General features: G+C 58.8%; 169 protein-coding genes, 2 tRNA genes and 4 pseudogenes. 84 read left to right on the forward strand and 91 right to left on the reverse strand.

Going from position 1 to position 190,057, the window contains the following annotated elements; translation table 11 throughout:
- Positions 1-899: 899 nt before the first annotated feature.
- The 3 genes from ACZRMH_RS09165 (at position 900) to ACZRMH_RS09175 (ending at position 4,454) form a co-directional block, all read left to right on the forward strand.
- The gene (locus ACZRMH_RS09165) at positions 900-2,258 is read left to right on the forward strand and encodes an 8-oxoguanine deaminase (RefSeq protein WP_464013147.1); all 1,359 of its coding nucleotides are present in this window, start codon (positions 900-902) and stop codon (positions 2,256-2,258) included.
- A gap of 96 nt (positions 2,259-2,354) precedes the next feature.
- On the forward strand, positions 2,355-3,869 hold the full coding sequence (locus ACZRMH_RS09170; RefSeq protein WP_464013148.1) for a nucleobase:cation symporter-2 family protein: 1,515 nt from the start codon (positions 2,355-2,357) through the stop codon (positions 3,867-3,869).
- A gap of 210 nt (positions 3,870-4,079) precedes the next feature.
- Complete coding sequence (locus ACZRMH_RS09175) at positions 4,080-4,454, forward strand: hypothetical protein (RefSeq protein ID WP_464013149.1); 375 nt, start codon at positions 4,080-4,082, stop codon at positions 4,452-4,454.
- A gap of 45 nt (positions 4,455-4,499) precedes the next feature.
- On the opposite strand, the gene ACZRMH_RS09180 is transcribed toward ACZRMH_RS09175, so the two are convergent.
- The 9 genes from ACZRMH_RS09180 to ACZRMH_RS09220 all read right to left on the reverse strand — a co-directional run bounded on the left by ACZRMH_RS09180 (position 4,500) and on the right by ACZRMH_RS09220 (position 14,558).
- A complete protein-coding gene (locus tag ACZRMH_RS09180) occupies positions 4,500-5,711 on the reverse strand; it encodes a YeeE/YedE family protein (RefSeq protein ID WP_464013150.1) in 1,212 nt (403 codons plus the stop codon).
- 297 nt (positions 5,712-6,008) lie between these two features.
- Positions 6,009-7,289 carry a C4-dicarboxylate TRAP transporter large permease protein DctM gene (dctM, locus tag ACZRMH_RS09185; protein ID WP_464013151.1) on the reverse strand — a complete coding sequence of 427 codons (1,281 nt, stop codon included), beginning with the start codon at positions 7,287-7,289 and terminating at the stop codon, positions 6,009-6,011.
- The gene (locus tag ACZRMH_RS09190) at positions 7,286-7,924 is read right to left on the reverse strand and encodes a TRAP transporter small permease (RefSeq protein ID WP_464013152.1); all 639 of its coding nucleotides are present in this window, start codon (positions 7,922-7,924) and stop codon (positions 7,286-7,288) included. Before ACZRMH_RS09190 ends, dctM begins: the two co-directional genes overlap by 4 nt.
- Before the next feature lie 96 nt (positions 7,925-8,020).
- Positions 8,021-9,013, reverse strand: a complete 993-nt coding sequence (locus ACZRMH_RS09195) for a TRAP transporter substrate-binding protein (protein ID WP_464013153.1) — start codon at positions 9,011-9,013, stop codon at positions 8,021-8,023.
- A 78-nt stretch (positions 9,014-9,091) separates the two neighbouring features.
- Positions 9,092-9,919: an HpcH/HpaI aldolase/citrate lyase family protein gene (locus ACZRMH_RS09200; RefSeq protein ID WP_464013154.1), complete on the reverse strand. Its 828-nt coding sequence runs from the start codon at positions 9,917-9,919 to the stop codon at positions 9,092-9,094.
- Between the two features lie 16 nt (positions 9,920-9,935).
- A complete protein-coding gene (locus ACZRMH_RS09205; RefSeq protein ID WP_464013155.1) occupies positions 9,936-11,141 on the reverse strand; it encodes a CaiB/BaiF CoA transferase family protein in 1,206 nt (401 codons plus the stop codon).
- Positions 11,138-12,508 (reverse strand): MmgE/PrpD family protein, encoded by a 1,371-nt coding sequence (locus tag ACZRMH_RS09210; RefSeq protein WP_464013156.1) that lies wholly within the window; start codon positions 12,506-12,508, stop codon positions 11,138-11,140. The genes ACZRMH_RS09205 and ACZRMH_RS09210 overlap by 4 nt, the downstream gene beginning before the upstream one ends.
- A gap of 37 nt (positions 12,509-12,545) precedes the next feature.
- Positions 12,546-13,709 carry an acyl-CoA dehydrogenase family protein gene (locus ACZRMH_RS09215; RefSeq protein ID WP_464013157.1) on the reverse strand — a complete coding sequence of 388 codons (1,164 nt, stop codon included), beginning with the start codon at positions 13,707-13,709 and terminating at the stop codon, positions 12,546-12,548.
- Positions 13,710-13,730: 21 nt separating this feature from the next.
- The gene (locus ACZRMH_RS09220; RefSeq protein WP_464013158.1) at positions 13,731-14,558 is read right to left on the reverse strand and encodes an HTD2 family dehydratase; all 828 of its coding nucleotides are present in this window, start codon (positions 14,556-14,558) and stop codon (positions 13,731-13,733) included.
- Positions 14,559-14,681: 123 nt separating this feature from the next.
- Between ACZRMH_RS09220 and ACZRMH_RS09225 the strand changes: the two genes are divergently transcribed.
- Positions 14,682-15,590 carry a LysR substrate-binding domain-containing protein gene (locus tag ACZRMH_RS09225; protein WP_464013159.1) on the forward strand — a complete coding sequence of 303 codons (909 nt, stop codon included), beginning with the start codon at positions 14,682-14,684 and terminating at the stop codon, positions 15,588-15,590.
- A gap of 21 nt (positions 15,591-15,611) precedes the next feature.
- On the opposite strand, the gene ACZRMH_RS09230 is transcribed toward ACZRMH_RS09225, so the two are convergent.
- Positions 15,612-16,682, reverse strand: coding sequence for a GlxA family transcriptional regulator (locus ACZRMH_RS09230; protein ID WP_464013160.1), 1,071 nt, complete (start codon positions 16,680-16,682; stop codon positions 15,612-15,614).
- Between the two features lie 82 nt (positions 16,683-16,764).
- Here ACZRMH_RS09230 and ACZRMH_RS09235 point away from each other — a divergent pair, with 82 nt between their 5' ends.
- A complete protein-coding gene (locus ACZRMH_RS09235) occupies positions 16,765-17,895 on the forward strand; it encodes an aryl-sulfate sulfotransferase (RefSeq protein ID WP_464013161.1) in 1,131 nt (376 codons plus the stop codon).
- Positions 17,896-17,929: 34 nt separating this feature from the next.
- Here the strand turns inward: ACZRMH_RS09235 and ACZRMH_RS09240 are convergent, their stop codons facing one another.
- From ACZRMH_RS09240 to ACZRMH_RS09250, 3 genes are read right to left on the reverse strand one after another with little or no spacing between them, the layout of a single operon-like run.
- Positions 17,930-19,150 carry a CynX/NimT family MFS transporter gene (locus tag ACZRMH_RS09240; RefSeq protein ID WP_464013162.1) on the reverse strand — a complete coding sequence of 407 codons (1,221 nt, stop codon included), beginning with the start codon at positions 19,148-19,150 and terminating at the stop codon, positions 17,930-17,932.
- Positions 19,137-19,598, reverse strand: coding sequence for a nucleoside deaminase (locus ACZRMH_RS09245; protein WP_464013163.1), 462 nt, complete (start codon positions 19,596-19,598; stop codon positions 19,137-19,139). Before ACZRMH_RS09245 ends, ACZRMH_RS09240 begins: the two co-directional genes overlap by 14 nt.
- 19 nt (positions 19,599-19,617) lie before the next feature.
- The gene (locus tag ACZRMH_RS09250) at positions 19,618-20,277 is read right to left on the reverse strand and encodes an ankyrin repeat domain-containing protein (RefSeq protein WP_464013164.1); all 660 of its coding nucleotides are present in this window, start codon (positions 20,275-20,277) and stop codon (positions 19,618-19,620) included.
- A 108-nt stretch (positions 20,278-20,385) separates the two neighbouring features.
- On the opposite strand from ACZRMH_RS09250, the gene ACZRMH_RS09255 reads away from it, so the two are divergent.
- A complete protein-coding gene (locus ACZRMH_RS09255; RefSeq protein ID WP_464013165.1) occupies positions 20,386-21,237 on the forward strand; it encodes a LysR family transcriptional regulator in 852 nt (283 codons plus the stop codon).
- 213 nt (positions 21,238-21,450) lie between these two features.
- Here ACZRMH_RS09255 and ACZRMH_RS09260 read toward each other — a convergent pair whose 3' ends face one another.
- Positions 21,451-21,750 (reverse strand): ArsR/SmtB family transcription factor, encoded by a 300-nt coding sequence (locus tag ACZRMH_RS09260; protein ID WP_464013166.1) that lies wholly within the window; start codon positions 21,748-21,750, stop codon positions 21,451-21,453.
- Positions 21,751-21,834: 84 nt separating this feature from the next.
- Between ACZRMH_RS09260 and ACZRMH_RS09265 the strand changes: the two genes are divergently transcribed.
- From ACZRMH_RS09265 to ACZRMH_RS09275, 3 genes are all read left to right on the forward strand, one after another.
- Positions 21,835-22,926, forward strand: a complete 1,092-nt coding sequence (locus ACZRMH_RS09265) for an NADH:flavin oxidoreductase/NADH oxidase (RefSeq protein WP_464013167.1) — start codon at positions 21,835-21,837, stop codon at positions 22,924-22,926.
- Between the two features lie 261 nt (positions 22,927-23,187).
- On the forward strand, positions 23,188-23,514 hold the full coding sequence (locus ACZRMH_RS09270; protein ID WP_464013168.1) for a hypothetical protein: 327 nt from the start codon (positions 23,188-23,190) through the stop codon (positions 23,512-23,514).
- A gap of 454 nt (positions 23,515-23,968) precedes the next feature.
- Positions 23,969-25,195 carry an MFS transporter gene (locus ACZRMH_RS09275; RefSeq protein WP_464013169.1) on the forward strand — a complete coding sequence of 409 codons (1,227 nt, stop codon included), beginning with the start codon at positions 23,969-23,971 and terminating at the stop codon, positions 25,193-25,195.
- A gap of 38 nt (positions 25,196-25,233) precedes the next feature.
- On the opposite strand, the gene ACZRMH_RS09280 is transcribed toward ACZRMH_RS09275, so the two are convergent.
- On the reverse strand, positions 25,234-26,124 hold the full coding sequence (locus ACZRMH_RS09280; RefSeq protein ID WP_464013170.1) for a LysR family transcriptional regulator: 891 nt from the start codon (positions 26,122-26,124) through the stop codon (positions 25,234-25,236).
- Positions 26,125-26,288: 164 nt separating this feature from the next.
- On the opposite strand from ACZRMH_RS09280, the gene ACZRMH_RS09285 reads away from it, so the two are divergent.
- The 5 genes and pseudogenes from ACZRMH_RS09285 to tssI form a co-directional block, all read left to right on the forward strand.
- A complete protein-coding gene (locus ACZRMH_RS09285) occupies positions 26,289-27,371 on the forward strand; it encodes a 4-oxalomesaconate tautomerase (RefSeq protein ID WP_464013171.1) in 1,083 nt (360 codons plus the stop codon).
- 328 nt (positions 27,372-27,699) lie between these two features.
- Entirely contained in the window at positions 27,700-29,004 is a 1,305-nt protein-coding gene (locus ACZRMH_RS09290; RefSeq protein WP_464013172.1) for a CitMHS family transporter, read from the forward strand.
- Positions 29,005-29,093: 89 nt separating this feature from the next.
- Entirely contained in the window at positions 29,094-30,347 is a 1,254-nt protein-coding gene (locus ACZRMH_RS09295; RefSeq protein ID WP_464013173.1) for an OprD family porin, read from the forward strand.
- 67 nt (positions 30,348-30,414) lie between these two features.
- Positions 30,415-30,546 carry a hypothetical protein gene (locus tag ACZRMH_RS09300; protein ID WP_464013308.1) on the forward strand — a complete coding sequence of 44 codons (132 nt, stop codon included), beginning with the start codon at positions 30,415-30,417 and terminating at the stop codon, positions 30,544-30,546.
- Positions 30,547-30,662: 116 nt separating this feature from the next.
- A pseudogene (gene tssI, locus ACZRMH_RS09305) lies at positions 30,663-31,496 on the forward strand (type VI secretion system tip protein TssI/VgrG); the annotation flags it as partial.
- Here the strand turns inward: tssI and ACZRMH_RS09310 are convergent.
- From ACZRMH_RS09310 to ACZRMH_RS09340, 7 genes are all read right to left on the reverse strand, one after another.
- Entirely contained in the window at positions 31,485-31,943 is a 459-nt protein-coding gene (locus ACZRMH_RS09310; RefSeq protein ID WP_464013174.1) for a hypothetical protein, read from the reverse strand. The pseudogene tssI and the gene ACZRMH_RS09310 sit on opposite strands and share 12 nt — an antisense overlap.
- A 771-nt stretch (positions 31,944-32,714) precedes the next feature.
- Complete coding sequence (locus tag ACZRMH_RS09315) at positions 32,715-35,564, reverse strand: P-loop NTPase family protein (RefSeq protein ID WP_464013175.1); 2,850 nt, start codon at positions 35,562-35,564, stop codon at positions 32,715-32,717.
- Complete coding sequence (locus tag ACZRMH_RS09320) at positions 35,561-36,319, reverse strand: hypothetical protein (protein WP_464013176.1); 759 nt, start codon at positions 36,317-36,319, stop codon at positions 35,561-35,563. Before ACZRMH_RS09320 ends, ACZRMH_RS09315 begins: the two co-directional genes overlap by 4 nt.
- Before the next feature lie 23 nt (positions 36,320-36,342).
- Positions 36,343-37,734: an MBL fold metallo-hydrolase gene (locus ACZRMH_RS09325; protein WP_464013177.1), complete on the reverse strand. Its 1,392-nt coding sequence runs from the start codon at positions 37,732-37,734 to the stop codon at positions 36,343-36,345.
- Positions 37,731-38,858: a hypothetical protein gene (locus ACZRMH_RS09330; protein ID WP_464013178.1), complete on the reverse strand. Its 1,128-nt coding sequence runs from the start codon at positions 38,856-38,858 to the stop codon at positions 37,731-37,733. The genes ACZRMH_RS09325 and ACZRMH_RS09330 overlap by 4 nt, the downstream gene beginning before the upstream one ends.
- 33 nt (positions 38,859-38,891) lie before the next feature.
- Positions 38,892-39,203, reverse strand: coding sequence for an MBL fold metallo-hydrolase (locus ACZRMH_RS09335; RefSeq protein ID WP_464013179.1), 312 nt, complete (start codon positions 39,201-39,203; stop codon positions 38,892-38,894).
- Positions 39,204-39,289: 86 nt separating this feature from the next.
- Complete coding sequence (locus ACZRMH_RS09340; RefSeq protein WP_464013180.1) at positions 39,290-39,451, reverse strand: hypothetical protein; 162 nt, start codon at positions 39,449-39,451, stop codon at positions 39,290-39,292.
- 340 nt (positions 39,452-39,791) lie between these two features.
- On the opposite strand from ACZRMH_RS09340, the pseudogene ACZRMH_RS09345 reads away from it, so the two are divergent.
- Positions 39,792-40,037: pseudogene (locus tag ACZRMH_RS09345) on the forward strand (transposase); the annotation flags it as partial.
- On the opposite strand, the pseudogene ACZRMH_RS09350 reads toward ACZRMH_RS09345, so the two are convergent.
- The 6 genes and pseudogenes from ACZRMH_RS09350 to ACZRMH_RS09375 form a co-directional block, all read right to left on the reverse strand.
- A pseudogene (locus ACZRMH_RS09350) lies at positions 40,033-40,248 on the reverse strand (Arm DNA-binding domain-containing protein); the annotation flags it as partial. The pseudogenes ACZRMH_RS09345 and ACZRMH_RS09350 overlap by 5 nt on opposite strands.
- Positions 40,249-40,477: 229 nt before the next feature.
- Positions 40,478-40,553: transfer RNA gene (locus tag ACZRMH_RS09355), tRNA-Gly, on the reverse strand.
- A 63-nt stretch (positions 40,554-40,616) separates the two neighbouring features.
- Positions 40,617-41,174, reverse strand: coding sequence for a CDP-diacylglycerol--glycerol-3-phosphate 3-phosphatidyltransferase (gene pgsA / locus ACZRMH_RS09360; RefSeq protein WP_464013181.1), 558 nt, complete (start codon positions 41,172-41,174; stop codon positions 40,617-40,619).
- Positions 41,175-41,206: 32 nt separating this feature from the next.
- Positions 41,207-43,030: an excinuclease ABC subunit UvrC gene (uvrC, locus tag ACZRMH_RS09365; RefSeq protein WP_464013182.1), complete on the reverse strand. Its 1,824-nt coding sequence runs from the start codon at positions 43,028-43,030 to the stop codon at positions 41,207-41,209.
- Between the two features lie 2 nt (positions 43,031-43,032).
- A complete protein-coding gene (gene gacA, locus ACZRMH_RS09370) occupies positions 43,033-43,671 on the reverse strand; it encodes a response regulator transcription factor GacA (protein WP_029611459.1) in 639 nt (212 codons plus the stop codon).
- A gap of 116 nt (positions 43,672-43,787) precedes the next feature.
- Positions 43,788-44,168 carry a helix-turn-helix domain-containing protein gene (locus tag ACZRMH_RS09375; RefSeq protein ID WP_464013305.1) on the reverse strand — a complete coding sequence of 127 codons (381 nt, stop codon included), beginning with the start codon at positions 44,166-44,168 and terminating at the stop codon, positions 43,788-43,790.
- Positions 44,169-44,249: 81 nt separating this feature from the next.
- On the opposite strand from ACZRMH_RS09375, the gene ACZRMH_RS09380 reads away from it, so the two are divergent.
- The 7 genes from ACZRMH_RS09380 to ACZRMH_RS09410 all read left to right on the forward strand — a co-directional run bounded on the left by ACZRMH_RS09380 (position 44,250) and on the right by ACZRMH_RS09410 (position 50,887).
- The gene (locus ACZRMH_RS09380; RefSeq protein WP_464013183.1) at positions 44,250-44,492 is read left to right on the forward strand and encodes a DNA-binding protein; all 243 of its coding nucleotides are present in this window, start codon (positions 44,250-44,252) and stop codon (positions 44,490-44,492) included.
- A 638-nt stretch (positions 44,493-45,130) separates the two neighbouring features.
- Entirely contained in the window at positions 45,131-46,219 is a 1,089-nt protein-coding gene (locus tag ACZRMH_RS09385) for a 3-deoxy-7-phosphoheptulonate synthase (protein ID WP_464013184.1), read from the forward strand.
- A 111-nt stretch (positions 46,220-46,330) separates the two neighbouring features.
- A complete protein-coding gene (locus ACZRMH_RS09390) occupies positions 46,331-47,212 on the forward strand; it encodes an alpha/beta fold hydrolase (RefSeq protein WP_464013185.1) in 882 nt (293 codons plus the stop codon).
- Between the two features lie 91 nt (positions 47,213-47,303).
- Positions 47,304-47,585: a peptidylprolyl isomerase gene (locus ACZRMH_RS09395; protein ID WP_464013186.1), complete on the forward strand. Its 282-nt coding sequence runs from the start codon at positions 47,304-47,306 to the stop codon at positions 47,583-47,585.
- A 122-nt stretch (positions 47,586-47,707) separates the two neighbouring features.
- Positions 47,708-48,478, forward strand: coding sequence for a 3-hydroxybutyrate dehydrogenase (locus ACZRMH_RS09400; RefSeq protein ID WP_464013187.1), 771 nt, complete (start codon positions 47,708-47,710; stop codon positions 48,476-48,478).
- Between the two features lie 147 nt (positions 48,479-48,625).
- Positions 48,626-49,732 carry an enoyl-CoA hydratase/isomerase family protein gene (locus ACZRMH_RS09405; RefSeq protein WP_464013188.1) on the forward strand — a complete coding sequence of 369 codons (1,107 nt, stop codon included), beginning with the start codon at positions 48,626-48,628 and terminating at the stop codon, positions 49,730-49,732.
- A gap of 3 nt (positions 49,733-49,735) precedes the next feature.
- Complete coding sequence (locus tag ACZRMH_RS09410) at positions 49,736-50,887, forward strand: acyl-CoA dehydrogenase family protein (RefSeq protein ID WP_464013189.1); 1,152 nt, start codon at positions 49,736-49,738, stop codon at positions 50,885-50,887.
- A 114-nt stretch (positions 50,888-51,001) separates the two neighbouring features.
- On the opposite strand, the gene ACZRMH_RS09415 is transcribed toward ACZRMH_RS09410, so the two are convergent.
- The 7 genes from ACZRMH_RS09415 to selD form a co-directional block, all read right to left on the reverse strand.
- Positions 51,002-51,775, reverse strand: a complete 774-nt coding sequence (locus tag ACZRMH_RS09415) for an enoyl-CoA hydratase (protein WP_464013190.1) — start codon at positions 51,773-51,775, stop codon at positions 51,002-51,004.
- 16 nt (positions 51,776-51,791) lie between these two features.
- Entirely contained in the window at positions 51,792-52,919 is a 1,128-nt protein-coding gene (locus tag ACZRMH_RS09420; RefSeq protein ID WP_464013191.1) for an acyl-CoA dehydrogenase, read from the reverse strand.
- Positions 52,920-52,928: 9 nt separating this feature from the next.
- Positions 52,929-54,122 (reverse strand): acetyl-CoA C-acyltransferase, encoded by a 1,194-nt coding sequence (locus ACZRMH_RS09425; protein WP_464013192.1) that lies wholly within the window; start codon positions 54,120-54,122, stop codon positions 52,929-52,931.
- A gap of 10 nt (positions 54,123-54,132) precedes the next feature.
- The gene (locus tag ACZRMH_RS09430; protein WP_464013193.1) at positions 54,133-54,900 is read right to left on the reverse strand and encodes an SDR family NAD(P)-dependent oxidoreductase; all 768 of its coding nucleotides are present in this window, start codon (positions 54,898-54,900) and stop codon (positions 54,133-54,135) included.
- 15 nt (positions 54,901-54,915) lie between these two features.
- Positions 54,916-56,580, reverse strand: a complete 1,665-nt coding sequence (locus tag ACZRMH_RS09435) for an AMP-binding protein (RefSeq protein ID WP_464013194.1) — start codon at positions 56,578-56,580, stop codon at positions 54,916-54,918.
- Between the two features lie 653 nt (positions 56,581-57,233).
- Complete coding sequence (gene mnmH, locus ACZRMH_RS09440) at positions 57,234-58,340, reverse strand: tRNA 2-selenouridine(34) synthase MnmH (protein WP_464013195.1); 1,107 nt, start codon at positions 58,338-58,340, stop codon at positions 57,234-57,236.
- Entirely contained in the window at positions 58,340-59,374 is a 1,035-nt protein-coding gene (gene selD / locus ACZRMH_RS09445) for a selenide, water dikinase SelD (protein WP_464013196.1), read from the reverse strand. Before selD ends, mnmH begins: the two co-directional genes overlap by 1 nt.
- 677 nt (positions 59,375-60,051) lie before the next feature.
- Here selD and ACZRMH_RS09450 point away from each other — a divergent pair.
- A complete protein-coding gene (locus tag ACZRMH_RS09450; protein WP_261738587.1) occupies positions 60,052-60,381 on the forward strand; it encodes a hypothetical protein in 330 nt (109 codons plus the stop codon).
- A gap of 50 nt (positions 60,382-60,431) precedes the next feature.
- Here ACZRMH_RS09450 and ACZRMH_RS09455 read toward each other — a convergent pair whose 3' ends face one another.
- The 7 genes from ACZRMH_RS09455 to ACZRMH_RS09485 form a co-directional block, all read right to left on the reverse strand.
- Positions 60,432-61,361, reverse strand: a complete 930-nt coding sequence (locus ACZRMH_RS09455) for an electron transfer flavoprotein subunit alpha/FixB family protein (RefSeq protein WP_464013197.1) — start codon at positions 61,359-61,361, stop codon at positions 60,432-60,434.
- Between the two features lie 2 nt (positions 61,362-61,363).
- A complete protein-coding gene (locus ACZRMH_RS09460) occupies positions 61,364-62,113 on the reverse strand; it encodes an electron transfer flavoprotein subunit beta/FixA family protein (RefSeq protein WP_464013198.1) in 750 nt (249 codons plus the stop codon).
- A 73-nt stretch (positions 62,114-62,186) separates the two neighbouring features.
- Positions 62,187-63,614 carry a purine-cytosine permease family protein gene (locus ACZRMH_RS09465; RefSeq protein ID WP_464013199.1) on the reverse strand — a complete coding sequence of 476 codons (1,428 nt, stop codon included), beginning with the start codon at positions 63,612-63,614 and terminating at the stop codon, positions 62,187-62,189.
- 80 nt (positions 63,615-63,694) lie between these two features.
- A complete protein-coding gene (locus ACZRMH_RS09470) occupies positions 63,695-64,837 on the reverse strand; it encodes an acyl-CoA dehydrogenase family protein (RefSeq protein ID WP_464013200.1) in 1,143 nt (380 codons plus the stop codon).
- Entirely contained in the window at positions 64,834-65,994 is a 1,161-nt protein-coding gene (locus ACZRMH_RS09475; protein ID WP_464013201.1) for a CaiB/BaiF CoA transferase family protein, read from the reverse strand. The genes ACZRMH_RS09470 and ACZRMH_RS09475 overlap by 4 nt, the downstream gene beginning before the upstream one ends.
- 292 nt (positions 65,995-66,286) lie before the next feature.
- Positions 66,287-67,039, reverse strand: a complete 753-nt coding sequence (gene hutC / locus ACZRMH_RS09480; protein ID WP_464013202.1) for a histidine utilization repressor — start codon at positions 67,037-67,039, stop codon at positions 66,287-66,289.
- An 80-nt stretch (positions 67,040-67,119) separates the two neighbouring features.
- Positions 67,120-67,824 carry a YoaK family protein gene (locus ACZRMH_RS09485; protein ID WP_464013203.1) on the reverse strand — a complete coding sequence of 235 codons (705 nt, stop codon included), beginning with the start codon at positions 67,822-67,824 and terminating at the stop codon, positions 67,120-67,122.
- Between the two features lie 262 nt (positions 67,825-68,086).
- Here ACZRMH_RS09485 and ACZRMH_RS09490 point away from each other — a divergent pair, with 262 nt between their 5' ends.
- Complete coding sequence (locus ACZRMH_RS09490) at positions 68,087-68,761, forward strand: histidine phosphatase family protein (protein ID WP_464013204.1); 675 nt, start codon at positions 68,087-68,089, stop codon at positions 68,759-68,761.
- A gap of 16 nt (positions 68,762-68,777) precedes the next feature.
- Here the strand turns inward: ACZRMH_RS09490 and ACZRMH_RS09495 are convergent, their stop codons facing one another.
- Complete coding sequence (locus ACZRMH_RS09495) at positions 68,778-69,716, reverse strand: DMT family transporter (protein WP_464013205.1); 939 nt, start codon at positions 69,714-69,716, stop codon at positions 68,778-68,780.
- A 324-nt stretch (positions 69,717-70,040) separates the two neighbouring features.
- On the opposite strand from ACZRMH_RS09495, the gene ACZRMH_RS09500 reads away from it, so the two are divergent.
- Positions 70,041-70,979: a LysR substrate-binding domain-containing protein gene (locus ACZRMH_RS09500; protein ID WP_464013206.1), complete on the forward strand. Its 939-nt coding sequence runs from the start codon at positions 70,041-70,043 to the stop codon at positions 70,977-70,979.
- A complete protein-coding gene (locus tag ACZRMH_RS09505) occupies positions 70,976-71,197 on the forward strand; it encodes a YgdI/YgdR family lipoprotein (RefSeq protein WP_464013207.1) in 222 nt (73 codons plus the stop codon). Before ACZRMH_RS09500 ends, ACZRMH_RS09505 begins: the two co-directional genes overlap by 4 nt.
- 48 nt (positions 71,198-71,245) lie before the next feature.
- Here the strand turns inward: ACZRMH_RS09505 and ACZRMH_RS09510 are convergent, their stop codons facing one another.
- The 3 genes from ACZRMH_RS09510 to ACZRMH_RS09520 are packed head-to-tail and all read right to left on the reverse strand — an operon-like array spanning position 71,246 to position 74,012.
- Positions 71,246-72,538 (reverse strand): NAD(P)/FAD-dependent oxidoreductase, encoded by a 1,293-nt coding sequence (locus ACZRMH_RS09510; protein ID WP_464013208.1) that lies wholly within the window; start codon positions 72,536-72,538, stop codon positions 71,246-71,248.
- Positions 72,535-73,191 carry an amino acid ABC transporter permease gene (locus ACZRMH_RS09515; protein WP_464013209.1) on the reverse strand — a complete coding sequence of 219 codons (657 nt, stop codon included), beginning with the start codon at positions 73,189-73,191 and terminating at the stop codon, positions 72,535-72,537. The genes ACZRMH_RS09510 and ACZRMH_RS09515 overlap by 4 nt, the downstream gene beginning before the upstream one ends.
- Before the next feature lie 59 nt (positions 73,192-73,250).
- Positions 73,251-74,012 carry an ABC transporter substrate-binding protein gene (locus ACZRMH_RS09520; protein WP_464013210.1) on the reverse strand — a complete coding sequence of 254 codons (762 nt, stop codon included), beginning with the start codon at positions 74,010-74,012 and terminating at the stop codon, positions 73,251-73,253.
- Between the two features lie 171 nt (positions 74,013-74,183).
- Here ACZRMH_RS09520 and ACZRMH_RS09525 point away from each other — a divergent pair, with 171 nt between their 5' ends.
- Both ACZRMH_RS09525 and ACZRMH_RS09530 read left to right on the forward strand, forming a co-directional pair.
- A complete protein-coding gene (locus ACZRMH_RS09525; RefSeq protein WP_464013211.1) occupies positions 74,184-74,960 on the forward strand; it encodes an IclR family transcriptional regulator in 777 nt (258 codons plus the stop codon).
- 233 nt (positions 74,961-75,193) lie between these two features.
- On the forward strand, positions 75,194-76,249 hold the full coding sequence (locus ACZRMH_RS09530; RefSeq protein ID WP_464013212.1) for a permease: 1,056 nt from the start codon (positions 75,194-75,196) through the stop codon (positions 76,247-76,249).
- 149 nt (positions 76,250-76,398) lie between these two features.
- On the opposite strand, the gene ACZRMH_RS09535 is transcribed toward ACZRMH_RS09530, so the two are convergent.
- The 8 genes from ACZRMH_RS09535 to ACZRMH_RS09570 all read right to left on the reverse strand — a co-directional run bounded on the left by ACZRMH_RS09535 (position 76,399) and on the right by ACZRMH_RS09570 (position 86,970).
- On the reverse strand, positions 76,399-77,412 hold the full coding sequence (locus ACZRMH_RS09535; RefSeq protein WP_464013213.1) for an AraC family transcriptional regulator: 1,014 nt from the start codon (positions 77,410-77,412) through the stop codon (positions 76,399-76,401).
- A gap of 102 nt (positions 77,413-77,514) precedes the next feature.
- On the reverse strand, positions 77,515-78,552 hold the full coding sequence (locus ACZRMH_RS09540; RefSeq protein ID WP_464013214.1) for a Rieske 2Fe-2S domain-containing protein: 1,038 nt from the start codon (positions 78,550-78,552) through the stop codon (positions 77,515-77,517).
- 217 nt (positions 78,553-78,769) lie between these two features.
- Positions 78,770-79,603 (reverse strand): SDR family NAD(P)-dependent oxidoreductase, encoded by an 834-nt coding sequence (locus tag ACZRMH_RS09545; protein ID WP_464013215.1) that lies wholly within the window; start codon positions 79,601-79,603, stop codon positions 78,770-78,772.
- Between the two features lie 15 nt (positions 79,604-79,618).
- A complete protein-coding gene (locus ACZRMH_RS09550) occupies positions 79,619-80,386 on the reverse strand; it encodes an SDR family oxidoreductase (protein WP_464013216.1) in 768 nt (255 codons plus the stop codon).
- 92 nt (positions 80,387-80,478) lie between these two features.
- Complete coding sequence (locus ACZRMH_RS09555; protein WP_464013217.1) at positions 80,479-81,720, reverse strand: helix-turn-helix transcriptional regulator; 1,242 nt, start codon at positions 81,718-81,720, stop codon at positions 80,479-80,481.
- 155 nt (positions 81,721-81,875) lie between these two features.
- Positions 81,876-84,302, reverse strand: a complete 2,427-nt coding sequence (locus ACZRMH_RS09560; protein ID WP_464013218.1) for an efflux RND transporter permease subunit — start codon at positions 84,300-84,302, stop codon at positions 81,876-81,878.
- Positions 84,299-85,279, reverse strand: a complete 981-nt coding sequence (locus ACZRMH_RS09565) for a WD40/YVTN/BNR-like repeat-containing protein (RefSeq protein WP_464013219.1) — start codon at positions 85,277-85,279, stop codon at positions 84,299-84,301. The genes ACZRMH_RS09560 and ACZRMH_RS09565 overlap by 4 nt, the downstream gene beginning before the upstream one ends.
- A gap of 335 nt (positions 85,280-85,614) precedes the next feature.
- Positions 85,615-86,970, reverse strand: coding sequence for an MATE family efflux transporter (locus tag ACZRMH_RS09570; RefSeq protein WP_464013220.1), 1,356 nt, complete (start codon positions 86,968-86,970; stop codon positions 85,615-85,617).
- Positions 86,971-87,189: 219 nt separating this feature from the next.
- Here ACZRMH_RS09570 and ACZRMH_RS09575 point away from each other — a divergent pair, with 219 nt between their 5' ends.
- The 11 genes from ACZRMH_RS09575 (at position 87,190) to ACZRMH_RS09625 (ending at position 103,221) form a co-directional block, all read left to right on the forward strand.
- The gene (locus ACZRMH_RS09575; protein WP_464013221.1) at positions 87,190-87,873 is read left to right on the forward strand and encodes a response regulator transcription factor; all 684 of its coding nucleotides are present in this window, start codon (positions 87,190-87,192) and stop codon (positions 87,871-87,873) included.
- Entirely contained in the window at positions 87,851-89,239 is a 1,389-nt protein-coding gene (locus ACZRMH_RS09580; RefSeq protein ID WP_464013222.1) for a sensor histidine kinase, read from the forward strand. Before ACZRMH_RS09575 ends, ACZRMH_RS09580 begins: the two co-directional genes overlap by 23 nt.
- A gap of 811 nt (positions 89,240-90,050) precedes the next feature.
- Positions 90,051-91,865: an ABC transporter ATP-binding protein gene (locus tag ACZRMH_RS09585; RefSeq protein ID WP_464013223.1), complete on the forward strand. Its 1,815-nt coding sequence runs from the start codon at positions 90,051-90,053 to the stop codon at positions 91,863-91,865.
- 665 nt (positions 91,866-92,530) lie between these two features.
- Positions 92,531-93,343, forward strand: coding sequence for an energy transducer TonB (locus ACZRMH_RS09590; RefSeq protein ID WP_464013224.1), 813 nt, complete (start codon positions 92,531-92,533; stop codon positions 93,341-93,343).
- Positions 93,344-93,396: 53 nt separating this feature from the next.
- On the forward strand, positions 93,397-94,101 hold the full coding sequence (locus tag ACZRMH_RS09595) for a MotA/TolQ/ExbB proton channel family protein (protein WP_029611376.1): 705 nt from the start codon (positions 93,397-93,399) through the stop codon (positions 94,099-94,101).
- On the forward strand, positions 94,101-94,502 hold the full coding sequence (locus ACZRMH_RS09600) for an ExbD/TolR family protein (protein WP_016780647.1): 402 nt from the start codon (positions 94,101-94,103) through the stop codon (positions 94,500-94,502). The genes ACZRMH_RS09595 and ACZRMH_RS09600 overlap by 1 nt, the downstream gene beginning before the upstream one ends.
- A gap of 272 nt (positions 94,503-94,774) precedes the next feature.
- A complete protein-coding gene (locus ACZRMH_RS09605; RefSeq protein ID WP_464013225.1) occupies positions 94,775-97,501 on the forward strand; it encodes a TonB-dependent receptor in 2,727 nt (908 codons plus the stop codon).
- A 178-nt stretch (positions 97,502-97,679) separates the two neighbouring features.
- The gene (locus ACZRMH_RS09610; protein ID WP_464013306.1) at positions 97,680-99,515 is read left to right on the forward strand and encodes an extracellular solute-binding protein; all 1,836 of its coding nucleotides are present in this window, start codon (positions 97,680-97,682) and stop codon (positions 99,513-99,515) included.
- Position 99,516: 1 nt separating this feature from the next.
- Positions 99,517-100,587: a microcin C ABC transporter permease YejB gene (locus ACZRMH_RS09615; protein WP_464013226.1), complete on the forward strand. Its 1,071-nt coding sequence runs from the start codon at positions 99,517-99,519 to the stop codon at positions 100,585-100,587.
- Entirely contained in the window at positions 100,587-101,609 is a 1,023-nt protein-coding gene (locus tag ACZRMH_RS09620) for an ABC transporter permease (protein ID WP_464013227.1), read from the forward strand. Before ACZRMH_RS09615 ends, ACZRMH_RS09620 begins: the two co-directional genes overlap by 1 nt.
- Before the next feature lies 1 nt (position 101,610).
- The gene (locus ACZRMH_RS09625) at positions 101,611-103,221 is read left to right on the forward strand and encodes an ABC transporter ATP-binding protein (protein ID WP_464013228.1); all 1,611 of its coding nucleotides are present in this window, start codon (positions 101,611-101,613) and stop codon (positions 103,219-103,221) included.
- 31 nt (positions 103,222-103,252) lie between these two features.
- Here the strand turns inward: ACZRMH_RS09625 and ACZRMH_RS09630 are convergent, their stop codons facing one another.
- Positions 103,253-103,996 carry a hypothetical protein gene (locus ACZRMH_RS09630; protein WP_464013229.1) on the reverse strand — a complete coding sequence of 248 codons (744 nt, stop codon included), beginning with the start codon at positions 103,994-103,996 and terminating at the stop codon, positions 103,253-103,255.
- A gap of 206 nt (positions 103,997-104,202) precedes the next feature.
- Between ACZRMH_RS09630 and ACZRMH_RS09635 the strand changes: the two genes are divergently transcribed.
- From ACZRMH_RS09635 to ACZRMH_RS09645, 3 genes are all read left to right on the forward strand, one after another.
- Positions 104,203-105,009 (forward strand): ABC transporter substrate-binding protein, encoded by an 807-nt coding sequence (locus ACZRMH_RS09635; RefSeq protein WP_464013230.1) that lies wholly within the window; start codon positions 104,203-104,205, stop codon positions 105,007-105,009.
- A gap of 74 nt (positions 105,010-105,083) precedes the next feature.
- Complete coding sequence (locus ACZRMH_RS09640; protein ID WP_464013231.1) at positions 105,084-105,812, forward strand: amino acid ABC transporter permease; 729 nt, start codon at positions 105,084-105,086, stop codon at positions 105,810-105,812.
- A gap of 3 nt (positions 105,813-105,815) precedes the next feature.
- Positions 105,816-106,499, forward strand: a complete 684-nt coding sequence (locus ACZRMH_RS09645; protein ID WP_464013232.1) for an amino acid ABC transporter permease — start codon at positions 105,816-105,818, stop codon at positions 106,497-106,499.
- A 104-nt stretch (positions 106,500-106,603) separates the two neighbouring features.
- Here ACZRMH_RS09645 and ACZRMH_RS09650 read toward each other — a convergent pair whose 3' ends face one another.
- The 4 genes from ACZRMH_RS09650 to ACZRMH_RS09665 all read right to left on the reverse strand — a co-directional run bounded on the left by ACZRMH_RS09650 (position 106,604) and on the right by ACZRMH_RS09665 (position 111,128).
- Positions 106,604-106,939, reverse strand: a complete 336-nt coding sequence (locus ACZRMH_RS09650) for a DUF3325 domain-containing protein (RefSeq protein ID WP_464013233.1) — start codon at positions 106,937-106,939, stop codon at positions 106,604-106,606.
- Position 106,940: 1 nt separating this feature from the next.
- On the reverse strand, positions 106,941-108,479 hold the full coding sequence (locus tag ACZRMH_RS09655; RefSeq protein ID WP_464013234.1) for a PepSY-associated TM helix domain-containing protein: 1,539 nt from the start codon (positions 108,477-108,479) through the stop codon (positions 106,941-106,943).
- Positions 108,476-108,766, reverse strand: coding sequence for a hypothetical protein (locus ACZRMH_RS09660; RefSeq protein ID WP_019828408.1), 291 nt, complete (start codon positions 108,764-108,766; stop codon positions 108,476-108,478). The genes ACZRMH_RS09655 and ACZRMH_RS09660 overlap by 4 nt, the downstream gene beginning before the upstream one ends.
- 103 nt (positions 108,767-108,869) lie before the next feature.
- The gene (locus ACZRMH_RS09665; RefSeq protein WP_464013235.1) at positions 108,870-111,128 is read right to left on the reverse strand and encodes a FepA family TonB-dependent siderophore receptor; all 2,259 of its coding nucleotides are present in this window, start codon (positions 111,126-111,128) and stop codon (positions 108,870-108,872) included.
- 305 nt (positions 111,129-111,433) lie between these two features.
- Between ACZRMH_RS09665 and ACZRMH_RS09670 the strand changes: the two genes are divergently transcribed.
- The 4 genes from ACZRMH_RS09670 (at position 111,434) to ACZRMH_RS09685 (ending at position 114,086) form a co-directional block, all read left to right on the forward strand.
- Positions 111,434-111,775 (forward strand): FKBP-type peptidyl-prolyl cis-trans isomerase, encoded by a 342-nt coding sequence (locus ACZRMH_RS09670; protein ID WP_464013236.1) that lies wholly within the window; start codon positions 111,434-111,436, stop codon positions 111,773-111,775.
- Between the two features lie 75 nt (positions 111,776-111,850).
- Entirely contained in the window at positions 111,851-112,927 is a 1,077-nt protein-coding gene (locus ACZRMH_RS09675; protein WP_464013307.1) for a DUF1615 domain-containing protein, read from the forward strand.
- 80 nt (positions 112,928-113,007) lie between these two features.
- Positions 113,008-113,409, forward strand: coding sequence for an MbcA/ParS/Xre antitoxin family protein (locus ACZRMH_RS09680; protein ID WP_464013237.1), 402 nt, complete (start codon positions 113,008-113,010; stop codon positions 113,407-113,409).
- A complete protein-coding gene (locus ACZRMH_RS09685; RefSeq protein ID WP_464013238.1) occupies positions 113,409-114,086 on the forward strand; it encodes an RES family NAD+ phosphorylase in 678 nt (225 codons plus the stop codon). The genes ACZRMH_RS09680 and ACZRMH_RS09685 overlap by 1 nt, the downstream gene beginning before the upstream one ends.
- A 36-nt stretch (positions 114,087-114,122) precedes the next feature.
- Here the strand turns inward: ACZRMH_RS09685 and ACZRMH_RS09690 are convergent, their stop codons facing one another.
- From ACZRMH_RS09690 to ACZRMH_RS09700, 3 genes are all read right to left on the reverse strand, one after another.
- Positions 114,123-114,725, reverse strand: a complete 603-nt coding sequence (locus ACZRMH_RS09690) for a hypothetical protein (RefSeq protein ID WP_464013239.1) — start codon at positions 114,723-114,725, stop codon at positions 114,123-114,125.
- Between the two features lie 110 nt (positions 114,726-114,835).
- Positions 114,836-115,060, reverse strand: coding sequence for a hypothetical protein (locus tag ACZRMH_RS09695; RefSeq protein WP_095000442.1), 225 nt, complete (start codon positions 115,058-115,060; stop codon positions 114,836-114,838).
- Positions 115,053-116,435 carry an aminotransferase-like domain-containing protein gene (locus ACZRMH_RS09700; RefSeq protein WP_464013240.1) on the reverse strand — a complete coding sequence of 461 codons (1,383 nt, stop codon included), beginning with the start codon at positions 116,433-116,435 and terminating at the stop codon, positions 115,053-115,055. Before ACZRMH_RS09700 ends, ACZRMH_RS09695 begins: the two co-directional genes overlap by 8 nt.
- An 87-nt stretch (positions 116,436-116,522) precedes the next feature.
- On the opposite strand from ACZRMH_RS09700, the gene ACZRMH_RS09705 reads away from it, so the two are divergent.
- The 7 genes from ACZRMH_RS09705 (at position 116,523) to ACZRMH_RS09735 (ending at position 121,157) form a co-directional block, all read left to right on the forward strand.
- Entirely contained in the window at positions 116,523-117,503 is a 981-nt protein-coding gene (locus tag ACZRMH_RS09705; RefSeq protein ID WP_464013241.1) for a threonine dehydratase, read from the forward strand.
- 14 nt (positions 117,504-117,517) lie between these two features.
- Positions 117,518-117,973: an N-acetyltransferase family protein gene (locus ACZRMH_RS09710; RefSeq protein ID WP_464013242.1), complete on the forward strand. Its 456-nt coding sequence runs from the start codon at positions 117,518-117,520 to the stop codon at positions 117,971-117,973.
- 26 nt (positions 117,974-117,999) lie between these two features.
- Positions 118,000-118,401 (forward strand): hypothetical protein, encoded by a 402-nt coding sequence (locus ACZRMH_RS09715; RefSeq protein WP_464013243.1) that lies wholly within the window; start codon positions 118,000-118,002, stop codon positions 118,399-118,401.
- A gap of 125 nt (positions 118,402-118,526) precedes the next feature.
- On the forward strand, positions 118,527-118,871 hold the full coding sequence (locus ACZRMH_RS09720; protein ID WP_464013244.1) for a hypothetical protein: 345 nt from the start codon (positions 118,527-118,529) through the stop codon (positions 118,869-118,871).
- A 43-nt stretch (positions 118,872-118,914) separates the two neighbouring features.
- The gene (locus tag ACZRMH_RS09725) at positions 118,915-119,469 is read left to right on the forward strand and encodes a UPF0149 family protein (RefSeq protein ID WP_464013245.1); all 555 of its coding nucleotides are present in this window, start codon (positions 118,915-118,917) and stop codon (positions 119,467-119,469) included.
- A 106-nt stretch (positions 119,470-119,575) separates the two neighbouring features.
- Positions 119,576-120,256, forward strand: a complete 681-nt coding sequence (locus ACZRMH_RS09730; protein WP_464013246.1) for a GNAT family N-acetyltransferase — start codon at positions 119,576-119,578, stop codon at positions 120,254-120,256.
- 49 nt (positions 120,257-120,305) lie between these two features.
- Complete coding sequence (locus tag ACZRMH_RS09735) at positions 120,306-121,157, forward strand: CAP domain-containing protein (protein ID WP_464013247.1); 852 nt, start codon at positions 120,306-120,308, stop codon at positions 121,155-121,157.
- Between the two features lie 79 nt (positions 121,158-121,236).
- Here the strand turns inward: ACZRMH_RS09735 and mqo are convergent, their stop codons facing one another.
- The gene (mqo, locus tag ACZRMH_RS09740; protein ID WP_464013248.1) at positions 121,237-122,883 is read right to left on the reverse strand and encodes a malate dehydrogenase (quinone); all 1,647 of its coding nucleotides are present in this window, start codon (positions 122,881-122,883) and stop codon (positions 121,237-121,239) included.
- Between the two features lie 412 nt (positions 122,884-123,295).
- On the opposite strand from mqo, the gene ACZRMH_RS09745 reads away from it, so the two are divergent.
- The 3 genes from ACZRMH_RS09745 (at position 123,296) to ACZRMH_RS09755 (ending at position 124,469) form a co-directional block, all read left to right on the forward strand.
- Positions 123,296-123,667 (forward strand): hypothetical protein, encoded by a 372-nt coding sequence (locus ACZRMH_RS09745; protein WP_464013249.1) that lies wholly within the window; start codon positions 123,296-123,298, stop codon positions 123,665-123,667.
- Positions 123,668-123,670: 3 nt separating this feature from the next.
- A complete protein-coding gene (locus tag ACZRMH_RS09750; RefSeq protein WP_095018063.1) occupies positions 123,671-123,853 on the forward strand; it encodes a DUF1289 domain-containing protein in 183 nt (60 codons plus the stop codon).
- Positions 123,854-123,998: 145 nt separating this feature from the next.
- Complete coding sequence (locus tag ACZRMH_RS09755) at positions 123,999-124,469, forward strand: FAD/FMN-containing dehydrogenase (RefSeq protein ID WP_464013250.1); 471 nt, start codon at positions 123,999-124,001, stop codon at positions 124,467-124,469.
- 32 nt (positions 124,470-124,501) lie between these two features.
- On the opposite strand, the gene ACZRMH_RS09760 is transcribed toward ACZRMH_RS09755, so the two are convergent.
- A complete protein-coding gene (locus ACZRMH_RS09760; RefSeq protein ID WP_464013251.1) occupies positions 124,502-125,200 on the reverse strand; it encodes an HAD-IA family hydrolase in 699 nt (232 codons plus the stop codon).
- Positions 125,201-125,380: 180 nt separating this feature from the next.
- On the opposite strand from ACZRMH_RS09760, the gene ACZRMH_RS09765 reads away from it, so the two are divergent.
- From ACZRMH_RS09765 to ACZRMH_RS09795, 7 genes are all read left to right on the forward strand, one after another.
- On the forward strand, positions 125,381-125,920 hold the full coding sequence (locus tag ACZRMH_RS09765) for a sigma-70 family RNA polymerase sigma factor (protein ID WP_464013252.1): 540 nt from the start codon (positions 125,381-125,383) through the stop codon (positions 125,918-125,920).
- The gene (locus tag ACZRMH_RS09770) at positions 125,913-126,872 is read left to right on the forward strand and encodes a FecR family protein (protein WP_464013253.1); all 960 of its coding nucleotides are present in this window, start codon (positions 125,913-125,915) and stop codon (positions 126,870-126,872) included. The genes ACZRMH_RS09765 and ACZRMH_RS09770 overlap by 8 nt, the downstream gene beginning before the upstream one ends.
- A 96-nt stretch (positions 126,873-126,968) precedes the next feature.
- Complete coding sequence (locus tag ACZRMH_RS09775) at positions 126,969-129,899, forward strand: TonB-dependent receptor (RefSeq protein WP_464013254.1); 2,931 nt, start codon at positions 126,969-126,971, stop codon at positions 129,897-129,899.
- A gap of 73 nt (positions 129,900-129,972) precedes the next feature.
- Entirely contained in the window at positions 129,973-130,782 is an 810-nt protein-coding gene (locus ACZRMH_RS09780; protein ID WP_464013255.1) for an energy transducer TonB, read from the forward strand.
- 129 nt (positions 130,783-130,911) lie between these two features.
- Positions 130,912-131,727, forward strand: coding sequence for a shikimate dehydrogenase (aroE, locus tag ACZRMH_RS09785; protein WP_464013256.1), 816 nt, complete (start codon positions 130,912-130,914; stop codon positions 131,725-131,727).
- 60 nt (positions 131,728-131,787) lie between these two features.
- A complete protein-coding gene (locus ACZRMH_RS09790) occupies positions 131,788-133,230 on the forward strand; it encodes an MFS transporter (protein WP_464013257.1) in 1,443 nt (480 codons plus the stop codon).
- A gap of 220 nt (positions 133,231-133,450) precedes the next feature.
- Positions 133,451-133,891, forward strand: a complete 441-nt coding sequence (locus ACZRMH_RS09795; RefSeq protein ID WP_464013258.1) for a DUF1640 domain-containing protein — start codon at positions 133,451-133,453, stop codon at positions 133,889-133,891.
- Between the two features lie 70 nt (positions 133,892-133,961).
- Here the strand turns inward: ACZRMH_RS09795 and ACZRMH_RS09800 are convergent, their stop codons facing one another.
- The 8 genes from ACZRMH_RS09800 to ACZRMH_RS09835 form a co-directional block, all read right to left on the reverse strand.
- Entirely contained in the window at positions 133,962-134,270 is a 309-nt protein-coding gene (locus ACZRMH_RS09800) for a putative quinol monooxygenase (protein WP_464013259.1), read from the reverse strand.
- A 252-nt stretch (positions 134,271-134,522) separates the two neighbouring features.
- Entirely contained in the window at positions 134,523-135,707 is a 1,185-nt protein-coding gene (locus ACZRMH_RS09805) for a type III PLP-dependent enzyme (protein ID WP_464013260.1), read from the reverse strand.
- Positions 135,704-137,464 (reverse strand): IucA/IucC family protein, encoded by a 1,761-nt coding sequence (locus tag ACZRMH_RS09810; RefSeq protein ID WP_464013261.1) that lies wholly within the window; start codon positions 137,462-137,464, stop codon positions 135,704-135,706. The genes ACZRMH_RS09805 and ACZRMH_RS09810 overlap by 4 nt, the downstream gene beginning before the upstream one ends.
- Entirely contained in the window at positions 137,461-138,603 is a 1,143-nt protein-coding gene (locus ACZRMH_RS09815) for an MFS transporter (RefSeq protein WP_464013262.1), read from the reverse strand. The genes ACZRMH_RS09810 and ACZRMH_RS09815 overlap by 4 nt, the downstream gene beginning before the upstream one ends.
- Positions 138,588-140,369 carry an IucA/IucC family protein gene (locus tag ACZRMH_RS09820; RefSeq protein ID WP_464013263.1) on the reverse strand — a complete coding sequence of 594 codons (1,782 nt, stop codon included), beginning with the start codon at positions 140,367-140,369 and terminating at the stop codon, positions 138,588-138,590. Before ACZRMH_RS09820 ends, ACZRMH_RS09815 begins: the two co-directional genes overlap by 16 nt.
- Positions 140,366-141,565 (reverse strand): ATP-grasp domain-containing protein, encoded by a 1,200-nt coding sequence (locus tag ACZRMH_RS09825; RefSeq protein WP_464013264.1) that lies wholly within the window; start codon positions 141,563-141,565, stop codon positions 140,366-140,368. The genes ACZRMH_RS09820 and ACZRMH_RS09825 overlap by 4 nt, the downstream gene beginning before the upstream one ends.
- Before the next feature lie 73 nt (positions 141,566-141,638).
- Positions 141,639-143,723 (reverse strand): TonB-dependent receptor family protein, encoded by a 2,085-nt coding sequence (locus ACZRMH_RS09830; protein ID WP_464013265.1) that lies wholly within the window; start codon positions 143,721-143,723, stop codon positions 141,639-141,641.
- A gap of 18 nt (positions 143,724-143,741) precedes the next feature.
- Positions 143,742-144,452 (reverse strand): HpcH/HpaI aldolase family protein, encoded by a 711-nt coding sequence (locus ACZRMH_RS09835; RefSeq protein WP_464013266.1) that lies wholly within the window; start codon positions 144,450-144,452, stop codon positions 143,742-143,744.
- 466 nt (positions 144,453-144,918) lie between these two features.
- Here ACZRMH_RS09835 and ACZRMH_RS09840 point away from each other — a divergent pair, with 466 nt between their 5' ends.
- From ACZRMH_RS09840 to ACZRMH_RS09850, 3 genes are read left to right on the forward strand one after another with little or no spacing between them, the layout of a single operon-like run.
- Positions 144,919-147,117: a tellurite resistance TerB family protein gene (locus ACZRMH_RS09840; protein WP_464013267.1), complete on the forward strand. Its 2,199-nt coding sequence runs from the start codon at positions 144,919-144,921 to the stop codon at positions 147,115-147,117.
- Positions 147,114-148,409 (forward strand): ATP-binding protein, encoded by a 1,296-nt coding sequence (locus ACZRMH_RS09845; RefSeq protein ID WP_464013268.1) that lies wholly within the window; start codon positions 147,114-147,116, stop codon positions 148,407-148,409. Before ACZRMH_RS09840 ends, ACZRMH_RS09845 begins: the two co-directional genes overlap by 4 nt.
- The gene (locus tag ACZRMH_RS09850; protein ID WP_464013269.1) at positions 148,384-150,633 is read left to right on the forward strand and encodes a DEAD/DEAH box helicase; all 2,250 of its coding nucleotides are present in this window, start codon (positions 148,384-148,386) and stop codon (positions 150,631-150,633) included. The genes ACZRMH_RS09845 and ACZRMH_RS09850 overlap by 26 nt, the downstream gene beginning before the upstream one ends.
- A gap of 119 nt (positions 150,634-150,752) precedes the next feature.
- On the opposite strand, the gene ACZRMH_RS09855 is transcribed toward ACZRMH_RS09850, so the two are convergent.
- Positions 150,753-150,828: transfer RNA gene (locus ACZRMH_RS09855), tRNA-Asn, on the reverse strand.
- Positions 150,829-150,893: 65 nt separating this feature from the next.
- The gene (locus tag ACZRMH_RS09860) at positions 150,894-152,090 is read right to left on the reverse strand and encodes an amino acid aminotransferase (protein ID WP_464013270.1); all 1,197 of its coding nucleotides are present in this window, start codon (positions 152,088-152,090) and stop codon (positions 150,894-150,896) included.
- Between the two features lie 323 nt (positions 152,091-152,413).
- Here ACZRMH_RS09860 and uvrB point away from each other — a divergent pair, with 323 nt between their 5' ends.
- Positions 152,414-154,429 carry an excinuclease ABC subunit UvrB gene (gene uvrB / locus ACZRMH_RS09865; RefSeq protein ID WP_464013271.1) on the forward strand — a complete coding sequence of 672 codons (2,016 nt, stop codon included), beginning with the start codon at positions 152,414-152,416 and terminating at the stop codon, positions 154,427-154,429.
- A gap of 142 nt (positions 154,430-154,571) precedes the next feature.
- Here uvrB and ACZRMH_RS09870 read toward each other — a convergent pair whose 3' ends face one another.
- A complete protein-coding gene (locus tag ACZRMH_RS09870) occupies positions 154,572-154,994 on the reverse strand; it encodes a RidA family protein (RefSeq protein ID WP_464013272.1) in 423 nt (140 codons plus the stop codon).
- A 147-nt stretch (positions 154,995-155,141) separates the two neighbouring features.
- On the opposite strand from ACZRMH_RS09870, the gene ACZRMH_RS09875 reads away from it, so the two are divergent.
- The gene (locus ACZRMH_RS09875) at positions 155,142-156,293 is read left to right on the forward strand and encodes an MFS transporter (protein WP_464013273.1); all 1,152 of its coding nucleotides are present in this window, start codon (positions 155,142-155,144) and stop codon (positions 156,291-156,293) included.
- A 124-nt stretch (positions 156,294-156,417) separates the two neighbouring features.
- Here ACZRMH_RS09875 and ACZRMH_RS09880 read toward each other — a convergent pair whose 3' ends face one another.
- The 8 genes from ACZRMH_RS09880 to ACZRMH_RS09915 form a co-directional block, all read right to left on the reverse strand.
- Positions 156,418-158,832 carry a TonB-dependent siderophore receptor gene (locus ACZRMH_RS09880; protein ID WP_464013274.1) on the reverse strand — a complete coding sequence of 805 codons (2,415 nt, stop codon included), beginning with the start codon at positions 158,830-158,832 and terminating at the stop codon, positions 156,418-156,420.
- A gap of 156 nt (positions 158,833-158,988) precedes the next feature.
- On the reverse strand, positions 158,989-159,966 hold the full coding sequence (locus tag ACZRMH_RS09885) for a FecR family protein (RefSeq protein WP_464013275.1): 978 nt from the start codon (positions 159,964-159,966) through the stop codon (positions 158,989-158,991).
- A gap of 23 nt (positions 159,967-159,989) precedes the next feature.
- Complete coding sequence (locus tag ACZRMH_RS09890) at positions 159,990-160,484, reverse strand: sigma-70 family RNA polymerase sigma factor (protein WP_464013276.1); 495 nt, start codon at positions 160,482-160,484, stop codon at positions 159,990-159,992.
- A gap of 84 nt (positions 160,485-160,568) precedes the next feature.
- Complete coding sequence (locus tag ACZRMH_RS09895) at positions 160,569-161,888, reverse strand: MFS transporter (RefSeq protein WP_464013277.1); 1,320 nt, start codon at positions 161,886-161,888, stop codon at positions 160,569-160,571.
- Between the two features lie 212 nt (positions 161,889-162,100).
- Positions 162,101-163,531, reverse strand: coding sequence for an efflux transporter outer membrane subunit (locus ACZRMH_RS09900; RefSeq protein WP_464013278.1), 1,431 nt, complete (start codon positions 163,529-163,531; stop codon positions 162,101-162,103).
- Positions 163,528-164,592 carry an HlyD family secretion protein gene (locus ACZRMH_RS09905; RefSeq protein WP_464013279.1) on the reverse strand — a complete coding sequence of 355 codons (1,065 nt, stop codon included), beginning with the start codon at positions 164,590-164,592 and terminating at the stop codon, positions 163,528-163,530. Before ACZRMH_RS09905 ends, ACZRMH_RS09900 begins: the two co-directional genes overlap by 4 nt.
- Positions 164,589-166,118 (reverse strand): MFS transporter, encoded by a 1,530-nt coding sequence (locus ACZRMH_RS09910; RefSeq protein ID WP_464013280.1) that lies wholly within the window; start codon positions 166,116-166,118, stop codon positions 164,589-164,591. The genes ACZRMH_RS09905 and ACZRMH_RS09910 overlap by 4 nt, the downstream gene beginning before the upstream one ends.
- A 411-nt stretch (positions 166,119-166,529) precedes the next feature.
- Positions 166,530-167,438: a LysR family transcriptional regulator gene (locus ACZRMH_RS09915; RefSeq protein WP_464013281.1), complete on the reverse strand. Its 909-nt coding sequence runs from the start codon at positions 167,436-167,438 to the stop codon at positions 166,530-166,532.
- A gap of 312 nt (positions 167,439-167,750) precedes the next feature.
- Between ACZRMH_RS09915 and ACZRMH_RS09920 the strand changes: the two genes are divergently transcribed.
- From ACZRMH_RS09920 to kch, 11 genes and pseudogenes are all read left to right on the forward strand, one after another.
- Positions 167,751-168,851, forward strand: a complete 1,101-nt coding sequence (locus ACZRMH_RS09920; RefSeq protein WP_464013282.1) for an FUSC family protein — start codon at positions 167,751-167,753, stop codon at positions 168,849-168,851.
- A 422-nt stretch (positions 168,852-169,273) separates the two neighbouring features.
- On the forward strand, positions 169,274-169,576 hold the full coding sequence (locus ACZRMH_RS09925) for an urease subunit gamma (protein ID WP_464013283.1): 303 nt from the start codon (positions 169,274-169,276) through the stop codon (positions 169,574-169,576).
- Between the two features lie 195 nt (positions 169,577-169,771).
- Positions 169,772-170,032 (forward strand): annotated as a pseudogene (locus ACZRMH_RS09930) (urease subunit beta); the annotation flags it as partial.
- 185 nt (positions 170,033-170,217) lie between these two features.
- Positions 170,218-171,936, forward strand: coding sequence for an urease subunit alpha (locus ACZRMH_RS09935; RefSeq protein WP_464013284.1), 1,719 nt, complete (start codon positions 170,218-170,220; stop codon positions 171,934-171,936).
- 83 nt (positions 171,937-172,019) lie between these two features.
- Positions 172,020-172,697: an urease accessory protein UreE gene (locus ACZRMH_RS09940; protein ID WP_464013285.1), complete on the forward strand. Its 678-nt coding sequence runs from the start codon at positions 172,020-172,022 to the stop codon at positions 172,695-172,697.
- Between the two features lie 21 nt (positions 172,698-172,718).
- Positions 172,719-173,405 (forward strand): urease accessory protein UreF, encoded by a 687-nt coding sequence (locus tag ACZRMH_RS09945; RefSeq protein WP_464013286.1) that lies wholly within the window; start codon positions 172,719-172,721, stop codon positions 173,403-173,405.
- A 66-nt stretch (positions 173,406-173,471) separates the two neighbouring features.
- Positions 173,472-174,119, forward strand: a complete 648-nt coding sequence (gene ureG / locus ACZRMH_RS09950; RefSeq protein WP_464013287.1) for an urease accessory protein UreG — start codon at positions 173,472-173,474, stop codon at positions 174,117-174,119.
- Positions 174,116-175,078, forward strand: a complete 963-nt coding sequence (locus tag ACZRMH_RS09955) for an urease accessory protein UreD (RefSeq protein WP_464013288.1) — start codon at positions 174,116-174,118, stop codon at positions 175,076-175,078. Before ureG ends, ACZRMH_RS09955 begins: the two co-directional genes overlap by 4 nt.
- A gap of 207 nt (positions 175,079-175,285) precedes the next feature.
- Positions 175,286-176,266, forward strand: coding sequence for an urea transporter (yut, locus tag ACZRMH_RS09960; protein WP_464013289.1), 981 nt, complete (start codon positions 175,286-175,288; stop codon positions 176,264-176,266).
- 28 nt (positions 176,267-176,294) lie between these two features.
- Positions 176,295-177,356 (forward strand): HoxN/HupN/NixA family nickel/cobalt transporter, encoded by a 1,062-nt coding sequence (locus tag ACZRMH_RS09965; protein WP_464013290.1) that lies wholly within the window; start codon positions 176,295-176,297, stop codon positions 177,354-177,356.
- 75 nt (positions 177,357-177,431) lie between these two features.
- Positions 177,432-178,607 (forward strand): voltage-gated potassium channel protein, encoded by a 1,176-nt coding sequence (gene kch, locus ACZRMH_RS09970; protein ID WP_464013291.1) that lies wholly within the window; start codon positions 177,432-177,434, stop codon positions 178,605-178,607.
- A 48-nt stretch (positions 178,608-178,655) separates the two neighbouring features.
- On the opposite strand, the gene ACZRMH_RS09975 is transcribed toward kch, so the two are convergent.
- The 3 genes from ACZRMH_RS09975 to crcB (ACZRMH_RS09985) form a co-directional block, all read right to left on the reverse strand.
- Positions 178,656-179,423 (reverse strand): hypothetical protein, encoded by a 768-nt coding sequence (locus ACZRMH_RS09975; RefSeq protein ID WP_464013292.1) that lies wholly within the window; start codon positions 179,421-179,423, stop codon positions 178,656-178,658.
- A gap of 161 nt (positions 179,424-179,584) precedes the next feature.
- Complete coding sequence (crcB, locus tag ACZRMH_RS09980) at positions 179,585-179,983, reverse strand: fluoride efflux transporter CrcB (protein ID WP_464013293.1); 399 nt, start codon at positions 179,981-179,983, stop codon at positions 179,585-179,587.
- A gap of 16 nt (positions 179,984-179,999) precedes the next feature.
- Complete coding sequence (crcB, locus tag ACZRMH_RS09985; RefSeq protein WP_464013294.1) at positions 180,000-180,380, reverse strand: fluoride efflux transporter CrcB; 381 nt, start codon at positions 180,378-180,380, stop codon at positions 180,000-180,002.
- A 250-nt stretch (positions 180,381-180,630) separates the two neighbouring features.
- Between crcB (ACZRMH_RS09985) and ACZRMH_RS09990 the strand changes: the two genes are divergently transcribed.
- From ACZRMH_RS09990 to ACZRMH_RS10000, 3 genes are all read left to right on the forward strand, one after another.
- Positions 180,631-180,933 (forward strand): type II toxin-antitoxin system HigB family toxin, encoded by a 303-nt coding sequence (locus ACZRMH_RS09990; RefSeq protein ID WP_464013295.1) that lies wholly within the window; start codon positions 180,631-180,633, stop codon positions 180,931-180,933.
- 3 nt (positions 180,934-180,936) lie between these two features.
- Positions 180,937-181,302, forward strand: coding sequence for a helix-turn-helix domain-containing protein (locus ACZRMH_RS09995; protein WP_464013296.1), 366 nt, complete (start codon positions 180,937-180,939; stop codon positions 181,300-181,302).
- Positions 181,303-181,389: 87 nt separating this feature from the next.
- Positions 181,390-181,668, forward strand: a complete 279-nt coding sequence (locus tag ACZRMH_RS10000) for a hypothetical protein (RefSeq protein ID WP_464013297.1) — start codon at positions 181,390-181,392, stop codon at positions 181,666-181,668.
- On the opposite strand, the gene ACZRMH_RS10005 is transcribed toward ACZRMH_RS10000, so the two are convergent.
- The 3 genes from ACZRMH_RS10005 to ACZRMH_RS10015 form a co-directional block, all read right to left on the reverse strand.
- Positions 181,665-184,028: a DNA polymerase II gene (locus ACZRMH_RS10005; protein ID WP_464013298.1), complete on the reverse strand. Its 2,364-nt coding sequence runs from the start codon at positions 184,026-184,028 to the stop codon at positions 181,665-181,667. The genes ACZRMH_RS10000 and ACZRMH_RS10005 overlap by 4 nt on opposite strands.
- Before the next feature lie 18 nt (positions 184,029-184,046).
- Positions 184,047-184,400: a hypothetical protein gene (locus ACZRMH_RS10010; protein WP_464013299.1), complete on the reverse strand. Its 354-nt coding sequence runs from the start codon at positions 184,398-184,400 to the stop codon at positions 184,047-184,049.
- Positions 184,401-184,540: 140 nt separating this feature from the next.
- Entirely contained in the window at positions 184,541-185,251 is a 711-nt protein-coding gene (locus ACZRMH_RS10015) for a FadR/GntR family transcriptional regulator (RefSeq protein WP_464013300.1), read from the reverse strand.
- A gap of 328 nt (positions 185,252-185,579) precedes the next feature.
- Here ACZRMH_RS10015 and ACZRMH_RS10020 point away from each other — a divergent pair, with 328 nt between their 5' ends.
- Complete coding sequence (locus tag ACZRMH_RS10020) at positions 185,580-186,920, forward strand: MFS transporter (RefSeq protein WP_464013301.1); 1,341 nt, start codon at positions 185,580-185,582, stop codon at positions 186,918-186,920.
- A 13-nt stretch (positions 186,921-186,933) separates the two neighbouring features.
- Positions 186,934-188,283 carry a glucarate dehydratase gene (gene gudD, locus ACZRMH_RS10025; RefSeq protein WP_464013302.1) on the forward strand — a complete coding sequence of 450 codons (1,350 nt, stop codon included), beginning with the start codon at positions 186,934-186,936 and terminating at the stop codon, positions 188,281-188,283.
- Between the two features lie 449 nt (positions 188,284-188,732).
- Here gudD and ACZRMH_RS10030 read toward each other — a convergent pair whose 3' ends face one another.
- On the reverse strand, positions 188,733-189,116 hold the full coding sequence (locus ACZRMH_RS10030; protein WP_464013303.1) for an SRPBCC family protein: 384 nt from the start codon (positions 189,114-189,116) through the stop codon (positions 188,733-188,735).
- Between the two features lie 113 nt (positions 189,117-189,229).
- A complete protein-coding gene (locus ACZRMH_RS10035; RefSeq protein WP_464013304.1) occupies positions 189,230-189,985 on the reverse strand; it encodes an asparaginase domain-containing protein in 756 nt (251 codons plus the stop codon).
- Positions 189,986-190,057 lie beyond the last annotated feature (72 nt).

The raw sequence follows: 190,057 nt of genomic DNA on the forward strand, positions 1-190,057 counted from the left end.
TCTTTGAAGCTGTTGGAGTAAGTCTTAGGCATTGCGATACACCTTCGCCCTCTTGAGTGAGTCAATCAATAGAGGCGACAGATAGCCTGACACGGAGGGACAGCCACAAAAGTAAGCAAAAAGGCCTTGCCCTACCATACGGCCGCCTCGCCTGGGCTCGGCGGTGCCCTCACTCCGGCACTGTTATGGGCATTCGCGTCGTCTGAACAATCGCATTACAAAAGCAAAAGCAAAAGCAATCTTGGACAGATACACGTACTACCTCCAATCAGGCCGGCCGGTCGACCGCCTCGGCGGCTCTTGCTCTACCGCCCTCCGGGAGGCCGTACGATGGGGAAAGGACCTTTTGGTTCCTTTTGGGTCCTTTCAAAAGGGACTCGCTGTAAGAGCGAAACCATAGTTTCAGTTATAAGAAAATGCCGGATATGTACCCGGTGGAGCAGTAACTTTAAGACGCGCCCTGACCATCGCACCGCGCCGCCTGCATCGCGGGCAAGCCCGCTCCCACAACTGCATCGTGCATGATCATGAACAGACCGGATATGTACCCGGCGAGCCAGATGCCACCAGCCCCACCGCAACAATCCCCAACAACTCTGCATTTTTAGTTGTATACAATAATAACCAATTCTGGTTACATCAACCCGCGCCTACGACACCGGTAATCGCCGATGCGTATTGCGACGGTAAACACCATGCAGCTTGCACAGCAGCTTCAACCCATCGCGCCTTACCGGCGTATGTCGTCCAGCATTCACTGCGCCCATGGGTGTGCCAGTGAACCGACAGCCCCTGCCCAGCCGCGCTGCATGCGGCTGCCGGGGCTTGGCTCAAGCCGAAAACCGATGCCCGCAACAGCATCACGTTGACAGCAAACTCCAAACGGAAGAGGAATACCCATGCCCAAGACTTTACTGGTCAAAAACGCCGAACTTTTGGTCACAATGGATGGTGAACGCCGGGAGATCAAACGCGGTGGCCTGTTTATCGAAGACAACCTGATCAAGCAGGTCGGCCCGACCGAAACCCTGCCGCAGCACGCCGATGTGATTCTGGATATGACCGGCAAAGTGGTGATCCCCGGTCTGGTCAACACCCACCACCATATGTACCAGAGCCTCACCCGTGTTGTACCGGCCGCTCAGGATGGTGAATTATTCAATTGGCTCAACAACTTGTATCCAATCTGGGCACGACTGACGCCGGAAATGATCTCGGTATCGACCCAAACCGCGATGGCCGAGCTGATCCTTTCTGGCTGCACCACCTCCAGTGACCACCTGTATATCTACCCCAACGGCTGCAAGCTGGACGACAGCATCCATGCCGCCGCCGAAATCGGCATGCGCTTTCACGCCGCTCGCGGCAGTATGAGTGTGGGCCGCAGCCAGGGCGGCTTGCCGCCCGACTCGGTGGTGGAGAAAGAAAGCTACATCCTCAAGGAGTCCCAACGCCTGATCGAGGACTACCATGACCCCCGCCATGGCTCGATGCTGCGCATGGTCGTGGCGCCCTGCTCGCCCTTTTCGGTCAGCCGTGACCTGATGCGCGAGGCCGCCGTACTGGCCCGCCAATACGGTGTATCGCTGCACACCCACCTTGCCGAAAACGTCAGTGACATCGCCTACAGCCGCGAGAAGTTCGGCATGACCCCTGCCGAGTACGCCGAAGACCTGGGCTGGGTCGGCCACGATGTCTGGCACGCCCATTGTGTGCAACTGGACCAGCACGGCATCGAGCTGTTCGCCCGCACCGGCACCGGGGTAGCCCACTGTCCGTGCTCGAACATGCGCCTGGGCTCCGGCATCGCGCCGATCCGCAAGATGCGTGACCACGGTGTGCCGGTGGGCCTGGGCGTCGACGGTTCGGCTTCCAATGATGGCGCCAGCATGATCGGCGAGGTTCGCCAGGCCATGCTGCTGCAGCGCGTCGGCTTTGGCCCGGATGCGATGTCCGCCCGCGAGGCTCTGGAAATCGCCACCCTGGGTGGTGCCAAGGTGCTTAACCGCAATGATATCGGCGCCCTGGCCCCCGGCATGGTGGCGGATTTCGTCGCCTTCGACCTTGGCCATCTGGCCTATGCCGGCGCCCACCACGACCCGCTGGCAGCGCTGGTGTTCTGCACCCCGACCCATGTCGACACGAGCGTGATCAATGGCCGGGTTGTGGTCAAGGACGGCCATCTGACCACTGTCGACCTGCCGCGGGTGCTGGAACGCCACAACCAGTTGGCCCACCAGTTGGTCAGCGGCGAATAACCCCTTCAGGACGTTGAGTCCCTGACAGGACTCAACGAATGCAACTGAAAACGTGCTGTTAGACGCATCTAAAATAACAAAAGCGAGCTACTCACCATGACTTCTCCCGCTTCCCCTCGTCCAGAAGACGAAAACCTCGGTATTGGCGCCAACCTGGCTTACGGCCTGCAGCATGTACTGACAATGTATGGGGGCATCATTGCTGTGCCCCTGATCATCGGGCAGGCGGCTGGCCTGTCTTCTGCCGACGTTGGCCTGTTGATCGCCGCTTCGCTGTTCGCCGGTGGCCTGGCCACTCTGTTGCAGACCCTGGGTATTCCTTTCTTCGGTTGTCGCTTGCCGCTGGTGCAGGGGGTGTCGTTCGCTGGCGTCTCCACCATGGTCGCCATTATTGGCAGTGACGGCGCAGGCGGGCTGCCGGTGGTGTTCGGCGCGGTAATCGTGGCGTCAGTGATCGGCCTGCTGATCACGCCGCTGTTTTCCAGTATTACCAAGTACTTTCCGCCGCTGGTGACGGGCATCGTCATCACCACCATCGGCCTGACCCTGATGCCGGTCACGGCACGCTGGGCCATGGGCGGCAACAGTCAGTCACCTGACTTCGGCAGCATGGCCAATATTGGCCTGGCGGCAATCACCCTGGTGCTCGTATTGCTGCTTAGCAAGCTGGGCAGTGCCAGCATCTCGCGCTTGTCGATTCTGCTGGCAATCGTTATCGGCACGCTGGTGGCGACCGCCGTTGGCATGACCGACTTCTCCCGGGTGCTTGAAGGCCCGCTGGTCGCATTGCCCGAGGTGCTGCACTTCGGTATGCCCGAGTTCCGGCTCGCGGCCATCCTGTCGATGCTGATCGTGATTATCGTGACCATGGTCGAGACCTCCGCAGATATTCTTGCGGTAGGTGAAATCATCGAAACCAAGGTCGATTCCAAACGCCTTGGCAACGGCCTGCGCGCCGACATGATTTCCAGTGCCCTGGCGCCTCTGTTTGGCTCGTTTACCCAGAGTGCCTTTGCGCAGAACGTTGGCCTGGTCGCCGTTACCGGCATCAAGAGCCGTTATGTGGTGGCCACCGGCGGCCTGATCCTGGTCACACTGGGGCTGCTGCCGGTGATGGGACGACTGGTCGCCGCCGTACCCACTGCCGTGCTCGGTGGTGCCGGCCTGGTGCTGTTCGGCACCGTTGCCGCCAGCGGCATCCGGACCCTGGCCCAGGTGGACTATCGCAACAACATGAACCTGATTATCGTCGCTACCTCAATCGGTTTCGGCATGATCCCGATCGCAGCACCCAACTTCTACCAGCACTTCCCGACCTGGTTCGAGACCATCTTCCACTCCGGCATCAGCTCGGCCGCAATCATGGCCATCCTGCTCAACCTGCTGTTCAACCATTTGCGCGCCGGCAACTCCGACCAGCAGTCGGTATTCGTCGCCGCCAGCGACCGCATCCTGCGCTCGCGGGATATCAGTTGCCTCAACGATGGCGATGTATTTCGCGACGGCAAGCTGTTCGACTGCAATGGCAAGGAAGTACCGATTGTCGAGGCCGACGAGCACCACGAACAGGCCCCGGCCTTGCGTAAAAAGAGTTTCGAGCAAGAACACTAAGCAACCATAAACCTCGTAAAACGGCGCTAAGGCGCCGTTTTACGTGCTGTTTTAATCGGCTGAGGGTGGTTTACAGGCAACAGGGCCATCGAACTTTTCCCTGTTTATCTGTCTATGTGAACACGCGTATCTGCCCGGCAAGTGCGAGCCCCAGGCGTTGCACAGCAGATCGCCACATATTCGATTGATAGACAGAGGTTCTCTTTGCTCATGAAATTCCACGCCCCACGGATGGTGCTTCTGAGCCTGTTCGCGTTCGCGGCAATGGGCTCGGCATCCGCCACACCGATGAAAGCCTCTCCTGCGGTTTTTGCCACTGAACCTGCAGCCCCTGAGGCTGCTGCCAACCCTTGGCCAGCGCTAGCAAACAAACAGTCAGCGCCATTGCTTGCCCGTGACGACCGTAACTGGCATGACAACCGCTGGCAGGATCACCGAGACGATCGGCGCAGAGACTGGCGTCGCGATCAATGGCGCCGGGAGCAAGCCCGCCGCGAAGCCGAGCGCCATCGTGATTGGGAACGCCGTCATGATCGGGCCATGCGCCAGCGCTATGACAACGATCACCGCTACTATCGTCGCTGACAAAAAGGGGCTGCTGAAGAGAAAGCAGCCCCGGCACAGATTTTTTTAGCAGCCGCTCAACGCCACCTGTGGACGCTCGCCCGCAAAGAACATCGGCCGCAGGCGCACGCCCACGCTGTTACCGATAAAGGCTGCCACCAACCATACCCAGCCATGCAGGCTGCCCGAGGCGATACCGCTGAAGTACGCGCCAATATTGCAGCCGTAGGCCAGACGCGAGCCATAACCAAGCAGCAGACCACCGATCACTGCAGCGATCAGTGAACGAGCCGGGATTTTCAGGCTGGGAGCAAAACGCCCGGCCAGACCTGCAGCCAATAGCGCACCGAGAACGATGCCGATGTCCATCACACTGGTGATGTCTTCCCACACCGGTGCGGCCAGAGCCTTGGCATTGCCCGGCATCTGCCAGAAGCCCCAACTGCCGACATCAACACCCAACCCGCTCGCTGCCTTGGCGCCCCACAGGGCGAACGCCGAGGTGATGCCCCACGGCCGCCCTGCCAGGGCCAGCGTGGCGTAATTGAGCAGCGCCAGACCAATCGCCCCCCACACCAATGGCCACGGCCCGCGCAAGAAGCGACGCAGGCCCTGATGTTCGCTGGTCACGCTTGCTTCAAGGGTGCCGTGACGGGACTTTTCCAGGCGCACGGTCACTGCGGCAATGATCGCGAACACAGCCAGGCTCAGCAGCAAGGCTGGAACCACACCGAAGGTTTTGACAATGGAAGTCGCCGGGAACGAAGGCAAGGCAAACCACCAGTCAACATGGTGAGTGGCGATCAATGATCCGCAGATAAAGAAAAACAGGGTCACCAGCATGCGCGCATTACCGCCGCCGACGGTAAACAGGGTGCCCGATGCACAACCGCCACCCAGTTGCATACCGATGCCGAAAATAAACGCACCGAACACCACCGACACCCCGATCGGCGCCACCAGCCCGACTACCGGCTGGCCAAACAGAGTGCCTGCTCCCAGCGCAGGGAAAAACAGCACCGCGGCCACGGCCAGCATGACCATCTGCGCGCGCAAACCTGCGCCGCGGCGATCATTGATAAATACCCGCCAGGCCGAGGTAAAACCAAAGGCGGCGTGATAAAGGGTCAAGCCCAGCGCCGCGCCGACGATCAGCAACAGCACCTGGCGCGAGCCGACACTGTTTTGCAGAAAGATGGCGCCCAGCACCAGCAAGACAAAAGCCACCAGCGGCGCAAGCGGCTTGCGCGCAGGCGTCAGGGAAAGAGAACTGCTCATGGGAAATTCCGATACGAATGATTTGGGTGAGTTGCGAGGCGTACGAGTATACCCCTGAGCGGTGCCTGCCCCAATGAGCAGGCTACCCGGCTGGCCCGCTACAACCTGTCACAGCCCCATGGGAGCTGGCTGGCAGCACCTCGGCTTAACTGACAGACCGCGACGCCTGCATCGCGAGCAAGCCCGCTCCCACAATGTTCCCTGCAAGCATCAAATTTTGCGTGCGACACAAAACCTGTGGGAGCTGGCTTGCCTGCGATGCAAGCAATTCTTTCTACCTGACGGAGCGCATCACCACTACATCCCCAACCAGTTCGGCAGCGCCAGCGACACAAACGGTACATAGGTCACCAGCACCAGGAACGCCAGCATCACCAGCAGCCACGGCGATACCGCACGCACCACGCGGGTCAGCGGCATACCCGTAACCGCCGAGGTGACGAACAGGTTAAGCCCGGTCGGCGGCGTGATCAGGCCGATCTCCATATTCACCACCATGATGATGCCCAGGTGGATCGGGTCGATGCCCAGTTGCATGGCAATCGGGAACAGGATCGGCGCCAGGATCAGGATAATCGCCGAAGGCTCCATAAAAGTCCCGGCCACCAGCAGCACGATATTGACCACCAGCAGGAATTCAATCGGGGTAAAGCCCTGTTCCACTACCCAGGCGGTGATCGACTGCGGGATCTGCTCGGTGGTCAGCACGTGGGCAAAGAGCATGGCGTTGGCGATAATAAACATCAGCACCACGCTCAGTTTGCCCGCCTCGATAATCACCTTCGGGCATTCGCGAACAGTCATGTCCTTGTAGATAAAAATCGCCACGAACGCCGCGTAGACCGCAGCCACAGCCGCCGCTTCGGTAGGGGTGAACATGCCCGAGTAAATGCCGCCAAGGATGATCACGATCAGCATCAGCCCCCAACCGGCACGACGCCCTGCGGTGACGATTTCCTTGAACGAGGCCCGTGGCAGCGAAGGCATGTCTTTGACCCGCGCCATGATGTAGATGGTCACCATCAACACCAGTCCCAGCAACAGGCCCGGCACCACACCGGCCATAAACAGCTTGCCTACTGAGGTTTCGGTGGCGGTGGCGTAAACCACCATCACAATCGACGGCGGAATCAGGATACCCAGGGTACCGGCGTTACAGACGATACCGGCGGCGAAATCCTGCTTGTAGCCGGAGCGCACCATGCCAGCGATAACGATCGAACCCACCGCGGCCACCGTGGCCGGTGACGAACCGCTCAGCGCAGCAAACAGCATGCAGGCCATGATCGCGGCAATCGCCAGGCCACCCTTGATATGACCGACGCAGGCGTTGGCAAAATCGATCAGGCGTCGGGCTACGCCGCCGCTGGTCATAAATGCACCGGACAACAGAAAGAACGGAATCGCCAGCAAGGTGTAGTGTTCGCTGGTTTCAAACAGTTTGATCGCCAGTGAACGCACCGAGTCATTACTGAAAAACAAGATGGTCATGGCCCCGGACAAACCCAGGGAAATCGCCACCGGGATGCCAACAAACATCAGCACGAACAGGGCGACAAAAAGGAAGGTAATGGTCATTTCGGGGTCCCCTGCTCGTCGTTTTCCGCCAGTTTTACGGCGTCATCCACTTCACTGTGCAAGCCCAGACCTTGCTGCTTGCCCTGGAGGATGCGGATAAAAATCTGCAGGAAACGCACGAACATCAGGGTAAAACCGATGGGCACGATCATTACGACTTGCCATTGCTTGATACCGAAACGGTCCAGGTCTTCAGCACTGGTGCCAACGGCATACAAAGTGGCAACCCACTGCTCGCTGGAGTACGCCATCAGCACGCAATAGCCCAGGCAAATGGCTACGGCGAGCAAGGCCACACGGCGCTGGTTGGCGGGGTTGAACTGGCGCACCAGCAAGTCGACGCCAATATGCGCACCGATACGCACGCCCCAGGCCAGGCCGACAAAAATCAGCCAGCCAAACATGGCCTTGGTCAGCGCCACGCTCCAGGTCATCTCCTGGGCAACGTAGAGAATACTGTCGCCGATGCCGAGCATGGTCTCGTTGGCGAACGGCAGCGAATCCCCCAGGGAATAGAAAACACCGTAGAGGTTGTTGAATACCACATACGCGAAAGTGACCAGGGTCATGCCTGCAAGCAGGAACGCCACCAGCATTTCTTCCGCGTGATTCCAGACACGAGCGACTGCGTGCATGGTTATCTCCCTTGAAAGAGCGGTCGCAAAGCGACAAAAGGCACCAATAGCACCGCTGGCGACTCCACAAGGGGTCACCAGCAGTCATCAGGGGGCTTAGCTGCTTTGGTTGGCCTGTTCGGCGGCGGCGATCACCTCAGGGCCGATATCGCTCTCGAACTTCTTCCATACCGGGCGCATGGCTTCACGCCACAACTCGCGCTGCTCCGGGGTCAGGGTGATGATTTCACTGGTGCCGGCGTCAGCAATGCGCTTGCGCGAAGTCTGGTTCAGCGCCTCGGCCTGCTTGTTCACCTCCACGGTGACCTCGGCCATGACCTGATCCAGGGTTTTACGCACCTCTTCAGGCAAGCCGTTCCAGAACTTGGTGTTGGTGATCACCATATAGTCGATGGCGCCATGGTTGGACTCGGTGAAGAACTTCTGCACCTCATACACATTCTGGCTTTCGTAGTTCGACCAGGTGTTCTCGGTGCCATTTACCACTCCGGTCTGCAAGCCCTGATAAACCTCGGCAAAACTCATCTTGCGTGGCGCCGCACGCAAGGCCTTGAACTGCTCATCCAGTACCGCCGAGGCCTGTACCCGGAACTTCAGGCCACGGGCATCCTTGGGCTCATACAAAGCCTTGTTGGCGGATAATTGCTTCATGCCGTTATGCCAGTAACCGAGCCCGGTAATGCCCTTGCCCTCCATGGACTTGAGCAGGGCCTGGCCTTGCGGGCTCTGCTGGAAGCGGTCGAGTGCATTGATATCGGTGAACAGAAAGGGCAGATCGAAGATCTGGATCGGCTTGGAGTAGTGCTCGAACTTGGCCAGCGACGGCGCCAGCAGCTGCACGTCACCGAGCAGCAGCGCTTCCATTTCCTTGCCATCACCGAACAGCGAGGAGTTCGGGTACACCTCGACCTTGACCTGCCCCGGCAGGCGTTCCTCGGCCAGTTTTTTGAACAGCAGTGCCCCCTGCCCCTTGGGCGTGTGTTCGGCGACAACGTGGGCAAACTTGATGCTGATGGGGTCGGCTGCGCTCGCAAAACCTGCGAATAACGGGAGTGCGCAAACCAATGCCTTGAGGGTGTGCTTGATCATGGGTACATACCTCTTGTTGTTATATGTTTGGTAGTGCCTGGTGTTGCCTGTAGTGCGTTTGAACCTGTTCGCCTGACCTCAGGCAGAAGGCAGACCGGCGCGGCGCAATACCCGTCGGGCCAGCCCGATGACCGGGGCGTCGACCATCTGCCCGTCGACCACAAACACCCCGCCCCCGCAAGCAACGGCATTCACAACCCGGCGGGCCCAATCCAGTTCGTCCTGACGGGGCATATAGGCGGCGTGAATCAGGGCCACCTGACTCGGGTGGATGCACAGCAGGCCGCCAAAGCCCATATCCCGGGCATCGGCGGCCATGCGGGTCATGCCCTCGGTGTTCTTTATATCGGCAAAAACGCTGTCCAGCGGCGGCGCCAGCTGCGCCAGGGTGCTGTGCAACAAAATGCCGTAGCGGGCCTGATCGAGCATGCGTTGCGCGGCTGCAGTGTCGCTGGCCAGCCCCAGATCCAGGCCCAGGTCCAGCGCACCGAAACTCAGGCGCTCAACCCCAGGAGCCCGGGCAATGGCCGGCAACTCAAGCAAGCCTTTGGCACTTTCGATAATCGGCCACACCGGTTTGCCACAGGCCGCAGCCAGTTCGACCTGTGCGGCGCTTTCGGCCTTGGGCAGCAATACCGCCACCACGCCGGGCTGACGCCGGCATAACTCGAGATCCGCCGCCTGTTGCCGATGCTGCGGTGCATTGATGCGCACCAGCACCCGGGCCTGGGGATGGGTCTCAAGGAAAGTATCCAGATTGGCCAGCGCCCGGGCCTTGAGGTCTTCTGCTACAGCGTCTTCCAGATCGACGATCACCGCATCGGCGCCACTTTGCAGCGCCTTGGGGATTCGCTCCGGGCGAGTGGCCGGAACAAACAGTGCTGAACGAATTATCCGGTTATCCATAACTATGCTCCATGCCTTATACGGCTCCTTGTTGATGCAGACGCTGGATATCATCCGCGCCGTAGCCCAGTTCACCCAACAGGCTGTCGGTGTGCTCGCCCAGCCCGGGCACCGCATCCATACGCGGCTCGAAAGCGGCGTTGCGCCCCGGTGGCAGCAGCGCCGGTATCTTGCCCGCCGGGCTGTCCACCTCACGCCAGCGATCACGGGCGGCCAGTTGCGGGTGAGCCCACACACCGGCCATATCGTTGACATGGGCATTGGCAATCGCTGCCCCGTCGAGCCGGGTAATCACTTCATCGGCACTCATGCGGGCAAAGGTTTCAACGATGATGGCCCGCAACTCGCTACGGTTCTCGGAACGCCGCGCATTGGCATTAAAGCTCGGGTTGCTCGCCAGGTCTGGCTGTAGCAACACCTTGTCGCAAAATTGCTGCCATTCACGCTCGTTTTGCAAGCCGAGCATCACTGTGCCGCCGTCGCCGGTGGGGAACGGCCCGTAGGGGTAGATGGTGGCATGTGCAGCACCGGCTCGCGGCGGCGGCGCGGCACCGTCGTAGGCGTAATACAGCGGGTAGTTCATCCATTCCACCAGGCTTTCCAGCATAGATACATCGATACGGCTGCCCTCGCCAGTCTTGTCCCGCAGCAGCAAGGCCGAGAGCACGCCGGTGTAGGCGTACATGCCCGCGGCGATATCGGCAATCGAGCACCCGGCCTTGGCCATGTCGTTTTCCCCCGGCCCACCGGTCACGGACAGAAAGCCGCCTTCGCTCTGGATCAGCAGGTCATAGGCCTTTTTCTGCTCATACGGCCCGCCCTCGCCGTAGCCGGAAATATCGCAGACGATCAAGCGTGGAAAGCGTTTATGCAGGGTTTCAAAAGACAGCCCCATGCGCTCTGCCGCACCCGGTGCCAGGTTCTGTACCAGCACATCGGCCGTGGCCAGCAGCTTGTCGAGTACGTCCCCCGCCTCCTGCTGCTTGACGTTGAGGGTCAGGCTTTCCTTGGAGCGATTGGTCCAGACAAAGTGCGAGGCCAGGCCATTGACCCGCTCATCATAGGCGCGGGCAAAATCGCCGGTGCCGGGACGTTCGATCTTGATCACCCGCGCGCCAAGGTCAGCCAGTTGGCGGGTGCAAAACGGCGCCGCAATGGCGTGCTCCAGGCTGACCACGGTAATGCCGTCCAGTGGCCGCGGTTTTTGTGCGGTGGCGCTCATGATGGGCTCCCGGTGCGCGTCAGCACACTCAAGTCATCGAGCTGGCGCAACTGCCAGACACGCTCGATCAGCACCGTTGCCTGTTCATTACTGCGCGCTCCCGAGAAGGCCAGCAGGCGGCGAAACTTGTCTTCCAGTTCGGCGCGGCTGAGGGTATTGCCCGGATCGCCCTTGGGCTCGTCAATACGCCCATGCAAGGTGTGGCCCTGCACCGTGGTCACCGTCACCCGGCCCAGCCAGCGCTGCGGGTAGGCACCATCAACTTCCTCGTCCAGTTGCATGCGCACTTTGTCGCGAAACTCGCCGATACGCGGATCGGCCAGCGCATGCTGATGAAATTCGGGCAGCCCGGCCTTGCCGTAAACAGCGATCAGGCCCAGCACCGTGCCCATGGAGAACTTGGCCTGATGCACGCTCTGTGGTACCTGCACGCGGCCCAATACATCGATGGCGCCCTGATGGACCCGGGTAGTGACACTGGCAATGTCTTCTGCACGCAGCCCCTCGCGCTGCATCAACGCCAGCAGCGCATCCGCTGCCGGGTGGGTATGCCGGCACGAAGCGTGAAACTTGAACGAGGTTTCCGTCAGTGCCCAGCGGCTGCCCAGGCGATCGGACAGGCAGGCCGGATTGGCGTCACTGGACATACCTGCAGCCATGCCCTGTTCGCCTTCGAGAATATTTTGTGCGCCGCTCAACCCTTCGGCCGTCATGTAAGCCGCCAGCAAGCCATCAGCCGCCGCCTTGGCGGTATGCAGCTGCTTGGAGTCCGCCGCATCACGCAGAAATTCCCACAGCCCCGCCGCCTGGGTACCGGCACTGCCCAGCAGGTTAGTCAACTGCTCCTGGTTGAAATCCATCAGCTTGCCGACACCCACGGCAGCAGCAAGGGTGCCGACCGTGGCCGTGGTATGGAAGATGCGGTAGTGCGAGCGACCAAGAAACTCGCCGATGCGAATGCCCGCCTCATAACCGGCAACGGCGGCGAGGATCAGCTCGCGGCCGGTTTTGCCCAGGTCCTGGGCCGCTGCCAGAACGGCCGCAAACACCACCGTCGCCGGGTGCAGCACGGAACTGTTGTGCAGGTCATCCTGCTCCACCAGATGGGAGCTGGCAGCATTGACCAGCGCGGCAAAATACGCCGAGGTGGTCTGGCCATTGACCAGAATGCCGGCAGGCCCCGTGGCCGGGCCCATCTTCGCCGCATAGTGCTCGAACAACGGAATCGGATGCGCGCCCTGACTGGCCAGGGCCGAGCCCAGCCAGTCGAGAAACAGGTCTTCGGTGCGGCTGATCACGGCTTCGGGCAGCTGCTCGTAATGCAGAGCGGCCAAAAATTCGGTTAGCGCTTGCGTGTGCTGACTCATGCAACGTTCTCCATCAATGTCGATATGCGCAACTGCTCTAGAAGGAACGCGGCAACTCAAGCAGATGCTCGGCCACATAGGACAGGATCAGGTTGGTGGAGATGGGCGCTACCTGATACAGACGGGTCTCGCGGAACTTGCGCTCGACGTCGTATTCATTGGCAAAGCCGAACCCGCCATGGGTCTGCAGACAGGCGTTGGCGGCCTCCCAACTGGCCTTGGCCGCCAGGTACTTGGCCATATTGGCTGCGGCCCCGGCCTTGCCGCCGCTGTCGTATTCTTCGCAGGCGCGCCAGCGCATCAGGTCGGCGGCCTCCAGCTCGATATGAGCTTCAGCGATAGGAAATTGCACGCCCTGGTTTTGTCCGATCGGGCGACCAAACACCACCCGATCACGGGCGTATTGCGCAGATTTTTCATTGAACCAGCGACCGTCACCGATGCACTCGGCGGCGATCAACGTGCGCTCGGCATTGAGCCCGTCGAGGATATAGCGAAAGCCCTTGCCCTCTTCGCCGATCAGGCTGCTGGCGGGGATTTCAAGGTTGTCGAAAAACAACTCGTTGGTCTCATGATTGACCATATTGGCAATCGGTTGCACGGTCAGGCCATTGCCGATGGCTTCGCGCAGATCGACCAGAAAGATCGACATGCCGTCGACTTTTTTCTGCACCTCGGCCAGCGGCGTGGTACGGGCCAGCAGGATCATCAGGTCGGAATGCTGCACCCGCGAGATCCACACCTTCTGGCCGTTGATCACATACTTGTCGCCCAGGCGAACGGCGGTGGTCTTGATTTTGGTGGTGTCGGTGCCCGTGGTCGGCTCGGTCACCCCCATCGATTGCAGGCGCAGTTCACCGCTGGCAAGCCGGGGCAGGTAATAGCTTTTTTGCTCTTCGCTGCCGTGACGCAACAAGGTAAACATGTTGTACATCTGGCCATGCACGGTGCCAGAGTTGCCGCCACAGTGGTTGACTTCCTCCAGAATCACCGAGGCCTCGGCCAGCCCCAGGCCAGAGCCGCCGTATTGTTCCGGAATCATCGCCGACAACCAGCCGGCCTCGGTCATGGCGCTGACAAAGGCTTCGGGGAAGCCCTTCTGTTCGTCAATCTTGCGCCAGTACTCGGCCGGGAACTCCGCACACAGGGCGCGCACGCCCTCGCGAATGGCGTTGTAGTCTTCGTTCAGATACGGATTCATTACAGATCCTTGTTGTAATTATTAATCGAAGCTCACTTCGCCCTGCTGGGCGATACCTTCTGAATTACCGACCCACAGTTCGGCCTTGCCCGCACCTGCGACACGCCCCCGTACCACAAAGGGATGGGGCGCAATCAACGGCCGCACGCCGCGATAGGCAAAGCGCCGTACATGGGCCTGGGGGTTGGCACGGCAGAAAGCGCGCAGGCTCAAGGTGGCCATCAGCGGCCCGTGCACGACCAGACCCGGATAGCCTTCGGTGTCCGTCGCGTAGGGCCAGTCGTAGTGGATGCGATGGCCATTGAAGGTCACCGCCGAGTAGCGGAACAGCAAAGTGGGGCTGGGGGTGATCGACTCCTGCCAGATACCCGTGGGTAACGGCTCGCCACCTGCCAGCTTGGGCGGTGTCGGTTCGCGGTAAACGATGTCCTGCTCTTCACGAATGGCCAGTTGGCCGTCCTGCAGATAGTCATGCTGGACCGTGACAAACAGCAGCGAGCCGGTTTTACCGAGCTTTTCCCGCACATCGAGAATGGTGGAAACACGCGTTGCCCTGGCGTCCACCTTGAGTGGCGTGAAGAACTCGACACGCCCGCCCGCCCACATGCGGTTGCGGTTGTCGGCAGGAGGCAAAAAGCCGCCCCGGGCCGGATGACCATCGCCGCCCAGCCCCTCGTCCTCAACAGCGGGCTGGAAAAAACACCACTGCCACAATGCTGGCAGAGGCTCCCCGGCCTGCGGCACCTTCTCGCCGAAAGTGGCGGCGATACGGGTGACCAGATTCAGGCTCAGGTGGTCATGGATTTCTTCAGTACGACCGATCCAGTCGGCCAGTGCGTTATCGCTCATCGGTGATGACCCCGTGGCTTGTTATTTTGGCCATGATTGCCAAAAGCCAGGCGATCTGTGAATCTGCGTTTCGGTAAGGGGGCGTTCGGTTTTGCTTAACGCTGCAACGAGTGGGAATCAAACATGCATTTTGATCTGGTCGACCTGCGACTGTTTATTCATATCGCCGAATCTCCGAGCCTTACCCAGGGCGCACGCAAAGCGTCTATCTCGCCGGCAGCCGCCAGTGCGCGGATCAAGAGCCTGGAAGAAAACATGGCCAGCCGCCTGTTGTACCGCGACAGCCGTGGCGTTGAACTGACCCCTGCCGGTGAACTGTTCTTGCAGCATGCGCGGGTGATCATGCGCCAGGTGGACTATATGAAAAGCGAGTTCACCGAGTACGACACCGAGGCGTCGGGGCATATCAGGATCTTTGCCAACACCACGGCGGCCACCGAATTTTTGCCCGGCATCCTCGCCGGTTTTCTTGCCGAACGCCCCGGCGTGACGGTGGATCTGCAGGAGCGCCTGAGCCGCGATATTGTCCGCGGGGTCATGGATGGCTCAACGGATATGGGCATCATTGCCGGCCCGGTCGAGGCCGACAGCCTGCAGGTGATCCACTTCAGCACCGACCAGTTGGTCCTGGTCACCCCCCTCGATCATCCTCTGGCCCAGTGCACATCGATCAAACTGGCCGAAACCCTGGCCTACCCGCATATCGGCCTGCACGAAGGCACCACCCTGCTGCGCTTTTTGAATGAACAGGTGGCCCTGCACGGCAAAACCCTGAATATGCGCATCAAGGTCTACAGCTTCGAGGCGATGTGCCGAATGGTCGAAGCCGGAGTGGGCATCGCCATCCTGCCGGAGTCTTCGGCCCGTCGCCATCAGCAGACCATGGGGCTGGCGGTGATCGAACTGGACGAACCCTGGCGGGTACGCGAACGCAGCATACTGGTGCGCGACCTGCAGGCACTGCCCAAGGTGACTCGGGCCTTGATCAATATGTTGTTGGCGCATAACAACAGCATTGGGCCAGAGTCGTGAAATATCCCCCCTTCTACAAGGTCAATCTTGCGGCACAGAGCACGTGCTTTGGTTTCGGTAATCGTTCGGGCTGAGGCCAAATTGCTTCTGAAACGCTCGCCGCATGCGCTCTTCCCGGCCAAAACCTGCGGTCTCGGCAATTCGCTTGATCGGCTCACTTGTGGTTTTCAATAATTGGCAGGCGGTTTCTAGACGCAATAGCTCTACCGCCTGGGCGGGCGTATTGCCGGTTGTGGCCACATAAGCGCGGGCAAAGTGGCGCGGGCTCATGCCAAATTGCTCGGCCAGTTTTTCCACTCGCAGGTCATTTTTCAGGTTGGCCGCAATCCAGGCATGCAGCCGTACCAGGCGCACATCCGGATCGGTACGCAGGGAGATGGACTGGGCATTGAGCGAAGCACTGAGCTGAGGTTGCTCTGCCGAGCGCCAGAGAAAAACGGTGAAATAACGCGCCAGCTCCAACGCGATATGAGGGCCATGATCCTGTTCGACCAACCCCAGCGCCAGATCGATACCGGCGGCTGCACCCGCGCACGTCCACAGGTTGGCGTCGTGCAGGTACAGCGCTTCGCTCTGGCATTGGAGCGCCGGGTAGCGGGCTTGCAGTTCTTCGGCAAACTTCCAGTGGGTCACCACCTTGCGACCATCAAGCAGACCGGCTGCGGCCAGAGCGAAGGTACCCGTGCCTATGGAGCAGAGCCTGCGTATATGCGCGGCGCGGCTGCGCAACCAGTTGCAGACCTGAGCGCTGGCCTCAAGTGCCGCAACGCCCGGCCCGCCTGCCACGATCAAGGTGTCGATCGTGGGTGCTTGTTGATCGACTTGCGCAAGCGAAAGAGTAGTGACGCTGATCCCGGAAACCGACGTGATCTGGCCTCCTGTCGGTGATACAAGCAATAGACGATAAGGTGGATGGGTGGCGAAAGTTCCGCCCAGCAGTCGCGGTATGGCAGCGAACACCTCCAGCGGGCCGGCTGCGTTGAGCAGCAACAGGGCATCGAATGCCAATACCACGACCGTGCGCAGCGTGGTGTCCGGCATGGCAGCAAATGAGGGGTGTTTGGCATGGAGCGCCACGGATTGCCTCGACATACTCGATTCCACGCACACAGGGGAGCATGACAATGCTCCCCTGCTGCACACATTGCCAGTGGAACCTTGTGGGAGTCACACCATGTCAAAACTGCACAGCACCACCCTGAAACGCCACAAGACCGGTCTGGTTGGCGTCGATCATTCCCGCAGCGCCGGAGGCTACACGCTGTTCGCCCCGCAAACGGCGGACGGCAATGTATTCCTGATCGACCTGGACGGCGAGATCGTGCACCGCTGGAAGCTGCCACAACGCCCCGGCCGTGATGCCGTGATATTGCGCAACGGCAACCTCGGTTATAACGGCAACCACCCCGATTCGCCTGACCTGTTCCCGGGCTGGTCGGTATGGCATGGCGGCGCCTTTAGCGAGGTCACCCCTGACGGAGAAGTGGTCTGGGAGCACACCGACCTGCTGCACCATCACGATGCCCAGTGGCTGGAAAACGGCCATCTGCTGTACACCACCGTAGAGCCGTTGAGCGCGGAACTGGCCCGTCGCGTAGTGGGCGGTATTCCCGGCAGCGAGGCGTCTGGTGGGGTGATCTATGCGGATGTGGTGAAGGAAGTCGACCGCCAGGGCCATGTGGTGTGGGAGTGGCGCAGCTGGGAGCATTTACGCCCTGAAGACTACCCGCTGCATGACGCCTTCGAACGTTATCACTGGCCCATGACCAACGCCGTCTCGCCCGGTCGCGATGGCAAGATCATCCTCAGCCTGCGCAGCGTCTCGGCGGTGATTGCCATTTCCCGCGACAACGGTGCGGTGCTGTGGCGTCTGGGGCATGATCTGGTTGCGCAACAGCATTGTCCGAGCGAGCTGGAAAACGGCAATGTGCTGGTATTCGACAATGGTATCTTGCGCCCGCATATCAGCATGCCGCACTCGCGGATTCTGGAAATAGAACCACTGAGCCAGCGGGTCGTGTGGCAGTACGCCGATACCCCGGGCTATGCCTTTTTCACCCCGTTTATGGGTGGCGCGCAACGCCTGCATAACGGCAATACGCTGGTGACCGAGGCCAACTTTGGCCGCCTGTTTGAAGTCACCGCGGCAGGTGAAGTGGTCTGGGAATATATCAACCCCTACTTCTCCGCGTACCCGGATTCAGCAGCCAGGGCTTATCTGCCGGGTGAGAACAACGCGATCTTCCGGGCGCACCGTTACCAGCGTCGGGATATTCCCTGGCTGGGTGATCCGCTTCGTGGGTAAGGCCAAACGCTAAAAGCCCGCACATATTGGGCAGCTACTGTTTAAATGCCGGTTCAACCGTTGCCACCTCATCGGTTGCAAACACCCCCCGGCTATTACTCCCCGGACTGAAAATTCGCGTCAGTACCAGCATCGACACAACAGCAACCACCAGCACCCACCAGGCACTGACAAAGCTGCCGGTCAGCTCGCGAAGCCAGCCGGTCATCCACGGTGATACGGCATTGAGCAGGAACCCTGCCCCTTGCACAAAGCCCGCAAGTTGCCCGGCTTCACTGGGTTTGCGGCAATGGTCCAGGACCAGAATCAGGCTCAGGGCAAAACAGGCACCCAAGCCAAAACCAATCAAGGCCACCCACACATGGGGTGAATCCAGCGGCCACAGCACCAGGCCAATATAACCCAGCACCTGCGCACCCAGGCTGATCACCAATAGCGGACGCCGGTCGCTGCTGCGATGGGCCAGGGCCGGCATGACCAGAGCCGCGACAACCTGGAAAATAGTCATAAACGCCAGTAGCGAGCCACTTTGGGTCGCACTCCAGCCCATTTGCAAATAATAAGCGGGCAGCCACGCGACCATGCTCATATAGCCACAGTTGACCAGGCCGAAGTACAGCGCCAATAGCCACGCCCGGCGACTGAACCACGGGCGAATGGACGCTCCTTGCACACGCTGTGCCGCACCGGCAAAGGGCAGCAACCACCACATCAACAGCGCCACAGACGCTGGCACCAGCCAGATCCCCAGCCCGGCCTGCCAATGACTGAAATGCCCGGCAACCATCGGGCTGACCAGTGCCGCCAGACCGCCACCGGCCATCAGCGATGCGCTATACACGCCCAATGCCAGCGCAACCCGATGCTGGAACTGGCGCTTGATCAATGCCGGGACCAGGGCCTGAATCAGCGCAATACCGGCACCACCCAACAGGGCCGTGGCCATCAGGGTTTCGCCGTGTTGTGCAGACAGACGCCACAGACAGGCTCCCAGAATCATCGCCAAACCCAGGGCCACACCACGCCGCTCGCCCAAACGGACTTGCAAGCGCAACCCGAGCAAGGCCACCAGGCCCATGCAAATCACCGGCAGGCTGGTCAACCAGGCACTGCCTTGAAAGCTCATCCCGGTGTCGGCGCGAATCTGCAGCAACAGCGGGCTGATGGAGCTGAGCAGCGGGCGCAGGTTAAGCCCAAGCACAATCAGCAAGGTCCAGTTGGCGAAATCCCGAAACGCAGATTTATCCAGAGACATGCAACGCCTTCCAGTCCCGGTAAATAGCCTCCATCGCAGGTTGTGCCAGATGCTCTACAGGCAGTTGCTGAGCACTCAGGGACAGTGCCAACTGTCGGTAGATCGCGGCGGTAGACAGCCCGAAGGGTTCAGCCTGCTGGTTAGTAGCGGCATATACAGCCCGTGATACACCACACAGGTACATGGCACTCAGGCACATGGGGCAAGGCTGGCCGCTGGCGTAGATCACACACCCGTCCAGACGCGTGCCCAGTTGTTGGCTGGCACCGCGGATTGCCAGCATTTCTGCATGGGCGGTGGGGTCATGGCTGGTATGGATGGTGTTGACCGCTTCCACGATCACCTGACCGTTCTTGACCAGCACCGCAGCAAAGGGCCGGCCACCGTCGGCGACATTACTCGCGGCCAATTCCACAGCACGTTGCAGGTACAGCTCATCGTTGTTCATGAAAATTCCAGGGTGGCAGTCAATGGGCGCCAGCGTCGCGCAGCATTTGTGCAATCGCGTTCTGGCCGCGCTTTTGCGCTTGTTGCAACGGGCTCAAACCATTGTTGTCGGGCAGGTTCAAGTCAGCACCGGCAGCAATCAACTGCCTGACAATCTGCTGATGGGGCGCGCCACCGTCGGAGAGCACGATGGCCTCCATCAAGCAGGTCCAGCCCAAACGATTGACATGGTTCAGATCGACCCCTGCGGCAATCAGCAGACGTACGGTTTCAACATGGCCACGCTCGCATGCCGGGATCAAGGCAGTACCGCCATAACGGTTGGTGCTCTTGAGGTCGGCACCATGGGCCAGGGTCATCTTGAGAATTTCATTTCGCCCGCTGGCACCGGCCAGCAGATAGGGGCTGTCCTGGCTCAGATTTTTCTGGTTGACGTCGGCACCGGCGTCGATCAAAACCCTGGCGATTTCGATCTGGTTGGCACTCGTGGCCAACAGCAGCGCACTGCTGCCTTCAATCGTCCGGGCATTGAGGTCCGCACCTTTAGCCACCAGCTGCTGCACCCTGCCCAGCTCACCGTCCTTTACGGCGGTGAGCAGTGTCTTGCCGCTTGCCATCAAGCCTCCAATCATCAGCAGCCCGGCCATCAACAGGCCGTATTTAAGTATCCGGGAACCCATATCAGGCCCTCTTATCAATTCCATGAAAATTCAGTATGGTCAGCCCACCAGGTATTCTGAAATTAAATATAACCATGCCTTGCAGTGGCAATCCGAATGGTGGTGCAGATGTTCGATCCCATCCTGTTACGCAGCTTTGTCGCGGTCGTCGACTGCGCCAACTTCACTCGCGCGGCACAACGCCTGCACCTCACCCAGTCCACTGTCAGCCAGCAGATACGGCGCCTGGAAGACAGTCTTGGCTGCAAGCTACTCGACCGCGAACAACGTCGAGTAATGGCCACTCCTGAGGGCGAACGTTTGCTGGCCTATGCCAGACGTATCCTGGCCCTGCAGGAAGAGGCCCGCGAGGTACTGTTCGATCTGAAAAGCGAGGGTGTGTTGCGTCTGGGGGTGCCTGAAGATTTTGCCGCCGAACGCCTGATGCCGATTCTCTCGCGGTTCGGTCTGGAGCATCCCGGAGTTCGCCTGGAAGTCACCTGCGGTTTGGGCCCGGAGTTAATGCGCCTGTATCGCCAGGGCGAGTTCGATCTGCTGCTGGTCAAGCAGATGGGGCCGGGGGTGGATTGCCTGGCTTGCTGGCCCGAACCCATGTGCTGGGTGGATAGCCGCTCACTACCGGCCTTTGGCCGCGATCCCCTGGCGTTGGTGGCCTTTCCTGTGGGCGGTTTGTACCGCAATGAAATGCTTCATCACCTGGAAATGGGTGGCTGGCACTGGCGGATCAACTTCTCCAGCGCCAGCCTGGCCAGTGTCTGTGCCGCCGTGGCGGCGGGCCTGGGCATCAGCCTGCTGCCAACTCGGGTGATCCGCCCGGAGCACAAGGTGCTGGATGCCAGCAGCGGCCTGCCTGACATACAAGGTGTCTTCCTGGCGCTATACGGCCAGAACGGGCTCAGCCACGCGGGCAAGTTGCTGCAAGGTCAGTTGATAGCGCTGTGCCAAGTCCCGACCGTTTAGGCCTGCTCCTGCACAATGTGTTCAGGCGCCCACAGCGGGTCGTCCGCTATCAGTGAAGTGGTCCAGGTACCACTTGCCCCTCAGGTAAATCCGAAGCAGTCATAAGCTCTGTCCTGAGAACATTGCCGACATGCGCCAAGACTCTGTCCTTTTGCATTTTTATTGCAGGACATTACTGCTGTGCAAGCTGATGCATGCACAACAGGCGGCGATTCAAGCCTGGGACAGTACGCAATCCAGTAACCCGGGGAAGCGCATATTCAGCTCATCCGAGCGCAGGGAGTTCATATGCGTAGTCCCTACATTGCGCGTATGGACAAGCCCTGCATCGCGCAATACCCGAAAATGATGGGACATGCTCGACTTGGGGCGACCGCCATCCAGCTCACCGCAGGTTGCTTCGGCAACCCCCGCCAGATGCCGGACAATTTCCATGCGCACAGGGTCGCTCAAGGCGTATAACAAACGCTCAAGTACGAATTCAGAAGGGAGGGGATGTTTAAAGGCTCGCATAGGTGGATGATAACGAAAGGTTTCAATTTTCGCTATATTTCGAATACTATCGAACAAGCGAATCAACCTATGAGGAATCCAGCCATGTCAGCACTATTCGAGCCATTTACCCTGAAGGACGTCACGTTAAGGAATCGCATTGCCATACCGCCGATGTGCCAGTACATGGCAGAGGACGGCATGGTCAATGACTGGCACCTCGTCCACCTGGCCGGTTTGGCACGAGGCGGGGCGGGCCTGGTCGTGGTTGAGGCCACTGCTGTTTCCCCCGAAGGGCGCATCACGCCCGGCTGCGCCGGTATCTGGAGCGATGCCCATGCCCAGGCATTTGTGCCCGCAGTAAAAGCGATCAAGGCGGCCGGTTCCGTGCCGGGTATCCAGATTGCTCATGCGGGTCGCAAGGCCAGCGCCAACCGCCCCTGGGAAGGTGATGATCACATCGCTGAAGGCAATCCTGCAGGCTGGCAAACCATTGCTCCCTCGCCGATCGCGTTCGGCGCCAATTTGCCGAAGGTTCCCCGTGAAATGACCCTGCAAGACATTGCCCGGGTACGCCAGGACTTCGTCGATGCGGCACGCCGTGCCCGCGAAGCCGGCTTTGAGTGGATCGAACTGCACTTTGCCCACGGTTATCTGGGCCAGAGCTTTTTCTCGGAACATTCCAACCAGCGTACGGATGAATACGGTGGCAGCTTCGAAAACCGCAGCCGGTTCCTGCTGGAAACCCTGGCCGCCGTTCGTGAGGTATGGCCAGACCATCTGCCCTTGACCGCCCGCTTTGGCGTCATCGAATATGATGGCCGCGACGAGCAGACACTGAGCGAGTCGATCGAGCTCGCACGCCGTTTCAAGGACGCTGGCCTCGACCTGCTGAGTGTAAGTGTCGGCTTCACCATCCCGGACACCAATATCCCCTGGGGCCCCGCCTTCCTCGGCCCGATCGCCGAACGGGTGCGCCGTGAAGCGGACCTGCCGGTAACTTCTGCATGGGGTTTCGGCACGCCACAGTTGGCGCAAAATGCCATTCAAAGCGGACAACTGGACCTGGTGTCCGTAGGCCGCGCCCACTTGGCTGACCCGCACTGGCCCTATTTCGCCGCCAAGGAACTGGGCGTCGAAAAAGCCTCGTGGACATTGCCCGCGCCTTACGCTCACTGGCTTGAGCGCTACCGCTAAACGCAGCAGAAGCTGCCGCGCTGTTAGCGGCAGCCTGCCGATCCGGGCCACTACCTGCAGAATTTTAATGGGCCGCAAAGAACATTATTATTTCAAAATATCGGCCATACAAAAAGTTCCAGCGCATAAATAACTGAACACACTTTTCAACCCGTAAAGTTACAAACTGGCATCCGCCTACCTACTCAAAGTGCTAATGTCAGTTTAAGACGTGCTTATATGCGCGCCTTATAAAACCATTAAATCTTAAAGGTAGAGCAAATGACAAAACACCATTTCCTATTCACCTACTCGATTTCTCCGACAGGTGATACTGAGAATGCAGCCAAAGCTGCCGAGAAGGTAAGAAAAGGCATTGCCAATATAGAGAACCCTGATTGGAACAAACTCTCTACCGTTGAAACCACTTTCTCCGGCCGCGTGACATTGACCGCGGATGCCGTTTGTGAAAAAAGAGAGGAAGCAAGAGAAATCTTCGATCGTGAGATCAGAAACGTTATCGACATATGTAAAGCGCGTTGCGAAATACAGGCTGATATAACGCTCTTAGTTGACGGGCTCGGCCCGCGCATGGATATCATTATATGATTACACCCCCCGCAGGGGTGGCCATAGTTTAAAACAAAATAGTTCTCAGCCTCTCTCTAAAACCAAACGTAAAGTTTGGCTGAATCTCTACTGCCTTAATTTGATCTGACTGTCACCCCCCTCAAATCCAGTGACGGTCAGATCAAGTCGAAAATTTAAAGACCAATCCTCTGACCAAGCTGCACCTGACAACGCAGAACCGAGATGCCAATCGGTTTGGTGAGCAGGTTCTGAAGTTATGCCAACCTCGGCTTATTACCGCCTGTAATTGGGGCTGATTCAACAGAGTTGGCCAAAGCAGGCGCTCTATTCAGGGCGCCCCATCGATTGCACTGATAATTACTATCGAAGTGCCTGCCTGTTTGATCGGCAAAACCGGCTCCTATAATCGCCTCGAAATCCTCCCGCACCCCAGCCTGCTTCAGGCGCCATCCCCCCGTCGGAACCCAATACCATGCCAAGCGCCAGCCTGCCGCCTCGCGGCCTGCCTGAACCAAACCAGCAAAGCGTCAAACAACAGTGGCTGGCCATTCTCTCGGTCGCCGTGGGCGCCTTCGCCCTGGTGACCAGCGAGTTTCTCCCGGTGGGCGTACTCAACGACGTCGCCAGTGACCTGGGCATCAGTGCCGGCCACGCCGGGCTTATGGTTACCCTGCCCGGGATAATGGCCGCCCTCGCCGCGCCCTTACTGTCTATCAGCATTGGCAGCATGGACAGGCGCTATTTATTGATCGGCCTGACGCTGATCATGATCATTGCCAACTCGGTCGTAGCCTACGCCAGCGACTTCAGCCTGCTGCTGTTCGGCCGCGTGCTGCTGGGCATCAGCATCGGCGGTTTCTGGGCCACTGCCATCGCCCTCAGCGGCCGCCTGGCCCCCAAGGGTGTAGGCGTGGCCCAGGCCACCTCGATCATCATGGTCGGCGTAACCCTGGCCACCGTACTGGGCGTGCCCGTAGGCACCTGGCTGAGTGGCCTGATGGGCTGGCGCATGACCTTCCTGGTCACTGCGCTGGTGGGGGTTCCGGTACTCCTGGCACAAATCTTCCTGCTACCGCCACTGCACCCTGAGAAGGCCATTCGTATCAGTGACCTGCCGGCCTTGTTTATCAACCCGCAATCCCGGGTCGGATTGATCGCGGTATTACTGATCGGCCTGGCGCATTTTGCCGCGTACACCTATGTCGCCCCCTTCTTCAAACACAGTTCCGGTTTCGACGGACCGACGATTGGCTCACTGCTGCTGCTTTATGGCGTTGCCGGGGTCATGGGTAATATTTTCGCCGGCTTCGCCGCCAACCGCAGCGTACGTTACACCCTGATGCTGGTCGCACTGATGATCGGCACCAGTACCGCCCTGTTCCCTTGGTACGCTACCGGCATGACCGGTGCCGCGATGCTTATCGCCCTCTGGGGCTTCGCCTTCGGCGCTTTCCCGGCCTGCGCCAGTATCTGGATGTTTGTCGTGGCGCCCAAGGATGTCGAGCGCGGCATGCCACTGTTCGTCGCCTTGTTCCAGGTGATTATTGCCCTGGGCTCGTTCTTCGGCGGGCAGATCGTCGACCAACTGGGCAGCTCGGTGTTGCTGAGCCTGGCCACAGCCCTGGTGGGTTGTGGTTTTGTTACGGTGCTAGTGCTGGGGCGTAATGTCACTAACAGCCTGGCAGCTCAACCCTCCTGAGCAGGGCAGAGTAAATGCGGATAAATGTCTCGACGGGCTTATTGCGGCCACTGCTCAAGCAAAATTGAGACGAACTTCTCTGCCGCCGGGGACAGGGATGCCCCCCGCCGGTAAACCAGCCCCAACGACCGATTCACCACCGGCTCGACCAAAGGGACACTGACCAGAGTCGGGTGATCCCCGGCAGGCATTGCCAGGCTTGGCATTGCCGATATCCCCAGCCCGGCTTCGACCAACCCCAGAGAAGTCGACAAGTGCTGCACCTCGTAGAACCATTGCGGGCGCCAGCTCAACCCCGATAAAGCATGATCCAGCAGCATGCGGTTGCCGCTCAGGCGCCCCACTCCGATAAGCCGATAATCGCTGAGTTCAGACCAGGCGACCGAACTGCGCCCGGCCAGTTCATGATCACGTCGGCAGGCCAGAACAAAAGGCTCGATGACCAGGGGTACAAACTCAATGTCCGGATGCTGGCCACTCATCATGTTGATACCGAAATCGACTTCCCCGCGCAGCACGGCCTCAAGTCCTTCATTGGCACTCAGGTCCAGCAAGCGGATGCGGATTTTAGGGTAGCGCTCGTTATACAGGCGAATGACAGAGGGCAAGAAGTAAAAAGCGGCAGTGGGGATACACGCCAAAGTCACCCTGCCGATCTGGCGCTCGGCAAGTTCGCGGATATTCAGGATCGACTCATCGAAATCATCCAGCAACCGCCGCGCCTTGGGTAGAAAGTCCCTGCCTACGCTCGTCAGGCTGACCTTGCGCGTAGTGCGATCAAGCAATGCTGTGCCCAACCCCTCCTCCAGCTTTTTGATTCGACGGCTCAGCGCTGGCTGGGAAAGATGCAAGGCATCCGCAGCCTCATGAAAACTGCCCAGTTCGGCGATCTTCACAAAAGATCGGATGTCATGCAGCTCATAATCCATTGCTTGCCTCGCCAGATAAACGTCCGGAGCAAAATATACCGCAAATGAAACATGCACCAAACGCAACAAACTCTCCAATCTTTGCATTGGAAACATTTTTGAAAGATTGAGACTCTTGTTCCATAAGCATCAATCACGTCGATTGATTAACAAGAGTCCATATCATGCTAAGAATTCCTTGTGTGCTCATGCGCGGCGGTACCTCCAAAGGTCCGGTATTCCTTACCTGGGATCTGCCTGCAGCGGTTGAGGCCCGTGATGAGCTACTGCTCAACCTGATGGGCTCGGGTCATGAACTTGAAATCGACGGTATTGGTGGTGGCAGCCTGCAAACCAGCAAAGTCGCTATCGTCAGCCCTTCACTGCACCCGGATGCGGATGTTGATTACCTGTTCGTGCAAGTGATGGTTTCGCAACGTCGGGTAGACAGCGCTCCCAACTGCGGCAACATGCTGTGTGCGGTCGGTCCGTTTGCCATCGAACAGGGCCTGGTCAAGGCTGGCCCTGAATTGACCCGTGTACGGATTCGCAATCTGAATACAGGGACATTCGTCAACTCCGAAGTTCAGACCCCGCATGGCATAGTCAGTTACGAGGGCGAGACTGCAATCGACGGTGTGCCTGGTACCGCAGCCCCCGTGCAACTGACATTTATTGATGCCGCAGGCAGTAACACTGGCAAACTTTTCCCTACAGGCAAGACACAGGATGTCATTGATGGCATTGCTGTCACCTGCATAGATATGGCTATGCCCATGGTGCTTGTCGAAGCTGGCCAACTAGGCAAACGTGGCGATGAAAGCCCCGCAGAACTGGACGCTGACAAGGCGTTTTTGCGCCGCCTTGAGTCGTTGCGGCTGAAAGCGGGCCTGGCAATGGGCCTGGGTGATGTCAGCGACAAAGTGATTCCAAAACCCGTACTGGTATCACCGGCCAAGGCTGGCGGTACGCTTCAGGTGCGCTACTTCATGCCCCATAACTGCCATCGCGCCCTGGCCATTACCGGCTCCATCGGCCTGGCCACTGCTTGCGTTGTCGACGGCAGCATCGTTGCGCAGATGCTGGGGGGCGTGAGCACTCCTCGCCTGGAAAATATCCGGATCGAGCATCCAGGCGGAGGGATTGACGTCGTACTGTCCTACACCGGCAACCAGGGGCAGACCATTCGCGCATCGGTTATACGAACCGCACGCCGGCTGTTCTCCGGCTACGTCTACGCCACTGACTCGCAGAGACTCGCCGGTTAAATTCCAGCAGTTGTTGGCATTTTTACATTGGCACAATTCTAAAAATGAGTGATGCCATGAAATTTGTTAAATCCTTTTACACCCAGATTCTCTGCGCTGTTGTGCAGGGAATAATCGTCAGGCTTTTCTGGGTCCGACAAGCTGTCGCGCTCAAGTCACAGGGAAGATGTGCACGTCACCAGACAGGGATAGAAAAGACCGGATAACGCCACTCCCCCGACCAGACTCAAACCCTGCCCACCGGGCATATTGATTGTGTGGCCTGGCGGGTTGGGGTCGTGGGTACCGGCGTCAGCCTCTATAACTATAACAACAAGAGAACTGTCCTATGCTCGCTTTCCTTGGCCTGTCCATGGTGATCGTATTCACCTTCCTCATAATGACTAAACGTTTGTCCCCTATCGTCGCACTCACGGTTGTACCCGTCGTATTCGCTGTCATTGGCGGGTTTGGCGGTACCACCGGCAAAATGATGCTCGACGGCCTGAAAATGGTCGCACCGTCAGCAGCACTGCTGTTGTTCGCGATTCTGTTCTTTGGCTTGATGATCGACGCAGGTCTGTTCGACCCGCTGATTCGCAAGATTTTAAAACGGGTCAATGGTGACCCGATGAAGATTGCGATTGGCACCGCACTTCTGTCTTTGCTGGTAGCACTCGACGGAGACGGCACCACGACTTACATGATCACGTGCGCGGCCATGCTGCCGCTGTATAAACGCCTGGGCATGAACCCGATGATCCTGGCCACCATCGCCATGCTGTCCTTGAGCGTCATGAGTGGCATGACCCCCTGGGGTGGCCCCGCGACGCGGGCGATCGCCGCACTGGGCCTGGATCCCGGCAAATTCTTCGTCCCTTTGCTGCCGACCATGATCGGGGGCGCAATGTGGGTGGTTTTCACCGCCTTTTTGCTGGGTCGTGGCGAGCGCAAGCGAATCGGCAATATTCAACTGCAAAGTGCCGGCAACAATAGCTATATCAAGGAGATTCTTGAGGACACGCCGCACAAGCGCCCGAAGCTGGCCTACGTCAATCTTGCACTGGTGATTGCTGTGATGGCCGCTCTTGTGATGGGGCTGATGCACTCGGCAATCCTGTTCCTGATCGGCTTTGTCCTGGCGCTGATGATCAATTATCCGCAACTGGACATTCAAAAAGAACGCATCCTCGCCCATTCAGGTAACGCCATGACGGTCGTCCTGCTGGTGTTTGCTGCGGGTATCTTCGCCGGGATTTTCTCCGGGACGAAAATGGTCGATGCCCTGGCGCAAACCCTGGTCGACTGGATACCGCCGTCCTGGGGGCATCTGTTCCCGGTGGTCGTGGCAATTACCAGCATGCCGCTGACCTTCGTCCTGTCCAACGACGCCTACTATTTTGGGGTAGTGCCGATCCTGGCCAATGCCGCCGCCGCTTACGGCATTGATCCGATTGAAATTGCCCGAGCCTCCATTCTCGGGCAGCCCGTGCATCTGATGAGCCCGCTGGTGGCCTCTACCCTGTTGCTGGTAGGGATGGTCGGTCGCGATATCGGCGATTTCCAGAAAGCCACGGTTAAATGGGCGGTGCTGACCTCCCTGGTGGTGACGGCGCTGGCTTTGCTGACCGGGGCAATCAGCCTGCTCACCTGACCCACCCGGCCTTTTAACCCCTTTCAACGCGCCTCACCCGCGAGGCGCGTGCTGTCCTGCACTCTAATAACAATAATGAGTTGATTGCCATGAACACTTTGTATTCCCGCCAGGCCTTGTTTTGCGCTTTAGTCTTGTTGCCGCTGGCTGCTGCCAACGCTGAAGGTTTTGTTGATGACAGCACACTTAAACTGCAACTGCGAAATATCTATTTCAACGAAAACTTTCGCGACGAGCACGGTATGGGTGCCAAAGCGGCAAGAACCGCAAAAAGTGAGCGAACCGAGTGGGCTCAAGGATTCCTGTTGGACATGCAGTCCGGATTTACCCCCGGCACAGTCGGTTTTGGCATCGATGCCCTGGGCCTGCTAGGGCTCAAACTCAACTCAGGCCGTGGCCGTAGTGGCACCGGACTGTTGCCGGTGCATGATGACGGTCGGGCCGCAGACGAGTTTGCCAGTGCCGGGGTGACGGCAAAAGCAAGACTGGCAAAGACCACGGTCAAATACGGCACCTTGCTGCCCAAGACCCCGGTGCTGATTTACAACAATTCACGATTACACCCGCAGACCTACCAGGGCAGCCAGTTCAGCAGCAGCGACCTGGAGAACCTGAGCATTACCGGAGGGTACCTGCAGCGTTTTAAATTGCGTGATTCGACCGACAGCATGGCGATCGTGCCTGATGGCTACAGGGGTGAAAAATCAGGGGATTTCAGCTACGCCGGAGCGGATTACAGATGGGGTAAAAACATCCGTCTGAGCTACTTCTACGGCGAACTCGAGAACTTTTATCGACAGAACTTCGCCGGTATCCAGCACGATCTGCCGCTAGGTCACGGGGTACTGACCAGCGACCTGCGTTACTTCAACAGTGTCGACTCGGGCTCGGCCTATGCAGGCAAAATTCACAACAATATGCTCAGCGGCCTGCTGTCCTACGCCCTCTATGGCCATACCTTCGGCGCAGGTTATCAGGCCCTGAACGGAGAAGCCGGGCTGCCCTATATCAGCGGCGCATCTGTCTACTCGTTCAGCAATGCCGGCATTAGCAAATTCATCAAGCAGGACGAGAAGACCTGGATGCTCAACTATAGCTACAACTTCGCCGCCGCAGGGGTGCCGGGCCTGACCTTCTCCACACGCTACCTCAGCGGTAACGATGGCAAGTCAAATAGCTCCATCAAGGAATGGGAGCGTGACGCAGAGATTGCCTATGTTGTGCAGCAGGGTACTTTCAAAGGTTTGGGAGTGAAATTGCGAAACTACGTTTACCGCTCGGACTTTTCCCGGGGCCGTGACAGCAACCGGCTCTACCTGACCTACGACATTGTGCTTTGGTAAGCCTTCAATAACGGACCCGAGCTCCTGGCGACTAAATCCTGCCCGGGCTCTTTAATCACCCAACCCCATGCCTGCAACAACTTCGGAGTCCGGCCAACCGACCGGCCAGCGCGTGAACAAACCGGTAAAAATCACCTGGCCCCACGAAGTCTTCGGTACTTGCGGTTCGGATGACTGGCGTACGCCCGTAGCGGGCTAAGGCTGGGTGGCCGTTACCGCGCATCGGGCCGGTGTGCAGGGGTTTACCCCGGAATTTTTTGTTTTCGTCGCATGTAGCAGACGACGGAAACCGCTGCACGGCGTGAGGAACAAGGCATGTTTTCATCGGCTGATCAGCCCCATTTCACGCAGGCCCTTGAGGGCGCTGATTTTCAGGTGTTGGCCTTCAAGAGCCGTGAGACCTTGAACACGCCGTTCGCTTTTGAACTGGAGTTGGTCAGTGAGCAGGCCTTTCTTGATCTCGAAAAGCTGCTGCACAAAGAGGCTTTTTGGCAGATATCAACGTCGGGCACTGGCATTCACGGGCAGGTCTACAGCATCTCTCGTGGCAAAGCCGGCAGGCGCCTGACGCGTTATCACCTTTCGCTGCGCCCGCATATGTCGTACCTGACGCACCGGGTCAATCAGCGGATTTTCCAGCAGATGACCGTACGCCAGATCATCGCCCAGGTGCTCGAAGAGCACGGCATCCTGGCCAATGATTACCACTTCCAGCTCGGCGCGACCTACCCGGAGTGCGTTTATTGCGTGCAGTACGACGAATCGGAGCATCCGTTTATCCAGCGTTTGTGCGAAGAAGAAGGCATCCACTTTCACTTCCAGCACAGCCCGAACGCGCATTTACTGGTGTTTGGCGATGACCAAACTGGCGCCGGTGGCGTATCAGCAGGACACCGGGCTGGTGGCCTGCTGATACGTCGGTGGTCAGCGCTTTGGCCTGCGTTTGGCGACGCGTAACAGCCGCGTCACCCGCCGCGATTACAACTTCACCAAGCCGCGTATTGAGCTAGAAAGCGATGCCAAGAGCAAGGTGATGCCGGACCTTGAGGATTACGATTATCCGGGCCGTTTGAGCATCACGACCGCGGTAAGCACCTGGCCAATCGCAGTCTCGAACGCCATCGCAGCGACTATCAATTACCGAAAGGCAGCCTGACAGCTAGGATCCGCCCCGTCTTTGTCAAAGATAAATTTCACTGTCATATTGCGAAGGAGGCCACTTGAGCCGACTTTTACTTCACTAGTAGGACTGTGCCATACGCCATCCTGACGCAAGTTGTCGTTAGAGTAGGCACCTACACCAACAAGATTTCCAAAGCCAGCTGGGAAACCCATATACGCCCCTTTCTCTGCAAGCAAATGTAGATTGGCTCGATTACCACCCTGCTGGTTGTTTATTTTAGTAATTTTATATCCAGTAACTTTTGCCTGTTTCGCAACCAAGTCAACAAGGGTGATATCTACCTTGGCACTCCCTGTAAAATTCCCTGCACTGCAAGACACTATTCTCTGTATCACTCTAGTGTCGGCAGATGCCTGCAATGTAATACTTGTTAACAACACAGCCGAAACACTCAAAAAAAATAATTTTTTCATATGATCTCCGATACAAGTGATCAAACTTAATTGATATTGACTCGCCATCTTCGGACAGCGGCAATGCCTTCAAACGCTAAATATTGATGGTGGCCTATGGGTTTTGGAGGTCACCTATGGTCATTGTTACTGTGTAAGCGTGCGAACTACACCGTCTTGCCTCTGAGACTTTCCCGGCCATTAGCCACTAATTAATGAACTCCCATTCAAGCACCGTTGGATCAAAGTCATGGCCATACAACTCCATCATGGACTTCAGAGCTTTAAGGACTTGAAGATTAGAGAGCAAGTAGCCGGTCAGGTCAGTCATGCCCGGATGCTACTTATTTTTGTTAGCGCAGTCAGTCAGACCGAGAAGACAGGTGCTGTGCGAAATCGTCGGCAATACAAGATCACCCATTTCGGCATCCGGTGATGTTGCAGAGCCTTAATGATCCGGTCGTACCCAGCGTGGTCGAAGAACGCGCTGATGGGTGACTTCGCCGTACGCTTAGCAACCAAGTCGGGTTGGCCTGGACCTGGCGGACGCTGATGCCCTGCCCCGTTGCCTGCTCGGTCACCCGTATCAGAAACCGCGAATGATAGATATGCCGCGCTCGTGGGCCTCCAGCTAAAGCATTGCTGACGGCCCTGGCCGTCGGCCAGTCGCCGCTGGCCAGACCCAAGCCAGAGCTGGTCAGGACCCTGCGCGCAATCCCCTCGACCTGTTGCGCCGAGTAGGGACTGCCGTAATGTTTGAGAAACCCCCGGTCGCCTAAGTACAAAATTGGCTCATCCATGAGTATTTCCTTGCACCGGGTAATCAGCGATTACCAATTCGCTGAGCTTGATGTCATATTCCAGTCGGCAACGATGATCCACCAGCACCAGGGTGTTGCCGCTACGCTCGACATAACGGTGCAACGCTTGCAGACGCTCGGCCAGTTGCTCGGCGCGCAAAGCGCTGAACATCTCATCCAACAACAACAGATGGTGGCGGTCCTCCGGCAACGCTTTCAGCCAGGTTTCCAGCCAACTGCTTGCCTCAAGCTCACTACCTAACAGCGCCGAGGTTTTGCTGTCCAAGTAATAACGGGTTGTTGTGATGGTCTGCGCCACGCCTGCTTCTTCGATGACTACGTCGGTGATACTGGCCACGCCCTTGAGGTACTCGCTCTTGCCGGAGCCGGAGTGCCCTGATAGCGAATACAACCGGCCCCGTTCCAAGTTCAAGGCACGATAGGCTCGACGAGCGACAAAAGGCGCGATGCCGACACTCTGCCCGGCGATTGCCACGGCAACGGAGCTTTTGGGCCGGGCAAAAAGTTGCAGGCGCTCCAACGACACCGACTGCGATTTGAAACCCGTGATGGCCAGAAAGACATTGGACAGGTCAGAACGCACAAGCAGCAAGGCCGTGACCGCGAGCACAAAAGCCGAGTCACTGGTCCGGTAGAGGCTACCCATCAGAACCACCAGGACAATCACCAGGTCGCTGAGCAAGGTGCAACTGGCCGCCGAGACGGTGCGGGTGATCACACTGCGCATGCGGGTGGTGTAAAAATGCTTTAGCCCCTTAGCTATTGCACCCCGCTGGGTGAGCTCGAGCCAGTCACCCAGTCGTTCGAATCCCATGCCACCCGCTTGGGAAATGGAAAACGCCACATGGGCCGAACGCAGTAGGGCGTCGAATCCCTTGACGCTCTCCACCCTGGTCCGATACAGCGCGTTGATCGAAAGCCGGTATAACGTCGCCAGCAGGCCGCTGAACAGCAGCGCAACGGCGATGCCGAACAAGCCGAATCCCATCCACAAAGCCATGCCATTGCACAGCAGCAGCGCGATGATCCAGGCAATGTCATGGGCATACCAAGCAATGCGTTCGAATGTCGTGGTGACATCGCGTGAAACCACCTGCAGCGCATCGGCCAAGCCGGTGAGCCGGATGTCTCGCAGGCCATCGGTGAACAAGCGAGAAAAGCGGCTGCGCAACAGATTCTCGATAAATAACCCGGCGCAGACTCCTGCCCCCACCCCGGCCACGGCATACAAAAGAACCTGCAAGGGCGAGAAACTTGCCTCAGGCAGCGTCAGGTTGGCCGCATAGCTCATCATCAGCGCCGGCACCAACAACATCAGCACACCCCAGCAACAATACTTGAACAGAGCGCCGAAACTGAAGCGTTCCAGCGCCGGGTCACTGGCTGGCACCGTCCAAGCCGTCCGCTCACCGACCTCAGCCGGCGGGCACTCGCGCTGCGCTATCACTCTTGCGGCCGATGGGCTGAAACATACCCAGGACAGATGATCCAAGGCGTCTTTCACTGCCTTCGCGGCCGAGGCGTCCAACACCGAGAAGTCATGGTCGATACTGAGGGTCCCGTCCTGGGTGCGGGCCAGAAACACCCCGCGTAGCAACTGCAGGCGCAGGCGCTGCCCGGCAGAGAGGTTGCTCCCGTCCAGCTCGATGGGCAGTTGCAGAACCTGCTGTGGGTCCTGCCCAAGCTCGGGTACCAGGTGGAAAGCTGCCAGCAACGCGTGCAGGTCCTCGCGTTGGCTCTCAAATGGGCCAGGAATCAGTTCGACCATCGGCGCGGGCCAGATCGGCCAGTCGACATCGAACTCAATCACGCCATGCACCTGATCGGCGGCAGCGGATTGCACTACTGAATGCCTGGAGGAACTCTGATACAGGCCATTGAGCGCGTTCAGGGAGCGCCCGACGGCCTTGTAGCTCACATAGGAGCGGGGCAACGTAAGTACCGCCGTCAGCAACGGAATGCTCAGCCAGAAAATCGCCCCATCCCAGACCATGGCTGATTCCGAGGTGCCCAGCAGACCCAGCAAGACAAGGGGAATCAAACGGCCGAAACCGATGATGTAGCTGTCGGCGCCGCGTAACAGCGTATCCAGGTTGCGCAGGGAGCGTTCGCCCGCCAGTGTCTCCTCGATGCTCTGCAAGTCCATCCGGTCAGCGAACTGCTTAAGCCACGGTCCTTTGCGCAACCATGCCGAGCACTGTTCAATACGATGCGCCGTTAAATCCATGATCCGCTGATAGTTGCGGTCCGAGAGCCTGGACAGCAGATAAGAAAGCGGCAGGAACACACCGATCACTGCAACCGCCCAGAACCCTGCCGTGCCAAAGACTAGCAACGCCAGCAGCATTGAAAGCAGCAGGAAAACCGGAATAACCAATAGGCTAAGACCAGCACCGAAGCCATCGAGAATGACGCTGAAATCCCGCGAAACCAACCGCTCCAGCACCGACACTTCTACCTGAGGCTGAATTTTGCGCGCCAGAAGGCACTCAAACTCGTGGCATAACTTCAGGGAGATATGGCGTTCCAGATTGAGCTCGCTCACCACCAGCAAGAACCCGCTGAGGGCCAAAAGCGCTAGGAGCGCAGTGTCCGCAAGCTCGATATCGGCACTGCCTTGGACCGCCACCAGGGTGCTCAGTTTGTAGACGAACAACAGCGTTACGCTGTATTGCAACAACGACACCAGCACATAAGCCCAGACCGCCCAAGGCGCAAGGCTGAAGGCCAAGCCGAAAAAGCCATCGTCGAAGGCTCGCGCTTCGAAGCGAGCGAACTTCCGATACCGCAATGCTGGGGTGAAACAGTACATCCACTTCACAGCAGCGCCTCCTCGCAGTACACCCGACCAAGTTCCAGGCCATGTACACGCTGCAGGCAGTCTCGGATCTTCTGAAGATCGTAATAGTGGGCGTGAATCTCCCGACATGCGCAGTAAAGGGCCACCCATTCCTCCAGATCCCACGAACCCCCCGGGGCCGCCCCCAAGAAGCGGCTCAAGGACAAGATGTCGAACCACACACTACGCTGCAAGGAGTGTGTCTCCAGGTCGATGATGCGCACGCCATCCGCGGTAACAAGCAGATGCTCCGGCTTGCAGTCACCGACGCTGATGCCCTGCAGATCGAACGAGGGAAAGCGGCAACGGGATGACAGGCAGGGATCGAGAAATTTTGGGGTACTGCGGTGCCCCATGACCCGCTGGACATTCGCTAGGGCCGTGGCATGCATCGCTGCGTAGGCCGCAATCACTTCAGGCAGGTCGGCCAGACCGGGCAAATGGCCATGCAGAAACTCCAGCACCAGTACCTGATGCCGCGCATCTTGATGGCGCATACCTGCTATCGGCCCCGAGCGGAACAGCAAATAACCGCTGGTTTCGGCCGCATAGGCCGCCTCGTCGAAGTAACGCTTGATCACTACCGGCTCGCCCGAGGCCATGCACAGCCCGGAGCAGACCAGGGACTTCACCGACTGGCCGAGTACCCGCAAAACCTGATAACGCTCGGCCAATAGCTCGGCGAGCGCCTGCCGCCGCAGCTGTACCTCAGCGGCGCCCAGGAGTTCCAGATGCACGTGCTTAAAGGCTCTTTGCCCGCTCATGGTGCAGTCGCCAGGGACATTTCATAACTGCGCAAGGCGCGTCTATAGTCCACTTGCTCGCTGTAATACTCGAGCCAGAACGCCAGCGGGCTGTCATAGCGATCGCAGACATACCATTGCGATGCCGACAGGTTGAGCAGCTCCCATATCTGCAACTCGCCGAGAAGCAGCTGACAGAAATCGTCATGGTCAACACGGATACCGTAGGGATATCGCTTGATCGCCCCCGCTCCTTCGTCCGGTACCTCAACGAACTCAACCCTGGACACATCCAACAGCCATTGTTGACCTACACCATCGTCCCGGGTCAATTGCAGCACCGCACGGCAAGGGCCAACAGGGCGACCTAGGTAGTTGCCTTGGGTCATCAGCACCTGGCCGTAGCGGGTAATCAGCCAGGTCTTGGCCATTTCATCGAGATAAGCCTTGATCTGCGGTGTGCCGAGCGAGATCTTCCTGCATCGCCCTTTCGCCTCAATGGGCCCCGCCTGCTCCTCGGATGCGCAGATCCAGTCCACCGGTTCGCCAGGCCTTGCCGACCCCACGTCGAAGCTTTCGCCGGGAGTTAGTGAGTGCACTTCCCTCAACAACGACAGTTCGCTGCAGATCTGCGCCAGTTCTAAGTTCGACCAGGGGTAATGCATCTTGCCAAAGGGGTCGCGATAACCATTGCCCGCGAGGATCAGGGTCGGCACCTGGTTCAGTCGGCGCATCGGCTTGTGTACGATTTCGTCCAGCAGACGCAAGCCGGACACCCGAGTGTAACGTTGGTCGGGCACCGGCAACAGATTGTCCAGACCGATCGGCCCTTGCGCCCCACTGCCCTGGAAATTATTGGTCATTACCATGACCTGTGGACAGGCAACGACTCCACTATTGACATCGGCAAAGTAAGCGTCGGCGATGCGGGTATCGGACTGGATGAACACCGCCTCGCAGCCCTTATGCTCGACATGCAGTGACGCTACCCGACTGTCCCAGAAGAGCACTTCGGTGCAGGGCATGTAGAAGCGCAGGTGCAGCGATCCGATGACGAACTCGGCCTGAGTATCGACCCGCTGAACCTCATAACCACAGGCGCGGACAATCGTCTCGGCCGCGCCGGGAAACAGTTCCGGGACGTAGACCACTTTGCGCTTGAGCAAATGCTCGTAATCTGACGACAGGCGGCGCAAAGAGGCCGGGTGAAAGTGTTGCAGGTGCTCGGTGGTCAAGACAATGTCATCCACCGCTGGCATGCGCTGCAGATCGACATTGCGCGCCGGGACTATCGCGAACTGCCGGCCGACATCGGAACCGAAGCCACTGCCCAGCACCGGGTCGATCAACACATGGCTATTACCAGCCTGCAGCGACCAGCTTTCGTGGCCGATCATCGTCAGTTTCATAGACACTTCTCCAGCTTGCGCATGCCGCGCCTGATGATTTTCGCCAATAGCTCAGGGCTGCCATTCTCACCGTAGTAGCTGTAGAAGAATGGGATCAGACCGTCGAAGATGCCGTTCTCGAACCAGGACTGAACCGAAACGCCCACGATGTCCCAGATCTGCAGGTCTCCCTCGGACATGCCGATGAAGTCCACGAGGGGCAGTCTTACGCCAAAGGGATACAGCGCCACCAGCGATTCGAGCTGGTTGTGCGTCTGCGCCTCGAACTGGCCGCTGATCAGGTTCAGCGCATAAGCGTCCTGACGGCCCAAGGCATGCGAGACAAAACTGAAAACGATTCTTTTCGGTCCGAGCTTGTGCCCCTTGTAGTGAGACATCGCCAACACCTTGCGCCCGGTGATAAACAGCATCAGGCTTTTCGCCAGGCGCTGGAGCTCGGCTTCCGCGCGTAGTAGCAGCTCTTCATAAGCCTCGGCGTCTTGCACGTCCGGACGCACTGAAGCAACCACCTCGACAGTCTTGCGCGCCTCAATAAACTGATCCAACTCCTCGATCAGCAAGTTGTGCTGCACCTTGTCCACCTGGACCCAGTCGATAACCGCTTGCGGCCCGGGGTCAGGATCCAGGGTAAAGGCTTCGCCTGGCAGCAGGCCGACAATATTGGTGTCCAGGCTGAGACGATTGGCCAACCGGCTCAATGTCGGCTGATCGGAAAAGGGGAAAGCGGCAAACCCGCCCAAGCGTTTTATAAACCCGCCGCCGCAAAGGGCTATATTTTCGGGTTGCACCGGAAAATCGTCCATGTAGCTGATCAGCACGGTACTTAGCACACCGATACCCAGCGGACCGACCTTACGGCTACTGTCACTCGCGTTCTTGCCCCAGTTTTCCAAGGACTGAAAGGCTCCCGGCGGCGATACCCTAGAGTTGTTTGACACGATCACCAGCTTGGGCGGTGCCAGTCGTCCCTCTACGATATGAGCCTTAAACACTTCGGACACCAAGGCGTCCACGGCAATAAAGATGCCACTGCTCGACTCCTCAGCCTCCTCAATATGCACCTGGGTGACCCGACTCTCCCAGAAGGCGGTCTTCGGATCAGCCGGGTAAAATCGCAGGCTCAAGTCGCCAATCCGCATCGGCTCGGTGTCGTTGACTTACGTAAGGGTGAACCCGAGGTCGCGTATGCATTGCTTGACCGGCTCGACAATGGTCGCCCCCACCACGAATTTGGCAGAACGTGGCAACAGATTCAGCGACTGGATATCGAAATGATCGGAATGTTCGTGACTCAGGAAAATCAGGTCTACATCGGAAAGTGCTGCGGCATCAACAGTACGTGGCGGATAAATCTCGATCCGGTTTTCGTCGACCAGACCGAAGTCTTTGCATAACAGCGGGTCAATCAGGATCCGAGTATCTCCATGTTCCACAAGCCACGTTTGATGGCCGATAAAGATCGCCCTCATGTGAACCTCCCTTGGTGAGAACTGAATACTCACTCCCCAAAAAGTGAATAAGCAAGAAAAGGCTTTCTTGCTTATTCGGGATCAGCTCAACGGTGGTACGCGCAACTCGCCGCCTTGGTATCGCAAGCATGTGTCTTGGACTTCTTAATGGCGTCGCTCAAGATCTGCAGCTCTTCCTTGCTGAAGAGTGCTTTTTCGTTGTCTTGATGATTGGGTGCGGTCGCACCCTGCTGGATCTTTTGGTTCATGACTTGTTCCTCGTCTAAGTGTTTCCAAGTACGCAAAAAGAGTAATGGCAACTTGCAAAAGCCGAGTCACTGATATGCAGCAACAATCCAACGCTAGAACACCAATGAGGCACCCGCAACAGGAAATAAGCGGAAATAGTATCTTTGGGAAGCGTCCTACAAAAAAGCGGAAAAAATACTTTTCCGAGGCAAATACACATCACATACACTAATCAACAAACCTTGTTCAGGTTATTGCTGTTCTTGCACAACCGATATTTCTTCTCATAAGGAAACTCTGACAAAGACTTCCAGATCTGGTGAAATATCAACCTGGCACAAACTTAGCGGTTGAGTCCCTATGAAACAGATGACCTTCGTCGATGCCGAGTATGCTGGCAAACGTAAGCAGACCCGCCGCGAGCGTTTCCTGATCGAGATGGGTCAGGTTGTGGCCTGGAAGGGGTTGATTACCTTGATCGAACCGCATTATCCGAAGGATGAAGGTGGTCGTGCGGCGTATCCGTTGCTGGCGATATTGCGGGGTCATCTGATACAGAACTGGTTTGGCTACAGCGACCCGGCAATGGAAGAGGCACTGTACGAGCCTGGTCGCGCGCCTTACGCGCATCTTTGAGACTGACTGCGAGGTAACCGCCGAGGGAAATCCGCGCCTGCTTACCCAGCCAATAAAACTGGAAATGCCAGTGCTTGGCACCCTTGGGGCCGACAGACAGCGCAAGTCCATCTGCATCTTTGAGTGTGTAATTCTTCCCGGAAGGTTCTGCCTGGCGAACGGCGGTATCGGTCAAAGCCATAAGTACATCTCCCGTCTTGTAAGAGTGAGGAGATAGGTACCGATTCCAGCCCGTTGGGCTCCACCAACAAACCGCAGTGCTTTTCACCCCGAATCCATTTACTTGAAAATGTACTTAAATTTCGTGGCTGCTGCTGGTTTTCAGTGGATGGCACTGGAACGAAAAAAGACGCCGAAGCGTCTATTTTCAATGACTTACAGACTTCCATGAAACTCTGCAGATCATAATTTGGAGCGGGAAACGAGACTCGAACTCGCGACCCCGACCTTGGCAAGGTCGTGCTCTACCAACTGAGCTATTCCCGCTTGGTGATGCGCATTCTATAGATTTCTCATAATGCGTCAAGCCTTTGATTCAAAAAGTTTTATTTATTTTACCGAGGTAGTCTTGAGGTGCGGCCAGGCAGCCCGCAAATACTGCAGCATCGACCACAGGGTCAATCCGGCAGCCACCAGCAGCAGACCGTAGCCCACCAACACCCAGAAGCTGAAATCCGAAGGGTTGGCCAGCAGGATAACCAGCGCCAGCATCTGCGCCGCGGTTTTCCATTTGCCCATATTCGATACCGCAACCTGGGCCCGTGCCCCCAGTTCAGCCATCCACTCGCGCAATGCGGAAATGACGATTTCACGACCGATAATCACCGCCGCCGGCAAGGTCAGCCACACGTTGTGATGCTCTTGCACCAGCAAAACCAGGGCCACAGCCACCATCAACTTGTCGGCAACCGGGTCCAGGAAGGCACCAAAGGGCGTGCTCTGCTCCAGTCGACGAGCCAGATAGCCATCAAGCCAATCCGTCGCCGCTGCAAATGCAAAGACTGAGCTGGCGGCTATATAACTCCAGCTGTAGGGCAAATAGAACAACAGAATGAAGAAAGGAATAAGCAGAACGCGTAGTACGGTGATCAAATTAGGGATATTCATCGGCACAACTAGCTACGAGGTGAGGTGGCATTCTACTCGCTGTGCAGGTTTGCATAAATCAACTCAGCGAGCTTTTTACTGATCCCGGGTGCTTTGGCGATCTCCTCGATGCTTGCACGAGTTAGCTCCTGTAAGCCACCAAAATGTTTCAATAAATCTCGGCGACGGGTCGGTCCGACCCCTGCAATGCCTTCCAGGGTTGAGGTTCGCCGGGTTTTGCCCCGTCGCGCCCGATGCCCGGTAATGGCAAAACGGTGAGCCTCGTCGCGGATTTGCTGGATCAAATGCAAGGCCGGCGAGTCGCCTTTCAGGGTGAATTCATGGGCGGCATCGTTCAGATAGAGGGTTTCAAAACCCGCTTTACGCGTCGCACCCTTGGCTACGCCGAGCAAAATCAGGTCAGGCACCGCCAGTTCGTTGAGTACATCACGGGCCATCGACATCTGCCCCTTGCCACCATCGACCAGCAGAATGTCCGGCAACTTGCCCTCCCCCTCCTTGAGCCGGCTGAAACGGCGCAACAGCGCCTGGTGCATGGCGGCATAGTCATCGCCCGGGGTTACACCTTCGATGTTAAAGCGCCGGTAGTCCGACTTGATCGGGCCTTCAGGGCCAAATACCACGCAAGAGGCTACCGTTGCTTCGCCGCTGGAGTGACTGATGTCGTAGCATTCCAGACGCTGCGGGATCTCGTCGAGCTTCAATACCTGGGCCAGTGCCTCGAAACGCGCCGCCACATGCAGACGGTTGGTCAGGCGCGCCATCAGCGCCTGTTCAGCGTTGGTAACTGCCAGTTGCTGCCAGCGCGCCCGAGTGCCGCGCACTCGATAGCTGATCGCCAGCTCACGGCCGCGCAGCTCATCAATGGCCTCGATAATCGCCTCGAAGCTCTCGTGCTCGACGTTGACGATCAGTTCGCTGGGCAGGTCGCGCTCAGGGCTGCTGATGTAGTACTGGCCGAGAAAGGCCGCCATGACCTCGGCCACGTCTTCCTCAATGCCAACCTGGGGGAAAAAGTTCTTGCTGCCCAATACCCGCCCGCCGCGCACGTTGATCAGATGCACACACGCACCGCCCGGGTTTACAAAGGCGGCAATCACGTCCACATCGCCGGTGCCGCCTTCCATGCTTTGCTGGTCCTGGACCCGGCGCAGCAGGGAAATCTGATCACGTACCTCGGCAGCACGCTCAAAATCCAGAGTACTGGCAGCTTGCTCCATCGCCGCGTTCAGCTCATCGGTCAGCGCACTGCTGCGCCCCTCAAGGAACATAATCGAGTGACGAACATCCTCGGCGTACTCCTGCGGGTCAACCAGACCGACACAGGGCGCCTTGCAGCGTTTGATCTGGTACTGCAGGCAAGGCCGCGTTCTGTTTTTGAAGTAGCTGTCTTCGCACTGACGCACCAGAAAAGTCTTTTGCAAGATGCTCAAACTTTCACGAATGGCGCCGGCACTGGGGTAAGGCCCGAAATATTTGCCTTTTTGCTTCTTGGCGCCGCGATGGATGCTAAGACGCGGGTACTCACCATCCGAAAGAAACACATAGGGGTAGGACTTGTCGTCGCGCAACAGGATGTTGTACGGCGGGCGCCATTCCTTGATCAGCGTTTGCTCAAGCAACAACGCTTCGGTTTCGTTGGCGGTGATGGTGGTTTCAATTTGCGCGATACGGGCAACCAGCGCGGCGGTTTTGGGCGCCAGGCCGGTCTTGCGAAAGTAGCTGGCCAGGCGCTTTTTCAGGTGTTTGGCCTTACCCACGTAAAGCAGCCGTGCTTCGCTATCAAACATGCGATACACGCCGGGCCGACCGCTGCAGGTCGAAAGAAACGCACTTGCGTCAAACACGTCAGTCATGATCAACCAGCATCAACCATGCCGTGACGAACGGCCAGCAAGGCCAGTTCGACATCGCTTTTGACCGAGAGCTTCTCGTAAATACGATAGCGGTAGGTATTGACCGTCTTGGGCGACAGGCAAAGCTTGTCTGAAATGACCTGCACCTTCTGACAGCCAACAATCATCAGTGCGATCTGGATTTCACGCTCGGACAAGGCATCAAACGGGGAGTCACTGGCAGGCTGGAAGGACTTGAGCGCCAATTGCTGGGCCACTTGCGGGCTTATGTAGCGCTGGCCAGCGAATACCTGGCGAATCGCCTGGACCATCTCGGCAAGGCCAGCGCCCTTGGTCATGTAGCCCGCGGCGCCTGCTTGCAGCAAACGCGTCGGGAACGGGTCTTCTTCGCATACGGTCACGGCGACAACCTTGATGTCCGGGTGGCTGCGCATCATCTTGCGGGTCGCCTCCAGACCACCAATGCCAGGCATTTTAACATCCATCAGGACTACATCCGGCTTCAGCTCACGTGCCTTGAGCAGTGACTCTTCACCGGACTCGGCCTGTCCGACCACTTGCAGGCCTTCGATATCGGCCAGCATTCGTGTGATCCCCGTACGCACAAGATCGTGATCATCGACCACTAGAACCCGAATCAAGTCGACACCTCGCAAATTGGTCTTGGTTGATTGGCGACACCTTAGCAAAAACTAATCCACCAACCTATCGACTTGCGTCATCTATCCATGGCAAAACATCAAATTCTTGGAAACACTCACTCCTTGACTGGCTCCAGCTCCTCTGGCTCACGGCGCTCCTTTACCAGTTTGGGGACCGACAACTCCGCCAGCGTTGTGGTCAGCCGGCGGATGGCGTCCTGATCTTCCTTGTGCAGAATCCTGTAACTGATCAGAACCTTTTCTTCTATCTGACTGAGGTTATCGATCAGTGTCGGTGTTGGACTGCCGGTCAAGACATAAAGCACGTCTACACCACGTGCTGCAACGCGCGACAAATAATCCGCCTTGGGCGCGCGATCACCATTTTCATATTTGCCTTGGGCATTAGCCTCGACACCACCGATTTCACCAAAAGATTTCTGCGACAAACCAAGCCGCTCTCTCTCCTGCCGCAAGCGCAAACCAATTCCACTCATTTGGATGTAGGATCCCATTTTAAACACCCGCAAGGATGGTATAATCAGAAAATATTAAACACCTTTGAACGGTTTTGAACTATGACCGGAATTCGTACTGCCGCACAAGCCAAGGCATGGCTGGAACATCAGGGAAAATCCGTTCAAGAGTTCGCTCGGGAACATGGCGTCGACCCTGCTACCACTTATCAAGTGCTCGCCGGGCGCAAAAAGGGGAAGCGTGGTGAAGCCCACAAGGTAGCGGTTCTTCTGGGCATGAAGGACGGCATTATTCCGTCCCCGACCACACATTTGGTTGAAGCAAAAGATGATGAACTGGCTTGAGTATGCGCCTAATTGGGGCCTGCTCACGATTTAGTATGCAGGCTGCGCAACAGGGCTCTCACGAGCGTGGCATGGCGTCAAACCGGAGCAATAGCCAGCACAATTGACCCGCATAGTATTTTTTTATTGAATCCCGGGCTGCGCCTCAAGTAAGCTGCGAACCATCAATCGGAGACAACCCATGTTGCATCACGCCATCACCGCCGCCTGTAAGACCACACGCCAATCGCGTCTGGCTGCTGCCGTGTGCGCGAACAACATGCACTCCACAGCACGATTTTATTTTGGGTATTGGTTTAGCCACTGGCGCGCCTGATACCCACACGGCGCCCACTACTTAGGGGTCGCCTGCCAGAGAAATCTAACCCCCGGTCGGCTCCCCGACCGGGGGTTTTGTTTTTTCAGCCCCTGACATTTTATTGAATTGAGGATTTACCCATGAACTACGCCACTTATTACCGCTTCGACCTTTGCACTGCATGGCGATTTATCAGCCGTCGTTCGGGACAGCCTGCCGCCTCCGAACGAGCCCACATTGGTGGCACGCCTGTACTCACGGCCAGTCTGGCCAATTGTCGAACACCCCAGTAGGGCCGAGCGCGCGGGACAACCCGCCGCCTGCCCAGGAAGCACATACCATGAACGCATCCGTTTCAGCTCTGCCAACCGTACACACTGCAACTGCCCCTGTTTTAACCCGTCGCCTGCCCAGCGCAGCGCAACTCAAGCTGCAACTGCCGCTAAGCGATCAACTTCGCAGCCAGATCAGCATCCAGCGCCAGGCCATTCGCGCCATCCTCAACGGTGAAGACTCCCGTCTGCTGGTGGTGGTCGGCCCCTGCTCCATCCATGACCCCGTCGCAGCCCTCGAATACGCCAGCAACCTCGCCGCCCTCGCTCACGAAGTGCGCGACGATATGCTGCTGGTCATGCGTGCCTATATTGAAAAACCACGTACCACCGTGGGCTGGAAGGGCCTGGCCTATGACCCGCACCTGGATGGCAGCGATGACATGGCCCATGGCCTGACCCTGTCACGGGAACTGATGCTGGAAATGCTGCGCATGGGCCTGCCGGTTGCCACTGAGCTGTTGCAACCCATTGCCGCCGGCTACTTCGATGACCTGCTGGGTTGGGTGGCCATTGGCGCCCGCACCACTGAGTCACAAATCCACCGCGAAATGGCCAGTGGCCTTGGTCTGCCGGTGGGCTTCAAAAACGGTACCGACGGCGGCGTGGCCATAGCATGCGACGCCATGCGCTCTGCAGCACACAGCCATCGTCATTTCGGCGTCGACACCCAGGGCCATCCGGCCATCGTCGAAACTCGCGGCAACCCCGACACCCACCTGGTGTTGCGCGGCGGCCACAGTGGCCCGAACTACGACCGTGCCAGTGTCGCCAAAGCCCGTGCAGGGCTGGAAAAGTCCGGCATTGCGGCGCGCCTGATGGTCGACTGCAGCCATGCCAACAGTGGCAAAGACCCGTTGCGCCAGCCCGATGTGTTCAACGATGTGCTTGAGCAACGCCTGGCAGGCGACCGCTCGCTGATTGGCATGATGCTAGAAAGCCATCTGTTCGAAGGCTGCCAGCCCCTGAGTGCAAACCTGCGTTACGGGGTCTCCGTTACCGATGGCTGCCTGGGCTGGGATGCAACCGAACAGTTGCTGCGTAACGCCGCTCAGCGCCTGCAAGCTCTGCGTCACACGGTTAAAGCCATCGCCTGACAAACATGTTCGGCAAATCACAGCGCAACCTGGGAAAATGCCCACGGTTGCGCGAAGGCGATCTCGACTAAGGTGTTTTTATGGAACAAAAAACATCCTGCGAGATTAAACATGGACGAATCAGCCAACACGCAATATCCGATTTTACTGGTGCACGGCCTTTTTGGCTTCGACCGCATAGGCTCACATCACTACTTCAATGGCATCAAGCAAGCACTCAATGAGTGTGGTGCCAGCGTCTTCACTCCAATTATTTCGGCCGCCAACGGCAATGAAGCCCGGGGCGATCAGCTGCTCAAGCAAATCCACAATCTGCGCAGGCAGACCGGAGCACAGCGGGTCAACCTGATTGGCCACAGCCAGGGTGCCCTCACCGCCCGTTATGCGGCAGCCATCGCGCCTGAAGTCGTCGCCTCGGTCACCTCCGTCAGCGGCCCCAACCATGGCTCCGAGCTGGCCGACCGCCTGCGCCTGGCCTTTGTTCCGGGAAGGCTTCCCGAAACCGTCACGGCAGCCCTGACCACGGCGCTCAGTTCATTTGTGTCCAGCCTCAGCGGCCACCCGCAACTGCCCCAACATGCCTTGAATGCACTTAACGCCCTCACCACCGAAGGCGTTACGGCCTTTAACCTGAAATACCCGCAAGGCCTGCCCACAATCTGGGGTGGCATGGGAGCCGGGCAGGTCAATGATGTGTTGTATTACTCCTGGAGCGGCATCATCAAAGGCTCGCGGGTGGCAGAGTCCCTCAACCTGCTCGACCCTCTGCATAACGCCCTGCGGGTGTTTGGCAGTTTTTTTACCCGCGAGACCAGGCAAAACGACGGCATGGTTGGGCGCTTCAGCTCGCATCTGGGCCAGGTGATCCGCTCCGACTACCCCCTGGACCACCTGGACACCATCAATCAGGTAGCAAGAGGAAGCCGCAGGAGCTTCAACCCGGTAGAACTGTACTTAGAACACGCCAAACGGCTAAAGCAAGCAGGCCTTTAGCCGGTAGTGAAAGGGTTGATGCGCACTTTTGCCGAGAAAAAAACCACTGAATCCGGTAGGCTCAGCACCTTATTCAAAGGAGTACACCCCCATGGCCAAAGCCACTGCCCGTCACATCCTGGTTGCCACCGAAGACAAGTGCAACGAACTGAAAGCGCAAATCGAAGGCGGCGCTGATTTCGCCGAAGTTGCCAAAGCCAATTCATCTTGCCCATCAAGCCGTCAAGGCGGCGACCTGGGTTCTTTCGGCCCGGGCCAGATGGTTAAAGAATTCGACACCGTGGTTTTCAGCGCGCCGATCAACACGGTGCAAGGCCCGGTTAAAACCCAGTTCGGTTACCACTTGCTGGAAGTCACCAGCCGCCAGGACTAATCCTCCCCGCACTGCGTGAAAACGGCCCACCTTTTGGTGGGCCGTTTCGTATCCGCAATTGCATACCTCATGCTACGTTTCCTTATTCACGAATTTATCGTGACTCACCTGAGGAGTTGATCATGAGTCTGAAGGGCAAAACTGCATTGGTTACCGGTTCCACCAGCGGCATTGGCCTGGGCATCGCACAGAGCCTGGCCAAGGCCGGAGCCGACCTGATACTCAATGGCTTTGGTGATGCCAGCAAGGTCATTGCCGAGATCGAACAGTTCGGCGGCAAGGTGGGCCATCACTCGGCGGATGTCAGTGACCCGGCGCAGATCGCCGATATGATCAGCTATGCCGAACGCGAATTTGGCGGCATCGATATCCTGGTCAACAACGCCGGTATCCAGCACGTATCCAGTGTCGAAGAGTTCCCTGTAGAGCGCTGGGATTCGATTATCGCGATCAACCTGTCTTCGGTCTTCCACAGTACCCGCCTCACCCTGCCCGGCATGCGCAAGCGCGGCTGGGGGCGCATCGTCAATATTGCCTCGGTTCACGGCCTGGTGGGCTCGGTCGGCAAAGCCGCCTATGTCGCGGCCAAACACGGGGTGATCGGCCTGACCAAAGTGGTTGGCCTGGAAACCGCCACCAGCAATATCACCTGCAACGCCATCTGCCCGGGTTGGGTGCTGACACCGCTGGTGCAAAAACAGATCGACCAGCGTATCAGCCAGGGCATTGACCCCTACCAGGCGCAGCACGACCTGCTGGCCGAGAAACAACCATCGCTGGAGTTCGTGACCCCGCCGCAACTGGGCGAGCTGGTGCTGTTTTTATGCAGCGAGGCTGGCAGCCAGGTCCGCGGCGCGGCATGGAATGTGGACGGCGGCTGGCTGGCGCAATAAGTTCGCGCATCGCTGCACACCCAACCTGCAAAAATGCACACCAACCCTGCACTTATCAGGGTTGTAATGTGCAAATTTGCACTGTTAGCATCAGTTATCGTTCGCCCGTGAACACCACTAAAAATAATATAAAGCAGGGAGTTAGTGATGACTGCTCAGGTTTCCTCCTCACCGACAGCGGATGTCGCGCCGCAGCAAGACACAGTTTTGGCCGAGGTTCGCAACCATATTGGCCACCTGACCCTGAACCGCCCCAGCGGCCTCAATGCCATCAACCTTGAGATGGTGCGCGGCCTCCAGCAACAACTCGACGCCTGGGCCCACGACCCGCAAGTCAAGGCTGTGGTGCTGCGCGGTGCTGGCGAAAAAGCCTTCTGCGCCGGTGGTGACATTCGCTCGCTGTACGACAGCTATCAAAACAAAGATACCCTGCACACGGTGTTCTTCGAAGAGGAATACGCCCTTGACCTGACCTTGCACCACTATCCCAAACCCGTTGTGGCCTTGATGGACGGCTTCGTTCTCGGCGGCGGCATGGGCCTGGTGCAAGGTGCAGATCTGCGCCTGGTGACCGAGCGCAGCAAGTTGGCGATGCCGGAAGTGGGCATCGGTTATTTCCCTGACGTTGGCGGTAGCTACTTTCTGACCCGCACACCGGGCCAATTAGGTACCTACCTGGGCGTCAGCGGCGTACACATCCGCGCCGCCGATGCCTTGTATTGCGGGCTGGCTGACGGCTACCTGGAAAGCAGCAAACTGCCTGAGTTGGACAAAGCCCTCGATAGCCTCAACTGGCAACAATCGCCGATTGATGACCTGACTGCGCTGGTTGCCAGGTTTGCAGTAACCGTATTGCCCGACCCACCACTGGCCAGGCTGCGGCCGCTGATTGACAGCGTATTCGCCCAGGTCGATATACCGCGCATTGTCGCCCACCTGCGCGCCGTTATTGCTCCAGAAACCCGTGACTGGGCCAATGAAACTGCTGACCTGCTAAAAACCCGTTCGCCGCTGGCGATGGCCGTGACCCTGGAAATGCTGCGCCGTGGCCGTCAACTGCCCCTCGAGCAATGTTTCGCTCTGGAATTGCACCTGGACCGCCAGTGGTTTGACCGTGGCGACCTGATGGAAGGTGTGCGGGCGCTAATCATCGACAAAGACAAAAATCCGCGCTGGAACCCGCCAAGCCTCGAGGCACTGGATGCGGCCCATGTCGCCAGCTTCTTTACCGAATTCAACGCGAAGGGAGCCTGAGCCATGCAAGACATCGAACTGAGCGAAGAACAGATCATGATCCGCGACATGGCCCGCGATTTTGCCCGCCGCGAAATCGCCCCCCATGCCCAGGCCTGGGAAAAGGCCGGCTGGATTGACGACGGGCTGGTGGCCAAACTTGGCGAGCTGGGCCTGTTGGGCATGGTAGTACCGGAAGAATGGGGTGGCACCTACGTTGATTACGTGGCCTATGCCCTGGCCGTGGAAGAGATCTCGGCCGGTGATGGCGCGACCGGTGCACTGATGAGTATCCATAACTCGGTGGGCTGCGGGCCCATCCTCAAATACGGCAGCGAGGCGCAAAAGCAGACCTGGCTGGCCGAGCTTGCCAGCGGCCAGACCATCGCCTGCTTCTGTCTGACCGAGCCACAGGCGGGCTCCGAAGCCCACAATCTGCGCACCCGTGCAGAGCTGCGCGATGGTCAATGGGTGATCAACGGGGCCAAGCAATTTGTCAGCAATGGCAAGCGCGCCAAACTGGCCATCGTGTTTGCCGTGACCGACCCGGATCTGGGCAAAAAAGGTATTTCGGCGTTTTTGGTGCCGACTGCTACGCCCGGTTTTATAGTTGATCGAACCGAACACAAAATGGGCATCCGCGCCTCCGATACCTGCGCCGTCACCCTGAGCAACTGCAGCGTACCTGAAGCCAATATGCTCGGTGAGCGCGGCAAGGGCCTGGCCATTGCCCTGGCCAACCTTGAGGGCGGACGTATCGGCATTGGCGCCCAGGCACTGGGGATTGCCCGCGCGGCTTTTGAAGCGGCACTGGGTTACGCCCGTGACCGGGTGCAGTTTGACAAGGCAATTATCGAGCACCAGAGCGTCGCCAATATGCTGGCCGACATGCAAACCCGGATCAATGCCGCGCGGTTGCTTATTCTGCATGCCGCACGCTTGCGCAGCGCGGGCAAACCTTGCCTGTCGGAAGCCTCGCAAGCCAAGCTGTTTGCTTCGGAAATGGCCGAGTATGTGTGCTCCAAAGCCATCCAGATTCATGGCGGCTATGGCTACCTTGAAGACTATCCGGTGGAACGTTATTACCGGGATGCGCGAATCACCCAGATTTATGAAGGGTCGAGCGAGATTCAGCGGATGGTGATTGCGCGGGAATTGAAAAATTACTTGATCTAAACGCCGAATCTGTGGGAGCGGGCTTGCTCGCAATGGCATCAACGCGGTGCAGTAGAACCACCGCAGCGCCTGTATCGCGAGCAAGCCCGCTCCCACAAAATTATCGCAGTTGCTTTAGCAGTTTTTAAACTCAGCTTCACGCTTGCCAACAAACGCCGCCATGCCTTCTTTCTGGTCATGGGTGGCGAACAGGGCGTGGAACACCCGACGCTCAAAACGCACGCCTTCTGCCAGGTTGACTTCAAACGCGCGATTCACGCACTCCTTGGTTTGCATCAACACCGGCAAGGATTTTTTAGCGATCAGCGCCGCCACTTTCAGCGCTTCGTCGAGCAGTTCATCCACAGCCACCACACGGGCTACCAGCCCTGAACGTTCGGCCTCTTCAGCACCGATCAAACGTCCGCTCAGGCACATTTCCATAGCCTTGGCCTTGCCCACGGCGCGGGTCAGACGCTGCGTGCCGCCCATGCCCGGCAACACCCCGAGGTTGATTTCCGGCTGGCCGAATTTGGCGTTGTCACCGGCCAGGATAAAGTCGCACATCATCGCCAGCTCACAACCGCCGCCCAGGGCAAAACCTGCTACCGCGGCAATAATCGGCTTGCGCCGCGCCGCCACGCGATCACTGTCCGAGAACAGGTCATCAAGGTAAATCTGCGGGTAACTCAGGTCGGCCATTTCCTTGATGTCCGCACCGGCGGCAAAGGATTTTTTCGAGCCGGTGATAACGATACAGCCAATCCCGTTATCGGCTTCCAGCGTGTCCAGCGCGTGGTTTACTTCGCTGATCAACTGCGCATTCAGGGCATTGAGCGCCTGCGGCCGGTTCAGGGTAATCAGGCCCACTTGCCCATGAATGTCCAACAGAATGGTTTCGTAGCTCATCGCTAATGTCCTCGATTCAAAGATTGCGCGAAATGACCATGCGCTGAATATCACTGGTGCCTTCATAGATCTGGCATACCCGCACATCGCGGTAGATCCGCTCCAGCGGGAAGTCGCTCAAATAGCCATAACCGCCCAGGGTTTGCAACGCCTTGGAACACACCCGCTCGGCCATTTCCGAAGCAAACAGCTTGGCCTGCGAGGCCTCCACCAGCGCCGACTGACCGCTGTCCCGCAACGCGGCAGCGTAGCGAACCATCTGCCGGGCCACGGCAATTTCCGTGGCCATATCGGCCAGGCGAAATGCCACTGCCTGATGCTCAACCAATGGCTGGCCAAAGGTCACGCGCTCGCGGGCATAGTCGCGGGCCGCTTCAAAGGCCGCACGGGCCATGCCCACGGCCTGGGAAGCAATGCCAATGCGCCCGCCTTCCAGATTGCCGAGGGCGATTTTATAGCCCTGCCCTTCTTCACCCAGGCGGTTGGCCACCGGTACTTTCAAGTCGGTAAACAGGATCTGGCAGGTGTCCGAGGCATGCTGCCCCAGCTTGTCTTCTACCCGCGCCACGCTGTAACCCGGTGAGTCCGTGGGCACGATAAACGCAGTGATTCCGCGCTTTCCCGCCGCCGGGTCGGTTACCGCAAATACAATCACCACCCCGGCGTTCTGCCCCGAGGTGATGAACTGTTTGCAGCCATTGAGCACGTAATGATCGCCTTCGCGGCGGGCACGGGTTTTCAGGTCGCTGGCATCGGAGCCAGCCTGCGGCTCGGTCAGGGCAAAGGCGCCAAGCATGGCACCGCTGGCCAGCGGGATCAGAAACTCGCGTTTTTGCTGCTCGGTGCCGTACTTGAGAATCGGCACGCAACCCACCGAGTTATGCACGCTCATGATCGTGGAGCACGAACCGTCGCCTGCGGCGATTTCTTCCAGGGCCATGGCGTAAGCCTGATAGCCCGTGTTGCAACCGCCCCACTCTTCGGGTACCAGCATGCCGAAAAAGCCCAGCTGCGCCATCTCGTCAATGGCCTCGCGGGGAAAGCGGTGCTGCTTGTCCCACTCGGCGGCAAAGGGCTTCAGACGTTCCTGGGCAAACTGTTGGGCCGCTTCACGAATTTGTAGTTGTTCGGGGGTGGGCAGCATAAAAAATCCTTAATACAGACATTCCACGGCAATCGCCGTGGCTTCACCGCCGCCGATGCAGATGGCAGCAACACCGAGTTTGGCTTTTTGTTGACGCAACGCCGACAGCAACGTGACCAGAATCCGCGCCCCCGATGCCCCGATCGGATGGCCCAGGGCACAGGCACCGCCGTAGATATTGACCTTGCTGTGGGGAATATCCAATTCGCTCATGGTCACCAGGCTGACCACGGCAAAGGCCTCGTTGATCTCGAACAGATCAACCGTGTTCAGGTCCCAGCCGGTCTTGCTCATCAGCCGCTTGATCGCGCCTACCGGTGCAGTGGGGAACAGCCCCGGCTCATCGGCAAATGCGGCATGACCGTGGATCACCGCCAAGGGTTTAAGCCCGCGTTTTTGCGCCTCGCTGCGGCGCATCAGCACCAGCGCCGCAGCACCATCGGAGATCGAACTGGAGTTGGCCGCCGTCACCGTGCCGCCTTCGCGAAATGCCGGTTTCAGGGTAGGGATTTTTGCCAGATTGGCCTTGGGCGGCTGCTCGTCATCACTGATCAGGCGCTGCTCCTTGCCCACGGTTACCTGCACCGGGACGATCTCGGCGCTAAAGCTGCCGTCCTTGATCGCCTGCTGCGCACGGGTCAGCGAAGCCACGGCAAAGTCATCCTGCGCCTCACGGCTAAAGCCGTGGAGCTGAGCGCAGTCTTCAGCGAAAGTGCCCATCAGGCGGCCACGCTCATAGGCATCTTCCAGACCGTCGAGGAACATATGGTCCAGCACCCGGCCATGGCCCATACGGTAACCGCTGCGGGCACGGTCCAGCAGATACGGGGCATTGGACATGCTCTCCATGCCACCCGCCACTACCACATCGACGCTACCGGCAAGCAGCCGGTCATGGCCCAGAATGGTCGCTTCCATCCCCGAGCCGCACATCTTATTCAACGTGGTGCAGCGTGTGCCCTTGTCCAGCCCGGCACCCAGGGCAGCCTGACGGGCAGGTGCCTGACCGAGACCGGCCGACAGCACGCAACCAAACAGCACTTCTTCCACTCCATCGGGCGCCACACCGGCACGCTCGACGGCAGCACGAATGGCCGCTGCGCCCAGTTGCGGGGCGGTCAGGCCCTTGAAGTCACCCTGAAAGCCGCCCATGGGCGTACGGGCGGCACTTACAATTACGACAGGATCATTGGCAATTGTCATTTTACACCTCTTATTTGGCGGCCATACGCAAGGCGCCGTCGAGACGGATCACCTCGCCATTGAGCATGCTGTTTTCGATGATATGCCGCACCAGCGATGCGTACTCATCAGGCTTGCCCAGACGCGGCGGAAACGGCACACCGGCGGCCAGGGAGTCACGTACTTCGGGCGTCATGCCAGCCATCATCGGGGTTTCAAAAATGCCCGGGGCGATGGTCATCACCCGGATCCCGAAACGGGCCAGCTCGCGGGCGGCAGGCAAGGTCAGGCTGGCAATCGCGCCCTTGGACGCGGCATACGCGGCCTGGCCGATCTGGCCGTCAAAGGCTGCCACCGAAGCGGTATTGATAATTACCCCGCGCTCGCCATCGGCATCGGCGCTGCTTTCAGCAATCGCCGCAGCCGCCAGACGCAACATATTGAAACTGCCGATCAGGTTGACGTTGATCACCTGGCTAAAAGTCTCCAGCGCGTGGGGGCCGGTTTTGCCGAGGATCTTTTCGCCACGCACAATGCCTGCGCAGTTGACCAGCCCGTTGATTTCGCCAAAGGCTGCCACCGTGGCCGCCACTGCTGCCTGCGCCGCATCCGCCTGGCTGATGTCGGCCACTGCGCTATGCGCCTGCGCGCCCAATCTGGCTGCTTGCGCAGCCACTGCATCGGCGTTCATGTCTACCAGCATCACCCTTGCGCCCGCCTTGACCAGCATCTCGGCCGTGGCAGCACCCAGTCCCGATGCACCACCGGTGACGATAAAAACCTTGTTCTCGATTTGCATGATGACTCCTGAAAATTAAGCAGAGACTTTTGCGCTGGCGGCCAGCTCGGCCTTGGCGATTTCCTGATTGCGCAAAATAAAGCGCTGCAGCTTGCCGCTCGGTGTTTTCGGCAGCTCACTGACAAATTCGATTTCACGGGGGTAGGCATGGGCCGCCAGACGCTGGCGCACATGCAATCGCAGGGTTTCGGCCAGTTGTGCATCACCCAGGTACTGGGGGTTCAACACCACGAAGGCCTTGACCAGCTCGGTACGCTCGGGATCCGGCTTGCCCACCACGGCGGCTTCAACAACAGCCGGGTGTTCGATCAGCGCGCTTTCCACATCGAATGGCCCGACGCGATAACCGGAGGTGGTGATCACGTCATCGCTGCGCCCGACAAAGCTGATGCTGCCATCCGGATTCAGCTCCACGGTGTCGCCACTCAGGTAGTAGTTGCCGACAAAAGCCTTGGTCTTGAAGCCTTCATAGCCGCCAAACCAGCACATCGGTGACTGGCTGCGATCCACTGCCAGAATCCCTGGCTGGCCGACTGGCAGCTCCTGATGGTTGTCATCGAGCACCACGATGCGATGGCCCGGCGAGGCGAAACCCGCAGCTCCCATATGCACCGGATGATCGAGGCCGTGGTGGTTGCACAGCACCATGCCGACTTCGGTCTGGCCGTAGTGGTCATGGATGGTGACGTCAAGCTCATCGGCAAACCAGCGGATCACCTCGGGGTTGAGTGGCTCACCGGCACTACTGACCACCCGCAGCTGGCCCTTGATCTTGCTGGAGAAGGCATCCCCGGCGGCGATCAGCATGCGGTAGGCGGTGGGTGAACCAGTCAGGTTGGTGATGCCGTACTTTTTGATCACCCGGCAGGTGCTTTCGACCGTAAACGGGCCATCGTACAAAGTGATCGGGTGGCCCATCGAAAGCGGCCCGGTGATGCCGAAATAGATCCCGTAAGCCCAACCCGGGTCGGCCAGGTTCCAGAACGAGTCTTCAGGGCGCAGACCCACTGCATCGCGGGTATAGCTCTGGAACGCGACAATCGCCTTGAGCGGTACCAGCAACGGTTTGGCCGGACCTGTAGTGCCCGAGGTAAACATCAGCAGAAACGGGTCTTCTGCGCTCAGCATGACCGGCTCGCAGCTGGCCGGGTAGTTGTCCAGTTCCGCCCAGAAACTGAAATCACCACGCACCAGGCCCTGCCCCCTGGCGCCAGCCACGGTGACAATCGCCGGACAATCATTGACCTCGTTGAGCTTGACGCGGTTGACCGCATCCGTGACCACCAGGGTGGCACCGGAACTGTTGAGCCGATGTTCGATAGCCTTGGGGCCAAATGCGGTGAACAGCGGCTGGTAGATGGCGCCGATGCGCCAGGCGGCAAAGGCCACGATCAGCAACTCGACATTGCGCGGCAGCAACCCCGCGACCTTGTCACCACGCTTTACGCCCTGAGCCAGAAGAAAGTTGGCAAAGCGTGCAGCCTGATCCTGTAACTGGGTGAAGGTGTACGTCGCGCTGCTGGCATCGCGCCCCTCCCAGAACAATGCAATCCGGCCCGGCAAGGCGTGGCGGTCGCAGCACTCGACACAGGCATTGACTGCCGTCAAATGGCCGTCCAGGGCACCGGTTACCGTGCGTTGGTAGTCGAAATCAGTCATCGCGGTCAGATAGTCGCGCATCAGCAGAATCCCTCGGTCTTTATTTTTAGGATGGGAACCGTGAAAAATCCTGCTGATAATCGCCCTGGCAAGGCTCTGCAACAATGGTCAAACCGCTCAAGGTGGGTGACTGGTTTGGCCAATGCCGAACCATCTCTCACGGGAAGCCACTTGCGTGGCAGCTGCAGGCGTAAGCAACTGGTCCTGCGTGTACGGGGTACTTAAATCGGGCAAAGCCTTTGACCCTAGCATCGCGCTTGCGTGATGAGGGTCAAGACGGTGTTACTCACACCAAACAGGCCGGCCGGTCGGCCGCCTCGGGTGCAATGCTTTTGATTTGCCAGCCCTCCCGGGAGGCCGAATGGAGGTTCTGCGTAGTGGGTCGACCGGCATGGATGCCGGGAGAGCCGCGATGGGCCATGGATGGCCCGTGGCGGCGTGCCCACGGAGCAGGACCGGAGTGAGGGAACCTGAGCGCAGCGAGGGCCGTACGATGGGGCGAGGACCTTTTGGTTCCTTTTGGGTCCTTCCAAAAGGGACTCGCTGTAAGAGCGAAACCAATATTTCAGTTATATAAAAATGCCGGATATGTACACGATAGGCCAGTTGTTCACGCCTGCAGATACCGTCTTGAGCCCGGCATCGCGTTTGCGAGATGAGGATCAAGACGCTATCTACGAGATCGTATTACCAGCCTGCTCGCGCAGATACTCCAATACCGCCGCCTGATCACCGGCAAAGGCTATGCGCGAACCTTTTTTCTCGCGCTGGAAGGCGTACATCGGGTCGTAATATTCGCGCAGCAACGCCTCGATCCAGACCCGGTGCAAGTCCACCGCGCCGCAGCGCTCCTGCTCTTGCAAGGCCTCCTCCATAACTGCCTGTAAACGCTGATGGCGCTCGCCGCCCAGGCGCCGCTGGATATTGGCCAGGCTTTCGAGCAGGCGCTGGGAGAACAGGGCAAAGCCGTGCTCGCCATTTCTGGCGGTAAACTCGGCGCTCAAGTCCACAACATAGTCGCGCAGGATGCGTTCAACCCGACTTTCAAGGCTGTCTTCCAGCCAGACCATCGGTGCATCCTGCATGCGTTGATACAAGGCCAGGGGCAAGGCACAACTACCGACCGTGCGGCTTTCGTCTTCGACCACAAAACCCTCATGGCCGCTGGCGCGTTTTTTCAGCACGTCGATGGCCAGGCTGTTTTCAAAGTCGATATTCGACGGCTGCCCGGTGGCCCGTTTGCCAAAACTTGAGCCGCGATGGTTGGCGTGACCTTCCAGGTCCAGGCCGTTAGTGAGCTGTACCAGGACATCGGTCTTGCCGGTGCCGGTCATGCCGCCGAGCACGGTGACGTCACACTGGGCCACGGCATCGTCCAGGGTCTGGATCAGGAAGGTACGCAGGGCCTTGTAGCCGCCAGTGACGCGCGGATAGTCGATCCCGGCATCCTGTTTGAGCCACTGCTGGACAATCTGCGAACGCATGCCGCCACGGAAGCAATACAGGCAGCCATCAGGGTTGGCCCGGGCAAAGTCGGCCCAGGCCTGCAGACGCTCGGCCTTGACCTGCCCCGACACCAGTTGATGGCCCAGCACCACCGCAGCCTGCTGGCCTTGCTGCTTGTAGCAGGTGCCCACCCGCTCGCGCTCGCGGTCGGTCATCAGCGGCAGGTTGACCACACCGGGAAACGCGCCCTTGTGAAATTCAATCGGCGCACGGGTGTCCATCATCGGCCGATCAGTGAGAAACAGTTCGCGGAAGTCGGTTACGTCATCAGCCATCATGACACCTCAACCGCGTACGTCTGTCGCTCAACCAGCTGGCCGATCGGCGCAAGGCTCAGGCCATGCTCGCTGGCCATTTGCAGAAATGCCTGGTTACCGTCCGGGCTCACCGCAACCAGCAGGCCACCGCTGGTTTGCGGGTCGCAGAGCACGCGCTTGTGCAGTTCTTGCAACGGCGACAGCTTGCTGGCGTAGCTGTCAAAGTTGCGCAAGGTGCCGCCGGGCACGCAGCCCTGTTCCAGGTAATACTCTACCGAGGCCAGACGCGGCACCTTGGCGTATTCGATCTGAGCCGTGAGCTGGCTGCCGTCGGCCATTTCCACCAGATGGCCGAGCAGGCCAAAACCGGTGACGTCGGTCATTGCCTTGACCCCGTCAAGTTTGGCGAACTGGCTGCCGATCTTGTTCAGCGTACACATCCAGTCCCGCGCCAGGCCGACATCTTCGGTGCGCAATTTGCCCTTTTTCTCGGCTGTGGTGAGGATACCGATGCCCAGGGGTTTGGTCAGGTACAGCAGGCAACCCGCAGTGGCGGTGTCATTGCGCTTCATCTGGCGCTTGTTGACCACGCCGGTAACGGCCAGGCCGAAAATCGGTTCGGGGGTATCGATGGAGTGCCCACCGGCCAGCGGGATACCCGCGTCATCACATACAGCGCGACCGCCACGGATCACTTCACGGGCCACTTCAGGCGGCAACAAGTGCACCGGCCAGCCCAGAATCGCAATGGCCATCAACGGATCACCGCCCATGGCATAGATATCGCTGATGGCATTGGTCGCCGCAATGCGGCCGAAATCGTAAGGGTCATCGACGATCGGCATAAAGAAGTCGGTGGTCGAGACCACGCCGCGTTCTTCATCCAGCGCGTAGACCGCTGCATCGTCGCGGGAGGCATTGCCGACCCACAATTTGGGGTCAAGGTTTTGCGCGCCGCTGCCGGCAAGGATCACTTCCAGTACCTGAGGCGAAATCTTGCACCCGCACCCCGCACCATGGCTGTACTGGGTCAGGCGGATCGGCTCGCTCATAAAGGTACCTCGGGTCAATTTCAAAGCCACTGATATTAGCAGAGCGGGAGGCTTGCTGTGGGAGCGGGCTTGCTCGCGATGGCATCAATGCGGTTTGTCTGACAGACCGCAGCGTCTGCATCGCAGGCAAGCCAGCTGCCACAGGTTCTGCTTCGTACACATAACCCGGTCCTTACAATTTCCACAGTTATAGAGCCGCCTACAGGGATGACCGGCATGCTGAAAACAGACCTGCCAGTCACATATGTAGTGCTTAAAAATATTCACTACATATATGTTGACGGCACGATTTTCCCCCAGCATTATGCAGACGTCTTCCCCACCGGAAGCGCTGGAAAGGGTTGTTGCAAGCATGCCCGACGAGCTGTCGGGCTGTTCCGGGATAGGTACTGCCCACAAGGCAGAATTGATGAAGCTGAACTGGCTTGATCGTCCGCGTCAAAGACGACAGAGGCTGGCGAAACGTCCTCAAGAGGCTTGTGGCTGATGCGTCATGTCACCCTGGCATCCTGGTTCACGCTGCTCTCCTTCGCTTTACGCTGTTTATGTAGCGTCTGGTTTTACGACTACATACGACGAACTCAAGGCAGATCTGCTTTAGATGGACACTACGTAGCGCTGCAGGTGCAGTTGCGCGAATCAATTAGACAGATCAACGAGTAGTCAAGGAGTTAGCCATGAACCTGAATAACCAACCGACCGTTAACGAACTGGCTCGACTCTTCGCTGCCCAGAAAGACACGCTGAACGACCACATTCTGTGGATCAGCGACGCTGGTGATGTGCGTATCGATGCGGTGACGTCGTGCAAGGAAGAAACCCGATTCGAGGAGGAACGCCCACAAATGCGAGCCCACCTCAAAATGTACCGCCGTGGCCAAGGCTACGTGGGCAAGAAGGCTGCAGCCGATAGCGACTATATGGCGCGAGTCCTGCAAACCTTGACCCTGACCTGGGAAAAGGCTCAAACCGAGCCTGCACTGGTCAAAGTTAACAGCTACAGCTGATAACCCCGCCGTACTGAAAAGCCCCGGATAATCTCCGGGGTTTTTTTACGTTATACCGCCTGTTCCAGCTCAGGGACGGCCTCAAACAAATCCGCCACCAGGCCGTAATCGGCCACCTGGAAGATCGGCGCTTCTTCATCCTTGTTGATTGCAACGATCACCTTGGAATCTTTCATCCCGGCCAGATGCTGAATCGCGCCGGAAATACCGACCGCGATATACAACTGCGGCGCAACAATCTTGCCGGTCTGTCCGACCTGCATATCGTTGGCTACAAAACCTGCGTCAACTGCAGCACGGGAGGCTCCCACACCTGCGCCCAGCTTGTCAGCCAGGGTGTACAGCAGTTTGAAGTTGTCACCGTTCTGCATGCCACGCCCGCCCGAAACGACGATTTTGGCAGCGGTCAGCTCGGGGCGGTCCGACTTGGCCAGCTCTTCACTCACAAACGACGAAGTGCCTGCATCGTGCACTGCGCCAACTGCCTCGACGGCTGCCGCACCACCCACAGCTGCAACCGGATCGAAACCGGTGGCACGTACGCTGATCACTTTTACCGGTGCGCTGGACTGCACGGTAGCAATGGCGTTACCGGCGTAGATCGGGCGGGTGAAGGTGTCCGCGCTGATGACCGAGATGATTTCGGAAATCTGGTCTACATCAAGAACAGCAGCCACCCGCGGCAGGATATTTTTGCCGTTGGCAGTGGCAGCCGCCAGGATATGGCTGTATCCGGCAGCAAGCCCTGCTACCAGCGGCGCAATATTTTCCGGTAACTGATGAGCATAAGCGGCATTGTCAGCAACCAGGACTTTAGCCACGCCAGCGATTTTTGTGGCGGCTTCAGCCACTGCGCCAACACCCTGCCCAGCAACCAGCAAGTGAATATCACCACCAATCTTGCCAGCAGCAGCCACCGTATTCAGGGTTGCCGATGCAACGCCCGCACCATCATGTTCTGCAATTACCAGGACGCTCATAATCAGATCACCTTTGCTTCATTTTTCAGTTTCTCGACCAGTTCAGCCACCGACTTGACCTTGATCCCCGCGCTGCGTGCAGCAGGCGCTTCGACTTTCAGGGTCTTGTTGGTGGAAGCCGTGGAAACGCCCAATGCATCTGGCGTCAGCACTTCAAGCGGCTTCTTCTTGGCTTTCATGATGTTTGGCAGGGACGCATAACGCGGCTCGTTCAAACGCAGATCGGTGGTGATGATCGCCGGCAATTTCAGCGAAACCGTTTGCGCGCCGCCATCCACTTCACGGGTTACGGCAACCTTGTCGCCAGCAACAGTAACTTTCGAAGCGAAGGTGCCCTGACCGAAACCGGTTAGCGCAGCCAGCATCTGGCCAGTCTGGTTGTTGTCGCTGTCGATGGCCTGTTTGCCCAGGATCACCAGCTGTGGCTGTTCCTTGTCGACAACGGCCTTGAGCAGCTTGGCCACGGCCAGCGAGGTCAGATCTTCGGCGGACTCGACGAGAATGGCGCGATCTGCACCCAGCGCCAGCGCGGTACGCAGCTGTTCCTGAGCCGTGGCCGGGCCGATGGAGACGACGACGATTTCAGTGGCAACACCGCTTTCTTTCAGGCGTACGGCCTCTTCCACAGCGATTTCGCAGAAGGGGTTCATCGCCATCTTGACGTTGGCGAGGTCAACGCCGGAGTTGTCCGCCTTGACGCGAACTTTCACGTTGTAATCGACCACGCGTTTGATACAGGCCAGCACCTTCATTGTTTTTCCTCTATGGCTACAGAAGCGATGCCGGAAAATAACGGCATCGCCCACCTGTGTTGATTGCTACGCCTTAAACCGTGGCGGGCTCGACAGGCAAAATCAGTTGATCCGGCACTTCCTGCCCCGAGCTGCGCGCCACGAAGTAGTACACCAGGGCTGGCAGTGTCAGGCCGATGATCCACGAGATATCAGTGCCGCCCAGTTGCTCCACCAAAGGCCCGGTGTAGAAGCTGGTGGCAATAAACGGCAGCTGCACCACCACCCCAAAGGCGTACACCAGAATACCGCGCAGGTTCCAGCGTCCGTATCGGCCATTCGGGTTAGACAATGCGGGTACGTCGTAGCGCTCTTTGCTGATCAGGTAGAAATCCACCAGGTTGATCGCGCTCCAGGGCGTGAAAAACGCCAGCAAGAACAGGATAAAGGCCGAGAAGTCTTTGAGGAACGAATGCTGCCCAAGCAAGGCCAGGCCGGTAGCAAAACCGACCATCAGCAGGATGTAAAACAGACGCAGGGTTTTCGAGATTTCATGGTTGCCGCGAAAACCGCTGACGATCGTCGCCAGTGACATAAAACTGCCGTAGGCATTGAGTGTGGTGATGGTCACTTTGCCAAATACCACACAGAAATACAGCAGCGCTGCCATCGCCCCGCTCGCCCCCATGCCGACGATATACGCCACTTCATGCCCGGCAAAGGCCTCGCCCGCCAGCGCGGCGACAAACACGCCGAACACCATCGAGATCTGCGAGCCCACCACCGAGCCCAAACCTACCGCCAGAAAGGTTTTCAACGACGAAGTGCTCGACGGCAAGTAGCGCGAGTAGTCCGCCACATAAGGCCCGAACGCGATCTGCCAGGACGCTGACAAGGAAATTGCCAGCAAAAAACTACTCAGGGAAAAGTGTTTATTGCTGAGCAACAGGCCAATGTCGTTTTGTGAAATCAGGGTGTAGAACAGATAGAAAAACGCCAGCACCCCGACCACACTCGCCACCCGGCCGATCATATGGATGGTGCGATAACCCAGGATGGTCAGCAGTACGATCAGCGCGGCAAAAATCAGGATGCCCCACGAATCACTCACCCCCACCAGTTGCCCAACCGCCTGCCCGGCCAGCACTGAACCGCTTGCCGAGAACCCCACATACATCAGGCACACCAGCACAATCGGGATCACCGCGCCGTAGACGCCAAATTGCACCCGGCTGGAGATCATTTGCGGCAGACCCAGTTTAGGCCCCTGTGCCGCGTGCAGCGCCATGATGGTGCCGCCAAGCACCTGGCCGATCAGCAGACCGATCAGCGACCAGAACACATCGCCGCCCAACACCACGGCCAGAGCCCCGGTGACAATCGCAGTGACTTGCAGGTTGGCACCAAACCACAAGGTGAACTGGCTGAACAGGCGCCCATGGCGCTCCGACTCAGGGATGTAATCTATCGAACGCTGTTCGACCAGCGTGGCCCGCGGTGAATCCTGATTGAGCGTGGACATAAGCAGTTCCTTCGGGCTGGCACCACAGGAGGTGCGCCGTGTTGTTTTGGGAAAGACTTTTCCAATCCTTGCGCGGCTGATTATCGGGCAGCGTCGAGCAAGGCGCGGGAGATGATGATTTTTTGCACCTCGGAGGTGCCTTCAAAAATCCGCAAAATCCGCGCATCGCGTACATAGCGCTCCAGTGGCAGGTCGCGGCTATAACCATACCCCCCGTGCAACTGCAGTGCGGCATCGGTGATAAACCCGGCGCATTCGGCAGCCACCAGTTTGGCGGTGGCCGAATCCAGGCTGAAACGCTCGCCGCTGTCACGTCGGGCAGCGGCTTTCATGGTAAGCATGCGCGCGCTTTCAAGTTGCGCGTACATATCGGCCAGGCGCCATTGCGTGCCTTGATAAGCGGCCAGCGGCTTGGGCCCGATCTGCCGTTCACGCACCCAGTTCAGGCTGGCTTGCAGGGCCGCATTGGCAATCCCCAGGGACATGGCCGCCACCTCAACACGCCCACGATCGAGCACTGCCATGGCCGTGTTGAATCCCTGACCTTCTACGCCGAGCAGCGCCGATTCCGGCAACCAGCAGTCCAGCGCCAGCTCATAGATGGTACTGCCGCGCAGACCCATGGTTTTTTCCGGACTGGAAAAGCTGATGCCTGCCGTGCCCCGGGGCACCATAAAGGCACTGATCCCCTTGTGACCTGCGTCTGCGTCGGTCTTGACGTAGAGCACGATAAAATCGGCTTCCTTGGCATTGGTGATGTAGTGCTTGCTGCCACGCACACGCCAGCCGCCTTCCTCACGCACGGCGCGGCTGCGCATATCAGCGGGGTTGGAGCCGGCAGCCGGTTCGGTCAGGGCAAAGGCGCCGAGCAATTCACCGCTGGCTGCCCGTGGTAACCATTCCTGTTTCTGTTCCTCGCTGCCGCCGAGCAGGATCGAATCGGTGGCCAGAAAGTGCGCGGTCATGGCCGATGCCGTCGAGGCACAGGCCCCCGCCACCGCTTCCACCACGCGGCTCATCGCCAGGCTACCGATGCCCAGGCCGCCATATGCTTCTGGCAGGTTGACGCCCATACAGCCCAGATCGCTCAACGCCCGGATACTGGCCAGGCAAAAGCTTTCGGTTTCGTCATAGTGCTGGGCCAGCGGCTGGATCACTTCACGGGCCACTTGCTCGGCGCTTTCAACCACGGCCAGTTCTTCTGCGGTCATTTCAAAGTTCATGGGTGCTCTCCTGCTTTACAAAAGCCAAATTCGGCGTTGTCGGCGCCCAAACGCGGGGCGATGGTGGTGGCATGGGGTTTACGGCCATTGAAGAACACCGGTTGCGGCACCAGTGCCAGCGCCGCGCCTTCTGGTTGAAACTGCAACTGCCGAACCCAGGCATGCTCACTGCTGGCAGCCTGTTGCAGATCCCACACTGGCGACGACGGCACCCCGGCATCAAGCAAGCCGTCGCACAACTGCCCGACGCTGTGCTGCGCCGTCCAGGTCTCGATGACGGCGCGCAATGCCGGCTCGTTGAGGGTGCGCCGGGTGTCATCGATAAAGCGCGCATCAGTGGCCAGTTCCGGCTGACCCATGCACTGGCAAAGGCGCTCGAACAAACGATTGCTCGCCACCGCAATCACCACCAGGCCATCCGCGGCGCGGTAGGTGTCAAACGGCGTGGAGACCGGATGCCGATTGCCCACCAGCCCAGGGGCTACACCGTTGGCGTAGAGGTTGGACAGCCCGGTCACTTGCAGGCTGAACAGCACGTCGAACATAGCCACGTCGATGTACTGCGGCCCTGGCGCATGCCGCTCGCGGGCAAATAGCGCCGAACTGATCGCCCAGGCCGCATAGACCCCGGCACACAGGTCACCGATGGCCTCGCCGCTGCGGGTCGGGCCAGTGGCGGCAAATCCGGTAACGCTCATCAGGCCGGACATGGCTTGCGCAACAATGTCGTAGGCCGGGCGTTTGGACAGTGGGCCGTCCTGGCCGAAACCGGAAATACTGGCGTAGATCAAACGTGGGTTGTGCTGCTTGAGACTGTCGAAATCGATGCCCAGGCGCTGCGTCACACCGGGACGGAAGTTCTCGACCACCACATCGGCATCGGCCACCAACTCGTAGAAACGCTGGCGATCCGCCGGGTTTTTAAAGTCGATTTCAACGCTGCGCTTGCCGCGATTGATCAGGCCAAAATAAACACTTTCGCCCTCCAGAAACGGTCCCAGGTGGCGAGCATCATCACCCTCCTCGGGCACCTCGAACTTGATCACATCGGCGCCCAGATCCGCCAGCATCGCGGTGCAATGCGGCCCGGCCAGTACGCGGCTGATATCCAGCACCCGTACTCCCTGCAGTTGTTGCGTAAACGGATTGTTGTCCATGCTCCCCCCTCAAATGCTCATGCTGTGCAGCAAGTGCACACTTATACCAACCTGTATGTACAAGTGAATGCAAGCGAAGGGCCAACACGCCGGAAGCACTCTGCCTCCAGCACCAGATTAAGATTTAAATATGTTCAAAATCAGCTAGTTAAAAACTTTAAGTTTTTAACATGAAAAAGATAACGCCAAAATAACCCGCAGAAAACTGCCGCAACTTTGTGCATAAACAGGCGGGAAGGTAACAAAAACGCACCAAAAGTAACGTGAGTAACACATCGTCACCCGCGAGCTGTCAGTTACCGCATTGGCCTTGCAAGCGATAACGCGACCCCGGATAAACCAGCCGGGCACATCCCACTAGCCCCTGGGCGGCCCAGGTACGGCGACGAATCAGCAGGCAGGGTTCATTGCGTTTGACGTTGAGCAAGCGGCATTCCGCAGACTTGGCATGAATAGCCTCCACCTCATGCTCGCCGCCGGTCAGTGGCGCCAGGTTCATCAGGTAGGCATAGGCCGTGGTACGGGTGAAGTCCTGTTGCAGATACTCAGGGGCAATCTCGGCATTTACATAGCGCTCTTCGATCTGCACCGGCACATCATTTTCGTAATGCACCATCAGCGAGTGGAAGAAGCGTTTGACACCGTCAAGGGCAAACGGCAGCACAGGCGTGACCTTGGCCGGGACTTCTTCGAGCACAATCACTTCGCAGCGATGCACATGCCCACGGTCGGCGATTTCCTGGGCGATATTGCGAATCTCGAACAACGCCGCATTGCCTTTGGGCACGGCAACGAAGGTGCCAACCCCTTGCATACGTACCAGCAGCCCTTCGATGGTCAGCTCGCGCAAGGCGCGATTGATGGTCATGCGACTCACACCCAGCAGGGCCAGCAGTTCACTTTCCGAGGGCAGTTTGGAGTTGGGCAGCCAGGCCCCTGAACGGATTTTTTGCGTAATGGCCTGTTTGACCCGCGCATACAGCGGCGCGGGGCTCTCGATGGAAAATGACTCAAGGGATGAATTGTCATCGACTGACTTGGACACAACGACTCCTGTTCGTGGGGCTGGGCATGCAGCCGGGCTGCGCCAGTCTACGCGCAGGCCGGGCGAAGCAAAACGGGGGATTAACGCGGCATGTAATCCCGTTGCCAACGCCGCGGAATGCGCAGCGACAGCAACCCCAAAACAGCAGCAAAAGCGGCACTGAACAACATGGCCTTAAGGCCCAATTGTGCCTCCAGCACGGCACCCAGTACCGCGCCCAGCAACATCCCGGTCCAGGGCACCAGTTGTACGCGCCAGCCACTGCGCCGCTCACCCAGCAACCAGCGGCCCAGACCCCGACCGAAACGCGACAATGCCCCGGTCACATAGGTCAGCCCCACCGGCAGGCCATTGACCTGTTCCACCGCCGCATTGAGCATGCCCATCGCCACAATGGCCGCCAGCAGCGCGGGTACTTGTGTGGCAAACGGCAGCAGGGCCGATGCACACAACAGGCCCGCAATCACCAGCATCAACGGCAACGCACGGCGCCCGCCCCAACGGCCCAGCAATACCCCCAGGGCATTGCCGAGAATAAACGCCAGCACCGCAAACAACAGGCGCACCGCCATACCCACGTCACCGTCACCAATGGCCACCGCCAGACGTGTGGTGTTACCACTCATAAATGAAACGAAATCACCGGTGGCCAAAAAGCCGATGGCATCGGTCATCCCGGCCAGCACCGACAGGCTGGCAACCATGGCCAGCCCTACGCGGCCGCGCCAGGCACGAACACGAAGATGCACGGGGTTGCTCGGTTTTCGCAGTGGCGCTGGAAGCATGGCGTTAGCCTCTGTAGGAATACCAGACTAAAGGGTGAACGATTTTGTCATATAAAAAAGCCACCATAGCATTCGTCCTGTAGGACTATTCCCGATATAGCGCAGGTAAAATCGAACCAATTGCGAAAAAGGCATCTAATAAACGCTTCTGCCAAGGATGGGAGGCTCAGATTTTGCCGTAATGACAAGGATCAACACAGTGGCGCAGCTGCCCGCTGTGCCAGGCCGATCAGCCTTAACAGTTGTATGCAGAAGAACCCCCATGACCCAGTCTGTTTGGATTAAACCTCGACTCAAGCCCTATGCACTGGCGGCGATTCCGCTGCTACTGATTGCTGGCGCCGTGACGCTGGCGGTACACGCGGATGACGTCTTTGCCCGGCCGGTAGACGGTGTGCAAACCCTGGTATTTTTGCGCCACGCCGAAAAACCCGCCGATGGCCTCGGCCAGCTTACCTGCCAGGGACTCAACCGGGCGATTGACCTGGCCACCCTGCTGCCGCAACGCTACGGCAAGGCCGACTACGTGTTTGCCGCCAACCCTTCGCGCCAGGTCGAAGAAGGCGCCGACGATGACGCCTACAGCTACGTGCGCCCGCTGATGACCATCAACCCCAGCGCTATCAAGCTAGGCTTGCCGATCAATCTGGAGTACTCGGCCAACGACACCCGCCAACTGGCCAAAGAGCTGACTGACGACCAGTACCACAGCTCAACCATCTACACCGCCTGGTCCCACGGCTACTTGCCGGAACTGATCAACAGCGTCGCCAGCCAGGCACTGGGCAAGAAAACCTCGTTGACCGAAGACTGGTCCGGTGGCGACTTCGACTCCCTGTATGTGCTGACCCTGACCTGGAAAGACGGCAAGGCTACCCTGCTCAGCCGCGTCGACAAGCAAGACCTCAACAATGGCGCCAAGGCCTGCCCGACCTGATCAGCCTGCCCGCACATCACGGCGCGAGCACGGTTCGCGCCGGGGCATGACGACGCACTGCCCAGCTGACACCCCCCAGCAGCATCAGCACCGCCAGGGCTTCCAGCACGTTGGGCCAGCGTTGCAGGTAGATAAAACCGTAGAGCAGCGCAAACACCGTTTCAAACACTATCAACTGCCCGCTCAGGGTCAGCGGCAAACGCCGGGACGAGGCATTCCACATGCGATTGCCAAACCACGAACCGAGCACCGCGCAGGCCAGGTTGACCAGCCAGAACATCTGCCAGCGCTGATCAGTGGCCTCGACCGTCACCGCGTCCACAGCCAGTACATGGGCGACACCCCAGATCAGCACACCGAGCACCCCGGTGGTGACACCCCACAGCGTCGACCACTCGCCACTTTCAAAGCGGCTGTGCTTTAAATACCGCGCATTCTCGATTGCAAACCAGCTCCAGCACGCCAAGGCCCCGATGCCACACAGCACCCCCAGCACCTTGGTGCCCAGCGGCTGTGACGAAGTAGCGCCGAACAGCGCTTCGAGGTTGATGCAAAGCACCCCGCCGAGTACCAGCAGCAGCGGCCACACCAGCCTCGCCAGCGGCACCGCCCCGGCATCGCGGCGGCCCAGCCAGGTAATGCTCAGCGGCAAAACCCCGATAATCAGGGAGGCCACAGCGATACCCACCCACTGCACCGAAGCCGCCAGCAGCATGTAATAAATCAGATTGCCCAGCAGGGCGAACTTGACCAGTGTCAGCACATCGCGGCGGGTGAGCTGGCGCAGCAAGCGTCGGGCATTGGGCAACAACAACGCCAGCGACACCGCGCCATACACAATAAAGCGCCCGCAACTGAGCAGCAGCGGGCTGAATTCCGGCAACAACTTGGGCACCAGAAACACCAGCCCCCAGACTGCACCTGCCATGCCGGCATAGACTATCCCGCGTTTCATTGACTGCTCTCAAATTGTTGAATATCGACAGAGGGTAGGCAGTTCAGAGGTGCGGCACAAAAGATCATTTGGCATACTGGCATTCCACTAAGGAATGGCTTACACCAATATCCCGTTCCTCGCCTCCTCGTAGTCGCTGACGAGCTACGAAGGCTGCGATCGGCGGCACAGCCATCGTGAAACGGGCGCTACGGTGAGCCTGGTTAACCGCACAGGCAGGGTTTATGGCGGACTCGCAGGAGCGCCGTTCCACGCCAATCGCAGCCTTCGCTCCTCGGCAGCGACTACAGGCACACTATGTAATCAGGCCGAATGGAGGCCACTGTGAACCGCTACCACAAACACTTGCCGCCTCTGGACAGCCTGATCACCTTCGAGGCCGTCGGCCGCAATGGCAGCTTTACCCGCGCCGCCAGTGAGCTGTGCCTGACCCAAAGCGCGGTGAGCAAACAAATCCGCGCCCTGGAAGACAACCTCAAGCTGGCCCTGTTCGAGCGCCAGGCCCGAGGTATCTGCCTGACCCAGGCCGGGGCCAGCCTGTTCAGCGAAGTCAGCACCCTGCTCGAACGCCTGCAACACAGCGTCAATCGGATCAAGGCTGCCCACGCGCCCAATGCCGTGACGGTGCTCTGCACCCACGCCGTCGCGCAGTTCTGGTTGTTCCCGCGACTGCTTGCATTCAACACCGAGCACCCGTCGATTACGGTGAATATTCATGCCAGCAACGATATCGACGAATCCAGCGTCGCCGATTACGACTTTTGCATCCTCTATGGCGCTGGCCAGTGGTCATCCCTGAGTGCCGAGCCGCTGTTTGCCGAGAAGGTCTACCCGGTCGCCCGCCCCGACCTGATACTGGCCGAAATCAGCCAACCCGCCGACCTGCAGGGCTTGCCCCTGATCGAGCTGGACGCTTCGGGCTGGAACTGCATGGACTGGCGCGACTGGTTCAGGCATTTTGGCCTTGAGCACAAGGCCGATGCACAACGACCGACCTTCAATCAGGTCACCCTCGCCTACCAGGCGATCGTGCAAGGCATGGGGGTGGGGCTGGGCTGGGACTTTATGGTTCGGGACAAAATCGAGCGTGGCGAACTGCGCCGCGTCGGCCCATTTGAATTTTTCAGCACAAACGCCGACTATCTGGCGCACTCTCGGCCAAAAACGCTGTCAGATGCAGCAATTACTTTCCAGCGCTGGCTGCTCGACGACGCCCGGCGCAACCAATTTCCGATTTGCACACAGTTCAAGGTACATGCATGAAGATCCGCGTTATCGGTTCACCCCTGCTTATTGCAGCACTGCTGGGACTGGCGGGCTGCGCAACCCCAAGCGTTGTCACCTTGCAAAACGGTACGCAATACCTGACCAAGGATCTGCCCGTCACCACCAATAAGGACGGCTTCTATGAGTTCGACGACATCGCCGGCAAACATATCAAGGTCAGGGCCGAGGATGTATCAACGATCAAGACGGATTGACAGGCCGCGACGAGCTGCAGCGTTGCAGCTCGTCACCTGCTACGAACCCTATTCGTTCAACGCATCCAGCAGCCGGTAGTAGCTGATACCTGCCGCCACATACAGACGCTGCAAGCTGTGGAAGGGAATCCGGCGAATTGGCGTGACCGGGAACGGGAAGTCATTGCTGGCTCCCGAAATACGCGCCGCCAGGTGCTTGCCCAGGGTTGTCGCCATAGCAATACCACGCCCGTTGTAACCCATCAGGATCGACAGGCCCGGCTGCGGCTCGTGCAACTGCGGCAACACGCTGTGGTTAAGCGCCACCCGGCCGCTCCAGCGGTACTCGATCGCCACCCCCGCCAACTGCGGAAACAGGCTGACCAGCGAGCGTTCCAGATGCGCCCAGTCCTCGGCACGGCGCGGCTCGGAAAACGGCCCGCGCCCACCGAGCAGCACGCGGCCCTGGGCATCCTGCTTGAAGTACAGCAACAGCCGTCGCGCATCCGAACACACTTCACCACCCGGCAAAATGGTTTTGCGCAGTTCCGGTGAAAGCGGTCGGGTGGCAATCAAAAAGCTGTTGGCCGCCAGCACCGTTTGCCGCAACCCCGGCCACAACCCATCGGTGTAACCATTGGTGGCCAGCACCACACGGTCGGCCGTGACGCTGTGGCCCTGCGCGGTAGCCAGTTGCCAAAGCGGGCCAATGCGACGCAGGTCTGTCACCCGGCTGTCGCTGTGAATGGTCACGCCACGGCCCAGCGCCGATCTGGCCAGGCCGCGGGCATAGTTAAGCGGGTGCAGGCTGCCAGCACGAGGGTCAACCCAGCCACCGACATAATTTTGTGTACCGATACGCTGGCAAACGGCATTGGCATCCAGCAACTCGGCCGCCACGCCACGCTGCTGCCATTGCCGGGCGCGGTGCTCCAGGGCCTTCATGGTAGTGCTGGAAAACGCCGGCTGAATCCAGCCCTTGCGCGTAGCATCACAGGCAATGCCGTACTCGCGAATCAACGAAAACACTTCGTCCGCCGCACCGCCACATGCCTCGATAATCTTCTCACCACGCTCGCCACCAAAGCGTTCGAGCAACTGATCCGGGTCGTACTTGAGCCCGGGAATCACCTGCCCGCCATTGCGCCCCGAGGCGCCCCAACCCGGCTCGCCGGCATCCAGCACGCAGACGCTGACCCCTGCCTCGGCCAGACGCAATGCGGTCACCAGCCCGGTATAACCGGCGCCGACAATCGCCACATCCACCCGTTTGTTTTCCGCCAGCGGCCGGGTCAGTGCACCGGGGCGAGCAGTAGCCGACCACAGTGAAGGCGGCAGTATCAGTTTCGACGGTGCTTTCATGTGCGCCTGCGCAGTGCAAAACGTCGTTCCAGACGACGCAAACCATAGGACAGCGGCAAGCTCATCGACAAATAGAGCAACGCCACCAGGGTGTAGACCGTCATGTTTTCAAAGGTCGACGATGCGATCAGCTGCCCCTGCCGAGTCATTTCAGCCACAGTGATGGTCGACACCAACGACGAGTCCTTGAGCATCATCACCAGGGTGTTGCCATAGGGCGGCAAGGCAATGCGAAACGCCTGGGGCAGTACGATGCGGCGCATGATCATCAGACTGCGCATGCCAAACGACTCGGCGGCCTCGATCTGGCCCAGGTCAATGGCCTGGATCCCGGCCCGGAAATTCTCGGCCTGATAGGCCGAATAAGCGATGCCCAGACCGATCACCCCGGCCTGCATGGCGCTGAGCTGGATGCCGAAATCGGGCAAAACAAAATAGATATAAAACAGCTGCACGATAATCGGCAGCCCGCGAATCACATTGACCACACCAATGGCGAACAATGCGATGGCGCGAATTTTCGAAACCATCATCAGCGCAAACAGCAGGCCGATCACCGAACTGAGCACAAACGAGCCCGCAGTGACCTGCACCGTGACCACTGCGCCCTTGAGCAGAATCGGAAGAAAGTCCAACGCATCCTGGAGAAACATAAACTACCCGTACACCGCTACAAGAAGCGGCCCACCGCCACGCGGGGGCCACAGAATCATCAGTTCAGCTGCCACTTCTCGATGATGCGTTGCAGCGAGCCGTCAGCCTTGATCGCTGCGATACCCTTGTTCACCTGCGCCAGTTTCTCGGCGTCGCCCTGACGCATCACCAGGCATACATCGCCCATCACCACCGGCACATAGCTGCTCGACAGTTTAACGTCCGGGTTTTTACCCTGGGCCAACTGGTAGGCGATGATCGGACGATCACCGAACGCGGCCTTGATCCGGCCCAGTTTCAGGTCGCGCATCATGTCGGGAATGGAGTCGTAGCTGCGCACTTCCTTGAAGCCGCCGTGTTTGTTCAGGGCATCGAGGAACACTGTGCCCACTTGCGCACCGACCACTTCACCGGCCAGGTCAGCCATGGTCTTGTATTCTTTCTGGTCGTCAGCCTGAACGATCAGGCCTTCGCCGTAGCTGAAGATCGGATCGGAATACTGCACAACCTTTTCACGCTCAGGGGTCTTGAGCATGGCGGCGGAAATCAGGTCAATCTTGTTGGTGGTCAGCGAAGGAATCAGTGCAGCAAAGGTGGTTTGCTGGATCTCGGTATCAAACCCGCCGGCCTTGCCCACAGCTTCAGCTGCGTCGACCATCATGCCCTGGATTTTCCCGCTCTTGATATCGAGGAAGGTAAACGGGATGCCCGTTGCCGTCGCTCCGACTTTATAGACAGGCTCTGCAACAGCGCTGGCTGGTCCGATCAACCCTGCAGCCATTGCGCATACAAGCGTCAGCACTTGAAAAGGTTTTTGCATAGCGAATCTCCCTGTGGTCGCTTTTATTGTGGCGTTGCGGCACTCAATTAGCCTTGTAGCCTCTGGTACAAAATGCCGCCATCGACTATAACCAATTTACTTAAATCGTAAAGAGATTTATAAATATCGACTATCGATATTTGAAGATCTGAAAAATGCCTAGGATGCGCCATGAGCGATAACAACAACCCTCTTTTCAACCAGTCACTGGAAAAGGGCCTGGCCGTGCTTCGCGGCTTCGGGGCTGCACGGCGCACCATGACCCTGGCCGATATAGCAGTAGCTGCGGACATCAGCAAAAGCTCGGCCCAGCGCATGGTGCATACCCTTGAAGAGCTCGGTTATATCCGCAAGCACCCGCAAAGCCGGCGCTTCCAGCTGACACCAAAGGTGATGGAGATTGGCTACAACTATCTGGCTGCGGACATCCTGGTCGATGTAGCCAACCCCTACCTGGCCGAGCTCAACCAGATCACTGGCGAAACGGTCAACCTGACCGAGCCCGACGGGTTGGACATGGTGTATGTCTCGCGCTTTGTTGCGCCGAAATTTATCCCGATCCATATGCCCATTGGCAGTCGCATCCCCATGTATTGCACCGGGGCTGGCCGGGCCTACCTGAGCGGTCTGGCAGATGACGAGATTCATGGCGTGCTGCAAGACAGCCAACTGGTTGAGTTGACGCGCTACACCCTGACCGATCCCGCAGCCATCTTTGAGCGCGTGCAAACCAGCCGCAAACAGGGTTATGCCACCAACAAGGAAGAGATGTTCCTGGGTGACATGACCCTGGCCGCACCGATTTTCAACAACAATGGCCAGCCGGTGGCTGCCGTGCATGTGGTTGTGCCCAGCAGCCGCTGGACCCTGCAGGAAGCCGAAGACAAACTGGCCTCAAGCGTCATCCAGTGCGCCCGGTCGATCAGCACCTCGATCAGGACGTTGTAGCCCCCAACCCATTCGCCAAACACAATTTTGAGTCTTGCAGGGACTAGTGTGGGAGCGGGCTTGCTCGCGATGCAGGCGCTGCGGTCTGTCAGGCGAACCGCGTAGATGCCATCGCAGGCAAGCCAGCTCCTACAGCTTTCGCAACCTGAAGAGTCCGAGCCTTGCAGCTCCCACAGAGAGCAAGGCTCTTCAGGTATCATGCCGCGCTATTTCCCTGCGTTCGGTAACTCTCTATGTCCAGTCTCTCCCCAGCCACCCCCGCCAGAGGCTGGTCATTCTGGTGGAAGCCCCTGCTGTTTCTGCTGGTCGCCGGTATTGGCCTGTACTACGTCAAGTGGTCGCCCTACTACTTCAAGGCCTTTGTCGCCGCCGACAACCACAGCATCGGCGCTTCGATCCTCAACGATAACCAGGGCGAACCCATAGCCGCTGCACTGGCCTATGCCAAGGTGTACTTCCTGGCAATCTGGAAAGCCGCCGTACTGGCGGTGATCCTCGGCTCGCTGATCCAGGTGCTGATCCCCCGTGACTGGCTACTGCGCCTGTTCGGCAAAGCGGGCCTGGGCTCGACCCTGCGTGGCGGCCTCTTCGCTCTGCCGGGCATGATGTGCACCTGCTGCGCCGCCCCTGTGGCCGCTGGCATGCGTCGACAAAAAGTCTCGGTGGGCGCCGCACTGGCCTTCTGGATCGCCAACCCGGTGCTCAACCCGGCCACCCTGGTATTCATGGGCTTTGTCCTGGGCTGGGGCTTTAGCGCCTTGCGCCTGGTGGCTGGCCTGGTGCTGGTGATTGGCGTGTCGCTGATCGCACAACGCATCTCGCGCCCTGAGAGTATTCCCGATGCCGCGCTGGACGCGGTGTCCGAAGCCAGTGTGGTGGATCAGCAGAGCTTCTTCAGCCGCTGGGGCCGCACCCTGTGGCAGCTGTTCTGGAACACCATTCCGGTCTATCTGCTGGCGGTGCTGTTGCTGGGCGCGGCACGGGTGTGGCTGTTCCCCCATGTGGACGGCGCCATGAGCGACAGCCTGATGTGGCTGGTACCGCTGGCCATTGTCGGCACGCTGTTCGTGATCCCGACAGCGGCGGAAATCCCCATTGTGCAGACCATGATGACCCTGGGCATGGGCACCGCCCCTGCCGTGGCGCTGTTGATGACCCTACCCAGCGTCAGCCTGCCGTCGCTATTGATGCTGCGCAAGGATTTCGACACCCGGGTACTGGTCAGCGTGGCGCTGATGACCATGCTGATCGGCGTGCTTAGCGGTCTGGTGGGGATGTGGTTGCTCTGACAATCCTGCAATAACCCCTGCAAGGCCGGGATGTGGTGAGCTGCGCCAAACCTGTGGGGCTTGCCTGCGATGCAGGCGCTACGGTCTGTCAGGCGAACCGCAGCGATGCCATCGCGAGCAAGCCCGCTCCCACAAAAAGCTTCGACCTATCAGTTGCTGCCCAGGATCAACCCGCGGTAATGCCCCGGGTTGGTCCCCGACCATTTGCGAAAGGCCTTGTAAAACGAGCTGGTATCGGCAAAGCCCAGGCGCAGGGCGATGTCGGCAAAGCTGTGGTCGGGCTCGGCCAGCCAGGCAATCGCCAGTTCCTTGCGCACCCCGTCCTTGAGACCTTGAAAGGTCTGCCCCTCCTCTGCCAGACGGCGACGCAGGGTCGAGGCCGACATGCACAGGCTCTGCGCCATGCCCTGGGTTTCCGGCCATTGCGCAGCAGGCAGTTGACGCAAATCCTGTTTGATCTGGCTGGCCAGGCTTTGCGGGTCACGGTACTTGACCAGAATATTGGCCGGTGCCTCGGCCAAAAACCGCTTCAATTCCTGGGCATTGCGCCTGATCGGCGCATCCAGGCAATCGGCTGCAAAGATCATCCGCGTGCGGGGCCGTTCAAAGCGCAAGTTTTCGGAAAACATGACTGCGTAGTCTTCGCAGTAATCGGGCGCTGCACAGCGCAGCTCAATAGCCAGAATCGGAATCCGTCGCCCGGCCAGCCAGCAGGCCACGCCGTGCACGATCATCCAGTAGGTGAAGTAGGCAAAGCCCCGACCGGGCAGCTGATCGGGCTCCTGCAGGACAATCTCCGCCAGGCTTTGCTGACGCACCAGGCGCGCCGGTAAACGTTCGAGCATCAACGACAGAAACCCCAGCACCACTTCCAGCCCCTGGGCCAGGGTCGGCTGGGCCATGGCCGTGCGGCACATAAACTCCAGGCTGCCGGAACGCAGCTGGCGCGGATCCATACCAAAGAATTCGTCATCCATGCGCCGCGCCAGCAGCCGCCACATCCGTGCATACACCAGCGCCGGCACCCGGGCATCCGGCACCTCAAGCAAGCCGGGATCGATACCGACCTTGTGCAACACTTCGTCCGTGGCACTGCCCGGCGCACAGCTCTGCAACAGCGCCTCGCGTACCAGTTGAATGGAGATGGTGTCCTTGTTCAGCATTGGCGCCGTTCCATGCCTGATGACGTATAGATGACGGCCATCTTAAGCAGCACAGATCAAAAAGCCAGCACCGGATAAGTACTGGCCACACTCACTCATCAATCAGCGGTTATCTACCGTGGTGATTTCACGGCGCTCGGCCATGCTTTGCGGCACGCTGGCTTCATCGGTGAAAAACTGCTGATACCACTCGCGCAGCTGATACACCGGGCCGTCACCCTCAGCCAGCACCGGGTTATTGACACGCACCTTGTGGGTCCAGATATCCACGTCCTGATAGAACGAGTCGCGGTTGCGCTGCACATAGTCCAGGGCCAGGGCTTCGTTTTGCTCCGGGGTCCAGCCCGGCACTTTCTTGACCATGCAGCCAAAGCGCAGCTCAAAGCTGTTGGGGCCGATCGGTACATGGCAGTTGAGCAGGATGGACTTGATTTCCTGTCCGTCGAACACCGCACTCATACGCGTCAGGTGAGTGGCCGGGCCGTAGTAAGCCGACTCTGCGACCAGATCCCCGCCCAGCCGTTCGGAGTCACCGTGGAAGATCTGGTGAGCGATATGGCCTTCGAAAATATTGTGGAAGTACTTGGTCGGTGTGCCATGCACCGGGCCGAAATGCTGGGCGTCCACCAGGTTGTCGACCAGCTCGCGGGGGTTGGTGTCGATGACCAGCTTGTCCATATGCCAGCTGTGCAGCCACTCATCGCTGTCCATCTCCGGCAGATGGGGGATCACCACATCTTCGGCAGGCGGCTTGCCTTCGGGGTTGTTCCACACAAACAGCAGGTTGTTTTCTTCGCAGGTCAGCCAGGCACGGGTTTTGGCCTTGGGCGGAATGCGTTTGCAGTAAGGGATCTCGACACACTTGCCGCTGGCATCGTACTGCCAGTGGTGGAAGGGGCAAACCACGCGGTCGTTCTCGATGGTGCCTTGGGACAGGTCAGCGCCCATATGCGGGCAATGGGCGTCCAGCACGCTGATTTCACCCTTGGAGGTGGCGAACGCCAGCAGCCGTGAACCAAACACATTCAGAGTATGCAGCTTGCCATCACGGAATTCGTCCGCCTCGCCCAGACAATGCCAGCCGCGACCGAAGCGTGGCGACAAAGCGTTCTCGACGTGAATTTCAGCGAGTTTAGTCATTTTTATTATTCCTCAGGTTAAGGGCCAGGGCGCTTTACTGAGTAATCTTCACCGAGGTCGATGGCGGGTTCATCGTTCAGATGGACTAGGTGCAGGACCAGGAACAGAACCTGTGGGAGCGGGCTTGCTCGCGATTCAGGCGACGCGGTCTGTCAGGAGAACCGCAGCGCCTGAATCGCGAGCAAGCCCGCTCCCACAAGGGGTTTTGTGACGGACCTTAGCGCCATTCCTCAACAATCCCGTGCTCCCGGGCAAACGGCTGGCAGTGGATGGTCTTGCACTGGTGGTCGACCGCAGCCTCATGGGTAGCCAGCCACAGCATCACCGCCGCAGGCACCTCGGGCGGCGCCGAGCCTGCGCGCAAGGCAATCACACCCTTGTCGCCGATGGTGGCGCGCAGTGCGTCAGTGGTTACTACCCCCGGATTCAGGGTATAGGCCCGTATACCGCGATCACCGAACTCCACCGACAAAATGCCCGACAACCGCGACACCATCGCCTTGCCCGCACCATAGGCATAACCCCAGCCGCCTTTGCCCGCAGCCACCGGCGGATCGGTCTCGCCAGCGCCGGAGGTAACGTTGATCACCACCCCGCCGCCCTGCTCGAGCATCTGGCTGACCACGGCGCGGGTCAGCAGAAACGGGGTCATCATATAGCCCTGAAATACCCGTTCCAGCGTCTCGGGTTGCAACTCCATAAACGCTGCATTCAAATCGCTGCCCTGATAAATGGCGTTGTTGACCAGCACATCCACCCGACCGTATTCGGCGAACGCCGCCCGGCTTGCGGCGAGCACCGACTCGCTGTCGAGCAAATCCATGGGCACCACCAACGCCTTGCGCCCCAGTTCGCGGATCGCCGCCGCCGTCCCGTTCAAACTGCCAGGCAGCGGCGTGCCGTCCGGGTTACGCAAGCCGTGGGCATGACTCTGACCTTCCTCCAGGCTGCGGGCGCTGATGGCCAGATCAAAACCGGCACGGGCAAACGCCAGCGCAGTTTCACGTCCGATGCCACGGCTGGCACCGGTGATAAATGCCACTTTGTTCATAAGCATTCCTTAAAGTCAGAAGCGCTGCGCACGCACCATTGCGTCCATCCCGCCATCCACAAACACCACACTGCCAGTCACAAAACTGGCCTGTTGCGATTGCAGAAAAGCCACCACCCGGGCGATTTCAGCCGGGTTGCCGGCACGCCCCAATGGCGCGACAAATTCGCGTACGGCCTTGCCGAAGCGTGCATCGTCCTTGGCCGCTTGATGCAGCGGAGTTTCCACTGCACCCGGCGCCACCACGTTCAAGCGTATGCCCTGGGCCGCCCATTGCACCGACTTGCGCCGGGCGTCACAGGTCACCGCGTATTTGGAGCTGGCATAGGCGATATGGGGCTGGCCCAGGGCATTGGCCAGTTCCAGCGCCAGTGTCTCGTCACCGCCGAGCAAGGCAGCAACCATCGGTTGTTGATCGGCACCAGGCTGGGTCGCCGCCACCGAACCAATCACCAGCGCGGCCGGGTTTTCACCCTTGGCCAGGGCATCCGCCAGGCCGTCCAGCAGTTCGCTGACGCCGAAGTAATTGACCGCCAGCACCAGACTGCTGGATGCAGCCGTAACCCCAAGCCCGGCGCAGCACACCAGTCCGTCGAGCACCCCGCCCGACTGTTCGAGCACCTGCGCCACTGCCGTCTGGCGTCCGGCACGGGTCGAGAGGTCGGCAACCACCTCGGCATTGGCCCGGTCAATCCCGATAATGCGGTGGCCCGCCTCGCGCAATAGCGTGCACACGGCGGCGCCGATCCCGGAAGCGGAACCGCTGACAGCTGTAACTGGCATAAGACTTTCCTTGATGATGCAGGCGCAGGCGGCCTGACTGAAGGGCAACCGACAGCGCCGCTCAAGCGCCACTGCCAGCCGGTAAACCATCCTTAAGCGCTTTTGCGAATGGGCCGCGCCAGCTGTGGCGCCGGAACTATAGACTCAGCCGCTCGCAAGGCGCACTTGGGCTTTCCCAACGCGACCACGCTGTTCAGCAGAATCCTTACCAGTTCGGTCTGACGGCGTACCCCGGTCTTGGAGAAGATCGAACGCAGATGCGCCCGCGCAGTGTTGCGGCGGATATTGAGGTTTTCCGCGGCCTCTTCCAGGGACAAGCCGTTGGCCAGTTCCATCGCCAGTGCCGTTTCGGCCTTGGTCAGGTTAAACAGCTGCTTGGTTACCACTTCACTGGCCAGGGACTTGCCCACCGAGTCGCGGACATAGATCACCGCCGCCGGTTTGCTCTTGCCTTCAGCCCATTCCAGCGAAGGAATCGCCTCGACCACCAGGCCCAGGCTGACCTGCCCTGAAGGCCGGGTCACGGACATCGCATCGGCCGTCACCCCGCCATCGCGTACTTCCTGGCTGAAAGCGTGCTTGACCAGACGTTGCAGCTCACGGTTGTCGCTAGGGTAGGTAGCTTCCAGCCTGCCCCCCACCAGTTTCAAACCATCGGCGTTCTTGAGCATTTCTTCGGCCACCGGATTCAGGCGCAGGACCTTGCCGGTTTCGTCGAGCACGATGGTTGCCACTGACAGGCGGCTGATGGCCTGGGCGTACAGCTCGCTCATGGATTCACTGCGATCAAGCAGGTTGTGCAAGTGCAGGGCCCGGCGCAAATGCGGTAAAAAGCTGCTGCACAGGGCGCGTTCGGCGCTGGAGAAAGCCGGGGAAGTTTTGGGCCGGGTCAGACGAAAGCGCAGCTTGCCACCTTCGGGAGTGGAAATATCGGCGCCCATCACGTGGTAGACATTTTGCGGACCGCAATACGCCTTGAAATAGGCCGAGTCCACCCATTCGGCCTCGCTCATCAGGTCTTCAACAGTAAACACCTGGTCCAGCGCCTGACCGGCAAACGGAGTATTGGTTTGCGGATAGGTCTGATAAGTCAGCTCACCTTCGCCTTCGATATCCCCGGCTACGATCATCAAACCCAGATCAGGCTGGTCGGGCACGCGCAAAATCAGGGTCGCGTAGTTGGCCTGGAACATGCTGCGTACGGCACACAAGGTACGGCCCATGATCTTGGGGTCCAGCGCACCGTCGTAAAAGCTGCCAACCATTTGATCGTAATCGGCCAGTTCGAGCCCCAGGCTGACCAGGGTTTGGTGATTCAGGGTCACTGTATCCACGGACGTTTCCTCGCATTGGGTCTGGTTCGAGACCAGCCCTTTTTATTGTTCTTATTACCAGCGGTTTGCCTTTGCGCAGGCACTGTAGCGCTGCGCAAAAGCGCCTCAGTGTCTCTTTAAGCTTGCCGCCGCACAAGCGTGACAAGCGGTCTGTTTCAACGGTTTGAGGAGTCTTTGGCAGCAACGCTCGGTTTGAGCGGGTAATGCCCCGCAGGCATCTCCTGAACCCGGGTTTTAACCTTGACCAATGGCCGTCCCAGGTTGAACCAGGCCGCCAGTGCCGGCAGCAGAAAGATCGCCCCGAGCACATTGACCAGAAACATAAAGGACAACAGCACGCCCATATCGGCCTGGAATTTCAACGGTGCAAAAGCCCAGGTACAGACGCCAATGGACATGGTCAATGCGGTAAACACCGCCGCCGTCCCCCGTTGGCACATGGCCTGATAAAACGCGTTGCGCAGATCCTTGCCGTCGGCCATTTCATGGGCAATGCGCTCGTACAGATAGATCCCGTAATCGACACCCACCCCCACACCCAGCGCCATTACCGGCAAGGTCGCGACTTTAAGACCGATGCCCAGGGTTGCCATCAACGCGTTGCACAGGATGGCGACAATCGCCAACGGCACCAGAATGCACAGCACTGCGCGCAATGAACCGAAGGTCAGCCAGCAAAACAGCGCCACCGAACCGAACAGCGCGGCGAGCATCACCACCTCGGCCTGCTTGACCGCTTCGTTGGACGCCGCCATCACGCCGACGTTACCCCCCGCCATCAAAAATTCCACATTCGGCCCTTGCAGCCCGGCGATGATGCGCTGGGTTTCGTCGACCACATGGCTGACTGTCGACCCTTCATGGTCGGTAAGGAGCACCAGAATCTGCATGCGCTGGCAGCCTTCAGTCACCAGCCCGTCATCCGGCATATAGGCCCGCGAACCCTGGCTCAGGCCGCGTTCGGAACCCGGAATCGCCGACCAGCGCGGGTTACCTTCGTTGTTGCCGGCAATCACGGTCTTGCCCATGCCCGCCACGCTCTGCACCGACTGCACCCCGGCTACGCTGCGGATCTGAAAGTCGAACGACTCGATGGCCCGCATCACTTGCGGGGCCAGGCAGCCTTCCTCGATGCCCTTGACCTGCACAAATACCGACATCACATCCAGGCCGATGGAGTAGCTGTTGATGATCTTCTGGTTGTCCTGGTTGTAACGCGAATCCGCGCGCAACTCCGGCGCACCGACACCGATATCGCCCACCGCAAGGTCCCGGGCCTTCCAGGCACCCACGCCGAGCAACAACAGGCTGAGCACAAACACCGCCAGCGCCGGTTTCGGCTCGGCCAGCGCCGACAGGCGCCACCACAAGGCGTGCTTGCCCTGCACCTTAAGGCCCTGGGCCAGAGCGCCTGGCTCCAGTTTGAGATACGACAGGATGATCGGCAGCATCAGCTTGTTGGTGATGATCATCAGCATCACGCCGATGCAAGCGGTCACGCCCAACTCATGGACGATGGGAATATCGATCAGCATGATCACGCCAAAGCCCAGGGCGTTCATCAGCAGGGCCAGGGAGCCGGGGATGAATATCTTGCAAAAGGCCCCCCGCGCCGCTTCTATCGAAGAACTGCCGCCCAGCACATCCTGTTTCCAGGCGTTGGTCATCTGCACCGCATGGGACACGCCGATGGAGAAGATCAGAAACGGCACCAGAATCGACATCGGGTCGATCCCCAGCCCCAGTAGCGGCAGCAACCCCAGCAGCCACACCACCGGCAGCAGTGCCACCGCCAGCGCCACCAGGGTCAGGCGCCAAGAACGCGAGTAGGCCCAGAGCATCAGCGCGGTGATCACAAAGGCAATCACAAAAAAGCCGATCACCGTAGTCAGCCCCTCGACCACATCCCCCACCAGCTTGGCAAAGCCGACGATATTGATCTCGATATCGTCATTGCTGTACTTGGCGCGAATATCCTCAAGGCGCTTGGCCACTTCGGCATAGGACACCGACTTGCCGGTTTGCGGGTCCAGATCCTGCAAGTCTGCCCGCACCATCGAGGAGGTCAGGTCATTGGCCACCAGGCGCCCGACCTGCCCCGAACGGGCAACGTTATTGCGCACCTGGGACAGCTCTTCGGCGGACCCGGTAAAACGTGGCGGCACGACGACGTCACCAAAAAAACCGTCCTCGGTGATTTCGATATAACGCACATTGGCGGTGAACAGCGACGTCACACTGGCGCGGCTGACGCCATTGATAAAGAAAACGTCATCCGTGACCTTGCTCAGGGTTTCCAGGTACCTGGGGTTATAGATATCACCCTCGCCCTTCCACTTTACGCTGACCAAAAAGCGGTTGGCGCCGGTGAAGTACTGGCTGAAGTTGAGAAAGTTGACCATAAAGGCGTTGCGCACCGGTATCTGCTTGTTAAAGCCCGGGTCCAGCTGGGTATGGGTGGCGCTGTAACCCAGGGCCACTGTGAGCAGTACAAACAGGGCCAGCAAACCCTTGCGCCAGCTCATCAACAGATCGGCCACACGCTCGACCGCACGGTTAATCGTAGACTTATGACTACTCATTGGGTACCTCCAAGCGCGGCCACACCGCCATCGGCGCCCTGAAATACCCCGCGTTCACCGCCCACCAGCAAGCGCCGGGAGCCGATCAATACCGCCGAAGTCAAAGTACCCAGGCCGGACAGGCGGGTCGCGCTGACCAGGCCGCCATTGCCGTCCAGGCGCACCAGCGAGCTGCCCGCGCCGACAATCAGCACACCGCCGCCATTGGGCAACAGCGCATGGCCATAGAGCGGCAACTGATTGCCCACCTTGACCTGCTCCCAGCTCTGGCCAAAGTTCTGGCTGACAAACACATGACCGCGCATGCCATAGGTTACCCAGCGGTCTGCACTCAAGCGCACCACACCGAACAAGGAACCGTTGTAGAAAGGATCGAGTTTCTTCCAGCTACGTCCGGCATCGTCGCTGCGCAAGACCAGGCCCTGCTCGCCGACTACCATGCGCCGGCCATCGGCACCGCCGTCCATGCCATTGAGGTGAGCACTGTCCACTTCCAGCGGCTGGGCCTGCCAGGTGCGACCGTCATCCTCGGACTGGTAGAACTTGCCGAAACTGCCGAAGGCCAGCACCCGGTTACCGCCAGCACTCCAGATCCCCAGCAAAGGCTCGGCGATTTCGCCGTCGTAGCGAACCTCGGACCAGTTCATGCCCTGGTCTTCGGAGCGCAGGATCCAGCCATCATGACCGACCGCCAGCAGGCTCTTGCCCGGCAACGCCACCAGAGCGGTGAGGGTCAGGTCACGTTGTGGCGTGACTGCTGCAGGCTGCCAGGACAGCCCCTGATCATCGCTGAGCAAAATATTGCCGCGCTCGCCCACCGCTACGACACGTTGATCCAGATAAAGCATGCCGTTGATTTGCAGGCGATCCGGGCGCAACTGGGCCGATGCGACATTGGAAGCAGGGCGTGGGGAGAAGGTAAACGCGATGGTGACAGCGACGATCAGACAGACCAGATAGCCAATTATTGAGCGCATGGTCGCGGCCTCGCTGCACGATTCAATTGCTGGGCAGAGTTCATGCAGCCAGTCCTCTTTTTATTATCGTGGATGCTCTGGCGCCCTCCTCGGCGAGGTGCGCAGAACCTGACTTCGATAATCGGACTGGCGGGTCACGGGCACATCGTCCAAATGGCCTAGTGAATTGACGGTCATGTGGTGAGGGTCTGGTGGGAGCCGGCTTGCCTGCGATTCAGGCGGTGTATCAGGTAAACCGCAGTGATGCCATCGCGAGCGAGCCCGCTCCCACAATTGAGTAGCGTTGCTCTTAAGTGAACAACATTGCCACAGAGGGGGGATTGTGTCAGTCCGGCTCAAACCAGCCGCTGAATCTGCTTGTGCCGCCAGACCAGCCGGTAATAGGCGGTTTGCAAGCCCAGCATGGCGATATAGGTCACCGGAAACGCCATCCACACGCCCTCCAGGCCAAAGTGCGCATCCAGCGCATACGCCACCGGCAACTCGATGCACAACACGCAGAAAATCGTGATGCCCATCGGCACCAACACCACGCCACTGGCGCGCATGATCCCGCCGATAACCGCCTGGAAGCCAAAGACCAGCACGCTCCACAGCATGATATGCAGCAGGTGCTCTGCACGTACCCGCGCATCCACGTCGGTGATAAACAGCCCCAGCAGCCAGTGCGACAGCACATAACCGAGCACGATCAGGGCGCCGGTCAGGCACAGGTTGATCAGCAAGCCGGTACGCAGAATCGGCCCGATACGCTCGATCCGCCCCGCGCCAATGGCCTGGGCGCCAAGGATCGAAGCGGTGATGGCAATCGACAGCGCCGGAAACTGCACATAGTTAACAATCTGCGTTACCGCACCGTAGGCCGCCGTGGCTTGGGAACCATGGCTGTTGACCAGCGCCAGGATCACCAGCTCCGACAGCGACAGCACCACCATCTGCACCCCGGTCGGCAGGCCGATGCGCAGCACCTTGCCGAGAATCTCCCGGTTCAGCCGCAGTGCAGCCCACAGCTCGCGATCCGGGGCCATCACATGATTCTTGTGACGCAGGCGCAACACCAGAAACAGCATGGCCAATACGTTACCCACCAGCCCCGCATAGGCCGCACTTTGAATGCCCATGGGTGGCAGGCCGAGCCAGCCGAGGATCAGTGCCGGGGTCAGCAGCAGGCCTACCGCCGTGGACACCATCAGCGCCAGCAACGGCGAAACCGTGTCACTGACCCCGCGTAAAATCTGGGTAAACAGGATAAACACCAGCAGCAACGGCATGATCAGCATCATCACGCGGGCATAGCCCACTGCCTCTTCGAGCACGTCCACCGGCGTGCCCAGTGCCTGCAAGGCAGGCCGCGCCAGCAGGCTGCCCAGTACCGCCGCCAGCAGGCCGATCAATGCACCGAGGGTCAGCGTAGCACCCGTGATCTGCTTGACCATCGCCGTTTCCCGCGCCCCCCAGGCTTGGCCGATCAGCACCGACGCGCCCGCCCCCAGGCCGATCACCAGGGCAATAAAGAAGAACACGATGGGAAACATCCCCGACACCGCCGCCAGCGCCTGAGTACCCAGCAGTTGCCCGACATAGATCCCGTTAAGGGTGCCGGAGAAGCTTTGCAGAAAGTTGGACAGCACCATGGGCGCCAGAAAGATCAGGTAGATCCGCCACAGCGGCCGTTGCGAAGGGGTTTGCATAAACACAGTGCCTGGAAAAATAACCAACGGGGGTTATACCGCAAATGTATCCGGATGTTCCTGTCGAACATCATCACGGCGCGCCGGTTCAAAGTCGTTTCAGCGGTATTTCGACTACGCTTTGTGACGGTTTTCTGAACATGAAGAAATATTCAGAAACGTTTCAGCAAATTGTGGGCAAAATGTGCTCACCGCTGAAAAAGCCCATCAGGTGACGGTATGACCCGGATTTTGACCATTGAAGACGATGCCGTAACGGCGAATGAAATCGTGGCTGAATTGACCAGCCACGGCCTGGAGGTCGATTGGGTAGCCAATGGCCGCGAAGGGTTGGTGCGTGCCGTCAGTGGCGACTACGACCTGATCACCCTCGACCGCATGCTCCCCGAGCTGGACGGCCTGGCGATCGTGACCACTTTGCGCACCATTGGCGTCAGCACACCCATTTTGATGATCAGCGCCCTCTCCGATGTTGACGAGCGTGTACGTGGCTTGCGCGCCGGGGGCGATGACTACCTGACCAAGCCCTTTGCCAGCGACGAGATGGCCGCCCGGGTTGAAGTGCTGCTGCGACGTAAAAGCCCGGCGGACAAGTTCGAGACCTCGCTGCGCGTCTGCGACCTTGAGCTTAACCTGATCACCCGCGAAGCCAGCCGCAACGAGCAACAGCTGAGCCTGCTGCCCACCGAGTACAAGTTGCTGGAGTTTTTGATGCGCAACACCGGGCAAATCCTCTCGCGCATGATGATTTTCGAGGAAGTCTGGGGCTATCACTTCGACCCGGGCACCAACCTCATCGACGTGCATATCGGTCGCCTGCGCAAAAAAATCGATCCGCCGGGCCAGGTGCCCCTGATTCGCACCGTTCGAGGCTCGGGCTATGTCATTGCCGAACCCCTCTAAGGGCTGGCGTTCATCCAGCAGCCGACTGCTGGCGTTGTACAGTTTTCTGTTCGTGGCCTGGAGCTGCATCCTGATGGGGGTGCTGTATTACGAAGTCTCGGACTACCTGGGCACTCTGGCCAGGCATTCGCTGATGCAGCGCCAGCATCTGTTTGCCCGCTTTGAAGGCAAGCAACTGGACGAAGCGCTGGCCACCAGCATGACCTTCGATATGCGTGCAGTGGATGCCTATGGCCTGTTCGATGAGCAACACAAGCCTCTGAGCGGACCGATCCAGGCTATCCCCGCAGGCTTGCCGCTGGATGGCCAGATCCACGCGCTGAGCACCTGCATCGACTCCGATGACCCCAACCTGCCGCAAGACAGCTGCGATGCCGTGGCCACGCAAACCAACGATGGCCGCTGGCTGGTGCTGGTGCGCGACAACGGTTCGCTGTTTGCCGTGACCCGGATCATCCTGCACGCCCTGCTGTGGGGTTTGTCCCTGACCATCATTCCCGGTATCGCCGGCTGGCACTTGCTGCGCAGGCGACCGTTGCAGCGCATCCGGGCCATTCAGGCCAGTGCCGAAGCCATTGTCGCGGGGGATCTGACCTATCGCTTGCCGCTGTCCAATCGTCGTGACGAACTGGACATGCTGGCCGCCATCGTCAACGCCATGCTCGACCGCATCGAGTTGCTGATGCACGAGGTCAAGGGCGTGTGCGACAACATTGCCCACGACCTGCGCACCCCGCTCACCCGCCTGCGTGCACAGCTGTACCGGATTCAGCAGCAGGCCGTGGAAGGCTCCCCAGAAGCCCTGCAACTGGATCAGGTGATCGGCGAAACCGACACCCTGATGGCGCGCTTTCGCGGGTTGCTGCGTATTTCCGAGCTGGAGGACCATCAGCGCCGCTCGGGTTTTCTGCTGCTCGACCCGCTGCCCCTGCTGCAAGAGCTGTACGACTTTTACTTGCCGCTGGCAGAAGAAGGCCAGGTTACGCTGGTGCTCGACACACCTGCGACCTTGCCCGGCATGACGGGTGATCGGGCCTTGCTGTTTGAGGCCCTGGCCAACCTGCTGAGCAACTCGATCAAGTTCACCCCGCCGGGAGGGGAAGTGATCTTGCGCGCCACCGACGATAACGGTAGCCCGCGCATTGAAGTGCTCGATACCGGCCCCGGTATCCCCGAAGCCGAGCGGGTGGCGGTGTTCCAGCGTTTTTATCGCTGCGATGACAAGCACAGCGGTTTTGGCCTGGGACTGTCGATTGTGGCCGCAATTGTCAGCCTGCATGGCTTTAGTCTTGACGTGAACAACCGCGACAGCGGCGGCGCCCGGCTGACCCTGCATTGTCGGCAAAGCCTGATCAATCCGGGGTAACGAGGTCACACTGTGGGAGCCGGGCTTGCCCGCGATGCAAGCGCTGCGGATGATCGTGTAAACCGCGCTGATACCATCGCGAGCAGGCTCGCTCCCACACTCTCCACTGCAAGGTTTGGATTTGTGTGCGACGCAAAACCTGTGGGAGCCGGGCTTGCCCGCGATGCAAGCGCTGCGGTTGGTCAGCCAAACCGCGCTGATACCATCGCGAGCAAGCCCGCTCCCACACTCTCCACTGCAAGGTTTGGATTTGTGTGCGACGCAAAACCTGTGGGAGCCGGGCTTGCCCGCGATGCAGGCGCTGCGGTTGGTCAGCCAAACCGCGCCGATACCATCGCGAGCAAGCCCGCTCCCACACATCCTCTCAACAGATGTTCTCAACAGAACTTTCATGTTCGAACGACACAAGCTGGCACACTTTTTTCTTGTTATTTCCCGTTCGCAGTTCTTTCTCTGGAATCACAGCTTCCAGGGGGCGTAACCCGCACCAGTTGCGAACAAGGACGGTATACCCGTCCATTTTCAGTGCAAAGACGGATCAAAAGTCGCGTCGATGATCAGCTGTCATAAGGAATATGAACGATGTGTGAAGTGCGCTCGACCACCAACACCCCCTTCCCCCTGTGCTCCTGTGTACTGCGTTTGCGCAGTTCCTGTCCCGGCACTGACACCTAGCCCCTGCATTCTGACGCCCGCCTTGCGCGTATGGGCGCAGGCTCGATGCATCCTGCTGTTCGCACATTTGCGGTTTGCCCGCTGTCCTGGCGCAGCTGAAACGGCTATTTGGCATTGTTTACAAGACAGGTATGTCATGTCCGAAATTGACGCTATAACTGTTCCCCCCAAACGGCCCTGGGCCCTGGTGTGGCATTACATCCGTCTGTACCCGCGCTGGTACTGGGGCATCCTGTTGCTGCAAGTCGGCTCGGCCACAGCCGCCACGCTGATGCCTTATGCCATCGGCCGCATCACCGGTGCTGTCAGTAATGGCGCCTGGCAGCACACTGACCTGCTGCAGGCCAGCCTGCCCGCACTGACCCTGCTGTTCGCCCTGACCGTGGTGCAAATGCTCTGCGCCCGCGGCGCCACACTGTGCATGATCATGGTCCGGCCGCTGCAGAAAATCCGCATCGTGCGTGACCTGTTTGCCTATCTACAGCGCCACTCGGCGCGCTATTTCGGCGAGCACTTTGCCGGAAGCCTGGCACACCGTATCAATGAGGGCGCCATTGGTCTGCTGGAAATCACCTGGCTGTTGATCGTGGAAATGCTGCCGATAGTCGCGGTACTGCTTACCAGCCTGATGCTGTTGAGCATGGCCTCCCCCTGGCTGGGCCTGTGCCTGCTGGTCTGGGTGACGGTCTACACCCTGCTGGCTTATCGGCTGTCGCTCAAGGCGCAAAAACTGGCCGGCAAACATGCCAATGCACGCAGCCTGACCACCGGCAAGATTGTCGATGCGGTGGGCAACCTCAACAGCATCCGCCTGTTCGCCCGCCAGGATTATGAACTCGACTATCTGACCCGTTACCAGATCGAGGAAAAACAGGCCGCACAGCGCTCTTTCTTCTACCAGGAAAAGGTCCGCTTGCTGCAGGACAGCCTGGCCATTGTCCTGCGGATGGGGCTGGTGGCCCTGGCCCTGTATCTATGGCATCTGGGCCAGATCGATGTGGGCCAGTTTGTGATGGCGGCCACCCTGGGTCTGATGATCGTGGCGCAGTGCAGCTTTCTGAGCATGCAGTTCATGCATTTCTTCGAGTGTATCGGCAATATCGAAAGCAGCATCGACACCCTGCTGCAACCCCACGAAATGCCCGATCGGCACAGTGCCTTGCCCGCCAGCATCGAAAAAGGCTCGATCCATTTTCGCGACGTCAATTTCGGCTACAGCCCCGAGAGACCCATTTTCAAGCACTTCAATCTGGATATCAGTGCCGGGCAGCGGGTCGGTATTGTCGGTTTGTCCGGCTCTGGAAAATCCACTCTGTTAAGCCTTTTGTTGCGCTCCTACGACCCGCAAAGCGGCAAGATCGAAGTGGACGGCATTGATATTCAGGACATAACCCAGCAATCGCTACACGCTCATATCGGCCTGATCCCACAAGAGCCGGGCCTGTTTCACCGCTCATTGCGGGAAAATATTGGTTACGGTGACGTTCAGGCCGGTGATGCGCAGATCATCCAGGCCGCCAAGCGTGCCCATGCCCATGACTTTATTGTGCAAATGGCCGAAGGCTATGACGCCCTGATTGGTGAACGCGGCGTCAAGTTATCCGGTGGTCAGCGCCAGCGTATTGCAATTGCCCGGGCCCTGTTAAAAGATGCACCGATATTAATCCTGGACGAGGCCACGGCCAGCCTTGATTCTGAAACTGAAAGTCTTATTCAAGACAGTCTTGACGACATAATGTCGGACAAAACTGTGCTGGTTGTGGCTCATCGTTTATCAACCATTGCTCATCTGGACCGGATTGTTGTGCTGGACAAAGGGCAGATTGTCGAAGACGGCAGCCACAGCCAGTTACTTGAACGTAAAGGGCTGTACTACCGTCTGTGGCAACATCAATCCGATGGTTTGCTAAGTGATGCCAACCCACTGAACGATGACTGCCTGGTCATATAAGACAACTGGTTACACTCACTATATCGTCTATCAACCTGCTCACTTAACTTATATCCCTTCTAAACACCTGCCCGCAGCTTAGGTTGCTGGCAGGTGTTTTCATTTCACTGCAACATCGTAGACGCACTGTATTTTCATCCGGGCCAGAGCCCTGCGCGCCCTGTTGGAACATTCAATACCAGGTCTATGTCTACACGGCCAGGCAACTGCACTAAAAGTTGGCAGCTACTGTTCAGTTTGGTGCGCTATTCTATTACAGCCATTATAAAGCGTTTGATTGTCCAACAATGATAACGCTATGCAAGTTTATTAGAGCCTTAAATATGACTGTCCGAAACACGCACTGGAACACACTCAGCTTATAAATATTGCGCACAAAGAGAACAACTAGCGCTCGACTAAATAATGTTTTACCTACCGTATTAATCCGGATTTCTGGCACAGCTGTTGCTTTACTCAACTTAACGGGACTTTACATAACACCCGACTTTCACCCGCCTGATTCAGCCATAAGGAATGCGCATGAAATACTTACTTTCCAGACCTTGATGCGCCGTAATAAGTGAACGCCTCACTTATTGCCCACCGTTAAACAGACAGTTGTCGTCCCTGCATGCAAGGGCGAACGGAGCCTTATTGCCCTTCATTTGGTCGAGGGACTTTTAATGAGTGACGAGGTAAAGAATAAAACCCGGGCTGCCCCGCGGCTCGACGCCGACCGGGTGCAGCAGTGGACGCATATTCCCCATGTACCCAACACCTCGACCCCAGGGGGCCTGGGCACGTCGCGAGTATTGTTGCTGGTGGGGCTGGTGGCCCTGCTGCACGGCGGTGCCTGGTGGGTGATGCAGCAGGCCAGGGCCGAGCCGGTGGTGACGCCGCCCGAGATTCCGGAAATGACCGTCGAGCTGACCAGCCCGGCGCCACCGGCACCTCCCGTGGAAGAACCGCCGCCACCGCCGCCACCGGAACCCGAAGCACCACCGGAAGATGAAGACGCGGTAAAGGAGCCACCTAAACCGGTAGAGAAACCCAAGCCAGTCGAAAAACCCAAACCGATCAAGCCCAAGCCGGTACAAAAACCGCAACCGGTCAAGCCCGCACCACCGACACCTGCGGCCCCGGCGACCAGCGCTGCACCGACTGCGCCAACAGCACCCGCGGCCCCTGCCGCAGCGCCAGGCCCGGTCAAGGAAACCGCAGCAGTATCCGGGCTGGCCAGCCTGGGCAACCCGCCACCCGAGTACCCGTCCCTGGCCTTGCGCCGCAGTTGGGAAGGCACCGTGGTGCTGCGTATCAAAGTGCTGCCCAGCGGCCGTGCCGGAACGGTGGAAGTCACCAAATCCAGCGGCAAGCAGGCACTCGACGACGCTGCCGTAGAAGCCGTACGCAACTGGAAATTTGTCCCGGCCAAGCGAGGGGATACCCCCATCGAAGGATTTGCCACCCAGACCATCTCTTTCAAATTGCCGGCATGACCCAGTCGGGCGCCGACGCTTACTTTTATTTAGCCGCAGTGTGAGGTGTAGCCATGAACGAGTCTCTTTCTTCCATGATTGTCCCCGGGGTGCTCTGGGCACTGGTGCTGTTTTCGGTGGTGAGCTGGGCCTTGCTGCTCATCAAGTCATCGCAGTACCTGCGCCAGAAAGCCCAGAACAGCCAGTTCAGCAAAGCCTTCTGGGCGGCCCCTGACCTGCTGACCGCCGCCGAGCACGCCAGCCAGTACCCCGGCGCCCTGGCACGCATCGCCAACAGCGGCTTTGAGGCCATGATTGTCGATGACACGCCGCGCACCACCCAGCAACTGGCTCACACCATCAACCGCTCCGATCGCCTGGAGCGCAACCTGCGCCAGCAGATTCAAAAAGAGCGCCGTGCCCTGGAAAGCGGCCAGGCGATCCTCGCCAGTATCGGCAGCACCGCGCCCTTTATCGGCCTGTTCGGCACCGTGTGGGGGATCATGGAAGCGTTGCAGACCATCGGCGCTACCGGTTCTGCCAGCCTGGAAACCGTGGCCGGGCCCATCGGGCATGCCCTGATCGCCACCGGCGTGGGCATCGCCGTCGCTGTGCCGGCGGTGCTGATCTACAACTTCTTCCTGCGTCGCCTGAAGCTGGCTTCGGCCAATATGGACGACTTTGCCCATGACTTCGACGCCCTCGCCCAGCGCAGCGCCTTTGCCATCGACCGCCAGGCCATCTCCAACAAACGCACGCCGGTGCGGGAGGCAAGCTGATGTCTTTCTCTACTCAAGACAGTGACGAAGTACTGAGCGAAATGAACGTCACCCCGTTGGTGGACGTGATGCTGGTACTGCTGGTGGTGTTTATCGTGACCACGCCGATGATGACCAACGCAATCAAGATCAACCTGCCCAAGACCGACGCCGTGGCCTCGGCGCAGAAAAAAGATCCGGTGGTGGTCAGCGTCGACCAGGACGGCAAGTTTTACCTGGCCAAGAACGAAGTGGCCCCTGAACTGCTGGAGAAAAGCCTGCAGGACGTAAAAGCCCAGGACCCGGAAGTACGCGTGCAGTTGCAGGCGGACGAAGGGGTCAACTACGGCCAGGTGGCCAAGGCCATGGCCTCCATTGAGCGCTCGGGGATTACCAAAATTTCGGTGATGACCGCGCGCTAACCCGGACCTTGTGGGAGCGGGCTTGCTCGCGATGGCATCAACGCGGTGCTTGAGACACACCGCAGCGTGTGCATCGCGAGCAAGCCTGCTGCCACAAGAGTTGCAACACCGTATGCACCCTGTTCCACCCACGCCGCGCAGGGGCCATTTGGCCCATGCAGGGGAGCGGCTTGCTTGAAAAACGTGTTTTGCCCGGGTCGACACAACCCAACTGGAGTCATGAGGGCTCACAAGGCCATTCCAATAAACGTCTGAAAAAGTCGGAATTAACCATGCAGATGAAGAGTTCAGGTTTTACCCTCAAGCCCCTCGTTGCAAGCTTGCAACGTCATCGCTTTGTGCCGCTGTATCTGGTTGCTCTGGGGATGAGCGCGGGCCAGTTGCAGGCAGCCGAGACAACAGCGACGGATAATTCGAGCACTGCCGCAAACGCCACAGCAGTAACTGCCGATGCAGCGCCAGCGTCCGCCACCACACAGCTGGATCGGGTAGAAGTGACCGGCTCGGCGATTCGCCGGGTGGATGCCGAAACCGCCGTACCCATTACCATCCTGCGCGCCGAGCAACTGCGCAACGAAGGCGTGACTACCACGGCTGAGATCATGCAGCGGGTCACCGGTAACCAGTCGCTGCGCAACTCGGCCAGCTCAGTGGGAGCGGCCACGGGTGGTTCGAGCTTTGCCGACATGCGCGGTATCGGCGCCAACAAGACCCTGGTCCTGCTTAACGGCCGCCGCCTGGGCAACAACGCCATCGACGGTTCCGCCGTCGACCTGAACACCATTCCATTCGCCGCCATTGACCGCGTCGAGGTATTGCGCGACGGCGCATCAGCCTTGTACGGCACTGACGCGATTGGCGGCGTAATCAACTTCATCACCAAAAAATCCATGACCGACGGCACCCTTTCCCTGGGCGGCGAAGGCGCGGATGCCAGCGGTGGCGGCAACAGCCATGACCTGAGCGCCAGTTGGGGCTACGGCGACCTGGACAAGGACCGTTTCAACATCATGGGCGTAGTCGGCTACAACAAACAGGACAGCCTGGCGGCCCGAGATCGTACCTTCGCCACCTCCTACGCCCCGGGGCGTGGCCTGGATCAGACTTCAGGCACCTCTTACCCGGGCAACTACAGCCAGGGCGGTGTCAGCACCAACCCGTTGTCGCCCGGCAATTGCAACGGCCCCGACCTGATCTCGCGCCAGGGTGTATGCCGTTTCGACACCCGCAACTACATCGACCTGGTGCCAGAAACCGAGAAAACTTCGTTCTTCGGCAAGGCCACCGGCAAGATTACCGACGACGACAACGTCAACCTCGAGTACTTCTTTGCCCGCAACAACAATGCTGCCCAGGTAGGCCCTGCACCGCTGACCGGCCTGAGCATGGACCCGTCATCGCCCTTCTTCCCCGGCAAGGGTATCACCCCAGCGTCCAGCAACCCCGGCTTCGACCCGACTCAACCGATCGACTTCAACTGGCGTGAAACCGCTGCCGGTGCGCGTTCCTCCAAGGACCAGAACACCAGCCAACGTCTGGTGCTGAGCTTTGACGGCGTAGCCAAGGGCTGGGACTACAACGTCGGCGCTTCCTATAACCAGAACAAGGTGATCTCAAGCCTCACCGGCGGTTATGTCAGCGACGCGGCGATGATCAATGGCATCGCCGACGGCATCATCAACCCGTTTGGCCCGCAGACTGCAGCCGGGCAAGCGCTGATTGACGCCAATCGCTACCACGGCCAGTACTCGTCCTCCGTAGGCCGGGTCACCGGTCTGGATGGGCGCATGAGCCGTGAAATCGGCGACTGGTTCGGTGCCGGCCCTTCAGGCCTGGCCATCGGCGGCGAGTTCCGCCAGGAAAAATTCCATCAGGACTACGAGCAGTACGCCGCCGATATCAGCAGCCTGGGGGTAGACCCTAACGGCTCCGTCGAGGGTGATCGCACGGTCAAGGCGGTGTATACCGAACTCAACGTGCCGGTACTCGACAGCCTCGAACTGTCCGCTGCCGTGCGCCACGACAAGTACAGCGACTTTGGCAGCACCACCAACCCGAAATACTCGTTCCGCTATCAGCCGGTCAAGGAGCTGGTGGTGCGCGGTGCCTACAGCGAAGGCTTCCGCGCACCGTCGCTGTATGAGCTGTACAACCCGCAATACACCACCTACACCCAGGGCTATTACAACGACCCGGTGCTGTGTACAGGCGGCGTGGTGCAACCCGGTGGCAACGCCGGTCGCGACTGCGGCCAGCAGTTCCAGAACCGCACCGGCGGCAACACCAAGCTGTCCCCGGAAAAGGCCCGTAACGTAACCGTGGGGTTTGTCTATCAACCGGTGCGCAATCTGTCGATGGGCCTGGATTTCTGGTGGATCCATATCGCCAATCAGATCGCCGAATTCCCGGAATCCACGGTGTTTGACGACCCGTCGCTGTACGCCGATCACTTCGTGCGCAACCCCGACGGCTCGCTCGACTACATTGTCACCGGCAACTCCAACCTGGGTGCGGTTAAAACCAGCGGTGTCGATGTGTCGATGGACTATAAGTTCCCGAACACCCCTTACGGCCAGTTCGGCCTGGGCCTGCAAGGCACTTACGTATCGCGCTATGACTACCAGACGACCATCGGCGGTGCCTACACCAGCCGCGTGGATGCCTTTGAAGGCACCGGCGTGGTCTCGCGCTGGAAGCATGTGCTGAGCGGCACCTGGAACCTCGGCGCGTACCGGGCCTCGCTGGTCAACCGCTTCACCAGCGGTTACGACGACTACGATACAGAGACGCACTCCCGTGTAGCGTCCTACACCCTGTGGGATGTCTCGGGCGGTTACACCTTCAACAAAACCGTGGACCTGGATGTGGGGATCAAAAACATGTTTGACCGCAACCCACCGTTCTCCAATCAGGCCTATAACTTTCAGAGCGGATACGATCCGCGTTATGCCGACCCAATGGGCCGTACTTTCTTCGCCCGTGCCACTTACCACTTCTGAGTGAACACCGCTGCCGGCAGACTCCAGCCGGCAGCGGATACATTGCGAAATCGCGACCCCGCCGTCTTTTAACACGCAAGATGGTGGGGGCTTTTCAAAGCACTCGATGGTTCAACACGCGGTACAAGGAAATCCCATCATGCCTTTACGATTCCTGCCCCTGCTCCGTTTGCTGCTGATGCCCGTGTTGTCTTGCCTGTGCCTTGGCGTAAGCGCCGCACCCGGCCAGGCCATGACGGTCTACGGCGAAGCGCCCAAATACCCGGCCAATTTCCAGCACTTCGACTATGTAAACCCCGAAGCCCCCAAAGGTGGCTCACTAAGCCGCGCCGCAATGGAAATCGGCCAGTTCAACTACATCACCCCCTACGTCGACCAGGGCACCGGTGTCGCCCAAGTGGATGACTGGCTCTACTCGCCACTGGCCTTTCGCTCACTGGACGAGCCCTACACCGTCTACGGCCTGATCGCGCAAAAGATGGAACGCGACCCGGACGGTCTGTGGGTGCGCTTTTACCTGAACCCCAAGGCCCGGTTTGCCGATGACACACCGATCACCGCCGAAGACGTGGCCTACACCTACAACCTGCTGATGAGCAAAGGCAGCCTGAGCTTTCGCATGCTCTATGGCGAGGTCAAGGGCATGGAAATCGAAGGCCCGCTGCAAGTGCGCTTCGACTTCAAGAACAATCAGAACCGCACCCTGGCGCTGGATTTGGCGAGCATGCGCATCCTCCCGGAGCACTGGTGGAAAACCCGCGACTTCAGCAATGGCGGCGGGTTCGAGCCACCACTGGGCAGCGGCCCGTATTCAGTCGCACAGGTCGATCCCGGACGCAGCATCAGTTTTGAACGCAACAAAAACTGGTGGGCCAGGGACTTGCCGGTCAGTAAGGGCATGTACAACTTCGACCGCATGACCGTGAATTTTTATGGAGACACCGACGTAGCCCGCGAGCTGCTCAAGGCCGGGGCCTTTGACTACAACCGCGAATTCTCGGCCACCGGCTTCAGCATCGGCTATGACAGCCCCAAGCTCAGCGATGGTCGCCTGCAAAAAGGCGTGTTCGCCAAGGACAAGCCGGGCTCGGCCCAGGGCTTTGCCTTCAACCTGCAAAACCCCTTTTTCCAGGACCGCCGGGTACGCCAGGCGCTGAGCCTGCTGTGGGATTTCGAGTGGACCAACAAGCAAATGATGCGCAGCTTTTATGTGCGCCAGCAGAGCTATTTCCCGAAAAGCGAAATGGCCGCCACCGAGCTGCCCGATGCCCGCGAGCTGGAGATCCTCGAACCCCTGCGCGGCAAGGTGCCTGACGAGGTATTCAGCCAGGTTTTCCAGGCACCGAAAACCGATGGCAGCGGCTATATCCGCGACAAGCAGCTGCAAGCCCTGGCGCTGCTCAAAGAGGCCGGCTGGACGGCCAGGGACAACAAGCTGGTCAATGCCCAAGGCGAGCAACTGCGCTTTACCTTTCTCGATGGCCAGGGCGGTTTTGATCGCATGATCCTGCCGTACAAGCGCACCCTGGCGCAGATCGGCATCATCATGGACATTCGCAAGATCGACTCGGCGCAATACGTCAACCGCCTCAATGCCCGTGACTACGACATGATTGTGGTGGGTTTCCCGCGCAGTGGCGAACCCATCGTCTCCCCTGGCCGGGAGATGTACGACATGTATGGCTCGCGCAGCGCCACCCAGCCGGGCGCCTCCAACTCCTTTGTGCTGCGTGACCCGGCAGTGGACGCCCTGCTCGACGGCCTGGTGCAGGCCAATACCCGTGACGAGATGGTGCATTACGCCCGTGCCCTCGACCGCGTATTGCAATGGGGCTACTACATGATCCCCAACTACTACTCGGTGGGCACCCCGACCGTGTACCAGAACCGTTTTGGGCGCCCGGCCAAAGAGCCGGTCTACAACGAGGGGCTGAATACCTGGTGGGAAGTCAGCAAGACCGCCCAAACCAGCGCGGCTATAAAAGCAACCGGCACTACGTCGGAGGGTCATTGAGATGCTGCATTACATCAGTCGACGTTTATTGCTGATCATCCCCACCTTGTTGTGCATTCTGGTGGTGAATTTCATGATTGTGCAGGCCGCCCCCGGTGGTCCGGTGGAACAGGCCATCGCCCGTCTGCAGGGCTTCAGCGGCCCCGGCGTGGGTGGCGGAGCCCGCGACATGGCGGCCAGCACCGGTGGTGCCAGCCGCAGCAGCCGCGGCCTGGACCCGGCGCTGATCGAAGAAATCACCAAACACTACGGCTTCGACAAACCCATGCACGAACGCTTGTGGCTGATGCTCAAGAACTACGCGCAACTGGACTTCGGCAGCAGTTTCTTTCGCGGCGCGAAGGTCACCGACCTGATTCTGCAGAAGCTGCCGGTAACCATCTCCCTGGGACTTTGGGCGACGCTGATCACCTACCTGATCTCGATTCCGCTGGGCATCCGCAAGGCCATCCATAACGGCAGTGCCTTCGATATCTGGACCAGCACCGCAATCATCATCGGCTACGCCATGCCCGCCTTTCTGTTTGCCATCTTGCTGGTGGTGGTGTTTGCCGGCGGCAGTTATGTCAGCTGGTTCCCTGTGCAGGGACTGGTTTCGGACAACTTCGACAGCCTGGGCTTTTTCGGCAAGATCGGCGACTACCTGTGGCATATGGTGCTGCCGGTGTCCGCGCTGGTGATCGGCGGCTTTGCCACCCTGACCATCCTCACCAAAAACAGCTTTCTCAACGAAATCAGTCGCCAGTACGTGGTCACGGCGCGGGCCAAGGGCCTGACCGAACGCAGGGTGCTCTACGGCCACGTGATGCGCAACGCCATGCTGCTGGTGGTGGCCGGAATTCCCCAGGCGCTGATCGAGGTGTTCTTTGCCGGGTCCCTGCTGATTGAAACCATCTTCAACCTCGACGGCATCGGCCGCATGAGCTACGAGGCCGCCGTGTCCCGGGACTACCCGGTGGTGTTCGGCACCCTGTTTCTGTTCACCCTGTTCGGCCTGTTGATCAAGCTGATCGGTGACCTCTGCTACACCCTGCTCGACCCCCGTATCGACTTTTCGGCGAGGACTGCCTGATGCTTACCCTCTCTCCCCTGGGCCGTCGCCGCCTTGCCCATTTCAAGGCCAATCGCCGTGGTTGGTGGTCACTGTGGATCTTTGTCGCACTGTTTGCCCTGTGCCTGGGCGGTGAATTGATCGCTAACGACAAGCCGCTGGCCATTCACTACAAGGACCATTGGTACTTTCCGATCGTCTCCAGTTACGTCGAAACCGACTTTGGCGGCGAGCTGCCTTTCGAACCGGACTACAGCAGCGACTACGTGCGCAAGCTGATAGCCGACCAGGGCGGCTCGATGCTGTTTGCGCCCATCCCGTTCAGCTATGACACGGTCAACTACGACCTCAAGGAACCCGCGCCCAGCCCGCCCAGCAGCCAGAACTGGCTGGGCACCGACGATCAGGCCCGGGACGTGCTGGCACGGGTGATTTTCGGTGCACGGATTTCCATCCTGTTTGCCTTGATCCTGACGGCCATCAGCGCCGTGGTGGGGATCAGCGCCGGGGCTTTCCAGGGTTTTTATGGCGGGCTGGTGGACCTGCTCGGCCAACGCCTGCAAGAGGTGTGGTCGGGGTTGCCGGTGCTGTACCTGTTGATCATCCTCTCGGGCTTTGTGGCACCGAGTTTCTGGTGGCTGCTGGGGATAATGGCCCTGTTCAGCTGGCTGGCCCTGGTGGACGTGGTACGCGCCGAGTTCCTCCGTGGGCGTAACCTGGAGTACGTCAAAGCGGCGCGGGCCCTGGGCCTGACCGACGGGGCGCTGATGCGCCGGCACATCCTGCCCAACGCCATGACCTCCACCCTCACCTACCTGCCGTTTATCCTGACCGGGGCGATTGCCACCCTCACCGCCCTGGACTTTCTCGGCTTTGGCATGCCGCCGGGCACCGCCTCGCTGGGTGAGCTGATCGGCCAGGCCAAGCGCAACCTGCAAGCGCCCTGGCTGGGCCTGACCGCGTTCTGTGCACTGGCGTTGATATTGTCGCTGCTGGTGTTTATCGGCGAAGCCTGCCGCGATGCCTTTGACCCTCGGAGTTGATATGACCAGCACCTTGATTGAAATACGCGACCTGCGCGTCAGCTTTGCCGGGAAAGAAGTGGTCCACGGGGTCAACCTCGATATTCGCCGTGGCGAGTGCCTGGCGCTGGTGGGCGAATCAGGTTCGGGCAAGTCGGTGACGGCGCACTCGATCCTGCGCCTGCTGCCCGGCAAGGATGTCCAGACCCAAGGCAGCATCCGCTATGACGGCGTCGATCTGGTCAATGCCAGCGAGGCGCAGTTGCGCAGCTTGCGCGGCAACCGCATTGCGATGATCTTCCAGGAACCGATGACCTCGCTCAATCCGCTGCACACCGTACAAAAGCAGATCAGCGAAATTCTCATCACCCACAAGGGCCTGAAAACCCGGGCAGCGCGGGAACGAACCCTGGAGCTGCTGGAGCTGGTGGGCATCCGCGAACCGGCAAAGCGCCTGAATGCCTACCCGCATCAGCTTTCCGGCGGCCAGCGCCAGCGCGTGATGATTGCCATGGCCCTGGCCAACGAGCCGGAACTGCTGATTGCCGATGAACCCACCACCGCACTGGACGTTACGGTGCAGCAAAAAATCCTCGAACTGCTGATCGACCTGCAGCAGCGCCTGGGCATGTCCTTGCTGCTGATCAGTCACGACCTCAATCTGGTACGCAAAATCGCCCAGCGCGTGTGCGTGATGCGCGGCGGTGAAGTGGTCGAGCAGGCTAGTTGCGAAGAACTGTTCCGTCAGCCCAAACACCCGTACAGCCGCATGCTGATCGAAGCCGAGCCCACGGGCAGGCCGGTCCCCGGCGATTACCGGCACAACCTGCTGGAGGTCAGCGACCTGAAGGTCTGGTTCCCCCTGCCCAAGCCCCTGCTCAGTCGCGAACGGCACTTTATCAAGGCAGTAGACGGGGTCAGCTTTGCGCTGAAAAAAGGCCGGACCCTGGGTATTGTCGGCGAGTCCGGCTCGGGCAAATCCACCCTGGGGCAGGCAATTTTGCGGCTGGTGGATTCAGAGGGTGAAATCCGCTTTGGCAACAAGCAACTGAACATCCTCAACCAGAACCTGCTGCGCCCGTTGCGCCGGCAGATGCAAGTGGTGTTTCAGGACCCCTTCGGCAGCCTGAGCCCGCGCATGTCGGTGCTACAGATCATCGCCGAAGGCTTGCTGGCCCACGATATCGGCACCGAGCAGGAGCGTGAGGCCGCGGTGATACGGGTCTTGCAGGAAGTGGGGCTGGATCCTGAAAGCCGCCATCGCTACCCCCATGAGTTTTCGGGAGGCCAGCGCCAGCGGATCTCCATCGCCCGGGCCTTGGTCATGGAGCCGGATCTGATACTGCTCGATGAACCGACCTCGGCACTGGACCGTACCGTGCAAAAACAGGTGGTCGACCTGCTGCGCGATTTGCAGGCCCGGCATGGCTTGACCTATCTGTTTATCAGCCATGACCTGGCGGTGGTGCATGCCCTGGCCCACGACATGATCGTGATCAAGGACGGCAAGGTGGTGGAGCAAGGGGATGCGCAAGGCATCTTCGCAGACCCTCAGCATCCCTATACTCGCGAGTTGCTGCAGGCCAGCAGTTTGAAGATGACTCAACTGGCGGTTGAACCGGTGATGGCCTGACAGCCGCCACCTTCAGGGGGAGTTGCCGTGGTCAGTTCCCCTGATGCCGGCCCAACACCCCCTTAATTTTTTGCCACAACGTTTGCGCGGCCCCGGCCTGAAGAGTGCCTTGTTGAAGATAGCCATACTTGATCAGATCATCGCGTACAGCGGTGGTCTTTTTTCGCTTGGTACGGATTGAGTCACGTATTGCAAGGACTAGCAGCACTCCAAAGGGAATGGCAATGAGAAACCAGTACTGAATAGTCAGATCCATGAAAAAGCCAATGCCATTATTCAAAAAATTGAATAAGCCAGTCTTTGTCAGATCGAGCTTCAGCATCACATACCAGGCAATAAAAGCGCTTGCAGCCGCCAGGCACGTGCTATCGACAACCAGAGTCACTGCAACTTTGAAGGATTGCCACAAGTGTCTGCCCGATGGCTTTATCGGCACGATCTCGACATCAAGAATCTCCAGCAAGCAGCCCTTGAGTCGCGTATCCCGCGCTTGCCAGGTGACGTCTCCCATGCCTTTAGTCCAGTACTGCCCTAACCATCGTTTGAAGACAAACGTCGACTTCCAGGTATGTCGCTCAAACTTGCTCAAGGCCGCCCCCGTGAAGATCAGCGCCGAAACAGGCGCCATGGATTTCGTGGTGAAACCCCTGACCCGGGCGTCGAGTTCGACGGTGTAAACGCGTCCTTGGGTACTGACTTTGAAGTGCCCAACAGGCTGATTGAAAAGTGAAATATCTGACTCTGAGTAATGAATCAGTTGCGTTGGTTTCGTCACGATGCAAACGGCCCTAGATAAATGTTCCATCTTCTCAGTAGTGGCTCATTGCCTCAAGTCGATCGCAGCCTTCGTTCCTCGGCAGCGACTACAAAAGCAAAGCATATATCTAAATAGAATATATAAATCATTTTATATTCTTTTTTAAAAGATAATTTTCCTGCAAGACTCTCGTCATAACTCTTCCAACTCATGATGAGAACGAAATGAAAAAATTCACTGCCCTCACCGCTCTGACCCTGGCCGTTTTGTCTGGCCTGGCCCACGCCGATCGTCTGGATGACATCAAAAAATCCGGTGTGCTGCGCGTGGCTTCCTTCGACAGTAACCCGCCATTCGGCTTTGTCGATGCCAAAAGCAAGCAGATCGAAGGCCTCGACGTCGACTACGCCAAGGCCATTGCCGACAAGCTGGGCGTGAAGCTGCAACTGCAACCGACCAACCCGGCCAACCGCGTGCCGCTGCTGGTAGCGAACAAAGTGGACCTGGTGCTGGCCAACTTCACCATCACCCCGGAGCGCGCCGAGCAGGTGAATTTCAGCATCCCGTACTTCGCCTCGGGCCAGCAGTTTATCGTCAAGAAAGGCACCCTCAAATCCCCGGACGAATTGAACAAATGGCGTGTGGGTGTGGACAAGGGCACGGTTAACGAAGGTGTGCTGCGCGAGAAATTCCCCGGTGCCAAAGTCGTTGCCTACGATGACACCCCGTTCGCCTTCACTGCCCTGCGCAACGGCAACGTGCAAGCCATTACCCAGGACGGCCCGAAGCTGATCGGCCTGCTGGCCAATGTGCCGGACAAGGACAAATACGAAGTACCGCCCTTCACCATCTCCAATGATCTGATTGGCGTCGGCATTCCAAAAGGTGAAACGCGCCTGACTGAAGTGGTTAACCAAACGCTTACCGACCTCGAAGCCCAGGGCAAGGCACAGGGCATCTATGACGCCTGGTTCGGCCCAACCACCAAGACCCCGCTGACCCGCCTGTACAAGATCGGCGACAAGAGCTAAGCCCCCTTCGCGGCACCTTTAAGCCCGTCACGGTCAACCGGACGGGTTTGTTCGTTTCTGGATGGACGCTGTTTATGTTTGGTGAACTGCTTGCCCCGCAATACCTGCACTGGCTGCTCGATGGTTTTGTCCTTACCCTGATCCTTTCTCTGCTGACTTGCCTCGCGGCCACCGGGCTGGGCTTTCTGCTGTGCCTGGCGCGGATCTCGCCTTCGCGCCTGTGGTCGTGGCCAGCGCGAGCCTATCTGGCTCTGTTTCGCAATACGCCGCTGCTGGTGCAGCTGTTTTTCTGGTACTTCGGGGTCACGGCGATGCTCCCCGAAGGGCTGGTGATGTGGCTCAACCAGCCGCGCAGCCTGTCACTGGGGTTGCTGGAAATCGAATGGCCGTCCTTTGAGTTTCTCGCCGGGTTCTGGGGGCTGATGCTCTATACCGCTGCTTTTATCTGCGAAGAATTTCGCGCGGGGGTCAGCTCGGTGCGGCTTGAGCAGCGGGCAGCGGGCCTGGCCCTGGGCTTCAAACCGGCGCAAGTGTGGCGCTATATCGTGTTCCCGCAGGCGCTGCGCACGGCCCTGGGACCGTTACTGGGGCAGTATATGAATGCGCTGAAAAACTCGTCGCTGACCATGGCCATCGGCCTGGCCGAACTGTCCTACGCCTCGCGTCAGGTCGAGACCGAAACCTTCAAGACTTTCCAGGCCTTCGGTTTTGCCACCTTGCTGTATGTGCTCAGCATTGCCCTGATCGAGGTAATCGGCCAGTTGATTGCGCGCAGCAAGTGGTATCGCCAGGGAGTGGTGTAAGACATGGATTTTTCGGTGATAAGCGACAACCTGTCGTACTTTATGCTCGGTGCCTGGCCCAACGGCCCGCTGGGTGGCGCAGCCCTGACGCTGCTGTTGAGCCTGTTGTCCGGGCTGATCTCGGCAGTACTCGGGCTGGTGCTGGGCATTGCCCTGGTGATGATTCGCGGCAAGGTACGCTGGCTGTTGCTCGGCGTGCTGGGCTTTTTGCGGGCGATCCCGGTGGTGATGCTGATTTTCTGGAGTTACTTCCTGTTGCCCATTGTGTTCAAGGTCGATGTTCCGGCACTGGCTACGGTGGTGTGCGCGCTGTCGCTGATCGGCGGCGCGTATCTGGCGCACTCGGTGTATGCCGGGATCAGCAGCCTGCCTGCCGGGCAATGGGCGGCGGGCAAGGCATTGGGCCTGGGCAGCTGGCAAGTGCTGCGCCTGATTATCCTGCCCCAGGCCCTGCCCATGATGCTGCCGTCGTTTCTCAACCAATGGATCTCACTGATCAAGGACACCTCGCTGGCTTATGTAATCGGGGTGGGCGAGCTGTCGTTTGTCGCCACCCAGGTCAGCAATCGGGTGATGGTGCACCCGACCGAGATATTCCTGTTTGTGGCGCTGGTGTACTTCGTGTTTTGCAGCAGCCTGGATTTGCTTGCCAATCGTTGGGTTCGAAAACATACGCAGACCCGGTAGTCGCTGCCGAAGGCTGCGAAGGGGGGCGCAGCCGCCTTTTTTCAGAAGTCCACCCAAACTCCCTCGCAGCCTTCGTTCCTCGGCAGCGACTACGGGGGTCATTCTCAGGCAAGGGTTTCAATCACCGCCCATACCGGCACAAACCCCATTGGCAGCCACACTGCCAAGCGGGGTCGGTACGGCAATAACATCAGCAAACCAAAGCCACTCAGCGAGAGCATGCCAAGCCAGCCCACCGGCCCCATCGCCCAGCCCCAGGCCAACCCGCAAAACCACAAGCTCAGCCCCAGGCTGACCCAGCCGGCAACCCGCAGCACACGGCGCAAGCGGGCCGCAGGCGGCCTGCCCCACACCTGTTTGTAATGGCGCTCCAGCCCCTGACACAACGCCAGCATGCCGATATAAGCAAACCCCAGTGCAGCAAAAAAATGCGCCAGCATGTCAATTCACCTCCGCGACAACGGCGGTCTTTTTACGCGGCACCCGCTCAACCACCGGCTGCGACACTTTCCAGCATGCCCATAACAACATGGCGCCCAGCGCCATCGCAGTCAGCTCCACGCCCATGCTGGTGTGCAGCGCCCAGGGCTGACTGACGGTAAACATGCTGAGCAGCGGCAGGCCCATGCACATCAACCCCGCCAACCCCAGCTGCTCACGCCAGGCCTGCATACGCGGGCGCAGCAAGGCATGGGCAAAGCTCAACGCCCATACACCAAAGAACACGTTCAACTCGGCATCGGCCCTTTCGGCCATCCCCACCGGCAACAGGCGATTGCCCCACAACAGGCCGATACAGGCCAGGCTCAGGCCCGCCATAACAGTCACGTTGATCGCTTCAACCAACCGATACAGCACCTGCGCCACCCGGCTTTCACTGGCGTATTTACGCCGCCGCTTGACGGTGAACAGCACCAGCCCGCTGGCGATCATGGCGCTGCTGATCAGCCCGCAGACAAAGTACAGCCAGCGCATCGGATAACCGCCGAACTGGGCAAAGTGCAGCCCCGAAATCACCCGATGGGTCAGCACTGTCGGGCGCATTTCGGTCGGCCCGGAGAGTTGCTCACCGGTCACCCCGTCAAAGCGCATGCCCTGGCCCTTGGTCAGGGCGATACGGTTACCCAGAATCGGCCGGATCTGAATCTCGGCATTGCTCTGCCCGGGGTTGCTGATGCTCACCCCGCCCAACGGCCCCATTACTTCGCGGGCCTTGCTCAACAACGGCCCAAGGGCCACCAGCGGTGCCGGTTCTACGATTGTCGGGCGCTTGACTTCAAGGGTTGCCGGCGCTGGGTCCTGAGCTTTGAAAAAGGCTTCGCGGTTGCCATCGAACAGGGCATCCATGGCGGCCGGCATATAGATCACCAGAAAAATCGCCAGCCCGGTGTAAGTGATCATCAGGTGAAACGGCAACAACAGCACGGCACTGGCGTTGTGCGCGTCAAGCCAGGAGCGCTGGCCTTTGGCAGGCCGGAAGGTGAAGAACTCCTTGAAGAACTTCTTGTGGATCACGATGCCGCTGACCAATGCCGCCAGCATGCCCATCGCCAATGCACCAACCAGATAGATGCCGATCATGCGTGGCATATGCAGGGTGAAGTGAAACAGGAAGAAAAACCGCCCGCCCACCGATTCGCGCACCGGGATGACTTCGCCAGTATCGGGGTCCAGCGTTACCGACACGCCATCACGACGCCCGCCGGTAGATGCCTGCAACTGCGGCGAACGCTCGTAGGGCAAGCTGATCCCCCATTGCTTTGCATCAGCCTTGTGCTCCTGCAAATAGGCCAGCGCCCGCTGCGCAGCCTGCTCATCGGTGAGGTGATGAGCGGGCAGTTCCGGGCTCATCCAGTTGTCGATTTCCTGATCGAACACCGCCAGGCTGCCGGTCAAAAATATAACAAACAACAACCAGCCGACAATCAGGCCACCCCAGGTGTGCAGCCAGGCCATGGATTGGGTCAGGGTCTGTTTCATCCCAGTTGCTCCAGCAGTTGTGGCCAAAAACCAATGGCAGCCAGGGGCACCGCGAGTACCGCGCCCATCCAGGCCGACCACTGATGCCGGGCAGCAAATGCCCACAGAATGGCGAAGGTGTAGATCACAAACGACAGCAGGCTGGCGACGATCATCGAGTCCACATTGTCCAGCGGCAACAGCCGCGCCAATGCGGCGGTAAAGGCATAGGTAAAGACATAACCGCCGACCAGTGCGGCCAGTGTGCGAGACACGATCGGCGCCCAGGCCGACGTTGCAAGTTTCATTTTTTCAATCCCTTATCAAGCCCCGGTTTTTGCCTGCGCCAGATGCGACAACGGCGCGGCACCCGTTTTCACGGGTGTCGCGCCTGCATGGGCCGCCCTGTTGTCAGAACGAAGTGGTCACCGACGCAAAGTACGCCCGGCCCGCTTCGTTGTAGGTTTGTGCGCCCGCTTCGTCCGCGTTGCCCTTGCGGTACAACTGCTTGTCGAACAGGTTGTTGATGCCCACTCGCACGCTCAAGTTCTTGTTGAACTCATACCCGCTGCTCAGCCCCACCAGGCCATACGGATCAACCGGTTGCTGTACCGATTTGTCCAGTGCTTCGTTGGCGCGGTTGTTGCGTTTTGGCGCTTCCTGCTTGCCGTAGTAAGTCCCGCTGACCTGGACCGACAGCTTCTCAGTGGCGTACCAGTCGAGCATGGTGTTAAGGGTGTACTCGGGGATGATGCTCAGCGGATCACCGGTTTCCTTGTCCTTGCTTTCGATCATGTAGGTCAGGTTGGTGTTCCAGTCCAGGTCATCGCGCAGGCTGACAAACAGGTTGCCTTCAACCCCTTGGACGATGGCCTTGCCGCTGTTTTCCCATTGCAGTACACGGCGGCCGTTGGGCAGGCGGAAAGCCGACTCGTTGCTGGCATTGATCTTGTTCTGGTAATCGTTGCGGAAGTACGTGGCGCTGGTGCGCCATGTGCCTTTGTCGAAGGCCAGGCCGATCTCTTTGTTGACGCTGATTTCCGGTTTCAGGTCCGGGTTACCCACCAGATAGCAGCCGCCGATATTCACTTCTACCGAGCTGCAACCACCCCCACGGCTGTACAGCAGGTAGTTGGGGTTGGACTGGTACAGGTTCGGGGTTTTGTAGGCCCGGGCAATACCGCCCTTGATGCTCAGCTCATCGGTGATCTGGTGCGAGGCGTTGAGGCTTGGGCTCCAGTTGCCGCCAAACTCGTCGTGGTGATCGAAACGCACACCGGGGGTGATGATGGTCTTGGCACCGGCTTCGATATTGTCCTCGACGTAGAATGCATAACTGTTGGCTGTGGATTTGGTTTGCGTACGGTCGGTGCCCGGCAGCCCCGGTGTACCTCCGGCGCCCGGATCCCAGCTTTGCGGGCGCAACGAGCCCGGGTCATTGAGCGACTCGTAAAGGTATTCGCCCCCCACTGTCAGTACCTGGGCGGTGCCCATAGTCAATGGCAGGTTCACTTCGCCGGTGGCGCGGGTGTTGCGCAGACGCGATTCAAACCGCCCTGCACTTTCAGACGGCGCACCTTCGCCATAACCGGCCAGACCTTCGTTAAGGCGGGCGTTACGGGTCAGGTCGTGGGTCAGGGATGCCTTGGTTGAACCCCAGTCGAACGAGCCATTGTGAGTCGCCGAGAAGCTGCTGCGTTGCAGTACGCTGGTTTCCTTGCCGGTGAGGCTGTTAACGAAGTCACCACCGCTGTTGAGCATGGTGTCACCCGCAAAGATATTGCCCTGACGGCTGTAGCTGGCTTCCAGGTCCAGGCTTTGTTCCGGGGTGAACTGCCAACTGAGCAAGCCGTTGACGTCCTTGTTGCGCACACCTTCGCGGCCAGCCACAACACTGTCTGGCGAGGCTTGGGCGGCGGTATTGATGCCTGGGTCATCGGCGTCGGTCTTGTTCAGACCGCCATACACACGAAAAACCAGATCATCCGTAATCGGTCCGCTGAGGTTGAAGTTGGTGCGTTTGCTGACACCTTCGGCGTCATCTTCCGGCGCCAGGTAATACGCGGTCAGCGAGCCGCTGAGCTTGTCCGAAGGGCGTTTGGTGATGATATTGACCACCCCGCCCATCGCTCCGGAACCGTAGCGCGCCGCTGCCGGGCCACGCAGGATCTCGATGCGCTCGACTTCTTCGGCCGGCACCCAGTTGGTTTCGCCACGGGTGTCGCGGTCGCCACTCCAGCCATAACGCTGGGCGTTGCGCGAAGAAGACGGTTTGCCGTCAATCAGGATCAGGGTGTTTTCCGGGCCCATGCCGCGCAGATCGATCTGACGGTTATTGCCGCGGGCGCCGCTGGAGCTGTTGCCGGTGAGGTTGACTCCGGGTTCGCGACGGATAATGTCGGAAAGGTCATTGGCCGGCGGGCGCTTCTTGATATCTTCGGCAGTAATGATCGATACGCCGGGAGCCTGCTTCAGCTCCTGGGCAGCAGTGCCCAGTACACGGGTTTCTTCGAGTTGCAGCGCCTGTCGGGTGCCATCCACAGGCAGGTCGCTGGCCTCTACCGGCACCTCGTCACGCTCACGCTCCAGGGCGTCGGCAAGCAAAGTGGGTGAAGCCAGGGCGGCCATAAGCGCCAGTGAAAGATGACTGCGGTTGAATCGAGACGACATGTCCAGTTGATCCCTTAACAATGGAGTGTGCTCAGCAGGCCAAAGGCTGGAAATCGCTGGCGCACGGCCCCAAAAGGACACGACGTTGTTTAGCTCTCCCCGGCACTGCCAGGACACCAATGATAACCACTATCATTTGAGAGTAAAGCGCAATTGACAACAATCCTCATTCGTAAGTTCCGTAATCCCTTTGTTTTAGAGCCTTTGCCTACAGAAAAAAGTCAAAATCAATTGCAAAAGACGCTTCAAATTGAGAAAAACCCTTCCTTGATACTCCTTCATCCTACTTTTTGAGTCCCTCCTGCATGACTGACGAACTCCAGATTACCGACCTTGTAGTGGGCGACGGCAAAGCCGTGGTCAAAGGCGCATTAATCACTACGCAATACACCGGCTGGCTCGAAAATGGCACGGTGTTCGACTCGTCGTTTGCACGGGGCAAGCCGTTCCAGTGCGTGATTGGCAGCGGCCGCGTGATCAAGGGCTGGGATATCGGCATGATGGGCATGCAGGTCGGCGGCAAGCGAGCACTGCAAGTGCCAGCACACCTGGCCTATGGTGAACGCAGCATGGGCGCGCATATCACACCGAACTCCAACCTGCGTTTTGAGATCGAACTGCTGGAAGTGCTGACCCGGGATGATTGATCAGCGCTGCACTTAATATGGTTTTTTCAGGAGTTGGCATTAGTGAATCGATTCTTCAACGGCTTTTTTTCGATAATGCCACTGGCGGTGCTGGCAGGTTGCAGCAGCCAGGCCTCGCGCACACTGCCGGATATAACCCCCGACCAGGCCCGTGCCCGCATTGTGCAATTGCTGCCGGCCAAGACTGCCGATCGCCAGGGCTGGGCCACTGACATCTACGCCGCTTTTTCTGCGCAAGGGCTGTATCCCAGCGATGAAAACCTCTGCTCAGTGCTGGCCGTTACCGAGCAGGAGTCGACCTTTCAGGCCGACCCGCCAGTGCCAGGGCTGGCAACGATTGCCCGCACTGAAATCAACCGCCGCGCCGGCAAGCTGCATATCCCCGAGTTTGTGGTGCGCAGTGCGCTGAGCATCACCTCACCCACCGGTAAAACCTACAATCAGCGCCTGGATAGCGCCCGCACCGAAGGCCAGCTGAGCGCCATTTTCGATGACTTTATCGGCATGGTGCCGCTGGGCAAAAGCCTGTTTGGCGGTTTGAACCCGGTACACACCGGCGGCCCGATGCAGGTCAGCATTGCTTTCGCCGAGCAACGGGCCCGGGACTACCCCTACCCGGTAGCCCACTCTATCCGCCAGGAAGTCTTCACCCGCCGCGGCGGCATGTATTTCGGCATTGCTCACCTGCTGGGCTACCCGGTGGACTACAGCCAGTCGCTGTACCGCTTTGCCGACTTCAATGCAGGCTGGTACGCCAGCCGCAATGCTGCCTTTCAGAACGCCGTCAGCCGTGCATCGGGTATCCCCCTGGCACTGGATGGCGACCTGACCATCCCCGGCTCTTACCAGCTCGGCTCCACCGAATTGGCAGTGCGCGCCTTGGGCAAGCAGTTGGACCTGAGCAACAGCGCCATCCGCCGCCAACTCGAAAAAGGCGACAGCCTGGACTTTAACCAAACCGATCTGTACCAGGGCGTCTTCGACCTCGCCGACCGCCAGCAAGGTAAACCCCTGCCCCGCGCCGTGCTGCCAGGGATCACCCTGCAAAGCCCGAAAATCACCCGCAACCTGACCACCGCCTGGTTTGCCAAGCGGGTTGACGAGCGCCGTCAGCGTTGTATGAGCCGTGCGAAGACGTTGCCAAAAATCTGAAAACATTCAGTTACGAACTGTTTCCTTGAAATAATCCATATCCGGAGTAGGCTTGACGTATAGACACCTTGGAGGCAGTCATGCATCTAGTCGCCCACAATCCCGAACCTGACATCACCAGCGGTGATGCTGGCCGCGTTGCCCTGACCTTTTTCTTCAATCTGATGGAGCATTGGGGCTGCACCAAGGACCAGCAGTGCACCTTGCTTGGTTCTATCGGCAATACCACTTACTTCAAGTACAAAAAACTGCCGAACGTGCGCTTGCCCCATGACACTCTGGAGCGCATTTCGTACCTGATGGGCGTGCACAAGGCACTGCGTATCCTGTTTAGCAACAAGCCTGAACGGGCCTACGAATGGGTGCACAAAGCCAATACCGCTGCGCCTTTCAATGGCCAGAGCGCCCTGGGCTACATGCTCGCGGGCCAGGTGGTCGATCTGGCGGATGTGCGCCGTTATCTGGATGGAGTGCGCGGCTGATGCCTGATGCAGTGCTGCCTGAATGGAACAAGGCTTACCGCATCATCAACAGCGCCTTCCCGCCCATTTCAGTATTTGAAGACACCCTGGACCCAGCGGATCTCGAGATAGCCTTTGTTCTCGAAAGCCTGACCAACGACCGACTGCGTGACCAGGCCGGGGTATTGCACCGGGTGAGGCCAGAAGACCGTCTGTGCGGCGAAGGCTCGACGCCCGTCATGGCCGCCTTTACCCATATTGGCCGGGCCAGTCGTTTTACCGATGGCAGTTATGGTGTGTACTACTGCGCCAGCAGCGTCGAAGCCGCGATTGCCGAAACCTGCTTTCATCAGGAACAATTCTGGCGGGCCACCCAGGAGCCCAGTATTGAAATCACCATGCGTACCTACATCAACCGCGTGGTGCAGCCGATGATTGATGTGCGGGGCGACCCCGGACTGCACCACCCTTCACCTGCCAGTTATGGCTTGTCCCAGGCATTCGCCCGGCCGTTGCGTGAAGACGGTGTCTGGGGGCTGCTGTACAACAGCGTGCGCCTGAACGGCTACGAATGCGTCGCAGCGTTCCGCCCTCCAGCGCTTTCGCTACCGGTGCAGGGCCAGCACTTTAGATATGTGTGGGACGACAAGACGCAGGCGATTGCCTGGGTGCTGCAACTCAGCGAAGTGCCGAGATAAGGCCTGGGCGACATGACTGTCGCCCCGACTCAGGTGTTACAAGCCGTCAGTAGGCTTGAGCGTACGCTCGGCAATGGCGGCGGCGCTTTTTTCCTGCCAGACCGGCCAGTATTCAGCGCGCTTTTTCTCTACGCTGGCTTTGACACGCTCGTACCAGGCCAGGGATTTCGGCGAATTGGTCACCAGGTCGGTGTCTTCGACCCAGCCCTTGAAGTTCTTGGACTTCAGGCTGTGGCCTGCATCCGGCTCGTTGCTGATTGGCCACAGGGAAAAACGTGCTTTCCACAAACCCATGCGCGGCGTTACCAGCGCGTAGTAGGTTTTGCCTGCAACCAAATCGGCTTCCATAAAATCAGCCGCCTCGGACACCACCATAAAGGTGTGTTTGCCGGGGGTGGTCGGGTAGGCGATTTTCGTACCGTTGGCCATTACGCCAATAAATTGGGTCTTGCCATCGGTCACTTCATACAACGAAGATAAAATGGCCTTGCCGGTATAGGCATCGCGCATAAACACCACTTGTGCAGTGTCTGACGCAGCCGCACGTACCGTCTGGTCGGCGACCGGGGTCATCGGGTTGCTTGCGCAACCGGCCAGCAGCAATGTGCCCAACAGGGTAAAGATATAAAACACGCGCATCTACAGCTCCTTTGAATAGCAACGTCCTGACCCGGCACCTGCCGGACCCGCGGCATTATCGGCATATCTTGCCCCGGTCTCAAACCGGCACATTGATCGCGATCCCCCTCTCAGAGGGTGTATTGCTTGAACAGTTCCTCCTTGATGATCAGCAAGGCATCTTCGTAGTAGCGCTCGCCACGGGCCTCGCTGAGCAATACCGAGCGCACACTGCCCTCTCCTTCGGCAGGCGTGTGCTCGCAGGTCAGGTAGAACTCGGCGGTTTCGGGTTTGAATTCCAGGTAGTAGAACAACTCGCGACCTTCGCGGTGCCAGTAACCAATTTCTCTACGCATGGGGTTCCCTGGATAAGGTGGGCGTCCAAGGATACACAAGACCTGTGGGAGCGGGCTTGCTCACAATCCGCTCCAGCGCCACTTTCAGAGCCTGGGCACTGGCAGCAGCCGTCAGGCTGATGCGCACCGCATTGCTTGCCGTGGACTTCACCGCAAATACATCCGCGGGCACCACCTCAACCCCGGCTGCGCGACAGGCCTCGGCACCTCCCGCCACTATCACCCAGATATGCGGCGATGGCGTGTTGGTCTGGTACATCACCGGCCCCAGGATTTTTTTTGCCAGACGCCAGCGTCGGCTCACTTCCCCGGTTTGCCACTGCGCGCGCACTTGCGCGGTGCCGTCACTGATCCATTGGCAGGCGATGGCCAGGCACAGCGGCGATACCCCCCAATGCGCCGATTGCGCATAGGGATCAATCCGCGCCAGCAATGACGGGCTTGCCACAATCCAGCCCAGGCGCACACCCGCCGCCACGGTCTTGGACAGGCTGGTGATCAGTACGCCCAACTCGGGCAAATACCGGTACAACGGCGGGCTGTCGGTCAGCGCGCCGTACACATCGTCTTCAATCACCTGCACACCGTGGCGCCGGGCAATCTGCGCAATCGCCTGCTTGCGCTCCATGCCCATAACCGCCGAAGTCGGGTTTTGCAAGGTCGGGGTCAATACGGCAATCCGCGCCCCCGTGGCACGGATCATCCGGTCAAAGTCCTCCGGCATGATCCCCTCCCGATCCATTGCAACCCCGTGCATGGGCAAACGCAACTGAGCGCAGGCAGCCTTGATTCCCGGCGCGGTAAAGGCTTCAACCAGTACCGCTTCGCCAGCCTGGCACAACGACAGGAGCACGGTGAACAGCCCTTGCTGGGCACCGGTACACAACATGATGTTATCTACGCTCAAGTCCAGCCCGCGCCCCTTGAGCCAGACCACGCCCTGCGCCCGGGCCTGCAACAGATCCGCCGCACTCAAATAGCCCTGCAAGCGGATGGCCTGACGACTGTCGAGCAGCCAGGACAGCGCCTGCGCATCCTGTTCGCCGAGGTGATCAATGGCGGGCACATTGGTCCGCAGGTCGATACGAGTTGTGTGCTCGTCTGCGTGTTGCAGCCTGAACAGGGTCGCTTCCTGGCTGCTCGCCAATACATAGGTGCCACGCCCCACCTCACCCGAGACCAGATGCCGCCGCGCTGCCTCACGATAAGCCTGCATGGTGGTGCTGGGGTTCCAGCCCAGCGCCCAGGCCAGACGCCGTTGCGGTGGCAAACGGGCCCCCGGTTGCAGTTCGCCACAGGCGATGGCCTGAGTGATGGCATCGACCAGCGCCAGATAGCGCGGCTGCTGCGTGTCGTTAAGCGTCGGTATCCACATTTATTGTTGGCCATGCAATATAAGGGTCGGCCCATACAATGCGTTGTGCCTAGAATCGAGTCAAATCCCCCTCGATGATGGTGCGCCATGTTTGATTTGAATGCCCTTCGCCTTGCCGCTCACACCGTGCACCAGACCCTGGCGCCTACACCGCAACTGGCCTGGCCTTTGCTGGCTGAGCGCATGGGTTGCACGGTATGGGTCAAACATGAAAACCACACCCCCACCGGTGCCTTCAAAGTACGCGGCGGCCTGTTGTATGTGCAGGGTTTGCTGGCCCGCGAACCGGGTACCAAAGGCCTGGTCACCGCCACCCGTGGCAATCACGGCCAAAGCCTGGCGCTGGCGGCTCGCAGCGTGGGCCTGCCGATCCGTATCGTGGTGCCGCAAGGCAACTCGGTGGAAAAAAACGCCGCCATGCGGGCGCTGGGGGCAACGGTGATTGAATGTGGCCAGGACTTCGATGAAGCCCGGGCCGAAGCAGCAACACTGGCGCAAACCCATCAATGGCATCTGGTGCCCGCCTTCCATCCTGACCTGATTCGCGGAGTCGCCACCTATGCGCTGGAGTTGCTCGAAGCCGTAGAAGAACTGGACACAGTGTATGTGCCCATCGGCATGGGATCGGGGATTTGCGGATTGATCCAGGCCCGCGACCTGTTGGGTCTGAACACCGAGATCGTCGGGGTCGTGTCCAGCCACGCCGATGCTTTTGCACAAAGTTTCGAACAGGGTCGCGTGGTCTGCACAGACTCTGCGCGTACTTTCGCTGACGGTCTGGCCTGTCGTCAGCCGTTGCCCGAAGCGCTGGAAATTATCGCCAAAGGTACGGCGCGAATCATTCGGGTTAGCGATCAACAGATCGCCCACGCAATTCGGGTCTACCATGAAACCACCCACAACACCGCCGAAGGTGCCGGGGCCGCGGCACTGGCCGGGTTGATCAGCGAGCAGTCGCGCCAGCAGGGCCGACGGGTTGCGCTGATTCTCAGCGGTGCCAATATCGACCGCCAGCTCTATGCCTGGATTCTCGCCGAAGGCGCAGCACCCACAGGCCAACCGCAATAGAGCAAGGAGCCTGTATGCAGTACCTGATTCGCCGTGCCATGCCGGTCGATGCCCAAGCCATCAGCAAGGTGGTGATCGCCGCCTTGCGCGAATCCAATGCACGGGACTATTCCCCCGAGGTGATCGCCCAAGTCGAGCAGAACTTCTGCCCGGCCTCGATTATGAAGTTGATGCAGCAGCGCCAGATGTATGTGGCCATACTCGAACAACATGTAGTGGGTACTGCCAGCCTGGATCAGACGGTGGTGCGCAGTGTTTTTGTCAGCCCGCACCATCAGGGCCGTGGCATAGGCCAGCAATTGATGGCGCGGCTCAAGGAAGCGGCCATTGTTGCGCAAGTTGAAGAACTGCGGGTGCCCTCCTCGCTGACCGCTGAATCCTTCTATGCACAACTGGGCTTTGCGAAAGTGCGCGACGAGTTCCACGGGGCCGAGCGCACCATAATCATGGCCCTGCGTCTGGACGACTAAATCCCGGGGCAGCTATGCTGAGGCCAATGAGTCCTTCAGCGACGCTTCGTTCACCCTGCCCACCCGGCGCCTGCATCTGCGAGCGGGAACAACTGTTGGCAACGCCTGAATCGGATCTGCGCATTTTCAGCCTCACACGCCAGGCTGAAAAGGTGTTGCTGGAGCGGCTGGAAAACATCCAGAGTTTCGATGATCTGGAACATATGCAGCGGCGCATGCACGAACAACTGGGCATCAAGGTGCTGATCGACCCCGGCGTCACCGAAGTGCGTACCATGCGCGGCATTGCCATACGCCTTGCCGAACAGCCGGGCCTGTGCCGAAAAACCCGGCAATCAATTCCGGCCGCGATTCGCCGGGCTTTGGAGAAACGACCTGAAATCGCCTTTAGAGTACTGGATGGTCACGGCTTGTTTCGCGACCCTTGAATCAGCTCTGACAAGGGCTTTAACCCCTAAAAAGGTTATAATTTGCTATATATGAACAAATTCGCTTGCCATAACCCGAATCGCTGCCCTATAAGCGCGTCTTTTAAATTACTAGAGTCATACTAATGAGTGCCGGATTCACCGAGGACGACATGCGCAGAGCGCTCGGCCTTGATCTGCCTGCTGCCCCGGTTCAACCTGAAGTTGAGCCCGCCCCTGCCAAAACCACCCCGGCTCCGAAAAAAGCTGCGGCACCTGCCAAAGCACCATCACCTGTGCCGAAAAAGCGCAGCGGGCCGATCCTTCGCGTCACCATGCGCGTGACCAAGGTGTTTGACGGCGATGAAAGCCTGTTTGTCCACGACTCCAAGGATTTGAGCCGATTTAACGCCGAGCAAGAGGCTAAAAAAGCCCTGGCCAAGGCTGGCTTTAAATACTTTGAGCTCGAGTCTATCGTTTCAGTGGACTGACCACAGGCCGCCCGCTTTGCCGCCCCAGCCAAGGAACCCGAACATGCAATCGCAACCCCTGAATGCCAGTGACTTCGAAGTGATCGAAAACACGCTGCTCAAATACGGCGACGATCACTCTGTCCTCAACCCTTCAGAACTTGACGGCTATTTCACTGCTCTGGTTTCGAGCCCGACGCGGGTGGATATTGCCGACTGGTTCCCGGCAATCTGGGGCGGTCAAAACCCCGCCTGGCAAACCCCTGATGAGGCCAAGCAGTTCATCGAGTTGAGCGTGCGCCATATCAATACCCTCGCCCGCCAGCTGGCTGAAGACAGCAGCGCATTCACTCCGCGTTTCGAGCAGACCGAGCATCTGGGCCAGGACGTGACCCTGGCGGAAGAATGGTGTTTCGGTTACACCCGCGCGGTGGCCATCAGCAACTGGCCAGCACTGCCCGTACCGCAAGCCATGCTTCTACAAGCGATTGCAGACTGCGCCGAACAGGACAACTTTGAACTGCCCGAAGATCTGGACGTGGCTGCTCATCAGCAAAGCGTTGCTGCCATTGCTCCGGCGGCGCGGGCACTGCATGACTTCTGGTTGAGTCAGCGCTGATCGCCCACCCCTTGTAGTCGCTGCCGAGGAACGAAGGCTGCGAGCCTTTAAAGATCAAAAACTCGCAGCCTTCGTTCCTCGGCAGCGACTACAGAGATTTAGCACCATGACCACCCTCACCCATTTCGATACTCCGGTCAGCGAGCCGATCAACAGCCAGATACTACAGTTGGTGGTCGACCACCTTACCGATATCAGTGCGATGGAAATCGCACCGAGCAACCTGCTGTACAGCATTTACCAATACGCCATTGGCTTTGAGGTGCATCTGTATCTGCAGGCACTGGGCGGGGTCAAGGGCATTGCCGTCGAGCTGATTGTCGCAACCGATCCGCAAGACCCGCAAAAGGTCACCGGCTTCGCCCTGTACTTGCCGTTCAAGGATGATCCACAAGCCTGCGGCATTGCCTATATGGCGGAACTGGCCAGCCATCGCCACCTGGGCGTGACCCGGGCAATGGTCGAGGAAGTGGTGCGCCGCTATCCGCATACCGAACTGACCTGCAGCGTATCCAACGTCCCGGCGTTTGAAGCCATGGGCCTGCACGTGATCGGCAGCCGTGGCCCACAAGTGCTGATGAACACCCGCGAGTACAGCAGCGATGGCCTGATGGGCGTGCTCGACGTGGCCGCGATCTACAACTCCACGGAAGTCCGGCAGATCCACACCTACCTGCTGCAGCGCAACGGCAAGAAGGCCATGCTCGACGCCGAGAAAAAGCGCGATCGCCAGATCGACCAGTTGACTGCCAAGGCCAACGCTTTCGTTGCCCTGGCAAAAGACTAAAAAGCTGAAATAACGCATGATGGGCGCACTCCGTTTAGAGGGACCCACTATGCGTTCTCACTTTACCCTGGCCCATCTAGGTGCCTTGACTCTGGGGCTGACGTTCAGCGCTGCGGCGTTGGCCAGCGAAGAGTCGCAACTGATCGAGTCGATCAACGCCTACCGCAGCCAGATCCAGCTGTGCGCGGGCCAAGCGTCGCAAGAGTTGCCGCCACTGGCGGCCGACACCCGGCTGGTGCTCCCAGCCAGCAGCTTCGGCGACTTGCAGCAAGCACTTGCCCAGGCGGCCTACCCGATGGTCAACGTGCAAGCAATCAACCTGTCCGGCCCCCGGGATGCCCTGGCCGCCATGAAGGCCGTGCAGGAAAGCTTCTGCCGCGTGGTGCTGGACCCGCAATTTGTCGATATCGGCGTCAGCCATGACCAGCGCGACTGGCGCATCGTGCTGGCCCGCCCGTTGCTGACGGCACGTTTGGGCGACTGGCAGGCTGAAGGCCAGAAAGTCCTTGAACTGCTTAACAGCGCCCGCACCCAACCCCGCCAATGCGGCACCCAGGCCTTTGCCCCTGCCGCACCACTGACCTGGAACGCCACTCTGGCAACTGCTGCCGAAAGCCATTCGCGGGACATGGCCAATAACAACTACTTCGACCACAAAGGCCGCGATGGCAGCACCCCCGGGGACCGTGCGGAACTGGCAGGCTATATTGCACAACAGATCGGCGAAAATATCGCGGCCGGGCAGGACACCACGCGCAAGCTGGTGGATGGCTGGCTGGCCAGTCCTGGCCATTGTGCCAACGTGATGAACCCTGAGTTTCGCGAGCTGGGAGCGGCCTATGCGGTAGACCCAAAGAGTGACGCGGGGATTTACTGGACGACCCTGTTCGGGACCCAGTGAGGCAATGCGGGGAGAGTGACTAGAGAGGTAATGCGAGGTAAAGCAACCCCGCCCGACCAGTGTCGGGCGGGGTTATTTTTTACAGCGCCATATCAGCCGCTGGATTGCTTGGGGCAGGCTTGGCCGGCTCCGCAGCAGGTGTTGCAGTGTGGGTTGCAGCCGGGATTGCCGGTGGCGGAGTCAATTGCAGGACTTCAGCCGTGTAGGCCCACTCTTGAGCTACGCGATCAGGATCACCGTTAAGCTTGGTGCCGTAGCTAGGCACGATCTGGTGCAGCTTGGCTTGCCACTCAGGGCTTGCAACCTTGTCCTTGAACACGGTTTCAAGCACGGTCAGCATGATCGGTGCTGCGGTGGATGCGCCAGGCGAAGCGCCCAGCAGACCGGCAATGCTGCCATCTTTGGCGCTGACAATCTCGGTACCGAGTTTCAGCACGCCGCCCTTCTCTTCGTCACGCTTGATGATCTGCACGCGCTGACCGGCCTGCCACAGACGCCAGTCTTCGGACTTGGCGTTCGGGAAGTACTCTTTCAGAGCGTTGAAGCGATCTTCGTCCGACAGCATCAACTGGCCGGCCAGGTACTCAACCAGTGGGTACTGTTCGATACCGACTTTGGTCATTGGCCAGATGTTGTGGGTCGTGGTGCTGGTCAGCAGGTCGAAGTACGAGCCTTCTTTCAGGAACTTGGTCGAGAAGGTGGCGAACGGGCCAAACAGGATCACGCGCTTGCCGTCCAGCACGCGGGTGTCCAGGTGCGGAACCGACATCGGTGGTGCGCCAACCGAAGCCTTGCCGTAGGCTTTGGCCAGATGCTGCTGGGCCACGGTAGGATTGTCGGTTACCAGGAACGAGCCACCCACCGGGAAGCCAGCGTATTCACGGGCTTCAGGAATGCCGGACTTCTGCAGCAGGTGCAGGGCACCGCCGCCAGCGCCGATAAACACGAACTTGGCGTCGGTCTCGGTTTTGCTGCCGTCTTTCAGGTTTTTGTACACCACACGCCATGAACCATCTTCATTGCGCTTGATGTCTTCGACTTCGCTCGACAGTTTCAGCGAGAAGTTAGGCTTGGTCTGCAGGTAAGCCGCGAACTGGCGCGTAATTTCGCCGAAGTTCACATCAGTACCGATCGGAGACCAGGTGGCCGCGACTTTCTGGTTGGGGTCACGCCCTTCCATCATCAGCGGAACCCATTTATTGATCTGCACCGGGTCTTCGGAGTACTCCATGCCCGCGAACAGAGGGCTGGCCTGCAGGGCTTCGTAGCGCTTCTTCAAGAACTTGATGTTGTCATCGCCCCACACAAAGCTCATGTGCGGAGTTGAGTTGATGAACGAGCGCGGATCTTTCAGTACGCCGTTCTTGACCTGCCACGACCAGAACTGACGCGACACCTGGAAAGCTTCATTGATTTCAATGGCCTTCGGGATTTCAACGTTGCCGTTCTTGTCTTCCGGCGTGTAGTTCAACTCGGCCAGGGCCGAGTGCCCGGTACCGGCGTTGTTCCAGCCGTTGGAGCTTTCCAGTGCAACACCATCGAGACGTTCAATCATCTCCATGGACATGCCAGGTTCCAGCTCGTTGAGCCAGACACCCAGGGTAGCGCTCATGATGCCGCCGCCAATCAGCAGTACATCGACGTGTTTAGGCTCGGCAGCGTGCACGGAGGTAATCCCCATGCTCAGTGCCAGGCCCAGTAGCCCCTTGTTCATTTTTTTAAACATTTTGTAGTACCTAAGATAAAACGCCATCTGCCCGACACACGATGCCTGAAGTCCTTTGACCCACCACAGACGGTCACCTGCAATCGAGCCACACTTCAAACCCCGAACGGGCAGATATATAAGGCCTGTGCACGTTACAGACCTCACTCTATGTACCTTGGGCGCTGATCTCTTGTTGGTTTTGGCTTCAGCTACTTGGGTAACATTTTGGGTACAGCGGATGCGACTCCCTTGATGTCCGGCCTGCTCGCGGCTCCTTCCGGGGAACCTGCGTGGACATGACGCTCCAGGGCGGCCAGCCGACTAACCGCGACATTCTACCTCAGGTGGCACTCTGGGCGAAGCAGCAGTAGCCAAGCCCTGCGCTCAGGTATAATCGCGGTTTTGCCCCGCCTATCAACAGGATTCACCCATGTCTTTAAGCAAGCGCACCCAGGCCCAGATCGACCGTCGCCTGATCACCTCCTTGACCGAAGCCTGCGAAACGGCCAAATCACAGATCCCGGGCTTTGCCTGGCTCACCCATGTGGTCGACTACGAAGCCTTCCCTGCCAGCCTGAAAGTAGTATGGGTATTCGATACGCAAGCCAGCAAAGACTTCGCCCTGGCCGATGGCGAGGCCCGCTTTATGGGTGAACTGACGGCCCAGGCGCTGGCTGATGCCGGGGTGAAGGTGCGCAATGGCTCGGCCCATGTCTATTTCGATTCCGAAGAAGAATGCCAGCGCAGCTGCGGCGGCAACTGGCCCAAGCGTCTGGCGCAAAAACAGACCGGGCGCAGCTGAGCCGTGGCAAAAGACATTGAAAACCCGTGCATCGCGGTGTGCCAGCTAAGTGGCGAGCTCTGCGTGAGTTGTGGCCGTACCCGGGAAGATATTCGCAAATGGCGAGGCATGAAGCGCCCGGAGAAAATGGCCGCTGTGCAGCGCGCCAGCGCACGGCTCAAGAGCCTGCGCAAAAAGAACGGCTAAGCCCTTACGCCAGATGTTGCGCTTAGCCATAGAGCATTTTGTAGCTAAATGCGTCTCAGACCTTTTACCTGATGCTGTGGGATACCATACCGGCCATGCCTGAAACCTGTCAGGCCAGAACCATTAACTGAAGGGGTATCAAACGGTGAGAATTGCACTAGTGCTGTTGTTGAGCGCGTTTTCCATGCTGGCCCAGGCCGCGAATATCGGCGAACGCCTGACACCCTGGACCCTGCAGGATCAGCATGACCAGCCCTACACCCTGGACGATAAAACTCAGGTGCTGCTGGTGGCACGCAATATGGACGGCTCCAAGCTGGTCAAGGCCGCACTGGAAAACCAGGCCAAAGGCTACCTGGAGGCGCGCAATGTGGTGTTCCTTGCCGATGTGCAGCGCATGCCTTCGCTGATCGGCAAATTTATCGCCATCCCGGCCATGCGTGACTACAGCTACCGCGTAGTGCTCGACCGCGACGGCAAGGTGGCGGCCAACTATCCGGGCGCTGAAGACAAAGTGTTGTGGCTGCAACTGGACAACGGCACGCTGGTTTCACAGGAGGAATTTGCCACCGCTGACGAACTGCGTGCCGCGCTGGAAAAACTGCCGGTGCAATGATCGTCCTGTAGCCGTTGACGAGCTCAGCGAGGCTACGTCCGGCTGCGCATCGGCGGCAAACCATAAGCCGCCAGATCAAACTCGGCAAGCTGACGAATGATCTGATCGGCATGCGCGTACTTGCTGTCAGCCATAGCCTCATCCGGCACGGCGATGGCGGTCATGCCTGCGGCTTTGGCAGCCGTCACGCCAAAAGGCGAATCCTCGAACACCAGGCACTCTTGAGGAGCAACCCCCAGGCGCCTGGCCGCCGTCAGGAAAATATCCGGTGCAGGTTTGGCGGCCCCTACTTCAGGGTCGTCAGCGGTGACGATGGTGTCGAACAGGTCAAACCACTCACCGTGCAAGGTGGTCTTGTCAGCAAAGGAATGCTGCGACGAACTGGTGCCCACCGCAATCGGGATATGGTGCGCCTTCAAATGCCGCACCAGTGCTTCGGCCCCAGGCATGCCGACGGCCTTGGGGAAGCGTTCCTTGAGCAACGGCTCGCGCACAACCAGAAATTCCTGCGCGCTGATCGGCAAGTCCAGGGCCTTGACCAGAAACCCGGCCAGGTCCAGGGCACCACGGCCGATGATGTGCTGCTTGATGCTCCAGTCATAAACACGACCGTAGCGTTCGGCGATGATCTGCGTGACTTCGGTGTAAATCCCCTCAGTATCCAGCAACAACCCGTCCATATCAAAAATCACGGCCTTGATCGGGCCGACAGCAGCACGCGGTGTAGTCATCACAACAAATCCGTTGGCAGGAAGGATTCAGCACCATAACGGTCCGGCCTGCATAAATGCCAGCAAGATCAGAAATTCATTCGATCCCGGTGGGCGCCACAGAAAACGCTATTGATAATTACTCTCAACTAGATTAACGTCGCCGCGCTTTCAGGCTCTCATTTGCTGTTGAGTTTTGCTGTGACTGATAACGCCGCCAGGCTGCAACTCTATCTTGCCCACCGCCCCGCTCTGATCAACTACGCCAAAGTTGTGGTGGGCGAGCGCGCACGCGCCGAAGATGTGGTGCAGGACGCATTCCTGCGCTTTTGCGGCGCAACCGATGATCCGGTGGAGCAGCCACTGGCGTACCTGTACCGCATCGTGCGCAACCTGGCGCTGGACGCTGTACGTCGCCAGGCCACAGAAAAGCGCCAGCAGCAAATGCCGGCGCAATGGATGCGGCCGGGCCAGGAGCTGTCCCCGGAGCAACGGGTAGTACACGGTGACGATGCCAGTCGCATTGCCGCGACCCTTGCCGGCCTGCCGGAACAGATGCGTATTGCGGTAGAGATGCACCGCCTTGGTGGTTTCACGTTGCAGCAAACCGCCGATCATCTCAATATCTCGCTTTCCACCGCTCACCGCCTGGTCAGGGATGCCATTGCGCAGTTGGCCTCAAGCGTCGCGACCCTCGACCTTGCCCCCGGCGCGCACAGTAAGGAACGCCCGTATGCATAACGCCCTCCTGCCCCGCAATGTCTCGGCAAAAAGCCTCGAAGACGCTGGCCAGTGGCTGCTTGAACTGCAAGACCATCCCCAGCGCTTCGATGATTTCGACCGCTGGCTGCACAGTGACCCGGAGCATTTCGAGGCCTGGGCCCAGGTCAATCACGCCTGGGAAGCGCTGGCCCAAAACCCCGCCACAACCACTCAACACTGGCCACAGGCACCCGCCCCGGTAGCGATCCGCCGTCCGCGCCGGCAATGGCTGGCGGCAGCCTGCATCAGTGCCCTCGCAGTGAGTGCCGCGCTAGTGTTCAACCCCGCCTGGCGCGCCGACTACAGCACCGCCACCGGCGAAACCCGCGAAGTCACCCTGAGCGACGGCAGCCGCCTGACCCTGGCCCCGCAAAGCGCGGTCAATGTGAGCTACAACGACCAGCAGCGCGAGGTCACGCTGGTGCAGGGTGAGGTTTTTTTCGACGTCATGCATGACGCCAGAAAGCCCTTTGAAGTGCGCAGCGATAACGACGTGATCCGTGTTTTGGGCACCGCATTCGATGTGGCCCGGCGCGATAACGGCCTGAGCGTGGAGGTCAGCGAGGGCACCGTGGGTGTCAACCGCCAGTATCGCCTGAGCGCCGGACAGCGCTTGTGGATCGACCGCAAAAGCGGCATCGCCAGCCAGTCACTGGTGGTGCCTGCCGAGGTCGCGGGGTGGATTAACGGCACGCAGTTTTTCGAAAATGTCAGCGTCGCCCAGGTGGTAGAGCAACTGGACCGCTACCAGCAGGGCTGGATCGTGATCGATGACCCGGCACTGGCGCAAAAGCGCGTGACCGGCCTCTACGACATGCGTGACACCCGCCGCGCCCTGCAAGCGCTGGTGGCACCGATCAACGGAGAAGTGCGCCAATACTCATCTCTGCTCACAGTGATTGGCAGCAAAAAAACCTCCGCTAAAAAATAATTGCATCATTGATGAAAAAAATCCCTGAGGTGTTCGTCTTTGTAGCTCCCAGTATTGCGAATGACTCGCAATACTAATTACAAAAGGCGAAGAAACATGGGTAACCGATCACCCGCTGTGCACTCCAAAGTACCGGTAGCACTGGCCGTACTGTGCGTGGCGATCAATAGCGCAATTTTCCAGCCTGGCCTGGCAATAGCAGCAGAGCCAGGGGTTGTGCAGCGTGATCAGGCTACCCGTTACTTCGACATTCCCGCGCAATCGATGACCACCGCCCTCAGCGCTTTTGCCCGCCAGGCCAACCTGCAACTGGGCCTCGAAGCCGGGCTGGTAAATGGCCTGCAAAGCCGCCCCGTCAAGGGCAACTTCAGCCAGGAGTACGCCCTGCAACAATTGCTCGGTGATGCCCCGGTAAGCTGGACAATCGACGGCCAGCGCAGCCTGATCCTCAGCCCCAGGATTCAGGCCGGTGCAGGCATGGACGACGATCTGGACGAGTCCGAACTGCTCGGCCCCGTCACCATCAAGGGTGGCCAGACCAGCCGCCTCACCGGTGCTGCTGCGCAGGTTTACACCAAGGCCGGGTCGAGCGTGTTTATCTCCGGGGAAACCATCAACCGCTTTCGCGGCTCCTCCCCGGCCGACATCCTCAAGGGTGTGCCCGGCGTGCAAACCGGTGACACCCGCAACGGCGGCGCGCTGGACGTCAATATCCGTGGCATACAGGGCCAGAGCCGGGTGCCGGTGACCATCGACGGCAGCCAGCAAGCCATCGACGCTTATCGCGGTTACGGCGGCATGCAGCAGCGCAGCTATATCGACCCGGATCTGATCAGTGAAATAACCGTCGACAAGGGCCCGAGCCTGAGCGCCGACGCAGCCGGTGCGATTGGTGGCATGGTCAAGATGAAAACCCTGCAGCCCAAGGATATTCTCAAGGACGGCGAAACCTTCGGCGTACGCCTCAAGGGTGATATCGCCAGCAACAGCGTTGACCGCCCCAAGGAGTACAACGCAACCCCGCGCAGCGCCAGCAACAACATTTTCGACCCCCAGGCCCACTCCGCCAGCATTGCCTTTGCCAGCACCAGTGACACCGTGGATTTTGTCGGCGCCTACTCCCAGCGCGAGAGTGGCAACTACTACGCGGGCAAAAAAGGCTTCAAGAAATATCAGGTTTACCACCAGGTGCGGCGCTGGGACTCGGCCAGCAGAAAGTACGTCTATGTGACCGAAGAGGCCAACGGCCCGGCCAAGGTGTTCAAAGCCGGCAACGAGGTGCTCAACACCTCCACCGATACCGAATCGGTGCTGCTCAAGACCATTATCAAACCGACCCCGGACCAGGCGCTGGAACTGGCCTACCGTTACACCGACGGTGAATACGGCGAAGTCATGCCGTCGCGGATCATCCGCAACAAGACCGGTACCGTGCCGCAGTGGGAACCAGGCACCATGCGCATCAACGCTTACACTGCGCGCTACACCTACAAGCCTGAAGACAATCCGCTGATCGACTTCAGCGCCAACGCCTGGGCCACCAAGGCCCAGAGCGAAGCGTACAACGGTTTGAGTACCGTCACCCCGCTGTTCGGCGATGCCGGCGCACCTAACCAGTTGACCGAAGACGGTTATCAGGATGCCCTGCGCAACCGCAGCAAGGACAAGCGCTGGGGCCTGGACCTGAGCAACACCTCGCGCTTCGACACCGGGATCGGCAAACTGGCCTGGTTCTATGGTGGTTCGTATCAGCAAGAAGACCTCGGCGCCGACGACAACTCGCCGGTACTGCAATCAGACCTTGAGCAAAACCGCTTTATCCGCAGCGGCGAACGTCAGGAAGGCAGCCTCGTCAGTTCCCTGGAATGGGCCCCGATCAAGCCCCTGACCTTTACAGTGGGCGGCCGCTACAGCGAGTTCCACAGCAAGGACCACAACCGCCAGGCCAGCCCCGCCACATTCGGCACCCGCCCGGTGCGCTGGACCTGGCTGTACAAGGGCAGTGACCGCATCGGCTATGTGTACTGGCGCCCGGACGCCCAGGGCAATTTCACCCAGGACTCGCTCAATGCCACGCCGTACAAAAAAGGTACCGTGGGCAATACCGGCTACGACCGCATTGAAGCCAATGACACCGAGCAACAGAAGTACGCCACCAGCTACAGCTACGCCAAGCCCATTGAGCGTCGGGATCACGCCTTTACGCCGTCGTTCAGCGTCAAGTACGACCTGACTGAAGCCAGCTTCCTGTACCTGAGCTACAGCGAAGGCGTGCGCATGCCGAGTCTGTTCGAGTCCACCCTTGGCCTGTTCACTGCTGCCGTGCCGGGGGCCAGCCTCAAGCCTGAACACAGCAAGAACTGGGAAGTGGGCGCCAGCACCCTGAAAAACGACCTGTTCTTTGACGGCGACACCGCCGCCGCCAAACTGGCTTATTTCAACAACAAGATCGAAAACTACATCACCCGCGACTACCTCGACATCAGCGCCGGCAACCTGCAGAACGTCGACAGCTTCACGGTCAAGGGCGTAGAGCTACAAACCAGCTATGACATGGGCAGGGTGTTCACCGACGTGTCCGCGACCTACTACCTGAACGCCAAGACCTGTGCCCCGGACCTGGCGCAAAAACTGCGTGACGACGGCACACCGACACCTGATTGCGTCGACGGTGGCTTCCCCGGTTCTTACACCAACACCCAGAACCCGCCCAAGTACTCGGTCAACACCACCATCGGCAGCCGCTGGTTTGACAATAGCCTCGTGCTGGGCGGGCGCATGGTCTACAACAGCGCACCCACCGCCAAGCTGAATAAACCGTGGAACGACGGCATCACCACCAACCAGATCTACTACCAGAAATCGGCGATCTTCGACCTCTTCGCCAGCTACGAAATCTACAAGGGCACCCAACTGGACTTCGGTGTGCAAAACCTGACCAACGTGTACTACCTCGACCCGCTGGCACAGAGCTTTATGCCCGCACCGGGCCGCACGATACGCACGGGGCTGACGGTCAAGTTCTGACCCGCGACTTTGCTTGAAATACGGGATGCCCTGATCGGCGTCCCGTTTTACGTTGATCAACTTTGATGAGCTCATGACTTCCGAACCCTCGCCATCCGCCATCCCTGACTATCTGAATCAATCGCGCAAAACCTTGTGGAGTGTCGCGACGCTGATCACCCTGGGCCTGTACGCAGGCATTACTGCCTGGTGGCTGCACAACTCACCCACGGCGCTGGCCCAGGCCGCACCGGCGGCGATGATGATTGAACTGGCCGCCACGCCCGTGGCCCAGGCCGTGACCGAAGACTTGCAGGTGGCGCCAGATAAAGTGGTGCAACAGCAGCAAAGCACCCCGCTGCCAAAACCGCCCAAAGAGGCCGTTAAAAAAGTCACTCCCGTCACCCGCCCGACCCCGGCCAGGCAAGCATCCTCCCCGCTCAGGGACGCTGCCAGCGGCTCCTGGTCAACCACCCCCGAGCATGCCCCGCAGTTCCAGGCCCCGGCGAAAAGACAGGACGAACAGGCGGCCTCTTCTTCTGCCACCACTGCCCCGCCCAAGCTTGATGCGCAACCGGCCCGCACCACCGCCGCCAGCCAATCGTCACGGGGCAGTGCCGACCCGGCGCAGCAAGTTCAATGGGAAGCGCAACTGCTGGCCCATCTGGAGCGTTTCAAACGCTACCCGCAAAATGCTCGGGACCGCGGCGACCGTGGGGTGGCGTACCTGCGGTTTGAGATTGACAGCGATGGCAAGGTGCTCAGCACGCGGATCGTGCGCTCTGCCGGTTTTACCGAGCTGGACCAGGCGACCCTGGACATGATCAACCGCGCCTCTCCCGTGCCGCGCCCGCCAGAGGGCAGCAAGCTGCGGTTTACCGTGCCGGTAGTGTTTGCCAGGTAAAGAACCGCAGATTACCTGGTGATCATGATCGGTGATCACGGCATCAGCATATACGATTGGCGTACTGGGCTGCAGGGGTTGAAAGTGGGCTTATTGCCCCACTCATAAATCCAATCCAAGGAGGCACGCATGCCCCAGTCCCTGCCAACCCTGTGCGGTTCGATCATGGGCGCGCCGTTTTCCCTCTCGGCAAAAATCCACAACGCAGCCTACGCCGCCCTTGGTCTGGACTACACCTTCGTCTGTTTTGGCGTTGAAGATCCGATTGGCGCAGTCGCGGCCATCCGGACACTGGGGGTGCGTGGCATGAACGTATCCATGCCTTACAAGAGCACAGTGATGGAGCACCTGGATGCCATCGACGAATCCGCCCTGGTAATCGGTGCGGTCAACACCATCAACAACATTGACGGCGTACTGACCGGCTACAACACCGACTATCTGGGCGCGGTTCGGGCCCTGCAGGAAGTCTGCGAGCTGAACAACCAGCGTATCGCCGTGATCGGTGCCGGGGGCGCGGCGCGGGCCGTGGTCTACGGCTGCCTGCAAGCGGCAGCCCGGGTCACGGTGTTCAATCGCAGCAGCGAGCGCGGCAAGGCTCTGAGCAAAGAACTGGGGGCGCAATGGGGTGGCAGTGTCGAGACCTTTGCGGCCCGGGATTTTGACATCGTGATCAACGCCACTTCCGTCGGTTTCAAGCAACCCGGCAGCAACCCGCTGGATGGCCTGCTGGCCAGCCACCTGATTGTCATGGATGTGGCGTTTATCCCGGTGCACACCGCCCTGCTCCTGCAAGCCGCGGCACTGGGCTGCCGCACCGTGCCCGGCACACGCATGCTGGTGCATCAGGCGTGTCGGCAAATCGAGTTGTACACCGGCATGGACGCTCCAATCGACGTCATGGAACAGGCCATGCTCGAGGAAATACAGAGGTTGAAACTGTAAGAAACCCTGCTGCCTATCGATAACAAGATGCCGTAAAGGCACCTACCAGAAGGTACCGACATGACGCACGATCATTCTCCATCTGATATTGCTTTGGTCCCCGAATCCCCGGAACACAAGAAAGACCTGCATCGCGCCGCTTGGGCCTGCTCACTGGGCAGCGCCCTGGAATACTACGACTTTGCCCTTTACACCCTGGCTGCGGCACTGATCTTCGGGCCGCTGTTTTTCCCTGAGCAAACCCGCACCATGAGCCTGATCGCCAGCTTCGGCACCTACTTCCTGGGCTTTGCCATACGGCCGCTTGGCGGCGTACTGTTCGGCATGATCGGTGACCGCGTGGGGCGCAAGTTCGTGCTCACCTCTACAGTGCTGCTGATGGGTGTTTCCAGCACCCTGATTGGCGCCCTGCCCACTTTTAGCCAGGTCGGCTACCTGGCACCGGTACTGCTGGTGGTACTGCGTCTGCTCCAGGGTTTGGGCGCAGGTGCCGAACAGGCCGGTGCGGCGGTAATGATGACCGAATATGCCCCCGAAGGGCGACGGGGTTTCTATGCTGCCCTGCCGTTCCTGGGCATTCAACTGGGCACCATCCTTGCGGCGCTGGTGTATTTCATGGTGATCAGCAGCAGTGACAACGTGCTCGAAAGCGGCCTGTGGCGCATACCGTTTTTCAGCAGCGTGGTGATCGTGGCACTGGGCCTGTACATGCGCCTGTCACTCAAGGAGTCGCCGACTTTTATCCGCCTCAAGGCGCTCAAGCGCGTCTGCGACAATCCACTTAAAAGCGCAATGAAACACTCCAAGCCAACCTTGTTGCTGGGCATCGGCCTGCGCCTGGGGGAAAACGGCGGTTCTTCTATTTATCAGGCACTGGCGGTGAGCTATATCGTTGGTGTGGTCGGCCTGCAAGGCCCCGTAGGCGTACTCACCCTGATCTGCGCCGCCAGCCTCGGCGCGCTGACCGTGCCAATTGCCGGTAAACTCAGCGACCGCTTTGGCCGTGTGGTGGTCTACCGGGCGTTTGCCGTGCTGCAACTGGTATTGGCCTTCCCGGTGTGGTGGGTACTGAGCCAGGGCAATGTAGTGGCAAGCATCGTTGCCATCTCCATTGCCCTGGGTATCGGTACCTGGGGCATGTTCGGCACCCAGGCGGCGCTGATGCCTGAACTGTTTGGCTCCCGGCATCGCTACATGGGTGTCTCCATAGCCCGGGAAGCATCGGCCGTAATCGCCGGCGGTATTGCCCCATTGATCGGTGCCGGCCTGATCGCCCTGGTCGTGGCCAGCCACGATGGTGAACCCAACGCCGGTATCGGTGCCTGGGTGCCGATTGCCTGCTACCTGTCGCTGCTGACCCTGATCACCCTGTACACCACGTTCAAGACACCGGAAACCCTCAACCGCGACCTGGACGAACCCCGTGATGCCTGGGAAATGATGCCCGCCCACAACTCCGACAGCGTGACGACTCAAGCGGTGGTGCAGACCGCGCCGAGGTAATGCTCCGGCCACACGCCAAAAAGCCGCTATTACCAGCGGCTTTTTTGTTTCTGGGCTATGACCAGGAAAACCCGGCCAGGCCCGACACAACTAGCAGAAAGGTCTGACTTTCCCGATTCAAGAAAATAGCCGAACATCTGGCAACCAATATCGCCCACGCAGTGACAGGAGTCTGGCGTAGACGGCAGCTCGGTGTCACTTGCCAATCGCAGGAGACAAAATGAAATATTCGATCACGCTTTATGATGCGCTTGCATCGATCAGCATGCCTGCCGACAAGGCGAAGGCCGTTGTCGATGCCTGGGAGAATGATGTGAAAGATCTCGCTTCAAAATCTGACCTGATACAAACAGAAAAGCACCTCAAGGCTTGCATCTCAGAACTGGGGACTGAGCTGCGGGCTTCAATCAGGGAACAGGGCGCCGAATTGAGGTCATCAATCAAGCAGCAAGGTGTCGAGCTGCGGTCATTAATTACTGAGCAAGGTGCCGAGCTAAGATCTTCCATCAAGGAACAGGGCGTTCAGTTGAGAACCTCAATATCCGTGCTTGAAGCACGGAGCAGAATTGTTCAATGGCAATTCGGCATTATCTTTATCTGCATCAGCGTGCCCGCAATCAAGCTCGGGTACGAGTTTCTGAGCAAGGCATTTGTGGGTTGATGGGCCAGTTAGAGTGCCAAAAACCCTGAACGCCCGGGCAAGGTTTTTGGCCGCAAAGACGTTAACGGCCCTATGGCGAAACCTGCTCAAGAAAGATCAACTGCAAAGGCTCGGCTAGCAGTTCGTCGGCGACTGCGGCGAAACGCTGGAAGTAAGGAGTGGCAAAGTGAAAGTCCAATGCTGCCTGGTCCTTGAACGCCTCGCGCATATAGAAAGTTCCGCGCTCGTCGCGCAATTCGTACAACACATAATCCAGATTGCCGGGCTCTGCCCGGGTCGGTTCTATCAGCGCCAACAGCCCATCTTTCAACGCCTGCTGCTGACCTGCCCTGGCCTTGAGCACGGCAATCGATACCAACACTTTACTGATCGTAGCCATATCCAACTCTCCAACGTTTGAATGGCCCTCAGCTTCCACTTTCAATGGGCACAAGAAAACCGTCAAAACCCGCTAACACTTTCGCCATAAAAACGAAGATCCCCTCTTGGGCCCAAGGCCATTGAAACGGGCCCGCACACTGCGCCCTGCCGGTTGCCAGCTCAAAGGAGCTGGCAACCGGCAGGAAGGTGATACCCAATGAGCTGATACGTCAGGCCTTGAGTGAGAACTTGAAACAGCGTGCCCGAGGCGTCAACCCTCGATAAAAACCTTCAGCGGCGGTTCATGCATCAGGAAGTTCTGGTGCGAAATATTCCAGGCATAAGCCCCCGCATAGGTAAACACCAGCAAGTCGTCAATCGCCAGTTGCGCGACTGGCTGTTGTCTGGCCAGTACATCTTTCGGTGTACACAGCTGGCCTACCAGGGTCACGGGTTTATCGCTGATCTGTGCAGGCTGAACGCCTCGCACTACCGTGAATGGATGATCATGCCCCTGAGCTGCAGGCGTTCGGAAGTGATGGGTGCCACCACGGCCAATGGCAAAGAACTCGCCGTGGCTGCTTTTGATATCCAGTACCTGCATGACGTAGTACCCGCAGGCCGCACTGATAAAGCGGCCGATCTCGAAACGGATGCGAGTGGCGCCCATATCGTACTCGTCAATCAATCCCTGCAAGCCCTGACAAAACCGTGGCCAGTCGAACGATTGCGCCGCGTCCTGATAGTTGATACCCATACCCCCGCCGACATTCAGCAACGGCAGTTGCAGACCATGGTCGGTGCACAGTTGGCGAAAGGTCAGGAAATAACTGCGAATCAGCTCAAGGTGCGCATCCACATCCAGCTGATGCGAGAGAAGATGAAAGTGCAGCCCCTGGAGTTCCAGCGACGGCTCTTCACGCAGCACTTGCAGGGCACTGGCCAGCCCCTCCTCATCCAGACCGAACGGCGTGGGTTTGCCGCCCATGACCAATCGGCTCTGCGGTGCCCGGGCCAGCTTCAGATTCAGCCGCAACATCACCGGTGCCCGCACACCGCGCTCCCGGGCGATGCGCGCCAGGCTGCGCAGTTCGGTGACACTCTCCACATGAAACGCCGATATACCGTACTGCAGGGCAATGTCCAGTTCGCGATCGAGCTTGCCGGGGCCACCAAAGATCAGCGGCTGGTCAGGGCATTGCTCATGCAACCAGGTCAGTTCGCCGCCCGAGGCCGCTTCGAAACCGTCCACCCAGGGTGCCAGGGTTTTCAGCACCCGGGCTTCCGGATTGGCCTTGGCCGCGTAGAACAACTCGCAGTTTTGCGGCATGACCTGACGCATCGCCTTTACATGACGTTCCAGGGCAGGCAGGTCGTAGACGTAGGCACATAATGGGTCATCGTGCTCAGCTCGGAGCTGCTCGATACATCGGGTGACAGATGCAGGAAGCGTCATGCGCATTCGCTCCTTTCGACAGGTGCCAGCGGGCTGGGCAGCAAGGTGTAACCGGCTTCGCGGTCGGCACGCATCATCAGGCGGGTCATAAAGTTTTCCTTGCTCGGGAATGGCGCACCGGCGCATAGCTCAAGCAGTGGTTGCGGATGGTCAAGCCGTGCGGATTGCACCTGTAGAAGGTCAGCGATCAGTGCCCATAATTGTTGCTCCAGCACCTCGCAGCCATTGGCCAAATGGAAGATCGCCTCGCCGAGGTTGTTCACCAGCGCGCAGTATCCCACCCGCTGCCAGGCCTTTTTCGCGCTGTAATACACCGAGCTGCGGGTCCGCTCATCCAGTGCACTCAGGCGATCGGCGGGCCAGATTTCCGGGACCAGCTTGGTGCCTTCCAGATCGCGAATCCACACCCGGCATGGCAGCCCGTCCTCAGCAAAACCGATAACCGTATTCTGCAAATGCGGCTCCAGCGCCACCCCTTGACGAAACAGGCAATACAACACGCCACCCAGCATCTTGGCGGCATAGGCATCCAGCCAGTCCAGCGTGGCTTGCTCGATGCTCAAACCGGTGCAGTCGGCATAACGTTGTACCTGTTGACGGCACACGCTACGGCCCTGTTGATCCCAGGTAAACAGCGCCATGGCCACTTGCGGCTGATAGTGCTCGCGGTCGGCGACGGACAGGTTTTCCCGGTAAACGATACCGAAACACTCGGTGACTTCGCGGGCCTCTTCCAGGGTGCCGAGGGCGCTGAGGTCCAGGCTGGTTGCGCAGGGTTCGGGCATCAAGACAAAACCCGGTTGCTGTGTCGCCAGCTCGCTCATGATCGGCCCAAGCAGCCGGGTCAGGGCAACGGCGCTGTCCAGCTCATACCAGGCGTTCTTGCGCACGCAGTTGGTCAACCGCACATGCATGGAAAACTTCATGAAATAGGCCAACTGCGGATGGTAAAGCGTACGCACGGACGAGGTTGGATACATGGCCTGCCCCAGTACGCCGAGGTACTCAATCAAGCCCTGTTGCTGCGCACGCCGCACCAGCGGGTCGGCCAGTATGCGAGCAACCTCCCAGGGGTGACACGGATAGGCATCGTCGCGGCCTGACAGTTGACGCAGGGTGCTGCGCGGGTCATCACCTTGATGGCGGATCAGCGTCGGATCGACCTTGAACCAGTGCAATTGAAAACGTGCCCCGACTTCCGGCGAGCAGGCCAACAAATCGTCATGAGAGATGCCCTCGCGGCTTTTCGGCGTCGGGTGCAGGGCATGGCCCCACAGCTGATGCTGCTCGGACGCCAGCAAGCTGTCAGTCACCTCATTGGCCGGGCGGGCATGGCGCAGAAAGGTGCGGGTAATCTGCAGGCTGTTGGCGACCTGTTGCAGCATCTCACCGACGCGCTCGGCGCCACTGAGCGGAGTGCACAACAGGCTGGCCAGCTCCTCGGCATCCAGCGGTCGCCAGCTCTGCTGGTTGCCTTTGAAATAAGGCGCACCAACGTAATGGCAGCGCCCCAGCTGACTGGCACGGTCGATTCGTACCACCAACCGGCCAGCGGGCAGGCGAAGGCTGATGCAACGAGCGTTGGCCTGGCGCAGGCTCATCGGCAAGTCCTGTGCCTGATAGTTCAAGCTGGCTTCGTTGCGCGGCAATGCATATTCACGCAAATAGCAATTGAGCAGGCACTCGATGGCATGGCGCTGGGCTTCACCGTCGAGGGCATGGTCCTGCAAGGACAGGGTATTAATAGCGATTGTCATGCCGGTATCTCCCGGGAAGTCATCAATAGAGGACGTGCGATAACCATGGCAGCCAAGGCCGCCAGGCACGCAACAAGAAACGGAGAAGCCATCCCGCAGGCCTGACTGACTACGGCGGCGGTGACACCGGCAGCGGTGCCGGCCCATTTGCCACTGGAATCGAACCAGCCGAACAGGCGCCCTGCACTGCCCTGACGGCTGCGCTGGCTCAGGCAGCGATGCAGGCCGACAAAGCTGAGCAACATGCCCGCCCCGCTTAGCAGGCGCAGGGCGAACAACGGCTCGGCCTGCACGCTCCAGAATTGCAGCGCATTACTGATTGCCAGCAGCGCCAGCCCCGGCAGCAGCAAGTTGCCCTGATGCTTGTGGACCCAAGGCAAGGCCAGCAGATAAACCACATGCGGCAGGCTATAGAGCACGCCAATCAGAGTGTCGTTGCCGATCCCCAGTTGTTCGCCAAACGGCATGAAATAGGGAAAGGTCACGACCATGGAAAAACTGAACAAAAACTGCACCGCCAGCAGCCGCGTCATATCCGCTGGCAGTTCGCCCAATGCCTCGGGCTTCTTGCTGTCCAGGGCATGCCGGGGCTTGTCGTTGGGCAGCGCCAGCACCAGCACAAAGGCCAGCAACGGCAACCAGGCCAGATAGCTGTACAGGCTCAAGCCCAGACCACGGGAGGTCAGCAGGCCCAACAGGATCGGACCGCTGATCAACGCCAGGCGTGCCGAATACTGCGTCCAGTTCAGGGCCCGGGACAGCTGCGCACCCTTGAGCTGGGTCGACAGGTAGGCATTGGACGCCGCCATCGCACCGCCGAAGGTGCCCTGGATAATCAGCGCCAGGACAAACACAGCCAGATTGGGACTGAAACCTGCCAGCAGAAAACCGGCGAACAGCCCGGCATGGGCGCGCAGCAACGAGATACGGCAACCGTTGCGATCAGCCCAGCGCCCCCAGATCGGCGCCGCCAGGGCGGTACACAAGGTTGGCAGGACAAACAGCACGCCGATGGCCCAGCCCGGTGTGTCGGGCGCCAGATCGGCCAGGATCCGCGGCAGATACAGAGGAATACCCAACGCTGTAAAGGCCGACAGGTAGTGCCCCAGCAGCACGCTGGCAATCAGGCGACGCTGCATGCCACCTCCTCCAGCAGGAAGTTCGCCGCGCTGTAACCGTAGAACTTGTTGATATCGCTGGCACCGGAATGCGCCTTGCTGAACAGGCTGCCAGCGCTGAGCAGGTATTTGACCGGCAGTTTGCGACTGTCGAGCAGCCAGCGGCGTGCATCGTCACAGTTAATGCCTTCTGCTTCGAGCTGCCCCAGGCACGCCGTCAGACGCTGGCGCAGCGTGCCATACAGACTGGATCGCGAGGCAAGTCCCGCAGCTGCGATAGCCTGCACAATGGCAACAATGTTCAGTTGCAAGGTAATGGTGCAGAACATTTCGGCCAGCGGCTGGCTGCTGTCGACGCGAATGCGCTCATCCTGCAGGTCGCCCGGCAGTTTGGCCAGATCCGGGCAAGCGCTGGCAAAGCGCTGCGGCCACAGGCGAGCGGCATCGTTGTCCTTCATCAACAGGCGCAATGGCTGGCCTTGCTCGAAGATCAACACGGCGTTCTGCTGGTTGGCCTCCAGCGCGATACCGTATTGAAGCCACAGGCGCAGATGAACCTGCAGCAGCAGATCGAGATAGTCGTCCAGCCAGTGCTGCAAAGAGCCGGCATAAAAGCGCTCGACCAGCTGTTCGAGGAACAGGCGGCCATCGGCCAGCGGGCTGGCCAGCGCGGCGACCGGCACCAGCGTGGTGGTGTCCAGGCCCGCCGGGTAACGGCGCACGATATAGGCCAGATGACGGCTCTCATCAGCATGACCGCCGTGCTTTTCGTCAACGTGCAGATACCGCGATGCCAGTGCCGGGTCGCGCTCGGTCAAGGCCAGCAGAGTGGTCTGGAACCAGTGGCCGTCATACAGGGTACTCGGCTTGATCAGACGTAAATTGCGCGCCCCCAGGGTAGTCACCAGCAACGGCAATTTGATATGCCACTGCGGCTGGTCGATGCACACCACCGTGCGCACGGACAATGTAGGTTCGACCTGCATGGCGGTGCGTGGCGCTTTGAACGTGCCATCAGGCAGGCCGTACTGCTCAAGCACGCCCCAGGTCAGCGGATGTACCGGCAGCAGTGAATGAGTGTTTTGCAGGGTCGGTGGCAAGCCGACCTCCTCGAAATCCGGCCAGTGCGGCGGTTGCGCACTGGTAAGCGTCAGGGCCTGCTTGGGAATCGCCAGCCAGTTGAGTTCAAAACGCGGTGCAAACTCCGGCGCATAGGCCTGGAGTGCAACAGCATCGAAGCCGCTTTTGGCCCGTGCCGTGGGGTAGAACGGGTGATCCAGGTAGCTGGCCAACTGATCAATCTTCAATAGTCGCTGTGACCAGTGCTTGAGCCCGATCACATCACCGAGTGCAGCGGCATTGCGCTGAAAGGCCTGCTTGCACAGGGTGCGGTGTTCAGTAGCGCAATCGGCCTCTTTAAGATATGCAGCAAACAGCTCAAGGCTTTCTTCGTCCAGCCCCTGGCTCATGTGCTCCAGCCACAATGGGTAGCCACGCTGAACCTCGGTCTTGTCTAGTGCTGATACCCTGATCCAGGCATCGCCGGTACCGATCCAGTCCTGCAACGGATACGCCCTGACTACCGGCAGCCATAGCTCGTCCGTGCCCAAGTGGGTGATCCGCAGCCAGCGGGCGTCTGGCTGATGCTCCAGGTATTGGCTGAGTTCTTCGGGCAGATGAGTAATCCGGCCCTGGCTGACAACCCCGCGGATATCTTCACGCAAGCAACAATCGATGATGCGGCGGGTAATGAACGCCTGATCGGCGACTTCTGCTTGCAGGCTCATGCCACCACCCACTTCAGGTCATTCAAGGTCGAATTGAGCTGCGCATCGAGGCTTATATCGTCCGGAGCAATCAGGCGCAGTACGCCGACATAGTCTTTGTTGGAGTGGCTGATAGTCACAGTGTCGCCAGCATGTTGCAGCGCCCGGTAATCACACCAGTGGCCCTCGGACTCAAGATTGAAACTGGCGCTGGCCTGATCCAGGCGTCCTGAACGGTCAGCCACCAGATAATGAACCGTTGCCTGGGCCTGTGCCGGTTGCGCTTCGATCAGGCTATGGCCCAAATGCAGAGCAACGATACGGTCAAACCAGCCCTGTGGCAGCAAGCGATCGAGCAGGAACTCGCGACCATCACCGATACTGCGGTAGTTGATCTCAACCAGCACCGGGCCTTGGGCGGTCAAGATGAATTCGCTATGGCAGACCCCAAAATTGACCCCGAACGCTGCGACTTGCGCCAGCGCGGCAGACCGCTGCGAGCAACTGAGCGGGCCGTTCCAGCGTGCAGCCAGCTCCACAAAATGCGGCGGCTCAGACAGGCTCACGTCAAAACCGCCAACGGCTTGCAGGCTGCGCCCGTCACCCAGAGTTTCGAGGGTGAACAACGGACCTTGCATATACGCTTCTAGCAACAATGCGCGGTCCGGTTGCTGCTGCCAGAACTGCTCACAGTAAGCGCTCAGCTCGGCGGCGTTATGGCACAGGCGCACATCCAGGCTGGCAACACCTTCACGGGGCTTGGCCACTATCGGCCACGGCGCATCGGTCGGTAGTGTGGCACTGGCGGTGAGCACCTGAAACCAGGGCCCGGGCAGCCCCAGGCGCTGCATGCGTTCACGCATGGCCGCCTTGTTCTTCGCCGCATAACACAAGCGCCAGTCTTTGCCCGGGCACTCGAATGCCTCGGCCACTATCGCTGTCGCGGTTTGCAGGTGATCGCTATTGGAGAACACTGCCACAGGGCGCAAGCCCTGAGCGTTAAGGCTCTCGATCACCGCCAGCGGGTTGAACACATCACATTCGATAACCTGCAGCTGGTCTGGCGAAATAGACGAAGTGGCGAGCAGACGCCGGTGTTCCTGAGCGTGGTCGGTGATGACCACAATCGGCAGTCCACGCTGGTGCGCGGCAGGCAAAAAGCCCTCGAGAATGGCGGGGTGTGCGACGTGAGCAAGGATAACGAAAGGACGTTGCATGGCACTTTCCTGGGGGCAACAGTTGCCCGTCCCGGGGGATCGGGCAACTGGTTGAGAGGCGCGGGTGCGCGGTTTAGAAGCGGTAGTTGACGCCTAGGGTGAGCGAACGCTCAGGCGCGGGTTGACGACCCCAAGGGCTGGTGTCGATACCGCGGAAGTAATACTCGCGGTTAAACAGGTTGCTGACGCCCGCCGAAGCGGTCAGGACGCTTTTGTCTGCCAGCGGGAATTCACGCTCGATAGCGGTGTTCCAGACCCAGTAAGCCGGCAGTTCGCCTACGCTGGCCGAGGCATTCTCTTCACGGGTATTCGCCGCGTCGGTGTAGGCCTTGCTGATGTACAGACCGTCGAGGTTGTAGGTCCAGTGCTCGGCAAAGCGGTAACGGGCATCGACCATAAACTGGTTACGCGAGGAATACGGCACCTCATTGTCCTTATAGGTACCGTTGCGTTGTTTGGCATCGAGGTAGGCATAACCGGCGTGCAGGTCCAGATCACGCATGGCTTGCGGGGTCCAGAAAATATCGGTCTCGAAACCCTGGTGACGGGTGCTGCCCAGATTGTCGAAGCGGTCGGTGGTGGCGTTGTAGACGATCTGGTCGTCGAAATCGATGCGGTACAGGTTGAAGTCGACACGCATGCCGTCCCACGGGGTGTAGCGCACACCGGTCTCGTAGTTCCAGGCCAGCTCGGCACCGACTGCGCCTTCCTTGACGATCTGCGTAACCTGCGGCGGGCGCAGGGACTTCTGGGCGTTGGCGTAGACGTACCAGGCATCGTTCGCCTGATAGCCCACGGTCAGGCCCGGCAGCCATTCCTCGGATTTGTTCTCACGCTCGAAGCCAGTGATGCCGTCGCTGTAGTTCATGCGGGCGTTTTCGTAGCGCACACCCGGGGTAATGGTCAGCTTGTGATCGAGCAGGCTGATGGCGTTGCTGATATAGAACGCACGGGCGTCGTCATCGAACTTCCAGTCGCGGAACGGCGATGTCACACCGGTGGCCAGGCTCTCGCGGTTGACCTTGTAGTCGATATCTTCGCTGACATAACGGGCACCGAGCAGCCAGGTCTGGCCGACGTTGTCGCCATCGATAGTGGCGCTGAGGCGCGGTTCCGTGCCCCAGACCTTGAAGTCACGCGGGCCGTCCTGCTTGGTGACTGCCGTACCGTCCGGAGTGAACGGCAGGCCGACCACGAAGTTGCGGTAGCTGTTGTGGGCGAAGTTGGTCCAGCTGAACTCCACCGAATCAAATGGCCCCATGGCGCCCAGGCGCTGGGTATAGGTGCCCCAGACGCGATCGGTGTCACCCTCGAAACGGTCCAGCGGGCGGGTCGACTGACGCGGGTCGTCCTTGTAGTCCTTGACGCTGAGCGCTCCGGCTAGGTCCATATCGGCCTTGTAGTGCTGGATACCGAAACTCAGGTCGCGATCGTCGTCGATATTCCACTGGCCGCGCAGGCGGTAGTTCTGCACGTCGGTGTCGGAATGCTCACGACCGTACTCACCGCTGAGGGTGTTGACGTCCAGTTGCAGACCGAAGCTGTCGGTCAGGTAGCCGCCGGTACCCAGGTAGGTGTCCCACAACTGGCGCCCGCCAGCATTGAAGGTAGTCCTCTCCTGCAGGGTGGTTTGCCACTCGCGCGGAATCGGCTTGCTGATAAAGTTGATCACCCCGCCTACGTTGTTCGGACCGTATTGCACCGCTGCACCCCCGCGCACGATATCAACACGGTCGACCGTGGCCATGGTCATTGGAAACAGCGAAAGCCCGGTCTGGCCGTACGGCGCCAGGGCCAGAGGAATGCCATCCGACAGGGCCTGAATCCGGCCACTGCGGCTCTCGTACAGGCCGCGCACCGAAATCTGCGGCAAGGCACCGGTGCCGGTTTCGTCAAAGATCTTGATGCCGGGTACGCGCTGCAGCGCATCATCGAGGCCGCGGGTGCTGGCTTTGCTCAGGTCGCTGGAATCGATAACGCTGCGGCTGCCGGCATAGGTACGGACTTCCTCATTGCTGGCGGCGCCCAGAACGTCTCCCTGAATCGTCATGGGCGCCAGCTCCACACTGCTGGCGGGAGGTGGCTCGGCAGCCATGGCCGCGTGGCAGATGCCCAGCGTGATGAGGCTCAGTGAAAAGTGCAGTGTTGTTGTTTTCATTGGACTACGTCGACTCATTTATTGCTGTTGGAGAGAGTGCAGGCGAGCTTTCAAGGCGTTATGCAGCAAGCCGCGGTCTTCCCCGGCCAGAAAGCTGCGCACGCCACGAGCGCGCCACAGCGCATTCTGTTCTGGCGTGCGCGGATTGGCGCAGAAAGGCACCTCGGCACGCAGGCAGGCATCGGCCATGTCTTGCAGGGTTTGCCAGACGTGAGGATTGAGCGGATCCGGCCCGAGGCCGAGATCCAGGGACAAGTCCAGAGCGCCTTCCATGATCATGCCGACACCCGGCAATTGCAGAATCTCGCCCAGCGCGTCAACGCCGGCGCGGCTTTCGATCATGGGGATGATGGGAGTCTGGCGGTTGGCCAGATCGATATATTCGGGTAGAGGCAGGCGACCGAAACCGGTGATGCGTCCCCCGGTAATACCGCGCTTGCCCCGGGGCGGGAAAAAGGCCGCCTCGATGGCGCGTTGAACCTGCGCGGCGCTTTCAGTACGTGACAGCACAATGGCTTCAATACCGGCGTCCAGCGCCCTGCCGATCAGTTTTTCATCGACCTGTGCCATGCGCAGCCAGGGCGAAATACCGGCTGCCTCACAAGCACGAACACAATGCATGATGTCCTCTTCGGAGCGCAGCAAGTGCTCCAGGTCAAGGATTACAAAGTCATAGCCAGCAAACGCGAGCATCTCGCAAAGCATGGGTGAAGGCAGAGAGTTGAGCATGCCGTAAACAGCTTTCCCGTCATGTAGCCGGGAAAATACCGGAGAGGTTTTTATCACTGACACAGGTCCTTTTGGCGAGGCCAATTTGTAAGCAATAGTAATCATTCTCAGATACAGGTAAACGACTTTTATTATCGGATAGCGATATTCGTGACGGAGTGCATAAAAAACAGTTTTGCCGGATGTGTTTTTTTTAATACTGGGTTCGCAATATGAATCGGTCTGCAACCTTCGGGCTAGACGTCTCTAGCGATAGCTGCCGGATTCATTGGCCAGGCCTTCGCAGAGCTGAAAAATGAACATCATCAGTTTTTGCGCTCTGGCGTTTTGACATAGACGCGACACCAGCCTTGAACACTTGGTCATATTCGAATAAATAGAGGTACTGCCGATAAGCCATCATCCAGGCTTCAAAGGCTCATTTGCACTCTGGACAGTTACCAGCAGCCAATTTGAGAACATCCCTATGGCAAGCACTTCCAGTTCTGATTTCTTCACGATCACTCTCGGCGCTCGCCCCGCCAAGGCATATAGAATCCCCCCGCCACCTGTTCCAGAAGCGCAGAGCTGCCCCATACAGCGCCCTCACGACCCGGCTGAGGGTATCGTCGCAGCACGCTGGTTAAAGAAAGGCCAGACTCTTTCGGTAGGCAAGTTCCTGATTCCCGGCGGATTGATTTACACCACCTTGTGCGTTGATCCCCGTGCTGGGCTGTATGAGCCCTCACTCTTAAATACCTTGCTCAAACTTTCATCTGACGAGGTCGACCCGTCAGCATCACTCATGACCTATTGGCCTGATTACCAGTCCATTTCGGCACAAGCACGCCGGGGATATGTGCAGTGGTTGGCAGGCGGCCGTAGTGATCCGCGCGCTGATATCGGTTATGTGTTTTTATTTTTTTACGGCCTTGAGCGGCGCGCCCTGATGGACGCGGGGGAAGATCAAGAGGCCAATGCCGATCTGTCAGATATTGTTGAAGAGGTAGAGCGACTACTGGGTATCTACGGCTCAAATAGCTCTCTGCGAGGCTATGCAGAAGATTTTCTCGATTACCTGTCCCATTCAACCATCGATGACAACCTGTACTTAAAGTCCCCTCCGGTGGCCACGGCAGCGCGATCCAGTATGTCGATGAGCCTGAGAGCAGGCTTGGGGCAAATGGCCATGCATCAGCATCCCGTTAACGCGCAATGGGCTATTGCCTGGGCACTGTCAGACCCTGACATCATCAGACGCACTCCGGCGTCGCGTTGCCCGGATTTGCTGGCCAGGCTTTTTATCGACGAATATGAACGGTTATATCCACAAGGCATTCTGCTGAGCCACAACAAGACCAGGCTTAAACATGCTTACCGGGCAGCTTCGCGAGTGGTTGGGGCACCGGTGATGGACCTGGGTGATATTCCCGACGTGGCAGCCAGCACGTTGAACCGCAAAAAACTCCAATTTTTGCTCGATCGCTGCTCAAGCGATCTGGATGCCTATAGCCGTTTTATCGGGCGTTACCCCGAGAGCGCACAAAAGCTGGAGGGTTTACTGCAACTGCCCGTTTCACTGTGGCCACCCACCCTGCGCGATGAGCTGGAAAACCTCAAAGCGCGGATAGAAGATGACCTTGAGGTCATGACCTTTACAGAGCTGGGTAACCGTTTTAACAGTCACAGTATTTTGTCCCGCCCCCTGCTGATCACCTTGGCCCGGGCGTTGGAGTCAATGCAAATCGGTATGGAACCAGATGTATTGGCCGGCAGCAGAACCCCCAAACCAGATGACTGTATTGCCCTATTTGTTACACAACATGACGATGGCGTGCTCCGGGCAACTCCTGCTTTTAACGCTGCATGCCTGACGCTTGATCTGGCTAGCGCCGTAACAGTTGCAGACGGGAAAATATCAGCGGAGGAAGTCTCACTGCTGTTGAACCAGATCGATGCCTGGCAACACTTGAGTATTGCTCAGCGCAAGCGCCTGAAAGCCCATCTGGGTATTCAACTGCATCAACCCCCCTCGCTTGCAAGCCTCAAGAGCAGGCTCGAACCTTTATCCATTGCAGAGAAGGAAGCCATAGCTCACTTCCTTGCCTGCCTTGCCCAGGCGGACGGGTCTGTCAGTTGCGAAGAAGTGAAACTGCTGGAGCGTGTCTACAAAACACTTCAACTGGATCCGCTGTCGCTTTACGGCGACCTGCATGTTGCCACTGCACCGCGAGCGTTCTCGGAGCACTTCGGCGTCCCCTTGACCACTCCTGAACCTGAATCTTTACCGGAAGTCGGCGGCGTAGCGCTCAATCTGGATCGCATAGCGCTTCTGCAACGGGAAACCGAAGCAGTCTCAGCATTACTGGCTAAGGTATTTAATGAAGACCTTGCACACGAACCTGAGTTCGAGCCCATTCCCCTGGTCGGCGAAGTGAAGACTGATGCAGTTGCACTTATCCCCGGGCTGGAGGGTGACCACCTCGCATTTCTCAGACTGTTGATCTCGCGCCCGCAGTGGAGTCGCTCAGAGCTGCAAGACTGCGCGAGTGACATGGAGTTGATGCTCGACGGGACTTTGGAACACATCAACGAACTTGCTTTTGAACACTTCGACATGGCTGTTACCGAAGGTGAGGAGCCCGTCGAAATCAACCCGGACATTTTGGAAAAATTGGCCTTATGAGCACTATTCGAACAAAAGATCGCGATGCGCTTATTCAATCACTGCGAGCAGGCGTTGTGCCGCGTGTGGGTCAGCATCTTATCCAGGTTGGTCGCGTGGGCGAACTGGATGCTCTGCTCAAGGATGTGGATCGATTAGCAGACGGTGGTGCGGCATTTCGGGTTGTGATTGGCGAATACGGCGCGGGCAAAACCTTTTTCTTGAATCTGGTTCGTGCAATTGCCATGGAGCGCAAGCTGGTCACGATGCATGCTGACTTGAACCCGGACCGCCGCTTGCATGCCAGTGGCGGGCAGGCTCGGTCACTTTATGCCGAGCTGGCAAAAAACATGTCCACGCGTACCAAGCCTGACGGTGGAGCACTGCAAGGTATTGTCGAAAAATTCATATCCCAGGCTAAAGCAGAGGCCAAAACATCGGGTGACAGTACCGAAAACATCATCCAGGCCCGCCTCAATGAGCTGACTGAAATGGTCAACGGGTATGACTTTGCACACGTCATCGCAGCTTATTGTCGTGGTTTTGATGAGGGCAACGAGCAACTCAAGGCCGATGCCATTCGCTGGTTAAGGGGTGAATTTACAACAAAGACCGATGCGCGAGCAGCGCTCGGAGTACGAACCATTATTGACGATGCTTCGGTCTATGATCAGCTCAAACTGCTTTCCAGATTCGTGCGCCTGGCCGGATATGCTGGCCTGATGATTTGCCTTGATGAGCTGGTCAATCTCTACAAGCTGGCGAACACCCAGGCCCGTAACGCCAACTATGAGCAGATCCTGCGTATTCTCAACGACTCCTTGCAGGGAGCTACACAAGGGTTGGGTTTTGTCCTTGGAGGGACTCCTGAATTCCTGATGGATACCCGCCGTGGTTTGTTCAGCTACCCTGCCCTGCAGTCGCGACTGGCAGAAAACTCCTTTGCCAAAAGCGGGCTGGTTGACCTCTCAGGCCCTGTAATCCGCCTCACCAGCCTGACGCCTGAAGATTTTTACGTGCTACTGCAAAAATTACGGCACGTCTATGCCTCGGGAGATCCTCAGAAGTACTTGCTGCCCGACGAAGCACTGCCCAAATTCATGGCGCACTGCAATCAGCGCCTTGGGGAGGCTTACTTTCGCACCCCGCGTACAACGATCACTGCATTCATCAACCTGCTGGCAATCCTTGAGCAGAACCCTGGTACTGACTGGCGTGAACTCATTGGGAGTGTTGACGTGGCAAAAGACACCGGTGGAGAGTCAGACCTGACCGTGGAGCAGGATGATGAACTTGCCACCTTCGAACTCTGAGTCTTCCTCTTTCAGCCTTCTCGACTCCAGGATTCAACGCTGGATCTGGGCTGAAGGCTGGACATCTTTGAGGGACGCCCAAGAACAAGCCGTAGCTGCTCTGGTAGGTGCCGATCAAGATGTCATCATTGCTGCAGCCACTGCAGCGGGTAAAACCGAGGCGGCTTTCCTGCCTATTCTGACCCACCTGCTCAATAATCCCGATATACCCGGCGCAGTGCTTTACATCAGCCCCCTCAAAGCCCTGATTAACGATCAATGGGAGCGTTTGGGTCGTCTGTGCGAGCAACTGAACACCCCTGTAGTGGCCTGGCACGGGGACATTTCGGCGAACAAGAAACATCGCTTCCTGAAATCGCCTGAAGGTATTTTGCTCATCACGCCAGAATCGCTGGAAGCTCTATTCGTAAACCGTGGTTCCAACATTGGTGCCATCTTTAAAAACCTGCGTTACATCGTGGTTGACGAATTACATGCTTTTATAGGCAGTGAGCGCGGTAAACAACTGCAATCACTGATGCACCGTGTAGAACTTGTCGTCGGTAGAAACTTGCCGAGAGTGGGCCTGTCGGCAACGCTGGGTGATATGAAAATGGCCAGCAACTTTCTTTGCCCTCGGCGCGCCGAGGGTGTCAAGGTCATTGAGTCCAAAAACGCGGGCCAGACACTGCAGATCCAGGTTAAAGGCTACATCCAGTCACCAATGCGCAAGTTGCTCGAAGCCCGGGGTGAACCTGAACCGGACTCTGATGATGAGCCTGAAGACCAGGACTCCCCTGATTTCGCAATCGCCGAACATCTTTACAAGGTGCTCAGGGGCAGTAACAACCTGGTATTCCCCAATAGCCGTACCCAGGTTGAATCTTTCGCTGATCGACTTAGACGATGTTGTGAGCGCGATGCCGTACCCAATGAGTTCTGGCCTCACCATGGCAGCCTGTCCAAAGATCTGCGCGAACAAGCCGAACACGCCTTGAAATCCGGAGAGTTTCCCGCAACAGGCATCTGCACATCGACCCTTGAGCTGGGCATCGACATTGGCTCAATCAAGAATGTCGTACAGATTGGTTCCCCACCTTCTGTTGCCAGCTTGCGTCAACGCCTGGGGCGGTCCGGCAGACGGGCGGGTGAGCCTGCCATTTTGCGTGCGTACTGCAAGGAGCAGCCTTTAAAAACCGGCTCCAGCCTTTCGGACCAACTGCGCCAGGGTCTGGTACAAACCATCGCCATGATTCGACTACTTACACAGTCGTGGTTTGAACCGCCACGCACTCAAGGTATGCATGCGTCCACACTGGTTCAGCAATGCCTTTCCATCATCGCTCAATGCGGTGGTGCCACAGCGCCGGAGTTATGGAGGCGTCTGGTTGCGGACGGGGCTTTCACCATAACTGAAAAAAAAGACTTTATTGAGCTACTCAAAAACCTCGGCACAAAAGAGCTGATCACCCAGGAAAGTTCAGGACTCTTGCTGCCAGGCGTGATTGGCGAACGGATGATTAACCACTATGAGTTTTACAGCGCCTTTACCAGTGATGAAGAATTTCGTCTTATTTGTGCAGGCAAACCACTTGGCAGCGTCCCCGTCAGCCGTCCACTGACAAAAGATCAGCGAATCATTTTCGGTGGGCGTCGCTGGCAAGTTCAGGACGTTGACCTGGAAGCCAGGGTTATTATTGTTTCCCCCTCTCGAGGCGGCGCCGCCCCTTACTTTGATGGGCTAGGCGCAATGATTCACGACCGGGTGCGGCAAGAAATGCGAACACTGCTGACTGAAAACTCTCCCTGCCCTTTTATTGACCGCACGGCCCAGATATTACTGGACGAAGCACGCCAGACTTTTTCAGCGCTTGGCCTGGCAGATCAACACATTATAAAAAATGGCACAAATTGCCAGATCGTCAGTTGGCTGGGCGATCATGCAAATGACGCCCTGTGCCTGCTGCTTGATCACGTAGGGTTACGCTGTGAGAGTGAGGGATTATTGATATCGACCCATGTCGATATCGACAAGCTGATGCTCGCCCTTGAACAGGTAGCGGCGCTGGACGCTAGCGACCTGCAAACGCTGCTGGCTGATGTAGAAAACATGCGCCGAGAAAAATGGGACTGGGCCTTGCCTGAGTCGTTGCTTATGAAGTCCTATGCCTCCATCTCTCTGGATATTGAAACGGCTATAGGGTTTGCAAAGGCTTGTGTTGAGGACATCAGCCAGGCCCGATAACGGGCTCATCGCTTCACTGCACCAAGGTTTTCATGCCCCTTTTGCAGGCGCGATTCAGGCAATCACTCGCCAAATTCCAGGCAAAAAAAAGCCGCTATTGCTAGCGGCTTTTTTCTATCTGGCTCCACGACCTGGACTCGAACCAGGGACCCAATGATTAACAGTCATTTGCTCTACCAACTGAGCTATCGCGGAATGGCATCTATCTTACTGATATAAAAAGAGAAGTCAACACCTTCGCGGACTTCTCCATGCATTGTTCAGATCACCTGAACAATGGCATCGGTTACCGCTTCAATGTTGCGCTGGTTCAAAGAAGCAACGCAGATCCGGCCGGTATCGAGGGCGTAGATACCAAACTCGGTACGCAGGCGCGTCACTTGCTCAACGGTCAGGCCCGAGTACGAGAACATGCCACGCTGACGGGCAACAAAGCTGAAGTCATGGCCAGGGGCCTTTTTCGACAGCAGTTCGACCATCTGCAGGCGCATGCCGCGAATGCGCAGGCGCATTTCTGCCAGCTCTTCTTCCCACATGGCGCGCAGCTCAGGGCTGTTGAGCACTGCAGCGGCAATAGTTGCACCGTGGGTCGGCGGGTTGGAGTAGTTGGTACGGATCACACGCTTGACCTGGGACAGAACGCGGGCGCTTTCTTCTTTGGACTCGGTGATGATCGACAGCGCACCCACGCGCTCGCCGTACAGCGAGAACGACTTGGAGAACGAGCTGGAAACAAACACGCTCAGACCCGAGTCAGCGAACAGGCGCACGGCAGCTGCGTCTTCGTCGATACCGTCGCCAAAGCCCTGGTAGGCCATGTCGAGGAATGGGATCAGGCCCTTGGCCTTGACCACGTCCAGTACGTTCTGCCAGTCGGCCGGGGTCAGGTCGACGCCGGTCGGGTTATGGCAGCAAGCATGCAGCACAACAATGGAGCCAGCTGGCAAGGCGTTGAGGTCTTCGAGCATGCCGGCACGGTTTACGTCATGGCTGGCAGCGTCGTAGTAACGGTAGTTCTGCACCGGAAAACCGGCAGTTTCGAACAGTGCGCGATGGTTTTCCCAGCTTGGGTCGCTGATGGCAACCACTGCGCCCGGTTGCAGCTGCTTGAGGAAGTCAGCACCGATTTTCAGCGCGCCCGTACCGCCAACGGCCTGGGTGGTGATCACCCGGCCAGCCACCAGCAATGGCGACTCGGCACCGAACAGCAGCTTTTGCACAGCTTGGTCGTAGGCAGCGATACCATCGATCGGCAAGTAGCCGCGCGATGCATGCTGGGCAACCCGAATCGTTTCGGCTTCGACAACGGCACGCAAGAGCGGAATTCGTCCCTCTTCGTTGCAGTAAACACCAACCCCCAGATTCACTTTGCTGGTACGAGTATCGGCGTTGAATGCTTCGTTGAGGCCCAGGATTGGATCGCGTGGTGCCATTTCGACAGCGGAGAACAGGCTCATTATTACGGCGGCTCTGAATGGGGAATGGAGGGGGTGACAACGCTCCAGCCGATTGCACTAGAGCGGTGCACAAACGGGGAGCAAGTATAAGCCCGATCACGATTGGGGCAACAGGCTATTCCCGGTTTTGGCCAAGTATTTGCGTTTATTTTCAGGCCACTGGTCTAATTGCAATCTTTGACAAGATGCCCGTGTCAGAGCAGTGCCTTGAAACAGTCAGGCACGACCTCCATATTCAGCAATATCCTGTTTTTTCCTGCGGCCTGCGTCGCATGCAGCTATAAAGGCCATTGCCTTTACAGAAGCACACCCAGAGGTCCGTCATGCCCGATTTTCAACTTGTTACCCGCTTCGAGCCTGCGGGCGACCAACCCGAAGCCATTCGCCAGATGATCGAAGGTATCGAAGCCGGTCTTTCGCACCAGACCCTGCTCGGGGTAACGGGCTCGGGCAAGACCTTCAGCATCGCCAACGTAATCGCCCATGTGAACCGCCCTACCCTGGTGCTGGCGCCCAACAAGACCCTGGCTGCGCAGCTGTACGGCGAGTTCAAGTCATTCTTCCCGAACAACGCGGTGGAGTACTTCGTTTCGTACTACGACTACTACCAGCCCGAAGCCTATGTGCCCTCCTCGGATACCTTTATCGAGAAGGATGCCTCGATCAATGACCATATCGAGCAGATGCGCCTGTCCGCGACCAAGGCGCTGCTGGAGCGCAAGGACGCGATTATCGTCACCACGGTGTCGTGCATCTACGGCCTGGGCAGCCCGGAAACCTATCTGAAAATGGTGTTGCACGTCGATCGCGGCGACAAGCTCGACCAGCGCGAGCTGCTGCGCCGCCTGGCCGATCTGCAATACACCCGCAACGATATGGACTTTGCCCGCGCCACCTTCCGCGTGCGTGGCGACGTGATCGACATCTACCCGGCCGAATCGGACCTCGAAGCCGTGCGTATCGAGCTGTTCGATGACGAAGTGGAAAGCATCAGTGCCTTTGACCCGCTGACCGGCGAAGTCATCCGCAAGATGCCGCGCTTTACCTTCTACCCCAAGAGTCACTATGTGACCCCGCGGGAAACCTTGCTCGATGCCGTTGAGGGCATCAAGGAGGAGCTCAAGGAACGTCTTGAGTACCTGCGCGCCAATAACAAGCTGGTCGAGGCCCAGCGCCTGGAACAGCGCACCCGCTTCGATCTGGAAATGATCATGGAGCTGGGCTACTGCAACGGCATCGAAAACTACTCGCGCTACCTTTCAGGGCGCGAGCCCGGCGCAGCACCACCGACTCTATTTGACTATCTGCCGGCCGACGCCCTGCTGGTGATTGACGAGTCCCACGTCAGCGTGCCGCAAGTGGGCGCCATGTACAAAGGCGACCGCTCGCGCAAAGAGACCCTGGTGGAGTACGGCTTCCGCATGCCCTCGGCGCTGGACAACCGGCCTATGCGTTTTGATGAATGGGAGCGCATCAGCCCGCAGACGATTTTTGTCTCGGCCACCCCCGGCAATTACGAGGCCGAACATGCCGGCCGGGTAATCGAACAAGTGGTGCGCCCGACCGGTCTGGTCGACCCGCAGATCGAAGTGCGCCCTGCTCTAACTCAGGTCGATGATTTGCTGTCCGAAATATCCAAGCGCGTGGCCCTGGAAGAGCGCGTGCTGGTGACTACGCTGACCAAGCGCATGTCCGAAGACCTCACTGATTACCTGGCTGACCACGGTGTACGCGTGCGTTATCTGCACTCGGATATCGACACCGTGGAGCGGGTCGAAATCATTCGCGACCTGCGTCTGGGGGTGTTTGACGTGCTGGTGGGGATCAACTTGCTGCGAGAAGGTCTGGACATGCCCGAGGTGTCGCTGGTGGCGATTCTCGATGCTGACAAGGAAGGCTTCCTGCGCTCCGAGCGCTCGCTGATCCAGACCATTGGCCGGGCCGCACGGAACCTCAATGGCCGGGCGATTCTTTACGCCGACCGGATTACCGGGTCGATGGAACGGGCGATTGGCGAAACCGAGCGTCGTCGCGAGAAACAGATCGCCTTCAACCTTGCCAACGGCATTACCCCCAAGGGTGTGTTCAAGGACGTGGCAGACATTATGGAAGGCGCGGTGGTGCCGGGTTCGCGCAGCAAGAAGCGCAAAGGCATGGCCAAGGCGGCGGAAGAAAACGCCAAGTACGAAAACGAACTGCGTTCGCCAAGCGAAATCAGCAAGCGCATTCGCCAGCTGGAAGAAAAGATGTACGCCCTGGCCCGCGACCTGGAGTTCGAGGCCGCCGCGCAAATGCGCGACGAAATCGGCAAGCTCAGGGAGCGGTTGTTGCAGGTGTGACCCCACCCTGTGGGTACAATTGCCCTGATGCTGGCCCTGTATCTGTGGGAGCGGGCTTGCTCGCGATGCTTGCGGCTCGGTGTATCTGAATCACCGAGGTGCTGCTATCGCGAGCAAGCCCGCTCCCACATAGGTGGCTACCTTAGACCGCTACTGCCGCCACTGCCTCAACCTCAAACAACATCTCGTCCAGTGCCAGTCGCGGTACCGGAATCAAGGTGCAGGCCGGGGCCGGCAATTCACCCCAGACCCGCGCCACTTCGGCTCCCAGAATCTGCAAGCGCTCCATGCTGTGGTCAACGATCAATACGGTGATCTTGGCCACGTCCTTGATCTGCGCATCCCCTGCCGCCAGGGCTATCTGCAGGTTGGCAAATGCCTGGCGTACCTGTTCTGCGAAATCAGCAGACAGCTCGCTATCGGCGTTTTCACCACCCTGGCCGGCGGTGTACACCAGGCGCACATTGGGCGCCAGACAGGCGACATGGGAGTAGCCGTTGGGCGCCGGGTCATACAGCCCGGCCGGGTTGAGTAATTGCACTGCAGGGTTGGAGTTCTTGTCCATAAAATACGTACCAGTGGCAGTTGAATAAGCAAGCGCGCTATTCAACCACTGTTGCCAAACCCTGTGCCAGCGCCCTCGCGACAGAGGCTGAAAATATGCAACGATGTTAAGCCGCAGCGCAGCAAAGCCCGTCTTGCAAGGATGACCATGACCGCCATCATCACCCAAACGCCCCTTGTGCCAGGGCGTCTCGAACAAATGTCGACCCGTATTGCCTTTTTTATTGCAGGTTTCGGCCTCGCGGCCTGGGCGCCGCTGGTGCCCTACGCCAAAGCCCGGGCCGGACTCGATGAAGCCACCCTAGGCCTGTTATTGCTGTGCCTGGGCGCAGGCTCGATTCTGGCAATGCCCATCGCCGGGATTCTGGCCACGCGTTATGGCTGTCGCCGGGTTCTGGTCGGCGGCACACTGTTGATCTGCATGGCGCTGCCGCTGCTGGCGACGGTCAGCTCCATACCGTTGCTGATCGCCACGCTGTTTTTATTTGGTGCGGGCCTGGGCGCCGTCGACTCCACGGTCAACCTGCAAGCGGTGATCGTTGAGCGCGCCAGCGGGCGCAATATGATGTCGGGCTTTCACGGGCTGTTCAGCGTTGGCGGGATAGCCGGGGCAGCGGGTGTCAGCGCGCTGTTGGCACTGGGCCTGTCGCCGCTGTGGGCGATTGTGGTGGTGATTGTGATAACCCTCATGGCCCTGCTAAAGGCCGCCCCGCATCTGCTGCCCTATGGCAGTGAAAGCAGCGGCCCGGCGTTTGCCGTGCCCCACGGTGTGGTGCTGTTTATCGGTTTGCTGTGCTTTACCGTGTTCCTCGCCGAGGGTGCGATGCTGGACTGGAGCGCAGTTTTTCTGACCAGCGAAAAAAATATCGACGAGGCCTATGCGGGGCTGGGCTATGCCGCCTTCGCCTTGACCATGACCGCAGGCCGATTGACCGGCGACACTATTGTCAGACGTCTGGGTGCACGGCTGGTGATTGTATTGGGCGGGGTATTTGCTGCAGCCGGTATGACCCTGGCAACCCTGGCGCCGAGCTGGGAAGTTGCGCTGCTTGGTTATGCATTGGTGGGTGCGGGTTGTTCGAACATTGTGCCGGTGCTGTACACCGCCGTAGGCAAGCAGACGGTGATGCCCGAGCATATCGCCGTGCCTGCCATTACCACTCTGGGCTATGCGGGGATTCTGGCAGGACCTGCGGCCATCGGCTTTATTGCCCATGCCAGTAGCCTGAGCATGGCCTTTTTGCTGATCGCCGCCATGCTGATGGCAGTGGCCATCAGCGGGCGGATTTTGCGGGTTTAGACGCCATGCACAATACCTGTGGGAGCGAGCCTGCTCGCGACAGGACCAGCTCGGTGAATCTGAAACACCGAGTTGCCCGAATCGCGAGCAAGCCCGCTCCCACAAAGGTGTCATTGCGATGCGCTTAGAACCCTACGCTGGCCTGCACAAAGAACGTGCGCGGCTCACCCAGGTAGATCCCCGAGTTGTTGTCACTGGAGCGAGTGTAGTACTCCTGGTTGAACAGGTTCTTGATCCCCGCCCCTACCTTCAGGTTCGACGCCTCTGGTCCAAAGTCGTAGCCCACGCGGGTGCTCCAAGTGGCATAGCCCGGAATATCGCCGTACTGGCCGTCCGGCGTCGGGTCGGTGATATACACACCGCCAGTGCCCGGTGCGTGCTGCTGGGACTGGGCAAACATGTCCAGGTTGTAGGTCCAGCGGTTGACCACATAACGCGCGCCGAGGTTGACCACCTGACGCGAGTACAGCGGCAGATCACGGCCCTTGAAGTTGGGGATATCACCTTCTGAAGTGGCCTTGGTGTAGGTAAAGCCCGCATTTACCGATAACCCGTCAAGCCGTGCGTCCAGCGCCGACATGTCGTAATGCACCGACGTTTCGATGCCCTGGTGCTTGGTCGCTCCCAGGTTGGTCCAACCCACATCATTGCTCACGTATTGCAGTTCATCGGCAAAGTCGATGTAGAACAGCGTCACTTCACCGCCCCACACGCCATTGTCGTAGCGCGTACCCAGCTCGTAGGTCTTGGCCTTTTCAGGACGCAAGCCCGCTGCGGTCGCATCGCCGACACCACCCTGCCCCAGCTGGAAGTATTGCAGGCTGCCGAACGAGGTTTCGTAGTTAGCAAACAGCTTCCACGCGTCAGACAGGTGATACATCACACTCAGGGCCGGCAACGCTTCACTGCTGTCGATGCTGCGATTCTTCTCCAGCACCGGCTTGCCGTTATTGCCCAGCACCGGGCGATCGTGCCAGTTGGTGCTGATGCGCTCGAAGCGGATACCCGGGGTTACCGTCCAGTTGCCGACATCGATCTTGTCATCGATATAGAAGGCGTTGGCCTCGGTACCGCCGGTGCGGTCCTGATACACATGACCGTCTGCGCCTGGCGCCGGCACTGGCACGTTATTGACCAGGGAGACCTGGCTGGCCTCTTCATGCATGGCTTCCTTGAGGTAGCGATAGCCGACGCCCACTTCCTGCGTCACTGGCCCCAGGGTAAATACATGGGAAACACGCGGTTCAATGCCGAAGGTGTGGTAACTGCGCGGGTATGCAGCCAGGGTTTGCAAGTTGCGCGAGGCAATATTGCTGCCACGGAAGCTGTCGGTGTAATAGGTCAGGACTTCAAACTGGGTCTGGTAATCAATCTGGCGCAGATACTTGAAAGAAACGTCCTTGCGCCGCCCGGTGAAGTTGTCGTAGTCGCGCACCGACTGGTATGGGTCGGCATCAAACTGCTTCTGGGTCAGACCGCCGGGCATATCTGCGGTGGCATCGTAGTAATGGAAATTAAGGGTGAAGTCATCCTGATCGGTGGGTGCCCAGTGGGTCTTGAGCAATACGTCATCGATATCGTTGTCGTTATTGCGCGCCCGATAGCCATCGCCCTTGACCCCGGAGTACAACAGCGCGGCACCAATGCCGTTGTCTGCCGTGCCGCCGAGGAAGGCCGACTCGATATGCTTCCAGCCGCCGCGCTCGGAGGTCTCCAGGGTGGTGCCCACTTCGCCCTGGAAGGTTTCCGGGATGGCCCGGGTGACAAAGTTGATCACCCCGCCGACGTTCTGCGGCCCGTAACGTACCGAGCCCGCGCCACGCACCACGTCGATGCTGTCCAGGTTGCCCGACGAGATCGGTGCCATCGACAGCTGTGGCTGACCATAAGGGGCGAACGCTGCCGGAACACCATCGATCAACACGGTCGATCGCGGCGACAGGCGAGAGGTAAGGCCACGTACACCGACGTTGAGGGAGATATCACTGCCACCGGTGCCGTTGGATTCCTGTACCTGCACACCCGGGATGCGTTTGAGGGCATCGCTGACGTTCATGGTGCCCTGTTCAATCATCGCTTCGCGGCGCACCACGGTACGGGCGCCGGGGTGGTTCTGCACCACGGCGTCATTGGCATCGCTGAGCCAGTTACCAACTACCTTTACATCCACCGGCCCCAGCTCCAGCGGGCCGGACGCTGCGGCACTGGTGGCAGGCGCGGCGCGCAGGGTCACGGCATCACCACTCAACTCATAGCTCAGGCCACTGCCTTGCAGCAGGCGGGCCAGGGCCTGTTCGGGCGACAGGTTGCCATCGACCGCAGGAGCCTGCTTGCCCGCCACCAGTTGCGGGCTGAAGAACACCTGCAGCGACGTCTGCTGTGCCAGCTGGCTCAATGCCGAGCCCAGGGGTTGGGCCTGAATATGGATGGCGCTCGACGCAGCTTCGGCGGCAAAGGCCGCAGGCATCGCAGCGCTGACCGCCAGGGCCAACGCCAGCGGCAGCAGGCGCGTGCGGGTAACAGAGGATGGAGTGCTCAAAGATGTATCAAGCGAGCAAAGTCGCCCACGAGGATTGTTGTTTTTCACGTCGAGTCTTGCCCTGTTGATCGCACTTGAGTGCGACTGTTAATGCAAACCAGTTGCAGTTGATCAAGAAGACGAAGAACTCGAAAAAAACCTGAATCCCCTGTGCAATTATTTTTTCGCGATGATTTCCTGGCTGCCATCTGCACGGGTCTTGATGGCCACCGGGAGGATCTGCGGCAAGGCCTTGAGCAATGCATCGGTGTCATCAGTCTTGAACACGCTGGAAAGGCGCATTTGCGCCAACGCAGGGGTACTGACGTGCAGCGGTTTGTCGCGATAGCGCGATACCTCTGCGGCCACTTCGCCAAGGCTGGCGTCTTCAAACACCAGTTGGCCCTTGCGCCAGGCCGTCAGCGCCCCAGTATTGACTGCCTGCACGGCCGCCACCTGGCCCTGGGCATCGACAACTGTACCCTGGCCCGCCGTCAGGCTGACCTGCGCTTGCGGATTGGCACCCTGCACCCGTACATGCCCCGACTCCACCGCAACCCGCGCCTGCTCGCCGTCACGCAGCACGTCAAAACGGGTGCCGGTGACGGTTACACGACCGGCCCCGGCCTGAACCACAAAGGGCCTGTCCGGATCGTGGGCGACGCTGAACATGCCCTCACCCTGCACCAGCTCGACACTGCGCTGCTCGCGCGCAAAGCTGACGCGCACCAGGCTGCGGCCATTGAGCTCAATGCTCGAGCCATCAGGCAAATCAACACTGCGGCGCTCGCCCAGCACCGTGGCAAATTCGGCCTGATAGCCTGCCGAGGACTGCAGTTGCATCCACACACCCGCCCCGGCCGCTATCACGATCAGGCTCGCTGCCAGCCCGTAGGCAAGCACCGAGCGACGCTTGGGCCGCGCCACGGGCACTTTGCACAGCGCCTGCAAGCGCTCCTTGGGCAACAGGTCGGCGGCGGACCACAAGCTGGCCAGCCACTGGTACTCCGCATCATGATTGGCGTGCTGCGTACGCCAGGCCTCGAATTCGGCCTGCTCGCCCGCGCTCAGGGTTTGCGCCTGAACACGGGTGAACCAGATCGCAGCCGCGTCACGCACGCTTGCGCTGTCACACGTGCATTCGCGTGTATCCATCATGCAATCCTTTACCGATGTCATCACGGAGCCTCTACACGTTCACGCAGATGGCGCAGGGTACGGATCATATACTTTTCCACCATGTTTCTGGACAGTCCCAGGCGCTCGGCAATTTCAGCCTGAGTCAGGCCTTCGATCTTTTGCCAGACAAACACCTTGCGGCAATTGAGCGGCAGTTCCTGCAAAGCCCTTTCGACCAACTCAGCCAACTGGATAGCGCGCATATACTGCTCCGGATCGCCGGTTGCCGACGAACTTGGGGGAACGGCAGCCAGCTCCTTGGCGTCGCGTAACTCTTCACGACGAAAACTGTCCACCGCGATATTGCGTGCAGTCTGGTGCAAATAGGCGCGCGGCTGCTCAACCGCATCCGGGTTGGATTCGAGCACACGGACAAAGGTGTCATGGGCCAGGTCTTGCGCCTGCTGCCGATTGCGCAGGCGCCGGGTCCAGGTACCGATCAACTCTTCATAATGTTCAAAGAAGCCCGTTCTGCGGGGCACTTTCTGAGTCATCGCAGGCAACTGCACAGGTGGGGCGCGAATAGTAATGCTTCCTATTAAAGCCAGCAATCACTGCGATGACAGAAGGTCGCCCCGCTACATTTCGGCCTTGGCCAACAAACGCTTCTCAACCTGGGTAGCGCCGCTTAAACCGTAGCGCCGGGCGGTCAGCCAACCGACCAGACCCATCATCGCGCAGAACGCCACGCACACCCACGGGCTCCACGGCATCAGCGCAATCAGCAGCAACGGTGTGGTGCTGGCCCACAGCGCGTAGGCGATGTTGTAAGTGAACGAAATACCCGAGACACGAATCGGCGCCGGAAACAGCCCCACCATCACCGATGGCACCACCCCCACAATGCCGCAGGTCAGGCCGGCGAATGCATAGGCCAGGCCGGGCAATGCCCACTGCCCGACCAGGCTGGCGTACAGCAGGCCGATACCCAGCGGCAGCAGCGCACTGTACAACGCGATACTGCGCCATACGCCGATGCGATCGACAACCAGCCCGGCCAGTACACAGCCGATATTCAAAAACACAATGCCCATGCTGCTCAGGGCAAAGGTGTGGCTGGCGGTCATGCCAAAGCGCTGCTGCATCACGGTCGGGGTAATGACGACAAACACCACCACGGCACTGGTCAGGACACAGGTCAGTAACGCCGCCGGCAGCAATGAGGACCGGTGATCACGCAATACCGTACGCAGGGGGAACTCGGCCCGGCCTTCCTTGCGTTCGCGCAAGGCCAGAAACACTGGGGTTTCACTGAGCCAGCAGCGCAACCACACCCCGATCACGCCAAAGACACCACCCAGCAGGAACGGAAAACGCCAGGCGTAATCGAGGATTTCCGCCGGGGTAAACAGTTGTGCCAACAGGGTCGCAGTCAAGGCGCCAATCAGGTAGCCAAAGGTCAGGCCGGCCTGCAAAAAACCCAGGGCAAAGCCGCGGCGGCCGGCAGGTGCGTGCTCGGCCACGAAGACCCAGGCACTGGGCACCTCACCGCCGACCGCAGCGCCCTGCAGGATGCGCAGGGCCAACAGAATCAGCGGCGCGAAATAACCGATATCGGCGTAAGTGGGCATGATGCCGATCAACAGACACGGCAGCGCCATCATCAGGATGCTCAGGCTGAACACCCGTTTGCGCCCCAGATGATCGGCAAAGTGGGCCATCAGAATCCCGCCCAGCGGGCGTGCCAGATAGCCGGTTACAAAAATGCCGAAGCTTTGCAGCAGGCGCAGCCATTCCGGCATGTCCGGTGGGAAAAACAGCTGACTGAGGGTCAGGGCAAAGAACACGAAAATGATGAAATCGTAGATCTCCAGCGCCCCGCCCAGGGCCGCCAGGCCCAGGGTTCTATAGTCGGAACGGGAAAAACGCACCGTTGTGGCTTGAGTATCGGCAGACATAAATAGGCTCAATATGAACTGGACACGCCTATATTGGCGCTTGCGGTCGAGGGCGCGAGCATAGCAAATCCTGTGGAAGCCACTGGCAAAAAACCTGTGGGAGCGGCGGTGCGACGACTCGACTTGCTCGCGATGCAGGCGCTGTGGTTTTGAAGTGAAACCGCGTCGATCCAATCGCGAGCAAGCCCGCTCCCACCAAAAGCACCTGGCAACTAGCCTTGCCACCCGCCACCCAACGAACCGTACAGTTCAACCAGTGACAGCGACACCTGCGCCGTGCTGTCCACCAATGCCGCTTCGTTGGCCAGCAGCGCGTTTTGCACGGTCAGCACGTTGAGAAAATCCACCGTGCCCTGGGCGTACTGCTGATGAACGCTGTCCAGTGCCCGCTGGCTATGCATCACCGCATTCTGCAGGCTGTCACGCCGACGCTGGCTGGCCTGATATGCCACCAGTGCATCGTCCACTTCATGCCAGGCGCCCAGCACGGTTTTCTGGTAGGCAATGCCTGCCTCTTGCTGACGCCCTTCCTGCAATTGCAAGGCGCCCTGCAAACGCCCGCCTTCGAATATCGGCACACTCAAGCCCGGTCCGAAAGCAAAGCTGCGCGAACCCCAACTGCCCAGGTCGGACAGTTGCATGGCTTGAAACCCAAGGCTGCCCGATAAGGTGATACGCGGATAAAAGTCAGCTTTTGCCATGCCAATCGCCGCCGTGGCGGCATGCAATTGCGCTTCGGCACGACGGATATCGGGACGTCGCTGCGCCAGTTCACTGGGCAGGCCAATCGGTACATCCGCACCATAGGCCGGTACTGGCTCCACGGTACTCAATTGCTGCTGCAAGGCTCGGGGCTCTCGGGCCAGCAGCAGGCTCAGGGCGTTGATCAACTGGGCACTGCGTTGCTGCAAGGGTGCCAGCCGTGCTTCGATTTCGGCCACTTGGGCGGCGGCTTCCGACACTTGCAAATCCGTGGCCACCCCCTCCCTGACCTGCAATTGGGTCAGTTCCAGGCTGCGTCGGGCGATTTGCAGGTTTTGCTCCACCACCGCAAGCGACTGTTGGGCGCTGCGCAACTGTATATAGCCTTGCGCCGTCTGCACGATTACCAGCAATTGCACGCCGTGACGATCCTCAGCCGCCATCTGCACCGAGGCATCGGCTGCTTCGACCGAGCGTTTTACCCGGCCCCACAGATCGGCCTCCCAACTGAATCCCAGGCCGCCATTCCACAGATTGAAGGCCTGCTTGCCGCTGTACCCCGAGGGGTCATTCAAGCCTTTGTGGCTGTTGCGGCTACGACTGTAAGCCGCCGTACCCTCTACTTCGGGCAAGGTGTCAGCGCTTACCTGACGGCGTATCGCAAGGCTTTGCTGCAGGCGGCTAGCCGCCATTTGCACATCCAGGTTGCGCTGTTGCGCCTCACGCACCAGGGCCGACAATTGCCGGTCGCCAAAACGCTCCCACCAGCGCGGGTCTACTGCCGACTCAACGGCGCGACTATGCCCGTCTTCAGTCACCACCGGCGCCCAGTTCGCGGCGAGCTCGGGCACCGGCGCCTTGAAGTCCGGGCCCACCACGCAACCACTGAGGTTAAACACGCTGTAACAGGCCACAGCCCAGGCCACTACACTGTTTTTCATCGGGCGCTGACCTGCTGATCGTGAGCCGCCGCGGTGTCGATGGCCGCATCCACGGACATTCCCAGGCGCAATTGGCTGGCCAGTAGCTGACCCTGATCCAGGGTGACCTTCACCGCAATGCGCTGCGCCACCTTGGTGAAGTTACCCGTGGCGTTATCCGGGGCAATGGCCGAGAACGTCACCCCGGTGGCCGGGGCAATACTGTCGACGGTGCCTTGCAGGGTCTGCCCGGGAAAACTGTCGACCTTGATCGTCACGCGCTGCCCGGCCTGCATATGGGTCAACTGGTGTTCGAGAAAGTTGGCAACCACATAGGCGTTGGCCAAAGGCACCACGGCCAACACGGTGTCACCGGGTTTGACATAAGCGCCAAGCCGCACGCTGCGCCGCCCCACTACGCCGTCAAAGGGCGCCACCAGACGGGTGTGCGACAAGTCCAGTTCGGCTCGCGCCTGTAGCGCCTGGGCATACTCCACCGAGGCTTGCGCGGCAGTGGCCTGGGCGGCCAATACGCGGGTTTGCTGGCGGGCGGCTTCCAGCGCGGCCTTGTGTTGGGCCAGTTCGGCCCGCGCCGTCAGCGAGCGGTTTTTCGCCTGCTGGGAGTTTTGTAGCGTACCTGCCCCCTGCCCCGCCAAATGCTCATAGCGCTGCAGCTCATGGCTGGCAAACTCGACCTGAGCTACATCGGCATCCACCGTGGCCTTGGCCTGCTCGATCAGCGAGCGTTGACGCTCCAGCATCGCCAGGGCATTGGAGTGTTGGGCCAGGGCCGTGGCCACGCTGGCTTGCGCCGCCTGCACAGCGGCCTGGTAGTCCTGCGGGTCGATCAGCGCCAGCAATTGCCCGGCCTTGACCGGCTGGTTGTCTTGCACCAGTACCTCGTCGATAAAACCTGCAACCTTGGGTGCGATCAGGGTGTAATCGGCGCTGACAAATGCATCATTGGTGCTCTGCACCGTGCCCGTGGCAAAAACCAGCCGCCACAGCCCGTACAGCACGACAACTGCCAGCACAGCCGCGCCGACCATGACCCAGGGCTTGCGCCCGCTTGTTGTACTCATTTCAAAACTCCGACAGGTGTGCCCGGCGCATAGATCCGCGTAGGGCCAAAAGGGATTAACACAATCAAAAACAGCGCCAGGGCGGCCATATACAGATAGAGATCGGCAGAAGTCAGCACCACTGCCTGCTGGTGAATCCGGCGTGCCAGATCGGTCCCGGTACTGATAAGCGGCGAGTTGCCCAGGCGATCGAGCAGCATGGTCGAATGAAAGTGCTCACGATTAAGGGTCAGCACCCCGAGTACACTGCTCGCCGCCACTGCAGAGAAACCTTTGACCGTATTGAACCAGGCCGATGCAAATGGGCCATCGGAGGGGTTCAGGCCACCGGTAGCCAGCATCAACAACGGGATCACCGCCATGGGCTGGGCGATGATCTGAATCGCCTGCAGCCCGTAAAAATTCTCCCGATTCCAGACCGAGGTGACTTGCGAACCGATACCGCATGCCAACGCCAACAACCCCAGACCAATGGCCAGAACCCAGCGGCAATCGATCCAACGCAGGTTGCACAGGGCAACCACCAGCGGCAGTGCAACCAGTTGCGGCAATGCCACCATCAGCATCACCGGTGCCGTCTCAAGAGGTCGATAGCCCTGTACCTGAGCCAGATAACTGGACGGAATCCTGATCACCGCCAGCAGCACAAACAGCACACCGCCCAAGGTCAGCAAGGCATGGGCCAGATTGCGAATTTTCAGCAGTTGCAGCTTGAAAAACGGCAGCGGATGCGACCATTCATTGATAAAGAACAGCACCATCAGGGCTGTGCCGGCGACGGTAAAAAACCGGATCATCGGTGACTCGAACCCGTTCAGCCGCTGGCCCAGTTCCAGCGTCAACACCAGCATGATCAACCCCGGCAAGCCCAGCAGCAGGCCGCGCCAGTCGAACTGCTTGAAGCGCTCCAGACGCAGCGGGTCCTGCGGCAAGCCCCAGGCCACGCAGGCCATCGACAACAGGCCCAGCGGGATAATCTGCCAGAACGCCCATTGCCATCCTGCGTATTCCACCCACCAGGCCGACAGTGGTGTGCCAAAACTGGGGCCGAAAGTGGCGGTCAGCGCATAGCTGCCCAGCCCGTAAAGACGAATACCTGGCGGCAGAAAGCGCAGCGCCACCGACATCAGCATGGGCGGCAATGCTCCAGCGGCAAAACCCTGCAGAGTACGCAGCAGCATCAGCACATCAACATTGGGGGCAAACGGACAGAGGATGCCCAGCAGCAGGAAAGCGCCGATGGCACACAGGGTAAAACGGCGCAATGAAAAGGTGGCCGCGCACCAGGGGGCAAAGGCCATGGCGCTGATGGATGTGGCCGAATACACCGCCAGCAGCCAGGTGCTTTCGTCATAGCCGATGCCCATCGCCCCGCGAATGTCGGGCATGGCCACTTTGGTGACATTTTCGTTGAAACCCGAGACCAGCACCGCCAGCAGCACACCGAGCAGCCCGGTGAAAATCCGCAGGCCAAATGCCGTGCTGATGGCGGGAGCAGGTACAGAACCTGCGGCCAGCGTGGTCATACCCCAGCCCCAGAGACCGAACCGCGCCCATGTTCAAACCGCCAATGCATGGCTGACTCCGTCGTCCAATTAGATGACAGAAAGTTTAATCAGCTGGCATAGTTATAAAAATTGATAAATAACTAACTGTGGAGTGCGTCGGACGCAATGGTTTTCCGATATCAACATCTGTGGAGCGAGCTTGCTCGCGATGCAGGCAACGCGGTTGGTCAGGTAAACCAAGGTGATGCTATCGCAGGCAAGCCTGCTCCCACAGTTTTTATGCTGTACACAAAATCTGCTGTTTGCAGGGATCATTGTGGGAGCGGGCTTGCTCGCGATGCAGGCAACGCGGTCTATCAGGTAAACCAAGGTGATGCTATCGCAGGCAAGCCTGCTCCCACAGGTTTGGCGCCGCCCTCAAAGTCCGAATTAAACCACCGCGTTATCGCAGAAAGTCTTGAGGGTGCGGCGCAACCAGCGATGGGCATGGTCATTGTCCAGCCGCGGGTGCCAGGCCTGGACGATATCCACGGGCTGCAAAGTGATCGGCAGCTCGAACGGGCGCAACTTAAGGCCCAGCGGCTCAAGGTTCTTGAGCAGCACCTGAGGCATCAACGGCAAAATCAGGTCGGCCCCGATCAGGGCAAAGATCGCCGAGTAAAAAGTCGGCGTGGTAAACATCACTCGCCGCTCCAGCCCCTGCTCGGCCAGAATCGTATCGATCGGCCCCCGGGCATGACCCCGACGGGACACACTGATATGGTCAAAACCGGCAAAAATCTGCGCTGTAATCGGCTGATCGAAAATCGGATGCCCTTCCCGGGCCAGCCCCACAAAGGGGCAAGTAAACAGCCGTTGCACCTTGATATCGGCACTGAAGCGGTTGGTGGCACAGATAGTCAGGTCAATACGCCCTTCGTTCAGCGCCTCATCATCGGTAAAGCCCTCAGGCACCACCCGCAATGTGGCCTTGGGCATTTCCAGGGCCATTTGCTGGCGTAATGCTGCGCCATAAACCCCAAAAAAAACGTCGTTGGCGCGAATGCTGAACGTGCGCTCCAGCTCTCGCAAGTCGCTGTTCTGACTTTGGGTAAACACCCCGTGCGCCAGTTCGACCACACCACGCACCTGCTCACGCAGCTCCAGCGCCCTGGGGGTGGGCACCAGCCCGCGGCCAGAACGCACCAGAACAGGGTCGTTCAACACTTCGCGAATACGGGTCAGGGTACGGCTCATGGCCGGAGCGCTGAGGTTCATACGCCGGGCAGCGCCCACCACAGAACCTTCTTCGAGCAGAACATTCAAGGCAACCAGCAGATTCAAGTCAGGTATTTGCATGGCCCAAAGGTTATCGGGTAACGCATGGCCTGCCTAGTCAGCCCGCAATGCACCATTGTTGCGCATCAGGTAAAACAGTTTCGCACACACTTAGCTAGCTAACTAAGATTGGCATTGATACATTGCCGCCCGTCAGGTTTGCGCCTGACGCTCTCTTTGGTTGAGATTTTTGGCTATTACCCGATCCCCATGACGGTAATGGCCTTTTTTATGCCTGCTCGCTGGCGCTTGAATTAGAGCCATCTGAAGTGGTGGCACTGGTCAACCTGAACTACGCTGGCAGCCCAATCCATCACAGTGATTGGGGTTTCTATGCAGCTGGGCAAAAAGATTTCAAATCTGGAACGACTGGCCTGCAAGTATTACCGCTGGATCCATGCCACGCGCATCAGCCTCGCGTTTCTGATTACCTTTATCGTCATCCGCTTTTTCAAGCTTGATGGCGCGTCCTATGCCCTGATCACCATGCTGATCGTAATGGGGCCTCAACCTTACTGGGGCAATGTGTTTTCCCGGGCCTTGCAACGCACCGGCGGTACAGTGCTGGGTGCCCTGTCCGGCCTGGTGTCGCTGTACCTGGAAATGTATTCGTTCCCGCTAATGCTGTTGTGGTGCGCGGTGATGATGTTTGTTGCCGGCTACCTGACCCTGGGCAAACACCCTTATATGGCCCTGCTGATCGGCGCGACGCTGGCGGTAGTCAGTTGCGCGCCGCCCAATGACATGGAATCGGCCATCACCCGCAGCGGTTACGTGCTGGCGGGATCCTTGCTGGCCATGCTCTATACCAGCATTTATCCGCAACGGGCCTACACCGACCTGCGGATCAAATTCAGCGAAAGCCTAGGCAAGATCAACACGCTTTACTCTGCCTACTTCTCCCCGCGGATCCCCGAAAGGCCCAAGCTTGAAGACCAATTGAAGGACGAACTGGATGCCGTGATCAAGTTGCGCTCCTACATCGCTGCGGCCAGTAACGAGAGCAATCTCAAGCCCCAGGTATTCGAGTCACTGCAAACCCTGCACCGCAACATGCTGGCTACCATGAGCCTGATGATCGACGCGTACTGGTCTTCACGCGAAAGTCACCTGCTGATCGAGAGCGAACCTGCATTGAGCGGCCTGCATAAGTTGATCCCGCAAGCCCTTGAGTCGTTGCAGAACAAACTGTGCATGGGCATTTCAAACAATCAGATCAGTGGCGAACTTCGGCAAAAGGCCCACGACTTGAATGAGCTTGTACTCAAGAGCCTGGAAGGCAAGATCAACGAAACGCCCTTCTATGCGTATGTCTGGCTGAGCCTGGAAATGCTCAGGCAACTGACCGAACTCAATGACCAGTTGCACGCTGCGCTCTATCACTGCGGTCACCGGCACTTGTTTAAAAACAACAAGCTACCAGACGAAAAATAACAGTCTTAAAAGGATATTTCCCACGCATTTAAATGATTTATCGCACTAAACATGAAGATTTCTCTAATAAAAATGGCACGTCCCTAGACTCAATTGACGACAAAAACGGACAAATAACCACTCTAAGTATTTGTTTTACATATTTTTAAAACAACTATGCAGCGTTTCAAGCCACGTCAAGATTCTCTTTTCGTTCCCCTCCCTCAACTGGCCCGCCGGGAATTTTGGTCTAGGCTCTGCCTCGCACCCGTATTAATGGATTTGAACGGTTGAGCCCATGAAACGACAGTCAGTTGCAAATAACCCACTCCAACCTCCCCCGGCCTTTGCACGTACCCGACGTGTGGAGTGTTTTGCATGCGCGTACGCCTGACCGGCACTCCAGAACTTTAACTTTTACCGCACTGTAGATAGGAGGGCTTATGCAGCTCACCCCCAGAGAAGTCGAAAAGCTGATGATTTACACCCTGTCGGATGTGGCATTCCGACGTAAGGCCCGCGGCTTGAAGTTGAACTATCCAGAGGCCGTTTCCATCATCACCGTGACCGCACTGGAAGGCGCCCGGGACGGCAAAACGGTTGAGGACGTGATGACTGAGGCCAGCAAGGTGCTGACCAAGGATGACGTGATGGAAGGCGTCAGCGACCTGATCCCCAACGTCCAGGTTGAGGCCATCTTCACCGACGGCAGCCGACTGGTCACGGTCCACGACCCGATCAAGTAACCGCCTGCAGCACACCCGGTTAACGCAAAACAGCCACGTTTTGAGGAGTCAGTCATGAGCACCAAGGATACGTCAGGCCCGCACCAGGATACCCATCCCAAGCACAACATCCCCCACGCAAAAAACCCCGGTGGCGTACACAAGGGCAATGAAGCCGATGTGCCCCTGGGCGGTACCATCTACGCCAGCACACCCATTTCGTTCAACGAAGACCGCCCTGTTACCAATGTCAGGGTCCGCAACACCGGTGACCGCCCGATCCAGATCGGCTCGCACTTCCACTTTTTTGAAGTCAACCGCGCCCTTGAATTCGACCGCGCAGCAGCCTTTGGTAAACGCCTGAACATTTCCTCCACCACCGCGATCCGCTTCGAGCCGGGCGACGAAATCGAAGTGCCGTTGGTGCCTTTCGGTGGCAAGCAGACCCTTTACGGTTTCAACAATCTGGTCGATGGCTGGGCACCGGACAAGTTGACCAGCAACCACGAGCGCCCGGAAAAGCTCCAGGCCATCCAGCGCGCGCGCGATCACGGTTTCAAGTTCTCCAAACCGGTCAACGACAAGTAACCCACGCATTCTCAAACTTTGCACACGCGCCGTTGAGCGATTGACGCCTGCGCGGCATTTGAAAGGAGCCACCGATGCCAACCATTTCACGCAAAGAATACGCAGGCCTTTTCGGCCCGACCACGGGCGACAAGATCCGCCTGGGTGACACCAACCTGTTTGTCGAGATTGAAAAGGACCTGCGCGGTTACGGCGACGAATCTGTATACGGCGGTGGCAAATCGCTGCGCGACGGTATGGGCTCGGACAACACCCTGACCCGCGACAACGGCGTGCTGGACCTGGTGATTACCAACGTCACCATCATCGACCCGATTCAGGGCGTGATCAAAGCCGACGTCGGCATCCGTGACGGCAAAATTGCCGGGATCGGTAAAAGCGGCAACCCGGGCACCATGAACGGTGTAACCCCCGGCCTGGTGGTCGGTGTGAGCACCGATGCCATCTCCGGCGAGCACCTGATCCTCACCGCTGCCGGGATCGACACCCACGTTCACCTGATCTCTCCGCAACAGGCGTATCACGCGCTGTCCAACGGCGTGACCACCTTCTTCGGCGGCGGCATTGGCCCAACCGACGGCACCAACGGCACCACCGTGACCCCGGGGCCGTGGAACATCCGCCAGATGCTGCGCTCGCTCGAAGGGCTGCCGATCAACGTCGGCATGCTCGGCAAGGGCAACTCCTTTGGCCGCGACCCGCTGGTCGAGCAGGTCATTGCCGGTGTGGCCGGTTTCAAGGTTCACGAGGACTGGGGCGCAACCTCCAACGCACTGCGCCATTCGCTGCGTACAGCCGATGAGTTCGACGTCCAGGTCTCGGTGCACACCGACAGCCTGAACGAATGCGGTTATGTCGAAGACACCATCGATGCCTTCGAAGGTCGCACCATTCATACCTTCCACACTGAAGGCGCCGGTGGCGGTCATGCCCCCGACATCATCAAGGTGGCCAGCCAGAACAACGTGCTGCCCAGCTCGACCAACCCGACCCTGCCCTACGGCATCAACAGCCAGGCCGAGCTGTTCGACATGATCATGGTCTGTCACAACCTCAACCCCAACGTCCCGGCCGACGTATCGTTTGCCGAAAGCCGGGTACGCCCGGAAACCATCGCCGCCGAAAACGTGCTGCAGGACATGGGCGTGATTTCCATGTTCTCCAGTGACTCCCAGGCCATGGGCCGGGTCGGTGAAAACTGGTTGCGGGTGATGCAAACTGCCCACGCCATGAAAGCCTCGCGTGGCAAGCTGCCAGAAGACAGCGCCGACAACGACAACTTCCGCGTCCTGCGCTACGTGGCCAAGATCACCATCAACCCGGCTCTGGCCCAGGGTATCAGCCATGTGCTGGGCTCGGTTGAAGTCGGCAAGATGGCCGACCTGGTGCTGTGGGACCCGCGTTTCTTCGGGGCCAAGCCGAAGATGGTAATCAAGGGCGGCATGATCAACTGGGCCGCCATGGGTGATCCGAACGCCTCCCTACCGACCCCGCAGCCGGTGTTCTACCGCCCGATGTTTGGCGCCTTGGGCAAAACCCTGCAAGACACCTGCGTGACCTTTGTGTCCCAGGCTGCCTTTGATGACGGCGTGAAAGAAAAGGCCGGGCTGGAGCGTCAGGTGGTCGCCGTCCGCGGCTGCCGCACCGTGTCGAAAAAGAACCTTGTACGCAACGACCAGACCCCGCATATCGATGTCGACCCGGAAACCTTCGCGGTGAAAGTCGACGGTGTACACGCCACCTGCAAGCCCATTGATGTAGCCAGCATGAACCAGCGTTATTTCTTTGGCTAAAGCCTGAACGGGTTGCTGCCGGGGGAGCTAATCCTCCCCGGCGGCGAACGCCCGGCACATGATTCAGGGAAGGAGTTTGCGACGTGATTTTGATCGAACACATTCTGGGCAACGCCAAGAAAGACCCTAACTGGAAGCAAAAACTGGAAGGCGCCAACATCGACCTGCTGGTACTGGACCAACGTGAAGCACAAAAAAGCCGCTGCCGGCGCACCAGCCTCGGCGGCCGCGACCTGGGTATCTCGCTGGAGCGCAACGTAGTACTGGCCGACGGCGATGTGCTGCTGTGGGATGAAGCCAACAACACGGCCGTGGTGGTGCAGTTGAACCTGCGCGACGTGATGGTCATCGACCTCAAGGAACTCAAGCAACAACCGCTGGACGTACTGATCAAGACCAGCTTCGAGCTGGGCCATGCGCTGGGTAACCAGCACTGGAAAGCCGTGACCAAAAACAACGAGGTATATATCCCCCTCACCGTCGAAACCAAGATGATGGACTCGGTGATGCGCACCCACGGCTTCCAGCACTTGCCTTATGCCTTTGTCGGCGGTGCTGAAATCCTGCCTCTGCTCACCACCTCCGAAGCACGCCTGCTGTTTGGCGGCGCCGAAGAAACCGACACCCACGTCCACGTGGCCAGCCCGCAGGACAAACTGGAAGCCGCAGCCCTGAAGATCCAGGCCGTGCATAGCCATGACGCGCACAGTCACAGTCACAGTCACGATAACGGCCATACGTTCCACAGCCATAAGCACTGAACCCGGCAAGAAGGCGCATAGATGAACGCATCAGATCTAATTCGCATCATGCAGTTTGGCGACTCCGTATTGCCGGTCGGTGCCTTTTCGTTCTCCAACGGCGTGGAATCGGCCATTCAAAAAGGCATCGTTCACGATGTCGCGACCCTCAAGGGTTTTGTCCTCACCGCACTCAAGCAGGCAGCCAGCTGTGACGGCATGGGTGTCGTTGCAGCGCACCGGGCCGCGGTGGCGCAAGACCGCGAAGGGATTTTGCGCGCCGACTGGGCAGTGAATAACCGCAAGCTCAACGAAGAAAGCCGGCTGATGGCTACGCGCATGGGCAAAAAACTCGCCGAGATGTCGATCCATATCGTGGAAAAACCCCTGGTGCGCTGGTGGCTGGAGCAGATCAAGGCCGGCAACGCAGCGGGCACCTACCCCGTGACCCAGGCCGTGGTGATGTCGACCCAGGGCATCGGCGCCCGGGAAGTGGTGGTGATGCACCAGTACGGTGTGGCCATGACCATTCTCAGCGCCGCCATGCGCCTGATGCGCGTTACTCACCTGGACACCCAGCACATCCTGTTCGAACTCAACCACGACATCGAGGCCTTCTGTGACATTGCCGAAATCGGCGATATCGAGCAGATGTCTTCCTATGTCCCGATCGTAGATGTGCTCGCCGCCGTACACGTAAAAGCACATGTGCGATTGTTTATGAACTGACACACCAGGATTGTGTCGATCCGTATCGACGCTCAATCAGCCCCCCTAATTGTTAAGGAAGATCCCGTGAAGAAGATTACTCGTATTGGTATTGGCGGCCCGGTCGGCTCAGGCAAAACCGCGATCATCGAAGTGATCACGCCGATCCTTATCAACCGCGGCTACAAGCCGCTGATCATTACCAACGATATCGTGACCACCGAAGACGCCAAACAGGTCAAGCGCACCCTCAAGGGCATTCTCGACGAAGACAAGATTCTTGGCGTCGAGACCGGCGCTTGCCCGCACACCGCCGTGCGTGAAGACCCGAGCATGAACATCGCTGCAGTCGAGGAAATGGAAGAGAAATTCCCCGACAGCGACCTGATCATGATCGAGAGTGGCGGCGACAACCTGACCCTGACCTTCAGCCCGGCCCTGGCCGACTTTTATATCTACGTGATTGACGTGGCCGAAGGCGAAAAAATTCCGCGTAAAAACGGTCCGGGGCTGGTGCAGGCCGACATTCTGATCATCAACAAGATCGACCTTGCCCCCTATGTGGGCGCCAGTCTGGACGTGATGGAAAGCGACACCAAAGTGGTGCGCGGCAATCGCCCGTACATTCTCACCAACTGCAAGACCGGCCAGGGTATTGAAGAACTGGTGGACATGATCGAGCACATGTTCCTGTTTGCCCAGAAACCGACTGCCAAGAGCGAGGTCACTGCATGACAGCGCAGAGCCAGATCGTGAACAACCCGTCACGGCTGCGCGCTCACTCGCTGGGCAACGCTGCGCCGGAGCTGTCGCAGTATCAGGACGAGCCACCGCAAATGCACAGCGGCGCCGCGGGCAAAAGCGGCTACTTGCGACTGGGTTTTGAAAAGCGCGGCAATCGCAGCATCCTGGCCGATATGGAGCGGCGCGTTCCCTCACTGGTACAGCGGGCCCTGTATTGGGACGAAGAAATGCCCGAACTGCCCTGCGTGACCATGATTTCGACCTCGGGTTGCATACTGCAGGGTGACCGCCTGGCCACTGACGTCAATGTGGGGGTGGGTGCCTGCGGGCACGTCACCACCCAGTCAGCGACCAAAGTGCACTCGATGAATGCCAACTACGCCTCGCAGATCCAGTGCTTTCGGGTCGAGGAAGACGGCTACCTGGAGTTTATGCCCGACCCGCTGATCCCCCATCGCAATGCGCGGTTTATCACCGACACCCGGATCAAGATCCACCCCACGGCCACGGCGATCTATAGCGAAATCCTGATGTCGGGGCGCAAGTACCACCATGTCGACGAGCGTTTCGGCTTTGACGTGTATTCCTCGCGGGTGAGTGCCGAGAACCTTGAGGGGCGCGAACTGTTTGTCGAGAAGTACGTTCTTGAACCGAAGGTGGAGAGCCTGGACGCCATTGGCGTGATGCAGACCTTCGACGTGTTTGGCAACGTGGTGTTGCTGACACCCAAGGAGCATCACGACCGGATTGTCGAGCGCATCCCGGCATTGTTCGACATGACTGCGGGCCTGGCCAGCGGCGTGACCCGCCTGCCCAACGACTGCGGCCTGATCTTCAAGGTACTGGGCAATGACAGTGGCGAAGTCAAGGCGCAGGTCCGCGAGTTCTGGAAGGTGGCCCGCGAAGAGATCCTGGGCAAGACACTGCAACCGCAGTTTCTTTGGCGATAAACCGTAAACCCTGTAGCCGCTGACGAGGAACGAAGGCTGCGATCGGGCGCGAAGCGGACGTAAACCCTGAGCGCGCGGTCTGAATGGTTCACCGAGCAGTCTGATATTGCGGCCGCTTCGCGCCCGATCGCAGCCTCGCTACGCTCCTCAGCGGCTACAGGGTATCAATGGGACTCGGGCAGAAAGCACACAATCGGGAGAGTCATCATGCAAGCAGCATCCAAATGGTCACAAGTGGCCGATGGCAACGTCGCCCTTGAGTTTATCGACGTCACCCTGCGCGGTTGTGCCCAGGTCATGTTCCAGAATAACCCGCTGACCGGGCTGCTGTTTTTTGCTGCGATCTTTGTCGGTGCATTTGGCGAGGGCATCCCGGCTGTAGCCTTTGGTAGCGTGCTCGGCACTGCGGTGGCAACGTTTACCGGCATGCACCTCAAGGACCGCAAGTCCTGGAAAGCCGGGCTGTACGGCTACAACGGTTGTCTGGTCGGCGCCGCCTTGCCGACCTTTCTTGAAGTCACACCCACCCTGTGGCTGTGCGTCATCCTCGGCAGTGTGGTTTCGGTAATCGTCACCATCTGTATCGCCGACATCCTCAAAACCTGGAAAGTTGCCGCCCTCACCGCCCCTTTCGTACTGGTGACCTGGACCATGTTCCTGGCCAGCTACGCTTTTGGCGGCCTGAACATCGCATCTTTGCCCGTGCCCAACCTGCCCCATGACCTGATTGCTCACAACAGCAACCTGTTCGATGGCATCCATTGGCTCGATGGAACCTTCTATGGCATCTCCGAAGTCTTCCTGTTCAGCAGTGTGATCGGCAGCGTGCTGTTGCTGGCGGGGCTGGCGGTGTCCTCGTTATGGGCGGCAGTATTTGCCTTTTTCGGTTCGTTGCTGGCGATGCTGGTGGCATCGGTATTGCAGGCCGAACACGCCAGCATCAACAACGGCCTGTATGCCTTCAGTGCCGTGCTGACCGCCATCGCCCTAGGGTCGACGTTCAACAAACCCAGTTGGCGGGTGCTGATTTACACCCTGATTGGTGTGATCTTCACTGTATTTGTACAGGGCGCCTTGAATACAGTACTGGCCCCGGTGGGTATCCCCACCCTGACCATGCCCTTTGTCTTGGCCTCCTGGTTGTTCCTGGTGCCCAACAAAGACGTGATGCCGGCCCACCGCCAATAACTTACGATCCTTTTGCCGGAGTCTTTCCATGACCGCGATTGCCCACCCCCTGACAAATGCCGAACCGTCGAACACCACGCGTCGTGCCATTTATCTGCTGACCGGCTTGATCGTGGCCAATCTCCTCGCATGGGCCTGGGCGTTTGCCGAGTTCGGCAACAACCCGGTGCTGATGGGTACCGCCTTGCTGGCGTACGGCTTCGGCTTGCGCCATGCCGTGGATGCCGACCATATCGCCGCCATCGACAACGTCACCCGAAAGCTGATGCAACAGGGCAAGCGACCGATTGCAGTGGGCACCTGGTTCTCTCTTGGGCACTCGACCATCGTGGTACTGGCCTCCTTTGCCATTGCCGTCACGGCAATGGCCTTCAAGGACGATATGGAGTGGTTCCATGAAACCGGCGGCCTGATCGGCACCCTGGTGTCTTCAGTATTCCTGTTGCTGTTTGGCGTGCTCAACCTGGTGATCCTGATCTCGGTGTACAAGAAGTTCAAACAGGTCAAGGCCGGCCATACCCTGGCTCCCGAGGAACTGGACCTGATTGTCACCAACAAGGGTGGTCTGATGGCGCGGATCTTTGGTCGGGTGTTCAACCTGGTCAATAAAAGCTGGCATATGTACCCGGTGGGCTTTCTGTTCGGCCTGGGTTTTGACACCGCCACGGAAATCGGCCTGCTGGGTATCAGCGCCACCAGCGCCTCCCACGGCATCAGCCTGTGGTCGATCATGGTATTTCCGGTGCTGTTCGCGGTAGGCATGGCGCTGATCGATTCGCTGGACAACTTCGTAATGATTGGCGCTTACGGCTGGGCGTTCTCCAAACCGGTGCGCAAGCTCTACTACAACATCACCATCACCGCCGCTTCGGTGGTAGTGGCGTTGTTTATCGGCGGTATCGAGGCCCTGGGGCTGATTGCCGACAAGCTGGAACTGACTGGCGGAATATGGACGCCAATCAATGCCATCAGCGAAAACTTCGGCGAGATTGGCTACTGGATCATCGGCATGTTTGTGCTGTGCTGGCTGATTTCGGCGGCCAATTACTATATTCGCGGGTACGACAGGTTGCCGGCCAATGTGGCCTGAGCGTATCCACGCATGGCAGCCGAAAAAACCTGACCTACACTCCCTTCACCCTTTAACAGACGCGTCGTAGGTGCCATGACTTTATTACAGGACGTAAGAAATCGGATCTCCTTTGCCTATGGGGTCGCCTTGCTGGTAGCGATCAACGGCTTTCTATTGTTTTTGCCGGTACTGGAACGTGGCGTGGCTCACGCCACTGCCAAATCCGGCTCATTTGACACTTGGAAGGAGGCGCTAAGCTTTTTGGCCTTGCTGGAAATCCCGGGCTTTGTGGTGGGCTTTGTACTGCTGTTGATGTCATTGGGGTTGTTGATCAAGTCACGTATCAGCTGGTTCTTCGCCCTGCTATTGCTGATTGCCACAGTCTGCGTTGATTTCTTCATCCTGAAAAAGCCTGACGGGGTGACCTTTTTCTCCCTGTTCACGATTGCGGTACTGGCCTTCTATTGGCGGCGTTTTGACCACTACAGCCTGGCCACAGGCAGCTTCTTTGCGGTAGTCAGCATCGCTTCGCTGATTGTCTACAGCACCCTGGGCACGCTGTATATCGGTGACGGTTTTGCACCGCCCGTGACCGATCTGCCGTCAGCGTTCTATTTCGCGATTGTGGTGATGTCCACCGTGGGCTTTGGCGATATCGTGCCGCATACCACCGATGCGCGGTTTTTCACCCTGACGGTGATCATCCTGGGCATCACCATCTTCGCGATTTCGGTGGCGTCCATTGCCGGCCCGCTGATCAGCAACAACATCCAACGAATCGTTAAAGGCAGGATTACCCACATGGCCCGTAAAAATCACTACATCCTCGTCGGCGTTGGTTCACTGGCACAGAACGTCTACAAAGGCCTGAGCGATCGCGGCGAGCATGTCACCGTCGTATGCGCCGCTGGCAGCCAGCACGACCTGCCAGAAAAGGCCGACATCATTGAAGGCGACCCGTCGGCAGCTTCGACCCTGAAGCTGGCCGGTGCAGCCGACGCCAAGTACATCGTCACCCTGTGTGACAGCGACGCAGAAAACGTGTTCACCATATTGGCAGCCAAGGAAGTGGCCGGGGACGACACCCAGATCATCGCGCTGGTCAACGAAACCCGGAACATGCCCAAGGTCAAACGGGTCAACCCGACCATGGTGCTGTCGCTGCCGTTGCTGGGCAGTGAACTGCTGGTGCGCACCCTGCAGGGCGACCAGATCAATAACGACCTGATCACCGAAATGTTCTTCGGCAAGCGGACCTCGCTGGCATAAAACGCTTGAAGCTGGCCCGTGACGGACAGGCATCCGTCACGGGCAAGCTCATCGTGCAAGCTTGTAGTCCGGGTAATCTTCCATGTACAGCAGCTTTACCCCGCGTTTGCGCATCACATCCGGCATGTCCTCACCATAATATTCAGGCGCAAAAACATTCTTGACCCCGAAACGCGCCATATCATCAACAGTCAATGTCCACTCTTCAGCCGCTTTTAGCTGCTGACCGACGACCGTGACCCGCTCATCAACCCCCATTCGCTTGAACAAATCCCCCTGCCTGAGCCGCGCATCAGCAATATAGCGCCGTGCTTTTTCCCGATTCTGATCCAGCAACAAGCGCTTTTCTGCCAACGACAATTCTCCCCCCTCTTGCGTTTGAATGTTTTCAATGCCCAGATTTTCGCCAACCTCCTCCTGAATTGCGGAGCCATGCCACACTACTACGGCACCCTCCTGGATATGCTTGGTGTTGCCTGCGGGGAATACATAGTTGGCACATGAAGACGCGCACAAACGCTCAACTTCTACATCCAGCTGATGAGCAAGAACCAGCTCGGCCAAATCCATACCGCCATTGATTTCACCTCCACCCGAATCAATCACCAGCCGCGTCACTGTTCCACCGGCGGCCTTGATCAAGGCTGCAACCCGAGCTATTGCATCGTTGTCCATCTCCCCGCGATAGTGAACAGCCTTGCCTGTATCACTCAACTTGACCTGGGCCTTTGACGGATCTTCTGATTCGGCATTCGCTGCCTGTGGAATCAGTTGAGCAAGCCCTAAAAACAGAACAGTACGAAAAGTTGCAAACATGGTCGTCACTCGCCTCTATAAGTTGATCTGCAAGCAAAAAAAACCACTGCACGACACTTGAACGGGCAGTGGCTATTCTCAACGCTTATTTAGAAACAACTCACAAAACAGAACCTGACAGACAAATCCGAAAGTTATGTAAGACGATCCAGCGTAGTTTGTCAGGCATCGCCTTGTGGTTGCGGAGTGACCTTCGCTCCGGCCAGCAACCCCAACTCAACCGCGGCAAAACCGATCACCAAGCTGATGACCAGATAGCAGATGGAGACAAACACACCCGTCGGGTCTTTCATCATCTCTACGGCGCCGAACACAAAGCTGGAGAACGTGGACAACCCGCCCATGATCCCGGTACCGACCATTACATGTACGTACTGATTGATACGGTTGCTTTTAAACAGTGACGTGGCCACCCCCAGCAGGAACGCGGCGACGATATTGGCGACAAAAATATCCATCGGAAAACCGTCGGCCAGGCGCGGCACCGACAGCATGACAAACTCGCGGCACATGGCACCAAACGCACCGCCGACGAAAATCAGGATAATCGTGTTCAACATGCGCTTTACTCCTCTGTCAGCGCGCCAGCCAGGCGCCGAATGCGGCGGCGGCAAGGCCAACCAGTACCGAGATGATCAGATAACCTGCAGCCCAGGCCCGATCTTTGGCCCTGGCCAGTTTGGCAGCATCCAGTTGCATGCTGCTGAACGTGGTATAGCCACCAAGAATCCCGGTGAGCACCGCAGCATTTAAAAAGTCGCCATAACGATCGCGCCAGTCCACGGTAAACAGGATGCTCAAATAACCGATGACAAAGGCGCCGCTGACGTTGATCAGGAATGTGCCCAGCGGGAATGAGCCTTTGTAGAGCTGCCCCACCCGCAATCCGATCCACCAGCGCAGCAGCGAACCCAGCCCGCCTCCCAGCCCGACCCAGAATACATCCAGCGCAGTCATGAAAATCCCTCTCGTGTCTGTTGGTGTGTGGGGGGAACTCTAGTTCATAAAACCGCAGGCAGGCATGACATGCAGCGAGACTTTCGCTGTTACAGAAAACTCGGTACAGAGGGCAATAAGGCCTGAATCGTAAAACTCATATTTGCTCAAGCTTTCAGGCTGGTGTTATTGAGAATGGCGCGGTATTTGAGCAGCACAGGACGTAAAGCTCACTTGCAAAAGTCCCATCACGGGACTAGGATCGATATACATGAGAATCATCGCTATCAGCCAGCTCAAAAAATTTTGGCAAACCCATCCGGGCTCGGAACAATCCTTCCTTTGCTGGATTGATGAAGCCAAAAAGGCGAACTGGCAAACGCCCGCCGACATCAAGGCACAATTTCGCCATGCCAGCGTTCTCAAGAGCAATCGGGTCGTGTTCAACATCAAAGGTAACGACTATCGGCTCGTGGTCGCCGTGGCCTACCGCTACAGCGCCATCTATATAAAGTTTGCGGGTACGCACAAGCAGTACGACGCTATTGATGCCAACACCGTGGAAATGGAGTAAACCATGAATATTCGTCCAATTCGTACAGAGCAGGACTACAAAGACGCACTGAAATCGGTTTCGCCGTTGTTCGACAATGAACCGGAGCCAGGCACTCCAGAAGGTGACTACCTTGAAGTCATGATCACCCTGATCGAAGCCTACGAAACGAAGCACTTCCCCATCGACCTGCCCAACCCGGTGGATGCCATCCGTTTCAGAATGGAGCAGTCCGGGCTGTCACCGGCTGATCTGGTGCCAGCTATCGGCAGGCAGAACCGGGTGTATGAAGTACTCAATGGCAAACGTTCTTTGACGCTGCCCATGATCTGGAAGCTGCATGAGATGTTCGGCATTCCGGCGGAGAGCTTGATCAAACCCGTGAAATAATGGCAGGCGGGCAGGCAAAATCGTGGGTGCGAGTGAAAAGGAGTACCATGCCCTCCGGCTTCACCCCTACCGCCCCATGGAACCCCTATGTTTCCCAACGCTGAACGCTACAACCACTCCACCGAATACGCCAACAAACTGGTCGACCGCATCGGCCAGACTCCGGCCTGGATTGCCCAGCGCATCGGCGTGACCGAAAAGCGCATGCGCTATATCCTTGCGGGCTCGCGCACGATCAAGGGCGATACCACCGAGATCATCATGAGCTACGCCGAGCAGTTCTGCCTGGAGTGCCTGGCCGCCGAAGCCAAGGCTGCCAAGGACCGCGCCCGGTCCAAAGCCGCGAGCCCGGCCAGCGACGCTTAAAACAGCCCCAGTTGCCCGCCCACCAGTGCGCTGAAATCATCGTCGACAAATACCAGAATCGCGTCCGCCACCGGTTGTAGCTGACGCGTCAGGTAGTGGTCGTAATCCACTTCTGCGGTGCGATTCTCCAGCGGCTGCGGGCCGGCTACGGTGATCACATAGCTGATGGTGCCGCCGTACTGATACTGGCGTGGCCGGCCCTGCTGGTCGTTGTATTCATCGGCCAGCCGTGCGGCCCGCACATGGGGAGGCACATTGCGCTCGTAGTCACTGAGTTGGCGACGCAGGCGCTTGCGGTAGATCAGCAACTCGTCATGCTCACCGGCCAGGGTACTGCGCACAAAATCCCGGACATAGTCCTGATAGGGCTGGCGATTGAAAATGCGCAGGTACAACGCCTGCTGAAACTGCTGGGCCAGTGGCGACCAGTCGCTGCGTACTGCCTCAAGCCCCTTGTAGACCATCTCCCGTCGCCCGTCGGCATGCGCCACCAACCCTGCATAGCGTTTCTTGCTGCCCTCCTCGGCGCCACGAATGGTCGGCATCAGAAAACGGCTGTAGTGGGTTTCGAACTGCAGTTCCAGGGCACTGGTCAGCCCGTACTCATCACGCACATGGGTCTGCCACCACTGGTTGACGTACGCCACCAGTTCGTTGCCTATACGGGCAGCGTCTTCTTCGCTGTGCTCGCTGCGCAGCCAGACAAAGGTGGAATCGGTATCGCCATAGATCACGCTAAAACCCTTGGCCTCGATCAAGGCCCGGGTCTTGAGCATGATTTCGTGCCCGCGCAGGGTGATCGAAGATGCCAGCCGCGTATCGAAAAACCGACAACCACTGGAGCCCAGTACTCCGTAAAACGCATTCATGATGATTTTCAGGGCCTGGGACAAGGGCGCGTTTTTCTCCCGTTTGGCCACTTCGCGGCCATGGGCCACCCGCTCGATAATGGCAGGCAAGCAGTGCCGGCTTCGCGAAAAGCGCGCCCCGCGAAAGCCCGGTACCGAGGCTTCATCACCTGGCTCGCGCAGCCCTTCCACCAGCCCCAGCGGGTCAATCAGGAAGGTACGGATGATCGACGGATAAAGGCTTTTGTAGTCGAGCACCAGCACTGATTCATAAAGCCCCGGCTGGGACTCCATGACAAAGCCGCCGGGACTGGCCTGGGGTGGCTTATCGCCGAGATTGGGCGCAACAAAACCCTGGCGATGCATCAGCGGCATATACAAATGGTAAAACGCCGCCACCGAACCACCGCTGCGGTCGGCCTCAAGGCCCGTGACCGAGGCCCGCTCCAGCAAAAAGGTCAGCAACTCGGTTTTCGCGAAGATCCGCGTGACCAGCTCGCAGTCCTTGAGGTTGTAACGCGCCAGCGCAGGTTTGTCGTGAGCAAACATGCGGTTGATTTCATCCATGCGCTGGTACGGTGTACTAATGTCCTTGCCTTCGCCAAGCAGGGTCTGGGCGACGTTTTCCAGGCTAAAGGACGGGAACGACCAGGTCGCCGAGCGCAGCGACTCAATACCGTCGATTATCAAGCGGCCCGCCGCACTGGCGAAAAAATGGTTTTTGCGCGTGCCGTGCTCGCGCCACTGCATTTCACTGCCCGCCCGCCCCAGCAGTAACGGGATACCCAAGCGTCGTGCATGCTCATGCAATACCCGCAGATCAAACTGCACCACATTCCAGCCAATGATCGCATCGGGATCATGCAACGCCAGCCACTGGTTCAACCGCAGCAGCAAATCGCCCCGGGTGGCGCAGAATTCAAGGTCGAAATCCACCGCCGTATCGGCCGCGGTGGCCTTGCCCAGCATATACACCTGGCGCTGGCCACAGCCCTCCAGGGCAATGGAATACAGATCACCCTGGGCGCTGGTTTCGATATCCAGCGACACCAGTTTCAAGCGTGGCCGGTAGTCGGGATGGGGCTTTAACCGCGCGTCCAGCAACAGCCCATCGTCCTGAGGGCGGCCACCGAAACTCACCGGTGCGGTGATAAAGCGCTCCATCAAAAAACGCTCCGGCGGGCGAATATCGGCCTCATACACATCCACCCCGTTACGCCGCAGGCGCTGGGCGATGTCCATCAACTGGGCGTGCTGGCGGCAGTAAAGACCGATGACCGGGCGCGACTGAAAATCACACAGCGCCAGCTCGCGAAACTCCACGCCCGGCTCATCCTGCAACAGCGTCTGCGCCTGGGCGCGGTGCGCAGCCGGGATAAACGCAGTGGAAGTCTGGTACGGCAGGCGTATCTGTTGCGGCCCGTCATCGGTGGCCAACCAGAATTCGACTTCAATACCCGACGGTGTATCACGCCAGTGCCGGGTCAGGACAAAGCCCTGTTTCAAATCCACCGTTGCGACCTCAAGGCGTTACAAGCACGTCGCCAGCATCGCCAGGCGGCGCATAGCCGCTGCGTCGTCAGGCTGTTTGGCGTAATAGCTGACGGCAGTGCCTGTGCCCTGTGGCAGCAGATCGGCAAAGGATTCAGCGCCACGGGTGTAAACGGTCTGCTGACCAGCCTTGTCACTGTTGATATAGGCGCTGGCATCGACTCCGAAAACGCTTTCGTCCTGCCACGAGAACTTGATGCATTCGGCCACCAGCGGCGTCGGTTTGGCCGAGGCCAGCACCCGCGTCGGGGCTTTGCTGCGGGCAGTGTCCATCGCAGGAGACACACAACCGGCCAGCAAGGCCAGGCTTAACACGCCGATCAGCATTCGCATTGGATTTCCCCTTCAAATAAGGCCAACACGATAGCACGCAGCCAGCGTCAACAGGTGGCTAAATAACCAGTGGTCGCTGTAGAGACACGCATACGCCGGAGACTTTATGACTGCTGCCGTGAGGGGCCTTTAAAGCCCGGTCACTCAACCGCCATCCGCTCCAGGCTATTGCTCAAATGCAGCAACATAGCCGCACGGGCCGCATCAGGGTCCTGGCGGCGAATCGCCTTCAAGATCGCCTCATGCTCCTGCACCGCCATCTGCCCCAGCTTCATCAAATCGGTATCACCGCGTTCGTCGGCATCAATCCGGGTTCGCGGTATTACCGAACGGCCCAGCTGAGAAATGATATCGGTGAAATAGGTATTACCCGTGGCTTGGGCGATCAACTGATGAAAGCGCTGATCCGGCTCGACGCTGCTGTCGTTGTTGGCCAATGAACTCTGATAGTCATCCAGCGCCTGGCGCATCTGCGCCAGTTGCTCTTCTGTGCGGCGCCGGGCGGCCAGCGCCGCAGCCTGAGTTTCCAGCCCCATGCGCAACTCGATAATGCCGCGCACGCTGGCAGCGGTATCGCGTTTGAGGTGCAAGCCCTGGCGCTGATCGCGCTCCAGCACGAAGGTGCCAATCCCGTGCCGGGTCTCAACCAACCCCGAAGCCTGCAGTTTTGAGATCGCTTCGCGTACCACAGTGCGGCTAACACCATGCTCGCGCACGATGGTCGATTCCGAAGGCAGTTTCTCCCCGGGCACCAGTTGGCCCAACAGAATTCGCTGGGTCAGCTCGGCCACGATATCGTGGGCCAGGCCGGGTGAACGCTTGCGGGTCGTTGAGCTTTGCGAGTCCTGCATGGGAAATCCCTTCAGCCAAGAAGGACTAATACTAGCACCTCACCCGGTCACAACATGTATGACAAGCTGACTTTAAAACAAAAATCAGCACAACTGCGATTGAAATCGAACTCAAGCAAGATTGCACATTACCCTGAAAACCCCATGAATATCGCTATAAACAGTCATTAATATCTATAAAAAGCATTTAAAATCTATTTTTAATAACTTATCGGTTTGTTTCAAGGCATTGCGAGTCGAAAAATCAACTCGTATGATGTCTGGCAACCGCAGGCATACCCTTCGGCACATATCACCCGCATAACAATAATCAGTGGGGCTTTGAATTGTGAACACTTCCGGCAATCCGTCTGCTGCGCACGCCAACGACCCCGTCCTGGCGCGCGCGATCCAAAAGGTGAAGAGGCATGTGCTACCACTCTTCGTCATCATGTTTATCGTCAACTACATCGACCGGGTAAACATCGGCTTTGTGCGTACCCATATGGAGCATGACCTGGGCATTGGCGCGGCCGCCTATGGCTTTGGTGCCGGGCTGTTTTTTATCGGCTACGCGCTGTTTGAAGTGCCCTCCAACATACTGCTGCAAAAGGTCGGCGCCAGGATCTGGCTGACCCGAATCATGTTCACCTGGGGCATCACCGCCACCCTGATGGCCTTTATCCAGAACGAAACCCACTTCTATATCCTGCGCTTTCTGCTCGGCGTGGCCGAAGCAGGCTTCTTCCCCGGGGTGATCTACTACTTCACCCGCTGGTTGCCCGGCGCCGAACGCGGCAAGGCGATTGCCATCTTTCTCAGCGGCTCGGCGCTAGCCTCCTTGATCTCGGGACCACTCAGCGGCTTGCTGCTGCAAATCACCGGTATGGGTCTGCATGGCTGGCAGTGGATGTACATCATCGAAGGCATGGCCTCAGTACTACTGTGCGGTTTTGTCTGGTACTGGCTGGACTCAAAACCCCATGACGCAAAATGGCTCAGCCGTGCAGAGCAGGATGCACTGGTCAACGAAATCGACCGCGAGCAACGCGAGCGCGACGCGGTCAATACCGTCAAACCAAACATGCTCACACTGCTCAAAGACCGCCAGATCATGCTGTTCTGCGCGATCTACTTCTGCATCCAGCTGACCATTTACGCAGCAACCTTCTGGTTGCCGAGCATCATCAAAAAAATGGGTGACCTGAGCGATATGCAAGTGGGCTTTTACAACTCAATCCCATGGCTGATCTCCATCCTCGCCATGTATGCATTCGCGTCCCTGGCCAGCCGCTTCAAGTACCAGCAGGCCTGGATTGCAACCGCCCTGCTGATTGCCGCGCTGGGTATGTTCCTGTCGACCACCGGCGGCCCGATCTTTGCCTTTATTGCCATCTGCTTTGCCGCCATCGGTTTCAAATCCGCGTCGGCGCTGTTCTGGCCCATCCCCCAGGGCTATCTGGATGCACGCATCGCGGCAGCGGTGATTGCGCTGATCAACTCCATCGGTAACCTCGGCGGCTTTGTCGCCCCCACCACCTTCGGTTTTCTGGAACAGACCACAGGCTCGATCCAGGGCGGGCTTTATGGCCTGGCCGGCACTTCGATCATTGCCGCAATCATCGTGTTCTTTGCCAAAACCAAACCCACGCCAACGGCTGTGACCCCCGCCGCCCTGCAACCTGCCTGACAAGGAACAGACCATGAACGCAGAACACCAGCACCACGCCAGCAAAGCCCCGGTCGTCACCAGCCTGCAAGTAATCCCGGTGGCGGGTCATGACAGCATGCTGCTCAACCTCAGCGGTGCCCACGGCCCCTTCTTTACCCGCAATATCGTGATTCTCAAGGACAGCAGCGGCCATATCGGCGTCGGCGAAGTACCCGGTGGCGAACGTATCCGCGAAACCCTGGAAGACGCCCGCAGCCTGGTGGTGGGTCAGCCCATCGGCAACTACCAGAGCATTCTCAATGCCATGCGCACCACCTTCGCCGCCCGCGATTCGGCGGGGCGCGGCCTGCAGACGTTCGACCTGCGCATCACCATCCATGCTGTCACCGCGATGGAGTCAGCCCTGCTCGACCTGCTCGGCCAGTTTCTCGAAGTGCCGGTGGCGGCCTTGCTTGGCGAAGGCCAGCAGCGCGAAGCGGTAAAAATGCTCGGCTACCTGTTCTACATCGGCGACCGCCAGCAGACCGACCTGGCCTACCGCAATGAAACCGATGGTGATGACTGGCTGCGCCTGCGCCATGAACAAGCGTTGACCCCGCAAGCCATCGTCCACCTGGCAGAGGCTGCCCAGGCCAGATACGGCTTTAACGACTTCAAACTTAAAGGCGGCGTACTGCGCGGCGCCGAAGAAATCGAAGCGGTCACGGCGCTGGCCGAACGCTTCCCCAATGCCCGCATCACCCTGGACCCCAACGGCGCCTGGTCACTCAAGGAGGCCATTGCTCTGTGCCGCGATCAACACAAAGTGCTGGCCTATGCTGAAGATCCTTGCGGTGCAGAAAACGGCTATTCGGGACGTGAAGTGATGGCTGAGTTCCGCCGCGCCACCGGCCTGCCCACCGCCACCAACATGATCGCCACCGACTGGCGGGAAATGGGCCACGCAATCCAGTCGCAAGCGGTAGACATCCCCCTGGCCGACCCGCACTTCTGGACCATGCAAGGTTCCGTGCGCGTCGCGCAGATGTGCCACGAATGGGGCCTGACCTGGGGCTCACACTCCAACAACCACTTTGATATTTCCCTGGCCATGTTCACCCAGGTCGCGGCGGCGGCACCGGGGGAAATCACCGCCATCGACACCCACTGGATCTGGCAGGACGGCCAGCGCCTGACCCGTGAGCCGCTGAAAATCATCGATGGTCATATCAAGGTACCGGCGCGACCGGGGCTGGGGGTAGAGATCGATATGGACGCCGTGGCCAAGGCTCACGAACTGTACAAAGGCATGGGTCTGGGCGCGCGGGATGACAGCGTCGCCATGCAGTACTTGCTGCCCGGCTGGAAATACGACAACAAAAAGCCCTGCCTTGTGCGCTGAGCGCCACCCCTGCGAGAAGGCGCCTGCGATTGGCGCCTTTTTTGTCTGAAATTGGATCCGATATCAAATTTCAGGCAAAAAAAAGCCCAAGTAGCTGATGGAAACTTGGGGCTTAAAAATGCATAAACCGTGGTAGGTGAACGCAGGGCGATCTTACCCCATCGTAACAATCAGTAACAAGTGATTCTGCACAATTTATTTCAAATCAATACTGATCTAAGTCATTAAATAACCACAGTTTTTAGGGTTTTATTGATTTTAAATTGCCATCACTCTGTGGCATCTGGGTAATTTCTACCCACCAGAGGGCTTGCTTTTGGCGACAAGTGGCCAGGCATAAAATAGCTGGAGGTTTAGAAACCTGTGGAAGCGGGCTTGCTCGCGATGCTGCCCACCGAGTTTGAGTGACAGATCGCGTCGTCTGAATCGTGAGCAAGCCCGCTCCCACGTTAGCCCGAAAAATTGCTCCGCAGTGCCGACAATCCGCCCTGATAGACCCCGGCAAACAATTCCTGCGCAGCCTCGGCGCTGATGCCCATCGGCGTAAACTGCCCCGACCAGGTCACACGCGAGCCGTCGCCTTGCGCTTCAACGCGCAGAGTCGCCAGATAGTCAGTCACCGGAAACGGCGCCTCAACGATGGAGTAGCTATAAGTTTTGCCTGCATTGTCGAACGTTTGCAGGCGCTCGACGATCACCGTGCCATCTACGGTCTGCAGCGTACGCAACCGCCCGCCTTCACCGTGTTCGCTTTTGGCAATAAACGACAGCCAGTCGGGCAACGAGTTAAAACCACCAATCAGTTGCCAGACTTGATCGGGTGAAGCACACACTAATCCATCGTCTAAGCGCCACTTACCACTTAAAATCTCAGCAGCTCAACAACTGATTAAGCACGTTTTAATTTTGCAACCACATTTTTCATTTTTGGAAAACTCTGCGCTTTCTAACCTTCAATAAACTCACGAATTTGATTTTGCTTTAACTCCACGCCTAACAGCGCGTACAGCTTGCCAAGCATTGCCTCACGGGTTATATACCCACCAGAGATTACACCCGCAGCGCGAATTTCAGCACTCAGTTTATGAATATCTCTACCAGAGCATTTCGAAATAGCTACAACAACAATCCCTCTAACATGTGCATTACGCAGGCTTTCAACAAGACCACCAGCGAAGCCCTCACCTACCGCCAACTCAGCTCCATCATGCTCTAACACCAGCGCATGAACCCCACTGCCTAGCATGCTATCAAGAAATGAAGAGTCCAGACCTGGAAACAGAGGTAGAACACCTATGCTTACTGCTTTCATTAAGCTGTTGTAGCTGATCCCCTTAGGTAGAAATGGAACATCGTATTGGTAAGCTGCATCACTCTCTACAAATGGGTGTCTTCCGGAGGTTTTAATCATGATAGATCGAAGCGGCTTCAAAATATCTCCGTGAAAATATAAGTGCACCCCATCAGCCACCCCTTTCTCGAACAACATCAGACCGCCCGTGAGATTTTCCCAAACATCGCGCTCTGCGAGTTCAATATTTTTCATTAACCCGGTAAATACGACTGCAGCAGGAAGACCGTATAACAAAAAACTCATTGCAGCTGAGCTATACGTTAAAGTAGCCAAATCATGAAGAACCAAAATACCACTACATCCCTCTACCTCCACAGCCTTGGCGGCCGCGAAAACTGAGTGCAACACCTGACCTTTCCGGTACGGTGCTGCCCCTATGTCCTATTCCGAACTCAGCGTTGAAGAGCGCGCGATCATTCA

Source organism: Pseudomonas sp. B414, assembly GCF_055408445.1.

Coding starts and splice junctions, on each gene's coding strand:
- ACZRMH_RS09290 (WP_464013172.1), top strand. CDS start 27,700: ATGCTCGCTTTCCTTGGCCTGTCCATGGTGATCGTATTCACCTTCCTC.
- ACZRMH_RS09620 (WP_464013227.1), top strand. CDS start 100,587: ATGCTTACCCTCTCTCCCCTGGGCCGTCGCCGCCTTGCCCATTTCAAG.
- crcB (WP_464013293.1), bottom strand. CDS start 179,983: ATGTTGAACACGATTATCCTGATTTTCGTCGGCGGTGCGTTTGGTGCC.
- ACZRMH_RS09450 (WP_261738587.1), top strand. CDS start 60,052: ATGAACCTGAATAACCAACCGACCGTTAACGAACTGGCTCGACTCTTC.
- ACZRMH_RS09760 (WP_464013251.1), bottom strand. CDS start 125,200: ATGACTACACCGCGTGCTGCTGTCGGCCCGATCAAGGCCGTGATTTTT.
- pgsA (WP_464013181.1), bottom strand. CDS start 41,174: ATGAATATCCCTAATTTGATCACCGTACTACGCGTTCTGCTTATTCCT.
- ACZRMH_RS09470 (WP_464013200.1), bottom strand. CDS start 64,837: ATGAACTTTGAAATGACCGCAGAAGAACTGGCCGTGGTTGAAAGCGCC.
- ACZRMH_RS09175 (WP_464013149.1), top strand. CDS start 4,080: ATGAAATTCCACGCCCCACGGATGGTGCTTCTGAGCCTGTTCGCGTTC.
- ACZRMH_RS09830 (WP_464013265.1), bottom strand. CDS start 143,723: ATGAAAACAACAACACTGCACTTTTCACTGAGCCTCATCACGCTGGGC.
- ACZRMH_RS09780 (WP_464013255.1), top strand. CDS start 129,973: ATGACTTCCGAACCCTCGCCATCCGCCATCCCTGACTATCTGAATCAA.
- ACZRMH_RS09685 (WP_464013238.1), top strand. CDS start 113,409: ATGCCTGATGCAGTGCTGCCTGAATGGAACAAGGCTTACCGCATCATC.
- ACZRMH_RS09615 (WP_464013226.1), top strand. CDS start 99,517: ATGCTGCATTACATCAGTCGACGTTTATTGCTGATCATCCCCACCTTG.
- ACZRMH_RS09385 (WP_464013184.1), top strand. CDS start 45,131: ATGAACGCATCCGTTTCAGCTCTGCCAACCGTACACACTGCAACTGCC.
- ACZRMH_RS09825 (WP_464013264.1), bottom strand. CDS start 141,565: ATGCAACGTCCTTTCGTTATCCTTGCTCACGTCGCACACCCCGCCATT.
- ACZRMH_RS09325 (WP_464013177.1), bottom strand. CDS start 37,734: ATGAAACTGACGATGATCGGCCACGAAAGCTGGTCGCTGCAGGCTGGT.
- ACZRMH_RS09165 (WP_464013147.1), top strand. CDS start 900: ATGCCCAAGACTTTACTGGTCAAAAACGCCGAACTTTTGGTCACAATG.
- ACZRMH_RS09405 (WP_464013188.1), top strand. CDS start 48,626: ATGACTGCTCAGGTTTCCTCCTCACCGACAGCGGATGTCGCGCCGCAG.
- ACZRMH_RS09240 (WP_464013162.1), bottom strand. CDS start 19,150: ATGTCTCTGGATAAATCTGCGTTTCGGGATTTCGCCAACTGGACCTTG.
- ACZRMH_RS09395 (WP_464013186.1), top strand. CDS start 47,304: ATGGCCAAAGCCACTGCCCGTCACATCCTGGTTGCCACCGAAGACAAG.
- kch (WP_464013291.1), top strand. CDS start 177,432: ATGACTTTATTACAGGACGTAAGAAATCGGATCTCCTTTGCCTATGGG.
- ACZRMH_RS09310 (WP_464013174.1), bottom strand. CDS start 31,943: ATGAAAAAATTATTTTTTTTGAGTGTTTCGGCTGTGTTGTTAACAAGT.
- ACZRMH_RS10010 (WP_464013299.1), bottom strand. CDS start 184,400: ATGCGAATGCTGATCGGCGTGTTAAGCCTGGCCTTGCTGGCCGGTTGT.
- ACZRMH_RS09700 (WP_464013240.1), bottom strand. CDS start 116,435: ATGTGGATACCGACGCTTAACGACACGCAGCAGCCGCGCTATCTGGCG.
- ACZRMH_RS09255 (WP_464013165.1), top strand. CDS start 20,386: ATGTTCGATCCCATCCTGTTACGCAGCTTTGTCGCGGTCGTCGACTGC.
- ACZRMH_RS09625 (WP_464013228.1), top strand. CDS start 101,611: ATGACCAGCACCTTGATTGAAATACGCGACCTGCGCGTCAGCTTTGCC.
- ACZRMH_RS09210 (WP_464013156.1), bottom strand. CDS start 12,508: ATGAGTCAGCACACGCAAGCGCTAACCGAATTTTTGGCCGCTCTGCAT.
- yut (WP_464013289.1), top strand. CDS start 175,286: ATGCAAGCAGCATCCAAATGGTCACAAGTGGCCGATGGCAACGTCGCC.
- ACZRMH_RS09570 (WP_464013220.1), bottom strand. CDS start 86,970: ATGCAAACCCCTTCGCAACGGCCGCTGTGGCGGATCTACCTGATCTTT.
- ACZRMH_RS09190 (WP_464013152.1), bottom strand. CDS start 7,924: ATGCACGCAGTCGCTCGTGTCTGGAATCACGCGGAAGAAATGCTGGTG.
- ACZRMH_RS09215 (WP_464013157.1), bottom strand. CDS start 13,709: ATGAATCCGTATCTGAACGAAGACTACAACGCCATTCGCGAGGGCGTG.
- ACZRMH_RS09875 (WP_464013273.1), top strand. CDS start 155,142: ATGACCGCCATCATCACCCAAACGCCCCTTGTGCCAGGGCGTCTCGAA.
- ACZRMH_RS09670 (WP_464013236.1), top strand. CDS start 111,434: ATGACTGACGAACTCCAGATTACCGACCTTGTAGTGGGCGACGGCAAA.
- ACZRMH_RS09860 (WP_464013270.1), bottom strand. CDS start 152,090: ATGAGCCTGTTCTCCGCTGTCGAAATGGCACCACGCGATCCAATCCTG.
- ACZRMH_RS09835 (WP_464013266.1), bottom strand. CDS start 144,452: ATGCTCAACTCTCTGCCTTCACCCATGCTTTGCGAGATGCTCGCGTTT.
- uvrC (WP_464013182.1), bottom strand. CDS start 43,030: ATGACTGACGTGTTTGACGCAAGTGCGTTTCTTTCGACCTGCAGCGGT.
- ACZRMH_RS09990 (WP_464013295.1), top strand. CDS start 180,631: ATGAGAATCATCGCTATCAGCCAGCTCAAAAAATTTTGGCAAACCCAT.
- ACZRMH_RS09730 (WP_464013246.1), top strand. CDS start 119,576: ATGACCACCCTCACCCATTTCGATACTCCGGTCAGCGAGCCGATCAAC.
- ACZRMH_RS09205 (WP_464013155.1), bottom strand. CDS start 11,141: ATGAGCGCCACCGCACAAAAACCGCGGCCACTGGACGGCATTACCGTG.
- uvrB (WP_464013271.1), top strand. CDS start 152,414: ATGCCCGATTTTCAACTTGTTACCCGCTTCGAGCCTGCGGGCGACCAA.
- ACZRMH_RS09650 (WP_464013233.1), bottom strand. CDS start 106,939: ATGCTGGCGCATTTTTTTGCTGCACTGGGGTTTGCTTATATCGGCATG.
- ACZRMH_RS09430 (WP_464013193.1), bottom strand. CDS start 54,900: ATGCAAATCGAGAACAAGGTTTTTATCGTCACCGGTGGTGCATCGGGA.
- ACZRMH_RS10000 (WP_464013297.1), top strand. CDS start 181,390: ATGTTTCCCAACGCTGAACGCTACAACCACTCCACCGAATACGCCAAC.
- ACZRMH_RS09725 (WP_464013245.1), top strand. CDS start 118,915: ATGCAATCGCAACCCCTGAATGCCAGTGACTTCGAAGTGATCGAAAAC.
- ACZRMH_RS09870 (WP_464013272.1), bottom strand. CDS start 154,994: ATGGACAAGAACTCCAACCCTGCAGTGCAATTACTCAACCCGGCCGGG.
- ACZRMH_RS09400 (WP_464013187.1), top strand. CDS start 47,708: ATGAGTCTGAAGGGCAAAACTGCATTGGTTACCGGTTCCACCAGCGGC.
- ACZRMH_RS09250 (WP_464013164.1), bottom strand. CDS start 20,277: ATGGGTTCCCGGATACTTAAATACGGCCTGTTGATGGCCGGGCTGCTG.
- crcB (WP_464013294.1), bottom strand. CDS start 180,380: ATGACTGCGCTGGATGTATTCTGGGTCGGGCTGGGAGGCGGGCTGGGT.
- ACZRMH_RS09505 (WP_464013207.1), top strand. CDS start 70,976: ATGAAGATCCGCGTTATCGGTTCACCCCTGCTTATTGCAGCACTGCTG.
- ACZRMH_RS09735 (WP_464013247.1), top strand. CDS start 120,306: ATGCGTTCTCACTTTACCCTGGCCCATCTAGGTGCCTTGACTCTGGGG.
- ACZRMH_RS09510 (WP_464013208.1), bottom strand. CDS start 72,538: ATGAAAGCACCGTCGAAACTGATACTGCCGCCTTCACTGTGGTCGGCT.
- ACZRMH_RS09420 (WP_464013191.1), bottom strand. CDS start 52,919: ATGCTGCCCACCCCCGAACAACTACAAATTCGTGAAGCGGCCCAACAG.
- ACZRMH_RS09660 (WP_019828408.1), bottom strand. CDS start 108,766: ATGAAACTTGCAACGTCGGCCTGGGCGCCGATCGTGTCTCGCACACTG.
- ACZRMH_RS09815 (WP_464013262.1), bottom strand. CDS start 138,603: ATGCAGCGTCGCCTGATTGCCAGCGTGCTGCTGGGGCACTACCTGTCG.
- ACZRMH_RS09195 (WP_464013153.1), bottom strand. CDS start 9,013: ATGATCAAGCACACCCTCAAGGCATTGGTTTGCGCACTCCCGTTATTC.
- ACZRMH_RS09410 (WP_464013189.1), top strand. CDS start 49,736: ATGCAAGACATCGAACTGAGCGAAGAACAGATCATGATCCGCGACATG.
- ACZRMH_RS09605 (WP_464013225.1), top strand. CDS start 94,775: ATGCAGATGAAGAGTTCAGGTTTTACCCTCAAGCCCCTCGTTGCAAGC.
- ACZRMH_RS09845 (WP_464013268.1), top strand. CDS start 147,114: ATGAGCACTATTCGAACAAAAGATCGCGATGCGCTTATTCAATCACTG.
- ACZRMH_RS09945 (WP_464013286.1), top strand. CDS start 172,719: ATGAACGCATCAGATCTAATTCGCATCATGCAGTTTGGCGACTCCGTA.
- ACZRMH_RS09795 (WP_464013258.1), top strand. CDS start 133,451: ATGAAATATTCGATCACGCTTTATGATGCGCTTGCATCGATCAGCATG.
- ACZRMH_RS09425 (WP_464013192.1), bottom strand. CDS start 54,122: ATGACAATTGCCAATGATCCTGTCGTAATTGTAAGTGCCGCCCGTACG.
- ACZRMH_RS09260 (WP_464013166.1), bottom strand. CDS start 21,750: ATGCGAGCCTTTAAACATCCCCTCCCTTCTGAATTCGTACTTGAGCGT.
- ACZRMH_RS09600 (WP_016780647.1), top strand. CDS start 94,101: ATGTCTTTCTCTACTCAAGACAGTGACGAAGTACTGAGCGAAATGAAC.
- ACZRMH_RS09720 (WP_464013244.1), top strand. CDS start 118,527: ATGAGTGCCGGATTCACCGAGGACGACATGCGCAGAGCGCTCGGCCTT.
- ACZRMH_RS09705 (WP_464013241.1), top strand. CDS start 116,523: ATGTTTGATTTGAATGCCCTTCGCCTTGCCGCTCACACCGTGCACCAG.
- dctM (WP_464013151.1), bottom strand. CDS start 7,289: ATGACCATTACCTTCCTTTTTGTCGCCCTGTTCGTGCTGATGTTTGTT.
- ACZRMH_RS09300 (WP_464013308.1), top strand. CDS start 30,415: ATGCCTGCAACAACTTCGGAGTCCGGCCAACCGACCGGCCAGCGCGTG.
- ACZRMH_RS09610 (WP_464013306.1), top strand. CDS start 97,680: ATGCCCGTGTTGTCTTGCCTGTGCCTTGGCGTAAGCGCCGCACCCGGC.
- ACZRMH_RS09900 (WP_464013278.1), bottom strand. CDS start 163,531: ATGAAAAACAGTGTAGTGGCCTGGGCTGTGGCCTGTTACAGCGTGTTT.
- ACZRMH_RS09710 (WP_464013242.1), top strand. CDS start 117,518: ATGCAGTACCTGATTCGCCGTGCCATGCCGGTCGATGCCCAAGCCATC.
- ACZRMH_RS09265 (WP_464013167.1), top strand. CDS start 21,835: ATGTCAGCACTATTCGAGCCATTTACCCTGAAGGACGTCACGTTAAGG.
- ACZRMH_RS09485 (WP_464013203.1), bottom strand. CDS start 67,824: ATGCTTCCAGCGCCACTGCGAAAACCGAGCAACCCCGTGCATCTTCGT.
- ACZRMH_RS09690 (WP_464013239.1), bottom strand. CDS start 114,725: ATGCGCGTGTTTTATATCTTTACCCTGTTGGGCACATTGCTGCTGGCC.
- ACZRMH_RS09655 (WP_464013234.1), bottom strand. CDS start 108,479: ATGAAACAGACCCTGACCCAATCCATGGCCTGGCTGCACACCTGGGGT.
- ACZRMH_RS09965 (WP_464013290.1), top strand. CDS start 176,295: ATGACCGCGATTGCCCACCCCCTGACAAATGCCGAACCGTCGAACACC.
- ACZRMH_RS09435 (WP_464013194.1), bottom strand. CDS start 56,580: ATGCGCGACTATCTGACCGCGATGACTGATTTCGACTACCAACGCACG.
- ACZRMH_RS09905 (WP_464013279.1), bottom strand. CDS start 164,592: ATGAGTACAACAAGCGGGCGCAAGCCCTGGGTCATGGTCGGCGCGGCT.
- ACZRMH_RS09885 (WP_464013275.1), bottom strand. CDS start 159,966: ATGGATACACGCGAATGCACGTGTGACAGCGCAAGCGTGCGTGACGCG.
- ACZRMH_RS09380 (WP_464013183.1), top strand. CDS start 44,250: ATGACCGGAATTCGTACTGCCGCACAAGCCAAGGCATGGCTGGAACAT.
- ACZRMH_RS09285 (WP_464013171.1), top strand. CDS start 26,289: ATGCTAAGAATTCCTTGTGTGCTCATGCGCGGCGGTACCTCCAAAGGT.
- ACZRMH_RS09475 (WP_464013201.1), bottom strand. CDS start 65,994: ATGGACAACAATCCGTTTACGCAACAACTGCAGGGAGTACGGGTGCTG.
- ACZRMH_RS09820 (WP_464013263.1), bottom strand. CDS start 140,369: ATGAGCCTGCAAGCAGAAGTCGCCGATCAGGCGTTCATTACCCGCCGC.
- ACZRMH_RS09925 (WP_464013283.1), top strand. CDS start 169,274: ATGCAGCTCACCCCCAGAGAAGTCGAAAAGCTGATGATTTACACCCTG.
- ACZRMH_RS09595 (WP_029611376.1), top strand. CDS start 93,397: ATGAACGAGTCTCTTTCTTCCATGATTGTCCCCGGGGTGCTCTGGGCA.
- ACZRMH_RS09585 (WP_464013223.1), top strand. CDS start 90,051: ATGTCCGAAATTGACGCTATAACTGTTCCCCCCAAACGGCCCTGGGCC.
- ACZRMH_RS09280 (WP_464013170.1), bottom strand. CDS start 26,124: ATGGATTATGAGCTGCATGACATCCGATCTTTTGTGAAGATCGCCGAA.
- ACZRMH_RS09295 (WP_464013173.1), top strand. CDS start 29,094: ATGAACACTTTGTATTCCCGCCAGGCCTTGTTTTGCGCTTTAGTCTTG.
- ACZRMH_RS09225 (WP_464013159.1), top strand. CDS start 14,682: ATGCATTTTGATCTGGTCGACCTGCGACTGTTTATTCATATCGCCGAA.
- ACZRMH_RS09910 (WP_464013280.1), bottom strand. CDS start 166,118: ATGACCACGCTGGCCGCAGGTTCTGTACCTGCTCCCGCCATCAGCACG.
- ACZRMH_RS09575 (WP_464013221.1), top strand. CDS start 87,190: ATGACCCGGATTTTGACCATTGAAGACGATGCCGTAACGGCGAATGAA.
- ACZRMH_RS09565 (WP_464013219.1), bottom strand. CDS start 85,279: ATGCGCTCAATAATTGGCTATCTGGTCTGTCTGATCGTCGCTGTCACC.
- ACZRMH_RS09550 (WP_464013216.1), bottom strand. CDS start 80,386: ATGCCAGTTACAGCTGTCAGCGGTTCCGCTTCCGGGATCGGCGCCGCC.
- ACZRMH_RS09975 (WP_464013292.1), bottom strand. CDS start 179,423: ATGTTTGCAACTTTTCGTACTGTTCTGTTTTTAGGGCTTGCTCAACTG.
- ACZRMH_RS09275 (WP_464013169.1), top strand. CDS start 23,969: ATGCCAAGCGCCAGCCTGCCGCCTCGCGGCCTGCCTGAACCAAACCAG.
- ACZRMH_RS09850 (WP_464013269.1), top strand. CDS start 148,384: ATGAACTTGCCACCTTCGAACTCTGAGTCTTCCTCTTTCAGCCTTCTC.
- ACZRMH_RS09680 (WP_464013237.1), top strand. CDS start 113,008: ATGCATCTAGTCGCCCACAATCCCGAACCTGACATCACCAGCGGTGAT.
- ACZRMH_RS09540 (WP_464013214.1), bottom strand. CDS start 78,552: ATGACTAAACTCGCTGAAATTCACGTCGAGAACGCTTTGTCGCCACGC.
- ACZRMH_RS09525 (WP_464013211.1), top strand. CDS start 74,184: ATGAGCGATAACAACAACCCTCTTTTCAACCAGTCACTGGAAAAGGGC.
- ACZRMH_RS09770 (WP_464013253.1), top strand. CDS start 125,913: ATGCATAACGCCCTCCTGCCCCGCAATGTCTCGGCAAAAAGCCTCGAA.
- ACZRMH_RS09200 (WP_464013154.1), bottom strand. CDS start 9,919: ATGGATAACCGGATAATTCGTTCAGCACTGTTTGTTCCGGCCACTCGC.
- ACZRMH_RS09415 (WP_464013190.1), bottom strand. CDS start 51,775: ATGAGCTACGAAACCATTCTGTTGGACATTCATGGGCAAGTGGGCCTG.
- gudD (WP_464013302.1), top strand. CDS start 186,934: ATGAACGCAGAACACCAGCACCACGCCAGCAAAGCCCCGGTCGTCACC.
- ACZRMH_RS09460 (WP_464013198.1), bottom strand. CDS start 62,113: ATGAAGGTGCTGGCCTGTATCAAACGCGTGGTCGATTACAACGTGAAA.
- ACZRMH_RS09915 (WP_464013281.1), bottom strand. CDS start 167,438: ATGCAAATACCTGACTTGAATCTGCTGGTTGCCTTGAATGTTCTGCTC.
- mqo (WP_464013248.1), bottom strand. CDS start 122,883: ATGTTTAAAAAAATGAACAAGGGGCTACTGGGCCTGGCACTGAGCATG.
- ACZRMH_RS09790 (WP_464013257.1), top strand. CDS start 131,788: ATGACGCACGATCATTCTCCATCTGATATTGCTTTGGTCCCCGAATCC.
- ACZRMH_RS09635 (WP_464013230.1), top strand. CDS start 104,203: ATGAAAAAATTCACTGCCCTCACCGCTCTGACCCTGGCCGTTTTGTCT.
- ACZRMH_RS09955 (WP_464013288.1), top strand. CDS start 174,116: ATGACAGCGCAGAGCCAGATCGTGAACAACCCGTCACGGCTGCGCGCT.
- ACZRMH_RS09235 (WP_464013161.1), top strand. CDS start 16,765: ATGTCAAAACTGCACAGCACCACCCTGAAACGCCACAAGACCGGTCTG.
- ACZRMH_RS09245 (WP_464013163.1), bottom strand. CDS start 19,598: ATGAACAACGATGAGCTGTACCTGCAACGTGCTGTGGAATTGGCCGCG.
- ACZRMH_RS09810 (WP_464013261.1), bottom strand. CDS start 137,464: ATGACAATCGCTATTAATACCCTGTCCTTGCAGGACCATGCCCTCGAC.
- ACZRMH_RS09465 (WP_464013199.1), bottom strand. CDS start 63,614: ATGTCCACGCTCAATCAGGATTCACCGCGGGCCACGCTGGTCGAACAG.
- ACZRMH_RS10015 (WP_464013300.1), bottom strand. CDS start 185,251: ATGCAGGACTCGCAAAGCTCAACGACCCGCAAGCGTTCACCCGGCCTG.
- ACZRMH_RS09340 (WP_464013180.1), bottom strand. CDS start 39,451: ATGAACCAAAAGATCCAGCAGGGTGCGACCGCACCCAATCATCAAGAC.
- ACZRMH_RS09645 (WP_464013232.1), top strand. CDS start 105,816: ATGGATTTTTCGGTGATAAGCGACAACCTGTCGTACTTTATGCTCGGT.
- ACZRMH_RS09515 (WP_464013209.1), bottom strand. CDS start 73,191: ATGTTTCTCCAGGATGCGTTGGACTTTCTTCCGATTCTGCTCAAGGGC.
- ACZRMH_RS09800 (WP_464013259.1), bottom strand. CDS start 134,270: ATGGCTACGATCAGTAAAGTGTTGGTATCGATTGCCGTGCTCAAGGCC.
- ACZRMH_RS09180 (WP_464013150.1), bottom strand. CDS start 5,711: ATGAGCAGTTCTCTTTCCCTGACGCCTGCGCGCAAGCCGCTTGCGCCG.
- ACZRMH_RS09675 (WP_464013307.1), top strand. CDS start 111,851: ATGCCACTGGCGGTGCTGGCAGGTTGCAGCAGCCAGGCCTCGCGCACA.
- ACZRMH_RS09895 (WP_464013277.1), bottom strand. CDS start 161,888: ATGTCTGCCGATACTCAAGCCACAACGGTGCGTTTTTCCCGTTCCGAC.
- selD (WP_464013196.1), bottom strand. CDS start 59,374: ATGAGCGAGCCGATCCGCCTGACCCAGTACAGCCATGGTGCGGGGTGC.
- ACZRMH_RS09230 (WP_464013160.1), bottom strand. CDS start 16,682: ATGTCGAGGCAATCCGTGGCGCTCCATGCCAAACACCCCTCATTTGCT.
- ACZRMH_RS09545 (WP_464013215.1), bottom strand. CDS start 79,603: ATGAACAAAGTGGCATTTATCACCGGTGCCAGCCGTGGCATCGGACGT.
- ACZRMH_RS09890 (WP_464013276.1), bottom strand. CDS start 160,484: ATGACTCAGAAAGTGCCCCGCAGAACGGGCTTCTTTGAACATTATGAA.
- ACZRMH_RS09715 (WP_464013243.1), top strand. CDS start 118,000: ATGAGTCCTTCAGCGACGCTTCGTTCACCCTGCCCACCCGGCGCCTGC.
- ACZRMH_RS09375 (WP_464013305.1), bottom strand. CDS start 44,168: ATGAGTGGAATTGGTTTGCGCTTGCGGCAGGAGAGAGAGCGGCTTGGT.
- mnmH (WP_464013195.1), bottom strand. CDS start 58,340: ATGGCTGATGACGTAACCGACTTCCGCGAACTGTTTCTCACTGATCGG.
- ACZRMH_RS09520 (WP_464013210.1), bottom strand. CDS start 74,012: ATGCAAAAACCTTTTCAAGTGCTGACGCTTGTATGCGCAATGGCTGCA.
- ACZRMH_RS09535 (WP_464013213.1), bottom strand. CDS start 77,412: ATGCTGAACAAGGACACCATCTCCATTCAACTGGTACGCGAGGCGCTG.
- ACZRMH_RS09920 (WP_464013282.1), top strand. CDS start 167,751: ATGCAGCTGGGCAAAAAGATTTCAAATCTGGAACGACTGGCCTGCAAG.
- ACZRMH_RS09805 (WP_464013260.1), bottom strand. CDS start 135,707: ATGACGCTTCCTGCATCTGTCACCCGATGTATCGAGCAGCTCCGAGCT.
- ACZRMH_RS09455 (WP_464013197.1), bottom strand. CDS start 61,361: ATGAGCGTCCTGGTAATTGCAGAACATGATGGTGCGGGCGTTGCATCG.
- ACZRMH_RS09270 (WP_464013168.1), top strand. CDS start 23,188: ATGACAAAACACCATTTCCTATTCACCTACTCGATTTCTCCGACAGGT.
- ACZRMH_RS09995 (WP_464013296.1), top strand. CDS start 180,937: ATGAATATTCGTCCAATTCGTACAGAGCAGGACTACAAAGACGCACTG.
- ACZRMH_RS09495 (WP_464013205.1), bottom strand. CDS start 69,716: ATGAAACGCGGGATAGTCTATGCCGGCATGGCAGGTGCAGTCTGGGGG.
- ACZRMH_RS09530 (WP_464013212.1), top strand. CDS start 75,194: ATGTCCAGTCTCTCCCCAGCCACCCCCGCCAGAGGCTGGTCATTCTGG.
- ACZRMH_RS09390 (WP_464013185.1), top strand. CDS start 46,331: ATGGACGAATCAGCCAACACGCAATATCCGATTTTACTGGTGCACGGC.
- ACZRMH_RS09745 (WP_464013249.1), top strand. CDS start 123,296: ATGTCTTTAAGCAAGCGCACCCAGGCCCAGATCGACCGTCGCCTGATC.
- ACZRMH_RS09220 (WP_464013158.1), bottom strand. CDS start 14,558: ATGAGCGATAACGCACTGGCCGACTGGATCGGTCGTACTGAAGAAATC.
- ACZRMH_RS09580 (WP_464013222.1), top strand. CDS start 87,851: ATGTCATTGCCGAACCCCTCTAAGGGCTGGCGTTCATCCAGCAGCCGA.
- ACZRMH_RS09665 (WP_464013235.1), bottom strand. CDS start 111,128: ATGTCGTCTCGATTCAACCGCAGTCATCTTTCACTGGCGCTTATGGCC.
- ACZRMH_RS09775 (WP_464013254.1), top strand. CDS start 126,969: ATGGGTAACCGATCACCCGCTGTGCACTCCAAAGTACCGGTAGCACTG.
- aroE (WP_464013256.1), top strand. CDS start 130,912: ATGCCCCAGTCCCTGCCAACCCTGTGCGGTTCGATCATGGGCGCGCCG.
- ACZRMH_RS09490 (WP_464013204.1), top strand. CDS start 68,087: ATGACCCAGTCTGTTTGGATTAAACCTCGACTCAAGCCCTATGCACTG.
- ACZRMH_RS09170 (WP_464013148.1), top strand. CDS start 2,355: ATGACTTCTCCCGCTTCCCCTCGTCCAGAAGACGAAAACCTCGGTATT.
- ACZRMH_RS09560 (WP_464013218.1), bottom strand. CDS start 84,302: ATGAGTAGTCATAAGTCTACGATTAACCGTGCGGTCGAGCGTGTGGCC.
- ACZRMH_RS09840 (WP_464013267.1), top strand. CDS start 144,919: ATGGCAAGCACTTCCAGTTCTGATTTCTTCACGATCACTCTCGGCGCT.
- ACZRMH_RS09695 (WP_095000442.1), bottom strand. CDS start 115,060: ATGCGTAGAGAAATTGGTTACTGGCACCGCGAAGGTCGCGAGTTGTTC.
- ACZRMH_RS09935 (WP_464013284.1), top strand. CDS start 170,218: ATGCCAACCATTTCACGCAAAGAATACGCAGGCCTTTTCGGCCCGACC.
- ACZRMH_RS09640 (WP_464013231.1), top strand. CDS start 105,084: ATGTTTGGTGAACTGCTTGCCCCGCAATACCTGCACTGGCTGCTCGAT.
- ACZRMH_RS09335 (WP_464013179.1), bottom strand. CDS start 39,203: ATGAGGGCGATCTTTATCGGCCATCAAACGTGGCTTGTGGAACATGGA.
- ACZRMH_RS09590 (WP_464013224.1), top strand. CDS start 92,531: ATGAGTGACGAGGTAAAGAATAAAACCCGGGCTGCCCCGCGGCTCGAC.